The sequence below is a fragment of the Chryseobacterium aahli genome (assembly GCF_022699665.1).
GTDB lineage: Bacteria > Bacteroidota > Bacteroidia > Flavobacteriales > Weeksellaceae > Chryseobacterium > Chryseobacterium aahli.
Genome location: NZ_JALDNB010000002.1, coordinates 114,377 through 345,062, shown reverse-complemented (window position 1 = coordinate 345,062; position 230,686 = coordinate 114,377). Strand labels below are relative to the sequence as shown.

Here is a 230,686-nt window from a genome sequence, read left to right as displayed (position 1 = left end):
ACAAGTGAAATTTGGAATCGCTAAAAGACTTATGTTAAAATTTGTACATTAGTTTGATAACTTCAAGACGTTCTAACCTCGGTATTAATCATTTAAAACTCTAAATAAATGAATAGAATTATAAAAAATATTTCAAATTTAATCATGTTAATATTTTTTTCGTTGCTGATGTCTTTTCAAACAAATAGTTTTGATCTTGACAAATTATCCTTTCCTGTAGACCTATCTGTCATCGCGAAAAAATACGAACTCAATAAAAACAGTGATTTTTCAGGTGTCATTATTTACTCCGCTACCGATCCTGCACTGCTTCAATTCTCTGGGTTTTCCTTTTCGGGAACCCTTAATGCGCAAGATGACTCCATGTTATCCAATAATTATATATCTTTTTATGAGAACAGAACGACAAATCATGTGAATGCTTTCAGGCTGGAAATAAAAACCATCTCAAAAGCGGAGAAATTTGAGAAATTGTTGGAAAAGAAATTCGGAAAAACTGATTTTTACTACCGAAATTCGGAATTCTCGTATAGGATTTGGAATATCGGCAACAAGCTGTACTTATTAGAAACCAATAATACAGGAAGTTATAACGACGAAAAATTTAAATCCTGCACATTGTATGTTGTAGCTGACGGAGATCAACTGCTGAAGGACTATTTCATTTCAGGAGGCTTTCAAAAATACGGAGATTATCTTCAAGAGAAAAACAAGCCTGAGCATAAAGGAAAAAAATACTCTTATAGAAATTTTGTGGATGAAAATGAAAAAGATGACGGCGCACATTCATTATATCTGAAAAATTATGTAAAATAAAACATTTCTATATCAAAGAAGCTTTGCAACATTGTCAGGTTACTTCGTTAAGGAAACATCTCAAACTTTTGATCTTTTGATTTTAAAATATCCAGATTTAAAATTAAAAGTATTTTAAAAACTCTTATTGTAACTTTTGACTTAAGTGCTCGTTTATTTTGGGAAATCTTTTAATTAAATTGTATTAAAAAATGAAGGAACTAATCTTGAAAAAAATTACTCTGCGTAAACGGTGGAGTTTAGGCATATTCATCACGTGTATTATATTGATGTGGGCAGGACTGTTCATTTTATTATATTATACTTTTAGTGATGATAATAACAATTTAAATTTTCCTTTTCTTCTTATTTTGTTTATCTGTTTAGTATTTAGCACTCTGGGAATTTATATGTTTAAATTCTTTAATGCATATATAACTACTGTTAATGAATTGAGCGAAAAGGAATCATCAATATTTGTTGAACAGGGAACCTATCGCCCTTTTGCCGAACAATGGTTACCTTCTTTTATCATTTACCAGGATAAAGTGCAATTTTTTAAAATATTTAATCAGTCTGCATATAATTTTACTGATATAAAAAGTATCAATTTTAAAAAATTCAATTTTACTAGAAGCAGACAGGATTGCAGGATAACCATTCAATTGGTTAAGGGTACGAAACATCATTATCATATACATGGAAATCTAACCCAAAGGTTATATTTAAAAAATGAAGCATTGGCGTGTAATCCAAAAATTATGATTGATGATCAATATGCTTAAGAGTTGTCCATTATTAAAAATAAAAAAACAGCTTGTTTTGCTTTTAGTTCTATTGCTTTGTGCCTGCAATGGAAACAGCAACCAGCAAACCGAAAAAAAGGCAGGCGATACAATAGGCATTAACCTTAAGTTAAGCCTCTTAAAAAAAAGAACGAAAATTTGTCAGACCAACATACAGAAAATGCTTCGAAAAGTAGAGTAGCAGGGAAAACCTTTGTCGGAAAATTAAGCCAAAGCTGTAGGGCGACTACGAATGGCGCATATGATATTTATATCTTTTTACATTTAAGTTTTGATAACGATAGTGTTACAGTTACGCAGAAACTTGTAGACACTGAGACGCACATTATTGATGAAAAAGCGTACCCTTGGAAAATGATTGGTAAATGCTGTGATTATTGATCATTTTGACGATTATGTTAAACTGCAAATTAAAAAAGACAAATTGATAGGCACTAAATATGATGAATCAACCATCGAATTTATTAATAAAAATGTTGATCCTTTCAAAAGATAAAATAATTAGCATATCGTAAAAAGTAAAGTAGTAAATTTAGCAATACACGTACAGTTAGTGCATTATATTTTACAAAGCCAAAAAAGAAACCAATGACAACTAGAATATTTATCTTAACTATTTTTATATTATTGACATCAAATTTAATGGCACAGAACTGTGACTGTTTAGATAATTTTAACTTTACTGTCACAAAAGTAAGTAAAAACTATGCGGGTTATAATGACAAAGTCAATCTGAATAATAAAAAAGCGTTTAGTAAATTTACTAATAACCTGTTATCAAAATCGAAAAATACGACTAATATTGATTCTTGTTATGTTTTATTACGAACTTGGACAAACTATTTTAAGGACCATCATTTGAGAATACAGCTTGACTGGCGCTACAGAGAAAAATACCCTGAAAAACTAAGCCAGCTCAATATACAGATTCCTAAATTTAAAAACCTTCCTCCTCCGGCTAATGATATCTTAGAAAAGGAAACGAGTGTAAAACAATTAAGTGATAAAACGTTATTAATAACATTACCTTCATTTGAGTGGGATGAGAAGAATAAAATAGATAGTATTATAAAAAAAAATCAGGTGCTGCTTGACAAGACTCCAAATTGGATTATCGATTTGAGGGGGAATATGGGAGGAATTGATTTTACATACAGTCCGTTTATACCTTATCTATATACAAATTCGACAGCGATATTTCCTTCAGAATATTGGGCTAGCGAAGACAATATTAAAAACTATGAGCAGCAGCTTAAAGATAAAAGTGTGGACGAAGAAGCTAAAAAATATATTGCAGATGTTGTCACACTAATGAAAAAGAACATAGGTAGTTTTGTAAACCCGGGAGGTAAGGATACAATGTATATTAAATTAGATTCTATATATGAATATCCTAAAAAAGTCGCTTTTTTAATTGATCGCAATACGGCAAGTTCAGCAGAATCCTTATTATTAACAGCTAAACAGAGTAAGAAGGTAACTGTATTCGGCGAAAATTCTTATGGAATGTTAGATTATGCCAATTCACAATATTTCGATATTTTTTGTGCAGAATATAACTTAATCATACCTATATCAAGATCAAAGCGACTTCCTCAAAATCCTATTGATAATATAGGAATAAAACCAGACATACTGATTGATAATAATGAGAAACAGAAAATTAATTTAATCAGATTGCAGTTGGAAAAATGACATTAGTTTTAGTAGATTATAACTGTTGATGGATTTCCGATTACAACACCTATTCCTGAGCTCTCCTGAATGGCTGGCATTATTTTGCAAACTTTTTGGGAAATAGAAATGATTGCAGGTAACGGACGATAACAAAAGTAATGGATTATTATATGGATCTTATTTTAAAAAACGATTTCTATTCGATGAATAATTATGAAAGAATTCCTAAATTACGCAATGATCACAGCTTTTAAATTGAAATCAATGCAAAACTTTAAAGTAATTGTTACCATTTTTACTCTATGCTCCTCCCTGTTATTTTCGCAAAATTTTAAAACATCTTTAACCACACAAGAAGGGAAAGAATTTCCAAAAATAGATGCTGAAGGAAAAGCATTGTTCAAAGTTTATTTTCCCAATGTTGATTCGGTAGTTTTGGAAGGCGGAGATGGAATGCAAAACGTACAATCAACAACCTCTAAAGATCAGGATGGCTTTTGGAATATTTCTACTTCATCACCTTTAGAAATAGGTTTTCATTATTATTGGTTCAATGTGGATGACAAACGTACCAATGATCCGAATACAAAACTTTATTTTGGCTACGGTCTGCCCACAAGCGGAATCGAGGTCAGTTCCGGAGAAGACTTCTTCTTTCAAAAAAATGTAAAACACGGGAAGATCATTAGTGACAGCATGGATTCTAAAATTATCGGAGGTAAACGCAAAATCAAAGTATATCTGCCGCCAAGCTACGGAAGCAAAAAATTTCCTGTCTTATATCTCTATCACGGAACGGGCGAAGATATTACAGGCTGGGAAAAGCAAGGATATATCAATCATATTTTGGACAATCTTTTTGCAGAAAAAAAAGCAAAAGAAATGATCGTGGTCATGGATTACGGCGTGGCGCTGAGTCCTGAAGAAGAAAAAATGCCTGACGATTATACGAGAACTGTACTTTCTTCACAAAATATAGACAAAATCCTTATTCAAGAATTGATACCTTATATCCAAAAAAAATATAAAACAAGCAGCAATAGAGCTATTGCTGGACTTTCAAGAGGAAGTTATCAGGCGATGCTTATCGGTGCCAATCATCCGGAGTTATTTTCAGCAATTGGATCTTTCAGTCCTGTAATTTATGGAGGAACAGAGTTTCAACCCTTCAAAGATCTCCCGATTGACAATTTATTAAAGTCAAAACACAAACCCTTTTTATTTATCGGAATTGGTACAAAAGAAGACAAACGATTCCATGAATACAACACGATACTGACAAATTATCTTGCCCAAAACAGATATCCAAACTTTCAGTATAAATCAGAGGGAACGTATCACGAATGGCTCACCTGGAGACGCTGTCTGTATGAATTTGCGCAGAAGATCTTTAAATAGTATAAGCTGAAATACAATCTGACTGAAAAGAAAATCAATCCTCTTACGGAAAAATCGATGGCAACAGAAATATAATTTATTCGTACAATTGATAAACATCACAATGCTCAGCGTCGGTTTTTGTTTAATAATGAGTTTTCGATGATAAATCTTGCTTCACTTTTTGATATTCCACACCCTATATCTATTCCGAAAATCGGATAATTTAAGTTGATGATAAATCATACGTTTTAAGCACTGAGCTTTATATAGTCAACAGAAGGAGAGGATGCTTTTTTCTTTTAAGGTTGAAAGAAAAACGATTTACTTATATTTGCCTCGAAAAGCAAATTCAAATGTTCAAAAAAGTAATCACTGTATTTATTCTTGGCTTTTATACGGTTTTTTGTTCGGCCCAGCAGGTTCGACCTTCAAAATCATCTGAAATTTACCGTGAACTCAAAACCCTTAAACACCTCCCTAAAGTTTTATACCTTGCAGCTCATCCCGATGATGAAAATACAGGATTGCTCTCCTGGTTAATCAACGACCAAAATGTAGAAACGGGCTATTTGTCTTTAACCAGAGGTGATGGCGGTCAGAATTTATTAGGCACAGAGCAAGGTGCTGCATTAGGTTTAATAAGAACACATGAGCTTTTAGAGGCAAGAAAGTTAGATGGTGCCCAACAGTTTTTTACCCGGGCGATAGATTTCGGGTTTTCTAAAAATACGACCGATACCTTTAAACAATGGAATGAAAATAGCATTATAGCTGATGTAGTTTGGGTAATCCGTAAATTCCGTCCTGATGTGATTATTTGTCGTTTTCCTCCTACTGCTGCGGCAGGCCACGGACAACATGCAGCTTCGGCTGTGGTTGCAGAAAAAGCTTTTAAGCTGGCAGGTGATAAAAATGCTTTCCCAAATCAACTAAAATATGTTAATACATGGCAGCCAAAACGTGTATTGTGGAATACTTTCCGATTTGGCGCGGTCAATACGACAGCTGAAAATCAACTGAAAGTCACGGTTGGACAATATGATGCACAATTGGGAATGGGCTATGGTGAATTGGCGGGATTAAGCAGAAGTTTACATAAAAGCCAGGGTGCGGGAACACAGTCTGTAGCCGGCATCAGAACTGAATATTTTAGTCACGTTCTTGGCGAACCTGCAAAAGCAACACTTTTTGATGGAGTAACTAAAACCTGGACTTCACAAGGAAACGTTGATATTGACCAATCATTGGATAAAATTATTTCCGCTTTCAATTTTAATAAACCTGATTTGAGCTTGCCTGCTTTGATTGTTTTGCGAAAAAAGGTCATGGCTCTAAAAGATGTAGACCTAAAAAGTGATAAAATTAAATCTCTTGACAATATTATTTTAAGCTGTGCGGGGTTTATGGGTGAGGTAGTTACCAATCAGGCTGAAGCTGTTGCCGGGGATCATTACAATTTCAGGTTAAATCTGATTTCAAGAGCTGAAAATCCTGTCGTTTTAGAAAATGTAAAATGGTTAAGTCAATCAGAAATTTTCAACAGAAAACTATCAAAAGATTCTTTAATTACTATTCAGAATGAAATTCAGATTCCTGCTGATGCAGCACTTACAGAACCTTACTGGTTGGCAAAACCTCCCACGAATGCTGCAACTTTCTTTGTTCCAAATGATACTTTAATCGGTTTGCCTGAGGCAGAATCACCACTGAATGTTTTGCTTGATTTAAAAATCGGTTCAGAAAAGTTTCAGGTTAAACTTCCTTTATCTTTCAAAAAATTAGACCCGGTGCGTGGTGATGTGGTTGAAGCCTTGCGCATTGTTCCAGCATTGGAAATGAAATTTACACAACCACTTTATGTAGCCAAAGAAAATGAAGACTTACATTTGAGTTTAAATGTTAAGGTTAATTCTAACAAAAATTTTAATAAAGGTGCTCTAAACCTTATGTATAACGGAGAACGATTAGGCGGCGCTGATGTAAGTTCGCTCAATGGAAAAGATATTACCATCGATTACGTTATTCCAAAAACGAAGCTTGCCACAATAAACTCATCCCGTTTGCAATTGGATGCCAATTATATTGCAAATGGAGTCACTTATAATAAAAAACAGGTATTAATTCAGTACCCGCATTTACCCTCTTTACAATATTTTGTGCCTGCAACGGTAACCGTAATGAAAGGCGATATTCAGGCGAAGGTTAAAAAAGTGGGTTACATAGAAGGTGCGGGCGATTTCATTCCTGAGTTTCTACGCATTGCAGGTATTCAGGTAGATGTCTTGAAAGACGAAGATTTTTATGGCAGCTTAAATGAATCCGGAGCAAATGTTAGTCAAAACAAGCTGTCGCAATATGATGCCATCGTCTTGGGTGTTCGTGCAAACAACACAGAAAAAAAGCTGGGCCGTTGGATGCCTTTTTTATGGTCTTATGTAAAAGCCGGGGGTAATTTGGTGATGCAGTATAACACCAACCAGGATACAACCGTTGACCAATTGGGAATGTACAATTTCAGTATTGCCAATAAGCGGGTGACCGAAGAAAATGCTGCGGTTACCTTTTTAAATCCAAATCACAAATTACTGAACTTCCCGAACAAAATTACTGCGGACGATTTTAAAGATTGGGTACAGGAGCGTGGCGCCTATTTCCCAGCTCAATGGGATGCGGCGTATGAACCGCTTTTTGAAATGCACGATACGGGTGAAGAACCTCTGCAGGGCTCAACTTTATATGCGAAATATGGAAAGGGTAATTTTATTTATACACCGTTAGCATTTTTCAGACAGCTGCCTGTGGGAAATGTTGGGGCGGCACGTTTATTTTTAAACTTTTTATCTGCACAGAAAAACTAATGAGTAATCAATTTAAAAACTGGAACACCTGGTACATACTATTAGCCATTGCATTGGTAGTACAAATCACATTTTATTATTTGTTTACTAAATTCTGGGCATGAGCAATATAGATTGGACCGTTCTTATTTTTACACTTGTTGCAGTGGTTGTTTACGGCGTATTTATCGGTCGTGGCCAAAAAAGCAACGAATCCTACCTGAAAGCAGATAATAAAATGCCCTGGTACATTGTGCTGATAGGTATTATGGCCACACAGGCAAGTGCCATTACTTTTCTTTCAGCACCCGGTCAGGCTTATACAGACGGAATGCGTTTCGTTCAGTATTACTTTGGTTTGCCTTTGGCGATGATTGTTATCTGTATCACTTTCATCCCGATTTTTCAGCGCTTAAATGTTTATACGGCCTATGAATACTTAGAAAACCGTTTTGATAAAAAAACAAGGGTACTCACTTCACTGCTTTTTCTTTTTTCCAGAGGCTTGTCGACAGGAATCAGCATTTATGCTCCGAGTATCATCTTGTCAAGCGTTTTAAACTGGAATATTTACTTAACCAATGTTTTAACAGGTGGAATTCTGATGATTTATACCTATGTTGGTGGTGCAAAAGCAATCGCTCACACCCAAAAACTACAGTTTCTGATTATTCTGGGAACAATGGCTTTTGCAGGGTATCTGCTTATTCAGAATATGCCGAATGGAATTGGTTTTAAGGATGCACTTTATCTGGCGGGGAAATCCGGAAAGCTCAATGTCATCACTACAGAATTCGACTGGAAAGATAAATACAATATCTGGAGCGGGCTGATTGGCGGTTTTTTTCTGGCACTTTCTTACTTCGGGACTGACCAGAGTCAAGTCGGAAGGTACATTACGGCGAAAGATAATACCAATGCAAAAATGGGCTTGCTGTTGAATGGATTGGTTAAAATTCCGATGCAGTTTGCTATTCTCCTGATCGGTGCTTTGCTTTTCGCTTTCTTTTCTCTAAAACCAGCTCCGATTTACTTTAACGAACGCTCGTATCAACATTTAAAGGAAACACAACCTGAACAGGCTGCGGTTTTTGAAAAAGAACATCAGGATTTGCAGGCAAAATTTAATGCAGAATCGAAAGAAATTCTACAATTGAAAGAGACCCAATCCCCTCAACTTAAAGAAAGAATTCAGGATTTTAAAGACACACAAACTGAAGTGAAAGAACTTCACGGAAGGGTAGAAGAAGCAATCAATAGATCAAACTATAATGCGGAGAAAACGGATACCAATTATATTTTTCTGTATTTCGTAAAAAATACCTTGCCTGTAGGAATGATCGGTTTACTGTTTGCCGTCATTTTTCTGGCCAGCTGGGGTTCAATTTCCGCAGCATTAAATTCCCTTGCGGCTTGCTCATTAAAAGATGTTCATTTGATATTTAAAAAAGAAATTCCTGATGATGCAACCGAATTGAAGTATAGTCGCCTTCACACTTTAGCATGGGGGATCTTCTCAATCGGCGTAGCAATGTTTGCCACTCAAATGGGTTCTCTTATTGAAGCCGTTAATGTATTGGGCTCCCTTTTCTACGGCCCGATATTGGGGATTTTTCTTGTCGCATTTTACTATAAAAAAATCACCGGTTCAAATGTATTTATTTCTGCAATATTATCAGAAATTGTGGTTATTGCCGTTTATAACTTCGATATCGTTTCTTTCCTTTGGCTTAATGTAATTGGAGCTGCGGCAGTCATTTTATTTTCAGCAATAGGGTTATTGTTTTATAAGCCGAAAGCCGTAAATTCGTAAACAAACAAAGTAAACATACAAACAAAAATATTATGAAAACCATCATTAAATCTGCTGTTGTCCTTGTTGCGACTATGACAATCTCCATGAATGCCTTTGCACAGGAAACTAAAAAACCAGCAAGTCCTGCAGCTACTGCAACAGGAAAAATTAAAGATGCAACCATTACAATTGCCTACAGCAGTCCTTCTGTAAAAGGTCGAACAATTTGGGGTGGTCTAGAAGCTTATGATAAAGTTTGGCGTGCGGGTGCCAATGAAGCTACCACTTTTGAAACCAGCAAAGACATTACCGTTCAGGGTAAAAAACTTCCTGCAGGTAAATACAGCTTTTTCTTAATCCCTAAAGAGTCCGGAACCTGGACTGCGATTTTTAACCAGGAGGCAAAACAATGGGGTGCTTATAAATACGAAGAAGCTAAAGATGCTTTACGTGTTGATGTAAAAACAAAAGCTTTACCAGCAACACAGGAAACTTTAGTGTATAAAGTAAACAATAATGGATTCACAATGAATTGGGATAAAATATCAGTTCCTGTAGAGATAAAATAAATGTAAATATGAAAAATTAAAATCCCGTTCATTCGGGATTTTTTGTTTAAAATTTTGATAATGTATCAAAGATTACTATTTTAAATTACAGTAATATTGTCTGTCTTGTTTTGCAAAAGCTTTACAACAAGCTCATTTAAAATGTCATTACTTGCTCAATGTCAAAAGATTTATTTCTTGTCTTTAAAGGCATATAAATAAGTATTGAGGTTCAGAAATAAATAAAATACATTTCGATCCTGTCAGTTATTAAAGGATATGTAGAATTCTTATTCAACAGAAACATCAAAATCCTACAATACCAATTACAACGCACAACCCTTCAAAATACCCTTAAAGCAGAAGTACCCACAAACCTTCAGAGGCAAACCCATCCAAAAATGGCAGATCGAAAAACTCAAAGTAGGGGAGACCGCCAGCAAAGGCAAAATTCAGTTTTAGCAGTTACAATATGATTCAGTAATTTAAAAATATTTTCATCAACTGGTTGTTGAGAAACCATTAATGTTTTTAATGCATCATTATAATGTTGTTCAGCAGGTTGCATTTTATAGATGTATTTTTCACCATCTACAATAAAAACGGCATTATTATATTTTGGATTTTCTTCATTTAGAAAGTTGTTACAAAAAATAATAATTGAAACTGATCCATTTATAAATAGGTTGGCTGTCACTGCTAAATCAAATTCATTATCTGGTCGTATAACCAAATCTTTAGCATTAATATCACCGTCCATCACTGAAAATCCCTGTTTTAAAGATGCAGGAATTTCATTGTATTTAGTCGTTACTGTTTTCATTAGGAAAGTTCAGGATAAAAACCATTGATGGAGAAAGCATTTCAATAGCTCTTAAAAAATTCAAAGGGCAAATAAATCTATGGTGGTTTGATTTTTTGGTTTTGGCTAGGCAATTGCAAGAGCATGTATGAGTCCTCGTTGTGAGTGGTGATCATCACTTTGGCGAGTGCAATTTTTGGAACCAGGGTGTATGGATATGTAAGGGAAAAATTACTGCACTATTTTTTTAGTATCTTCAATACTATCCTAATTTACATGAGATTTGCTATTTGAGTTAACAGTTTAAAATCTAATAATTGTATTTTTCGACCTTCCATCATAATTAGTTTATCCTGTTTAAAACCATGAAGTATACGTGCCAACGTTTCACTTGCTGTTCCTGCCATATTAGCTAAATCGGAACGAGACAATGTAATAAAAACAATAGCATCATCTGAGCTGTTTAGTTTGTACTTATCATACAAAATAAGCAGACTTAGGGCTACACGTTCCCGTACAGTTCTTTGAGAGAGAACGGTCATTAAATTTGCCATGACACTAAACTCGTGACTTAGGCATTTTAAAAGTAACCTAGAAAATATGGCAGATTTAGTAAGTAAAGAAAGGAAATCATCCTTTGAAATAAAAGAAATCACAGAGTTTTCAAGAGTTTGGGTAGTATCGCCATAAGACTCTTCGCTTAAAATAGCTGAATATCCAAAAAATTCTCCCGCATTGTAGATATAAATAATCTGCTCTCTTCCGTCATTATCAACTTTATACTTTTTAACTTTACCTGATTTTAAATAAAAAACGCCATTGGGCATTGTACCATCGGTAAATATTGCTTCGCCTTTTCGGTAATTTTTATGATGCATTACTCGAGTAAACGTTTCTTTATCACCCTCCGGAAGTTCTTCAAAGAGATATTGGTTGTTAAAAATGAATTTTGAGATCATAATCTAGTACAAATCTAACTTATTTTAATTAATCGCAATTTTGATTTAAATCAAATTTCATCGAGATGTAGGTCATTCTATTCTGACATTAAACAACCTAATTTTACAGTTATAATAAATTGATTTTGATATGGAATATTTAGAACAGTTAAAAGATATAGGAATTAACAATACAAAGGAAGTCTATTGGAATTTATCGCAGTCTCAACTAATATCACAGACGCTAAAGAAAAGTCAGGGGGTCATCACTCACTGCGGAGCATTAGCTTGTGACACTGGTGAATTTACAGGACGATCACCTAAGGATAAATATATTGTAAAGGATGAGAACACCAAAGATTCCATTTGGTGGGGAGAAGTTAACCATCCGTTTCTTTCTGAAGATTTTGACAGATTGTACAGCAGTGTTGCTGCCCATCTTTCTGCAAGAGATATTTATGTGAAAGATGCCTATGCCTGCGCAAAGGCTGAATATCAATTAAATATCCGGGTAATTACTGAAAAACCATGGCAGAGCCTATTCGTTAACAATCTATTTTTAAGACCTACTGACAAACAATTAGAGACCTTTCAGCACGAGTGGCTCATATTAGTCGCTCCTGAGTTTAGAGCTGTTCCGGAAGTAGATAAGACACGTCAGCATAATTTTACTGTTATTAATTTTTCAAAAAAGATCATTCTTATTGGTGGAAGTGCCTACACCGGAGAGATCAAAAAGGGAATTTTTACGGTTTTAAATTACATACTTCCTCATAAGAAAAATGTGCTTTCGATGCATTGTTCGGCTAATATTGGTTTACAAGGAGATACAGCTGTGTTTTTTGGGCTTTCAGGAACAGGTAAAACTACCCTTTCAGCAGATCCGTCCAGAAAATTAATTGGCGATGATGAACATGGATGGGACAATCAGAATGTCTTTAATTTTGAAGGCGGCTGTTATGCGAAATGTGTGAATCTGAGCGAAGAGAAGGAACCCCAGATTTTTTCTGCTATCCGCTTTGGAACTTTGCTTGAAAATGTACGTTTTGTTGACGGAACAGATATCGTTGATTATGACAATATTTCCGTTACTGAAAATACTAGAGCGGCTTATCCTATTGATTTTATCGATAATGCAGTACATCCATCAGTTGGTGGAGTACCGGAAAATATTTTCTTCTTGACCTGTGATGCTTTCGGTGTACTTCCTCCCATCTCAAAATTAACTGTTGGACAAGCGATGTACCATTTTATTTCGGGATATACTGCAAAAGTAGCAGGAACAGAAGCAGGAATTACAGAACCCCAGACCACATTTTCGGCATGTTTTGGAAAACCCTTTCTACCATTGCCTCCAACAACTTATGCGGAATTGTTAGGAAAAAAATTGATAGAAAATAAGGTGAAAGTCTGGTTGATTAATACAGGATGGTCTGGAGGATCATATGGAACCGGAGAGCGTATTAAACTTTCTTACACCAGAGCCATGATTGCGGCAGTATTAGAAAAAAAGTTGGAGGATATAGATTTTGTGCGTGATGCTGTATTTGGATTAAAGATACCCATAGAATGTGACGGAGTACCTTCTGAAATCCTAAATCCCAAAAATACATGGGATGATAAATCTGCATATGATGAAACAGCCTTAAACCTCGCAGCGCAATTCAGATTGAACTTTAAATCGTTTGAATCGTTTGCGAACGAACAAATCATGCAGGGGGCACCTGTTCTTGATGTAAATCCCATGAAAAGTAATTAAAATTTAAGCTAAGATTGATATGGTTAGAAATAGTATTGATATGAAAATTCATGAAAACATTTTATACACAGAGGATCATGTATGGATTAGAATAGAAGGCAATACCGCATATGTGGGAATCACCGATTTTGCCCAGAAAGAGTTAGGCGGCATTATCTATGTTAAAATCAAAACTTTAGGAAAAAAATTAAAACAAAATGAAATATTTGGTACTATTGAAGCTGTGAAAACTGTTTATGATTTTATAATGCCTATTGCGGGAGAAATTATTGAAATCAATCCAAAATTAGTTTCCAATCCTCATCTGATAAATTCTGACCCTTATGGAGAAGGTTGGATTGCTAAAATAAAAATGAATAATCTTTTCGATGTAGAGTGGTTATTGCGATCAAGCTCATATTCAGTTTTAATCAATTTATAAGAGAGTCTGAAGATGGTGAAAATAAAGAAAACGGCACTTATACAAAACATCACATTCTCGGTGGAAAAAAGACGGAATTTGCCGGTTATGGAATGCCTCTTCAATATACAGAAATACAGCAGGAACATGAGGCCACAAAAAAAGGTGTTGTTATTTTGGATGCCTCACATATGGGTAAGATTTTAATTAGTGGAAAAAATACTTTTGACTTAGTTCAAATGATTACTTTAAATAAGACCACACAATTTACTGACGGAACACTACATTATAGTTGTATGCCCGATAGCAAAGGTATTATCGATGATCTGATGGTTTATATTATTGTTGAAAATGAATATCTATTGGTGGTTAACGCTTCAAAAATCCGGAAAGTTATAGATTGGATTCTTGCACGTCATATTTTTAATGCAGAAATAACAAATATTACGGATAGTATAACTCTAATAATTGTACAAGGCCCCAAAGCTTTGCAAACTCTTCAAAAACTGACAGATATCAATTTGAAAGACATTGATTGTACAAAATTCAATATCGGTGAATTAGCTTGTATTTCCAAAGTGATGATCTCATCATCTGGATATACAGGAGCAAGAGGGTTTGAAATATTTGTAGAAAATAAATATGCTGAACATGTATGGGATGCCATTTTAAAAGCAGGACAGGATGACAATATTGTTCCTGTCGGTTTAGCGGCAAGTGATACACTTCGTTTGGAAATGGGATTTTTTTCTTTATGGAAATAATTACTGATGATGCCTTTTATTAGCAACAGACTCAAATTCGCATAAGATCAGAAATACACTATGTGGTGTTATAAACCAAAGCAAACTAAACCAAATCAAATATGATTATTCCTAAGAATCTTTACTATACTAAAAACCATCTTTGGTTAAGGAAAATTGGATTGTGTGATTTTTGTATTGGCATCACTGACTTTGCTCAAAAAGAAACAGGAAAAATTGACTTGATAGAATTGAATGTAGAAAAAAACAGATTGGCGAAATCAGCTTTATGGGGCGTGATTTATGGAACTAATGCAACATTTTCTCTAATTGCACCTTGTGAATGCGAAATCACAACAATGAATACTGTTTTAAATACTCATCCTTCGCAGATTAATTTAGATCCATATGATTCTTGGGTTTTGAGTATTTCAGCTAATATATCTACACAAGAATTTTTAACCCAAGAAGAATATTTAAAATTAATACGATGATTTTTAAACATATAAAATTAAATATTGATGTCAAAGACAGCGAGTTCAATTCGCTCTATCCTCCTCGTATAAAAGAATTGGCAGAGCGTCATTGGACACCTGTTGCCGTTGCAAAGATGGCAGCTCATTATTTAGCAGAAACCTCAGATAGTAGAGTGTTGGATATCGGTGCTGGGGCCGGTAAATTTTGTTTGGTAGGAGCTGCTTCAACATCAGGTAAATTTTGCGGGGTTGAGCAGAGACAATCTCTTATAAAAATATCAAAAAAGATTGCTGGCAAATATAATATTAACAATGTGAACTTTATACATTCTAATATCAAGGAAATTTCCTTTTCGGATTATGATGCATTCTATTTTTTTAATTCATTTTACGAAAATATTGATCATACGTGCTCAATTGATGACGAGGTACAAAAGGACAGAGAATTATATGATGAGTACTCAGATTATGTCAGAAATCAACTTGATAAAACACCTATAGGAACACGTTTGGTAACGTATTGGAGTAAATGGGACGAGATTCCGAAAAGTTTCGATTTAGATAATACTGCTTGCAATGGATTGCTGAATTTTTGGAAAAAGGTGGTCTAGAAAGCTTTTAAAGAAGTCTCCTTGTATTTAATAAGATTAACTATGGGATATTATAGAAAGGACGGAAAAGCCACATAGTTTTTTAAATTGCTAATTTTTTTTTTAAAACCTTTTGCAATTGGACTTAAATCTTTGATTTCTTGAAATATTTCTTTAAAGATTGGATTACAAATTTAATAACTACTGACTATTTTCTTAAACATAAAAAGGATGTTTCATCACAGAGGTAAAAGCAGAACTTATTTTCACAATCTTAAACTCGCCTCAGCTCTTTCTTTTGTTGCAGGCATTGTTAATATTACAGGAGTGCTGTCAGTAAAAGTTCTTACAACTAATATAACTGGGCATTTTGCTTTTTTTTCTGAGGAAATTCTATTAAATAAATATCGAACAGCTTTTGTTTATCTGCTTTTCATTCTCTGTTTTCTCATGGGATCTTTTACGTCTAGTTTTATTATTGAATTTTTATCAGAACGTAAGAAGATTCGTCCGCATCTAATTCCCCTATTAATCGAAATTTTGCTTATTTCTTTGATTGGTCTTTCTGGTTTCAAGGAAGTAAACCTTAAGCTGACACCAAATATCATTGCATTCATACTCCTTTTTGCAATGGGAATCCAAAACTCTTTAGTAACCAGAGTTTCGCAGTCTGTGGTAAGGACAACACATCTTACAGGGTTATTTACGGATTTAGGAATAGAGCTTTCTCAAATATTTTTCTCTAAAGAAGAACTGAAATATAATCAGCTTAAAAAAAATATATTTTTGAAACTTGCCATCATACTATTTTTTTTTTGTGGATGTGTGATAGGAGGATGGCTCTATCAAATCTTTTATATAAAAGTACTTCTATTTGCATCGGGAGTTCTACTTTTTACGGTTTGGTATGATAAGATATTATATCGATACTATTTTTTAAAAAGAAAATTGAGATAGACTCTTGAGTCATATCTCATTTATTTACTTTAGTCATTTAAAAATTACTGAATTTTCTTGTTTGTTAACCATAAAATTAAACACTAATTCAATGATATTGATACCGTATAATTAATGTTTAAGATTCAAGGTTGAAATATTTTATTGGAGTATGAACTGACAGTAATTTCAGATTTTTGTTAAATTTTAGCTAAACAAAGTCTTGCCATTAAATAACTGACTGTAGACTCTGCCCCTTGGTTCAAATTAACACTTTTTTCTTCCAATCCATCATAACATCCGCCCGTTGCGGGATTATAAATAATTCGATTCAAATGATTTTTTCCCAGAAACCAGTTGAAAGCATCCTGCATCATTTCGGAATAAGATTCATCTCCGAAACATTCTTGAAATTTTGATAATGTTAAAATGGTATAAACAACATCAATCGGTTGTTCACCGCCGTTTGAATGTAATTTTATTTCGTGTTTCTGAAGCCATCCTTTGTTAGAGATTACTTTTATAGCATTATTTACGAATATCTGTGACAAAAGAAATTGAAAGGATTCCAGAGCAATTTTTTTATAACTATTTTTTCTGGTAGCCATCCATGCGCATAACATGGCTTCCGGTAAAACGCTGTTTCCATAGGTGAGATAACTTTCAAACCATTGCCAGTTTTCTTTAGCCTCATGAAGATACATTCTTTCCAATCGACCAGCTAATAGATCTAGTAAAGTTATATTCTTATCAGAGTTCTGATAATACAAACCTTTTATGATGAAGGCCATTGCTCTGGTTGAATATATTTCTTGTACAAAAGGAAGATTTTTCTGAATAATTATTTCCGCTTTTCCTACAAGATGTTTGTTAAGAATATTTCTTTTTGAGATCAAATATCCTAAAGCCCAAATTGCTCTTCCATTGGAATCTTCTAAGTTGGTCTCATAATTCTGTTGCGTAAACTCTTTTTCCTCGTTTACATAATTTAGAAAACTACCATCAGGCTGTTGGCAGAATTCTACAAAATCAAGATAAATCTCAATCAATTTTACATCGTCTTCCTCTCGGGTTTGTTCAAAATGTTGACAGATAGCAATTAAAGCACGGGCATTGTCATCTAAGGTATATCCAGAGTCAATATCAGGTTTATTGATTTTAGAAAACTGAATCATCCCAAAATCTGTGGTCATATTTTGAATATGAAGTAAATTGATTTCAGGTACAGCGTATTGCAATTGAATTTTTTTTGCACCCAATTTTTCAAAAAGTTGAGCGTGAGATATGGATGAGTTTTCCCAAGCGGTAGAAGCCATTTTTTCCAGTGCATTAGTTTTGAGTAGCTCTTGTATTTGTTCATTTTTCAAAACTTTATTGACTTCAGTTGCCAATTGTATTGGCGATTCAAAATCAATAATAATTCCTGTTTCTTTTTTCAAAACTTCCACGGCGTGTGGAATCGGCGTGGAAATGATAGGACATCCGCAGCTGATTGCATAAGAAAATGTACCGCTTACAGCTTGATTTCTGTCTTTTGAGGTGAAAAGATAAATATCTGTTAATTGCAGATATTCAAGTAACTCATCTAGAGGTAAATATTCATTAACAAATCTGACGTGATTTTCCAAACGAAGATCCTGTACCGTTTTTTCAAGAAATTGACGGTATTCTTCGCCATCATTTTTTACGATTCCCGGATGTGTTTTTCCGATTACTAAAAATAAAACATCAGGATGATCAACTATGATTTCCGGTAATGCTTGCAAGGTCGTTTCGATATTTTTTCCAGAACCTAATAACCCAAATGTTGACAGTATTTTTTTTCCATTCAGATCATATTTATCTTTTAATGCAATTTTATCCGTAAGAGGGAGAAGATGTGTTCCATGAGCAATAATATTTATTTTTTCTAACAGAATTCCATATTCTTTTGACAAGATTACAGCAGAAATTTCTGTCATTACAATGATAGATTGGCAGTAATGTGCAATTTCCTGTACTTGTTTTTTCAATTGCAAATCAGGACTTGGTAGAACAGTATGAAACGTAATGATAATATCTTTTTCCAACAATTTAAAAAATTGTGATAATCCATTTTTTATGGTAGAGAAAAATCCAAATTCGTGCTGTAGTACCACCAAATCAATTCTGTTATTTTGATTAATTTGATTTGCTAATTGCACAAATGAGTTAAAATCTGAAGTGTTGAGACGATAAGAAGTTTTTTCAATATAATCATAGTGCTCGTCTTCAGTTTCGATAGGGCATATGATAGTATTGAATGAATCTCCAAATTTCGTATTTAAGCTTTTGATAAGATCCTGAGAGTAAGTAGCAATACCACAAACCTTCGGCGGGAATGAGGTGATAAAGACAATTTCGGGTAGATATGGTTCAGGATGAACTATCGAATTAATAACCTTAGGCATTGTTTTTTTTGTCCTTCTAATTACATTGTCTGTATTCATGTTTTCCATTCTAATTTTTTTAAAGGTTATTATCTTCATTATCTGGATACTTATAGATAATCAGTTCATCCAGTAGTTCTGAAATGCTCAACGAAACGACTGCAATTCTTTGATCAGCAACACCGTAATAAATATATAGCGTATCATCTTCAACCACAGCGCCTGTAGGAAAACATACATTATTAACTTCACCTTTCAATTCCCATTTTTCTTGCGGTTTGAAAAGAGGATAGGGAAGTCTCGAAATTTCCTTTCCGGGATTATTTAGATCCAGCAAGGCTGCACATGCTGAATATACATACCCTTCAACGGAATCATGTACACCATGATAAATAATAAGCCATCCTCGCTCTGTTTCAATAGGGGGACAACCACTTCCGATATAGCTGATCTCGTGCTCATGCTTAGGTGACAGCACGATATGTTCTTTGAATTTATGAAAATAGTTGTTCCAGAACTTAGATGTTAAATCTTCAATTTTTTCAATGCCGGCGACTAATTGTACATCAGGTTTAATACGAATCAGGAAATAAAATTTATTATTAATTTTCCTTGGAAAAAAGACGAGATTCTTACACCATAAATAAACTTCTTCCGTATTTTCCTGATGACTTATCTGAAATTCGTTGAAGCGAATATATTTTTCATCATGTGATTTGTCGATTTCTGAGAAATATTTAAATTCTTCAAAGGTAATTTCAGGAACGATAATTCCCAATTTCTTCCAGTTTTTTAGATCTTTAGAAATCGCTAAGGCTCCCAAAGCATTGATGCCATCATAGGCTGTGTAGGTAAGATAGAAAACATCTTCAATTTTAATGATTCTGGGATCTTCAATACCATGTTTCTCATATTCAAATTCAGGTTGTAATATCGGATATTCATATCTTTCCTGAACCTCTAAAGGATTTAAAAGTGAGCAATAACCAATTGTAGAAATATTTCCTTTGGCTACTGCTCTGTAAAAAAGATGTATTTCGTTACCATCTTTTATAACAGCAGGATTCAGTACGCCATCATATTCAAAGTCTAATTCTGTTTTTTTAAGTAGGATTCCCTCCTTTTTTACAGCGATCATTATTGATCCTTTAGTTTATTTTGATCTTCTTTTTCTTTACGTTTTGCTAGTTTATCAACACGTTTTTCTTTTGTTGTTTTAGAAGCAACCGTTTTATCCGTAGATTTTTTATTATCTTTTTCTTTTGACATTTTGTATTGATTTTGGCTTAAAGTAAAGTTGGTCTATTGTAAACGAAAAACGTTGCAAGAGTCTTTGTAGTTTTTGTATATATCACACATAACTAGAATTTTATGCTCGGGAAATCACATGGTATATTAGCCTTTTTCTTTATTTGTAATCGTTCTTAACGAAACATTATATAATTTTGATGTGTGAAAAAATGGCTTTCCATATTATTGCTTTCTCTGTATTTGGTTTCGACGACTGAACTCAATCAACTGTTGAAATTTCCTACCCTCGTGGAGCATTACAGTGAGCACAAAAAGCTCAACCCAGAAATGAGCTTGCTGGCGTTTTTCAAAATTCATTATGACCATCCAGTAAAAGATGCAGATTATAAAACCGACCGAAAGCTCCCATTTATTTTACATTCTACATTATCTTTAGTATTCACTCTCAATTCAGATTTTTCATTTGAGATATTGGGTAGTGATTACAAATATTTTAAGGTTCACAATATTCCTGCTTTTGATGTAGATTTCTACATCAAAGGTTACTTGCATTCTATTTGGCAGCCGCCAAGAGCCTAATTATTTTATCGGTTAAATAAATATGATCTGAATATTATTAAAATATTCAGACCTAATTGATTCTATAATTTAAATTCAAAAAATGAAAACATACTTTATAGCCATAATTATGGCTCTATTAACAATTGTACCCGCCAACGCACAGACTCGTTTAGAAAAGGCGAAAAAAAAGGCTTCGGAAAATAACGAACTCATTCTGCTCAATTTTTCCGGTTCAGATTGGTGTATTCCGTGTATAAAACTTCATAAAAATCTGATCGAAAAAGAGGATTTCAAGCAATTGTCAAAAGATCAAATCATAGAATTCATTAATGCTGATTTTCCGAGAAGCGAGAAAAATCAACCTTCTGCAGAAATTAAAAAAGAGAATGTTGTTTTGGCAGATCTCTATAACCCAAAAGGTTTATTTCCGTATACAATTTTATTAGATTCTGCAGGAAAAGTTCTGAAAACATGGGAAGGTTTGCCATCGCAGGACGCACTTGCTTTCAGCAATGAGATCCGAAGTTTTTATCAGAAAAAATAATAAAAAATGCAGAAAGAGTTTCGCAAATCCCAAAAATTGATGGGAAATATGTTTGAAATCACAGTCGTTGATGAAAGTGAAACAGTTGCTTTAAAACATATAGAAGCGGCTATTTCGGAAATCGTTAGGATTGAAAAATTGCTAACGACTTACAGCGATGACAGTCAAACCAATCTCATCAACAAAAATGCAGGAATAAAACCTGTAAAAGTAGATGCTGAGGTTTTTCAGTTGATCGAAAGAAGCCTGCGAATCAGTGATATAACTGATGGTTATTTTGATATTTCTTATGGTGGAATCGATAAAGCCTTTTGGAACTTTGACCGTGAAATGGTACAGCTTCCCGATCCTGAATTAGTAAAAAAACATCTCAAACTCGTCAATTATAAAAACATTCTTTTGAAAGAAGAAAATCAAACGGTTTTTTTGAAAGAAAAAGGAATGCGAATAGGTTTTGGAGGTATTGGTAAAGGTTATGCTGCTGAAATGGCGAAAAGAATTCTTTTACAAAGAGATGTTGCTTCGGCGGTAGTAAATGCTTCCGGAGATCTTACAACTTGGGGATCACAGGCAGACGGAAAACCGTGGACAATAGGGATTGCAGATCCCGACAATGCTGCGCTTCCGTTTTCTTATATGAACATCACCAATACTTCCGTGGCAACTTCCGGCAATTACGAGAAATTTGTAGTGATAGACGGTAAAAAATATTCTCACACCATCAATCCCAAAACGGGAATGCCTGTTTCCGGGATTAAAAGTGTGACTATTATTTGTCCGAATGCCGAGATTGCTGATGCGATGGCAACGCCCGTCACGATTATGGGAGTTGATGCGGCAATTGGTCTTGTGAATCAGATCAATCATTTAGAATGCATCATTATCGATGATCACAACAAGATTCATTCATCCAAAAATATCAATTTTAAATAAGATCAAAGACGTTATTTAATCAATATAATCAATTTAAGAATTCCAAATGAAATCAACAGTTTCATTTGATTTTTAATAATCAAACAATAATTTCCAATGAAAAATATTTCAATAAAAATAATAATGGGCTTAGTTGTCTTTTTTGCCCTTTCAATGATCCATTCTTGTACAACAGTAAAAGAATACGAAAAAAGTAAACTCAACGATGCTGAAATGGTTTTGGGAAACCGAACAATTGAAAAAACAGAACTGAGTTTCCAATCTTATCGTGAAGGTTCTTCAGGAGCAAATGCCGGCAAAGTTGGCGGTGGGTGTGGATGCAATTAATTACTAATATTTAAAAAGAATTAAAATGAAAAAAGTAATTATAAGCATCATTGCGCTTTTCGGATTTTTCCATGCTCAGGCACAGGAAAATACCAATACCGAACCATCAAAAAAACTGAGTCTGGATGAGATCAATCTCGTATCAAGCTATTATAAACAAGACGGAAACAATGCTGCGGTAACTGGCGGTGTTGGTTCAGAAAAGCTCACAGATATTTCCAATTCCATAGATGTCGTTATGGTAAAATATGACAAAAAATTCAGAAAGAATAAGTTTACGTTTGATCTTGGGATAGACCATTATACTTCTGCATCGTCAGATATGATTGATCTGAAAGCCAATTCTTCAGCTTCAAGTGCAGACACCAGATTTTATCCTTCACTTGGCTGGAGCCGTGAAAACGAATCAAAAGGAAGCACGATAATGGCTGGCGTTTCATATTCCGGAGAATATGATTATCAGTCGATGGGTGCAAATATTGGTTTTGCTCAAAAGACAGCTAACAGAATGGGCGAGTTTACCGCAAGATTTCAGACATTTATCGATCAGGTATCGATGATTGCACCAATAGAACTGAGGGAAGATTCTTCAGTACAAAGTACTGGGACGAGCGGAAGAAATACGTTTGCATTTTCGCTATCCTATTCACAGATCATTAATAAGAATTTTCAACTGGAATTAATGACTGATGCCGTTCAACAGACAGGTTATCTCAGCCTGCCTTTTCACAGGGTTTATTTTACCGATGGTTCTGTGCATCAGGAAGCTTTGCCGGACAAAAGATTTAAACTTCCGGTAGGGATTCGAGCCAATTATTTCTTTGGAGATAAAATAATTCTGCGAAGTTATTACCGCTATTACACCGACGATTGGGGACTAAAATCTCATACCATCAATATAGAAACGCCTGTGAAAATTTCACCTTTCGTATCGGTGAGTCCGTTTTACAGATACTATTCTCAAAGTGGTGCGAAATATTTTCTGCCCAATCAGCAACATACCGCTTTTAATGATTTTTATACCAGCAACTATGATCTTTCAACCTTCAATAGTCATTTTTATGGAGCCGGAATCCGCATCAATCCAAAAAACGGATTATTCGGAATACAGCGACTCAATATGCTGGAAATCAGATATGGTCATTACACGAAATCCATCGGTATGAAGTCGGACATTATTTCGCTTAACTTAAGATTTAAGTAAAAATGAAGTTATTAATATTAATCATTGTAACCTGTGCAAACATTTGTTTTGGACAGGTTAATAATGATTCAACGAGAATCATCAAGCAGAGTCTGGAAAAATATGATGATAAGGTCTACAAAACCTCTTATAAAAAACTGATAATTCCAACAGTGTTTATAAGTTTTGGCGTCATAAGTTTAAATTCTGATGCACTCAAAAACCTAAACAGCTCTACAAAATATGAAATCGGTGAACATCAACCTAAGCATATTACGCTTGATAACTATACCCAATATTTGCCTGCGGCAATGGTTTATGGCTATAATCTTGCAGGCATTAAGGGAAAGCATAATTTTAAAGAGAGAACGATTATATACGGTACTTCTCAGCTTATTTCTGCTGCATTTACTTTGCCTTTAAAACATTTGGTAAAAGAAGAGCGCCCTGATGGATCTAATAATTTGTCTTTTCCTTCCGGACATACAGCGACTGCTTTTTCTTCTGCACATTTTCTTTTTAGAGAATATCAGGACGAAAATATATGGATTGCATTGTCAGGATATCCCATTGCAATTTTCACAGGAGTTTACAGAGCATTAAATGATAAACATTGGGTAGGAGATGTGGTTGCAGGTGCTGGATTTGGTATCTTAAGTACTGAGATAGCTTATTGGATATTTCCCATCGTCAATAAGATTTTTAATAACAACGAATCAAAAGGTGTAACTTTCATTTATCCTGTCATCCAGTCGAAATCTGTCGGTTTGGGTTTGGTTTTAAATCTTTAAAATTATGCATTATCCATTAGAAAAACATTATGTCAATAGGGTAGGCTGGCTTCGTGCTTCTGTATTAGGAGCCAACGACGGTTTGCTTTCTACTACAAGTATTGTGATTGGTATTGCTGCTGCTAATCCTAGTCGAGATGTCATTATTTTGACTGCCCTCGCTGGGATGATTGCCGGGGCAATGTCGATGGCTGCCGGAGAATATGTGTCGGTGAGTTCGCAATCTGACACCGAAACCGCAGACTTGCAAAGAGAAAAAAAAGAGCTGGAAGAAATACCTGAGATTGAATTGCAGGAATTGGCAAAGATCTATGAAAAAAGAGGAGTCAGCAAGCAAACAGCTTTGCAGGTAGCAACAGAACTTACCTTACATAACGCCTTAGAAGCACACGCAAAAGATGAATTGGGAATTAATGAAATTACTCAGGCAAAACCTTTTTTGGCAGCTGTCGCATCATTCCTTTCTTTCCTCGCTGGCGCATTGCTACCGATGATCTTGGCGATCTTCGCTCCGGAAAAGGAAATGGTCTATTATCAATACGGATTTTCAATAATATTCCTGATGATTTTAGGCGCTATATCTGCTAAAATTGGTGGATCCGATATCAAAAAATCTGTTCTGAGAATCTGTTTCTGGGGAACTGTAGCGATGGCTGTTACCGCTTTAGTGGGGCATTTTTTTGGAGTGAATTTAGAGTAAGTCTACATTTTAATTCTATTATTTTTTTAACATTTAAATTTTAAATATTATGAATGATGCACATTGGCATTTATTGTTAAATCATTTACCTATTATATTTCCTGTTACAGGGCTTTTAATCATGCTCGGTGGATTTATTTTTAAATCTGAAATCGTTAAGCGTACTTCTTACGCTATATTTATTTTAGGTGCGATTTTAACAGTACCTGCTTTTGCAACTGGTGAGGGAGCAGAAGAAACAGTAGAAAATTTGAAAGGGATTGATGAGAAATTCATCAAAATTCATGAGGAGGTGGCAGAAACTTTTGCGTTTCTTTCTTATATTTTAGGAGCTATTTCACTCATCGGGTTTTGGGCAAATTTTAAAAAGAAATCATTTTCAAACATCATTTCATTTGTAACCATTATCTTTTCCTTAGTTGTTTTGTATTTTGCAAAACAAGCTGGAACTACCGGTGGCAAAATAAGACACACAGAAATTCGGAATAATGGTAATTCTTCTGTGAGTTCCGAGAAACAAGATGAAGATTAATACATGATTAATACTGAAAAACAAGGTTTGCTGCAATTGCTTAAAATTGCAGCACCTTTTATCATCGTTACAAGCTTATATTCTTGTGTGGTTTTAGGATTAGAAGAATATTTTGGGGATCATATCTATAAAATTTCTGGTCAGATAGGCTCTGTTTTTGGTTTGGCTGTGGCATTCTTTCTAGGTTTCAGGATGAATTCTGCTTACGACAGATGGTGGGAAGGTCGAAAAATATTTGGCGAATTGACCAATAATACCAGAAGTTTTGTGACGAAAATTTATGTTTACTACCAAAATAAAGAGCATTTTAATGTAACAGATTCTGAAGTGCAGAAGAAAAATGCGGAAGATTTAATTGATCTCACTATTTTGTACATCAGGCAGTTTAAAAATGAAATGCATAATAATCCAAAACCTATATTTCAGACTAAAGAAGTAGATTTTGTAAATAGTTTTGGAATAAATTTAAAGCATAAAATATCCACCGAAATATTAATCGCAATCTCAAAAAGTATTGAGAATAGCTTTTTAAGACAATCAAATATTGAAAAGTCTGATTTAATGCAGCACATCAATCGTTTTTATGATATTCAGGGAAAAGCTGAACGAATCAAGAATACTCCATTTTTAATGATTTATAGCGCATTTACAAAAATCATTGTAGGTTTTTATGTTATTCTCATTCCGTTATTTATTGGTGATATCGATCTGGGTGGTGAAGAGAGTGGTTTTGAGTTACTCGCAATCCCTATTATGGTAATTATCAGTACTGCTTTTTTAACGATCAATAAACTCGCAAATCTCTTTGGCGAACCTTTTTCTGAAAACAAAACATCTGTGGCAATCAATGAAATTACCAAAAATTTAGAACAAAACTGCAATGAAGTCAAATCTAAACTGAGTTTTTTTTAGTTATTGATTGTATTTTTTCTTTACTTAAAAATTGTTGTTATAATGAGAAACAGGTTTATTTAATCCCTAATTAGAGCAAAGTTTACCACACTTCCTAGTTCTTTCACCGATTTAAAATTTAACTTATTCATATTTATAATCACTTTGAAAAAGGGTGTTACAAATTGTTATGAAGATTTGCAATAATGAAATTTAAAAATACCAGCAAAAATTAAATGGTCTGTTAAAATATAGGAAGAGTTTTGGCTTAAAAATGAGACACAGAAGTATCACCGGCAAAAAAATCCATTACTGACATCCATACATTTTTGTTTTTATAGCGATCTTTTTTTTCATTGTGTATATAATTTTTATTTAATGGTTCTAAAGTGCTAATCTCCGGATTAGTTTCCTCCCATTTATTCGGAAAATATTCTTCAACGAAATTGATCTCAAGTTTGCAGATACTCATCAGTGAGATAATTAGAGAAAAAACTTTGTCCTGCATATTACAAATTGATGTTCTCCAGTACAGTTTTTCTTCATTCTGAAGCGTTCTCAATCCCAACTGCTCGAGTATTTTGTGATTGAGTTTAATTTTATTCATGATATACAGATTGTATTTCCAAAATAAAAAATTATTGAATTGATCTTTTTTGATGATGTTTTCTTTTAAATACAGAAACTGCTGTTTGAGATAATTTGTCGACATGCTGATTTCCTTTAATATGAATTCATATTTCGCATCCTCTTCAGTATCAATATTCATCTTGATGATCAATTCTGATTTGCTATGAAGTTTTTCCAATTCTTCGATTGAATCGATAACTTTGGTAAGATCTTTATCTAGATTCACGGTAGTATCTGCCATGTAGTAGAACGCAGTAACTTTGTTGTTGTGTATTTCACTAAAGCTTTGTTTATTCTGATCTAAACCAAGCTTTTGTTTATAACGATTTAAAATATTTTCCATATGGTTATTGTTGAGTTTTTTTTATTTTTTGTTCGATTAGGCAAGGACATTTCGGATAATCATTTCAATCACTTCTCCACGATTCTTACTGAGTTTATTTTCAATTCTTGCAATAAGCATTGTATTGACCTCTGTCGAACTGTAAGTCTGAATCTTTTAAGAAGGAATCTTTTTCTTTCAATTTTTTCGATTGTAAAATCAAGTCACCGTTTATTTTGAAATTTTCAATTTTTAACTCATTTCCATAATTTAAAGTGTTTGGTGCAACATAATGATTACTTGGCAAAGATGAATCTTTAGTGAAGCATCGCTGTTATTGATTAAAAACTGATTTTTACAATCATCACACATTTTTGACAAAGAAGTGAGTTATCCCAATGTGTGATAACTGCAAGCCTTTTAATTCTATTTGTAATTCTATGATTTACAAACGGATGTAATTTTACAGTGTTGAAACAATTTAGTTTCTACTAAATGTATTACAAATGAAAACAAACGGAGAATTACAAAAAGATGTGCAGGATGCTATCAAGTGGGAGCCCTTATTACATTCTGCCGAAATCGGAGTCATTGCAAAAGATGGAGTCGTTTCATTGACAGGAATCGTTGATAGTTATGCAAAGAAAGCGGAGGCCGAAGAAGCTGCTAAAAAGATAAAGGGTGTAAAAGCTATTGTTGAAAATATAGAGGTTCATATTCCCAATTCCTATATGAAAAGTGATGTTGAAATTGCCAATGAAGTTCTTGTTGCACTAAAAACAAATTATGCAGTACCTGATGACAGAGTGAATGTAAAAGTTGAAAATGGCAGGGTAACATTAGACGGCGATGTGCATTGGAACTACCAAAAAGAAGCCGCTAAAAATGCAGTTAGCTATTTACCAGGTGTGAAAGCCATTACTAATAACATCATGATCAAATCAAAATTCAATGATATGCTTGAAAAAAAGGATATTGAAAATGCACTGAAAAGAAGTGTCATTGATGACAGCAACATCAATATTTCAGTTTCCGGAACGACTGCAACTTTAACAGGTAAGGTAAATTCATGGCCACACAAAGAAGAGGCAGGTCGTATTGCTTGGAAGACTCCAGGAATATGGCAAGTTAAAAATGAGCTTGATGTGGAGTATGAATATGCCTATTAAAAGATATTAAACTTAATCTGCAACGTAAAAGAAAATACAAATGTGCTTTTAAGTTGTATTAGAAAAATAAAATATGAAAAAATTAAATAATAAAGTTGCCATAATTACCGGCGGTTCAGGAAGTATCGGAAAAGCTACTGCCGAATTATTCTTACAGGAAGGTGCCAAGGTACTTTTGGTAGACCTTTCCGAGGAATCATTAAAAAGCACCGTAGAGGAATTAAATAATGAGCACGTAAAGTATTGTGTAGCAGATGTATCAAAAGTTGATGATGTCAAAAAATATACTAAGGAGGCTGTTAAAGTATTCGGTAAAATCGATGTGTTTTTTAATAATGCAGGGATTGAGGGCGTAGTAAAACCTATTATAGATTATCCTGATGATATTTTTGATCAAGTTATTTCAGTAAATGTAAAAGGAGTTTGGCTAGGCAATAAATATGTATTACCACAGATGAATGATGGAGGAAGTATAATTATGACTTCTTCTGTTGCCGGGATTGTAGGCTTTGTTGGTTTAGGCGCTTATGTTACTAGCAAGCATGCCGTTGTTGGTATTATGAAAACGACTGCCCTTGAAGCAGCATCACGAAAGATCAGAGTGAATTCGGTACATCCCTCACCGGTTAATAACAGAATGATGCGTTCGATAGAGGAGGGTTCATCATCGGGACATGGTGATGAGGTTAAGAAACAATTTGAGGCAGCTATACCTTTGGGACGTTACGCAGAATCATCGGAAATCGCAAATCTGGTATTATTTCTTGCGAGTGATGATAGTAAATTTATTACCGGAACTACACAAATTATAGATGGTGGCATGTGTGCACAATAATTATGAGCTTACAATAAACTTCTAGAGTTGGGTTATTCTGTAAAGGACAAATAAATGCTTAACACAAGGTAAAGGCTTTCAAAAAACAAACTGTTATCAAAACAAATGTTACAAACTGTTGAATAATATCACTTCAACAAAAATTTGGAGATTATGAAAAATAAAATAACAAAACTGTTAGCAATGGCAATCATGTCAGTTGCATTTACAACCATCGTTTTGGGTCAGAAGGTTGACAATAGAGTAAATAATGCATCTTATATTAAACCTGAGAAAATATTAAGGAGTGATGTCCCTAAAGATGTGATTGAAAATTTTGTTATAGACCATCCTGCAGTACAAAATGAGCAGTGGAGAGGTTATCCGACAGAAGATTTTAGAAATGTTTGGTACGATTATAACCCATCATTAAACTCATCATCAGCTTCAGACTATTTTGTAGCAGAATTTTGGGAGGGTGGAGAACATCAGGAGGGAATGTATTCTAGAGATGGAAAAAAGATTGCGATCCATAAAAAGATTGATTCTCAACTTCCTAAACCAATTTTAGATGCCATCAAAAAAGGAATTTACAAGAACTGGAAAATTGCTAAAGAGAAAGAAGAAATATTCAGAGACTATTCTTTAGATCAGCTAAAAGTGTATAAAATAACAGTTCAAAAAGGTTCTTCAAAACATTTCTTATTTTATTCAGCGGATGGTTCACTCTTAAAGGATAAGATCATCCAATAGAACCGATTTTTAATCAATCAAATTGATCAAATCTCTTCTGCTCAAATTAGATAACGAAAAAAATAATATTACAACTACAAAAATATTAAAATGAAAATACAAATAGGAATAGCAGAGGCTCACCGTCAATCAGTCGTAGATGAGTTAGTGAAATTATTGGCAGATGAAAACATTTTATATGTCAAAACTAAGAATGCCCATTGGAATATTGAAGGTCCGGATTTTTATGATAAACATAAATTTTTTGAATCTCAGTTCATACAATTGGATGCGATCATAGACAGTGTAGCAGAAAGAATACGCTCTTTGGGACATTACGCACCGGCATCATTAAAATCTTATCTCAGTCTCACACATCTTACTGAGGCCAAATCAGAAAAAAATGACAGCGAAGGTTTTATTAAGGAGCTTTTGCAAGATCATCAGAGCATCATCATCAGTATCTGTGAGCACGTTAAATGTTTTGGTGAAGAGTTTCATGATTTAGGTACGGCAGATTTCGTGACAGGCTTAATGCAAAAACACGAAAAGATGGCTTGGTTCTTACGTTCTCATTTAAAAAATTAATATAATGTATCATGAAAACTATCAGTTCTGGGGAATGCACTTTATATGGTGGATACTGTGGGTGGTATTTCTATTTTGGATTTTTGCCATACCCTATAATATTCCCGGACAAAAAAACAAAAAAGATTCACCACTTGATCTTTTAGATAAACGATTTGCTTTGGGAGAGATCAGTAAAGATGAGTATCAGGAAATGAAAAGCATTCTGGGAGGCTAAATATAATTCTAAGATATACTAAATATGTGTTTTTCAGCGAATGCAAGTTTTACATCAGGAGTCGTTCTTACCGTAATTGGTATCGCTTGTCTCAAAAAAACGCCACATCCTTCGACACAGTTATTTGCGAGTATTCCATTACTATTCGGGGTTCAGCAAATAGCGGAAGGGATTTTGTGGATTACGATTTCCAATCCTGATTATCGGAATACGCAGAAAGTATTTACCTGTCTGTTTTTGTTTTTTGCGCAAATTCTTTGGCCTTTTTGGGTTCCGCTATCAATCTTAATGCATGAGAAGAATGACAAAAAGAAGAAGATTCTGAAAGTTTTTCTGGCTACTGGTATAATGGTGAGTGTATATTTATCGTGTTGCTTATTATCATTTAATGTAGACGCAAAAATAGAAGGTCGACATATCAGATATATTCAAGATTATCCTTCAATCTTCAGAGGCTATGGTACTGTTTTGTATGCTGTTGCCACAGTAGCTCCGGCTTTCTTTTCTTCGATCAGAAAAATCTGGATCTTCGGTGTTGCCATAGTCATATCTTATGTTGTTTCAGCGATTTTTTATGAGCATTATGTTTTGTCTGTCTGGTGTTTTTTCTCAGCAATTATCAGTTTGTCTATATATTTAATAATCAGAGACATAAGAGCTTCTGAAAATATAAAAGTTTATATTGGTGCATCCTAGTTTAAAACGACTACCTTTGATATAATTGACCTGGTCACATCTTTCTTTTTTTCTGAATTTCTTGTAAGGCGTATCCTTATTCATTTTGACCAAAATATCTTAATAATCGTTATATAATGCAAACACCAATAACACGATATGAAGTTATACATCAAATATATGGTCAGTCTTCGTTGCAAAATGGTTGTGCAGGATGCTCTGGAAGCCTTAAAGATAAAATACTTTTCCTTAGAACTTGGATTGGTAGAAACGTGTGAAAAAACCAGTATTAAAAAACGAGAGCAACTTGCTGCAATTTTAATAAAATCTGGATTACAGCTACTGGATGATAAAAGAAGTATTCTCATCGAAAAAATAAAAACGGTGATTATTGAGATGATTCATTATTCAGATGAGATTCCGCATGAAAATTTTTCAGATTTTCTCAGCAAAAAATTAGGGTATGACTACACTTACCTCGCCAATATATTTTCTGAGGTGAAGGGCATTACAATACAGCATTTCATCATTTTGCATAAAGTTGAAAGAATAAAAGAACTTCTTCTTTATGATGAATTAAATCTTTCTGAAATTTCTTATCAGCTTAATTACAGCAGTGTTGCGCATTTATCCAATCAATTCAAAAAGATAACAGGTCTTACACCTTCGTATTTTAAAAAGTTGGGACAAAAAAGAAAACAAAATCTAGAAGATTTTTGATACGATATAATATTAATCAATAACAAATCAGTATTCAATTATGGAACCGAACGAAATCGAGAAATCAAAAACCTTCATTAGTGTGGAGATTATTGAATACATACCAAATTCCGTCGTAAGTAAAACTATCTTGAAGAAATCAACAGGAAACATCAGCGTCATGTCTTTCGACAGCGGTGAGGGTTTAACTGAAAAAACTTCACCCTTTGATACTTTTGCACAAATCATAGAAGGCAAAGCGGAAATTCTTATTGACGGAAAATCCTTTTTATTAGAAACTGGGCAATCTATCATTATTCCTGCTCACAAGCCAAATGTTGTTAAAGCGAACGAGCGCTTCAAGATGATATTAACGATTATAAAAAGCGGATATGATTGAAATTTGGGACTAATCACAACAATCAAATTATGAAAGATAATAACCTAAATGAGAGTTTCTTGTTTTAGAAGGGCAAATAGAATTTGCAACAGAACTTCAGAACACTTTACTGGAAAAAGGGCAAATGATTGCTTTGCATGAAAATATTACCCACAGTGTAAAAGCATTAAAAGATAGTTTCTTTTTACTAACACTTTCAATGGCTAAGAAGTCAATTAGTATTTAATAAAAATGCACAACACTAAATATAGTGGTTTAGATCTATATCCTTTCAATAATTCAGTTCATCCAAATTATATAAACTTTAATAATTTCTACAACTAATAATCAATACATCTTAATTAAAAATAATGAAAAAAATTCTTGTTACAACCGATTTTTCAGAACATTCAAAAGCAGGATTGATCTTCGCTATGCAATTAGCAAATCAAAATAATTACCATCTTACTTTTCTTAATGTCCACCATCCACAAACGCCTTCCGCTTGGGATGCTGTGAGAATGGATGAGTACGAAGACGAACAAAAAGATATGATACGTACCAAACTTCTGAAGTTTGTAGAAGATGTATATATAAGCTCAAAAATACAGATTGTACCAATTGATTGTATTGTAGAAATCTCTGTTTTGCCAAATGCCTGTATTATCGAATATGCTAAAGAACATACTTTTGACTATATAAGCATCAGTACAAGAGGAGCGGGTAAGTTAGAAAAAATTATAGGAACCATCGCCGCAAACCTTATTAACCATTCTGCGACACCCGTAATTGTAGTCCCTTATGATTATAAGATTAATGATATTAAAAGTATTCTTTACGCATCAGACCTTGATGATTATAAAAATGAAATATTGGAAGTTGTAGCTTTTGCTAAAGCTTTGAATGCTTCGATAGAATTATTACACTTCACATCAAAATCAGAGGAAAATAAACATCGTGAAGAGATAGAGGGCAAAATAGAAAAATTAACAGATTATCCCGTACATATACATATTATTGATAAAGATAAGAGTGTTCATCTTGTAGATGCTATCGAGACGGCTGTTGAGAATATGCAATTTTCTCCATCAGTATTGATAATGTTTACCGGGCGAACTAAAAATTGGTTTGAAAGAATATTTTATTCCAGCAACTCTGCGCAGTATGCATTTCAGACAAAAGTTCCGTTGTTGGTTTTTAATAAATCATAGAGAAATTTTAATATTTTACATAAAATGAGCTTTCCAATGTCAACTGATAATTTCAATATACAAGGTTTAGCTGACAATGAAGTAATTCAGGCAAGGGAAATGTATGGCAAAAATCAACTCAATTATAAAAAGGAAAGCACGTTTACTGATACTTTAATCCGCATTGCAAAAGATCCGATGCTTATTTTACTGCTGGTAGCAGCCTTTATTTATTTTATAAGTGGCAATGTAGGAGATGGTGTTTTCCTGACGGTTGCAATCATCTTCCAAATGTCCATTTCTTTGTATCAAGATTCCAGAAGTAAAAATGCTTTGGAGAAACTGAAAGATCTTTCCCAGCCGAATTGCAAAGTGATTCGCAATGGTAAAGTTGTAGAAATTAAAAGTCAAGATGTAGTGGTTGGTGATTATCTGATGGTAGAAGAAGGTACACTCATTACGGCAGATGGAACTATCATACATTCTAATGATTTTTCTGTTAATGAATCCATATTGACAGGTGAGTCTCTTTCTCTTTTTAAAGATAAATCTAAAGAAGACCATTTCATTTACAGTGGGACAACCGTTGCTAGTGGTTTGGCGGTTGCTATCATTAATGCTATTGGCAACGAGACCAAATTAGGGAAAATCGGAAGCAGTCTGGAGAGTATTTCCGAAGAAAAAACGCCACTGGAAAAACAGATTGCAAATTTTGTAAAGAAAATGGCAATCACCGGAGCAATAGTTTTTGTAATCGTCTGGGCAATTAATTATTGGAATACACAAGATATATTACAAAGCTTGTTACAATCGCTTACTTTGGCGATGAGTATTTTGCCTGAAGAAATTCCTGTGGCATTTACCACATTTATGGCATTAGGAGCTTGGCGGTTAATGAAATTGGGAATTTTGGTCAAACAGATGAAAACGGTGGAAACACTGGGAAGTGCTACAGTGATTTGCACAGATAAAACAGGAACATTGACTGAAAATAAAATGAGCGTTGCAAAACTATTCCTACTCTCATCAAATAAAATTTTTCAGATCCAAGACTTCCTGTCCGACGATGAAAAACAGCTCGTCGAGGAAGCTATGTGGGCAAGTGAACCCATTCCTTTTGATCCGATGGAAATAGCTTTGCATCAAATCTATAAAGAAACTGTAAAAAAAGATGAACGCTCGGATTACCAACTTATTCACGAATATCCTTTAGGCGGTAAACCACCGATGATGACTCATATTTTTGAAAATACATTAGGTAATCGAATTATTGTGGCCAAAGGTGCACCCGAAGCTTTGATGGCTGTATCCAGTCTTAAACCAGTGGAAAAGGAGCAGATTAATGTTGCTATAAACCTCTTGGCAAAAGAAGGATTCCGGGTCTTGGGTGTAGGTGTTTCAGACTTTATTGGTAATTCATATCCGGAGAAGCAACAGGAACTATCATTTCAATTTAAAGGAGTTGTTGCATTTTATGATCCTCCTAAAAAGAATATTCAAAAGGTATTGGAAGATTTTTATGAGGCGGGGATTGCCGTAAAAATCATCACCGGGGATAATTCTGCCACAACTGAAGCTATCGCAAAACAAATAGGATTCAAGGGATATGAGAAAAGTATTACTGGCGATGAATTAATGAGATTAGATGATGAGGTGCTACAAACCAGTGTAATGACAAATACCATTTTTACAAGGATGTTTCCGGAAGCCAAACTTAGAATTATTAATGCTTTAAAATCAAACCACCAAATTGTAGCGATGGTAGGTGATGGCGTAAATGACGGTCCGGCTTTGAAAGCAGCTCATATTGGAATAGCGATGGGTAAAAAGGGTGCTGAAATCGCCAAGCAAGCCGCTTCACTGATTTTATTGGAAGATGATTTATCTAAAATGGTGGATGCTGTGGCAATGGGCAGAAAAATTTATACAAATATCAAGAAAGCCATTCAGTTTATCATTTCTATTCATATTCCGATCATTCTCACAGTGTTTGTTCCACTGGCATTTGGGTGGATATATCCTAATATTTTCTCCCCAATCCATATCATATTTCTAGAGCTTATCATGGGTCCGACCTGTTCTATAGTTTATGAAAATGAACCAATCGAGAAGAATACAATGACTCAAAAGCCAAGATCTTTCAAGACTACTTTTTTCAACTGGAAAGAGCTTTCAACAAGTGTTGTCCAAGGTTTGGTGATCACTCTTGGGACACTGTTCATCTATCAGTTTTCAGTTTACCAAGGATTTAGTGAACCAGTGACAAGGACAATGGTATTCCTGACTTTGGTGACTTCAAATCTATGTTTAACCTTTGAAAATCGCTCGTTTTACTATTCTATCATTACGACATTAAAATATAAAAACAATCTGGTTCTCATTATAGCAGGAATTACGATCTTTTTAATGGTTGTAATTTTATATGTCAAACCGGTAAACGATTTTTTCTCGCTGGAACATTTGAGTTTTCAGCAAGTGTTAATTGCAGGTGGAGTAGGATGTGTTTCGGTATTATGGTATGAGGTGGTTAAAGTTTGGAAACGAAAATTAAATATAAAATGATCACCACTATAGTAATCAGAGTAAAATGCATTTCTCAATCGATATTGATGAAAAGGAAATTTTAATCTTGGCATCACTTGCTCCAAGTGGACATAATACACAACCTTGGTTTGTTAAATATCACGAACCTTTCCATTGGACTATTCTGCTTTTGTACAGATAGAGACTTATTTATTCAGTGAGTATAGGATGGCTTCAGATGTTTATAGGCTTTATTCCATACCCATGCTCATTGTTGCGCTATTGACATCAATAAGAAACAGATATAAATTACTTTAAAATGACGATCATAATTACAATTATCGGAATCTTATTACTTGTCCTGTTGCTTGGAAAAATCACAATGCGATTGAAATTCAAAAAACAAATTGCAGTTTTATATAAAAATACAGAGAAAATTTCGGGTCAACTCTATGACAGCAGCCTATTAAATGATTTACCCGAACCTGTTCAACGTTATTTTAAATTAGTTTTAAAAGATGGACAGCCATATATAAGTTCTGTCAGGTTGAAGCACAACGGAGTATTCAAAACCGATCTTAAAAAAGACTACATTAAAATTAAAGGTGAACAATACTTCTCAGTTGTAAAACCGCAATTTATCTGGAAAGGTGAAACAACAACGTTTACCGCAATCGACAATTACATTGGCAATCAAGGTAGCTTAAAAGTATTGTTACTTAATCTATTTATGGTTGTTGAAAGCAAAGGACGCATGTTGGATGAAGGTGAATTGCAACGTTGGTTGGCAGAGAGTGTCTGGTTTCCGACAAACCTGTTGCCTTCGGAAATGGTAAAATGGACAGCGATAGATGAAAATTCTGCTAAATTGTCATTCCATTATAAAGAAATATCATTTGAATTTATGGTCAATTTTAATGCGATGGGAGAAATTACTACGATGCAAACTGAACGTTTTATGACGAATGAAAAACGAGAAACCTGGCTCTGCAAAATGTCAAATTATAAGCAGGTTGATAGTGTAAAAATTCCTTTTTCTGCGGAGGTGATATGGAGATTATCTGCAGGAGATTTCAGTTATGCAAAATTTGAAGTTCAAAAGATAGAGTACAATAAATACGATCCCGGAAAGTAAAAATCTTATGGAAAAAATATCGATTGAAAGAAATTTAAAAACGATTAAGATTATACCCCTGTGTATTTCTGTAGTGCTATTTATTATCATTTTGAATTTTCCGATTTTTCAAAATCACCAGGCTCAGAAAGCATTGGCGTTGTTGGTTATGGTCGCTGTATTGTGGATGACAGAAGCTATTCCGCTTTCGCTTACAGGATTGATGATTCCCGTTGTTGCTGTATTTTTACAATTGGGTTCAACTGAAGATTCTTTCAAAGAGTTTGCGCATCCGATTATCTTTTTGTTTATGGGTGGTTTTGTCATTGCCGGCACCCTAAGTAGGTATGGACTCGACAAAATCTTAGCACAAAAACTGATTCAGCTTTCAAAAGGAAATTTTTATAAAGCAGCGATTTTCCTAATGTTGGCAACTTCCCTAAGTGCGTGTTGGGTAAGCAATACAGCAGCCACGGCGATGATGATTCCATTAGGTTTGGGATTGCTCGGATTACTGAGAATTAAAGTGATTACAGCTGAATCAAAGTTTCTAATTTTAGGAATTGCATATTCAGCGAATATCGGAGGTGTTATCACAATGATAGCTTCACCACCAAATGCTATTGGAGCAGCTGTCCTTAGTCTATCGTTTTTGGAGTGGATAAGATATTCCCTGCCTGTTTTCCTAATAACTTTTCCTTTAATGGTTATCATTTTGACGTTTTACTTTAGACCGGATAGAAAGCTCAGTATAGGGCAAATGGCGATTGTAAGAAATGAAGAAATTCCCTTTAAGATGATAGCTTCTATATTTATTTTTACGGTGACATTATGGGTGCTGGATAGTGTTTTAGCTCCCTTACTAAAGATAGAGAAAGGTTTCAATTCATTGGTGGCAGTTGTTGCGATTTTTCTTATCTACGTTACAAACATATTGAATTGGAAAGAAATTATACATTCTGTACAGTGGGACGTTTTGCTTTTATTTGGAGGTGGGCTTACTTTAGGAATGTTGATTGATAAGAGTGGTTTGGGATTGATACTTGTAAATGAGATTGTACGATTAATGAAAATAGTTCCATTGTTTCTCTTTCTCTGGATCATCATCATATTCAGTATCATAATGACGGAATTTATGAGTAATACGGCGAGTGCTGCATTGATTCTACCACTACTTTTCACACTTTCAAATCAGCTGAACATCAATCCTATGTTATTGGTATTTCCTGCGACTATTGCAGCATCTTATGGCTTTATGTTGCCCGCCGGTACGCCGTCAAATGCTATGGCTTTCGCAACTGGATCAGTGCCTCAGAAAGATATGATGAAAGTCGGGTTGCTGCTGAATCTACTTTTCTCAATAATCTTAGCGGTATTTTTCTACCTGATATTTTATTGAGAATACTTTTTACTACAATCTTTGCATACATTTAAAATCAGTCTACTTGAAAAGAATTACAGAACGAACAAATTTTGAAAATAAAGAAAGGTGTTTTTTTCTTGTTTGTAAAAAGCGGTTACTTCTGCAACCACTATGACATACATATTTACATCGTGAGAAAAATAAAGACAAACCAAAACCTAAAGATATATTTTTTAGCTTATCGGCGTAACATTGTTGTCCTTCTTTAAGAGGGTCTATTTCCTGCTTTGTACTAAACTGCGATATTTTACCATTAAGGGTGATTCTGCCCATAATGGCAACCATCCCGTTTTTCTTAGGTTTGGTTCTAACCTCGTTCTATTACTTTTTGCATTATCATATCAATCACAAAATGTTCAAAGACCTTTTATCCCCGCCATAATTCGCCCTTTTTGCTATCTTTACTTAAATGCATTATTTTTAAAATAAAAATAGGCTAATACAGAAACCGTAATTACTGCTCCCAAAATGTAAAGAGAGTAATAGGTAAGTATTTGATTTTTAAACAATAATGAAATCGTCATTGAGTTTAAAGAACTGCTTACTGAGGACACAATTACAATTAGAGAAGTGAAAGTATTGATTTTATCCTTATCAATTTTAGCAATCATCTTCGAGTTAATCACCGGATATAGAGGTGAGAGAAACAATCCGATGACTGGAAATAGAAATAACAGAACTTTCGGATGTTCTGTAAAATTAAATTGAATTACTGAGATGACCATCAGTAAAAATATAATCATTAATAAACACATCATGAAATATCTGGACAATGAAAATTTATGAATAATCTTTGATGTAATTGCTCTACCTGTGAAGGAGAAAAGTGCTAGAAAAGAGGAGGCCTGCAGCGCAAAAAAAGAATTGACTTTCAAATGGTCTTTGTAAAAAGCTGGAAGCCAAGAATTAAAGCTCTGCTCGATAAAAATTATAAAAAAACTAACCGCAAAAAAAAGGATAAAAGGCAATTTCCCAAATTCAGATAAGTCTGGGAGGATTTTGTTGCTTTTATTTTCCGGTTCAGCAATTTTAGCTTTTATAAAAAGGAAAACCGTGAAAAAAGAAATGAGGGAAATAGATATAAATCCAAATTTCCAATATTCTCCAAATTGACTTGAAATCAACCACCCAAATCCTGTATTAACAGTGAAAATACCAATCATAAAAGATGCTTCTACACTGTTCATGGTTTTTGCTAAAGATTTTTCTTCGGTCATATTATTTCGAATAATCCCGTAAACACAGATTTTTCCAATCGCAAAACAAGTCCCAATAATCGCAAACCACAGCTTAAAAAACCAAAATACTTCAACAAAGGGTAAAAATAATGAGCAAGTACCGACTAACATTAATGCAAAGATCAATGATTTTTTTGTCCCGAATCTGCTGATAAAATTAACAGCGAAAAGTGAAAAAATGGCAATCGGTATATCTTTAAAAGATTCTAAGAATCCCAATTTATCGTATGTGATATTTTGTTCTGAAAGCTGCAGTATCACAATCCCCATACAGTTTAAAACCATTGAAAAAACAAGGAAGGTAAGCTTCAGCGGAAGAGAAATATTGGGTTGCTTAACACTCATTTGGGGATTGTTTTTAACGTTTTTAAGTCAATATTAACTAATTATTACCACGTATTTATGTCTTTGAGACCCCAAAAATAGTGGAAATATTAAAATAATTATTAAATAAATGTTAATTAATCAAAAAAATATATATTTTTATTGTCTCAATTTGAGAATTAAAAAACTAACTGTATATGAATGTACAAATATCAAGAAGTTTAGGAATTATCGCCGCACTTTATTTTACGGCAAATTTCAATGCACAGACTACGCCTGCAGACACTGTTCAGAAGGAGCAGAAAATCGAGGAAGTAGTAATGATTGGTTACGGTACTCAGAAGAAGAGTAATGTGACAGGAGCAATATCAAGTTTAAAAGCTTCAGATATTGAAGATATTCCTGCGGGTAGACCAGAGCAAGTTCTGCAAGGTCGTGCTGCCGGTGTTTCTGTAATATCCAATTCAGGACAGCCAGGTTCGACTGCAACTGTAAGAGTACGTGGCATTACCAGTTTTGGAGCCGGAAGTAATGATCCGCTTTGGGTTGTAGACGGTATTGTTGTAGATAACATAGCGTGGCTTAACCAAGCTGATATCGAAGGAATGGAAATTCTTAAAGACGGAGCGTCTGCTGCAATTTATGGAGTTTCTGCTGCAAGAGGTGTAATTCTTATTACCACTAAAAAAGGCGCTAAAGGTAGATTGAACCTTTCTTACAACGGATTTTTCGGTGTTGGAAGTACTGCAAAAAAACTTGATTTATTGGATGCTTCTCAGTACGCTACAATTATGAATGAAGCAAATGTGAATGACGGACGAGGCCCTTTGTTTTCAAACCCATCATCATATGGTAAAGGAACAGATTGGCAAGATGTTATTTTTAACAGTGCTCAACGTTCTTCTCATGATTTCAGCATCAGTGGAGGAAGTGATAAATCTACATTTTACACATCTTTCGGGTTATATGAGCAACAAGGTATTGTAATGCGTGATATTTCCAACTACAAAAGATTGAATGCAAGAATCAATTCAACTCACAAAGTTCTTGATTGGTTAACAATTGGACAGACTTTAGCTTACACTCATGTAAAAGCGCAAGGTATTAACGAGAATGGTGAATTTGGTGGTCCGTTAAGTTCAGCGATTAACTTGGATCCTATTACTCCTTTGACAGTGACGAATGGAATTGCTAATCAACCTTTTCCAAGTGACTACAACAACCCATTTATATTGAGAGATGACATGGGTAATCCTTACGGAATTTCACATTATGTAAATAAAGAAATGTCTAACCCATTAGCATTTCAACAGACTCAATTGGGAAAAAATAGATACTCCGACGATTTTATTGCAAACGTTTTTGCAGAGATTAAGTTTTTAAATCATTTCACTTTTAAATCTAGTATCAACGGAAAATTATCATATTGGGGAAATCAAGGTTTCAGTCCAAAATTTTATTTAAGTCCATCTTTTAAGAATGACACATTCAACAGTCTTTTTAGAGAAACACAAAAGAGATTTGACTGGAATACTGAGAATACCATTAATTATCAAAACAAGTTTGGAGATCATAACTTAAACGTTTTATTGGGTCAAGGATATTACGAATTTAATATTGCATCAGGTCAGAATACAACCTACACCAATCTTCCTGTTAATAATTGGGAAGATGCATCATTCAATTTTGATATCGCTCCGGAAAACAGAACGGGTAATGCCTGGGATGGGAAAGAAACTCATAAGACTTCATATTTTGCCAGAGTAGTTTATGATTACAGAAATAAGTATTTGTTCACAGGAACAATGCGTAGAGATGGTTCTTCAAAATTTGGTAGAAATAATCACTGGGGGAATTTCCCGGCAATGTCATTAGGTTGGAATTTATCTAATGAAAATTTCTGGAAAGAAAATAATATTGTTAACAGTGTAAAACTGAGAGGAGGGTATGGAGTTTTAGGAAATGATGCAATTAATGATTTCCAATTTGCAAGTTTCTTGGTTCCGGGAAGTAACTATTCTTTTGGAAACAATAATATCAACATAGGTTATGCACCAAGTACCTTAGAAAACCCAGACCTAAAATGGGAAAGAACTTCTCAACTTAACTTTGCTATTGATTTAAAATTACTTAGAAATTTTGACTTAACTGTTGATGTTTACCGTAAAAAAACGACGGATATTTTAAGACAGGTAAATATTCCTGGTTATGTAGGAGTTACGAATAACCCGTGGAGAAATATCGGTGATATGCAGAATGACGGTTTGGAAGTTAGCTTAGGTTACAAGAAAAACTGGGATGATTTTGGAATCTCTGCTAATGGAAACTTTGGCTATCTTAAAAACGAGGTTACAAGATTAGAAGATGACAAAATCTTTGAAAATTTCGCATCATTTCAATCTATGGGAGCAGTTTCTAGATTACAAGTAGGCGCACCTTATGGTTCATTTTTCGGATATCAAAATGCAGGAATTTTCCAAACACAAGCAGAAATTGATGCTTATAAAAATGCAAATGGAGGTTTAATTCAGCCTAATGCAAAACCTGGAGATTTCAAACGTACAGATGTGAATGGTGACGGTAGAATTACAGAAGATGATTATGTAAATTTGGGTAACTCTGTTCCAAAATACACCTTCGGATTTACGTTAAACATGAACTACAAAAACTTTGATTTTATGCTTTTTGCTCAAGGGCAGGCAGGAAACAAAATTTTTCAAGGTTTAAGAAGATTAGATATTCAGGATGCTAATTACCAAACTGCAATTTTAGATCGTTGGACAGGTGCAGGTACTTCCAATAATATTGCGAGAGTAACAAGAGATGATCCTAATCAAAACTATACAAGAATGTCTGATTACTATCTTCAAAAAGGTGATTATCTACGTTTAAAATTAGTACAGATTGGATATACATTACCTAAAAATATTTCTGAAACAATCGGTGCAAGCAAAGTACGATTCTATGTTACGGGTGAAAACCTTGTTACATTTACAAAATATACAGGTTATGATCCTGAAATTGCCGGAGGTGACACTTTTGGTATAGACAGAGCATATTATCCTCAGTCAAGAACTTTCCTTTTTGGTGCTAATGTTCAATTTTAATTAAAGAAAAAATGAAAAATAAAAGATTTTTATATAAAAGTTTATCGGTGTTGCTTTTAGCAGGAGCAACTTTCGGTGCTGTTTCTTGTAATGATTCTAATCTTGAAGATGTAAAAAATACAGGAACATTTGATACAGAAAATTACTTTAGAAATGAAGAGCAATCCTTTAGTGGATTAGTGGCAGTATATGATCTATTAAGAAAGTATTCTGGCGGTTTTGAAAATGACGTTACATTTTTCAATGCAGCGTCCGATGATTTTTTCTCAGGAGGTGGTAGTTCTACAGACGGAGCTGGTATTCAAGGAATGTCAAATTTCACTATTAATCCTATTATTATGCCCGCAAGTTATTGGAGAGATTATTATCAAGGGATTGCAAGAGCAAATCTCTTGATTGACAGAATTCCAAATGCAAATATGAATGATCAGACCAGAAAAAGATTTGTAGCAGAGGCAAAAACACTTAGATCTCTATACTATTTTGAATTGGTAAGAATGTTTGGTAGAGTTCCTTTAATTCTGATTCCTATCAAATCAAATGATGATTACTATAACATTCCTCAAGCAAATGTGGCAGATATCTATACCCAGATTCAAGCAGATATATTAGCTTCTATAGGAGATTTGCCAATGACCGCAAATGGTGCCGAGAAAGGTAGAATAACGCAGGGAACTGCACGTGCTATTTTGGGTAAAATTTATTTGTATAATAAAAAATACAGCGAAGCAGCAGCTCAATTCGAGATGGTGAATGGAACTCCCGGAGGTACAAGCCAATACGGTTACAAACTTGTTGGTAATTTTGCAGATTTATGGGTAATTGACAACAAATTTACCACAGAATCTATTTTGGAAGTAATGCACACCAACAAAGGAAATTCAGATTGGAGTTTTTGGGGTTCAGGAAAAGATGAAGGGAATTCGGTTAATCAAATGATAGGAATTATTTCGTATGGTAAAGTAGTACCTCCCCAAGGTGCTCCGGCTAATAATGCTCCAGAAATGGTTTCAGGGTGGGGCTTCAATCCGATGACTGTTGACTTATTTAATTTCATGCAAGGTGACCCTCGTTTGGATGCTACTGTTTTTAATGCTAAAAAATTAGTTCAGGACGGCAAAATCACGTATTCAGGAGGATATAGAGATACAGGATATTTCTTGAATAAATTTATGCCTAGAGAAGCAGATAAATCTACTTTGCCAGGTACACCAGAACTAAACTTCCGTCAAAATTATATGGCAATTAGATTAGCAGACACCTATTTAATGGAAGCAGAGGCATTAAATGGATCAGGATCAAGAGCTCAGGCGCTTTTAGATGCAGTAAGAGCAAGAGTCGGATTAACACCAGTTCCAGTTTCTATGCAGGCTATAAAAGACGAAAGGAGAAGAGAGTTGGCTGGTGAAGGTCACAGATTCTTTGATTTGGTAAGATGGGGAGATGCTCCTGCAAAATTAGGTGCGAGAGGATTTACCGCTGGTAAAAATGAAATTTTACCAATTCCTTTTAACGAGCTTACAAACACAGCTTTAGTACAAAATCCTAATTATTAAAATGAAGTTTCAAAAATCATATAGTTTCTTTTTAAAGAGTACTGCACTGCTATTTAGCGGTGTGGTACTTTTATCTTTAACCTCGTGCAAGTCTGTTTCAACGGCAGATAATAAAGTTCAAATTTGGCTTACTAAAGGTGATGAAAGTGTAAAATTACAACAGCAAACTCCAAGCAGTTTTGTAAATACATCTAATAATTTTCAGAATATTGAAATTGATGACACTCAAAAGTTTCAATATGTTGACGGTTTCGGATATACATTAACAGGCGGAAGTGTTGAAGTAATCAACCTTCTTTCAGCATCCAAAAGGAAAGCTTTGCTAAATGAACTTTTCGGAAATGATAAAAATTCGATTGCTGTAAGTTATTTAAGATTAAGCATTGGCGCATCTGATTTGGATGGCGAAGTTTTTTCTTACGATGATTTACCTCAAGGTCAAACTGATCCAACGTTATCTAAATTTAGTTTGGCGAGAGATAAAGATTTAATTGCGATGTTAAAAGAAATTTTAGCCATCAATCCAAAAATAAAAATCATTGCCGCTCCGTGGTCACCACCGGTTTGGATGAAAGATAATGGTAAATCGATTGGTGGAAGTTTAAAACCTGAATTCTACGATACATATGCTAAATATTTCGTAAAATATATTCAGGGAATGCAGAAAGAAGGAATTACAATCGATGCGATAACTCCTCAAAACGAACCTTTACATCCCGGAAATAACCCAAGTTTATTGATGGTTTCAGACCAGCAGAGAGATTTTATTAAGCAAAGTTTAGGGCCAATTTTTAAGTCAAACAAGATTAAAACTAAAATTGTCGTTTACGATCATAATTGCAACAAACCCGAATATGCCATTAATATTTTAAATGATGCTGAAGCAAACCAATATATTGACGGTTCAGCTTTTCATTTATACGAAGGTGATATTTCAGCATTGAGCACTGTTCATAATGCTCATCCAAATAAGAATTTATATTTCACAGAACAATGGACGGGTGCAAAAGGTACCTTCAATGAAGATTTAAACTGGCATACCAAAAATGTAGTTATTGGTTCTATGAGAAATTGGAGCAAAATCGCTTTAGAATGGAATCTTGCCAACGACACTGAATTTAAACCACATACTCCAGGAGGTTGCACAGAATGCAAAGGTGCTATCACAGTTTCGGATAAAGAAAATTTTACTAGAAATGTGGCGTATTATATTATTGCCCATGCATCAAAATTTGTTCCTGCCAATTCTCAGAGAATTTCCTCAACGCAGACAGATAACCTTTCAACAGTAGCCTTTAAAACTCCTGAAGGAAAAACAGTTTTGATTGTTCAGAACTATAGCAAGACAGACGAAAATTTCAATATTAAATATAAAAACAAAACAGCTCCCGTAGTCATTACAGGAAGTTCGGTTGCTACCTATATTTTTTAAAATCATATGCAAGACAATCAAGCAATTTTTAAATTATTAAAGGTTCCAGCAAAAAATAAATTAAAATGAAAAAACTTTATTTCATACTAGCATTTACAGCATTTGGACTCAATGCCTTTGGACAAAAAACAATTGACCAGAAAGTTTCTGAGCTTTTATCTAAAATGACTTTGGAAGAAAAAGTAGGGCAACTCGTTCAATATAGTGGGTTTGAATATGCAACAGGCCCTCAGAATTCCAACTCTGCAAATGTTTTGAATGAAATAAAGCAAGGCAAAGTGGGATCTATGCTGAATGTAGCAGGAGCAGAAGAAACCAAAAAGTTTCAGGAATTAGCTTTAAAATCAAGATTAAAAATTCCAATGCTATTCGGTCAAGACGTGATTCATGGTTACCGAACTACCTTTCCTGTAAATCTTGGTCAGGCTGCAAGCTGGGATTTGGGATTAATCGAAAAATCTGAACGAATTGCTGCAACAGAAGCTTCTGCTTACGGAATTCACTGGACTTTTGCACCGATGGTTGACATTGCAAGAGATCCAAGATGGGGTAGAGTGATGGAAGGTTCGGGTGAAGATACATACTTGGGAACTTTAATTGGTTTGGCAAGAATCAAAGGTTTTCAGGGAAAAGGTTTGGGAAATCTTGATGCAATAATGGCTTGTGCAAAGCATTTCGCAGCATATGGAGCAGCAGTTGGCGGAAGAGATTACAATTCTGTTGATATGAGTTTAAGACAATTACACGAAACGTATTTGCCACCATTCAAAGCGGCTGCAGAAGCAGGTGTTGCCACTTTTATGAATTCTTTTAATGACATCAACGGAATTCCGGCGACGGCTAACAAATATATTTTAAGAGATTTATTAAAAGGTAAATGGAACTATCAAGGTTTTGTGGTTTCAGATTGGGGAAGTATCGGAGAAATGGTTCCTCACGGTTACGCAAAAGACAATAAAGAAGCTGCAGAAAAAGCAATCATTGCCGGAAGCGACATGGATATGGAAAGCCGTGCCTACATGGCTGAACTTCCAAAGTTGGTTCAGGAAGGAAAGGTTGATCCAAAGTTGATTGATGATGCTGCAAGAAGGATTTTGGTTAAAAAATTCGAGATGGGATTATTTGATGATCCTTACAGATTCAGCAACGAAAAAAGACAGAAAGAGCAATTAAATAATCAGGAAAACAGAAAATTTGGGAGAGAATTTGGTTCAAAAAGTATTGTTTTATTGAAAAATCAAAAAAATATTCTTCCACTTTCAAAAACTACGAAAACGATAGCATTGATCGGACCTTTTGGAAAAGAAACCACTGCCAATCACGGTTTTTGGTCGGTTGCTTTTAAAGATGATAATCAAAGAATCATTACTCAGTTTGACGGAATTAAAAATCAGTTAGACAAAAACTCAACGTTATTATACGCAAAAGGCGCTAACGTTGATGATCAGGATAAATCGATGTTTGCTGAAGCGGTAGAAACTGCAAAAAAAGCAGATGTTGTCATCATGGCTTTAGGTGAAGGTCACGCCATGAGTGGGGAGGCGAAAAGTAGGAGTAATCTCCATTTCACGGGAGTTCAGGAAGATTTATTGAAAGAAATTGCAAAAACAGGAAAACCGATCGTCTTAATGATCAACGCTGGAAGACCTTTGGTTTTTGACTGGGCGGCAGACAATATTCCTACAATTATGTACAATTGGTGGTTGGGTACCGAAGCAGGAAATTCAATTGCAGATGTACTTTTCGGAACAGTAAATCCTGGTGGGAAATTGCCGATGAGTTTTCCGAGAACAGTTGGTCAGATTCCCGTTTATTACAATCATTACAACACAGGAAGACCTGCAAAAAACAATACAGATAGAAATTACGTTTCCGCTTACATAGATTTGGATAACGATCCGAAATTTCCGTTTGGTTATGGTTTAAGCTATACTCAATTTAAATATTCTGATATGAATTTAAGTTCGACAAATCTTAAAGGAAATCAGACTTTGAATATCAGCGTAAACGTTGCCAATACCGGAAATTATGATGGGGAAGAAGTGGTGCAGCTATACATCAGAGATTTAGTCGGGAAAGTGGTAAGACCTGTTAAAGAATTGAAAGGTTTCCAAAAAGTTTTCATTAAAAAAGGAGAAAGTAAGACAATCAATTTTACATTAACTCCGGAAAATTTAAAATTTTACGATGATGAATTGAATTATGATTGGGAAGCCGGAGAATTTGACATTATGGTTGGAACCGATTCTCAAAATGTTCAGACGAAGAGAATTGATTGGACAAAATAAAAAATACTGAGAGAGCGGGATGAAACCCGCTTTTGTTGGTAGAGGACTTAGCGTTTTTTATAAGAATATTAATAGAAAGCATTGTTTGTCATTCCGAACGAATCAAAGCGGCGTGAAGAATCTATTTATTTAAATAGAATAGAGATTCTTCGTTCCTCAGAATGACAAAATCAAAGTTTAATCTTAAAATCATGAAAATAAAACTTCAACATATTTTTCAATTAATCATCGGAGGAGCTTTGGCTTTCTGTGTTGAAGGTTGTGCTTCAAATAAACCAGATTCCAGCAGAAAATTAATCTGGAATGATGAATTTAATAGAAATGGTTTACCAGATTCCACAAAATGGAATTATGATGTTGGTGGTGACGGTTACGGTAACAATGAATCTCAGTTTTATACAAAGAACCGTTTGGAAAATGCTAGAGTTGAAAACGGAAATCTTGTCATTGAAGCTAAAAAAGAAATTTGGGAAAAGAATAAATATACTTCGGCAAGATTGTTAACGAAAGGAAAATTCTCCTTTCAATATGGAACAATTGAAGTCCGTGCTAAACTTCCTAAAGGTCGCGGAACGTGGCCTGCAATCTGGATGATGAGCGAAAATATGAAAGAATGGCCCGATGACGGCGAGCTTGATATTATGGAACACGTTGGTTTTAATCAAGGTTATATTCATGCTTCCGTGCATACCAAAAAGTACAATCACATTATCGGAACTCAAAAAACTGATACATTGTTTGTAAAAGATGCTAGTGAAAAATTTCACATTTACAAAGTAGATTGGACACCTGAAAAAATTGATGTTTATATAGATGATCAAAAGTTTTTCACCTATGAAAATAAAGAAAAGACATATGAATCTTGGCCTTTTGATCAGCCGTATTTCATCATTTTAAATTTAGCAGTCGGTGGATTTTGGGGCGGAAAAGAAGGAATTGATGATTCTATTTTCCCTCAAAAATATTATATCGATTATGTAAGGGTCTATCAGAATAAAAAATAAAAGTTGCGAAAATTCCCCTCCGTTGGAGGGGTGGCGAAAATTCAAGGAATTTTTGACGGGGTGGTTTAATATAGAAAAATAGAAAGAAGAAATAAATGAAAAAGCTAATTGTAAGTTGTTTTGTAGTAGGAGCTTTTTTTAATGCAAATGCTCAGGATTATTGGAAAAAGAATGCAGAAAAAACAGCAAAAGTAATTTTTACCAATTCTAAAACCAACGAAAAGATGGTTGATAAAGGAACGGTGAAATTTGAAAAGATGGATCAGCCAAAAGAAACAGATGCCTGTGTTTTTGTAGATCCTGATTTTAAATATCAAAAACTTATCGGAATCGGTGGTGCGATCACAGATGCATCGGCTGAAACTTTTTATAAACTTCCAAAAAATAAACAGAAAGAAATTCTTGAAGCTTATTATGGAAAAAATGGGTTGGGATATACAGTTGTTCGTACCAATATGAACTCGTGTGACTTCTCAAGCGATTCTTATACTTATGTTACAGAAAATGACAATTCTTTAAAATCATTCAATGTTGCTCATGATGAAAAGTATAAAATTCCATTAATTAAAGAAGCTCAAAAGGCAATTGGAAAAGATTTTACGTTCTATTTTTCTCCCTGGAGTCCACCGGCTTGGATGAAATCTAACAAAAGTATGTTGAAAGGAGGCAGACTGGAAAATGCTTTCTACCAAACTTGGGCAGATTATTATGTGAAATTCATCAACGAATACGAAAAGAGAGGGATCAATGTTTGGGGATTGACAGTTCAAAACGAACCGATGGCAACGCAAAGCTGGGAATCTTGTATTTATACGGCTGAAGAAGAAGGGAAGTTCCTGAAAAATAATTTAGGTCCAACCCTTTGGAAAAACGGATTTAAAGATAAAAAAGTAATGATTTGGGATCATAACCGTGATTTGATTTATCAAAGAGCAACAACGACATTAAGCGATCCTGAAACTTCAAAGTATGCTCACGGAATCGGCTATCACTGGTATGAAACATGGAATAACAAAACTCAGTTATTCGACAATTTACTAGAAACGCAAAGAGCTTTTCCTGATAAGTTTTTAGCTTTTACAGAAGGTTGTAAGGAGCAATTTGATATGTCTAAAATTTACGACGTAAGTTTAGGCGAATTGTACGGAAGAAATATGATCAACGATTTTAATAAAGGAACCGCTTTATGGACTGATTGGAACATTCTTTTAGACGAAACAGGCGGACCGAATCATGTTGGGAATTTCTGTTTTGCACCGATCATTGCAGATACGAAAACAGGGGAAGTTCATTATACTTATGAATATTATTATGTTGGTCACGTTTCCAAATTCATTAAACCAAATGCTCAAAGAATCGGAAGTTCATCCAATAGAGCTGCTTTAACTTCAACAACTTTTATGAATGAAAACGGACAGTTAGTCACTGTTATCATGAATGATTCCGACAATGATATTGACACCAATCTTTGGATCGAAGGAATGTCGGCGAAGTTGTCTGCACCTGCACACTCTATACAGACTGTAATTTTATAACACTTCATATTAATATTTTTTTATCAGAATCGGCGGCACCTTTGGTGCCGCCGATTTGGCGATAGTAGAGTATATGAAAAATAATCTTGCCTGATCTGTAATTATAATTATTTCCGGAAAATTATTAAGAATTGTTTTTTGTGTTAGATTGCTTATGCTTTTAATATAAATTAGGATTTTGGATATCCTAATTTAGCGTCCAGTCCAAGTTAAGCATAAAGCCTTAATTTTAACTTATGAAACGAGAGCGAAAAATTTATGATCCAGCTTTTAAAACAAAAGCCATTCAATTGAGCAGTGAAAAAAACAATATCTCGTAATTAGCTCGAGAACTTTAAAGCTACATTTCTTTATAAATGTCGAAAAGAATATGAGGAATTTGGTGAGTGAAGCTTTCCTGGAAATGGAAATCTTAAACTAACTCCGAAGCAGGAAAAAATTCACGAATTGGAGAAAAAATTAAAGATGCAGAGCTGGAGTGCGATATATTAAAAAAAACAATCGGCATTTTCTGTTATTTTCTTTTTAAGGTATGCATGAATGCTAAAGCATTTCCAAGAACGGTGGATGAAATATGGATTCATTAAAAATCATGAATACTGAAGATGATAATATTACACAATGTCTATTGTAGCATACTCTACTAATTCCTCCAGTAATACCACTTCCTCGAATACTATTATTGGAATTCCTTTAAAAAGAATTCAATAAATTTATATTTCAATATTATTTTATTCAAAAAAGCCAAAGCTATTGCCTTGGCTTTATTTTTAACTATGAATTTAAAGCTTGGTTGAGTTTTACAGCATCCTGATTTGTAGGATCGTATTCTATAGATTTAGCAATATGTTCTTTTGCTTTTGTAGGATCGCTTTTTTGTTCTGCAAACGCAATATAAAAGTACGCATAAGCAAGATTTTTCTTATTCTGTTCGATCTCTGTAGGTTTTACAGTCGCGATATATTTTTCGTATGCAAGTTTTGCATTGGCATCATCTTTAGCAGATTGATATGCATAAGCTTGGCTGTAATAAGAAGGCGCCCAATCTGGTAACAAAACAGATATTTTTTTCCATGTATCCACTGCATTTGTCCAATCTGATGCATCCTGATACGCTGTAGCCAATTTTGCTAATGCTTCCGTATCTTTCGGATTTGCTTCAATTTGTTTTTTTAAACCCTCAATCACGGGATTTGTTTGTACCTGAGCTGTAGATGCAGTAACTTTCACACTGTCTGTTTTTGGCGAAGTTTGGGCGACAAGAGCTCCTGTACTTCCTATCATCATTAAACCTACAAATAATTGCTTAGTATTAATTTTAATCGTTTTCATATTTCTTACATTTTTAAAATTGTAAATATTGAAGTTCAAGAATAATTCCATTACAAGGAAAGTTTTAGAATCTTTAAGTTTTTTTTGAAGGTATTAACAGTTATCAGACTTTTTTTAGCGTATTTTTTGATTCTTACCTTGTTTGAGTTTATCTTTGTTTCATAACAAACCTATTATCTTTCATCTTATGAATATATTATTAGCCTCAACTTCTACAATTTTTGGCGGAGAATATCTTGAATATTTAAAAGAAGAACTTATTGATTTATATAAAGCAATTGACGAAATCATCTTCATTCCATTCGCAAGACCCGGCGGGATTTCACATGATGATTACACCGCAAAAGCAAAATCTTTTTTCGAAACAATAAATATTAAAGTAAAAGGGTTGCATGAATTTGAAGATAAAATCGAAGCCCTAAATTCAGCAAAAGGATATTTTACTGGCGGTGGAAATACATTTTTATTAGTTAAAACGCTGCATGAAGAAAACCTGATGTCTTTTTTAAAGCAAAATGTGGAAAATGGAAAGCCATACTTAGGATGCAGCGCTGGAAGTAATATTGGCGGGCAGAATATGAAAACAACCAACGATATGCCGATTGTTTATCCTTCAAGTTTTGACTGTATGGGATTGGTTCATTTTAATATCAATCCGCATTATCTCGATCCTAATCCTAATTTAAAACATAATGGAGAAACGAGAGAAACTCGTATCAAAGAATTTTTAACCCAAAACGACATCAAAGTTGTTGGACTTCGTGAAGGAAACTGGATAAGAAGAATTGATAGTAAAATTACTGTAGAAGGAAGCGAGCTGACGAGAATTTTTGAGAAAGGGAAAGAGCCTTACGAAATTGAATCAGGAACAGAACTTTAATCATCATGGAATTTTCTAAAGACGCAATAAATCAATTTATTGAAAGCAATTTATCAAACTTTTCGATAAATGGTTCAGGGTGGCATTCGTTAATTAGAGAAATGCTATATGAATTCTGTATTACTGGTTGGAATTTAGATGAAAAAGTATTTGGAAAAGAAAAATTTGGAGGATTACGTTGCTACATTTCATCTCCTGATGAAGCTTTAAATAAAAAGATTCAGGAAATTAAAAGTAAATACATAAGACTCTCAGGAAAAACTTGTGAGAAATGCGGAAAGGAAGGAAAAGGTAGATTTGTAAGTTCTTGGGAAACAACCCTATGCTTTGATCATTATGTGGAAACGATTAATATTCTTGAAATTGATAATGATGATGTGAAAATTAATGACAAATATGTTTTTAATACTAATGAAATTAGTAGAATTGATGTTCGGAATTCCTACAGCCAAATGACATTATATATTTCATCTTCGTTTACGGATAGAGAAAAAACATTCCACTTTGCCCGTTGGGAACCTAATTTTTATTTGTTATTAAATTCAATTCCTCAGCATCTTTTTTCAATTGAAGATAAAACATATGTTAAGTCAATGTTCGAAAATTTAAAAGATTGTGAAATTTGCGGATATAAATCAGTTTTTGAAAATCGTTGCTTAAGATGCATTAAAGAATCATGGAATAATTCTCTTTTAAAATATTATGACAATAAATTGGAATACATAAAAGAAATCCAGATGGATCTTTTTATTGATGAAGATGACGACGAAAAAGTTAGACAGTTTGACAAATCATTTGAAAAACTTCCGGATTTTAAATTTCTCTTTAATGATGAAGAACTCGAAAAATACAAGAAAGAGTTGCAAGAAATGGATTTATAAATAAAATTGCAATAATTTAAAATTATATTTGAATAAATATTTCTTTCATGAAAAAATCGTTTGCCATAATCATATTTTCCACACAAATTATTTTTGCTCAAAATATTGCTCAAAAATTAGATGATGCTACAAAAAATCTAATGAATTCTTCTTTGGCAGTTTCATCAAACCTATCTTTTTATGTTTCAGATGAAAGCGGGAATTTAGTTTACGAATATCAGGGAAGTAAAGGTTTATCAACGGCTTCTACGCAAAAAATATTTACTGCAGCCGCTGCTTTGGAAACTTTAGGTAAAAATTACACTTACAAAACGACGTCAGCATACTCAGGAACGATTTCTAATGGAAGTTTAAACGGAAATCTTTTCATCACATCAAACGGAGATCCTACATTGGGAAGTTGGCGTTATGAAGGCTATAAGCCTGAAAATTTCAAACAAAAATTGTTAGAAGCCATCAAAAAATCAGGAATTACAAAAATTTCGGGTGATTTGATTATTGATGATTCTTATTTTGACCATCAGACGATTCCAGGAGGTTGGCCATGGGATGATTTGGGAAATTATTACGGAGCCGGAGTTTGGGGAGTTAATTGGCGCGAAAATCAGTTTGACATTAACATCAACGGAACAGATTTTAAAAGTTTCTCTTATCCTTTAGCTGGAATTAAATGGCTGAATGATTTAAAAGCAAGCGGAAGTTCAGACCAAAGTTTGATTTTCACAGCACCATATTCTGATGTAGCTTTAATTAATGGAAGTTTACCCGCAGGAAAAGTGACAACGGTTTCTGGTTCTGTTCCCAATCCGCCGTTGCAATTGGGAGTTGAAGTTCAGAAATGGCTGAAAGATTCCGGAGTTGAGTTTTCAGGAAAAGTTTTAACAAATTCTCAAATTCAAATTGAAGGAAAGAAAGCTATAGAATTTCCGAAAAACAATATTATTCTTACTTACGAATCGCCAACTTTAGATAAAATCATTTATTGGTTTCTGAGAAAATCCGTGAATTTATATGGGGAAAATTTAATTAAAACTTTAGGAAAAGAGAAAAAAGGTAACCCCAATTTCAAAAGCGGAATTGCTTATCTTACAGAGTTCTGGAAATCAAAAGGTATTAATTCAAATATGATTAATTTCGCTGACGGAAGCGGGCTTTCACCACAAAATTATGTTTCGGCAAAAGCAGAAGTTCAGGCTTTAATTTATGCTAAAAAACAACCTTGGTTTGAATCTTATTACGACGGATTTCCTACTCAGGACAACGGTATGAAAATGAAAAGCGGAACGATGAGAGATACAAAATCTTACGCAGGTTATCACACTTCAAAAGATGGAAAGAAATATATTTATGCCATTATCATCAATAATTATCAGGGAAGCGGAAGTAGCGAATTGCAGAAGATTTTAAATATTTTAAAATAAAATTTAATTGAAAAAAAGATCCATATTTTCCAGATTCAACAACTGGTTTATTTTTTCTCTGATGACCTTAGTTGTCATTGCAATTGTTATTGCATCGACTTTGGTGATTAATTACTTAAGAAAGGAGGAAGTGCGAAGAGTTGATATTTTGGTGAGTGCTATAAAATTTCAGCAGGAAGCTACAGCACCAAGTTTGGAAGTTCAGTCATTACTTCTGACAATTTATAGTTCAAATACTTCAATTCCGGTTATTATTTTAGATAAAAATGATCAGATCATCGAGCACAAAAACATTTCAAAAGAATATGATAATAATGATCAGGAGATTGTTTCTTTGGCAAAGCGAATGGCGAAAAAATATCCACCTATTGAACTTGAATTTTCTAATGGTAATAACCAGTTTCTTTATTATGATAACTCAAAGATTCTAAATAATTTACAATATTCTCCCTTCCTTTTAGGTTTCTTTGTACTCTGTTATTTCTTGTTTTCATTTTGGTTTTTAAGAACGGTAAAGAAAACCGATGAAGGTTATCTTTGGGCAGGTTTGGCAAAAGAAACGGCACATCAAATTGGAACTCCATTATCATCAATGATGGGCTGGATGGAAATTATGAAACTTGAAAATCCGGATTCTGACGGTGTACAGGAAATAGAAAAAGACATTGAAAGGTTAAGAACAATCTCTGAAAGATTCTCTAAAATTGGTTCGGTTCCCGAGTTGAATGATATGAATTTTAACGAAACTATTCGGGAGAATTATGATTATTTAAAAACAAGAATTTCAAAGAAAATAAACTTTACACTTTTGCTTCCAACGTACAATATTTTGGTTCCGCACAATAAAATACTGATGAGCTGGGTGATAGAAAATTTAGTTAAAAATGCTGTGGATGCCATGAAAGGTGAAGGTGTTTTGCAAATGTCAGTTTTTGAACGCAACAAAAATATTTTAATAGAAGTAAAAGACAACGGCAGCGGAATGACAAAATATCAGGCTCAAAACGCTTTCAAACCAGGTTATTCAACAAAAAAACGTGGTTGGGGATTAGGTTTAAGCTTAGCCAAAAGAGTAGTGCAGGAATACCACAACGGTGATATAAAAATTTCTCAAACTGAAGTTGGCAAGGGTACGACCTTTAGAATTATTATCAAAAAAGGATAATTTCTTAATTAAATCAATGATACTAAAAGCTGATCACAAGAAGCTAAAAGCAAAAAAAAAATCACTATTTTTGAAGCATGATTAGAGCAAGTAATATCCATAAATCTTATGGTAATCTGGAAGTTTTAAAAGGGGTAGACCTTCACATCAAAGCGGGTGAAGTTGTTTCGATTGTTGGAGAATCCGGAGCCGGAAAATCTACACTTTTACAGATTTTAGGAACTTTAGACAGCCCTTCAAACCCTAAAAACTATCATACAGAAATTGAGCTCAATGGAGAATCATTTATCAACATGAGTGATAAGCAGATTTCGAGGTTCAGAAATCAGAACATAGGTTTTGTATTTCAGTTTCATCAGCTTCTTCCGGAATTTACAGCATTGGAGAATGTTTTAATTCCAACAAAAATTGCAGGAGCCAATGAAAAGGAAGCGATTGAAAAAGCGTATGATTTATTTGAAGATTTGAAAATTGCTCAAAGACTTCATCACAAACCGAATCAGTTGTCGGGTGGTGAAGCGCAAAGAGTAGCTGTGGCAAGAGCTTTAATCAATTCTCCTAAAATTATTTACGCGGATGAGCCGACGGGAAATTTAGACTCAAAAAACGCTGACGATTTACACAGATTGTTTTTTGATTTGAGAGATAAATATAACCAGACTTTTGTAATTGTAACACATAATCCCAATTTAGCTGAAATCACAGACCGAAAATTGGTCATGAAAGACGGACTGATTATAGAATAAGTTTATTACAATTAGCTTTTGCTGATAGCTTTAAATACTACATAAATTTGTAAAAAATTAAACACAATTTCTGATGATGAAACAATTTATTTTCTTGTTTCTTTTTATTATTTCATGTTCCAAAACCCAATCTCAACAGAGTCAGTTGGTTTTGCCGGCAACAAAAATATCAGAAATTAAAGATTTTCTGAAAGGAAAAAATTACAACCAGGAAATTGCCGTTTTTATTAATTTCAAAACGCATTCCGGAAAATACAGATACTTTGTTTACGATTTAAAGAATGATAAATTTTTGCAGAAAGCAATTGTTTCTCACGGTTCTGGTTCTGTAATATCCAGATCAAATGATTTGAAATTTTCTAATGTAGAAGGCTCTTATCAATCTTCTTTGGGAAAATATGAAATCCGTGAAAGTTATGTAGGCAAGTTTGGCAAAGCTTACAGATTACAAGGTCTTGATTCTACCAATAATAATGCAATGCAACGTGCCATCGTTCTTCATTCTTTTGATTGCATTCCAAATCAGGAATCTGAAAATTTAGCTTGTTTAAGTCTTGGCTGTCCCATGTTATCAAAAATTGCCTTTAATCAAACTGCAAAATATATTGACCAATCAAAAAAGCCAATTATTTTATTTGCGTTTTATTAAACCTAAAAATTAATATCTACAACCTAAATCATGTCTATAAAATTTCTTGCCGAAGATGACAGACCCAGAGAAAAGTTTTTACTAAAAGGTAAAAATTCACTTTCTGATTCTGAACTTTTGGCAATCATCATGGGCAGCGGAAGCAGAGATGAAACGGCAGTGGAGTTGTCCAGAAAAATTTTGGCATCGGTTGATAATAATTGGCACCAACTGAGTTTATTGACGATAAAAGATCTAACTAAATTTAAAGGAGTAGGCGAAGTAAAAGCAATTTCTATCGCAACTGCTTTAGAAATAGGAAGACGAAGAGCTTCACAGGAAATTCCCGAAAAACCTCAGATCTCAAGCAGTAAAGATGCTTATCAGATTTTGAAACTTCATTTGGCAGACCTCAGAACAGAAGAGTTTTGGGCAGTTTTTCTAAATCAGAGCAACAAAGTTATCCATATTTCACAGCTCACACAAGGCGGAATCAACCAATCAATTGTGGATATTCGTATTGTTTTTAAAACAGCCTTAGAACATTTTGCTACGGGAATTATCATTTCACATAATCATCCTTCAGGCAATGTAAAACCAAGTGCTGAAGATATCAGTATCACAAAAAAGATAAAGGAAGCAGGAAATCTCATGAACATTCAGCTTCTTGATCATCTCATCATAACCCAAAATTCTTATCTAAGTTTCGCAGACGAAGGCATATTATGATTAGAAGACTGAAATACAACGAAATAGATTTTGAAAAATATACCAATTGCTTAGAAAATTCTGAACAACGAAAATACTCTGCAACAAAAAATTTCTTAGATATTACTTCAGAAAAAAAATGGGAATTGCTGGTTTATAATGATTATGAAGCGGTGATGCCGGTTCCTTATATCAAAAAATTGGGGCTGAAATTTATAATTAATCCAAAACTTTGTCAACAACTTGGAATTTTTTCAAAGAATGACGAAGTATTTATTAATGACCAGTTTTTAGATTTTTTTGAAAACAAATATAGAATTTGGTATTACGCTTTCAATGATTCTAATCAATTTACTCAAACTTTAAAAAGAAGAAAAAATTATCTTATCAATCCCGAAAACTATGAATTGGTAAGGCAAAGATATTCGCCTAAACGGAAAAGAAAATTAAGATTAGATACTGAAATTCTTGAAAATTCAGAGATTCAAAAAATAAATTTCAAAGATGCCGAAAACTTTATCACTGAAAATTCACTGGGTGCTAAAGATGAGAATGATAAAAAGAAATTCATGAAAATATTTTCAGAATTAGAAAAAGCAAAACTTTTGGAAATAGTTGTTTTTATCTACCGAAAGAAAATTATTAATGCTTTGGCATTGTACAGTAACGAAAGTACAGTTGCATTACTTGGAACTTTTAATGATAAAAAATCAGTAAAACTATCTGGATCATCTTTTTTAATAGATTATATTATTTCTAAAAATATTGATTCTAAAACATTTGATTTTGAAGGAAGCGAAATTCCCTCCATTGAAGAATTTTTCACCGGTTTTCGCCCAATTTTGAAAACGTATCCTGTCCTAAGCAATTCCAAAAAAGACTTACTTAAAAATATTTTAAAAATCGGGTAATCTTTTTTAAATATTTTAGCCTTTTACCGCTGTAAAAACAAAATGTTCATCACGCATTATTTTAAAACCAAAAGGTTTCAGATCTTTTTCTAAATCTGATGCGGTATAGGGATTGTGAATTTCTATAATGATATTTTCAACGCTGGATAGCCACGAATTATTTTTACTCAACAAATCAATCTCCCCACCTTCAATATCGATTTTCATTAGATCAATATTTGATAGATTATAAGTTTCTTTCAGACTTTGAATAGAAACTGCTTTTGTTGAAATACCAGTTTCAGAAATTCTCTGATTGTAAGATAATTCATTTCTTGAAAAATTGACAAACCCATCTTCAAAGTATGCTGCGGCATGAATACATTCTATATTTTTAAAGGATTTCGTATTGTTTTTAAGCAGTTCGAAATTTTCTGTAGAAGCTTCTACTGCATATATTTTCGCATCAGGATATTTTAAAGATAAGTAGGTCGATGTAATTCCAATGTGAGCTCCCAAATCAACAATTATTTTAGGTTCTTCCTTTAAAATTGAAAGATGTTCAGCGTAGGTTTTTTTCCAGAAAACTTCGTAGAAAATATCAATATCACCCTTAAAAGTTCTTAGATAGAAAGCGAAACTTTTTTTTGCAACTTTTAAATGATAAACAAAAGTTTCATTGTTATTTAAATCTAAACTCTTCTTTTTAAATCTTGAACTGTATCTCTTAGAATTTATAATCAGTGAAATCCACGATTTTAAACTGTTGGTAATTTTTGAGGTGAAAGCTAATTTTGAGATATAATTATTAAGAGACATTTCTATGATTTTGCGTAATACAGCTGTAAATTTAGTTAAATTTTATTCTTAATAATTATAATTTTACCCGTTGCATGTTTACTTTAAACCGCTGACTCAACTGCATTTATTAAAACTTATTAAAATGGTGGTTAAATAACAAATATTTAGTAATTTTGCTTCCTCAAATTATGACAAATTTTTCAGACTATTTACCGTATGCATTTGCATTGATTGTGGCGATTCCGTTTTTGGTTTTGCTCAGACAATTTGTTTATACGTACATCAATCTAAAAAATCAGGAAATCAAGTTACTTTCTGTAAAATCAAATTCTGAAAATAAAACCCATTCTTACGAAAGAATGACGCTTTTTTTAGAGCGAATGAAACCCTCTAATCTAATTCAGAAATTTGATAAAGATTTAGCGGCTCACGAGTTTGTTTTTTTAACAGAACGTACCATCAATGAAGAGTTTGAATACAATTCGTCTCAACAATTATACTTAACGAAAAATTCATGGCAGAATATTTTTGATTCTAAAATCGCTATCATAGATTTGCTTCACAAAACTTACGAAAGTTTGAATAACAACCCTAATCTTAATGAATTTAAAACCGTTTTCATCATGAATTATATGAATGGAGATGATTACATCGGGGCAACCATTGAAGATTTGAGAAGAGAAATTTTAATAATTGCTTAAACTATAAAAATAAAGATAAATAAATGATTCCAAATTTTAAAGCACATCCGTGGCATGGGATTTCTGCAGGAGAAGATGCGCCAAACGTTGTCAACGTTTTCGTGGAAATTGTTCCTTCAGATACGATTAAATATGAAATTGATAAAGCTACAGGATATTTAAAGGTTGACAGACCTCAGAAATTCTCAAACATCATTCCTGCATTATACGGTTTCGTTCCAAGAACGTACTGTAATGAAGAAGTGATGAAATTAGCTGTAGAAAGTGGAGCAGATGACGTTACAATGGGAGATCATGACCCTTTGGATATCTGTGTTTTGAGTTCTCACAATATTCATTCTGGTGGTTTATTGATGGAAGCTATTCCAATCGGTGGTTTCAAAATGATTGACGGTGGTGAAGCTGATGATAAAATCGTTGCAGTTATGGTAAGCGACCACGCTTTCGGACATTTCAGAGATATCGCTGAACTTCCAGAAGCTGAAGTAAAAAGACTAATGCATTACTTTTTAACGTATAAAAACCTTCCGGACGAGCCTGCAAAATGTAGAATCCAGGAAGTTTACGGAGCAGAACACGCTAGAAAAGTGATTATCGCTTCTCAAAACGATTACGCAAGCAAGTTCGGAGGATAAAATTCTCTAAATGATAAGTTAAAAGAGTAAATGGATTTCATTTGCTCTTTTTTTTGTCTCGATTTTTCAATAATCAATTATAGATTAACAGTAATATTTTTTTTGCGTCTTTTTCCGCCCGTAGTTTATCCTGAGCGAAGTCGAAGGATTCCCGCTTTTTTTTCTTTCATTGCGAACATAGCGAAGTCATCTACTACACATTTTTCACAATCGCAATGCAAGAAAAAAGGGCTCCACTCAGAGGGGCGTGTGCAATTCTACGGGTAAGAAGGATTTCCACAAATGAAAATTCGCCTTTTTCCTGATTATTATTAAAATTTTTTTCACAACTCCTCAACCTGATTTATAGACTTTTAAGGAATTTACATCATTTTTAATTTTATGAATAGATTTATTTGGTATATTTATTATTCTATTACCAAAAAAATATTAAACTATGGATCTATTTTATTTAGTGCCAATTTTTGGTGTTATCGCATTACTCTACACATTTCTCCAAAGCAATTGGGTAACCAAGCAAAACGCAGGAAATGAACGAATGAAAGTCATTAGCGGACACATCGCTGACGGCGCAATGGCTTTTCTGAAAGCCGAATACAAAATCTTAGCTTACTTCGTCGTCATTGTCGCCATTCTTCTGGCTGTCATGGGAACGACGAATTCAAATTCTCACTGGAGCATCAGTATTGCTTTTGTGATTGGTGCCGTATTTTCTGCATTGGCAGGATTTATCGGGATGAAAATCGCAACAAAAGCGAATGTAAGAACCGCAGAAGCCGCAAAAACTTCACTATCGAAAGCATTGAAGGTTTCTTTTGCCGGAGGTTCGGTGATGGGAATGGGAGTTGCCGGATTAGCCGTTTTAGGTTTGGGTTCGCTCTATTTAATTATTAAACAGATCTTCGCTCCCGACGCAATGGTTGATTCTCATGAAATGGAGAGAACCATCGAAATCCTAACCGGATTCTCTTTGGGTGCAGAATCAATCGCTCTTTTTGCAAGAGTTGGAGGTGGAATCTACACAAAAGCAGCCGACGTTGGAGCTGATTTAGTAGGAAAAGTGGAAGCAGGAATCCCTGAAGATGATCCTCGAAATCCGGCAACTATTGCCGATAATGTCGGGGATAATGTAGGAGATGTTGCCGGAATGGGTGCCGATTTATTCGGTTCTTATGTTGCGACAGTTTTAGCGACCATGGTTTTAGGACGTGAAACGATGTCTGAAGATGCGTTCGGAGGTTTTGCACCAATTCTTTTACCGATGTTGATCGCAGGAACAGGAATTATATTTTCAATGATCGGAACGCTATTCGTTAAAATTAATGATGATGAAGATTCTTCTACATCAAGTGTTCAGAATGCTTTAAACCTTGGAAACTGGGGAAGTATTGTTATCACGGCAATCTCATCTTATTTCTTGGTTAATTATTTATTACCTGAAACCATGGTTTTACGTGGTTTAGAATTTACCAAAATGGGAGTATTCGGAGCGATCATAGTTGGTTTGGTTGTTGGTACATTGATGAGTATCATTACAGAATACTATACTGCAATGGGCAAAAGACCGGTTAAAAGTATTGTTAAACAGTCTTCTACAGGTCATGCTACCAATATCATCGGCGGACTTGCCGTGGGAATGGAATCTACTTTTTTACCTATCATTGTTTTGGCGGGAGGAATTTATGGTTCATATTTGTGTGCCGGATTATATGGAGTTGCAATCGCAGCTGCCGGGATGATGGCTACAACAGCAATGCAGCTAGCAATTGATGCATTCGGACCAATTGCCGACAATGCCGGAGGAATAGCCGAAATGAGCGAATTACCAAAAGAAGTTCGTGAGAAAACAGATATTTTAGATGCCGTAGGAAATACAACTGCAGCCACAGGAAAAGGTTTTGCCATTGCTTCAGCAGCATTGACAGCTTTAGCTTTATTCGCAGCTTTTGTAGGCATTGCAGGAATTGATGGCATTGATATCTACAGGGCAGACGTTCTCGCAGGATTATTCGTCGGTGGAATGATTCCGTTTATCTTTTCATCATTGGCAATTACAGCAGTCGGACAAGCTGCAATGGCAATGGTAGAAGAAGTAAGAAGACAATTCAGAGAAATACCAGGAATTTTAGAAGGAAAAGCTGAACCCGAATACGAAAAATGTGTGGCTATTTCTACAGAAGCATCACTCAGAAAAATGATGCTTCCCGGAGCGATTGCGATTATTTCACCACTTTTGATAGGTTTCATTTTTGGGCCTGAAGTTTTAGGTGGATTTTTAGCCGGAGCAACAGTTTGTGGAGTCTTAATGGGAATGTTCCAAAATAATGCAGGTGGTGCTTGGGATAATGCCAAAAAATCATTTGAAAAAGGTGCTAAAATCAATGGAGAGACATACTACAAAGGTTCAGAACCACATAAGGCGTCTGTAACTGGAGACACAGTAGGAGATCCTTTTAAAGATACTTCAGGACCATCGATGAACATTTTAATTAAATTAATGTCAATTGTTTCATTAGTGATTGCGCCAACTTTAGCTATAATGCATAAAGATAAAATTGAAGCAAACCGACAAGCTAAAATTGAAAGCTTAACAGGAATGGCAGGTGTTCATTCAGTAAACCAAAACACTGCAGGTGTGAACGCTGTAGTTGTCCCACAAGAAATAATGGGTCAGCTTAACGAAAATGGTGATTTTGTTTACAATACAGGAGCCATCCAGGAAGTTAAACTAAAAGGAGGGAAAACCATTTCTTTAGGAAATCAAAGTCAGCTTTATGTAATGTATGATCAGATTAAAAATAACAAGCAGACAGTTTTAGATCCAAATTCTTGGTACACGATTGAAAACTTATATTTTGAAACGGGTTCAAGTGATTTAAAAGCAGGTTCAGAAGCACAACTGATGAATTTAGCAGAAATTTTAACAGCTTATCCAAATCTTAAAATAAAATTGGGAGGCTACACAGATAATTCAGGAAGTGAAGATGCTAATAAACAGTTATCTAACCTAAGAGCGCAAACCGCAAAGCTTAAATTACTAGAATTGGGAATTGCTGCAGACAGAGTAGAAGCCGAAGGTTACGGTTCACAATATCCTATTTGTGAAGCCAATGACACCGATGAATGTATGGCAAAAAACAGAAGGATTGATGTAAGAGTTTTGTCTTTATAATTAAAATCAACAATTAAATAAAATGAAACACCGCAATTTATATGCGGTGTTTTTTTATCTGTGAAAATCTGGGTGATCTGCGGGAATCTTTATAAATTCTTTCTCAAATGCTCCAAAGCCTGAATAATCACATCATCTTTTTTAGCAAAACTAAATCTTATGTAATCTGAATCTTGTTTTGAATTGTAAAACGCAGAAAGAGGCAGACACGAAACTTTTTTCTCCACAGTCAGCCATTTTGAAAACTCCACATCGGTCATGGTTTTTGAAACGTTTCTGAAATTCACTAATTGAAAAAAGCCACCTTCAGATTTTTGTTCAATTTGGAGCGAAGTATCTTTAATCATTTCATTAAAAATATCTCTTTTATTCTGCATGATTTTTTGATTGTCAGACGGATCAAAAACCTCTAAATATTTTGCAATGGCATACTGGCAAGGTGCATTTGAACTGTAAGAAATATATTGCTGGTGGCACCTGAAATTATCAAGCAATTCTTCTGATGCTAAAAGATAACTGACTTTCCAGCCGGTTGCATGAAACATTTTACCAAAAGAAAAAATAGAGAATGTTCTTTTCTTAAGTTCAGAATGAAGAAACGGACTGTAATAAGCAATTTCATCATAACAATAAATATCATAAATTTCTTCTGAAATCAAATAAATCTCCTGATTTTTAATCAACTGATAAAGTTGTTCCCAATCAGGCGCCGTCCACGTTTTTCCTGTAGGATTCTGCGGAGAATTAATGATGATTGCTTTTGTCTTCTCTGAAATGCAATTTTGAAGTTTCCCCCAATTTATAGCAAAATCATTATCAAGATCATAATATACAGGAACTCCTCCATTGAGGACAATAGACGGAGCATAAGTATAGTAAGATGGCTGGATCACAATCACTTCGTCACCAAGATTCAATATAGATTTTAATGAAGTATAAAGAGCAAAAGTAGAACAGGGAACTATATTAACTTCCTCTTTTTTTAATGCTAAACTGTTCGTTCTTTTTAAATTAAACTTAATGATATTTTCTATAAGCAAAGGACTTCCTGAGAGGGATTCATAGCTGTGACTGATGATATCGGCTGATTCTTTGAGATAAAGGCGTAAGCGAGGGTCAATCTCAAAATCGGGTAGGCCTAATGATAAATCATAACTTTGATGTCTTGAAGCAAGTTCAGACATTTCGGTGAAAAATTTAAAATCATTAAATCCGTAATTTTTTTTCATCTAGTTGATCAAATTTATAAAATTGATTCTTAGTTAAAGTTAAATTATTTTTATTATTTTTAGAAAAATAATTTACGAATGAAAAAATTTCTGATTCCTATATTGTCTATCGTTATTTTATCAAGCTGTGGAACTTCTAAAGTTGCCACAAATGGTCAAAATACATCGAACTCAGCCAGTTCAAGTTCGTCTAAAACTGACAAAGCATTTCAATCTGCCTATCAAAACATTAAGCTTGAAGATTTAAAGAAAAATCTTTATGTAATCGCATCAGATGAAATGGGCGGTCGAGATACAGGAAGTCCGGGTCAGAAGAAAGCGGGAGAGTATATGATTAATTATTATAAAAGTCTCGGGATCTCATTTCCAAAAACTTTGGGCTCATACTACCAGAAAGTTCCTTCGGAATATATGAAAAAAAGAGGTGGTGAAGACTTACCTGATTCAGAAAATATTTTAGCATTTATTGAAGGAAGCGAAAAGCCTGAAGAAATCATCGTAGTTTCTGCACATTATGATCACGTAGGAACACAAAATGGTGTTGTTTATAATGGTGCAGACGACGATGGAAGCGGAACGGTTGCCGTAATGGAAATCGCAAAAGCTTTTCAAAGTGCTAAAAAAGCTGGAAACGGACCCAAAAGATCTATCTTATTTCTTCATGTAACCGGTGAAGAGCACGGACTTTTCGGTTCTGAGTATTACTCTGATAACCCGGTTTTTCCTTTAGCGAATACGGTTGTTGATTTAAATATCGATATGATTGGCCGTGATGATCCTGAAAACAGAGGCAAAAATTATGTTTATGTAATTGGATCTGAAATGCTAAGCTCTGAGCTAAAAGTTATTAATGAAGCCGCAAACAAAAAGACAGTCAATTTAGAATTGAATTATAAATACGATGACCCGAAAGATCCACAAAGATTGTATTACAGATCAGATCATTACAATTTTGCTAAAAACAATATTCCGGTAGCATTTTATTTTGACGGAATTCATGAAGATTATCATAAACCAACGGACGACGTTGAAAAAATAGACTATTCTATGTTGCAAAAGAGAACACAATTGGTTTTTGCTACGGCTTGGGAAATTGCCAACAGAGAAGCAAGAATTGTGGTTGATAAAAAATAATTTAAACTCAATATTTACACTAAAAACCTATAAGAATTTCTTGTAGGTTTTTTAAACTTAAATTTAAATGATTATACGAGAAGCCAATATTGAAGATATTCCACAGATACAGATGGTAAGAAATGCTGTGAAAGAAAACACATTGTCTGATCCCAATCTGGTTACCAATCAGGATTGCGAAGAATTTCTGACAGTAAGAGGCAAAGGCTGGGTTTGCGAAATTGACAATCTGATTGTAGGATTTTCGATTGTAGATTTAAAAGAAAATAATATCTGGGCATTATTTCTTCATCCCGATTTTGAAAATAAGGGAATTGGCAGGAAATTACACAATGTAATGCTCGATTGGTATTTCTCTAAAACAAGTGAAACCGTTTGGCTGGGTACATCACCCAAAACGAGAGCAGAAATCTTTTACAGAAAATCTGGCTGGCAAGAAACTGGAATGCACGGCAAAGAAATTAAATTTGAAATGACTTTTGATAATTGGAAAAATAAAAGGAAATAAAATGAAACAAAATATAAAATCAATCCGACCATTTATAGGAGCAAAAAACTTTGAAGAAAGCAGAGCATTTTACAGAGATTTAGGTTTTGAAGAAGTAGTTCTAGAAAACAATTTTTCGGTGTTTAAAAAAGAGGAAATCGCTTTTTATCTTCAGGATTACTATGCAAAAGAGTGGATTGAAAACACCATGATTTTCATCGAGGTGGAAAATACTGATGAGTTCTACAAAGAACTTTTATCACTCAATTTACCCGAAAAATATGCAAGCTCAAAGCTATCTCCAATTCGCACAATGGATTGGGGGAAAGAATGTTTTCTTCATGATCCGGCAGGTATTTTATGGCATTTTGGAGAGTTTTTCAATAGAGATTAAATCATGATTTACGCATTTGATACTTATTACTACGAAGACTTTGCAAAGACCGTCTGTATAGCTTTTGAAGACTGGAGTTCAGAACAAGAGAATGAAATCTTTAATGAAAAAACAAAAATTACCGCAGAGTACGAAAGCGGTGCGTTTTACAAAAGAGAACTTCCCTGCATTCTAAGTTTATTAGAAAAAATTCCATTAAAATCTAATGATATCATCATTGTCGACGGTTATGTTACCTTAAATGATGAAGGGAAAATTGGTTTGGGTGGTTATCTTTTTGAGGCCCTGAACAGAAAATTTCCTGTCGTTGGAATTGCCAAAAACGGATTTTCTTCTCCCGATTCAAAGAGGAGGGAAGTTTTCCGGGGAGAAAGCAAGACGCCCTTGTTTCTAACCTCAATCGGAATCGACGTTGATGAAGTACAAAAAAAGGTTGAGAAAATGCATGGTAATTTTAGATTTCCGACCTTATTAAAAAAACTTGACCAACTGACGAGAGAAGAATAATATTTTAATTTTAGGGTTTATAATTTTTATAAAAAGTTTGATTTATTTGTCTTAAATTTTATTTTTGTGAAAAATAAATACAAATGAAGAAAATAATTACAACAACTTGTCTGTGTCTTTCTGTTTTTGCTTTTTCGCAGAAATATTATAGTAAGATTAGCGATACAAAGATAAATCACGAAAGACTCGAAATTAGCAAGAATTTTATAGATACTTATTTGAATAAATGTGAAAATAGTGATTTTACAAAATTTGATCAATTCACATTAAGTAAAAGACTTGAAAAATTCTTTTTAAACGAAATCGAAAAATCATGCAAAAAGTCGGTTGAAATGTATGGCAAATTGAAGGTTATTAATTTCAATTCTGCTTATCTGAATAAATATACCAAAAACTTTGATCCATTAGATTTGTATATTTTTGATGTACAATCAGAGAAATTACCGGATATAAAATACATCAGTGTTTGGGTTTATCATGATCAGAATGTGGTTTCCGGAATTTGGATTTCAAAAGAAAAACCTTTAGGTAAATCTAAACCGAAAGATGATGACAAAAAAGAATCTGCCCTTTAGAGGCAGATTCAGTAGATAGATCTCATTTTTTTTAATTAGACAACAAAAAAAAAGCACAGCCGACGATGCTGTGCTTTAAATTTATTTCAAATTTAATTGCAATTCCGAAAACGAAGAGAGCAAAAATTGATTTCATTTCAGTTTTATTACATAGTAAATGTAAGAATATTTTTAATACGCAATAACAATTTAATGTTAAAATTAACAACTTATCCACATTTTTTTTGTGGATAAGTTTAAAATCTGCTTTCTTAGGGCATTTCAAAATATGATTCCCAATATTTCTTTTGAATTTACTTTATGATTATCATATTCAGTTTTAAAAGACTATATTTGGTTCATTAATATCTCTTTATAAATATTACAATTTTATTCAAGCGCATTTTATATGTCTTGAAATTTTAAGGTTCAAATTCTCTGAACCCAAATAATCTATTATATTAAAATTGAAAGGTAAAAGCAGATTGCTATTTATGACTTTGCTATTGCCACAAATAAAGAAATCATTATGAAAACAAATAGAATTGCCGTAATCGGCGGAACGGGAAAATCAGGAAAATATCTTGTTCAGCAACTTCTGGAAAAAGGGTATCCAATCAAACTATTACTTCGAAATCCCGAAAATTTCACCTTAGAAAATCCTTTGATCGAAATTGTAAAAGGTGATGCACGAGATTTTGAGGCGGTAGACAATCTTATCAAAGATTGCAGTGCTGTGATTAGTAAAATTGGTCAGCCGGTTGGTGAACAATCAATCTTTACTGATGCTACAAAAAATGTGATACAGTCGATGAATTCACATGGGATTACAAGATATATTGCTATTACAGGTCTGAACGTTGATACTCCACTTGATCATAAAAACGATAAGGTAAAAATTGCAACCAACTGGATGTATGAAAATTATCCAAAAATAACAAAAGACAAACAGGATGAATATGAGATTCTTGTGAGCTCTAATCTAGATTGGACTTTGGTAAGACTTCCGTTGATCATCCCGACTTGCGAGTCTTTTTCTACAGAAACGAATTTAGAAGATTGTAAAGGTGAGAAAATCAGTGCTACAGATTTGTCAGAATTTTTAGTTTCTCAGATTGAGGATAAAACTTTTATTAAACAAAGTCCGTTTTTGTATAATGTTTAATTTTTTTAAAACCCAAAATTCACTAATTTTTTCACAAATAAAACAATATAAAATCATTAATTTTAGTAATTGTCAAATTTGTGATATTAGTGTTTAAATCAAATACAAATAGAGCGTCAAATTGACGCTCTATTTGTATTTTACTGTTCCAGCTTTTCTTTAATATATTTTGCTGTATGCGATTTTTTATTTTTAGCTAAATCCTCCGGCGTTCCGGCGAAAACTACTTCTCCGCCGTATTTTCCAGCTTCCGGACCGATGTCGATAATGTGGTCGGCAGATTTCATAATATCGGGTTGATGTTCAATGACGATTACTGAATGTCCAAGGTCGATTAAAGCCTGAAGCGATTTTAACAATTTCTGAATATCATGAAAATGTAATCCCGTTGAAGGTTCATCAAAAATAAATAAGGTTTTGTCAGTCGTCACCCCTTTCACAAGGAAGGAAGCCAACTTCACACGCTGCGCCTCACCTCCGGAAAGGGTAGACGAGCTTTGTCCCAACTGCAAATATCCTAAGCCAACTTCTTGAAGCGGAGTCAGTTTTGTGACGATTTTATCTTCTTTATTATCTTTAAAAAACGTCAGCGCTTCATCAACCGTCATGTGAAGAATATCCGAAATGTTTTTTTCGTCAAATCTCACTTCAAGAATCTCGTTTTTGAAACGTGTTCCTTTACAGACTTCACATTCAAGTTCGATATCAGCCATAAACTGCATTGAAACATTGATCACCCCTTCACCTTTACATTCGTCACATCTTCCGCCATCAACGTTGAAAGAAAAATGTTTCGGCTTGTAACCCATCATTTTAGAAACTTTCTGTTTAGAATATAAATCTCTGATATCGTCATACGCTTTCAGATACGTCACAGGATTGGAACGTGATGATTTTCCGATAGGATTTTGATCGATTAATTCAATATGCTTAACCAGTTTTATCGGGAATTCCACAGAATCATAATCACCTTTTTTTCCGCCCATACCAAGCTGAATCTGAATGTCATTCGTGAGGATTTCTTTCATCAAAGTAGATTTTCCGCTTCCGGAAACTCCTGAAATCACCACCAGACTTTCTAAAGGTACATCAACATCAATATTTTTAAGATTATTGGTTCTGGCACCTTTTATATGAATAAATTCTTTTGCTTTTCTGCGTTTCTCCGGAACTTTTATTTCTAATCTTCCTGTAAGATATTTTGAAGTCAGCGTATCTGCATCTTTCAATTCTTTATAATCTCCTGCGAAAACCAATTCACCACCCAAATAACCCGCTTCCGGGCCAATATCGATAATGTAATCTGCGGCTCTCATCACATCTTCATCATGCTCTACAACGATTACGGTATTTCCTAAATCTCGAAGATTTTTTAAAACTCCAATCAGATTTTCAGTATCACGAGAGTGTAAGCCGATTGAGGGCTCATCTAAAATATAAATAGAACCTACCAAAGAACTTCCCAAACTTGTGGCAAGGTTAATTCTCTGACTTTCCCCACCGGAAAGCGTATTGGATGTTCTGTTAATTGATAAATATCCTAAACCGACTTTCAGTAAAAACTCAAGTCGGGTAGTGATCTCGTACAATAATCTTTTCGCAACATCTTTATCATGTTGAGACAATTGTAAGCTGTTAATCATTGGCGACAATTCATCCAAAGGAAGCTCAATCATCGACTGAATATTGTGACCGTCAATTTTCACCCAAGTCGTTTCTTCACGCAAACGAAGGCCTTCACAAGTCGGGCAAAGCGTTTTCCCACGATAACGGGAAAGCATGACACGGTATTGGATTTTATATAAATTTTCTTCAAGCATTGCGAAGAAATTATTCAGAGAAGGAAACGTTTTGCTTCCGTCACCTTTCCAAAGGTAATTTTTCTGCTCTTTGGTTAATTGATGATAAGGCTTATGAATAGGGAAGTCTTTCGCTTTTTTAATGAAATCTTTCTTCCATTCGCTCATCGTTTCACCTTTCCATGAAGCGATAGCATCTTCAAAAACAGACAAAGCTTTATTTGGAATGACTAAATCTTCATCAATACCAATTACTTTACCGTAACCTTCACAGGTCGGACAAGCACCATAAGGATTATTAAAACTGAAAAAATGAACGTTTGGTTCAAGGAATTCCAATCCGTCAAGCTCAAATTTGTTAGAGAACTCTTTACTTTCTGCTGTTTCAATGTTCTTTAATGAACAATATCCACGACCTTCGTAAAAAGCCATTTGGATGGAATCTGCCAAACGCTGAAGAAAACTTTCATCATCTTCATAAGAAAAACGGTCGATGACCAAATTGATCACCATTCCTTTTTCAGGCGCAAACCCGAAGCTTTCCAAATCTTCAATTCCTGCAACATTTCCGTTTACTTCCAATCTTGTGAAACCTGCAAGCTTTAAAATATTTAAATTTTCAGTAAAATTTTCAATATCATATTCCAAAGGAGCGGTTAAGAGAAATGAGGTGTCGCTTTTTGCTGATTTAATGTAATCAATCACATCAGAAACCGAATCTTTTTTCACTTCATCGCCGGAAACAGGAGAAAAAGTTCTACCAATTCTTGCAAAAAGAAGCTTCATATAATCGTAAATTTCTGTAGAAGTTCCTACCGTAGAACGCGGATTTGAAGAAATCACTTTCTGCTGAATCGCAATCGAAGGTGCTAAACCTTTGATATCATCAACTTTAGGTTTTTCTAGTTTCCCTAAAAACTGACGGGCGTAAGAACTCAAACTTTCCACATAACGTCTTTGTCCCTCAGCATAAATCGTGTCAAAAGCCAAAGAAGATTTTCCGCTTCCGGAAACCCCTGTGATGACGATTAATTTATTTTTCGGAATTAATACATCGATGTGCTTCAGGTTGTTAAGGTGTGCATTTTTAACGAAAACCTGTTTTTTTATATCTATTTCTGTAATTGGAGCCATAGTAAAATTAAGACCAACAAAAATACGAAATTTTGACGGATTTAATTAAAATAAATAGACTGTAAATAAAGCATATTTCATAATAAAAATTTAAAATTCGCTTCTAAAAATACTTTAGAAAAAAGATATTCTCTCAATATGATATTTTTAGAATTAATAACACTTTACTATTGTTTGATATATATTTTTATTGTAAAATTGTACCATTAAATTAGTGTTAAAATGAGAGAGTTTTTCAGACATTTGTATACACATTTAATGAGAAAAAGATAATTTACTTTTTAAAATTCCCTTTAAAGATGCACATTGCGGCATCTTTTTTCATGATATCTATCATTTGTTACTTAGATAAAGTCTCCTAATTTTGAAGGCTGCAAAATAAACTAAAAGTAAAAATGAACAAACAACTACTCGCAGTTTTTTTCCTGGCCGGGATATACAGTATCAACGCTCAGGAAAAAACAACCGAAATTGATTCAATAGAAATTCAGGGAAAATTCATTTCAACTCCATATAAAAATGCCAACCAAAATATTTCTGTTATTACAAAAGCAGATATTTTAAATTCCCCGGCGACCAGTATCGACGAAATCCTTCAGCAAATTCCGGGAATGGATATCAGAAGGAGAGGTGCAAATGGCGTACAAAGTGATATTGGCTTCCGTGGAAGTTCGTTTGAGCAGGTTCTTTTACTTCTTAACGGAATAAGAATGAATGATTCTCAGACCGGTCACAACTCGATGAATGTTCCGGTAGATTTGGAAGATGTTGAAAGAATTGAAATCATCAAAGGTCCTGCAGCAAGACGTTTCGGGCAGAATGCTTATGCTGGAGCCATCAATATCATCACGAAAGCCAACCCAGGAAAAAGAGTGAAAATAAGAGCTGAAGGTGGCGATTACGAAACATATGGACTTGGTTTGAATGCTAATTTTGGAAATGATAAGTTTTCAAATTTATTGCAGGCAAATTCAAATTCTTCGCAAGGCTACAGACACAATACAGATTTTGAAATGAAGAATGTTTTCTATCAGAATCAATTAAAAATAAAAGACGGAAGTATAAGATTACAAGCCGGTATTTCAGAGAAAAAATTCGGGGCAAACGGTTTTTATTCTTCACCCAATGCTACTGAACAATACGAAGAACTTCAGGCTTCTATCGTAAGTTTGTCTCATCAGCAAAGCTTTGGTAAGTTTAAATTAAACTCGAATGTATATTGGAGAAGAGGGCAGGATATGTATCTTTTCAACAGAGAAAAGCCTGAGATTTACAGAAATATGCACATCGGAAACAATGTGGGTGGAGAAGTAAATTCAAGCTATACTTCAAATTTGGGAACCACCGGTTTGGGCGTTGAGTTGAGAAAAGAGTTTTTGGCTAGTAATAATTTAGGCCACAGAGAACGATTTGTTTCTCAGGTTTTCTTTGAACATCATTTTTCGTTATTAGATAAAAAACTGAACATCACACCGGGAATTTCCTGGGCTAATTATTCTAACGAAGGAAACTTCTTTTATCCTGGATTAGATGTTGGATATTCTTTTTACGAGAACAACAAAATATACGGAAATATCTCAAAAGTACACCGTGTACCAACTTTCACAGACCTATATTATACCAGCAAAACAGAACAGGGAAATGAAAATTTACTCCCTGAAAGTGCAGTTTATGCAGAAGTTGGGTATCAATATCAGAACAAAAATATCTTAGGAAAAGTAAGTGGTTTCTACAGAGGCTCATCGGATGCTATCGATTGGGTAAAAAACTCTTTACAAGATCCTATCTGGTATGCAAAGAATGTCGGTGATACAGAAATTAAAGGTATTGAAGCTGAATTGAGTCATCAGATTTTCGATTGGATGAAATATACTGTGGGTTACACTTATTTAGATAATAAATTTAAAGAATTCAATGATGGTTTTTCCAGATATGTTCTTGATAATCTGAAACATCAGGTTGTCGCAAAATTACAGACCAAATTCTTAAAATACTTTACGAACGAATTGGTTTACAGATATAATGACCGAGTAAATCTTGGAAGTTACAACCTTTTGGATGAGAAATTAAGCTTTAATAAAAATGATTTTTCTGTTTACGTTTTGGTGAATAATGTTACAGATTCAAAATATACAGAAACTTTTGGCGTACCGATGCCTCAAAGGTGGTTTCACCTTGGTTTCACTTACAATATTAATATTAAGTAAACTTAACATTACGGCATTGTTAAATCATTTACTTTTGCAAAAATTTTTTGGATGAAACTTATTACAAGTCTTGGTTTTGTTTTGATGATGAGCTTTTTTAATGCTCAGGAACATATTTCTTCATTTAATGCATTGACTATAACGTATAAATTTCATCCAAAATTTTTCTTGTATGCAGAAGGACAATCCAGAGGGATCGAAGAATACACTTATCCTGATTATTATGAAATAAAAGGAGGTTTAGGATATAATTTGACCAAAAATCATAAACCGTTTGTCGGCTTAGGTCGATATGCAACCTATAAAGATCATGCAATTAATAAAGAAGAATTCCGTGTATGGTTGCAGGATGTAATTGATATTAAAAGAGGGGTGGTAAAGTTTGAAAATAGGTTTCGTGCGGAAAAGTCGTGGTTTTATGAGCCCCAGACTGACAAAAGATCTGAAAGAATGCGTTACCGTTACCGTCTGAATATTTCAGTTCCTTTAAATGCTAAGAAAATTGCACCGGGAACTTTATTTGCCAATGTGTATGATGAGATTTTTATTGTATCACCTATAAAACCTGCATTTGCAAGAAATAGGGTATATGGTGGTTTTGGTTATCAAGTTGATGAAAATTTTGGTTTTCTAGGCGGTTATCTCTGGCAGAGAGAATTTGAGGCAAAAGGAAATAAAAACGTTCACTTCATTTATTTAGCCCTAAACATCAACATCGACGGAACAAAAAGCGAGGAAACAAAAACATATCATTTCCCGGGAGCAGATTAATATTTTTCAGAAAGATAACGGTAAGCTTTTAGATATTTGTTGAATCTGTGAATGTCTTTTGATGTCAATTCGCGGTTTACTCGGCGCAAATCCATATTATCACGAAGGTCATTTAACTTTACAGCAACAGCCAAAGGAGATCTTTCCGTTCTTTTTACAAAGTCATCATAGATTTCATCATCATCATATTTCGTAAGACAGCTTATGGCGTAAAGAATATACTCCGGAAAACCTTCATCTCTTAAATAGGCAAGGCTGAAATCTTCAGGATTATCTTCTACAACGTCATGTAAAACTCCTACAATTTTCTCATCCATCGTTTTTCCGTATTCCATCACACGCATTACGTGGGCGATGTACGGAGCGTGGTATTTGTCTTTCTGACCTTTATGTGCTTTATCAGCAATTTTTATGGCTTTATGTAGCAGTTCTTCTTTTGTCATCTTGTAAAAATAGAGTACAAAAATATAAAACAGCCTCTATAAATTCTACATTTTTCTCAATAATTTTAGAATATCTTATCAACAATTAATTGTCTTCAAAAAATTACTTTGCTGCCAGTTTTTTAGTTTTTAATGAATCTAATGGATTAAGGATTTTAAATTGCGTATTGCTTTTTACCGTTGTTTTCAAACTTGAATAAAGTTCAGGATTTTCTGGTTTAGCAACAGGCATTTTATACAATTTTACCAAAGTGCTGTCGATAGAAGTCGGTTCAGTTTCAGTAATAATTGGTGAATTAAATTTGTAAAGATCCAAACTATCTCTTTTTAATGGCTCAATGAGTGAAGTTTGAGCCGATAATAAACCTGATAGAAAGATAAGTGAACCGAAAATAATTTTCATAAAAATTTGTTTGATTTAAAATTATAAAAAATATTTTAATTTCAAATGAATTTATAATATGAAAATTATTTGCTGTAAAATAAAGAATAATTAGTTTTGCGAATAAATGATGAAACCGTATTGCTTCCATTACTATTTCTATTAAAGTGGTCAACCGTCAGTTCATCTGAATATGCTTTTGATTAATCAAATTTTGAAGATATATGCACCACAATTTACTCCTTATTCTTTTCCTTCTTTTTGCCGTGATGATGCTTGTTTTGCTGGCAAAAAAATTAAAAGTTGCTTATCCTATATTTTTAGTGATTGCGGGTTTGGCGATTAGTTTTATTCCGGGAATCCCCGTTTTGAAGCTTGATCCGGATATTATTTTCCTTCTTTTTCTGCCACCACTTTTGTATGAAGCGGCTTGGTATACCTCCTGGACAGATTTTTGGAAGTGGAAAAGACCCATTACACTTTTGGCTTTCGGGCTCGTGTTTTTCACGTCTCTTGTTGTTGCGTATATTTCATCATCCATGATACCTGGATTTACGCTGGCTTTAGGGTTTTTATTAGGCGGAATCGTTTCTCCACCCGATGCAGTGGCAGCTGCAACCGTAATGAAAGGTTTGAAAATCCCGAAAAGATTATTAACAATTTTGGAAGGTGAAAGTCTGGTGAATGATGCTGCGTCTTTAATTGTTTTCCGTTTCGCTCTGGCAGCCGTTCTTACCGGAACATTTTCTATGCAACAGGCAACCGGACAGTTCTTTCTTGTTGCCGGAATGGGAGTTGTGGTAGGAATAATTGGTGGAAATGTTATGTATGCAATTCACCGCTTTTTACCCACCAATCCTCCTATTGATGCAGCATTGACAGTAATGACTCCTTACATTCTTTTTCTTGCAGCTGAGCAGTTTCACTTTTCCGGTGTAATGGCTGTAGTGACTGGTGGTTTGTTTATCTCATGGCGCTCACACGAACTTTTCAAAACAGGAAGCACAAGATTAAATATGCTGGGAGTCTGGACGACGATGATATTTGTGATGAATGCATTGGTCTTCATTCTCATCGGATTAGAACTTCCCGAAATTGTACAAGGATTAGGAAGTCATTTGGTTTTTAAAGGTTTAAAATATGGAATTATCATTAGTTTAATTGTAATTGCTTTACGATTTTTGTGGGTCTATCCGGCTGCTCATATTCCAAGGTTTCTGTTTAAAAGTATCAGAAAAAATGAGCCAAGTCCAGGTTGGAAAGGCCCATTGATTACAAGTTACGCAGGAATGCGAGGTGTAGTTTCTTTAGCAACAGCTTTGTCGATCCCCATTTACTTAGATGATAAAGGAACATTGTTCCCGGAAAGACACATGATTATTTTCATCACATTTGTGGTCATTTTCATTACCTTGGTTTTCCAAGGATTAACGCTTCCATTAATCATTAAATGGATCAATATTAATGAAATTGATACCAAAATTCCTGAAGATCAGCAGAGAAAAAAAATTCAGATTCGTCTGGATGAAGTAGGTTTAAATTATATCAATGAAAATTATCAGACTGAAATTTCTCAAAATGATCTGATTGAATATTACAAAAACAGCCTCGAAAACGAGATTTCAAACAATCAGAAAAGTTTTGATTCTGTAGAATGCCGCGACACAAAAAAAGAGGAAGTAGAGCAGTACCATCACTTGCTTTTGGAAATTTATGCACTCCAGAGAAAGGAATTATTTAAAATGAGAAAACACAAAGAATTCGAAGATTCAGAAATCAGAAAAGCCGAATTACAGATTGATCTGAATGACCTGAAAGTAACAGGAAATGAGCACTAGAGACTGAAAGGTTTAACCTAATTTTCAATCATCAATTCCTTTTCCGTCCAGAATTTTTTGGTAATATTTTTCGATTCTTGCTTCTCTTGTTTTTGCTTGTTTGGCTTGTGAAAAGTAAAATAAATATCCTTTTTGCCGTCCCGGTGTCAAAGCATAAAAAGCTTTATTCGCTTCATTGTCATTGTCTAAAACCTTCTGAAACTCTTCGGGAACTGCATAATCTTTAGCAGATTTCATAGCTACTTTTTTACCTGATTTTTCAATCTCAACAGCTTCTTTCACATAAGATTTAATCAAAGATTTTAATTCTTCAATCTCAGAAATATTTGTAAAGCGTAGCTGTCGGGCAGATTGTACGTTTTCAGTCTGTTGGATCAGGATGTTTTCAGGATCTTTTAGCAAAACCCCTTTGTGAAAAAGTAATGCACAATATTCTTTAAACCCATGAATCAACACTACATTTTTTCCCTGAAAAGTGTAGCAGGGATGCATCCATTTATAATCTTCTTCAAGCAGTTTGTTTTCAAGGAGAATTTCTCTTAAAAGATAAAATTCTTCATTCCATTTTTTAGCTTTTTCAAAAAAAAGTTCAGCTTCGGTTTGCATAATTTTTAAGAATTTATAGAAGTTAATTTTCTGTCAGCAGGTCTGAAAATCCATGAAAGAACCGTTACCATCAACAGTATCATTGAAGGAAGAGCTTCAGTAAATGGTTGCCCAACAATCAAATGAGAAATTGCTGCTCCCGACATTGCAAAGAAAAATCCTGCATAGGCCCATTCTTTTACCAATGGTAGTTTTGGAAGCAAAATGGCAACTACTCCTAAAATTTTCCATACACCTAAAATCGTTAAAAGATATAACGGATAACCCAATTTAGTGACAATTTCATTATAACCGCCAATTTGAAAAGCTTGTTGTATGCCACCTGCCAACATTCCGATAGAAAGGAAAATAGTTGTTACCCAATATATTACTGCATTTCGTTTCATAATTGATTTATTTTTTTAAATTTAAAACTACTTCTTGAAGACGGTCATGAGCCATACCTAAACCTTGCGCAAATGGCATTTTCAAAAGCTGATTGCGGAATTCTACAGATTTGAAGATGATCTGCATCGTGAGTTTACTTGATTCTTCATTTATTTTTTCAAATTCAAAAAACTCCAGCTGAACAGGAAAAGAGCTATTTTCCATCTCAAAAGTTCTTGTAATTTTTTGGTTCGGAACAAATTCAAGAATGACACCGTTAGCAGAAAATACAACTTGTCCGTTGTGAGAAGTTTCAAAACGCCAGCTTCCATGCGGTTCGTTTTCTAACTTTTGTACTTTTGTCCCCATCCATTGTTCTACGATCTCAGGTTCTTCGTAGGCTTTGAAAAGCAGATCTAAAGGAAGATCAAAAACTCTGGTGATAATCAATTCTTGCTTATCGTCTTCGGCTGTGATTTTTGTTTTTAATTCCATTTTATTTGTTTTTTTTATAGTTTTTCATTACAGATTCTAATGTGTTGAAACGGTCATCCCACATTTTGCTGAAAGGCTCAATAAAATCTGAAATTTGTTTCATTTTATTAGGATTAAGGTGATACAAGATTTCCCTTCCGTTTTGTTCTTTTTTTAGCAATTCACATTCGGTAAGGATTTGTAAATGCTTTGAAACTGTTGGTCTTGCCGTATCAAAATTAGAAGCAATCGCACCCGCTGTCATCGATTGAGTTGCCACCAAAAGAAGGATTGATCTTCTCGTAGGATCTGCAATTGCCTGAAAAACATCTCTTCTAAGATTCATACGCTTTGCTTTTAGATTTAATTAAAATGTACATTCTTTTATGTAGCTATTTGACTACAAATATAAATGTAGTTATTTAACTACGCAAATATTTTAATAAAATTTTCATTTACGTTACAGCTAATGATAACAAATACCCTTTAATGCTTATCTTCAACATTTAAATTGATCTTATGAAATATTTTTTCAGCCTTTTTACATTTTTAGTATGCTCAACAATGGTTTTCGGGCAAAACGAAAATTCATCAACTTCTACTGAGAAAAACATTGAGAGCGGAAGTACCTACAAAAAATATAAGAACGGAAAACTAGATAGCATCATCGTTACAATGGCAGCTGTAAATTATGGGAATGCCTTACTTTTTTCGAAATCAAATGATGAAATTCGCATTACCAATGTAGCCGATAAAAATTCTATCATAACGATTGTATTAAAAAATAAGAAACAAATCAGAACTTTGTTCTATAAACAACAGCCAACCGTCATTGTTGAAAATATAGATTTTGACATAGAAAATCTACCGAAGAGCTCGGTTATTTCTAGCTTAATTTCAGATAATATGGTTTTCAGCAACACCTATATTTCTAACGATAAAATTTTTGGTGATGATTTTCCCGACAAAACTTTTAAACTTTTTCACGGGCTCAGAGTTCGTCCGGATTTAGATAATTTAGATGCTATCTTTGAAAACATTGGTGATTTTTTCAGCGAAGAAGATGCACTCTTAAAAATTTTCTATGGCAGGTATGCTGAGAAATTTGCTCCTCAGGTTTTAGCTTTTTTGAAAACAGATGCTTCAGGCAAAATAAAAGACGGTATTTTTATGGATTTTAAAAACAAAAATATCAATGAAAAGAATAATTACAACATTTATAAAAACGGAAAAATTATAAAATCCGGAGCAGAAAATCTAAGCAAATTTCAAAATATTTATATGGAATATCGAGAGAAAGCAGATCTGAATTAGTGATTCTCAGAATTAATAAATTTTCGTTTTCACACAAGAAACATTTTTTATTTTTACAGATTTTCCTACTTTTTTAAGTACCCCGGTTTCTAAATTTCTTTTAAAAACGACTACTTTATTACTTCCTGTATTGGCGACAATAACAAATCTGCCAGTCTCATCTATAGTGAAAGTTCTGGGATGTTTTCCGTGTGTTTTTTGATAACCAACAGTTTCTAAAGTTCCATTTGATTGAATTTTAAAAATGGCAATATTATTTTCTTTTCCTCTGTTAGTAGCATACAAGAATTTACCATCGGGAGAAATATGAAGATCTGAACTTTCAAATCCATCCTTAATTTTTGCAGGATGTGTAGGTTTTTTTTGAATTTCTATAAGCATGTTTTCTGTAAAATTATATACAGAAATTTCACCTGCCATTTCTTCAATGCAATATGCTGTTTTTCCATTTTTACTAAAAATCAAATGCCTTGGCCCAGTTCCAGGTTTCGTCTTTATGAAACTGCTTTGTTCTATATTTAAAGGTTTTAAATCAGCATTTTCAAACGGATATATCCTAATTTTATCAGCGCCTAAATCGGTGAAAAATATTGAATTAAAATCTGGTGAAAAAACAGCAGAATGAATATGTGCTTTTGTCTGTCGATTTTGATTTACACTTCCCTCTGAAAATTTTAAAATTTGTGCTAAAGAATCTATTTTCCCATCTTCCAAAAGCGGATAAACTGAAACGCTTGCATCGGTGTAATTTCCATTCACCAGCCATTTTCCATTTTTATGAACGCTTACATAAACAGGGTTTTCTCCACCGCTTTTCTGATTGTTCATAAATTTCAGAGTTTTTTCTTCTTTATTAAAACGAAAAGAACTGACCGTTCCTCCATTTTCAATTTTGCTCTCCGAAGACGCATAAATGTATTTTCCGTCTTCAGAAATTGTAATGTAAGATGGGTTTACAACATCTTTTATTGAAGTAGTTTTTGTAAGTTTTCCTGTTTCATTATCTAATTGATAAACATAAATTCCTTCCGAATCTTTTTCCCAATTATAAGAACCAAAAAAGACAAATTGTTGCTGAGAATAAAGGTTTACAAAGATAAAAAGAGCCAGAAGTTTTAGAAGGTTTTGCATTAAGGAATTTTTTGAATTAAGAATTTGCAAGCTAAAGAAAACTGTTGGATTTGATAATGTACATTTTAATGAATTAGGCCTTAAGTTTTTATTAAATAAAAAACGCTCCATAAAAATGAAGCGTTCAAAATAATATTTTATTCAGTATTCTAATAATGTCCCTTCCCAATAAAATGTGCAGCCACTTTTTCAGTTAGTCCTACAACATTCGGGTGGTTGGTATATTTTGTAAATCTTCTTAATCCTGAAAGCATCATTCTCTGTTCGTCGCCTTCTGCGAAAGAAACAATTCCTTCTTTGGCAGCTGAGATTATTTTTTCGATTGCTTTGTAAAGATTCAATTGAGCCATTGCAACTTCTACAGAATCAGAAGAGAAATGTTTTTCAGCTCTTAGCACTGCAGATTCTGCCATGTAGATTTGGTTAAGAATTTCAGAAGCATTTAATAATAAATGCTGTTGCTTCTCAATATCCATCATGTATTTTTGAAGGGCAGCTCCTGAAACCATTAAAAATACTTTTTTAAGATTTGCCAAAATTGCTTTTTCCTCGCTCATTAATTCAGAATAATCAGGAACTTCAAATGAAGGAATTCCCATTAATTCTTTAGAAATTGCCATTGCCGGAGAAAGTAAATCCAATTCACCTTTCATTGCTTTTTTGATTAGCATTCCTACGGCCAAAAGACGATTGATTTCGTTGGTTCCTTCATAGATCCTTCCAATTCTTGCATCTCTCCATGCAGCTTCCATTGGAGTGTCTTCTGAGAATCCCATTCCACCATAAATCTGAATTCCTTCATCGGCAGTAACCTGAGTAAGATCTGATACGAAAACTTTAAGAATAGAAGCTTCTGCTGCGAACTCTTCAACACCTTTCAATTCAGCTTGTTGATGATTCATTCCTCCAGAAACCAATTCTTCAATCTTATCTTCAACATTTTTTGCTAAACGATAAGAACCTGCTTCACTTACGAAAACTCCGGTTGCCATTTCTGCCAATTTCTTTCTGATGGCTCCAAAAGTTGAAATAGAAACCCCAAATTGTTTTCTCTCATTTGAATATTGAATCGAATGATTCAAGATTCTTCTTTGTCCGTCAAGATTGGCAGCAGCTAATTTGATTCTACCAACATTCAATGCATTCAAAGCGATTTTAAAACCATTGTTTCTTTCACCCAGCATATTTTCAACAGGAATTTTCATGTCGTTGAAGAAAACCTGACGGGTAGAAGACGAACGGATACCTAATTTATGCTCTTCTTCACCAAAAGTTAAGCTGTTTGGATCTTCCAATTCTGAACGGTTGATCACAAAACCTGTAATGTTTTTGTCATCATCAATTTTTGCGAATAATGTGAAAGTATCTGCAAAACCTGCGTTTGAAATCCACATTTTTTGTCCGTTGATGATATAATGCTTTCCATCCTCTGACAATTTTGCTCTTGTTTTCCCTGAATTTGCGTCTGAACCAGCATCCGGCTCAGTCAAGCAATAAGCACCGAATTTTGTTCCTGTAGCTAGATCCGGAAGATATTTCTTTTTCAATTCTTCACTTCCGTAAAGAAGAGTGGGTAATGTTCCAATTCCGGTATGTGCTCCGTAAGCTGTTGCTAATGAGCCATTTCCTCCTGAAACGTAATCGCAAGCCAACATAGTACTTACGAATCCCATCCCAAGACCTCCGTATTCTTCAGGAACGGTGATTCCAAGAAGTCCCATTTCGCCTAATTTGCGCATTGTTTCTTCAGTCAATGCATAATCTTTTTTCTCAAAACGATCATGATGCGGAATTACTTCTCTGTCGATAAATTCTTTCGCAGAATCACGAAGCATTTTTTGTTCTTCTGAAAGTTCTTCTAAAGTGAAGATTTCGTTTGCAGCAATTTCTTTAATTAAAAACTCACCTCCTTTCAGTGTTTTATTAATTGTATCACTCATGATTTTTTATTTTAATTTTAGTTATTTAATTTTGAATTTTAGATTATGAATTTTGAATTATTCTTTCGGTCTTAATTTTACTTGAAGCGTTTTAACAATAGATGTTAAAATATTTACAATACTTTGTATATCTGTTTTATATTTTGACTCATCAAATTTCACTAATTGAGATTGTGATAATAAATCAATCCAATACTGTGTTTCTCTTGCTTCTTTACTAGCTATTGACATTTTATGAAGAAAATCTTTTTCTGAAAATCCAGCTAAGGCTTCCTGAACATTTGCACCAATAGAAGTTCCACTTCTTAATAATTGTTTTGAAAGAATAAATTCATTTTGAGATTTACATATTTTATATAACTCAATAATTGATAAAGCAAAATTGAATGTCTTTTCTTTAATTAAATTTTCCTTTTGCATTCAATCCAAAATTTAAAATTCATAATTCAAAATTATTTTATAGAAGTTCAAAGATTGAAGCAGCACCCTGCCCAGTTCCCACACACATAGAAACCATTCCGTATTTATTTCCACGTTTTCTCATTTCGTCGAGAAGCTGAACGGTCAATTTCGTTCCTGTACAACCAAGCGGGTGGCCAAGAGCGATTGCGCCTCCATTCACATTCAGAATATCGGGATTTAAACCTAATTCTTTTTTAATTGCAACAGATTGTGATGCGAATGCTTCGTTCAATTCAATCAATTCAATATCTTTAAGTTCTAAACCTGCCTGTTTTAAAGCTTTTGGAATTGCATAAATTGGCCCCATTCCCATGATTCTTGGCTCAAGTCCAGCTGCTGCATACGCAACTAATCTTGCTTCAGGCTCCAATCCTAATTCTTTCACCATTTCTTCAGACATCACGATCACGAAAGCTGCACCGTCACTCATTTGAGAAGAATTTCCTGCTGTCACACTTCCTCCGTTTGCAAAAACGGGTTTTAGTTTAGCCAAACCTTCCAAAGAAGTGTCTAATCTTGGGCCTTCATCTACAGAAAAATCAAACTTTTTTGTCTGCATTTTTTGATTTTCATCCAAGAAATTATACTCAACAGGAATTGGTATGATTTGATTGGCAAATTTCCCTTCTTGATTTGCTTTTAAAGCTTTTTGATGAGATTCGAAAGCAAACTGATCCTGTTCTTCTCTCGAAATATTAAATTGTTTTGCAACTTCTTCCGCAGTGTAGCCCATTCCCCAATAATAATCAGGGTTTGTTTTTGCAATTTCCGTTTCCGGAACAGGTTTATAACCACCCATCGGAATATAAGACATTGATTCGGTACCACCTGCAATGATACAATCTGCCATTCCAGCCTGAATTTTCGCTGAAGCAATTGCAATCGCCTCACTTCCTGATGCGCAATATCTATTTACGGTAACTCCCGGAACTTTATCGGTATTTAATCCCATCAAAGAAATTAAACGTGCCACATTTAAGCCTTGTTCAGCTTCCGGCATTGCGTTTCCTACGATTAAATCGTCAACTCTGTCTTTGTCTAATTGCGAAACAGCTGCCATCAGTTTTTCGATTACTGTTGCTGCCATTACGTCGGGACGCGTGAAGCGGAGTGAGCCTTTTGGAGCTTTTCCGACTGCTGTACGAAATCCCTTGATTATATATGCTTGTCTTGACATTTTTTTATTTATTTTAATTTAAACATACATTTTGTCATACTGAAAGCATCTAAGCTTAGATTCCTGCGGAATGACAAACTTCTTGTTAAAATATTTATAGTTATTAATTTCTCAACGGTTTTCCTTTCTGTAACATAAACTGAATTCTCTCCAAAGTTTTTCTTTCACCACAAAGCTGAAGGAAAGTTTCTCTTTCAAGGTTCAATAAGTATTGTTCGGTCACAACTGTTGGTTCTGAAAGATTTCCACCCACCAGAACATTAGCTAATTTATCTGCAATCTTTTTATCGTGTTCAGAAATATATTTTCCGGTTAACATCTGATCGGTTCCTACGTAGAACATACCTAGAGCATCTTTTCCAAGAACTTTTACGGTTTGCTCGATGGGTTGAGTGTAGCCTTGTTCAGCCATTAGTTTTGCAACTTTTTTAGCTTCGGCAATCTGACGTTTTTTGTCTACAACTACAATGTCTTTTCCTTTTTCAAGAATTCCCATATCATAAGCTTCATAAGCAGAAGTGGCAACTTTACCCATTGCTATATTCATGAAAGCCTCACGAAGTCTGTTGTTTTTAACATCATCACTGTGGAACTCTCTTGAAGTTCTTAAAGCAAATTCTTTCGTTCCGCCACCGCCGGGAATTACACCAACTCCGGTTTCAACTAGTCCGATGTAAGTTTCTGCTGCTGCGACAACTCTGTCTGCGTGCATTGTCATTTCGCAACCACCACCAAGAGTCATTCCGTGAGGAGCAACCACGACAGGAATTGAAGAATAACGAACTCTCATCATCGATTTCTGGAAATAAGCGATTGCCATATTCAAATCATCCCAATCTTGCTCAATAGCCATCATTAGAATCATCGCTAAATTTGCTCCAACAGAGAAATTTGCACCTTGATTTCCAATAACTAAACCGTCATATTCTTTTTCGGCTAAATCAATCGCTCTGTTTAATCCATCTAAAACTTCGCCTCCAAGAGAATTCATTTTAGAACGAATTTCAAAGTTGATAATTCCGTCGCCTAAATCTTCAATAGAAGCTCCTGAATTACTCCAAAGTGTTTTATTTTTTCTGATATTATCTAAAATGATGAAAGCATCTTGTCCCGGAATTTTGTTGTATTCACCTGAATTTTTATCAACGAAAATACTTTGTCCATCTTCATTTACTTTATAGAAAGATTCTACATTCTTAACCCAGTCTGAAACTTCGTAGCCAGCTTCTGTAGCCAATTCAATTCCTTTTTGAACTCCAACAGCGTCCCAAATTTCGAATGGTCCGTTTTCCCAACCGAAACCAGCTCTCATTGCATCATCGATTTTGTAAACTTCATCAGAAATTTCCGGAACTTTATGAGAAACATAAGCGAATAATGCTCCCAAAGATTTTCTGTAAAGTTCTCCAGCTTTATCTTTTCCACCAATCAAGACTTTGAATCTGTCAATTGGCTTATCTATATTTTTAGTTAATTCTAAAGTCGGGAAAGAAGATTTACCTTGAAGTTCATACTCTAAAGTGTCAAGATTTAATCCGTGAATTTCAGATTTTCCGTCTGCACTTTTTACTTTTTTATAGAAACCTTGTTCAGTTTTTGATCCCAACCATTTGTTATCTATCATTTTCTGAATATAATCAGGAAGTGAGAAAACATTGTTGAAATCATTGGCCTCAGCACCACTGTTACGAACACCGTTTGCAACCATTACCAAAGTATCCAAGCCAACAACATCGGCTGTTCTGAACGTTGCAGATTTTGGACGACCAATAATCGGACCTGTTAATTTATCAACATCAGAAACATTTAAACCTAATTTCTGAACATTGTGAAGCAAATCCATCATCGAGAAAACTCCAATTCTATTAGCGATAAACGCAGGAGTATCTTTTGCTAAAACGGTTGTTTTACCTAAGAATTTGGCTCCGTAAGACATGTAAAAATCTACAATTTCAGGATCAGTATCTGTAGTAGGTATAACTTCTAAAAGTGGAAGATATCTTACAGGATTAAAAAAGTGCGTTCCTGCAAAATATTTTTTGAAATCGTCACTTCTTCCTTCAACCAACATATTAATTGGAATTCCGGAAGTATTTGAAGAAACTAAAGTTCCCGGTTTTCTAAATTGCTCGATTTTCTCGTAAACTGACTTTTTAATGTCTAGTTTTTCAACAACAACTTCTATAATCCAGTCGGTATCTTTTATTTTCTTTAAATCATCATCAAAGTTTCCTACTTTAATACGCTCCGCAAATTTCGGAGAATAGAGTAGTGCAGGGCTGGCTTTTTTAAGTTTTTCAAAGTTTTCGGAAGCAATTCTATTACGAACTGCCTTGTCTTCTTTGGTCAAACCTTTTTTTTGCTCGGCTTCATTCAACTCAAACGGAACAATGTCAAGAAGTGAAACCTGCACTCCGATGTTGGCAAAGTGTGCAGCGATACCGCTTCCCATAATCCCTGAACCTAAAACCGTAACATGTTTGATTCGTCTTTTCATTAATATTTTATTTTAGTTATTATCGCTTAGTTTAACCTTTCGGGTTTTATTATAAATCTTTATAAACTTTCCTCAAAAGGAGAAAGTTATTTTCTGTTGTTTAAATCAGAAGCTATTTTCATAATTTCTGTCATGACTTCTTTGAAAGTTTCCAACTTTTCGGGAGCAATTTTTTCCATCACTTTTTTGTTGAAATTCACAACAACTTCCTTAGACATATTTCTTGAACTTAAACCTTTATCAGTAAGCTTAATGATCACTTCACGCTTATCGGTAGTGGTTTTTTCTTTATAAATATATCCGTTATCCTCAAGGAGTTTGATGATTCTTGTGAGAGAAGTGGGTTCAATTGCCATTTTGGGTCCCAAATTGGTGCTTCTTGTACCTTCTTTCGGATCAATTTTCAATAAGGTAAGAGCCTGAACTGCGGTAGAATCATGTTCTTGTGCAAGCTCGGTGTACATTTTCGAAACTGCTAACCAAGTCTGCTTTAGAATGAGGTCAACATTTTCTGTTTTTTCTTTATTATTATCCATCATATTTTTTTTGCTAATCGGTTTTATCAAATGTAGCAAATATTATGCATGCATAGTATTATTGAATGTTAAAATTTATTAAAAATATGATTATCAGGTAATTAAAATGTATGATTAGCATAATACTATGCATGCATAGTATGTGAAATAAATAATTAAAATGCTGATTTAATGAAGCTTTGAGATTAATTTAACTATTTCTTCGAAGGATTCACATTGGTGCTGTTTATTAGCAAATGAAATCTCCCAAACTGATTCGTTATATCTAAAATCGAAAGATGACAAATCTTTTTGGAAATTTTTTTGAAGCAAAGAATACAACATTTCTTTCTGAATCTGCGGAGATTCTATGGAAGGCGCTACAAAATTTTCATTCACCTGAAACAGTGATGCATTCGTGAGTTCATCATGCTGCAACAAAACATCTTCCACAATTCCTGAGTATAAATGATTATCTTTAATATACCACATTTTATCAGCAAATTCCTTTGCCAGTCTCCAATCGTGAGAGGAAAACAAAATGAGTTTATTTTGCTGTTTGGTTAATTTTCGAAGCGTTTTAAGGATGATTAATTTATTCTTTTCATCCAGATGAGTTGTTGGTTCATCAAGAATAATTATCGGGGAGTTTTGTGTCAAAGCTCTTCCTATAAATGCTTTCTGAAGGTTTCCGTCTGAAAGGTTTCTGAGGAGCGTATTTTTATATTGAGTTAAATCTAATTCGTGAATAATCTCCTTAACTTCTTCTTTGTCTTCTTGTTTTAATTCAAAATAGAAAGGATAGTAAATATATTTTCCGAGCGAAATAAGATCTTCAACCGTATGATTTTGCGGAATGACCGATTTAGAAAACACGACTGCAATATTCTCTGCAATCTCTTTTACCGAAAGTTTTTTTACATTTTTATTATCAATTAAAATTTCTCCTCCTAATAAAGAGTTTTGATGAAGAATTGATTTAATTAAAGTTGTTTTTCCGACACCATTATTTCCTATCAAAAGGCAGACGTCACCTAAATTCAAAGATGCATTGGCATTTGAAATTAAAGTTTTGTCGTAGCCTATGTTGGCTTGTTTGATTTGTAGGTGCATGTCTGAGCTTTAATTTCTGCAAATGTTCACAGATTTTTCTTTTTGATTTAAATATTAATGTTTGTCAAGCTGAAAGCATCTTTACAAATTTAGCTTAGATTCCTCCGGAATGACAAACAGAGATGATTATTTTTAATCATTTAAATTAAAAAAACATTCTCAAATATCTGCTTTATCTGCAAAATCTGCGAGAGATTTAAAATTAATAAATGACTTCACAATTTAGTTTAAACCTTATTCTGCTTCAAAAGCATCAACAAAATCACAGGAATTCCAAACAGAGAACTGATTACATTCAATGGAATCTGAGTTTTTTCAGCGGTAATTGAAAATATCAACATAATGAGCATTCCCAAAAACATATTCAAAATCCATTGCTGCCAAAGTTTTGACGGGTTGTAAATCAATCTGCAGAAGTGAGGGACAATAATTCCTATAAATAAAATAGGCCCTAAAAAAGCTGTGATAGAAGCAGATAAGAGTGAAGAAGTTACAATGATCAATATTTTTAAATGATTTAAATTAACTCCTAAACTTTGTGCATAAGAACTTCCTAAAGAATTTCCTATTAAAGGTTTGATGGTTTTAAAACAAAAAAATAATCCAATCCCCACTAAAATCGTCAGTACGATAATCTGATTTCTCGAAACCATATTATTCGCTCCGAAAGACCACAAAATATAGTTTTTCAGACTTTGATTTTCAGCGTAAAACTGCAAAAGAGAAACGATTGCTCCTGCAAACGCCGAAACCAAAAATCCGAAAATGATCAAGTATGATTTGTCCTGAAATTTGTTCGACATTGATAGCAGAACGAGCATCAAAAGCAAACTTCCAACAATTGCGGATAGACTTAAAAAGCTGTTCTGTAAAAATTCAGGCAGTAAAATGCTGTGAGAAAAGAAGATGTAAAATGCTACGGATAAACTTGCAATCGATGTAATTCCTAAAATATCTGGACCTGCGAGCGGATTTTGAAAGTATTCCTGCATCAGAAAACCGGATGTCGGAATCGAAATCCCTGCCAAAAGCATGACCAAAACACGATTAATTCTGATCTCAGCAATTTGTCCGTTTTCAGAATTATAGAGAAAATCATGAAGATTTAAGTTTAAAAATCCTGTATTTAGATTAATGATCGCAGCCAATACAATTGCGATACATAAAACTAAACACAAGATTCTGAATTTTTTCGACATTACTTGAGGCGTAATTCTGTATATTTATTTTGAAAATGAATTGATCTTTTCATTCAACATTTCTTCAGACATTGATCCCTCAAATTCTTCTGTTTTATTACCTTTTCTAAAGTAAGTAAAAGGAATTCCGTTTCCTTTCCATTTTTCAAAATTAGTAAAAAAGGTATCATCAAATTTAGATTCATCTACCAACACAATGTGGTTCTCTAGTCCATGCTCTTTCGCAAAGGCTGGAACTTTATCTTTCCAGGCTGCTTTATCAAGAATATCTACAAAAGTAAATTTTACAGGTTTGTTTTTTAATTCTTCAATTTTTTTCTTAAAATGAGGAATTTCCATCATACAAGGTCCACACCAAGTGGCAAAAAAATTAGTAACGTAAAGAGTATCATTCTTTTTTGCTAAATTTTGTACTAATTCTTTTTGAGAAATTTCTTTAAAATCAATTTTTGGAGCTTCTGTCGTTTTAGAAGTTGATGTAGAATCTGTTGACACCAAATTTTCTTCACTTTTCGGGCTTTCCTTTTTACAGCTAAAAAGAGTAACAGCCAAAAGTGTGGATAAAATTATCTTTTTCATAAGTAGATTTTATTATTAAATGAAATATACGATGGGTACTTCTCATTGGTTTTGTTGGTAATAAAATTGCGGTAAGTTCTGTTTGATAATTATTTTTTATTTATTTTTGAAATGAAGTATGGAACAACAAATCTATAAAGGAAAACTGACGCAGTTTCACGGCCTAAAAATAGCTAAAAAGGAAGACCTGACCAAAAATACTTTTTCGTTGGAGCTTGAAATTCCTGAGAATCTTAAAGAGAATTTTAAGTTTGAGGCGGGACAGTTTGTAAGTGTAAAATTCAATGCTGATGGAAAAGAAGTTATCAATGATTATTCGATGACTTCGGCGCCGTACGAGGAGAAAATATCTTTAGGAATTAAAGTCAATTCTAAAAATGGTGCAACCGCACAACTTTATAAAAACTATCAAGCTGGTGATGAGTTACTTGTAAGTGAGCCCAATGGTAGATTTACCATTGTTTCAAAACCTAGTGAATTCCGTACTATTGTGGGTTTTGCTGCAGGAATAGGGATTACTCCGATTATCAGTCATTTTAAAAACATTCTTTACAACGAACCGAGGACGAGGCTTTTTTTGTTCCTTGGAAATAAAAGCTCTGAGGAACTTATTTATCGTGATCTTTTAGATAATCTTGCTCATAAATATGGTGAGAGGCTTCAGATTTTCTTTTTTTATTCTCAGGAAAAAACTGCTGAACAATTTTTCTACGGGAGATTAGATGCCAAGAAATTAAATTTGATTATCAATCAAATCCTTCACTTAGATGACACCGATGAAGAATCTACGATTTGGGATGCAGTAGATGAAGTTTTGATTTGTGGAAAGGGGGAGATGATCAAAACTCTGGCAAATGCGTGTTATCATCACGGAATTCCGAAGAAGAATATTCATTTTGAATTATTTGAAGAGTTTAATGATGATATTTATCCTGTAGAAAAAGAGTTTCCGTTGATTGAAAATGTACAGATAGACTTTAAAATGTTTGGGGAAAATTATCAGACTGAACTTCCAAATAATAAAGAAAAAATTCTGCAACAACTTTTAATTCAAAAATTCAATGTTCCTTATTCCTGTAAATCGGGAATTTGCGGAAGCTGTGAATGTACTTTGGAAGAAGGAGAAGTTGAGCTTTTAGAAAACGAATATCTTACCGAAAAAGAAGAGGCTCAGGGTAAAATTTTAGCTTGCATGTCGATTGCAAAAACTAAGAAAATAAAGCTTAACTTTGACTTTAGTTGAGAATTATCCGAAACATATTTAAATTTATTTTTTCATCAATAGAATTGGGGTTTCTCTTGATATGTCTTTGTAATGTCTGGGTTTTTGGGATTACCAACGGAAGAACTTACAATAAGATTTCAAAAATTCCGCCGAGAGAAATTGCTTTGGTTTTAGGAACTTCTCCCAGGATGCGTTCGGGGCTTTCTAATCCTTATTTTACTAAAAGAATGGATGCTGCAGCATTGCTTTATCATCACGGAAAAATAAAAAAAATCATTGTGAGCGGGGAAAAAAGCAAAGGTTACAACGAGCCGGCTGCAATGAAAAATTATTTGATTTACCAAGAAGGTGTTCCGGAAGATATCATTATTGAAGATCCGGAAGGTTTTAACACTTATAAAAGTATTTTACGCTGTAAAGATGTTTACGGAAAGAAAAACGTCATTATCGTTTCACAAGGTTTTCATAATCTTCGGGCATTGTTTTTTGCAAGAAATAATAACATGAATGCGCTAGGATTTGATGCGCAAGATGTCAACAAACCCGAAAGTTTCTACAGAAACCAATCCAGAGAGATTCTCGCCAGAGTGATTGCTGTAGTTTATTTTGTATTGGGAATTTCTGCGGATTAAAAAGGATATCCAAATGCGATATTCAGTGTAGGTTTCAAAGGCTGAAATTGATTGAATCTCCACCTTTCGCCATCAGGTTTGTTCGGGTCATAAATTTTATAGGCCAAATCTAATCTTAAAGTGATATACGCTACATTTACTCTTAAACCAACTCCGCTGCCGACACCCATTTCTCTGATGAATTTATTAAATTTAAACTGATCATCAAAACCATTGTTTTCTGTATTCCAAACGTTTCCGATGTCTGTGAAAATTGCACCTTCATACATGTCATTAAGCGGAATTCTATATTCTAAATTGGTTGTCAATTTCACATTACCCATTAAATAAGTTCTCACTCTTTCGTCAACCTGAGAACCTCCGGGACCTAAACCTCCAAAAGCTACCCAAGCACGAATATCATTAGCACCACCATTAAAATAAGATCGTACAAAAGGCATTGAAGAAGAGTTTCCATATGGAATTCCTAATCCGATAAATTGGCGAAGAACCAAAGTTTGGTTTCCGTTAAATTTAAAATATTTTCTTACATCAAAATCAAATTTCACAAACTGTGCATAAGGAATTCCGAAAATTGTACGTTCCGGACTTCTCAAAACGCCACCATCATCTTTTCTTTTTTGATTGAATATACTCGGAATATTACCTGCAACTTCCATTTTCCCATTAAAATAGAATGCGTTTGGATAATCTTTTTTTCCGATTTCGTTATAGATAAAATTATAAATAAATGATGAGATAATTACGTCCTGTGTCTGTCTGTCTTTATTGACAAGCGTTCCTAAGAATGCCACCACATCATCAGCCTTTTTTTGATCTAATGTTGCTATGTAATTGTCATCTGTAATGATTTGTTCCGAAACCTGGTCTCTCGTTAATACACCTGCGTCAAATTGTTGTTTTAGTTGAGGATTAAATGCAAAGTAATCATCAAAAACAGTCCTTCTTACTGCATCATCATTTACGAAGAAATCGTAGTAACTATCTTTATTTTTTGTTAAACTGAAAAGTGTATTAAATAAAGTCAATCTGTGTGATGACTGATCATTAACGTTAGCAAAATAATTTAAACCTGTATTAAAGTTAACCCTGCCTAATCCTATATTATTCTGCACCGATGCTCCCAAAACAATTGATGATGTTGGTGTATATCTTTTAGGAATCAATTTATAGTAATTAAAAGGCAGTAACAAACGAGGAAAACTTAGAGAGGCCTGAGCTGATAGTTCATAAGCCCAAATCCTGTTATCTAAATCCCGTGGGTTCACAACACGTCCGAAAGTACCAGATAGGCTTGTAGAAAGGTTTTCTGCACCTCGGAACACATTTCTAGTAGTAAGATCGACTGAAGGAGATAATCCCCAATTCAAAAATTGAGAATAATTTAAATCTGTACCTAATTTAAGTTCATATTTTGGAAGTGGTTTTAGCAAATACAAAACATCAATGATGCTGTCATTTGGCTTTATAGCGCCACCTTGTCTTAAAGAATCTTTAGCTTTCAGAATGCTAAAATTATTCATTGCAAGAAGATTTCTTTTCGTTAAATCAAGTTGATTTTGATTATAAACTGATTTATTATCAACAATAATTGCTCTCCAGATAGAATTGGTTTTGTAATTATCATTCATTTTATGAAATCTGATTCTTCGCAGACTGTCTTTCACCGTTTTTCTGCCAAAATCACTTGGCTCATCAATGATGGCAACATCTATATTTCCAAATGTAGCACGTTTATATGGCGAATCTGCAGAATCTTTATGAATTTCAAGCGTTAATGGTACATTTTTTCTGTCTTTTAATGAGTCAGCTACAAAATAGACTTCGTCATTGCCATTATTAAATTTATAATAACCGCTTCTTCGCATGATATCATTAATTCTTGCAACCTCTTTTTCAAGAACTGTCTGATCAAGTACTTTTTTTGACTTGATAAGTGTTTCGTTCATGTTTTGCTGATAAAGACTTTTAACGCCGGCATCAGGAATATTATAGTAATATTCTTTAATATTAGTTGGGCTGTTATGCGTTAAAAAATATGTTACCGCTGCTTTTTTGGAAGTTGAATCTAATTCGTGTTTAAATTTAACCTCAGAATCCCAATAACCACGGTAGGTCATTCTTTTTTTAATAGACTCTGCGCTTTTGTCTGTTCTTGTCTGATCAAGAATTACCGGTGGTGTTCCGAAATTGTGTAAAATCCTGTCCCACAATAAACTTTTCCCAACGCTTTCAGGCATATTGTATTTCACGAATAGTGAATCCCTTAGCTTTTGATCTCTCATTTCACTAGGGTAGGTCAAATATTCACTGAATAATGTATCATACTTAGGATTTGCAGCATTGTGCAACAAAAGCCCAAGTGGCATGAAAAGCAATTCTTTCTTATTAGGTTTTTGCTGAACGTAATTCTTCAGTTCTTCATCAAAAAATTCTTTCTTATCTTCAAATTGAAAGTTGTTTTTTGTCAATAGAAATTCACCTTCAGGTACTTTTTTTGTGGTACTACAAGCATAAAGGACACCAACAACAGTTGCAAATGATAGAATTTTATAATATTTTTGAGGAGAATTCTTAAAATGCTTACAGCTCATACAATAAAAGTTTTACAGTCTTTAGATAAAAAGAAGTTCAGGCAAAAATACAATTTGTTTTTGGTTGAAGGGAATAAAATCATTTCCGAACTTCCCAATTCTAACTTTAAAATTAAAGAAATATTTTCTACAAATCCTCAAAATTTAAATTTTAAGGATACCATTATACATCAAATCACTGAAAATGAATTGAAAAAGATTAGTTTCCTACAAAATCCTAAAGATTCTGTGGCAGTTTGTGAGTTGAATGAAGAGTCTAAATTAAATGATCAAAATATTCAGTTGGTGTTAGACGGAATTCAGGATCCCGGAAATTCAGGAACAATTATTCGTCTTGCAGATTGGTTCGGAATCGAGCAGATTATCTGCAGTGAAGATACCGTAGATTTCTACAATCCAAAGGTTATTCAGGCAAGTATGGGATCTTTTACAAGAGTGAATATCGTTTATTGTAATTTAGTTGATTATTTATCTGAAACTAAAAATACAAACATAGGGACAGATATGGATGGAGAAAACATCTACACTTTTGAAAAACCAGAGAAAATAAATTTAATTTTAGGAAACGAAGGAAAGGGAATGCGTGAAGAAACCGAAAAATTACTTCACAAAAAAATATCAATTCCAAGATTTGGAAAATCTCAGTCTACAGAAAGTCTGAACGTTTCTATGGCAGCAGGAATTATTTTAGGCCAATTGTATTCAAAATAGAAGTTAGAAATTAGATTTTAAAACACAGTTTATATATTAAACTAAATTTTAGATTCCAACATCTAACTCCTTAAAATTATATAAGTTGCTCCATACTGGATACACTTTTTGTTTTTTGATAAGCCTCTAACTTTGTTCTAAGAAACTTCAAAGCCATTGGTGCTACATAAATTAATGCTGCGCCTAATACTTTCTTTTTCCAATTTGAGCTTCTCATATTTTTCTTGGCGTAATTGGCAACAAAAGCTGTCACTGCAAGTTTGACAACAGTGTCCATTGCATCACCTTTGAAGGCACTTCCGGCAATTCCCATTGCGGTATTTCTGTTTAAGAATAAATCCTTTACTTCTGAGGTCAGCTGTTTTGCGATTACATCTTTTCTGAGAACTGTGGTCTCTTCACCATCTTCATCTATCTTTTCTTTCAGATATTGATCAGTTAAACCATTGGTGAATGCACTTAAGCTTTCTTTGGTATTTTTGAAAGTCAGCAATCCTTCTAAATCCTCAACTTCACTTTTTAAAAGCTTTTTCTTTCTTCTAAGTTCTTCTAAGCTACTATAATTTCTGCTCATAATTAGTGATTTAAAAATTCTATTACTTTATCGGCTACAACGTTTACGATGCGCTTTTTAAAGATAACAACTAAAATTGTGATAAGCAAATAAAATGCAGCAACAATTAAGAATCCATATGAAGTATTGTTCAACGCTTTACCGATAAAAAATGCCAATCCAAAATTAAAAAGGATAATAAAAAAAGCAAAAGCAACTAATAAAATAACTAAGTAAGCAATTACTCCTGCCGAAATTGACGACTTTTCTGTCGCCTGAATTTTTAGCAAATCTATTCGCTTTGATGCATATTCTTTTACAGTTTCAATCATTGTTTTTTTTTAAAAGTTACAAAAAAAGGAACTTTAATTTGGTCAAAGTTCCTTTTATTATTTAAATTAAGATGAATTATCCTTTTAGATCATTCAAACCTGTTTCAACATCTTTTACAATATCAGTAGTTTTAGAAACAATCTGATCTTTATATTTGTCGTAACCATCTTTTACAGTATGTGCTACGCTGCTTGCTGTTTCTTTGAAAGTAGAAGAGATGTTTCCATACTGATCTTTTACTTTTTCAGAAACTTCTCCGTATTTATTTTTAGCTTCTTCCTTGAGGTCGTTCGCTTTGTTTTTAATCTTTTTTCTGGTTTCTTTACCTTCTTCCGGAGCATATAACATTCCTAAGATTACACCTGCTGCAGCACCTGCCAATAATCCTGCTAAAATACCTGCTGTATTGTTTTCTTTTCTAGACATTCCTTGTTTTTTTTAATTATGTTAATAAATATTTTATGTATCAAATGTTACAATTAATATACCAAATAGTGTTTTTAACCTATAAAAATTGTTAATTTTTTAAATGTGTCAGTATACTTTCTATTGTCTCTTTCTTAGTAAGCATCGTGTTATCTATGACAATTGCATCATCTGCCTGCTTTAGAGGTGCAATTTCTCGCTCACTGTCGATTTTATCTCTTGCAATAAGGTTTTCTTTCACTTGATGTTCGTCAGCATCTATTCCTAAACTCAGTAATTCCTGATATCTTCTTCTGGTTCTTTCTTCAATACTAGCAGTCAGAAAAAATTTAAAATCGGCGTTTGGCAGTACTACTGTGCCAATATCTCTGCCATCCATTATAATTCCGCCTTTTTCTGCCAAATTGCGCTGAGACTGTAAAAGAAAATCTCTAACTTCTTTTTGTTTGGCGATAAGACTTACATTATCTGAAACTTCGTTTGAACGAATTTCTTTTGAAATATTGATATGATTTAAAAATAAAACCAATTCACCATTATCATTTTTAAATTCAAGTTCAATTAATGAAAAAGAATCAAAAAGCTGCTGAAGATTGATTGTTTGGTCTTCACTCAGACAGTTTTGTAATGCAAACCAAGTAATTCCACGATATAGAGCACCAGTGTCGAGATGTACAATCCCTAATTTTTCGGCAATAATTTTTGAAATAGAACTTTTCCCTGTAGATGAGAATCCGTCAATTGCTATCACTGGTTTTTTCATACTACAAATTTCAAAAAAAAATCTGAAAGTGCAAGAAAATCTAAGATTTTATCTTACAAAAAACAAGAAATCATCTTATATTATTCTCCTTGATGACCGCTAAGATCTACAGAAATTCCGATTTGATTAACGTTAGAAGAATTATGATATCTCACATGTGCATAATCGATACGGAATTTTGAAACTTTGAGTCCGAAACCGGCAGAAAGTCCTGAGAAGTTTCTTTGATCGGCAACTGCCAATTCATTTCCTCTTCTTACGTTATATCCCAATCTGAAATTAAAACTTTTTTCTGGAAAAAGCTCCGCGCCTAAAGAGAAGTGATCGGCAATTTTTCGTCCGGCATTTACTTCCTGGCCGTTTACATTGAATTCTGAAGAAATATCAAATTGTTGTAAATCGTGAGCCGTAATGGTAATTGCTAAAGGAAATGCTTTTAATATTTTAGTATATCCTAAATCTATTCTGAAAGGAAGGTTTTCTCTTTCGCCATTGAATGATTTAAACTGATATCCGAAGTTTCTTATAACTACAGAAACTACTTCTTTAGTTCGTTTTGGATGATAGGTAACTCCCAAAGTTCCTGCCAATGCAGAAGAAGTGTAGGTATCGATTTTTGAAGTAATAAAATTTAATCCACCACCAATCGTCCAGTCTTCTTCAAATTGGTAAGCATATCCACCGCCCACAGCAACATCTGAAGCTGAGAATTCTCCCATTTCAAAACCGCTGTCATCCGTTCTTGGGATATTTCCGTAGCTCATATAACGAGCATTTACCGTTACCATGTGACCGTTATCAAGATCTCTGGCGTACGCAATGGTTCCGTATTTTGAGTCTGCGAGATATGCCGTGGCATTTACAGATAATTGTTTGTCAGATTCTTTATTCAGCAAAGCAGGATTAGCAATGGCAAAAGAGACATCGTGATCTCTCGTTGTAATTGCGTCACCACCTAAAGCAGCCTGTCTTGCGGAAACCGGAATATTCAGAAACGGATATACATTTGTTCCAGTTTGAGCAAATGAAACAATTCCCGAAAGAAATAGTGAAAAAATTAGAACTTTCTTCAAATCAGTAATTAATTAATGCAAAAATAATCCTTTTTCGTACTTATCAAAATATTTACTTCATTATTTAGTATTAAATATTTTTCTTTTTTCAATATTTATATTGATTATATTTGCAAAGTTAATTTTTAACGAAATTAATTCTCAAAAACTATTATAAATTTAAAGATGAAATATAAAAGAATCCTTCTAAAACTGAGTGGTGAAGCATTGATGGGGAACAGACAGTACGGTATCGATCCCGAAAGACTGATGGAGTATGCTCAGGAAATAAAAAAGGTAGTTGACTTAGGCTGCGAAATTGCTATCGTAATTGGAGGAGGAAATATTTTCCGTGGTGTTGCAGGAGCTGCAGCTGGAATGGACAGAGTACAAGGTGATTATATGGGAATGCTTGCAACCGTAATCAACGGGATGGCATTACAAGGCGCTCTGGAAGACGCAGGAATCAAAACAAGATTGCAATCTGCCATCGAAATGGACAAAGTAGCTGAACCTTTCATCAAAAGAAGAGCGGTAAGACATCTTGAAAAGGGTAGAGTCGTAATCTTCGGAGCGGGAACAGGAAACCCTTATTTCACAACTGATACTGCTGCAACATTAAGAGCTATCGAAATCGGTGCAGACGTTATCTTAAAGGGAACAAGAGTAGACGGAATCTACGACAGCGATCCGGAGACAAACGAAAATGCTGTAAAATACAATTCATTATCTTTCGACGAAGTATTCGAAAAAAATCTTAAAGTGATGGATATGACTGCATTCACCTTAAGTCACGAAAATAAATTACCTATCATTGTATTTGATATGAATAAAGATGGTAATTTGGTGAAGATTGTAGAAGGAGAAAATGTAGGAACTTTAGTTAATATTTAAGAAGTAAAAAGATAAAAGGCAAAAGTAAAAAGGATTATTTAGTCAAAATTAATTATTACTTATTGCTCATATTTATTGATGTGTAACTATTCAAATTTTTTATATATAATGGAAGAATTAGATCTTATCGTAGAATCTGTAAAACATGATATGGAAGCGGCTATCAAGCACTTGGATCATGCATTTCAAAGAATCAGAGCGGGACGTGCATCTACGAATATGGTTCAGGATGTGATGGTAGAATATTATGGTGCTCCGACTCCTCTTAATCAGGTTGCTAACGTTTCTATTCCCGATGCGATGACCATCTCAATTCAACCTTGGGATAGAACTGCGATCGGAGCGATAGAAAAAGCAATTATCAATTCAAATTTAGGTTTTGCGCCATCTAATAACGGCGAAAATATCATTCTAAATGTTCCGCCATTGACGGAGGACAGAAGAAGAGAATTGGCTAAACAGGCTAAAGGAGAAACTGAAGATACGAAAATCGTTGTAAGAAATGCAAGACAAAACGGTATCAAAGAACTAAAGAAACTGGAAGGTATTTCTGAAGATGCTGTAAAAAGTACTGAAGACGAAATTCAGGTACTTACAGACAAGCATGTGAAGCTTTGTGATGACCATCTTAAGACAAAAGAAGCTGAAATTATGAAAGTATAACTTTCAGTTTTTAATTATACAAAAAGTGGCTTCGAAATATTTCGAAACCACTTTTTTTTGTTTTACAGACATTTGATGCTGCCTTTTTTATCTTTATTTTTGAGAAGTAGAGCGAAAGTTTCCTGAACATCTCTTGCCGCACAATTTTTACTTTCTGTGTTGGGAATATTTTCAGGATTCGGTTTTGTCGCAGTGCTTGATTTTATGGTAAACTTTTTTTCTAAACACTGAATGATTTTATTGTCTGAAAAATACATTCGTTGTTGGGTGACATCATCCTTCGTTTCAGGTTTTTCGGGTGTGCCGCCGTCAAAACTCCAAACGGTATCATCTTTAAATACAAAAAACGGTTGATTATCATTAACGAAATAATTTTCAGTGGAAGAAAAATGACTGTCAGCTGTGAAATGTTTAATGACTTTTAAAGTTCCCTTTTCGGAATAATAAACCACATATCCTGATCTTTCTTCACACTCATATTTAAAACCTACAGAATCTAATTTCTTTGCAAGTAATTTTGAGTTCAGGAGATTGTATTCTTTTTTTATACCATCAATCGAAGTTAAATCATTTTTTAAATTTAAAGAATCAACATTTGATTTTAAGTTTAAACTGTCTGATGGATTAGAATTTCCAACAGTTTTCTGTTCATTTTCTTTTTTGCACGAAACAATCAGAAGTATGCCGGAAATCAGAAGTACTTTTTTCATTGTAATGATTTTGAGATTTGATGGTATCTCAAACAAAAAATGTGCAGTTATAAATATTATCTCTAAAATTTAGCTTCAAACCCTGTTTTCAAAGCTTTTGTTTCAGGCTCGGTCAAACTGCGTTTATAAGTTTCTTCCCAAATTTTCGTGGCTTGGTTAAAAGATTCAATTCCTAATGCTCTCACATTAGCAGCCCAAAGTAACACAGCATAATCTTTTTTCATGAAATGCTCTTTACCAAATGAAATTGACGTTTCGTTGCGGTATTTCTCTTCAATTCTTTTAGTAAAATCAAGCTTTCCACCAATACTTTCTTTTTTGATGTAAGCTTCTTTATCATTTTGCTGAGCAAAGGTGAAAACGCTCGTACTGACTAATAAGATGAATAATAATTTTTTCATTTGAAAAGAATTAAATGATTTAATTAAAGGTAATGAAAAATATCATTTTAACTGTGAAAAAAAAACTGTTCGTTGCCAACTTGATTTAAAATAAAAAGCAACCGCAAAAGCAGTTGCTCAATTTCTATTTGAAAAAAACTATTTACAGTTTTCGTTATAATCTAAAATTACTTCATCTACAATCTGAGGAACATTAGACATCACATCATCAATCTGACTTTTGATTAATCTCCCTAAACCCGATCTTTTTTTCTCATCATTTTTAAGAGAAGCATAAGAGCCGCTTGCAATTTTTCCTTTTACATAACTACAGTCTGCGGTGATGATTTTTGATTCTTTAAGATCCAGTTCTTTCAACTTGCTTCCTTTTTTGGTGTAAATAAAAGAAGGATTTTTTCTCATTCTTTCAGTTTCCTGGTCAGCTTTGTCGATTTGACTTTGTCCGGCTGAGAAAGTGGTAGGGTAACCGTATAATTTATAAACCTTTATTTTACCATCTGTCACAACTTCTGCAAACTGATTGCTTTTGGTAAGATTATTAAATGCTTTGATGTTTCCACTTAATCCGCCGGTTGCTGTGTTGAAACCTTCTTTGGTATTGGTATATTTTACAACTTCAAAATGTCTTTCGTTATTGCTATCGTCGTAGGCAACATATTCTTTCAAATCATCAGAATCCATTGTTTTAAACTTCTGCTTTTTCTTAGATTTGTCGATATCCGCGGTTGCAATAAATTTTACTTTTTTCTGATTGACCCACGGACTCATATCGCTTCCTGCCAATCTTACGATTCCTTCAATTTTCTTTCCGTTTTTATCGATAACGTAGCCATATTTTTCATCGGCTTTTAGTTCGTAATCGGTATTTTCTTCTTGTGCATAAATGCTTGATGTCATCAAACTGAACAAGCCAAACAGTAAAACTTTTTTCATTATTAATTTCATTTAAATTAGTTGATAAATATGAGGTTTTTTTTCGAGAATTTAATATTTTAAAATAATTTTTCAGTTTAAACCAAAAAAATCCGGAGACAAGCTCCGGATCTGATATTACTGATATCTTTTATGTTCTTTATCCTTTACAAAAAGCTTCGTAATAGGCTTGAAGAACGCTTTGTATTTTTCAGAATCAAACAATTGAGAATCTGTGAGTGCTTTATACGTCATCAAAACTCCAAAAGGAAACAAAATCATGTTGGGAAGCCAAGCCGCCAAATATGGACTCATTTTTCCGGACCATGCTATGTTTTCAAAACCAACATTAATTACATAAAATATAATAAAGATTACAATCGCCACAATAACGGGAACACCCATCCCTCCTTTCCGGATGATTGATCCCAAACTTGCCCCAATCATAAAGAAAATAATACACGTAAATGAATAAGTAATCATTCTCTGTTGATAAATCACAACTTTATTAAAGTACTTGACACTCGGATTAAGTTCCTGACTTTTTGAATCTAATGACGTTTTTAAATTATCTAATCTGCTGTGCGCATTATAAATCATCTCAAGCTTTTTGTCTTTTTTAATAGTATCAAATTTATACTGAGATTTCACAGGAGCTTTCGACTTGTTTTTATCCATATAACTCACTACAGAGCTTGTTTGAGATATTACTTCTGTACTGATATTGCTGACCAATTTAGCATTGTCTTTTTTGGTTTTACTAATCGTGCCAAATAATTCTTCAAACGACTGAAAACGGAAATCTTCAGTAATTTTCTCTTGTTCAATTGCTTTGTTGATGATTTCACTGACATCAAAATGAGAAACCAGCGTATCAAATTTTATAGCCTGATCAGGTTGTTTTAATCTTACATTTTCTGCTTTTCCGGCATAGCTGTCTTCAAAAACGTAACCGTTAAATAAAACCAACTGCAGATAATTTTTATTCGGAGGTGTTACAAATTTTCCTTTTTCTGCAACGATTGATTGTTGATTTTCGAATGTACTTGCTTTTTTATGAATGAAAATTCCTTCAAGATCACGCCCATCTTCACCTTCAATTTTATCAAATTTCACCATGTATCCCGGAATCTGATCTATAAACTGACCCGGTGTGAAATTCAATGCAGGTTTGGTCTGTGCAATATTGAAAAGCATATTTCTAGCCTTTCTCTGAAAATCGGGAATTATATTACTGGAAAAGAGATAGAGTAGGATTGCCAATAAAGTCACAACCCCTAAAAGCGGCATCATTACTCTCGTCAATGAAATTCCGGCAGCTTTCATGGCAGCTAATTCGTAGCGCTCTCCAAATTCACCAAAAGACATAATGCTTGCCAGAAGTATCGTCAAAGGTAAAACCATACTTACCACATTCACTCCCAGATAAAAAAGAAGCTTCATGATCTGAAACGTGGTAAGACCTTTTCCCATGAATTGCCCAAGCTGAATCCAGATAATGTTTACAATAAAAATGAAAAACAAAACACTGAATATAAATAAGAACGGACCAAAAAAGGTTTTAATGATGTATCGGTCTAATATTTTAAACATTCGCCAAAATTAATGAAAAAGCCACAAAGTTTCCTTTGTGACTTTAAATTTTAATATATATTTAGAATTATAATTCGGTAACAAGATAATTTTTGAATTTATTCTTATCAAAAACAAACATATTAGGATCTAATTGCTGGTTTTCTTTGTATTCTTTAATTGAAATTACCGCAATATCTTTATTATTTCCGTGCTGTTCGAGCTTAAGCATTTGCTTTTTTGCACCATCAATAAAAATGTAGATTGATTTTAATCCGTTAGCTTTTATCGGAGTTAATGTGATGAAATCTGCACTTACACCATCCACCGTTTTTTTACCGCTATACGCAACATTGTAATCATTTCTGTAAGATGTCAAATAATTAATTGGAGAGAACATTGTAGAACTTTCATTGGGCTTTGCTACGGTCACTTCTTTATCTTCCGTATTGATGTTGTAAATTTTGCTTCCATCGAAAATCTGTTCGGTTTCCATAATTTTCAATTTATATTTTTCTCCGGCTGTGTAATAAATTCCAGGTTCGTTTTTACTTACAACACCGTTTACACCGCTTCCAAAAGCAAATTTGAAATAAGAATTCTTTTTAGATTTGTAATTTGCAGTCACATCATCTAATATTTTTTTTGCTTTAGCATCAATTTTCTGAGCCTGAACAAAAGCAATACTTCCTACTACAAAACTTCCAAATACTATTTTTGATATTATTTTTTTCATGTTTCTTTTTCTAAATTTTCTACTACTTAGACCCTTTCAACTAACAAAAGTTAAAATATGTTTATCTGTTTTTAATTTCGCAGGTCTTCCAAAAACTGTTCCAAAGAATTCAGGTCACTGATCAGAACCTCTCTTGCTTTAGCCCCATTAAATCCGCCAACGATGCCACTTGATTCCAACTGATCCATAATTCTTCCTGCTCTGTTATAACCTAATTTCAATTGTCTCTGAAGCATTGAAGTAGAACCTTGTTGCGTTGAAACAATAATTCTCGCCGCTTCATCAAATAATTGATCTTTTTCATTCGGATCAAATGCTCCTACAGAGTTTGCTGCTCCTTCACTCACATATTCCGGAAGCATGAAAGCTGAAGCATACCCTTTTTGTTCCCCGATGAATTCTGCAAGTCTTTCAACTTCTGGGGTATCAATAAAAGCACATTGAAGTCTTAAAATTTCATTACCGTTAAAATAAAGCATATCACCTTTTCCGATCAGCTGATCTGCACCCGGAGAATCAAGAATCGTTCTTGAGTCGACGCTCGAAATTACTCTAAATGCCGCTCTTGCAGGGAAATTAGCCTTAATCATACCCGTAATTACATTTACAGAAGGTCTTTGAGTTGCAACTATCAAGTGAATTCCGACTGCTCTTGCCAGCTGTGCCAATCTTGCGATAGGAAGTTCAACTTCTTTTCCGGCGGTCATAATCAAATCTGCAAACTCATCGACAACCAAAACGATGTAAGGTAAATATCGATGTCCGTTTTCAGGATTTAATTTTCTTTCGCTGAATTTTTTGTTGTATTCTTTTAAGTTTTTACAGAAAGCATTTTTAAGCAAATCATAACGCTGATCCATCTCTACACAAAGGGAATTCAACGTATTGATCACTTTGTGAGTGTCAGTAATAATTGCATCATCTGAATCCGGAAGTTTTGCCAAATAATGTCTTTCAATTTTAGAATATAAAGAAAGTTCTACTTTTTTAGGATCTACCATCACGAATTTCAATTCACTTGGATGTTTCTTGTAAAGTAGGGAAGTCAAAATTGCATTAATACCAACCGATTTTCCCTGACCCGTAGAACCAGCCATCAAAAGGTGAGGCATTTTTGATAAATCGGCCATGAAAACTTCATTGGAAATCGTTTTTCCAAACACAACCGGAAGATCCATATCTGTATTCTGGAATTTTTGCGAAGCAATTACAGAACGCATAGAAACCATCGTAGGATTTTTTCTCGGAACTTCAATTCCGATCGTTCCTTTTCCTGGCATTGGCGCGATAATTCTGATTCCTAAAGCGGAAAGATTCAAAGCAATATCATCCTGAAGTTTTTTAATCGCAGAAACTCTGATTCCCGCCTCAGGTACAATTTCGTATAGAGTAACTGTTGGTCCGATCGTCGCTTTAATTTCAGCAATTCCAACGTTGAAGTTCTTTAATAATCCAACAATTTTATTTTTATTTTCTTCTAATTCTTCCTTATTAACTGATATTTCTTCATTTCCATAATCTTTCAGAAGATCTAAAGTCGGCATCTGAAATTTAGGCAAATCCAAACGGTGATCATACAAACCGTGTTTTTCCACCAAATCGTTTGAATGCATTTCAGCATCAGTTAAAATCTCAACAGCAGGAGCAACTTCTACATTAAATTTAATTCCGTCGGTTGAAGGAGTTGACGGTTTCATATCAAAAGCTTCTTCAGGTCTTGCAACAGGAATTACAGGTTTTGTATTTAAATCTAAACTTACGGTTGATGAAGAATCTTTTTTGATTTCCTCAAATGAAGTCTGATTAGGCGTTACGATGGTTTCTACATTCACAGAAGGCTGAATTTCGTTAGAAACTTTCGCAGGTTTTGCAGTTTCTTGCATTTTAACATTGCCGGAAACATCAGTTACAGTAACATTTGATGGAGAATCCTGAATTTCGCTTTCTAACTCTTCATCTGCTTCAAAATTTTCACTTGAATTTGGCATCATCGATTTTACTCTGCCAATCGTATTTTCATTGATTTCGTTAAATTTTGATTTGATTGAACTTGGACGAAGATTAAATTCAAGAATAAAATATAAAGCAATACTCACCACCAAAACCAGCCAAAGACCCACACTTCCAATGATTGCATTTAAAGAATCCATTATTTGGTAACCGTAAACTCCGCTTAAAACTCCGGCATTTCCCTGACCTTTTGTAATCGCTCCGAAGAAGATGGGAAGCCAACAGATAAAAAATAAAGAATGTCCGAAAGTCATCCAAGGTTTGAAGATTTTTTTCTTCAGAATCATTGTCCCGAAAACCACAAAAAGGAATGCAACAATAAATGATGCAATACCAATGCTTTCAAATATAAAAATATTGCCCAGCCAGTCGCCCAATTTCCCAAAAATATTGGAAGATTGTATGCTTTTGTCGAGCATCGTTCCGGATTGGCTTTGATCTGATTTCCAATTCATTAAATATGAAATGAAAGAAAGTGCTAGAACTCCCGAAAAAACAATAAAAGTTAATCCGAAAAAGATGCGTGGCTTCGATAAAATTTTGCCTTTTTCAGGCGACTCGCTCTGTGGTTTTTGTGTTTTCTTTTCCATAATGTCAATCTCGGCAAATTTAGTGTTTTTTTAATATTGTCTCTGTTTTTTTTCATCAAAACAAAGTCTTATTTCTGGACTGATTCACAGATATTTTAGATTTTCAACAAAGAATTTAAAACTATTAAGAATGATTCAAAATAACGGTTTCATGGGGTTCTAATGACAAAAAACAGCTTTTTTTCTCTCCCTTTCGTTTTATCATCCTTATTTTTGCATGTCTAGTAAAAAAAAATCATGAAGAAGATCCAAGATATTCTTATTTCAACCAGAACAATGGCAGTGCTATTACTGGTTTACGCATTTTCTATGGCTTATGCGACGTTCCTTGAAAACGACTACGGAACACCTGCTGCAAAAGCTTTAATTTATGAAGCTAAATGGTTTGAACTGATTATGGTTCTTCTTATTTTGAATTTCATCGGAAACATTGCACGATATCGTCTTTGGAAAAGAGAAAAATGGCCGGTTTTGGTTTTCCACCTTTCTTTTATTTTAATTTTTATCGGTGGTGCCATTACAAGATACATCAGTTTTGAAGGGCAAATGACCATTAGAGAGGGTGAAACTTCAAACGAAATTGTAACAGACAAACATTTCTTTAAAATTCAGATTGAAAATAAAGGTGATGTACTGAATTATCAGGATGTTCCTTATCTAATGTCACCATTACACAAAGACTTTAAAGCAACTTATGATTTCCACGGACAGGAAATTAAAGTGAAAACTTTGGATTATGTTCAAAGAAAAAAGGACAGTTTAGTTGTTGATCAAAACGGTGCCGAATATCTTCACTTAGTTTCTACAGCTGAAACAGGAAGACAGAACATTTACATCAAATCCGGAGAAACAAAATCAATCAACGGAACTTTGGTAACGTTCAACAGAGCTATTGATGGTGCAGTTGAATTTAAAAAAGAAAACGGACAGATTTTTATTAAAACTCCTGTTGATGCCAACTATATGACAATGGCAACTCAGGCTACAGGAACTACTGTAAAAGATCAGTTTCAGCCTTTGGTTTTGAGAAGTTTATATAATATTAATGAATTAAAATTAGTTGTTCCTGAACCTCTTAGAAAAGGAAAATTAATAGCTTTTGAAGGAGATAAAAAGAAAGACCAGAACGTTCCCGATGCAATGACTATCGAACTTCAAGGTCCGAAAACAAAACAAATCGTAGAACTTTCTGTAGAAAGAGGAAATCCTAATGCTTACAAGCAAGTAACAATGGATGGATTGAATATTATGGTGGGTTTCGGTCCTAAAATTTACAACACACCTTTTGCTATTAAATTGGATGATTTCGTGATGGAAACTTACCCCGGAAGTTCATCTCCCAGTGCATATGAAAGTCACGTAAAAGTAATTGACGAAGGAAAACAGACACCCTATAAAATTTACATGAATAATATCCTTGACTATAAAGGTTATCGTTTTTTCCAGGCAAGCTATACGCCGGATAGAATGGGAACTTTGCTTTCTGTAAACCACGATTACTGGGGAACTTTAATCTCTTATATTGGTTATACATTCCTATTTGGAGGTATGTTTGTGATGTTTTTCTGGAAAGGAACACATTTCTGGAAACTTAATAAAATGCTGAAAGACATTAATAAGAAAAGAGCAACAACAGTTGTTTTATTATTCTTGAGCTTAACGTTAAGCGCTCAGAAAATTGAAATGCATGGAACAGACGACGGAAGTGGCACCCATGTACACAAAGAAGGAGATGGTCATACCCATGAAGTAGCTCCTCAAGCAGCTCAGCCACAAGTAAATCAACAGAATTCTTTAGCTTCTCCTTTGACGAAGATGAAAATAATCTCGCCGGATGAGATTATTTCGAGAAATAAAATTAGTAAAGAGCACGCAGACAAGTTTGGCTATCTTTTGGTGCAGAATTACGAGGGGAGAATTGTTCCAATTAATACACAGGCTTTAGATATTTTAAGAAAACTTTACCAAAAAGATAAATTTAAAGGGACTGACGGAAAATATTTGACAGCTGAACAATGGTTTTTGTCAATTAATACAGATACACCAAGCTGGACGATGGTTCCTCTTATAAAAGTAGATGCGAAAGGAGGGAAAGCACTTTTAAAACGCGTAAAGGCAAATGAAGATGGGTATACAACTTTGATGAATTTATTTCCATCGGATGCTAACGGAAATCTAACTTATATTTTAGATGAAGAATATAACACAGCATTCCGTAAAAAACCGGCATTACAGTCGGAGTATGACAAAGAGGTTATTAAATTAAACGAAAAAGTTCAGATTTTCAATGAGTTTTTCAGCGGACAATTCATGAGGATCGTTCCTGTGAAAAATGACCCGAATCATACTTGGCATTCTTGGCTTGACCAGAAAATGGAACCGGATATGGAATCTCAGAAAGTAATGGGACCATATTTCGCAGAAGCGCTTCAGGCTCAGAAAACAGGAGATTGGAGCAAAGCAGATGCTGAATTAAAAAAATTGTCAGACTATCAGCAGAAGTGGGGTAAAGCGGTCGTTCCCGCAAAAGAGAAGGTTGATTTAGAAGTTTTTATCAATAAAGCAAACATCAACTTTTTCTTGTTAATTTTCTATACTATAATTGGTAGTTTAGTATTCGTTTTAGGTTTTGTGGAATTATTTAAACCTACCAAAATTCTTAACAAAATTATCAAAGGAATTATTTATATTGGACTTGTAGGTTACATTGTTCACTTTTTAGGACTTGTTGCAAGATGGTATATTTCTGGCCACGCTCCTTGGAGTAACGGCTACGAAGCAATCATTTTCATTTCATGGATAGGAGTTTCTGCAGGGATGATGTTCTATTTCGGATTCGGAAATCCAAAATTGAAAAAACAAGATTCTGAAAAGAAATTGTTAACTAAAAACCATTCTAATGCATTAATTCCTGCGGCAGGATTTATGGTTGCGGTAATTATGATGGGCTTTGCTCATGGGGCAGTAGCACTTAACCCGCAGATTACACCATTGGCACCAGTTCTTAAATCTTATTGGTTAGTTGTGCATGTTGCCATTATTGTATCGAGCTACGGTTTCTTTGCATTGTCGATGATTATTGCAGTAATTACACTGATATTCTATATAATTACAGATAAAAAACAGTTCCAATTGCATAATGATTCTACATTAAAAGAATTGGCAATTGTTTCTGAAATGTCTTTAACAATCGGACTTTTTGCATTAACAGTAGGGAACTTCTTAGGTGGAATCTGGGCCAATGAATCTTGGGGAAGATACTGGAGCTGGGATCCAAAAGAAACTTGGGCATTTATCTCAATTATGGTGTATGCATTTGTTTTACATATGAGATTGGTTCCGGGATTGAGAAGCAGATGGGCATTCAGCGTAGCAACAATGTTTGCTTTCTGTTCTATGGTAATGACATATTTCGGAGTAAATTATTATTTAAGCGGGCTTCACTCTTATGCAGCAGGAGATCCTGTTCCAATTCCGGCTTGGGTATATATCGGCTTAGCAGCCATGTTTACTTTAGCATTAGTATCTTACTTTAAATTTGTTGCTTTAAAGAAAAAGTAAATATTATATATATGACATTTAAAACTCCCGAAAAATTAATTTTTCGGGAGTTTTTTATTGTTAAATTTTAGGACTTAGGAAATTGGAGCGTTAAAAAAATTAAAACTTAATCCGTTAAAAAATCCCCACTGTTCGAAGCGCGAGATACATCTTCAAACGAAGAACTTATATAGAATTCGCGCAAGTTTTGGGGATTTTAGGATTAAGTTTTAATTTTTAGCGGAAGTTTCCAAGTCTTGAATTTTTGTTTCTTTTGTTTCAAGACAAAAGAAAATTAAATAAAAAATAAAATATCAATTACTAAAAATTCAAAACTTATACATATCTTTATGATATCAAATTAATATCACTTTGAAAATAAAAGATCATGGAAAAAGTTTTAAAACCTATGTCAGGCTATCTTGCCCTCGTTATTTGTTTAGTATTATTGGGAGCTTCAGGCTACCTTTTTGTTACCGGAGTTGACGAAAATATCACATTTGTTATTTTAGCAATTGCATGTTTTCTGTTGAGCTGTTTCTTTATGAAAGGCTTGATGATTATTCAACCAAACCATTCAAGAGTTTTGAATTTCTTTGGAAAATATGTTGGTTCGGTAAAAGACAACGGATTATTTTTTATCAACCCTTTGTATTCATCACAGAAAATGTCTCTGCGCTCTGAAAACCTCCAAGGGCAAACATTAAAAGTAAACGACAAAATGGGAAATCCCATTGAAATTGGTGTCGTAATGGTTTGGAAAGTAGGAGATACTTACAAAGCAGCTTTTGACGTTGAAAGATATTCAGATTTTGTAAAAATGCAGAGTGAGGCTGCCGTTCGTCATTTGGCCATGAGTTTTCCTTATGATAATCTGGAAGACGACCATGCACCAATTACTTTAAGAGAAGGTGGTGAAAAAATCAACTCTATTCTTGAACAAGAATTAACCGACCGACTTTCAAAAGCAGGAATTATCATTCAGGAAGCGAGAATTTCTCATTTGGCCTATGCATCGGAGATTGCAGGTGCAATGCTTCAGAGACAACAAGCTACAGCAATTGTTGCAGCCAGAACTAAAATTGTAGAAGGAGCCGTGGGAATGGTAGATTTAGCTTTAAAGAAACTTTCAGAAGAAAATATCGTTGAACTGGATGACGAAAGAAAAGCGGCGATGGTAAGTAACTTGATGGTCGTTCTTTGTGGTGAAAAAGCAGCACAACCGATTTTAAATGCAGGAACTTTGTATAATTAAGGTTTAATTAATTATTGGGAAAATTTATTTTAATGAATTTAATTTTGCCAACACAATTGAAAGATCTTTGTGCTCTTCGCTAAGTGAAACGCCTTTGCGAACTTAAAAGCAGTTAGTAGTAAAAAAAATCTTTGCGAACTTTGCGTTAAAATAATTAGTTTTTAAATCTGCTAAAAATGAAATCTCAGAACCCAAAAAACTCGTCAGAAACCCAGGCAAAAAGCAAAAAATCTTTTGTCATCAGGATTGATGAGTCTACTTATAAGTTACTTGAAAAATGGGCAAATGATGAGTTCAGAAGTGTAAACGGACAAATAGAATATTTGCTCAATCAAAGTTTAGTCAATTCCGGGAGGAAGAAAAAAGAATAGAATAAGTTTAATTAAAATAAAAAGCAGAGAAGAGATTCTTTGCTTTTTTTATTGAAAAATTCCTGTAAAATAACCACTGATGATGGTCCAGAAGTTTTTACCAAGAAAATAAATCAGTGTAGAAGTGATAATTCCTTTTACCGTAAAAAAAATAATTCCGCCAATCCCGAATTTCTTCAGCATTTTCTTCCATCTAGATTTTTTCTCTTCATCAGGTTCTTGTACAGATTTATTGGTTTCCATTCCTGAAAGTGTGTAAATTATCCTGCAAAGATAAATATGTTTATAATGATTCCAAATAAAAATAATGTTAAATCATAAAAATTTTACCATTCCCAATATTCTTTTTATCTTAGGCAAAACGAAAAGTAACATTTATGTCAAAAAAAATCAAAGATTTCGGAATTGAAAAATCTTTAAAAAATCTCGGAATAAAAGATGAAAATAAGGGAACCTCTATGGGAGGTAAATTTTTCGCTTCCGGGAAAACAATCGAAAGTTATTCACCGTCAGACGGAAGATTAATCGGAAAAATAAAAACTTCAGCAGAGAAAGATTACGACAAAGTAATTGAAACTGCACAGCAAGCTTTCAAAGAATTCAGAATGATCCCTGCTCCTAAGAGAGGAGAGTTTGTAAGACAATTGGGTCAGAAATTAAGAGAATATAAAGACGATTTGGGGAAACTCGTTTCTTACGAAATGGGAAAATCTTTACAGGAAGGTCTTGGTGAAGTTCAGGAAATGATCGACATCTGCGATTTTGCGGTAGGTCTTTCAAGACAGCTTCACGGGTACACCATGCATTCAGAAAGACCAGGTCACAGAATGTACGAACAATATCATCCACTTGGAATTGTGGGTGTGATTACCGCTTTCAACTTTCCGGTGGCTGTTTGGGCTTGGAATACTGCTTTAGCTTGGATTTGCGGGAACGTTACCATCTGGAAACCATCAGAAAAAACTCCTTTCTGTGCAATTGCTTGTCAGAATATCATGATGGAAGTTCTAAAAGAAAACAATCTTCCAGAAGGTATTTCGAGTGTTTTGGTTTCAGATCACGAGATCGGACAAAAATTAGTTGATGACAAACGAGTATCATTAATTTCATTTACAGGTTCAACCAAAGTGGGAAGAATGGTTTCATCTAAAGTAGCTGAAAGATTCGGAAAATCAATCTTAGAATTGGGTGGAAACAATGCCATCATCATCTCAAAAGATGCAGATCTGGATATGTCAATCATTGGAGCTGTTTTTGGAGCGGTAGGAACTGCAGGACAAAGATGTACTTCAACAAGAAGATTGATTATTCACGAAGATGTTTATGATGAAGTGAAAAACCGTTTGGTAAAAGCTTACGGGCAATTAAAAATTGGAAATCCTTTAGATGAAAACATGCACGTTGGACCGCTTATCGACGTTCACGCAGTGAATCAATACGAATTAGCGATTGAAAACTGTATTCAGGAAGGCGGAAAATTTGTTGTGGAAGGTGGAGTTTTGAAAGGGAAAGATTACGAATCGGGATGCTACGTAAAGCCATGTATCGCTGAAGTTGAAAATTCTTTTGAAATCGTACAGCACGAAACTTTTGCACCAATTTTATATTTAATTAAATACAAAACCTTAGAAGAAGCTATTGAAATTCAGAATGATGTTCCTCAGGGATTATCTTCTGCAATTATGACGCAGAACTTGAGAGAAGCAGAATTATTTCTTTCTCAGGCTGGTTCAGACTGTGGAATTGCCAACGTTAACATTGGAACTTCAGGTGCTGAAATTGGCGGAGCTTTTGGTGGTGAAAAAGAAACTGGTGGCGGTAGAGAATCTGGTTCTGATGTCTGGAAATACTATATGAGAAGACAGACCAATACGATTAATTACACGGCAAGTCTTCCATTAGCTCAGGGAATTAAATTTGATTTATAAATATTTTAAAGCTGAGTTTTGATATTTAAATTACTCACTGCTTATTACCAATTACTCATTTAAAAATATGGACAATACATTAGAAACAAAAATAAATAAAGTAAAAGAAATCGTTGGAAAACACGTTCTGGCAGACGGTTTTGATTTTGTCATGGACATAGAAAATTCTCATGGATCTTGGATTCATGATTCACTTACAGGTAAAAATTATCTGGATATGTTTTCAATGTTCGGTTCGGCTTCGATCGGTTATAATCATCCTTATCTTGTTGAAAGATCTGAATGGTTAGGCAAAATGGCCATCAATAAACCTACTTTGGCAGACGTTTATTCTAAAGAATATGCAGACTTTTTGGAGACTTTCGAAAGAGTGGTTATACCGGAAGAACTTCAATATGCATTTTTCATTGAAGGTGGAGCAATGGGTGTTGAGAATGCGATGAAAGCATGTTTTGATTGGAAAACAAGAAAAAATTTCGACAAAGGTCTTGATATTGAAGCCGGAATTTGTATTCATTTTAGACAGGCATTTCACGGAAGAAGCGGTTATACTTTGAGTTTAACAAATACTTCAGACCCCAGAAAATATCAGTATTTCCCAATGTTTGAATGGCCAAGAATTCTAAATCCGAAACTGACTTTCCCGATTACAGAAGAAAATCTTGAGGAAACCATCAATAATGAAAGATTAGCATTATTAAATATTGGTGAAGCTATTTTATCAAATCCTGACAAAGTTGCGTGCATTATCATCGAACCAATCCAGGCTGAAGGTGGCGACAACCATTTCAGAGATGAGTTTTTTGTTGAATTAAGAAAATTGTGTGACGAGCACGAAGTTTTATTAATCTTTGACGAAGTACAAACAGGAATCGGAATTACAGGAAAAATGTGGTCTTTTGAACATTTCAGCGTAAGACCGGATATTATTGCTTTTGGTAAAAAAACTCAGGTTTGCGGAGTTTTAGCCAACAGAGAAAAATTTGATGAAGTTCCAAATAATGTTTTCAGAGAAAGCTCAAGAATCAATTCGACTTTTGGAGGTAACTTTATTGATATGCTGCGTTTCCAATTGGTAATGGAAGTGATCGAAAAAGAAAATTTAGTTGAAAATGCAAGAATTGTTGGTGACTATTTATTAGAAGGCTTACAAAACTTAGCTCAAAAATATCCTGAGAAAATTTCTAATGCAAGAGGAAGAGGGTTGATGTGTGCCATTGATTTGCCGACACAAGAACAAAGAAATGATTTGAGAGATATCTTATTTGAAGAAGGATTAATCATACTTTCATGTGGCGATCAGTCAATACGTTTCAGACCGCATTTGAATGTTACAAAAGAAGAAATTCAGATTGCTTTAGACAAAATTGAGAGCAATATTAATAAAATTTAAAATTTCAAAATTTGGAATTGTAAAAAAAACATCCTATATTTAGATACTCAAAATGTATATTATATGGAACGTAACACGAGAGTATCAGTTTTTGAAAGTGATAAACCTTCAGAAATTCAGTTGATCAAGTCTAAATTAGAGGATGCGCAAATTACCAATGCCGTAGAAAATAATTATCTTACTTTCACAACAACGCCTACTGCGACATCGCTGAAGGTAATGGTAGATTTGCAAGATGAGAAAAAAGCATTTGATGTGATTGATGCTTATCTTCAACAAAATCAGAATCAATAAAAATCAATTTCATAATTTTAAATTTTACTACTTCGGAACCGAAAATTAATTCAAATTAGTTTTCGGTTTTTTTTGTTAAATTTTAAAAAATGTAATTATTGATTATCAAATAATAAATCATTACACATAAAAATTTTTAAATCTTAAAAAAACAAACTCAATGACTCAAAATAATACCATCAAATTCAGGAAAGCAGAAACTTCAGATAAAGATATCATCTGGGAAATCATTCAACAATCTATTGAACGAAGAAGAATTGACGGCAGCACACAATGGCAAAATGGTTATCCAAATGAGCAAACAGTTGAAAGTGATATCGCTAAAAATTTCGGATTTGTACTTACGGTAAATGATGAGATTGCCGTATATGTTGCCTTGATTTTTAATGATGAACCAGCCTACAGTACTATAGATGGAGCTTGGCTTACCAATGGAGAATTCGTTGTGATTCATAGAGTTGCAGTCTCTGAAAAGTTTGCAGGACAAGGTCTTGCTAAAAAGCTTTTCGATGTCATTGAAGACTATGTAAAGTATCAAAATGTTCACAGCATAAAGGTCGATACCAATTTTGACAACTACGCAATGCTCAAGATTTTAGAAAATAAAGGGTATATTTATTGTGGTGAAGTTCTTTTGAATTCCGGGATGAGAAAAGCATTCGAAAAAGTATTGATTTAAAAAACTTCAAAAGGTTAAATCTGTTTCGATTGATTCTTTAAGAAACTATATATTCATAAACTCTATTGAGTTTGTTCGTTTAGTTCCGAACTAAGTTTTACTTTTGTTCAGATTAATATGCTATGAATTGTAGTTAGTGATTTTCAGATCAACTGAAATATTTTTAACATTACAGAGCTATTACTAACAAATAATTTCTACCTATGAATAAAAGTATAGAAATTGACGAGAAGATTTTTCAGGATGCAGTAAAGTTTTGCAGCACGATGTTTAATCTTCCTCCATTGGCTTCTAAAATCTATTCCTATCTTATTTTCGATTTTGAAAAGGTAGGAATTACTTTTGATGAATTTGTAGATGTTTTTTCAGCAAGCAAAAGTTCGGTTTCCACCAATATCAAATTGCTGCTCAATGCTCAATTGATTATTGATGTAAATAAAATAGATGAGCGAAGAAGATATTTTTACACCAACACCGAGTACAAAAAAGTGAGGTTTGAAAAGATTGTTCAGAAAATGCAGGACGAGCTCAACCTGATAGAAGCCCTTCGGAAATTCAGAAAATTAAAGAAAGTAGATGACAAGGATTTTGAAGATAAAATGGAAGTCTACAAATCTCTTTTAAATAAAAATATCGTAAATATTCAGGAATCACTTAATAAACTATAAAATGACAAACAAGCTTATACTATTTTCTGTAGCAGCATTTTCTCTGACTGCTTGCAAAAAAGAAGCTCCGAAACAGGATGGTCCCAAACCATTTCCTGTAATATCGGTAGAAAATAAAAATATAACGGGATACGATATTTTCCCTGCAAGTATTCAGGGTAGAGTAAACAATGACGTGAGAGCCAAAATTTCGGGTTATATCACTCAGGTTTTGGTAGATGAAGGGCAATACGTTACAAAAGGACAGCCTTTATTCCGTCTGGAAACCAATACTTTAAATGAAACTGCGGCAGCAGCGAAAGCAGGAGTAGGTGCCGCACAATCGAATATCGCAGCAGCTCAGGCAGCCGTAAATGCAGCACAGGTCGAAGTAAACAAGTTGAAACCTTTGGTTGAAAAAAATATTATCAGCAATATTCAGCTTCAAACTGCACAAGCTAATCTTTCTCAAGCTCAGGCTCAGGTTCAGCAGGCAATCGCTGCAAGACAACAAGCCAATGCCAATTACAAAGGAGCAGCTGCTAATGTTGATTATTCAATTATTCGTGCGCCTATATCTGGTGTGATCGGTAAATTACCTTTAAAAGTAGGAAGTTTAGTAGGACCAACAGACCAAATGGCACTAACGACGATTTCAGATACTTCAGAAGTATTTGCCTATTTTTCAATGAATGAAAAAGAATATTTCGATTTCCTTGAAAAATCTGTCGGAGCAAGTGTTCCTGAAAAAATTAAAAATCTTCCAATGGTTGAGTTACAGTTAGCAAACGGAAGTTTATATCCTGAAAAAGGAAGAATAGAGGCCATTACAGGTTCTATCGATGCAACAACCGGAACGATTCAGTTCAGAGTTGCATTCAAAAATGCACAGAAACTTTTAAGCAACGGAAATAGCGGAACGATAAGATTCCCTAAAACATTTGACAACGTTTTGGTGGTTCCAGAAAGTGCAACTTACGAACAGCAAGGTATTGTTTACGTTTATAAAGTTGAAAAAGACACCGCAAGAAATACCGTTGTTGAAGTAATCGAAAGAATTGACAATTTAGCTTTAATAAAATCCGGGCTTAAAAAAGGTGAAGTCATTATTGCAGCAGGTACAGGAAACATTAAGCCTGGAACTGCTGTAAAACCTAAAAAGGTTAGCATGGATAGTCTTGTACAATCAGTAAAACCGAAATTCTAATGATAAAGAACTTTATTAACAGACCGGTTTTATCCACTGTAATCTCTATCCTGATCGTTATTCTCGGGGTTTTGGGACTTACAGCGCTTCCGGTTACACAGTATCCAGACATTGCACCCGCAACAGTGAGTGTGAGAGCAAACTATACCGGAGCCAACGCTGAAACCGTAATGAAAAGTGTGGTTGTTCCTTTGGAGGAACAGATCAACGGTGTTGAAGGAATGGATTATATTACTTCTACAGCAGGTAACGACGGTTCGGCTCAGATTCAGGTGTTTTTTAAACAGGGAGTTGACGCAGATATTGCTGCAGTAAACGTACAAAACCGTGTAGCAAGAGCATCCCCATTACTTCCAAGTGAAGTGACAAGAGCGGGTGTAGTAACTCAAAAACAGCAGACGAGTGCATTGATGTACCTTTCTTTCTATTCTGAGAATAAAAATATTGATGATGTATATCTTCAAAACTTTTTGAATATCAACGTTATCCCAAATCTTCAAAGGATCAATGGAGTAGGTGAAGCCAACGTTTTTGGTGGAAAAAACTACTCAATGAGAGTTTGGCTAGATCCTGCTAAATTGGCAGCGTATGGAATTACACCAACTGAAGTTACAACTGCGATCAATGATCAGAGTAGAGAAGCTGCTGCAGGTTCTTTGGGGCAAAACAGCGGAAGTTCTTTTGAATATATCATTAAATATGTCGGAAAATTTAGCGAAAAGGAGCAGTACGATGACATTATCATTAAATCTCTTCCGGATGGCCAGAATTTAATGCTGAAAGATGTTGCTAAAGTAGAGTTGGGAGGTCTTTCCTATTCGGGAGTTGGTGAAAATGGCGACAACCCTTCCATCAGTATGGGAGTTTTCCAGACTCCGGGATCAAATGCTCAGGAGATTATTGAAAACATTAAGAAACAGCTTAAAGAAAATGAAGGTTCATATCCTGAAGGCGTAAAATATACTTTCAACTTCGATACTAATGAGTTTTTGGATGCATCGATTGAAAAAGTAATTCATACTTTGATTGAAGCATTTATCTTGGTATTTATTGTGGTATATATTTTCTTACAAGATTTCAGATCAACTTTGATTCCGGCGATTGCGGTTCCGGTTTCGATCGTGGGTACCTTCTTTTTTCTGAATTTATTTGGATATTCATTAAACCTTTTAACGCTTTTCGCATTGGTACTTGCGATCGGTATTGTGGTCGATGATGCGATTGTCGTCGTCGAGGCTGTACACGCCAAGATGGAAAACGGTATTTCGAATGCTAAGAAAGCAACCGTTGAAGCAATGGATGAAATTACAGGAGCGATTATCTCGATTACTTTGGTAATGGCAGCTGTATTTATTCCAGTAACATTTATTACAGGTCCAACCGGTGTATTTTATCAGCAGTTTGGTATTACGCTAATTATTGCTATCATTATTTCAGCTGTAAATGCATTGACGTTGAGTCCGGTTTTATGTTCATTATTCTTAAAACCACACGAAGATCATCACGAAGATTATAAAAATAAAAATTTCATTCAGAAGTTCTTTTATAAATTTAATATTGGATTTAAAACTGCAACCGATCGTTATGGAAGAGGATTCAATTTCTTAATTAAACATAAGTGGGTGACCTTACTAATTCTTGTGGGCACTTGTGGAATTATCTATTGGGCTAATGGAAGTATGAAAAAAGGTTTCGTACCTACAGAAGACAGAGGAATTATCTTTACCGATGTGCAGCTTCCTCCGGGAGCTTCTATGGAAAGAACGTATAATGTTCTTAAAACTTTACAAAAAGATGCCCTTAAAATTCCTGGAATTCAGAACGTTACTATTTCTACAGGTAGAGGTTTGCTTTCAGGAAACGGTAGTAATAATGGTCTTGCTTTCGTTAAATTAAAACCTTTTGACGATAGAAAAGGTGATGGATTATCATCAGAAGAAATTTCGAAACGATTATTTGGTCTGGCAGGAAAAGTGCCGGATGCGAAAGTAGTATTCTTCCAGCCGCCAAGTGTACCAGGATTCGGTAACAGTGCAGGTTTTGAGATGGTGCTTCTAGATAAATCGGGAGGTGACTTTGCTGAATTGGATGCTAAAACCAACGAATTCATCGGAAACTTAATGAAAAGACCGGAAATTGAGTTTGCTCAGACTTCATTCAATACAAAATATCCGCAGTACATGATGGAGATCAATGTTCCTTTAGCTAAACAAAAAGGAGTTTCTGTGAATGATATTTTAGCTACGATGCAGGGATATATCGGTGGAATTTACGGTGCTGACTTTACCAAATACGGAAAACAGTTCAGAGTAATGATTCAGGCACTTCCTGAAAACAGAGTGAGTGCAGAAGATCTTAACCAATATTACGTGAAGACAAGTTCAGGAGAAATGTCACCAATTTCACAGTTTGTAACGTTGACAAAAACCTACGGTCCACAATCTGTTGGTCGTTATAACTTGTTTACTTCGGTAAAAATTACAGGAGCAAACAAAGCCGGGTTCAGTTCTGGTGATGCGATTACTGCGGTTCAGGAGGTTGCAAAAGAAACCTTGGATCAGAATTATGATGTTGAATTTACAGGTCTTACAAGAGAAGAATTAAGTTCAGGATCTCAGACATTATTGATCTTTGCTTTGAGTTTAGTATTCGTTTATTTCATTCTTTCTGCTCAGTACGAAAGTTACATTTTGCCTTTGGTTGTGGTAATTTCGCTTCCACTTGGGGTAATGGGCGCTTATTTCGGACAGAAAATTATGGGACTTGAAAACAACATTTACTTCCAGATTGCATTAATTATGTTAGTAGGATTGTTGGCGAAAAATGCGATTTTGATTATCGAATTTGCTGTTCAGAGAAGACATCATGGTGAAACAATTGTAGAGTCGGCAATTAATGCAGCTAAGGCTAGATTGAGACCGATTTTGATGACGTCATTAGCCTTTATCTTCGGTTTATTACCATTGGTTCTCGCAAGCGGAATTGGTGCAGTCGGTAACCGATCAATTGCAACAGGTGCTTCGATTGGACTATTGATAGGTACGATCCTAGGAGTTTTTGTAATTCCAGTGTTGTACGTGGTTTTCCAGACTTTACAGGAGAAAATCAAACCAATCAAGCACGAAGACATCAATTTAGCTGAATAAGAAATCTTTAAGATTTAAATAATGAAAAATTTATCAATAATAAAAGGAACTGCTTTTTCAGTGCTTACCGCTCTTATTATTACTTCTTGCCATGTACGAAAGGAGTATGAAAGACCTGCAGCTGTAGTAGATGAGAAACTCTTCCGTACAGATATGCTTCCACAGGATAGTACAAGCACGGCAAATGTTTCCTGGAAAGAAATATTTACCGATCCTATTCTTCAAAAGCATATTTCTAAAGCTTTAGAAAACAATTTAGATATAAGAATCGCTCTGCAGAACATTACTTCTGCAGAAGCGTATTTGAGACAAAGTAAAGCTGCTTATCAACCGACATTAACCGTTGGTCCTGGTTATACTTTTCAGACTCAGTCTTTGAACACTCAGTTTGGGCAGATCATCGGAGAGAGAAGATATGTCAACCAGTTTGACATTACCGGAAGCATCGCTTGGGAAGCTGATCTATGGGGAAAATTGAAAGCTCAGGAAAAAGCTCAGTTGGCAACGTATTTAGGAAATGTTGCAGCACATCAGGCTGTGAAAAGTGATTTAGTTTCTTCAATTGCTTCAAGTTATTATCAACTACTGACTTTAGATGATCAGAAAAAAATCATTCAGGAGACGATAAAAATCCGTGAGAATAATCTTGAAACTACAAAAGCTTTAAAAGTAGCAGGAACTTTAACGGAAGTTGCTGTTCAACAAAGCCAAGCCTTGGTTTATAATGCACAGTCTTTGTTAATCGATATCGATACTCAAATTCAACAATTAGAAAACACGATGAGTCTTTTGATGGGTGAACCTTCACAAGCGATTGAAAGGTCAACTTTAGAGAGCCAAACACTTCCAGCAAACTTTGCATTGGGTTATCCAGCCAATTTATTGGCAAACCGTCCGGATGTGATGCAGGCAGAATTTAATCTGATGAATGCATTTGAATTAACAAATTCTGCAAAAGCACAGTTTTATCCTACATTAAAATTGACAGGAAGCGGTGGATTACAGTCAGTGGATATTGATCATTTGTTCAGTGTTAACTCGCTTTTTGGAAGTTTAATCGGAGGTTTAGCTCAACCTATTTTAAACAAAAGACAAATAAAAACCAATTACGAAGTAAGTCTTGCAAATAAAGAAACGGCTTATCTAAACTTTAGAAAAACAGTTCTTACCGCCGGAAAAGAAGTTTCTGATGCCATCAGAGTATTTTCTGTACAGGATTCTTTTATTGATTTAAAAACAAAAGAATTGAATGCTTACAAAAATTCGGTAGAATATTCTCAGGAATTGGTGAACTACGGGATGGCTAACTATCTTGAAGTATTAAACGCCAATGTAAACTCGCTGAATGCCGAGCTGAACATTTCTAATGCACAATACAGTAAAATGAAAGCCGCAGTAGATTTATACAGAGCCTTAGGTGGTGGTTGGAAATAAATAAATAAATAAATAAATAAATGGAGCATTAGTATTAGACTAATGAATCAAAATAAATTGAACGTATGCTGTTTTTAGCATACGTTTTTTTATGATTATTTTTAAATTTCACTTGTATATATGTAGTTAACTACGTAGTTTTGTACATAAATAAATTTTATGTTAAAAATTCAACAGATCGACAACCAATATTCAGAATCAGTTATTGATTTAATTTTGAATATTCAGCAGAAAGAATTTAATGTTCCCATTACTATTAACGACCAACCAGATCTTCTTCATATTGATGAATTTTATATAGCACCTGGAGGGAATTTTTGGGGTGCCTTCATTAATGGTGAGCTTGTGGGAACAATCGCTTTGGTCAAGTTTGATGAAAAAGCTGCGGCAATCAGGAAAATGTTTGTCAAAAAAGAATTTAGAGGAAAGGAATACAGCATTGCCCAAAAATTGTTAGAAATACTTATTACATACTGTCGTAAAAATAGTATTGATGAAGTTTATTTAGGAACGGTATCTATATTACAAGCAGCATTACGTTTCTACGAAAAGAATCATTTCTCGATTATCGAAAAGGAAAAACTGCCATCAAAATTTCCTTTGATGAATGCTGATAATGTCTTTTGTTTCCTCGATTTAAAATCTTAATTATGAATGTCATCAACGAATCAGGTATTTTAGCCTTATCGACAAGATTACAAAGACTCAGTGAACAGTTGCGCAAAGACGGAGCATTACTTTATAGAGAATTCGGAATCGATTTTGAGCCAAAATGGTTTCCCGTAATTTTCACATTACATCATAAAAAAATATTGAGTGTTGTAGAAATCGCCAATGAAATCGGATACAGCCATCCTTCGACCATCAGTTTGTTAAAAGAACTTGAAAAGCAAAAAATGATCATTTCTAAAAAAGATAAATCGGATGAGCGTAAACGTTTGATTGAATTATCCCCAAAAGGTTTAGATTTAATTGAAAAAATGCAGCCTGTTTGGGAATTAATTTCTACGATTTTAGGTGAAATTGCAGACAATAACAATCATTTGCTCAGGGCAATAGAAGAAGCAGAAGAAAAATTGGCGGCGCAATCATTTTTGCAGCGAGCAATACAAATGAAAAATACGAAATAGCTCTTTTTAATTTTTATCATTTCTTTAAAGAATTTTTAGAAAATTGAAATTGTCTTTAGATTAAAGCATTTTCTTAAATAAAATTTAACAAATTATTTGCAAATATGGTTTAATTACTTACTTTTGTACCGCTTCGTGTGAAAAGCGCAAAGATGACGGGGAATTAGCTCATTTGGCTAGAGCGCTACACTGGCAGTGTAGAGGTAACGGGTTCGACTCCCGTATTCTCCACTTAAACAAAACTTTATCAAACCATATTAAAAGCTATGAAGAAACTTTTTTTACTTTTAGTGACTACTTTTTCATTAATCGGATGTACAGCTGATGACGAAACAATCTATGATTACATCGGAACTTGGTCTGGGACATACACAGGGAGCGATAAAGGAGTGTGGAATTTTGTGGTTTCTGACGATGGTAATGTTAAAGGCACAATGCATTCTGAGGTCAATAACGAAAACTATAATATCTCAGGTCATTTAGACGATTCAGGACAATTGACAGCAGAACTTGGTTTGCCGTCTGACGGTCAGTTTTCAGGAACTTTAACGCCTGATAAAAAAGGGAGCGGGAACTGGACAAATGCAGTACCAACGCCAACAAGAAGCGGTGCTTGGATTGGAGAAAAGAATAAATAATTTCTAAATTATACTATTGAAAACCTGTAAACTTTGTTTACAGGTTTTTTTGTGTTTCCAAGTTATATATTCATCCTAAAAATCTGCTGAATCAGCTCAATTTGCGAGAAAAAATCGATTATCTATTTTAAAATTCAATTTAAAGAAATCCCATCTTAATAATTTCATCATCTTTTTTCAAAACTACAAAGTGGAATCGCACATCATCCTCCGAGAAGTGTTTTAAAAAAAAATATTCATTAAGCGGTTTTTCGGTAGAAATAATTTCTTTAAAATGTTCCGACTTGTATTCTTCAAAATCTATTTTTAAAGTTTCAACAATGATTTCATCAACAGTGATATTTTTATCTAAAACCAAGCTGTAATCCCATAATCCCGCAGATATTGATACTGAATTTCCAAGACTTGGAATAATTCCAAATTGAAAGTCTTTTAGCATCTGCATGCCTGCATCTGTAGCAATTCCGTTTTTCACAGTTCTTTTCCCTTTTTCTGAAATACTGTCTAAGTCTTTAATCTCAGTCATGAGCTTTGCAAACTTCTGATAGAGTAGGGCGTCATCACATTCTTTAATATAGGACTCCAGACATTGCCTGAAAACTTTACCGATCTTAGAGCAATGACCAAATTCTGAACTGTTCTGACGAACTTTTTCGTACGATGTGCTTTTCTTAAAAGCATTTTTATTAAAGCCACTTTTCTTCCGAACGACATTTTTACCATTCAGATTATAAAAAACCAAATCTCCTACCGTTCCGTTAATTTTTAAAATGCTTTCATACGTTGCCATGCGATCAATATTGAACCTCAAATATACTAATTATTTTTAATTTTTATAATTTTAACATATAATTATAGTATAGTTGTAGTATAGTTATAGTATAATTAAATTTTTATATTTATATTTGTATTAAGTAATGAAGTAGATTAAAAATCAATTAGATATGAATTTAAAATCAATACGATATAACGAAGTTTTAAGACAGTTTGCTATTCTGTCAATTTCGGCAACGATCATCATTTCATGCGGAAGTTCGAAAGCTGTCTCGAAATCAAAAAACTCATCGAGCTCAAAGGTTTCAAAATCAGAAAGCCTAAGAAAATTAGATTCAAAATTTGATGGTAAACTTTCCGGTTCGATGAAAAGTATTTTAAAAGATGCTGAAAGATATTTAGGAACGCCTTATAAATTTGGAGGAAATACATCTTCGGGTTTTGACTGTTCGGGCTTGACCACAAAAGTGTTTGACGAAAATGGATTGAAGCTGCCCAGAAGATCAGCTGATCAGGCAAACACCGGAAAAAATATAGATTTGGAAGAAGCAAAACCTGGCGATCTTTTATTTTTTGCAACAGCGGGTGGAAGTAAAGTTTCTCATGTTGGCATTGTTCATACTATTGAAAATGATGGCGAAGTAAAATTCATTCACGCATCGACTTCTAAAGGGGTAATCATTTCGTCTCTCAACGAAAAATACTGGAATAAAGCCTATCTTCATGCACAAAGGGTTTTGTAATTGGCAATGAATTTAATGTATCTGAAATTCTAAATAATTCGTTTTCAAAATCATAAGTTTGAAAGGCTTTTGCTGAACTTTTTTGTATATTTGGCGACATATTTATTAAACTGATTTAAACTTAAAACATGTCGTTACAACAAACTATTGAAAATATTTGGGATAATAGAGATTTATTACAAAATGAAGACAGCAAAGTAGCTATCAGAGAGGTTATTTCTCTTTTAGATTCTGGAAAACTTCGTGTTGCCGAACCTACAGAAAACGGATGGCAGGTCAACGAATGGGTAAAGAAAGCGGTAGTAATGTATTTCCCAATCCAGAAAATGGAAACTATTGAAGTAGGTCCTTTTGAATTTCATGATAAAATGCCTTTGAAGAGAAATTATGCTGAAAAAGGAGTGAGAGTTGTTCCTCATGCTGTTGCCAGAGAAGGTTCTTTCATTGCTTCGGGTGTTATTTTAATGCCTTCTTATGTGAATATCGGAGCTTATGTAGACTCAGGAACGATGGTTGATACTTGGGCGACGGTTGGAAGTTGTGCACAAATCGGTAAAAACGTTCACTTGAGTGGTGGTGTTGGTATTGGCGGAGTTTTAGAGCCACTTCAGGCTGCACCGGTAATCATTGAAGACGATTGTTTTATTGGTTCAAGATGTATTGTGGTAGAAGGTGTTCATGTTGAAAAGGAAGCAGTTTTGGGAGCGAATGTTGTATTGACCGCTTCAACTAAAATTATCGACGTTACAGGTTCAGAACCTATTGAAATCAAAGGGAGAGTTCCTGCGCGTTCAGTGGTAATTCCTGGAAGTTATACCAAACAATATCCAGCGGGAGAATTTCAGGTTCCTTGTGCTTTGATCATCGGTCAGAGAAAAGAATCTACAGATAAAAAGACGTCATTGAATGACGCTTTGAGAGAAAATAATGTTGCGGTTTAAATTATAATTAACCTAAAACTAATCATCTTGAAAGAAAAATTTTTAAAGTTTATTTTAAACCCCAGATATATATTTGGGGTTTATCTTATTATAGCAGTGGTTACCGCAATCTCAAAATTTCTGAGAGGTCCGCAGGCAATCAATAACTATCTAATTTTCAAAAATGTATTTTACAATACTTTAGAACAGAAAAATTTATACTTACAATATCCTGAGCGATATTTTGATATGAATCATTATGGAGTTTTCTTTAGCCTGTTGATTGCTCCGTTTGCTATGATGCCAGATTGGTTAGGAATTTCTCTTTGGAATGTTGCAAATACTGCCATCTTCCTTTTTGCAATTTATAAGCTTCCTTTTTCAGACGCTAAAAAAGCTCTTTTTGCATTATTTTGTCTACAAGAATACATTACGGCTGCAATTAGTTTACAATTTAATATTGCTTTAGTAGGACTTTTAATGCTATCAGCAATTTATATTTACGAAAATAAGGAAGTGAAATCTGCCTCAGCCATCGTCATCGGAATCTTCGTTAAACTTTACGGAATCGTAGGCCTATCTCAGTTTTTTTTCATTAAGAATAAATTTAAATTTATTCTTTCAGGAATTATCGTTGCTGTTATTTGCCTTTTAATACCGATGATTTATTCTACACCTCAATTTGTATTGCAGAGTTATGCAGATTGGTCGCATTCTTTGATTTCAAAAAACAATGACAATCAGGTTTTGGGGAATATGCAGGATATCTCTCTGATGGGCTTTGTCAGAAGAATTTTAGGAGATGCATCGATTTCAAATCTTTCATTCTTAGCTTTTGGATTACCGCTGTTTGCATTACCATACATAAGATTTAAGCAGTATAAAAATTACGCTTTTCAATTAATGATTTTGGCGTCAACATTACTTTTCTTGGTATTGTTTAGCTCAGGATCAGAATCTCCAACGTATATTATTGCAGTTGCAGGTGTGATGATCTGGTTTTTTTTACAAAAAGAAAGAACGCCATTAGTTTTAGGCATGTTAATTTTTGTAATCATTCTTACGTGCTTTTCACCTTCAGATTTATTTCCAAAATCGATCAAAGTAAATTACATTATCAAATATTCTCTAAAAGCAGTACCTTGCATTGTCGTTTGGTTTAGAATAATTTATGAATTAATGACCAGAGATTTTGAAAAAGATTATAGCCTACAATAATATCTAAGGATGAAAAAAATATCTATTGTAATTCCTGCCTATAATGAAGAAGGAAATGTTGCATTGATTCACCAAAAAATTAAAGAAGTTTTTTCCGAATTACCTCATTATGATTTTGAAATTATTTTCGTGAATGACGGAAGCAGAGATAACACACAGCAACAATTAGAAATTTTATATAAAAAATTTGACGAAGTAAAATTTATCGAATTTTCCAGAAATTTCGGACATCAGCCTGCTGTAAAAGCAGGTATGGATAGTGCGTTAGGTAATGCTGTAATTTCAATGGATGGTGACCTTCAACATCCACCGGAACTCATTCCGAAAATGATTAAAAAATGGGAAGAAGGCAATGATGTTGTTCTGACAATTAGAAAATATCCCAAAGAAATTTCTGTCTTCAAAAGAAAAACTTCAGACTTTTTTTACAAAATTCTGTCAGGATTATCTGATGTAAATCTTACCAAAGGCGGCGGTTCAGACTTCAGATTGATGGATGCAAATGTTGTAGAAGTCATGAGAAAATTCAATGAAGATGACTTATTTCTGCGTGGATTGACGAGCTGGATGGGCTTTAAACAAAGCGCTATAGAATTTACAGCTTCTGAACGGGTTTCAGGGCAAAGCAGTTACAACCTTAAAAAGATGATTACTTTTGCCTTTACAGGAATCACGGCATTCAGTGTAAAGCCATTGTACATTGCAGCATATTTAGGATTTATATTTTCAGCATTTTCGGTAATTGGTTACGGCGCTTACGTTATTTACGCTTTCATTGCAAAAACAGAAATCTCAGGATGGGCATCATTGATTATGACCATCGTTTTCTTTGGTGGCCTGCAGTTGATTATTTTAGGAATTATAGGGATTTATTTAGGAAAAATTTTCAAACAGGTAAAAGCAAGGCCAAATTACATTGTGAAAAATAAAAACTTTTAAAATGGGATTAAAAACTCTTAAATCTGGAATTTTATATAAAATATAGTCATGAAGATAGCATTTGATGCAAAGCGTTTTTTTCACAATACATCAGGTTTAGGCAACTATTCTCGTGATCTAGTCAGGATTTTATCTCAATATTTTCCTGAAAATGAATATATTTTACTCAATAAAAATAAGTCTGAAAGAGGGAAGGAAATTTTAGAAAAAAACAATGTTCATTTCATTGAATCTTCAAAAGGCAAATTTTCCCGTCAGTTTAAAATGGGGAAAGATGCGCAGGCTCAGAATGCAGATATATTTCACGGATTATCAGGTGAATTACCTTTAAAATGGAACAAAAATCCAATCAAAAAAGTAGTCACGATTCATGATTTAATTTTCATGCGTTATCCGCAATATTATTCTTTTTTTGACCGAAAAATTCACCTTTGGAAGTTTAAAAAAGCAGCAGAATCTGCTGACAAAATCATTGCAATTTCTGAGCAAACCAAGCAGGATATTATTCATTACTTAAAAGTTCCTGAAGATAAAATTGAGGTAATTTATCAGGGTTGCCATCATGCTTTCAAAGAAGATCAATCTGAAAAATTCATTCAGAAAACCAAAGAAAAATTTGGTTTACCTGAAAGGTTTATCTTAAATGTCGGAACGATTGAAGAGCGCAAAAACCTCTTAAACATCGTTAAAGCAATTGATAAAACTGAAATTCCTTTAGTGGTTGTCGGACGAAAGACAAAATATTTCAAAAAAGTACAAGACTTCATCCGAAAAAATAAAATAGAAAAACAAATTCATTTTCTGGAAGGTGTTTCGATGAATGAGTTGGCTGTTATCTACAAGCTTGCCGATATTTTTGTCTATCCAAGTTTTTTTGAAGGGTTCGGAATTCCTGTTATTGAAGCTTTATTTTCAAAAACTGTTACAATTACCAGCAACACAAGTTGTCTTCCTGAAGCCGGAGGTAAAGATTCTGTTTACGTTGATCCTAAAAATTATTTAGATTTACAATCAAAAATAAAATTTCTCTGGGACAGCGAATCTGAAAGAAAACGCCGTTCTGATAAAGGTTTTGAGTTCGTTCAAAAATTTAATGATGAGCCGATTGCCAATGAACTGATGAATTTTTATCAAAAAATTATTTCATAAATTTCTTGGAAGTTTAAAAATAAGTTCTACATTTGTACCACAATATTCAAAAAATGAAACCGAATTTCTCAACACTTCATCATTATCATCATCTCAGCTAAGGCGGAAGTGATTGATATTTTGTGTTGAATTCATAAAAATAAATTAAAAACCGTCTGAGTAAGGACGGTTTTTTTGTTTCCACATTTCTGTGAAATTTTCATAAATCAACTTCATTTACTCAGACTAAAACTTATAAAAAAGTAATGAGTAAATTAAAAATTGCTATTCAAAAAAACGGGCGATTGTATGAAGAATCTCTTCAGCTTCTCAAAGATTGCGGCATTTCTGTAAACAATGGCAAAGACCAACTGAAGGTCTTGGTAGATAATTTTCCTTTGGAAATTATGTATCTCAGAAACTCAGATATTCCGCAATATCTGGAAGATGGAGTAGTAGACATTGCAATTGTCGGTGAAAATCTGTTGGCAGAAAAGCAGAAGGGAAATAAGATTGTACAGAAATTAGGTTTTTCAAAATGCCGTGTTTCGTTGGCCATTCCGAAAGATATAGAAACAGATCAACCACAATATTTCAATGGCAAAAAAATTGCCACATCGTATCCTAACACCCTTAAAAAATATTTAAACGAAAATAACATTCAGGCCGATATTCATGTGATTTCAGGTTCTGTAGAAATTGCTCCAAGTATAGGACTGGCAGACGGAATCTGCGATATCGTGAGCTCTGGAAGCACTTTATTCAAAAACGGACTGCGTGAAACCGTAACGCTGCTAAAGTCAGAAGCCGTGTTAGCAAAAAATATTAATCTGAATTCTTCGCAGGAAGAAATTTTAGACAAGTTGCTTTTTAGAATTAAAGCGGTTTTAAAGGCGAAAAATTCTAAATATATTTTAATGAATGTTCCCAATAGTAAGATTTCAGAAATCTCTGATGTGCTCCCGGTTTTGAAAAGTCCGACGGTGATTCCACTTGCTGAAGAGGGCTGGAGCAGTATTCATTCTGTGATTGATGAAGAAAGTTTTTGGGATGTCATTGATGAATTAAAACTGAAAGGTGCGCAGGATATTTTGATCATTCCAATCGATAAAATGGTTATTTAAGATGAATATTTATAAAAATCCAAAACGAGAAACCTGGTTTGAATTAACGAAAAGACCGGTTTTTAAAAAGCAGGAAATTTCAGAAATCATTAAAGAAATCTTCGAAGAAATTGAAAGAAATGGTGATCAGGCCTTAATTAATTATGCTGGAAAATTTGATTCTGCTACAATTATCCAATTAAAGGTAAGTCCGAACGAAATTGACATTGCTGAAAATTTAATTTCGGAAGATTTAAAACTGGCCATTCAGACAGCGAAAGAGAATATAACAAAATTTCATGCTTCTCAGAAAAATGAAATTCAGAAAGTTGAAACTACGAAAGGAGTCATTTGCTGGCGAGAAAACCGTGCAATTGAAAAGGTGGGAATCTACATTCCAGGTGGAACAGCTCCATTATTTTCAACGGTTTTAATGCTTGCCATTCCTGCTCAATTGGCGGGCTGTCAAGAGATTATTTTGTGTACGCCACCGGATCAAAATGGAAATATAAATCCTGCAATTCTTTACACCGCTAAACTTTGCGGTGTGTCAAAAATATTTAAAGCAGGCGGAGCACAAGCGGTTGCCGCAATGACTTTCGGTACAGAAACCATTCCGAATGTTTATAAAATTTTCGGTCCGGGGAATCAATTTGTCGTTGCAGCGAAGGATTTTGCCCAGAGTTTTGGTGTTGCCATTGATATGCCGGCAGGTCCCAGTGAAGTTCTGGTCATCGCCGATGAAAACGCTGTCCCTGAGTTTTGTGCGGCAGATTTGTTGTCACAGGCTGAACATGGAAGCGACAGTCAGGTGATTTTTGTTTCAACAGATTTGAATATTCTAAATGAAACGATTGAGGAAGCCAAAAAGCAGATCAAACAACTTCCCAGAAATGAGTTTGCTCAACAATCATTAAATAACAGCCATTTTATTTTATTCGATTCTATGGATGAAGCATTAGATTTTAGCAATCTGTATGCGCCGGAACATTTGATTTTAGCGGTTGAAGATTTTGAAAGTTACATCAACAAAATTCAAAATGCGGGTTCTGTTTTTCTCGGAAATTATTCCTGTGAAAGTGCCGGAGATTACGCCAGCGGAACCAATCACACACTTCCCACGAATGGTTTTGCCAAAAACTACAGCGGAGTTTCTTTAGACAGTTTCGTGAAGAAAATTACGTTTCAGAATTTGTCAAAAGAAGGATTAGAGAATTTAGGAAAAACAATTGAACTGATGGCGGAAGCGGAGGGACTTTTAGCTCACAAAAATGCAGTATCCATTAGATTAAAATGAAATTATGAAAACAATAAATATTCAAAAATTAGTTAGAAAAAACATTTCAGAATTGAGACCTTACATCAGTTTTAGAGATAATAATACGTTTGAAAACCCTTTGCTGATGGATGCCAACGAAAGTCCGTTTGGAGAATTTAATCGCTATCCGGATTCTACGCACAAGAATCTTAGAGAAAAAATATCGGTTTTCAAAAACATTTCAGCTAATCAAATAGCAATTGGAAACGGAAGTGATGAATTGATCGATTTGATTATAAAAATTTTCTGCGAACCAAAAAAAGATTCCGTTTTGGTGATGAATCCATCTTTTGCGATGTACGGATTTTATGCAACAATCAATGAAAATAAAGTTGTCCAGCTCAATCTCAATGAAAATTTCGAAATTGTAAAGGAAGATTTTTTAAATATTGTAAAAGAAAATCAACCCAAAATATTATTTCTCTGTTCGCCCAATAATCCAACCGGAAATTCAATCGAGGATATTGAATTTTACATCCAGAATTTTGAAGGAATTGTGGTTGTGGATGAAGCGTATATTGAGTTTTCAGAACAAAAATCTAGTCTTGAATTAATCAATGAATATCCAAATCTGATTGTCTTACAAACATTCTCCAAAGCCTGGGGTTTGGCCGGAGCAAGAGTTGGAATTGCTTATTCATCTGTAGAAATCACCAATTTCATCTACACAGTCAAATCACCTTTTAATGTGAATATTTTGAGCCAAAACTTAATTTTAGAAAAGCTAGATCAGATCGAAGATTTTCAAAATAATTTAAATGAAATTTTGAAAGAACGCAACTGGCTGAAAAGTCAGCTTGAAAATGTGGAATGTATTTTAAGAGTATTTCCTACCGATGCTAATTTCTTTTTGATTGAATTTAAAAATGCCGACAAAGTTTACTCTACATTGATTGATGGTGAAATTCTGACCAGCAAAAGATTTCCTCAGATTCCCAACTGCATCAGAATCAATGTCGGAAGTAGAAATGAAAATAAACGTCTTATTAATACTTTAAAAAACATTTAGAAGATGAAAAAAGTATTATTTATAGACCGCGACGGAACATTGATCATAGAACCGCCAACAGATTTTCAGGTTGATTCTTTGGAAAAGCTTGAGTTTTATCCGGGAGTTTTTCAAAATTTATCCAAAATAGCAAAGGAATGCGACTACGAATTGGTGATGGTAACCAATCAGGATGGTTTGGGAACAGACAGTTTTCCTTTTGAAGATTTTATAAAACCACAGGAGAAAATGCTGATAGCTTTTAAAAATGAGGGAATAGTTTTCAATGATATTTTAATCGATAAAAGTTTTGAATACGAAAATTCTCCCAATAGAAAACCTGAAGTCGGAATGTTGGGGAAATTCATTTACGGCAATTATGATATCAAAAATTCTTTTGTAATTGGAGACCGATTGACAGATATTCAATTAGCTAAAAATTTAGGTTCAAAAGCCATTTTCATTAGTGAATTTGAAAATGAAAATGCGGAATTGACGACGAGAAACTGGAATGAAATCTATCAATATTTAAAGCAAATTCCAAGAAAAGCTAAAGTTTTCAGAAAAACAAATGAGACTGAAATCGAAGTCGAAGTTAATCTTGACGGAAGCGGAAATTCGGAAATTTCGACTGGTTTACATTTTTTTGATCACATGCTTGAACAGATCTCAAAACACGGAAATTTAGATTTAAAAACAAAGGTGAAAGGAGATTTGCAGGTTGACGAGCACCACACAATCGAAGATACCGGAATTGTTTTTGGAGAGGCAGTTTTACAAGCTTTAGGAAAGAAAAAAGGAATTGAAAGATATGGTTTTCTACTTCCGATGGACGATTGTCTGTCTCAAGTGGCGATTGATTTTGGCGGGCGACCTTGGTTGGTTTGGGATGTGAAATTTAGGAGAGAAAAAATTGGCGATGTACCAACGGAAATGTTTTATCACTTTTTTAAATCATTTACAGATGCTTCAAAATGCAATTTAAATATTAAATCTGAGGGCGAAAACGAGCATCACAAGATAGAATCAATCTTTAAAGCTTTTGCAAAAGCGATAAAAATGGCAGTTAATCAGACCGATCAAAATTACAATTTACCATCAACCAAAGGGAGTTTATAAGATGATAGCGATTATAAAATACAACGGCGGAAACGTCAATTCTGTTCAGAATGCTCTTGAAAGATTAGGTACAAATTCAATCATTACCGATGATTTTGAACTGATAAAAAATGCTGATAAGGTAATTTTCCCAGGCGTTGGCGAAGCTTCTTCTACGATGAAAGTTTTAAGAGAAAAAGGTTTGGATCAACTTATTCCGTCATTGACTCAACCTGTTTTGGGAATTTGCCTGGGGATGCAGTTGATGTGTAAAAATAATGAAGAAGGAAATACTGTCGGAATGGGAATTTTTGATTGTGATGTGAGAAAATTTTCACCATTGGATCTCGTTCCTCACATGGGTTGGAATACTGTTTCTGAATTGAAAGCTCCTTTGTTCTCAGCAATTTCAGAGGAAAATGATTTATATTTTGTCCACAGTTATTATTGTGAATTGTCAGAAGATACAACTTCTGTTTGCGATTATATTTTACCGTTTAGCGCTTCTTTGCAGAAAGATAATTTCTTTGCAACTCAATTTCATCCGGAAAAATCGGGAAAATTTGGGAATCAATTACTTAAAAACTTTTTAAAAATTTAATGATGAAATCGCAATGATTGGAAATGGAAAATCCATAAAAAAGAGCGATTGCATATGACTTATTAAAACAATAAAAAACTACATATGAAAATTATTCCTGCTATAGATATCATCGACGGAAAATGTGTGAGGCTTTCAAAAGGTGATTACAATACTAAGAAAATTTATAATGAAAATCCGCTCGAAGTCGCCAAAGAATTTGAAGATTTTGGAATTCAGTTTTTACACCTTGTCGATTTGGATGGAGCGAAATCAAAACATATTGTTAATCAAAAAGTATTGGAAACTATTGCAAAAAAAACTTCATTGCACATCGATTTTGGTGGCGGACTGAAAACTGAAAATGATATTGAAACAGCGTTTAATTCCGGTGCAAAACAAATTACCATCGGCAGTATCGCCATTCAAAATCCTGATTTCTGCTTTCAATTGATTGAAAAATACGGAGCTGAAAAAATAATTTTGGGTGCCGATTGTGAAAACCGAAACATAAAAACTTCAGGTTGGTTGAAAGAAAGCGATAAAAATGTATTTGATTTTATTCTTGATTATCAAAAGAAAGGCATTCAGAATGTAATCTGCACAGATATTTCAAAAGATGGAATGCTTGAAGGAGCATCTACAGAATTGTATCGGGAGATTTTAAATAAGACAACCATTCAATTAGTTGCAAGCGGTGGAATTTCCTGTATTGAAGATGTTTATCTGATGAAAGAAATAGGATGTGCGGGAACCATTATTGGAAAAGCAATTTATGAAGGTAAAATATCATTAAATCAACTTCAAAATTTTATTCAAAATGCTTAAAAAAAGAATTATTCCATGTCTGGACATCAAAGACGGAACTACTGTAAAAGGAGTAAACTTTGAAGGTTTGAGAAATGCCGGCAATCCAATTGATTTAGCCAAAAAATACGAGGCAGAAGGTGCGGACGAATTGGTTTTTCTGGACATCACAGCAACTATTGAAGAACGGAAAACTTTTGTTGAGCTGGTAAAAAATATTGCTAAAGAGCTAAGTATTCCATTCACAGTGGGTGGTGGAATTTCTTCCGTAGAAGACGTTAGAAAATTATTGGAAGCCGGAGCTGATAAAATCAGCATCAATTCGTCTGCTGTTAAAAATCCTCACCTGATTTCTGAATTAGCGAAAGAATTTGGAAGTCAGTGCATCGTTGTGGCGATTGATACAAAATTTGTAGACAACAATGACTGGGTTTTTGTAAAAGGGGGAAGAGAAATGACTCCGCTGAAAACTTTAGATTGGGCTAAAAAAGTTGAAGAATTAGGAGCAGGTGAGATTCTTTTAACGTCAATGAATGGTGATGGAACAAAAAATGGTTTTGATTTAAGATTGACAAAACTGATTTCAGAAAATGTAAACATTCCCGTGATTGCTTCTGGCGGAGCTGGGAAAATTGAAGATTTTGAAGATGTTTTTACTCTCACAAAAGCTACGGGAGCTTTGGCGGCAAGTGTTTTCCATTTTGGCGAAATTGGAATTGATGAATTGAAAAATGAATTGAAAAACAGAAATATCAACGTAAGATGAAAATAGATTTTAATAAAACAAACGGACTCGTTCCTGTAATTATTCAGGACGAAAGAACATTGCAGATTTTAATGCTGGGTTACATGAATGAAGAAGCTTTTAACAAAACAAAAGAAGAAGGAATCGTTACTTTTTTCAGCCGTTCAAAAAACAGATTATGGACAAAAGGTGAGGAGTCAGGAAATTTTTTAACGGTAAAAAATATTCAAATCGATTGTGATCAGGATACGATTTTAATCAAAGTTATTCCAAAAAATACAGTTTGTCACACCGGAAGTTTCAGCTGTTTTGGCGAGAAGGATTCAAAAGGCTTCTTGTATGAATTGGAAGACAAAATTGCTCAGAGAATTGATGACAAAGTAGATGGTTCGTACACTTATTCATTATATCAAAAAGGCATCAACAAAGTCGCTCAGAAAGTAGGCGAGGAGGCTGTGGAATTGTTGATAGAAGCAAAGGATGAGAATGCTGATTTATTTAAAAATGAAGCAGCAGATTTACTATATCATTTTTTAATTTTATTGAAAGCGAAAAACTTTTCTTTAGATGAAATTGAAGAAATTCTATTGGATAGAAATCAATAAAAAAACCTGCATTTCTGCAGGTTTTAGTTTAGTATTATTGAATCATCACTTTCCTTATGACTGTGTAATGATCTGTTTTAATGTGTGCTAAGTAAACTCCTTTTACAACTCCGGAGATGTTTATTTTAGTTTGATTTTCAGTTTTCAAAAAAGAATGTCCCAACAAATCTGTTAATTCGAAAGTGAAATTTTTCACATTCTTCGGTAATTCAAAATTTAGATAATCTTTTGCCGGATTTGGAAAAACAGTAATGTTTTCTAACTCATTTGGAGAATTTTCATGAGTTCCCAAAATGGTTGTTGATGCTACAGCAAAATGTTGAAGTGCCCCCACAGAAGCTTTCCCGACATTGTAAATATATACAGGATCTGTATTGGCAAAAGTATCATTTGAAGTGTGGGGATAATTACTTCTGATTTTCTCAAAATAACCTGTGATTACTTCTCCTTTAGCTTCAAAAGGCATATAATCAGTGTTTTCAGCTTCATCAATATCTGTTAGTAGAGGTGAATAAAGACCTGTAAGAGTAACTAATTCTTGGGTTGCAGCAGCAGATGCAATAGTGTTATTTGGGTTTCCACCCATATCTTCGTCACAATAAATAGTATTATTTACATTCCCAGCTTTGCCGCCTACCTGATCAAGATTAAAGACCAATTTGATATCCAGCACACGGTTTGCACCTTGATAAGCAACTGTATTTGCGTAATGAGTGCTTCCTCTCAACCCTTGTTCTTCTCCTGAAAAGTGAATAAATTTGATCGAATATTCCGTAGGTATATCTTTCAAAATTCTTGCAGCTTCCAAAATGATCGAAGTTCCACTACCGTTGTCATTGACTCCTGGTCCGTTGATACTGTCAAAATGCCCGCAAATAATAACAAACTTGTTTGGATAAACAGTTCCTATTTTTGTGATAACAAGATTTTTTGAATTGATTGTATTGCTTCCTGATTGGTAAGAAAAAGGATCTTCAACGATCTGGCTTGCCGAATATCCGTAAGAAAGATACTTATTTTTGAGCCAGTTTAATGCATTGGCGTTGTTTGTAGAACCAGTAGTTTTGATACCTAAATTAGAAAATTCCTGCAGATTTGTTGTGATATTTGTCTGAGTAACTAGATTTGCACGGTTCTGATAAGCTTGAATAAAGGTTTGAGATTGTACATAATTTAACCCTAAAGATAAAATCAGAAAACTAAATATTTTTTTCACTTTAAAAAATTTGAGCAAATGTATAAATAAAATGATTCCAAACAATAGCTTGGAATCATTATTTCAAATCAAATAAAAATATAATTAATTTGAATATTTTTTAATAAAGAAATAGAATTTTAATATAATTTACTTTTTAATAACTATTTTCCTCGTTACACTTTCGTTGTCAGTTTTTATCGAGCAAAGATAGACACCATTTTCTAAAGCGGAGACATTGATTTCTTTTTGATTTTCAGATTTTAAAACTAGTTTCCCACTCATATCAGTAATTTCAATATTGAATTTTTTGATTTCATTTGGCAATTCTATATTTACAATATTTTTAGCCGGAGTAGGATAAACTTTTACTGATTCTAAAGAACTTGTAGATGCCTCATTGACAGAAAGATTGGTAGTAGCAACCGCAAAATGTTGAAGCGCACCAACCGCAGCTTTTCCGACATTGAAAACATACGTTGGATCTACATTGGCAAAAGTATCATTTGCAGTATGCTCATTCATACTCTGTGGAGTTTCATAGAAACCTGTAATAATATCTCCTTTGCTTTCGAAAGGAATATAATCTGAAGAATAAGCATTAGATATTACAGCTTGTAACGGTGAATATAAAGTTGTACATACTGCAAGTTGCTGTGTAAATGCTAGTGAAGGTGCATTGTTTGAATTCTGTAAAGGATTATTGCTGTTGGATATTTGATCACTCTCACATTTTACTGAATTACTTGGCGCAGACAGCTTGCCCCCAACCTGATCAATATTAAAAACCAATCTCAGATTTAATTGACGTACATTATTCTGAAAAACAACATTGTTTACATAATGATTACTTCCCACAAGCCCCTGTTCTTCACCAGAAAAATGAATAAATTTAATAGAATATTCAGTAGGGATATCTTTTAAAATTCTGGCAGCTTCCAGCAAAATAGACGTTCCGCTACCGTTGTCACTAACACCCGGGCCAACTATCGTATCGTAGTGACCACAAATAATAACGTAAGTGTTTGGATAAACTGTACCCGTTTTTGTGACAACTAAATTTTTTGTCGTATTTCCGTTTACTGTAAAGCTGTCTTCAGTAATTTGACCTGCAGTATAACCATAGGTTTGATATTTACCTTTAAGCCAATTTAAAGTATTATTATTTGCGACCGAACCTGACGTTTTTGTGCCAAATGATGCAAAATCTTGCAATAGTGAGGTGATATTAGCCTGCGTTACCTGATTGACCCTATTTTGATAAGCCTGAACGAAACTTTGAGCCTGTACGTTATATGTTGCTAATGAAAGGAGTAGAAGAGTAGTTAATTTTTTCACTTTAAATAAGATACTTTAATATTCAGCAAATGTAGATAATAAAAAAATCCCGAGCAAAAAACTCAGGATTTAATATTGATAACAAAAAATTTTACATTATTTTACTTGATCTACAACTGCTTTGAATGCTTCAGGATAGTTCATCGCTAAATCAGCTAAAACTTTTCTGTTTAATTCAATGTTGTTCTTTTTAAGAGCTCCCATAAATTGAGAGTAAGACATTCCGTGCTCTCTAGCTCCTGCGTTGATACGCATGATCCAAAGTGATCTGAAGTTTCTCTTTTTCTCTTTTCTTCCACGGTAAGCATATTGCATTGCTTTTTGTACCGCGTTTTTAGCAACAGTCCAAACGTTCTTTCTTCTACCGAAAAAACCTTTAGCTTGTTTCATTAATTTTTTTCTGCGCGCTCTAGAAGCTACGGCATTTACTGATCTTGGCATAATTTAAATTGTTTTTTTGAAAAGGGCGGTAAACTGTTTCATTACACTTATCTGCACCGTTTCAGGGTTAAAATGTTGAATTGTTATTCTTATAAACCGAAAAATGATTTATAAAAACTACTTAATTGCTAATTGACGTTTAACGCCTTTCTCATCCACTTTCGCAACATAAGAAGTAGTAGTAAGATTTCTCTTCTGCTTAGTTTCTTTTTTAGTTAAGATGTGGCTTTTGAAAGCATTTTTTCTTTTAATCTTACCAGTTCCGGTAAGTTTAAAACGCTTTTTAGCACCTGATTTCGTTTTTAATTTTGGCATTGTTTGCTTTTTTATGTTTTTGTTATCAATACGATTTTCAAGTGTAACAATATATCAGTTTACCAGTGTACCAATGACAAAATCAATTGTTACATTGTTAGACTTTTAGATTGCTACATTATCTTGGGCGTGTCCCTCACTCGTTCATTCCGCTTTGCTCCATTCACTCATTCGGGTCAGGCTATCCATTTCAAGTCCTCGCTCCATGGCATTTGCCAGCTCATGCTGTGGGCTTTCCATTTCTATCCTTCACGCAGATATTCGGTTTGCAAAATTACGAAAAATTATCATACAAAAAGAGACTTTCATTAGAAAATCTCTCTATGTGTATTTCGTAGGATAATGAGTCAAAAAGACTCATCATCAGATTGTCAAATTATTTAGCTGGTTTTTTAGGACTCATCATCATAATCATTCTCTTACCTTCAAGTTTAGGTAATTGATCTACTTTCCCAACGTGCTCTAATTCCTGAGCTAGTTTAAGAAGTAAAATTTCACCCTGATCTTTAAAGATAATAGAACGTCCTTTGAAAAATACGTAGGTTTTCAACTTTGAACCTTCTTCCAAAAACTTTTCAGCATGTTTTTTCTTAAAATCATAATCGTGCTCATCAGTCTGAGGTCCGAAACGAATCTCCTTAACAACCACTTTGATTTGTTTTGCTTTAAGCTCTTTTGTTTTCTTCTTTTGCTCGTATAAAAACTTTTTATAGTCTAATATCCTCGCAATGAAAGGTTCAGCTTTGTCTGAAATCACGACCAAATCTAATTCCTGCTCTTTGGCAATTTGTCTCGCTTTGTCAATCGGGAAAATTCCCGCTTCTACGTTGTCGCCCACTAAACGAAGTTCTCTTACGCGAATCTTATCGTTTATCATGTGTAAGTCCTCCTGAGGTGGACGTCTTTGTGGGCCTCTGTTGTTAAATCGTTGTGCTATTGCTTTATAATTTTATTGGTTAATAACTAATTTTGAATTGAAAGATTAAATCTTCAATTATACTTTTGCTTCCTTTTTGAAGTATGCTGCAAACTCATCCATGCTCATTACTCCAAGGTCGCCTTCTCCACGTCTACGTACAGAAATTGTGCCATCTCTTTCTTCATTTTCTCCTACCACAAGCATGAAAGGAATCTTTTTCAATTCTGCATCACGGATTTTTTTACCCGTTTTTTCGTTTCTCTCGTCAATCAATCCGCTAATATCGTGAATTTCTAAAAATTCTGAAACTTTTTTAGCATAATCTACATATTTTTCACTGATCGGCAATATCGTAAACTGATCCGGGCTCAACCACAATGGGAAATCTCCGGCAGTATTTTCTAATAAGATCGCAATGAAACGTTCCATAGAGCCAAACGGCGCTCTGTGAATCATGATAGGTCTGTGCTTCTCATTATCGCTTCCGATATACGTAAGGTCGAATCTTTCCGGTAAATTGTAATCTACCTGAATAGTTCCTAACTGCCATTTTCTTCCTAAAGCATCTTTCACCATGAAATCTAATTTAGGACCATAAAATGCAGCTTCACCATATTCTGTAACGGTGTTTAATCCTTTTTCTTTTGCTGCAGTAACGATTGCGTTTTCTGCTTTTTCCCAGTTTTCATCAGAACCGATATACTTTTCTTTATTATCAGGATCTCTTAAGGAAATCTGAGCAGTAAAGTCAGCAAATCCGAGTGAACCGAAAACATAAAGAACCAAATCAATCGTTTTCTTAAACTCATCCATCAGCTGATCAGGAGTACAGAAAAGGTGAGCATCATCTTGGGTAAATCCACGAACTCTTGTCAAGCCGTGAAGTTCACCACTTTGCTCATATCTGTAAACCGTTCCGAATTCTGCATATCTTTTTGGCAAATCTCTGTAGCTCCATTGTGAAGTTTTGTAGATTTCACAGTGGTGAGGACAGTTCATTGGTTTCAGCATAAATTCTTCTCCTTCATTCGGAGTTTTGATCGGCTGGAAACTATCGGCGCCATATTTATCCCAGTGTCCGGAAGTTACATATAATTCTTTTGCACCGATATGTGGCGTCATTACAAATTCGTATCCTCCTTTTTTCTGAGCATCAGAAAGGAAATTTTCTAATTTTTTTCTCAAAGCAGTACCTTTTGGCAACCAAAGTGGTAAACCAGCACCTACTTTTTCTGAGAAAGCAAAAATCCCTAATTCTTTACCTAATTTTCTATGATCTCTTCTTTTCGCTTCTTCTAATAACTCAAGATATTCAGTCAGTTCTTTCTGTTTCGGGAAAGAAATCCCATACACTCTTGTTAATTGTGGATTTTTCTCATTTCCTCTCCAGTAAGCACCTGCAGCGTTCAAAATCTTTACGGCTTTCACAATTCCAGTGTTTGGAATGTGACCTCCACGACAAAGATCTGTGAAGTTATCATGCGTTACAAAAGTGATTTCACCATCATTAAGATTAGAAATCAATTCTACTTTATATGGATTATCTGCGTAAGTTTTTAAAGCTTCAGCTTTAGAAACAGGGTATAGTGAGAATGTTGAAGCTTTTTTAGCATTTTCTAAAACTTTCTTTTCAATTTTCTCAAAATCTTTTTCAGACAAAACTTCGTCACCGAAATCTACGTCATAATAAAATCCGCTTTCGATTGCCGGACCAATTGTTAATTGAGCGTTAGGATAAAATTCAAGGATAGCCTGCGCCAAAAGATGGGCAGAAGAATGCCAGAAAGCTTTCTTACCAAGATCATCATTCCATGTCAAAAGCTGTACCGTAGAATCTGTGGTAATAGGCGTGGTAACTTCGACTTGTGTGCCGTTTACAACTGCGGAAATGGTATTTCTAGCCAATCCCTCGCTTATAGATTTTGCCACATCCAACGGAGTGACTTCTCCCTCAAATTCTCTGACGCTATTGTCCGGAAGTGTAATTTTTATCATTGTTTACTAAGAAATTTTAAGTTGCAAAAATACGCATTTTTTACTTCTTTATGAAATCGTAGCCTGATAATTCACAAAAAATACAATTTATTTTAAATTCTGACGTTAATGTTTATTTTTCAGTAACCGTTTTATAGTTTTAAAATCGCTTTTAAAGAATGTCAAGTTTCGGATTTATGATAAATTTTGAAATCTGCTGAAAATCGCAGCCCGACCTGAGTGAAGCTCTTTTTTCTAGCGATGCGATTGGCTTACTGTGTAAATGATGATATTAATTGGTTCGCATTGCCGGAAAAAAGCAGAAACCCTTCGACTTCGCTCAGGATAAACTACGAGGCGGAAAAGCTGCCCTAATAAATAGTTGCAAAAAAAAATACTAAGCTTTCACTTAGTATTATCTGTTTTTCCTGATTTGTTTTCTGAAGATTTTTTCACATCTTCTTTATCTACATCAGGTGGATTTTGTTTTTTTGAGGAAGCAGGAATATTTTGAAAATCTTCATTCTGCTTTTTCGTTTCTGCGGAATTTGCAGATTCTTTCTTTTTGTTATCGTCGTTTGAGTTCATAATTTTGAATTTTTAGAGTCCAAGAACACCGAGTTGTCCGGTTTTATCTTCTATCGTATAGTTCAAAGCCTTTGCCAAAACGAAAATATTGTTCAGATTTTCCATCAATTGCTGTTTGCCTTCAGTTCTCAGTTTGTTTTGATCTACAGAATTGATTGCCGTTTGTTTCGCCTTTTGCTGAACCGTTTTAATATCTTTTTCAGAAATTCTGTTGATAAAAGAATCGTCTAACGATTGAATTTCCACACTTGGAGTGATTCTGATATCAGCGTTCGGAAGATCTGTGATAATCAGTTTTTTATTCACAGAATCGACTTCCATTTTCATTTTATTTAAATCATAGGAAACCTGCGCATTGGTCTTTGTGTAGGTTATGACACTATTGCTTGTCATTTCTTTTCCAAAAAATTCGTAGCCAAATTTGGTCTTTTGCATCGCAGAAAAATCCTGCTCCAAAACGACCATTTTATTCATCTTCGAGATTTGATTGGTCAAAATATAGTAGTCAGATTTCTCAGTTTTCTCACTTATTTTTAAACAAGATCTGAAACTAAAAAACAGAATTAACATCAGGAGTATTCCTGCAACAAATGGAAGAACAAGTTTTAAATTTCTCAATTTTCTTTTTTAAATATTTCTTTGATCACCGATTGGTCATCTTTCTTTAAGATTTCCACAAGATCTCTTTCGATGTATCCTGTAGTCGGCATTTCAATAATTCTTCCAATTTCCTTGCCATATTTTTCAACGATGATGGTTGGAACCTTCTGGATGTTATATTTTGATTCGTCGCCGGTAGGAGATTCTTTCTTACGGTTAACCGCAATGATTGTCAATCTGCTATCCGGATATTTTACTTCTTCCAAAATCTTCATCAACCTAGGAAAATCTCTATGAGAATCTTCACACCAGGTTCCCATGAAAACGATTAGATTGTAAGAATTTATTTTGTTTTTCTTTAATTCTCCGACAGCCTTATGATCTAAAGCATACTCGTTGAATTCTTTGGTATACCATTCAGAATAGGGTTCTTTTACAAACTGCTCTTTTAATTGGTTCCCCAAGAGCATTTTGCCGTCGTTTGTTGTTTCAACCTCGCGATTGACAACTACTTTCTGAGCGCTAAACTCCTGAACAACCAATGAAATCATTGAAACTGCCAATATCTTGGTAATAATTTTCTTCATCTTAATATCTTAATTTTCGATAATTGTTTTTAAATCGGCAGGAGAGTAGTATTTGTTTTTCAATACTTTATGATCTGCCTTTCTGTATACATTGAATTTTTCTCCGGATTTTTCGTAGAAAGATTCAACGTCTTTTGCTGCGTAAAACTCTACTGTTTCGTTTGCCTGCTCTTCATTATCGCAAGCTTTCGACATATTTGAACGCTGAACTTCATTAAACAGTTCTACAAATTTATCACCAAGCCCAAATTCTAAAACAGCACCGCTCAAAACATATTGCAAATCGCATAACGCATCAGCAATTTCAACTAAATTTTTATCTTCAATTGCCTGTTTTAGTTCATTTAATTCTTCCTGTAAAAGCTCAACTCTCAGATTACATCTTTCCTGAGAAGGAATCTGTGGAGTCTCCAAAATAGGAGCTTTAAACGTGGTGTGGAATTCTGCTACTTGGTTCAGACTGTCTATTTTTTCCATATTTATTATAAAATTTCAACAAATATAAAAAAATGCTGCCTTAAAAAGCAGCATTTATAAAATCAAAATAATATTCAAATTATTATTTCAATGTTTAAAGATTATATTAATATTGAGATTTCTAAAATAAAATAATAAACCCTATGATTCTAATACAGGTGTTTGAGTTGCAAAATTTAATTTATATATAACCTGAATCTTTAAATTTCTTCTTTCTTCTTGAAGATCAGAACAAGTATAGTCATCTTTATAAAAAATTCTTATTGCTTTGATAGACTTTTTTGCATTAATAGGCATATTGCTAATAATTTTAGCATATGCGTTTTGTACAGCTACCGAAGCATAATAGTTTTCCATATAATCATTAAACGTAAATATATTAAATGTAGATAGGCTGCCGTCTGGCTCTGGTATAGTAGTTCTTACGTCAGTAAAAGTAAACTCTTTATAATAATTATTCTCAAAATAAGAGCCAGATGGAGGAGTATTATTGTCAAACAAGATTTGTTGAATGGTAACACCTTGATCGTTTAAGTATTTAACAATTAGCTCAGGTAATGAAATAACTCCTTGTGTAATTATAGGTTGATATTTAGTTCTTACTTTTACCTTGGTGGGGAAATTAGAAAAGACATCAGGTAAAGTAGTAACTGGATCTATTGGTTGACCAAGCTCACATGATAAGTTATTAGGAAGAAAATCGATAAACATTGCTCCAATATCTCCACTCTTACTTAAAGTAGGTTTAGAAGAATTTGAAATTTCAGTTACTCCTAAATTTTCGCTTTCGCGATTACAGGCAAAAAGTGTCATTAAACCAAGGATTAATAATGATTTTTTCATAAAGTTTTTTTTTAGTTTATAAAATAATTACAGCAAAAGTATTCTTAATGCATTTTGTAAACCATACCATGAATATGGTATATTCCATTTTGGGTATTTCATGATCATTATTCTATTTTATCCAAAGCAATAAAATAATTGTCTTAAGATTTAACAACAAAAAAAGCTGTTCCTTTGCGAACAGCCTTTCCACGTTTAATTTTTCAATGGTTAATTTTTGATAAATCTTTTTGAGATTTCTCCAATCTGGATCGTGTATGCTCCTGCGGTAAGGCTGCTTACATTCACTGTGCCTCTTTCGAGTTTTCCTGAGTTGATTAGTTTTCCACCCATATCGAAGATTTTATAATCTTCTGCATTCGTATTTGAAACATTTAAAATGTCTCTTACAGGATTTGGATATAATTTAATATCAGTCAATACATTTTTGGCATCAAAATCATTTCCTCTTCCTGATGAAAGAATATTTAAAGTATAATCTTCAACCTGCCCATAAGTGTAAGATCCGCAAGATGATGAAGGAACAGAATTATACTGCATCATTACTCTCATTCTCGTACTTCCTAGCGTTGCTGTTGAAGGAATCGTGATTGAACCTGTTACAGGAGTAGTTTGTGAACCTGTTTTTGTCCAAACCAATTCTCCGCTGTCTGTAAAATCACCGTCTTTATTATAATCAATATAAACTGCGTACGCTTCATTATATTTAGTTGACGTCCAAACCGGAGTGATAGAAATTGCATTTGCAGTTCCTGTGGTTACATTTGTTGAAATAGAAGTGAAGTTTTCGTATCCGGCAGTTCCTGTCGAAGTATTATTGATGCTTCCAAATGTTACATTTCCAATTCTTTCATCTGCAGTATTCGTAGCGGTTGCCGTACAATAAGTAACAGTGCTTCCCGCAAGTGTAGTTACTGTTGCCGTATTGCTTGCTGTAGAAATATTTCCTGCTGCATCTTTAGCTCGTACAGTAAAGCTATACGTTGTAGAAGGAGTCAAACTCGTTACAGTATAAGTTGTAGAAGCAGTATTTCCAATCAATGAAGAACCCTGATAAACATCATAACCCGTAACGCCTACAGCATCTGTTGCGCCAGACCAAGAAAGATTGGTGGTTGTAGAAGTTGTTCCTGAGGCTGAAAGAGTAGGAGCAGTAGGAGCAACTGTATCTGTGCTTCCGGATCCTGCATTTACTGAAATATTAACATTATTGACATCAAAGAAAATGTGGTTGCTTCCTTTTACCATAATTCTTCCTGTCGTTGTCGTAACATTCGGAATTACTACCGCCTGAGAACCGTCATTTGGAGTTCCAGCCAACAAAGTAGTCCAGGTTGTCCCAGAATTTGTCGACCAAAGAATATCTACATTGGCTGCGTTGACACCATTTGCAGTTGTTCCGGCTACGTTCCAAGTTATGTTTTGTGAGCTTCCTCCTGCGTAAGTTGTCGCTGTACCTTGTGAAGTAATAATGAAGGGTCCTGCAGTTGCATTCACGGTAACTTTAGCATCGTCAGAATTGTTTCCGGAACCTCCGGCTCTGTTATCACGAACTGTAAATCTGAAATTTAAAGCTCTTGCTACAGAAGAAAGTGCTTCGACATTGATTTCTGAACCAGCTGTGGTTGTTGCACCTGCTAAAACAGAAGCCATTCTTGGGAAATATCTTACAGGCGTTGTCGTTGGTGTCCAAGATCTGAATGTTGGTCCTGTTGCTTTTGTTGCGCTTGCTGCAGAACTTGCTCCTGTTTGAGAAGATGAAGCGTTGTCAACTTGCTCCCAGATATAGGTTAAAGAATCTCCATTTGCATCAGTTCCCGTTCCTGTCAGCATAAATGGTGTGCTTTTCGGAATGGTATAATCTAAACCAGCATCGGCAGTTGGAATTGAATTTCCTGTAGAAGTGCTTACCGGACAGGTTTTAGCTTTAATATTATTCGTAATCTGTTGAATACTTATCGCATGAAAGAAAGAATCTGAATGCGGCTGAATATCCTGAGCCGTAATTCCGGCATAACCCATGATTGTTGAGCCTGAGCCCGGTTCCATATTCACGCCGGTTCCTTCATTTCCGTGTGAAAAAGTGTGATTACCACCAAATTGGTGACCTAATTCGTGCGCAACATAATCAATATCAAAATTATCACCGGATGGGATTCCGTCTGATGGGGAAGTATATCCGCTACCTTTCGAACCATTTACACAAACGCATCCGATACAGCCAGCATTTCCGCCACCTCCTGAAGCTCCAAATAAATGCCCTACATCATAATTTGCTTCACCAATAACTGATGTTAAAGTTGACTGAAGCTGAGAATTCCAGTTGCTCATTTGTGCAGCAGCAGAATAAGGATCTGAAGACGCACTTGTATAAATTACCGCATCATTATTGGCTATTAAAACCATTCTTGCTGCAAAATCTTTTTCAAAAACACCGTTTACTCGGGTCATCGTATTATTCATTGCAGCTAAAGCGAGTGCTTTTGTTCCTCCGAAATAAGTTGTGTATTCACCTGTTGAAGAAAGCGCCAATCGGAATGTTCTTAATTTAGCATCATCTGCGTTAGGTCTTGCTGCAAGAGTAGTGCTGCTGATTCCTTTTTGAGCAACATCGATAACAGTGCATTCAAAAGTATTTAAGTTATCTTTTTTATCCGATTTCTTATAGACTACATAAGAAGAAAGATCTTTTGTGTAAGGTTCAATAAAAACAGCCGATTTGTCACCATAAATTTCCATTGAAGAGAGTCCCAGAGGAGAAATACTGAAGTAAACCGTAGAGTTAGGATCTTCAAGACCTTCGCCAACGTAAGATTTAATATCCGGATATTTTGCCGCTAGTTGAGGATCAAAATTTGAATTTTCTCTTACTTTAAAGTTCTCTAATTTTCCGTCAGAATTGGGAAACGAAATAATAATTTCTGATTTTGCTCCCGAAGCTAATCTTTTTGGGGCTTTAGCAAGAGCGTTTTTTAATCCGTTGATATCAAGCTGATAAATTTTAGGATTAAGAATGTTTGTTTTGTTTTCTAAAACTTCTGAGTTTGTTTTTGAAGAAGCTTCAGACCATAGTCGATCAGTCTGAGCGAAAGAAATGCCTGAGATAAAAAGCATTCCAATCACAAATAGTTGTTTTTTCATAAAAAATATTATTTTGATTGTGGAATACCAAAGCTAATAAAATATTCTTTATGAAAAACAAAAAAATTTAAGAATAATTTAGATAATCACTTTAAATTATTATGCATTACATTAAATATGATTCAAATTAATTCCTTTATGAATAAAAATAGCACATACAAACGCATGTGCTATCTTATTCTTATACAAGTATAATCAATTATTTAGTAATCTCTCTACCGATAACCAATCTTTGGATTTCAGAAGTTCCTTCTCCAATGGTACATAATTTAGAATCTCTGTAGAATTTCTCAGCAGGGAAGTCTTTTGTATAACCATAACCTCCGAAAATCTGTACAGCGTTATTAGAAATTCTAACACAAGCTTCAGATGCGTACAATTTTGCCATTGCACCTTCTTTAGTCATTTTCTGTTTGGCATTTTTCAATGTAGAAGCTCTTTGAATCAACAATTCTGAAGCGTCGATTTCCGTAGCCATATCTGCCAACATGAAGTTGATTGCTTGAAATTCAGAAATTGCTTTCCCAAACTGTTTTCTTTCCTGAGCGTATTTCAAAGCAGCTTTATAAGCTCCTCTTGCAGTTCCTAGACTTAAAGCAGCGATAGAAATTCTACCTCCATCTAATATTTTCATTGCCTGCTTAAAACCTTCACCAACTTCTCCCAAACGGTGAGAATCTGGTACACGAACATTATCAAAAATAAGTTCTGCAGTTTCTGAAGCACGCATTCCTAATTTATTTTCTTTTTTACCAGAAGTAAAACCAGCCATTCCTTTTTCAAGAACGAAAGCGGTTGAATTATTTTTAGCTCCAATTTCACCTGTTCTCGTCATCACAACAGCGATGTCACCTGAAATTGCGTGAGTGATGAAGTTTTTAGCTCCGTTAATTACCCATTCGTCACCATCTTTAACAGCAGTTGTAGACATTCCGCCAGAATCAGATCCTGTATTGTGCTCTGTCAATCCCCAAGCTCCAATTACTTTTCCGGTAGCTAACTGAGGAAGCCATTTCATTCTTTGCTCTTCGTTTCCAAACTCATAAATATGATTGGTACAAAGAGAGTTGTGAGCTGCTACAGAAAGTCCGATTGAAGGATCTACCTGAGAAATCTCATCCAAAATAGTCACATACTCATGATAACCAAGACCAGAACCACCGTATTGTTCAGGAATTACAATTCCCATGAAACCCATATCACCTAATTGATGAAATAATTCTTTAGGAAAAGTTTGACTTTCGTCCCATTCCATAATATTGGGTCTGATATTTTTCTCAGCAAATTCTTTTGCTGTTTCAGCTATCATTTTAATGTTGTTGATAGTTTCTGTATTCATATTAGATAATAGTTAGTGCCCAAAGATACTTAAATTGCGGAAATACTAAAAAAAATTATTATGCCATCAGTATTTTTCGCCTAATGTTTTATTTATCAGTTTTTTATATTTTATAAATTAACATTTTATTAATGAAGTTCAATACACTAAATTACAATATTTTACTAATTTAGCCATCCAATTTTAAGAGAATGAAAAAAATTTTACTTCCTATATTTTTAATTTCATCATATGCTTTTGCACAAATTCCTGCAGGATATTATGACGGAACTACAGGCTTGACAGGATATACCTTGAAAAGTAAAGTACACGAAATCATCTCAGCAAATAACGTGAACTGGCATTATAGCGATTTGCCCAACTATTATAACCAAACAGATCTAGATAAGTATTATGATCATGGTGCAAGTAATACTAACTTTTTATTAGATATTTACTCAGAAATTCCTTTGGGACCAGATTCTTATGAGTATACATCTGCAAACTTAATCAGTTCTTCAGGAGCAGAAGGCTTGGGATACAATAGGGAACACGCAATTCCTCAGAGTACATTTAACAGTAATTATCCTATGTATTCTGATTTACACTTTGTGATTCCTACTGATGCAAGAATAAATCAGTTACGTAATAATTATCCTTATGGTATAGGAAATTCTACAGTTCATTACTCTTTTACAAACACATCTAAAATTGCTAACAGTGCAATTCCCAATTATGTGTATACCAATAGAGTGTACGAACCCATTAATGAGTTTAAAGGTGATATTGCAAGAATGCTACTGTATTTTGCAGTAAGATATGAAGATAAATTACCTTCATTTAACTATTCAACCAACATTAATCCTGCAATCGACCGCTCTGCATTTGACGGAACAGCAGAACGTGCTTTTGATCCTGCGTACATCACCATGTTATTGCAATGGCATCAACAAGATCCTGTTTCACAAAGAGAAATAGACCGAAATAATGCTGTATATAATATTCAGAAAAACAGAAATCCTTTTGTTGACAATCCTCAATGGGTAAATACTATGTGGGCGCAAACTCCGGATACTATTGCTCCGCAAGCTCCTTTAAATTTAAACTCTACGCAGACAGGAGCCTATTTTACAAATTTAACATGGTCGCCGAGTACCAGCACTGACGTTATCGGATATAACATTTATCAAAATGGAACATATCTGACTACTACAAAATCATCCTCGATTATTATTGATCATTTAAATCCCTCAGCCTCATATTCATTCACAGTTCGGGCATACGACAATGCTTACTTACAATCAGCCGATAGCAATACAGTTTCAGTATCAACTTTAGCTACAGACACGAATTCTAAAGATCTTTTTGTCACCAAATACATTGAAGGAACAGATAATAATAAAGCTATAGAAATTGTAAACAAAACCGGACATGAAGTTGATCTAAACAATTATAGCATCAGAGTTCAGTTTTACAATAGCAACCCTCCAACACCGAGTTATTATTATGGAAATAGTTTTGAATTGGAAGGGAAAATTCCCAACAATCAAAGTTTCATCATCCTTAATCCAAAAGCGACACTTTCCTGTGTAACAAATGATGGGGCAGATTTCCTGACAGCGGGTGATGCTTTGAATTTTTCGGGAACTCAATATGTAGAATTAGCATACAAATCTTCAACATTGGATGCAATTGGAATGAAGGCTGTACAAAACAATAATGCAAATCTTTCTTTGTACAGAAAGTCTACCGTAACACAGCCGAGTATAACTTTCAGCAGTGGAGATTGGGACTCTTATGCAGCAAACTACTGCCAAAATTTGGGCGTACTTTCTACTTCAGAAGACCTATATGTTGATACTGAAGAATTTAAAATTTATCCCAATCCGGTTCGTGATTATATTTATATGAAAGGAAATCTTCAAAAAATTGATGAAGCGCAGATTTTAGATTTTTCAGGAAAACTAATTTTTACAGAAAAAAAACCTTTTAAAAACAAAGAAAATATTTCTGTAGGTGATTTACAGTCAGGAAATTATATGCTTAAATTAGGTGGGAAAGTCTATCCGTTTATTAAGAAATAAAATTAAAAATATCATACCATTTATATAAGCAGATTCACTAATAATTAATATCTATAAGTGTATCTGCTTATAATTTTTACATATAAGTATTTATGCTTATATTTGCAGAATGATAGCGGTCATCACGGGTGATATTATTAATTCGCAACATGCAGACACTGAAGTTTGGATTACCAAACTAAAAAATCTTCTTGAAAAATGGGGAAGTGCTCCACAAACATGGGAAATATACAGAGGAGACGAATTTCAGTTTAAGTGCAGTATAGATGACGTGTTCTGGCGTTTTCTAGCCATCAAATCTCTTATCAGAAGTCAGGAAAATTTAGATGTAAGAATTGCCATAGGCATCGGTGAAGAAAATTTTTCATCCGAAAAAATTACGGAATCCAACGGTACAGCTTATGTAAATTCCGGGAGATTATTGAATGATCTTAAAAGTGACGGACACACCGTATCTATCAAAACTTCCAACGATTCTTTAGATCGTGATCTCAATATTTTGCTTAAATGGTCTTCAAAAGATTTTGACAGCTGGACGATGGCAACAGCCGAAATCATCCACGAAATGATCATGAATAATGACATCACACAAGAAGATCTTGCCAAGAAATTTACGATATCCCAATCATCGATCAGCCAAAGGCTGAAACGTGCAAACTACGAATTGATCGTAGAAACCAATCAATATTTTAGAAAGAAAATTTCAGACCTTTAACATGATATTTACTCAACTCATATTGGCACATCTACTCGGAGATTTTATTCTTCAGCCAAATTCTTGGGTTTCAGATAAAGAAAACAGAAAACTGAACAGCAAATATTTGTACCTTCACGTTCTGATTCACACCGTGTTAAGTTTTATTTTTCTTTGGAATCTTGAATTATGGTGGGTTGCAGCATTGGTGGGGATTTCACATTTAATCATCGATTCCGCAAAGCTTTATTTTCAGAATATTAAAACTAAAAAAAGATGGTTTTTCATCGATCAGCTTTTGCATATTGCAGTGATTGCAGGAGTTTCTTTTTATTTTAATGAATTTAATTTTGAATTTTTAAAAGATCAAAACACTTTAAAAATAATTGTCGCAGCATTGTTTTTATCAAGTCCTGCATCAATTATTATTAGAACTTTACTGTCTTCATGGACGCCCGCTCCGGAGACACAAACCAGTTTACAGACCGAATCTTTATCAAGTGCCGGAAAATATATAGGAATCTTAGAACGTCTTTTGGTTTTTACATTTATCATGGTTAATCATTGGGAAGGCGTAGGATTTATGGTCGCAGCAAAATCTGTTTTCAGATTCAGCGATCTTGCTCAGGCAAAACAAAGAAAACTGACAGAATATGTGCTCATAGGTACATTGCTAAGCTTTGGAATGGCAGTTTTAACAGGAATTTTAATTAAGTAAAATAATATAAATCTAATGCAGAAACGGAAATCGTAGATTCGCGAATTCCTTTTAAAAAAAGTAAAAATTATGAGTCAAAAGAAAGAAATGTTGTATGAAGGTAAAGCAAAACAGGTATTTGCTACCGATAATCCTGACGAAGTAGTAGTACGTTTCAAGGACGATGCTACAGCATTTAACGCTCAAAAAAGAGGATCAGTAGATTTGAAAGGTGAAATGAATAACGCCATCACCACTCTTATTTTTGAATATTTGAATGAAAAAGGGATTAAAACTCATTTCATTAAGCAATTGGACGAAAGAGAACAATTGGTAAAAAAAGTATCTATTATTCCTTTGGAAATGGTGGTAAGAAACTATTCTGCGGGAAGTATGGCACAAAGATTAGGTGTTGAAGAAGGAATTAAATCTCCGGTAACTATCTTCGATATCTGCTACAAAAAAGACGAATTGGGAGATCCGCTTATCAACGATCACCACGCAGTTTTCTTGGGAGCAGCAACATACGAAGAGCTTGACGAAATGTATGAATTGACTTCTGATATTAATGAAATTTTGATCGATTTATTCGACAAAATGAATATCATCTTAGTTGATTTCAAAATTGAATTAGGAAAAACTTCTGACGGCGAAATCATTTTGGCAGACGAAATTTCTCCTGATACTTGCAGACTTTGGGACAAAGACACGATGAAGAAGCTGGATAAAGACCGATTCAGAAGAGATCTTGGTGAAGTAACTGAAGCTTACGTTGAGATTTACAACAGACTGAAAACTTTACTTAATAAGTAAAGTTTGAGAAGTTAGAAGTTAGATATTAGAATTTAGTATGAAATCGCACCGAATTGAAGATTTAAAAGTTTGGAGTAAATCAATGACTTTAGTAAAAGAAGTTTATTTGGTTACTGCCGAATTGCCAAATGAAGAAAAGTTTGGCTTACTTTCTCAAATCAGAAGATGTGCCGTTTCAATACCTTCCAATATTGCAGAAGGAGCAGGAAGAAATAGCAAAAACGAATTTTATCAATTTCTTGGGATTGCGTTTGGTTCCACTTACGAACTACAAACTCAATTACAATTATTAATAGATTTAAATTTTATTTCCGAAACGAAAGTAATTCCTTTAAAAGAACTTTTAGCTGAGATACAGAAAATGATTTATTCATTGAAGACAAGTTTAAAATTATAATTGAAGTTAACTTAGACTAATTTCTAAAATCTAACATCTAACTTCTAATTTAGAAAAAATAGAAATGAAAAGTTTAGACATTCATAAAAGTGAATATTTAAAACAGTTTGAGACTCAAACCTACGGAAGAAATCTTTTCAGAACGCAGGAAGAAGAAAGACTGGACGCTCCCAATGAGGAGTGTGGTATCTTCGGAATGTATTCTGACAATGATCTTGATACGTTTTCTCTTTCACAATTCGGGCTGTTTGCGCTTCAGCACAGAGGTCAGGAAGCTTGTGGTATTTCTGTTCTAAAAGACGGAAAAATCACCAATATGAAAGATGAAGGTTTGGTTTTGGATGTTTATAAAGAGATCCAGGATCCTGAAACTTTTATGGGAAATTCTGCAATCGGTCACACCCGTTACACGACTGCAGGAGACAAAAAGAAGTATAATTTTCAGCCATTTTTCGCCAAAAACGAATATGACCAGATTATACTTTCTATCGCTCACAACGGTAACTTAACCAATGCGAGAGAATTAAAAACAGAATTGGAAGCTGAAGGCGTTGTTTTCAGAGCCACGTCAGATTCTGAGGTTATTTTAAGATTAATTCAAAAAAATCTTGATTTAGGTCTTCGTGGAGCAATTAAAGCGACAATGGAGAAAATTGAAGGTGCGTATTCGGTTGTTGGAATGACGAGAAACAAATTTTTCGCATTCAGAGATTTCAACGGAATCAGACCTTTGGTTTTGGGTGCAGTGGACGAAAAAACGTATGTAGTTGCTTCAGAATCTGTAGCTTTAGACGCTGTTGGCGCTCAATATGTGAGAGATATTCTTCCAGGAGAAATCATTTACACCAACGAAAATGAGCCCGGAAAACTGAATTCTTACATGGTGAATGAAGAAAGAGGAAAGCAAAGAATCTGTTCTTTTGAATATATTTATTTTGCAAGACCCGATTCTACTTTACAGAATATCAATGTGTACGAAATCAGAGAAAAATCTGGTGAAAAAATCTGGGAACAGGCTCCTGTAGAAGCAGATATCGTGATTGGAGTTCCAGACTCTGGAGTTCCGGCTGCGATTGGTTTTTCTAAGGCTTCTGGAATACCTTTCCGTCCGGTTTTGATTAAAAACAGATACATCGGAAGAAGTTTCATCGTACCGACTCAGGAAATGAGAGAAAGGGTAGTTAACTTAAAACTAAACCCGATTATTTCTGAGATTAAAGGAAAAAGAGTCGTAATCATCGATGATTCAATCGTTCGTGGAACGACTTCTAAAAGATTGGTAAAAATTTTAAAAGAAGCTGGTGTAAAGGAAATTCACTTTAGAAGTGTTTCTCCGCCAATTATTGCACCTTGTTATTTAGGAATTGATACGCCATCAAAAGATGATTTGATTTCTGCAAATATGTCGACTGAACAGTTGAGAGATTATTTAGGAGTAGATTCTTTAGAATTTTTGAGTACAGAGAACTTAAAAGTAATTTTAGGTTCTTCGAATCATTGTTTTGGATGCTTCACTGAAGAATATCCTGTTGCAAAAGGAGAAGAAATAGAATTGTTTAATTAAGATTAATAATTCATAGTAATAAAAAGTATACTGAATGGTTTTCAGTATACTTTTTATTTTTAGGAAAAGTGTCAGTTTACAAATATAAAATATCCTAAAACCACTATTCCACTCTAAATTAAAAAGTCTTATAATTTACATTATGTTAAATAGAATATTTTTCAATATTCGTAACTATCTGAATTACAGTCAAAAAAAGTATTTTTGAAAATCTAAATTTTTAGACTTTATCCAATTTTTATTATTTTAAATTTTAATCTTATCAGCCATTCACAGTTTATAAATAAATTTTCTATTATGAAACTTGCAAAAAGATTTTAATAAAAAAAGCTGTCAGAATTTTCTATTTCCTAATCGCTGAGAATCCAATATTTTATTTTTCTTTGGAAATTATTCTTAGAAACAAATCTACAGCATTTTCAGTTTTGAATATTTTCTTGTTGCTGAATTTCTTTTTAATTATTTCATTAAAGCAAAAAAGGTCTATCTGCAAATTGCAAACAGACCTTTTAATTTCTTACAAATTATTTCAAATTTGCTCTAAAAAAACTTTCCAATTTATCAAAAGGAATTACATCCACTTTATCATACAAATCTACATGAACTGCGTTTGGAATAATCATTAATTCTTTCGGTTCATTTGCCACTTTAAAAATATCTTCGCTGAAATATCTGGAATGTGCGTTTTCTCCGGCAATCAAAAGCATTGGTCGTGGCGAAATTTCTTTTACATAACTTAAAATCGGCATATTCATAAATGCTATCGGATTCGTAATTAACCAAGCTCCGTTCGAGTTAACAGAATTGACATGAAAACCACGCGGCGTTCTGTAATAATCGAAATATTCTTTTACAAACTGAGGTTCATTGCCTTTCAATGTTTCAGGTAAATTTCTTGGTCCGTCGGCAGGTTTTCCTTTTTCAGCATCTTTCCATCTTTGCTTACTTAAGTCTTCCAAAGTTTTGGTACGTTGTTCGGGTGTTACAGAATCATTATACCCATTTGACATTACTCTCGTCATATCATACAAACTTGTCGTGGCAACAGCTTTCACTCGTTTATCAATCACAGTTGCATTTAACGCAAAACCGCCAAAACCACAAATACCGATAATTCCGATTTTGTTTCTATCGACGTTTTTCTGCAATCCTAAAAGTCAATGGCCGCACTGAAATCTTCAGTGTTAATTTCCGGAGAAGCTACATTTCTTGGTTCTCCTCCACTTTCACCCGTGTAAGATGGGTCAAACGTCAAAACAACAAAGCCACGTTCCGCCATTTGATTGGCATATAATCCTGATGACTGTTGTCTCACTGCACCGAATGGTCCGCTGATTGCCAATGCAGATAATTTCTCGTTTCCGACATTTTTTGGAAGGTATAAATCACCAGAAAGTGTGATTCCGTATCGGTTTTTGAAACTTACTTTTTGACGGGTTACTTTATCGCTTAATTGGAATGTATAATGTTCTTTTGATGTATCCATTTTTTCTGAATTTGATTTTTTTTGTGCAAATGAGTATCCTGAAATCAGAAATACCATTGCGATTGCTAATGCTTTTTTCATTTTATTTTTAATTTAAATTGATTTAATAAATTTTGCAGGAATTCCACCAACCACGGTATTATCGGGAACATCTTTTGAAACTACTGCTCCAGCTGCAACAACTGCATTTTCACCAATCGTTACGCCAGGCAAAATCGTTGCATTAGCACCAATCCACGCATTTTTTTTGATAAGAATAGATTTGCAAATCAGACCTTTTCTTTCTTTGGGATTTAATGGATGATTTTCGGTAATGAGACTGACTTTCGGGCCAATTAAAACATCGTCTTCAATTGTAATTCCGCCCAATGCAAGAAAGGTACAGTCGAAATTGATGAAGACATTTTTACCGATGCTGATATGCTTTCCGTAATTGATGTAAATAGGTGTAAATACGGCAACATCCTGAACTTTTTTGTCTAAAATATGAGATAACAGCTTTGCAATTTCATCAGGATTTGAAGAATTATTCATCTTAATGAGAAGTTTTTTTACAGCAAAAGCTTCTTCCCGCAATCTGTACATTTGAGAATCATCAGGAAGTATAATTTCACCGTTTAAAAGCCTTTCGAAAATATCTTTTTGAAAGGATTCCGGATTTGAAATAAGTTGTGAATCTGACATTTTAAATTGATTTGATTATCAGATACAAAGGTATTGCGACTTACAAGCAAGCCGTTAAAGATTATCAAACCAAAAGTTAAGAAAATCAAACTTCAGATAACCGAAAAGCTTTAGGATTGGTTCCTGTTTGTTTTTTAAAGAAATTATTAAAGTAAGTTGGATATTCGAAACCTAGCGCATAAGCGATTTCGGAAATGCTCCAGTCGGTGTGCTGCAAAAGTGCTTTTGATTCTGTAATGATTCTTTCGGTAATATGCGAAGTCGTAGATTTTCCGGTGACTTCTTTTACTGCACGATTCAGATAATTGATGTGCACATTCAGATGCTGAGCATAATGTTGCGCTGTTCTTAATTGAAGAGGATTTGCAGTGGTTTCAATCGGAAATTGTCTTTCCAATAATTCCAGAAAAACAGAGGTTAATCTTGACGATGCATTTTTATTTTGTTCGTAATTTTCCGAAGGTTCCATCTTCAGAGATTCGTGAATGATGAGACTGATGTAATTCCTAATCAACTCATCTTTAAAGATATAATTACTTTCTTGTTCGCTAATCATTTTCTGAAAAACGGTATTAAGGAAAATCCTTTGCTCTTCTGTAATTTTCAAAACAGGAGTTCCACCGATTTTAAAAAATGACGACTGTTGAAGGCTCTCCGAACGTTCAGAATTTTTAAAGAATTCTTCAGAAAAAAGAATGGCATACCCCACATACGTTGTAGAAATCGTTTCCCAAGAATACGGAATGTGCGGATTGCCAAAAAAGAGAATCGTCCCCTCCTGCTCATAGGTTTTATCAGAATAATGAATTTTGCTTTTTCATGTAGTCAGGCAAATTTTATAGAATTCTTTTCTGCTGTAGGTTCTGGTTTCAGTACCGTCTCCTTCTATTTGAAATGCTTTAAAACCTTGCAGCTTTAATTCATTATTAAAATTTGAAACTTCTCTGATTACTTTGTTAGCCATTTTTCAAAGTTAAGAAATTCAAACTTATCTTATTTTAAATTTAATCAAAATATTAAAACGCCAATAGAATTTTCTGCCGAAACAAAAAATTCTACCGCTTTAAATGTTGTTAAACTTAAATTTTACGAAATAGTTCTCGACTCAATCATCACAAAATATCCGATTCTGTCTTTAATCAGCCATTTGCCATTTTGAAAAACATATTGGTCATCATACTTCACACTGTAATCTGTTAAAACATCATTTCCATCAGCTTCACGAATCATTTTAATCTGAGAAAAAGAAACGCCTGTCGCTGTTTCGCCATCAATTTTTGTGGTATGCTGACCATTCAACGTAAAATAGGTTTTTACTTGTGAAGCGTGCAGATTAAAATCGCTTTCCATTTTCTCTCTACCCGAAACATTGGCTACCAAAGCACCATTCATAAAGACTTTATAGGTAACGTCAGGCGTAAATAAATCCATCACTTCCGAGATTTTCCACTCATCACTTAGGTAGGCATAATTGTCAACTAAGTCTCTCAAATCTTGCTTGTTTTTTAAAATTTCTAATGTCATAATTTTGTTTGTTTAATTAAATTTTACGATTACTTTCTGTAATTATTCTTGGACAAAATTATACTATATTTGCTTACATTTTATTAGTTGTTACCTAAAGGTTAGCTACTAACATAAACCAAAGTTATGGCAGAATCAAAAGAAAATCAAACAGATAACAAGGCTTTCACCGAAGATTGTCATAAAGTTTTAATGGCAGTTTCGGATGCATTATATGCTATTGGCGGAAAGTGGAAACTGATGATTATTATCGCAATGGCGAGAGGAAACAAGCGTTTTACAGAAATTCAGCGTCAAGTCAGCGGAATTTCTGCAAGAGTACTTTCCAGCGAACTGAAAGAACTCGAAATGAATGGTTTTATCATCAAAAAAGTAGAAAATGGTTATCCTGTAAGTATAGAATACGAACTTCTACCCTACAGCCATACGCTCGAAGAAGTTGTGGGTGCAATGACAAAATGGGGAATGCAGCATCGGGAAAAAGTAAAAGCCGAAATGGGTTCGGAAAAATCTAAAAAACAATAATAAGCATTAAAAAACCTTCTTAATTTAAAAACAAGAAGGTTTTTTTTTCAAATCAAATCTGCTTTTGCAAATTCAATTTTATCATTTTTAAAAATAAAATCAAAGCTTCCGCCAATTTTACCCTCTGGAAATTCTCCTGTAAATTCTACTTCCAAGTAAGCTGAGTTTTCTTTAACTTCTAATTTCCTCAATTCAGTCTGAGTTTTATAACCAATAAAATAACTCACAAAATAATCTTTAATTCCGTCGTGACCGATAAATTTTCTTCCGACTGAAGGGTCGTCCAAAACGGCATTTTCTTTGTAAAATTCCAAATATTTTTCGGTTTTATAACTGTTGCTGACGGCAATCCAATCTTTGATAAACGTTTCTATATTCATTTTAAATCTAGTTATGATAAAAACCTTGTTTGAATTGCACAGGCGTCTGATTGGTCTTATTCTTAAATAACTTATTGAATGACTGCGGATGCTCAAAACCCAATTGGTAAGCGATTTCTGCTACCGAAAGCTGAGTTGTTGTAAGGTAATCTTTTGCTTTTTCAATCAGTTTTTCGTGGATGAGCTGTTGAGCATTTTGCCCCGTCAAAGACCGAAGCATATCACTTAAATATCGTGGAGAAAGACTGAGTTTGGTTGCGAGAAACTCAACGGTTGGCAAACCTTGATTCAATCCGCTTTCTTTATCAAAATAGGCATTTAAAAGTTCTTCGATTTTCGAAAGTAAATCGTTGTTTACGGCTTTTCTGGTAATGAATTGGCGCTTGTAAAAACGATTGCTGTAATTGAGCAAAACCTCGATGTGCGAGATGATTACATCCTGACTGAAGTCATCAATCGTGTTATTTAATTCTTCTTTAATATTATCAAAAACCGAAAAAATAGTCTCCTTTTCTTTGTCCGACAAAAACAAAGCTTCGTTCGCAGAATATGAAAAAAATCCAAAGCTTTTAATACGGGTAGCCAATGAATAATTCCTCAGAAAATCAGAATGAATCAGCATCGTCAAACCCTCATACTGAATATCATCTGAACTGGTAGAAAGCAACTGGTTTGGAGCCGTAAAAATCATTCCGCCTTCGTCAAAATCATAATAACTTTGTCCATATCCCATTTTTCCCTTCAATGTTTTCTTGAACGATATTTTGTAGAAATTGAACAGAAAATGCTGATTCAGAAATTTATCTTCCACAACCATATTGGCGTTTTGAGTAATGCTAATCAACGGATGAACGGGCTTCCCAAAACCCAGCATCTCGTGAAGCTGAGATATGGAATCTACTTTTATCGGGTTATTCATTTCTTAATTTTTTTTAATTAATTAAATCTCCAAAAGCCATCTTTTTCATTTCCTGAACGGCAGCTTCAGAACCGATTTCTAAACGACGATTATACAACTGATTGGCAAATTCTCCCGTCACATATCGCAATTGGTTTTTTCCGTCTGTAGCAGCTTCGTAAACTACATCTGCAATCCATTCTACTGGTTCGAAATTATCAGGATTCATTAATTCAAATAATTTCTGCATTCCGTCTTCGTAAGCCGGATGATTGGCAACGGCTAATGATTCTCCTGCAAAATTAGTTTTAATTCCGCCGGGCGCAATGGTTTTGATGCCAACATTATGCAAAGCCAGCTCAAAAGACATACTTTCGCTCCATCCTTCCAACGCCCATTTTGTAGCGTGATAAAGCGAATCCAGAGGGAAAGTCAACAGTCCGCCAATTGATGTCGTTGTGATAAATAATCCGTTTCTGTTTTTTCTGAAATAAGGAATGAAAGCCTGCGTTACACGAATTACTCCGAGTAGATTGGTATCCAATTGTTTTACGATTTGTTCGTCTGTCAACGCTTCCAAAGCACCAATCAAACCATAACCTGCATTGTTGAAAACCACGTCAATCGTATGAAGTTCAATCGCTTTTTTTACCGTTTCCTGAATCTGCTCGAGATTGGTAACATCCAATGGAAGTAAGGTTACGTTTTCTAATTGAGAAAGTTCTGTTTCTTTTTCAGGATTTCGCATTGTTGCGATAACATTCCAGCCGTTTGACTGAAATAATTTGGCTGTCGCTTTTCCTAAACCTGATGATGCGCCTGTGATGAAAATTGTTTTTTGCATTGTCAATTTTGTTTAAATTTTATAATACAAATGTCCGCAGACGCAGTGAGGAAAATGTTGCCAAAATGAGTTTGGTTGTATCCGAAATGACGAAACAACATCCATTTAATTATAACTCTGAATTATACATTAGCAGTCGTGAAGAAGCTACATTATCTAATGTTGATAGCTTGAAAGACAAGATTCATTTATAATGGATTCATCTTGATAAAATGAAATCAGTAAACCTATTATTAATCTGGTTTGCTGATTCCCAAATTTTCATTGACATACAAATTCGGGTTATTCACCAGCTTTGAAACAAAATCTGCAATACTTTTTCTTGAAATTGCAGAACCTGTTTCCTGCTGGTCTTTTTTGGTCAAAGTGTAATCAACCTCATCAATATTGGTAAACCAATCCGGACGAAGAATAGTATAATCTAATCCGGATTTTTCAATAATGTCAGCCAATTTTCTGTAAGGAACCAAAACCGGTTTCAAGGGCGTTTCATAAATTCCGATAGAACTGATAGCGATGATTCTTCTGACCCCTAATTCCTGCATTGCTTTTACAATGTTTTCTGTCATCCATTCAAGATTTCCTTCAAGATTAACATACACAATATCTTGACCTGAAACTGCTTTTTTTATATCATCAAAATTCAAAGCGTCGCCTTCGAAAATTTCGCAATCATTAGAAAGTTCTTTAGAAATTCTGTTTTTGTTTCTCAAGAATAGAGTGATTTTTATACTTTCCAAAGGTTTTACGGCTTCAATTACAGATTTGGCAAGACTTCCGCTTGCTCCTATAACGATTACTTTTTTCATATTTCTATTTGAATTTTTATGGATATTTCTAAATAAAAATCTGCGGAAGATTATTTTTCCCGCAGATTTATGTTGATATTTCTTATTAAATGATTGAAAAATTATTTCCCCACTCTTGCCTGAAGCGCAGCAGGATAACGCTCTCCTACGATTTTGATTTTCTCTAAAGCAATATTGATTCTGCTCAATTCCTCTTCAGATAAACTAACATTCACCGCACCAACATTTTCTTCTAATCTGTGGATTTTTGTAGTTCCCGGAATTGGAGCGATGTATGGCTTTTGAGCCAATAACCAGCTCAGAGCAACTTGTGCAGGCGTTGCATTACTTGATTCTGCAATTGCTTTTACGAGGTTAACCAACTGCTCATTTGCTTTTCTGTTTTCTTCGGAAAAACGGGGAACAATATTTCTGAAATCTGAACTGTCAAATTTTGTATCTGCATTGATAGTTCCCGTCAAAAATCCTCTTCCAAGCGGACTAAAAGGAACAAAACCAATTCCCAATTCTTCTAATAATGGAAGAATTTCATTCTCTGGTTGACGCCAAAACATAGAATATTCGCTTTGAAGCGCCGTAACAGGTAAAACTGCGTGTGCTTTTCTGATGCTTTCAACGCCGGCTTCGCTCATTCCGAAATGCTTTACTTTTCCTTCGGCGATCAAGTCTTTTACCGTTCCTGCAACATCTTCCATTGGTACATTCGGGTCAACTCTGTGTTGATACAACAAATCGATGACATCGGTTTGAAGATATTTTAATGAGTTTTCTACCACTGTTCTGATGCGCTCCGGACGGCTGTCAACACCTTTAGACGAATCTCCATCGGGAAAACCGAATTTGGTAGCCAACACCACTTTATCTCTGAATGATTTTACGGCTTTTCCTAAAAATTGTTCATTCAAACCCTGGCTGTAAGCTTCTGCTGTATCAAAAAATGTGATGCCTAAATCGTACGCTTTCTGAATTAATGCAACAGCATCTGCTTCACTGGCTGCAGGACCATAACCAAAGGTCAAGCCCATACATCCCAATCCTAATTCTGAAACTTCTAATCCTTGTCCTAATGTTCTTGTTTTCATGTTTTTATATTGAAATATTTAAAAGTATAATTACTGACTGATCTTTTTAACAGTACAAATGTCTGTCTTATTTTGAATGATCTTCTTATACCAATTACTGCTTTACTTACCATTATTACTGATATCATTTTTTAAGCGGTTTTCTGCGTAAGGGATAGAAGCGGCATCCTTTTGCGAGGAGGAACGACGAGCAAAAGATATAGCGGATAGCCCGACCCGCTTGCATTTTTGCGTTGGCAATAGGCGTTGGCAAATGCAAAGGGATACGCCCAAATGATACAGATTACGGTTTCTCTTACCATTATTACTGATTTGACTCAATTTATAATCACCAATGACTTGGAATGTCTAATTTTGTTTGATAAATAGGAAATAAGATGGATAAAGTTGTGAATTTTAAGACGGTAAACGACTATAATCAATTTAACAAAAATGAGACTCTGCACCCATTGGTAAGTGTGGTTGATTTGTCTAAATCTGATCCCAGAGCGGCTCATAAAATGACATTCAATCTGTTTTGTGTAGTTCTGAAACAAACCAAGTGTGGAGATTTGAGATATGGGAACAATACCTACGATTATCAGGACGGAACGCTTGTATTTTTTGCTCCCGGACAGGTGGTAGAAGTTTTGAACGAAGAAGTTTATCAACCTACAGGAATTGCTTTGGTTTTTCATCCCGATTTATTGGTGAATACGTCTCTGGGGAAAAGAATGCAGGAATTTGGGTTCTTTTCTTATCATACCAATGAGGCGCTCCATCTTTCTGATAAGGAGAAAAGACTGGTGATTGAATGTTTTGAAAAAATCTCTTACGAACTGCAACAATCGATCGATAAACACAGCAAAATGCTGATTACTTCTAATATTGAACTGTTTCTGAATTACTGCATCCGTTTTTATGACCGTCAGTTTATCACAAGGGACAATGTTAATAAAGGAGTTCTGGAAAAATTTGAAGAGTTGGTGAATGAATATTTCTCTTCTGACAAGCCGCAAAGTATTGGTCTGCCATCTGTTGCATGGTGTGCTGATGAATTGCACCTGTCGGCCAATTATTTTGGAGATCTCATTAAAAAAGAAACCGGAAAAACGGCTCAGGAATACATACAGTCAAAGGTAATTGATGTGGCGAAAGAGAAGATTTTTGACATCGACAAATCAATCAGTCAGGTGGCGTATGATTTGGGGTTTAAATATCCTCAGCATTTTACGAGGCTGTTTAAGCAGAAAGTTGGCGTTTCGCCTTTGGAATATCGAAGCTTGAATTGATAGATTATTAAAAAAATACTTTCCTGTTTTTTTATAACAGTATTTTTTGTGGAAATAAAATTATTTAAAACTTTTTGTTTTTATTCCGTTTATTACTTAACCTACTCGATAAATTAAGACAGTAATTCTTTGGCAATGTTGGTAGAATACTATAAATAAAAAAGACTTTCCTTTAAATTGAAAAGCCATTTTTTAAAATATCTAAGTTTAATCACCAAACAAAAGTGTTCTAAACGCTTCCGAAGCCAAAAGAACCTGCACCGACCAATCATTAGCAGCATCGCTTCCAGCATCATCTGAAATGTATTTTAAACATAAAAAAGGAATATTTTCCTGCATGGCAATGAGAGCCAAAGGATACGCTTCCATGTCGATCACATTGTATTCTGTGTTGATGTGATTCATCTCAAAACTGTCGCCGCTGCCACAAATTCCTTCTTGTACGCCGTCCATTTTTAAACCATTTTCGAGAACGATTGGGATATTGGATAACGGTGTTTCGAATTTTTTAAATCCTAAACCCTGCGCATCCATATCACGCTGAATAAACTTTGTACAACAGATGATCTCACCTTTATGAAAACCTACTCCACCCGCCGAGCCAAGATTCACAATTAACTTAGGTTTTCTTCTGATGATTTCTTTTGTCAGTTCAATGGCAGCACTTACTTTTCCGATTCCGGTGATGAGTTTTTGGGTGTGATCAAAAGCTTTTCCGGCTTCAGATTCTAAAGCGAAAACAAAAAGGGTATCTTCAACCGCAAACGTTATTTGATTATTTATTTTTATCATTTTAAATTAAAAAATAGCTTATATTAAACACTGCAACCATCTGTATCACAAGACAAATCAGAGTTTTCAGAACTTTTAAAAGGCTTTACAGTTTCATTATACGTTTGAGTTAAAGCTTCTTCGAAAAGCTCTGCCGGTTGAGCACCTGAAACGACATATTTTCCATTTAAAATAAAGAAAGGAACTCCGGTAACGCCGTGGTTACGACCTTCTAAAATATCCTGATTGACATCGTTATCAAATTTGTCAGAGCTAAGAGTTTGCTGTGTTTCTTCTTTATTAATTCCTAATTTTTGTGCTAAAGATGATAAAACTTCTGTATCTCCCACATTTTCGCCATTTAAAAAATGAGCTTTGAATAATTCTTCTTCCATCTCTGAAGATTTACCGTGCTTTTTCGCTAAATGAAGAATTTTGTGTGCAGGAAATGTATTGGTAATTAATGCTTTTTCAAAATTAAAATTAATACCAGAAGCTTTTCCCATATTTACAACCTGAGCGGTCATCTGCTTTGCCTGTTCTTCAGGAAAACCTTTCTTCTCTCTGAAATATTCTGCCGTAGTTTTTGTTTCAGCAAGTTCTAAAGTGGGATCAAGCTGAAAACTCTTCCACTCTACTTCTACTTCATCTTTAAACGGCAGTTTTTCTAATGCCTGCTCAAAATTTTTCTTCCCGATATAACAGAACGGACACATCACGTCTGACCAGATTTCTATTTTCATTGTATATAAATTTTAATGAAATTATTATTTTGTCAAAGTTAGCTGATCTCTTTCATTGTAAAAAAAATTATGACGATTTATTCTTTGCATAACTGTGGTAATTCTTGTTTTCGTTCCAGTATTTTTCTGACCGCAATCATTAAGAAAGCGAGCAGACCAAAAACAAAACCGATCCACGGATTATATTCAACGCCTTTAGTCATAATCATCCATCCGCCAAGCGTAGTTCCAAAGGTAACTCCTAAATTCCCGAATGAGGTGGCGAGACTGTTGGCAAATTCCATAGATTGGGGAACAGATGAAATCATATAAGTGGAAGCATTCAGAAAACTCGGAGAATATAAAAATCCCCAAATCCCGATAACCACAATATTGGCTAGGAGATTACTCCCTGAAAAATATAACAAAACAGGCATGATGAGTGTTCCCGAAAGAAAAAATGCGGTGGTATTTGTGATATTTTTGCTTAACATTTTTCCTGCAATCCAATTGGCAAATACACCAATAATTCCGAAAACAAAAAGCATATAGCTCACCATCGTGGTATCCATTCCTTTTGCTTTATTAAGATAATCTGCAAAATAGCTGTAGGTAGAAAACCATGCGGTAATCATAAAAAAATTCATGGCAGTGCTGACGATAAAAGTTGGTTGAACTAAGATTTTCAATTGGCTGGAGTACGATTTTTTTCCCTTTACAGGTAATGACGGCAGTGAAAAGTAAATGATGACTAAGGCAATTAAACTTACAATGGTCTGAACCATAAACGACGATTCCCAGGATGAGATACCGGATAGCCAGGTTGCAAAAGGTACCGTGGTGACCATTGCAATTGCTACTCCACTGAAAACAATGCTCATCATTTGATTTTCATGCTTTTTATCAACCTTTGATATGGCGACAGACAATGCCGTTGCAATGTAAACCGGTTGCAGAAATGCAGGAAGTATTCTTACCAACATCAGCAACCAAAACGGCGGAGATAACGATGAGACAATTCCGGTAACCAGAAAAATAGAAATAGCAGTCAGCATTACTTTTCTACGGTCAAATCCTGATGTCAGCAAAGTCATAAAAGGACCTGTAAGCGCAATAATTAGTGCAAAAGCACTTAATAAATACCCCGCTTTGTCAATGCTGATCTTATAATGCTCGGCGATTTGAGGTAAAATTCCAATGACTCCAAATTCGGTTGTGATCACCGCTATAAATCCTAAACATCCTATGTATGCGTACTTCTTCATTATCAATTTTTATTTTTCTAAATTTTGGGTTGCAAATTCTGCGATTTCTTTTACAGCTGACTGTACTTCCGGAAGAATACTTCCCATGTGCATAAAACCATGAACCATATCTTTGTAAAAAGTAGTTTTCACTGAAATTCCGGATTTTTTCATGTTTTGAGCCAATTGTTCACCTTCATCTCTTAATGGATCGTGCTCTGCGAGAATAACTAATGTGGGTGGTGTTTCCTTAAAATCCGTCATTAAAATTGGAACAGCTGAAGGATTTTTTTGATCTTCATCAGAAGAAAGGTACCATTTCCAGGCTTGTATTCCCCATTCTTTGTTCAAAACAGGACCGTCTTTATACATTTCCCAAGACTGAGTACGGAGCATATGATCTGAAGCAGGGTAAATTAAAACCTGAAACTTCAATTGATTTCCCATTTCTGTTGCTAAAGATGTTGCCAACGTTCCACCTGCACTGTCACCGACAATCCCTATCTTCTGCTGATCGATTCCTAACCGTTCTGCATTTTCTATAAGCCATTTCGTAGCCTGTTTACAATCATTTAATCCCGCAGGAAAAGGATGTTCGGGCGCCAGACGATAATCTACAAACAAAATAACCGCTCCGGTCGCATTGGCAATTTGACGTACAATTGCGTCATGGGTTTCAAATCCACCGGAAATAAACCAACCCCCGTGAATGTAAATGATCGCCGGAGATTTTGACACGTTTCCTTTTGGCCTGTATAATCTGACAGGTATTTGATGATCATCTGCTGGAATACTTAATTCCTCGATGATAGCTACTTTCTCTTTTTTACCGCTCATCTGTTGAGCCATCGTTTCGTAATTTTTTCTACTGATATCTAAAGGACTTTTACCTTGAAACACCTCGATTTTCTGTAAATGATTTAAAACTTCACTTATTTGTGGCGTCAATTCCATCTCTGATTTCTTTTTAGTTTTGCTGATACTTTTGCAGGAAACAATTCCCAGAATAATGAGTGTAAATAATATTTTTCGCATGTTTCTCTGTTTTAACAGTGCAAAATTAATCTGAAGACTTAAATTTGCATAGTACACAGCTAAATGTTTGGTACTAACAAATTTGTAAGTAATGGGAACCAGAAAGGAAAATTCAACGAATAGCATTAATGAACAGTACATTACACAGGAATGCGACTTAACCTATGCAGTCTGCAAAATTGGTGGAAGATGGAAGCTGTTAATACTGTGTAAACTTGAAAACGGAAAATTACGCTTCAGTGAAATCCGCAGAAGAATTTCCGGAATTACTGAAAGAATGCTCACTCTTCAGTTAAGAGAAATGGAAAAAGAAGGATTGGTAAAAAGAACTGTTTATGCAGAAGTTCCGCCACGAGTTGATTATGAATTGACCGCAATCGCTGAAGAACTGGTTCCAATCTGGAAGCAGCTTGATCATTGGGGCAAAAAGCATAGAGAATTAATTCAGGGGCAAGTGGTCAACGTACAATGTAACGAAGAAAATTAAAGAAATTTTTTTTAAATATTTAAGCTCAATAGTATTTTAATCACTTTGATTGTGAAGGCTCACTCTTTTACTGAAAACTAAGTGGGCTGCCAAGGCAAGAACTCCCATAACAATCCCCACAGTACAAACTCCCTCCCACTGAGCATATTGCCAAGCTATAGAAGCCAACCATGTTCCCAATGATCCGCCGATAAAATAAGAAACCATGTAAACAGTATTCAAACGGTTGACTGCAGTGGTTTTCAGTAAAAAATAATTGGTCTGATTCATAATGTGGCTCGACTGCACTCCCAAATCAATCAGAACAACGCCAACAATCAATCCCCAATAGGTGTTTCCTGCAAAATAGGTAAATCCCCAACTTCCGATTAAAATCAACAGAGCGTATAAGATGATTCTGTTTAAAGAGATTCTTTTCTGCAGTTTTCCGACTTTAGCGGCAGCTAACGCGCCAACTGCTCCGGCTAAACCAAAACTTCCCACTACAGAAGCTCCGACCTCAAATGGCGGTCTTTCCATGTGGAAAACTAAAGTTGTAAATAACGCACACATCGATCCGAAAGCCATTGCCCCACGGAAAGAGGCTAACTGTAAAACAGGCTGAGTTTTGGCTAAATGGGCTACAGACCTCATCAATTCAATATACGTTCCTTTAAAATTGGGTTGCAGTACAGGAAGCATTTTGTAGACGAAAAGCCAAACTAAAAGCATGAGTCCTGCTGCGATACCGTACATCGTGCGCCATCCCCACAGTTCTCCTACAATTCCCCCAACAAATCTTGAAAGTAAAATTCCGAGTAATAATCCTGAAACGACTAATCCTATATTTCCTGATTTTTCTTCTTCTGAGGATAATTCAGCCGCTATCGGAACAAATAACTGAGGAATTACCGATATAATTCCTATCAGCAAACTCGCTACGTATAACATCCAGACTTCTGTGGCAAATGTCATCAACAATAATGCTCCAAAAACCAAAAGCAGATCGATTAAAATCAGTTTTTTACGCAGAAACTTATCTCCCAAAGGAACAATCAGAAGTAATCCGAAAGCATAACCCAATTGGGTAAGAACAGAAATTTTTCCCGCTGCAGTTTCTGAAATATTAAAATCTTTAGAAATCAATCCAAGCAAAGGCTGATTATAATAATTATTGGCAACTACAAGTCCGGAAATAACGGCCATAAGCCAAACCACGGTTTTTGAAATACGTGAAGTAGATGAATCGAGCATTAAAGTTTTTATTTGAAATCTTTTTAAATGAAAAAACTGAGTAAAGGTAGGCATTGTGTAATTATTTTCCTGATTGAATCATTGAAAAAGATAAAATCTATGAGGCTGGTTTAGTCATTAAAATCTTATATTTGGCTACCCAATATTATTACAAATGATCACAAAAAATAAAACCTTCATGCTCCTTTTTGCCCTTTTCAGCATTCATGTATTTTCCCAGAACAAAACGAATTTAGAGTTAAGAAATTCTCTTGAAAAAATCATTTCAAGTAAAAAAGCTGATGTAGGAATTTAAATTATCGGAACTCAAAACGATATAGTTTTGATTAAAGCTGATAATTTTTATTTAAATAAAAAAGACTAATATATTTAAAATATGAACCGAATAATTCTATTAATTTTCAGTTTAGTAACATTTGCTCTACATGCTCAAACCTCAACAATTTATTCAAAATCTTACGGGAAAAACACAAATCCGGCAATCATTTTCATTCACGGTGGACCGAGTGGAAATGCTACACTATTCGAAGGTACAACAGCGCAGAAATTAGCAGACAAAGGATTCTATGTAATTGCTTACGACCGTCGTGGCGAAGGCCGTTCAATCGACAGTACGGCAATATTCACTTATGAGGAAGCGAGTAAAGATTTAAACGAAATTTATAAGCTCTACAACATCAAAAAAGCAAATCTGATTGCTCATAGTTTTGGTGGTTTGGTTGGAACAATTTTCACAGAGCAAAATCCTGAAAAAGTAAATGCATTAGTGCTTGCAGGAGCTCTATTTTCACAGCAAGAAACTTATGATCATATTTTAAGTACAACCAAAGCAATTTACAAAGAGAAAAATGATAGCCTGATGCTTTCTAAAATTATTGAAATTGAAAGTTTAGATAAAAATTCAGCGGCTTACCGAAAACAATGCTTTGAGCTAGCAGGTCAAAATAATTATTTTAAAATGCCGTCTCCAACAATTGAAGCAAATAATCTCCGAAATGACTATGAACGAAGTGATTTCTTTAAAAATAATATCCGAAATTCTCAGGCACCGATTCTGTTTTACAAAAATGAAATCATGAATAATATCGACACTAAACCCATGTTAAAAAAGCTGAAAAATAAAGTGAAATTATTTGCCATTTATGGAAAGCAGGACAACATATTTTCTGAGAAACAATTGAATGATTTGCAAAAAATCGTCACAAAAAAGAATTTCAAAATCATAGAAAACTGTTCGCATTATCTCTTTGTAGATCAGCAAAAAATATTTATTGACACTATTGAAAAGTGGATAAAATAAAACCTTCAAATTTACTTGAGCCAAATAGTAATTGAAAATGATAGATTAAGTACATGAAAATAGTTTTTTATCAGCCTCAAAATAATATTCTGAAAAAATATATGGAAGGTTATTATTTTATGCTTCCCGATGAAATGAATCAACCGTTTCATTATTTTACCTTTCCAAACAATTTTTTTATTCTTTCTGTGGCAATTGGCAGTCAGGTGATGACGGATAACAGGCAAATCATCATTTCAAAATCTACTGAGGGAGAGATCATTGCCGACTATCTTGCACGTTATACGACGCCGGTTGAAATTCTTTATAAAAATCCTGTACCTGAAATTACTATTTATTTTAAACCTGCGGGCATCAATCATTTTATTGATAAAGCTCATCTACTTTTCCAACAGGGAAATGCCATTAATTTTAATCCGTTTCCTGACTTTTTTTCAACAATGAAGGAAATACTGCAACTGAAGAATCATAGCCTTCAAATAGAATTGCTCGAAGAATATTGGCTTTCAAAATTTGTACAAAAAGACCTGCAATTGGTAGAAGATATTTTACAGGATATGGAATCGGATATCAAAATTGCCGACATTGCTTCCAAGCACAATATTTCGAGACAACATCTCAATACACTTTTCACAAAAACAGTAGGAAAATCCTGTTCTGAATACAGAAAGATCAACCGTTTCCGCTCTGCTATTGAAAAAAAGAAAAGCGCAAAAAACCTTACTCAACTTACTTACGACAACCTGTTCTACGACCAATCGCACATGGCAAAAGATTTTAAAGAACTGACCAAAGTAAGCCCTCATTCTTTTTTCAAAAAAATAGACATTAATAAAAAAAATATCTGGCTGTATATTTAGACTTTACATTTTTACAATTTTCCTGGTTACGATAGTCATACTTTTGTAATATTAAAAAAGGCAAAAAATGAATTTCGACTTTAGTAAAAACTATATTTTAGAAAATGAATGGGTAAGATTAGAACTGAGTATTTTAAAAAATGAGTGGAATGATGATGTAAAATCTAAACTTAAAAACAGTATTGAAAAATAAACTTTTAATACAAAGAAGCGCAAAAACAGTATTCCTAATTACATAAGCATAGATTTAAAAATATGAACATACTAAAAGCCGAAACTGAAGACAGTGAATTACTGACAACCATCACCAAACGCTCAAAAGCTTATTGGGGATTTTCGGAAGAAATATTGAAAGAATGGGAACATTTACTTATCATTTCAAAAGATTACATTGAAAAAAACATAGTCTATAAATTGGTAGAAAACGAAAATATTATAGGATACTATTCCTATTTTTCAATTGATGAAAAAACAATTAAACTTGATAATCTTTTTATCCTGCCAGAGTTTATTGGAAAAGGATTTGGAAAAACTTTAATGAATGATTTTTTAGAAAAAGCAAACCAATTAGGAATAAAAAAAATAACACTCGATGCCGAACCTAATGCAGAAAACTTTTACAAAACTTTTGGATTTGAAACCGTCGGACAGCTCGAAAGTTCAATCAAAGACAGGTATTTACCTATAATGGAATTACGTTAGACAAAAATTCTCCAAAAAAAAGTACGAAAAGCACGAAATTAAATTATGCAATATACCAGACAAACATTCTCAATTTTTACGGTTCTGTTAATTCTGACAAATAATTTATTTGCACAAACCAAGCAAATCAAACAAATCGATTCATTGATGAAATTGTCCCATGAAATCGGTATTTTTAATGGGAATGTTTTGGTCGCAAAAAACAACAAAATAATATACAACGCTTCCTTTGGATTTACCGATGGTACTAAAATGAATAAATTATCGACTGACTATAGGTTTAATATTGGTTCGATTACAAAAGAATTCAGTGCAGTTGCTTTGATGCAATTGAAAGAACAAGGCAAACTGACACTTGACGATAAGGTTTCCAAGTTCATTCCTGAATTGCCAAAATGGGCGAATAAAGTTTCGATTAAAGACTTATTGCAATACACCAGTGGAATACCAAACGTCAATTGGAAAAACATTAAAAATGACAAAGACCTATTTGATGGTTTAATGTATGTCGATTCACTCGATTTCAAACCTGGAACAGCCTACGATTACAACAACAATAATCTTTTTTTAAGACAGTTTATTGTAGAAAGGGTAACCAAAATGCCTTTTAAAGTTTACGTAGAAAAATTTATCTTTAAACCTTGTCAAATGACTTCATCCGTGATGACACCTTTCGAAAATGAAGAGAAAATTGCCAAAGGATTTAATAATAATTTGGTTCCGGACAAACCAGATTTGCCGATAACAGGCGGAACTTACCTCACAACGATTGATTTATTAAAATGGGCAAATTGTCTATACCAAAATAAAATAATCAGCAAAAAATCACTTTACGAATTAGGTCAGCATTTTGATTTACCGGAAACTCAATCAGCATTGGGAGAAACAAAATTTAAAAATGAAAATCTAATCGAGCATTTACATGATGGAAGGGCTGGAAACTATGAAGCTATTTTAGTCTCTGATATGGATGAAAAGTTTACCGTAATTTTATTGGACAACAATTATAACGGAAAAGTTTTTGAAATATCTGATGCCATCATCTCAATACTCAAAAACAAAAAATATTCTTTTCCAAAAAGAACAATTGACTAACAACTAATTACAACTACAAATTAACATTAAATAATTTTTCAAAACACAGATGAAAAACTTTTTCAAAATCACATTCTTCGCCGTAGCAAGTGTATTTACTTCATGCACCGCAGACGCACAGCAAAAAGACAATTATTCCTCAAAAATCGACAGCTTGGTAAAAGCTACCAATCCTCGAAGTTTCAACGGTGTGGTTTTCATCCAGCAAAACGGAAGAATAAAGTATGAAAAAGCGTATGGCTATGTAGATTTTAATAAAAAAGCACCTCTGAAAATCTCTGACCGATTATCAACCATGTCTATCGCAAAACAGATTACTGCCACCCTTATTTTGCAGGAAGTTGAAAAAGGAACGATTGATTTGCACGTACCTATTCGAAAATATTTACCAGATTTCAAATATTCTTGGGCAGACACGATTACTGTTCATCACTTGCTGAATCATACTTCGGGATTATATAGCGATGATTTGAAACCGAATTTGAAACTCAAAACGGGAAAAGAATTCAGCTATTCTAATGTCGGATATTCTGTCGCGGGAATGGTTTTGGAAAAGCAAAGTGGGAAAACTTATAATGAATTAGTGACGGCCTTATTCAAAAAATGTAAAATGAACAGTAGCTCCTATCCTATCGAGATTAACAGTCAGCTTTTAACAAAAGGGCATACTATAAGAAAAGAAGGAACGTTTAAGCTGAATGAAAAATCAGCTTTCAATGCTTCTAATTATTTCGCAAGTCATTTGATTGTGACCGCGCAAGATTTAGCCAAATGGAATGAATGTCTTCACAACGGAAAACTATTAAAACCGGAAACTTATCAATTAATGACTAATTACTCAATAACTGCGACCCATCAATTATTTAGTGAAAAGCCAATTGGTTACGGATATGGTTTGAGAATCAACGATAAAGCTAACATTTACGAAATTGGGCACACTGGTTTTCACCCTGGCGAAGGTTTTACTGCGGTCAATTTATACTATCCGAAAACAAAAACCAGCATTATTGTAATGGAAAATGTAGCGAATGAAAACTTTGATATTGCTTATTATTTTGAGCAGGAAATAAGAAAAATTGTGAAACAATCTGAACTTTTGAAATAATATTTTCCAATGAAAAAACTAATATTAATTCTCAGCCTTTCTCTTTTCTCTGTTCAGACATTTGCTCAAAATATAGATGAACTTCGGAAAGAACTTAATCAAATCATCTCAACGAAGAATGCAACCGTCGGAATTTCATTAAAAGGAATTGAAAACAAAGACACCTTGAGCATCAATGGAAATATGAACATGCCAATGATGAGCGTTTTCAAATTTCATATTGCGTTGGCGGTTTTGAATGAGGTAGATAAGGGTAAACTTAATTTGAAACAGAAAATTTTCATTAAAAAAGAAGATTTAAAAGAAGACACTTGGAGTCCGATTCGAGAAGAATTCCCTAATGGAAATATGGACTTGACTATAGACCAATTATTACGCTACACCGTTTCTCACAGCGATAATAATGGTTGTGACATTCTTTTGAAATTAATTGGCGGGACAAAAGCAGTTCAGAAATTCATCAATAAAAACGGAATAAAAGATTTCACCATCAAAGTGAATGAAGAACAAATGCGGACTTGGGAAAATCTTTACATCAATACAACAACACCGATTGCTACAACAGAATTATTAGAGAAATTCTACAAAGGAAAAATTCTGAAAAAAGCCACTACAAAATATCTCTACCAAATAATGGTGGAATGTTCCAGAGGAATCACCTGGATGAAATCCGGACTTCCTGAAGGTACAGAATTGGCACACAGAACAGGAATTTCCGGAACTAATAATGAAAATTTACGAGTTGCTATAAACGATATTGGCATAATAAAACTTCCGAACGGAAATCATTTTATCCTTTCCGTTTATCTGAAAAACATTACCGAATCAAGAGAAGATACCGAAAAAATAATTGCAGATATTACTAGAGTTACATGGGATTATTTTGCTAAGAAATAATAAATCTTTTACTTTAGATTGTATAATTTTTTTTTGAATGAAAATTATTTATTTTCCAGGCTTTGGAGGAAATGAAAACTCAGAAACGTATAGAAAAATTCTGGAGAAATATCTAGATTCTAAATTCATAGTTTACGATAATATCAATGCGGAGTGTGCTTTCTTGCAAATTCAAAATCAAATTCAAAACAGTTTATCTGAAAATCCACTTTTGATTGGGCAAAGTCTGGGTGGTTTTTGGGCAGAACATTTTGCCATAAAATATGATCTCAATTCAATACTAATCAATCCCAGCATTGAACCTGAAGAATCTTTGAAAAAATATGATTTGTCTGATGATGATTTGAATAGTTTTAAAAAATTTAAGTCAAGAGAATTTTCAAAAAATAAAATTTCAATTATACTTTCAAAAAATGACACGGTTGTAAATCCTAAGCCTATTTTAGAAAAATATAAAAGTTTGGTAGATTTTAAATATGTTGAAGGTGACCATAAATTAACTGAATTTGAAACACTTTTTGAGGAAATCAAGAAGATGATATTCTAAGATTAATTAGCAATCAAGCGTTATCAAGCAGAAAACTAAACAAAATTTTGACTAAGTACATTTTACTGAAGCAAAGCTATTAAATCTATTTTAATTAAAAGACTTCCTGAATTCCAAAGGTGAAATCTCCGTTTTAGCTTTAAACAATTTACTGAAAGACTGAGAGTGTTCAAACCCCAATTCATAGGCAATTTCACTTATTGAAAGTTCTGTTGTTGAAAGTTTTTCTTTGGCCTTCTCAATCAATTTTTCGTGGATGTGTTGCTGTGTGGTTTGTCCGGTTAACTGTTTCAATAAACTTCCTAAATAATTGGTTGAAATATTCAGTTGCTCGGCAATGTAATTGGCGGTTGGCAAACCTTTATCAATCATATTTTCATTAAAATAATCTTCCAGGATGATTTCTAATTTATCCAAAACCTGATGATTGGTCTTTTTTCTGGTGATGAATTGTCGCTGATAAAATCTTTCGCAATAATTTAAAATAACTTCAATCTGCGAAATAATGATATTCTGAGTGAATTGGTCAATTCCAGACTGGTATTCTTTCTCGATTCCTTTAAAAAGTCCGATCAAAGTCTCTTCTTCCTTTTCGGAAAGAAATAAAGCTTCGTTCACATCATAGCCGAAGAATTTATAATTATTAATTGTTTTTGCTAAAGGTGTATTCCATATAAAATCTGGATGAAAAGCCAAAAGATAACCTGACGGTTTTGTCTCATATTTGCTAATAATCATTTTAACAACCTGTCTCGGAGCAATAAAACACATCAGACCTTCATCAAAATCGTATTGACTCTGCCCGTAATGAAGTTTCCCCTGAATATTTCTTTTAAAACCCATAAAATACAAATCCTGAACCCAGCTTATTTCGGATTCCTCGATTTGATATTCCACCAAACTATAATCTACCAGACTGATGAGCGGATGCTGAGGTTTTGCCAATCCTGAAATTCTGTGAAATTCAGAAATGGTATCGATGGTGTATAATTTTCTGTTATGCATAACTTTAAAATTAAAGGCAACAGCAAGAAACTGTTGCCTTTACAAATTTAATAATCTGTAGATGTACTTAGCGTTTTAAACTCAGAAATTTCACTTTGAAGTGCGTTTAATTTATTTCCCGCGATTCCAAATGCATCAGAACCCAAAACCAAATGAACCGGAGGATTTTCTAGTGCTACCAATTCCATCAATGCTACAGCTGCTTTTTCCGGGTCGCCCGGTTGATTTCCGTTGATGTCTTTTTCGTGTGCAGTCTGGAGTTGTCTTGCTACGGTGTACTCTTCAATTTCAGTTTTCGGAGTTCTGAGTGAACCGCCCGTTAAGAAATCTGTTCTGAAATATCCAGGATAAACTACCGTTGCACTCACTCCAAATTCTTTCACTTCTGCAGCCAAAGCTTCTGTAAATCCTACAACTGCAAACTTAGTGGCGCAATAAATTCCCCAACCTGCAAATTCTCCTGTCAATCCGCCAATTGAAGCGATATTAATAATGAAACCGCTTTTCTGTTCTCTTAAATATGGCATTGTTTTTCTGATGATATTCAGAGAGCCGAAAACGTTGGTGTCAAAATTCTGGCGGCTTTCCAAATCTGAAATTTCTTCCAGAGTTCCCAACTGTCCATAACCGGCGTTATTTACCACAACATCCAGTTTTCCGAATTTTTCTATTGATTTTGAAACTGCTGCTTCGACAGAGTTCTCACTAATCAAATCAACTTCAAGCGGAAGAAATGAAGTATTTTCATCACTGACAGCCTTCTGAAGTTCAACAATATTCCTTGAAGTTGCTGCCACAGAATGACCTTCTACCAATAATCTTTTGACTAAAGTTAACCCTAACCCTTTTGAAGCTCCTGTCACGAACCATACTTTTTTTGTGTCCATTTTTAATTGTTTTTAATTGATTAATTTTTACAGTACAAAGGTGGAAAATCAAGAAAAGTATATTGTGACCAAATCAAAGATTATTGTAGCCAAATCAAAGGAGAACTACGCAATCAATTTCATTATTTGTGATGAAATTGATTATTTTTGATAGTTATTAAAGCTTTAAAATTTACTTTAGCAATACAATTAAAATTTAATGAGAAATTTACTTTTAATCATCATACTCTTCGTCTCAAATTTATTGTATGCTCAAGATGACAGGCTTAGTAAGGATAAAGCAGAGAAAATTCAAACTGTAATTCATTTATTTAAAACTAAAAATATCAAGGGAATTTCTGAAATTACAAACTATCCTTTGAGTAGAGAATATCCCTTAACGGATATAAAAAGTAAGCATGAATTGATCAAAAGATTCAATGATGTATTTGATCAAAACGTTATTGATGAGATTTCAAAATCTAAAATTACAGATTGGTCTGAAGTAGGATGGCGAGGGATTATGCTTCATCGAGGAACGATGTGGATCGATACAGACGGAAAAATAACTGCTTTAAATCATCAAAGTGAAACTGAAAAGAAACAACGTTTTAAATTAATCTCCGAACAAAAAGAAATGCTTCATTCATCTTTAAAATCATTTAAAAATCCTCAGGATAAATTTAAAACAAAGCATTATCTCATAAGAATTGACGAATTAGAAAACGGAAAATACCGATATGCTTCCTGGAAAAACAATCAAAATGAGTCTGCAAAACCTGACATCATTTTAATCAACGGAATTTTAGAATTCAGTGGAAGTGGCGGAAATCACACCATTACTTTTAAGAAAGGAAATTTTAAATATATCGTCTACAGATTTCATATCGGAGCGAGCGATACTCCGGAAATCAGTCTTTCTGTAGAAGAAAATAATAAAGAAATTCTCAATGAAGACGGTCAATTACTAGAAAAATAAAATGCAAATCTTAATGATTATGAATTTCAAAAAAATATTATTTCTCATCTTAGTATTTTTAGGTTTTTACTTTACCAAAGCGCAGGAGTTCCCGAAGGAACAACTAAATCAATACACTCTAAATCACAGTGTAAATTATGGAAACGACACCTTAAGTATAAAGATTACAAATTCTTTATCAGCTCCATTGAGAGTCAATTTTGTTTTTCCTATTCTCAGTGATCAAAAAATAGTAACAGATAAATTACAGTTTACGATTTCTGAAAATTTTATTTTTGAAAAAAAGATTTTTGCTCCTGATTTACAAACTTCTCAAATTTCATTTACATACGACTGGGCATTTGGTGATGATAACAAAACCATCAAACAGAACAATCTTGCACTTCCCTTTCCTAAAGGAAACCAATACACTGTGATGCAATCAAACAATGGCAGTTTCAGCCACAATGATAATTATTCAAGATATGCTATTGATTTTGATATGAAAGTTGGTGATACCATTACAAGTGCCGATGACGGTTACGTCGTAGGAGTTATTAAAGATTATCAATTTGGCGGAAATGATATTAAATGGACACCCTACGCCAATTATATTACGATTTATCATCCTCACAGCGGGCTTTTCACACAATATGTTCATCTTAAACAGGATGGTAGTTTTGTGAAAGTTGGCGATATGGTAAAACGTAATCAACCGATTGGCCTAAGTGGAGAAACCGGGTATGTTTCGGGTGCGCACCTTCACTTTAACGTACTTGTTCCCGAAAAAAATAAAACATTAATTTCAGTGCCTTTCAGTTTTGAGAATAATCTTGATGCTAAAAGTTTAAAACGAAATATGAAAGTGAGAAAATAATGTGTAAGTTTATTTCATTCAAAAAACTGATATGAATTCTTTGATTAAATTCCTTACAAAATATGGCTCTATAAGCCCAGAAACTGAAAATGAATTGCTAAAAAAGATTCAGTTAATCAATAAAAAGAAAGGCGATTTTTTTCTCAAACAAGGTCAGGTTACATCAAGTCTACTCATCATGGAGAAAGGTCTGATAAGAGCATTTTTCGTGAAAGATGACAAAGAATACAACAGCTGGTTTGCCATTGAAAATGAGATTATCTCGTCTATTCTTCCTTTGTATGCAGGAAAACCGTCATTTGAAAACATTCAGTTTTTAGAAGACTCTACTGGATATTGGATTTCCGTTAATGACCTGAACGATTTATACAGAAAACATCCCGAACTTGAAAAGATAGGTAGGAAAATGGCCGAAGAGCTTTGTATTGTTTTGGAAGAAAGAATTACGTCTTTACATACAGAATCTGCTGAGCAGCGCTATCAGAATTTAGTAAAAAACCAACCACACTTACTACAAAGACTTAATCTTGGTCACATCGCTTCCTTTCTCGGTATCACTCAGGAAACATTGAGCAGAATCAGAAAACGGTAAAAAATTTTGATGTATATCAAAAAAATGAGGCATTCATCAATGTAATTTTGCAGTATAAATTTATAAAATGAAATATCTGTATCTAGCTGTAGCCATTATATTTGAAGTAATTGGCTCCAGCTTTTTGAAGGCTTCTGAAGGATTTACAAAATTAGTTCCGTCAGTAATCAGCATTACTACGCTTGTCATCTGCTTTTACACATTTTCTATAGCCATAAAGTATATTCCGCTTGGGATTGCTTATGCGAGTTGGGCAGGTTTGGGAATTATTCTTACCGCTTTGGTCTCTGTTTTTATATTTAAACAAAATTTAGATTTGCCTGCTATTTTAGGGATTATTCTTATCATTTGTGGTGTCATTGTGATCAATTTCTTTTCAAAATCTGCATCTCATTAATTAATTTTAAAATTTTATAAAAAGATTAACATCAGTTGAGCAAAACATCGTGATTTCTTTTATTATTTTTAATTTTTAAAAATTAAATTTCAGATGAAAAAAATCGCAACTCTGTTTGCCCTTGCAGGAACCCATCACATCAATTATATCATTTGATGGTAAGACCATTTCCCAAAAGAAAATGGAAAAGAAGCTAAAGAAAAATTACTAAAAGAAAACAATTACTTAGATATCAATTTGTACAGATAAAATTTAAATTATGAAGAAATTAATTACAATTACAGGAATATTTGCATTCTTACTCGTTTCTCAAAATGCTTTTTCTCAGGAAAAAAATGCAGCAATCAATGCGAATACAATTAAGAGGGACACTAAAGAAAAAACAGTCATCTATAATGGAAGTGTGAATTACAAATCAGAGTTTATTTCCTTTGATAATGCTGAGCAAGTGGTGATGGATGAAAATACAAGCACAATGAAAATTTACAATCCAAAAAATTTAAAAGTCATCAGTGTCAAAACTCTTACGAAGCCTCAAAAAAAAGAAAGTGATTTTATTACTTATAATTATAAAGAAAACACCATAATTTTATAAACGATATTCCTAATAATATCAATGATATACAATAAAGCTTTAGAATAGTTTGGTTTTTATGATTAAATTATTCTAAAGCTTTATTGTTTTATACTTTTTATAAATAAAAAAACTGTCCTTAAAGTAATCAATAGCATTCATACGTTTTATTGATAAACATAACAACTATGAAAATCCCTACCATCCACGGTTACATCGAACGCAGAATTTTAATTAATTTCACCGCACATCCGAAAGATGTTGAAAAGATTTTACCTTTCCCTTTTCGTCCGAAAATTTACAAAGGCAAAGCAATTGTTGGGATTTGTTTAATTCGATTAAAAGATATTAAACCCAAAGGTCTTCCTGATTTTATAGGAATTAATTCTGAAAATGGTGCGCACAGAATTGCGGTTGAATGGGATGAAGGTGGCGAAGTGAAATCCGGAGTTTATATTCCAAGGAGAGATACTTCTTTACAGCTGAATACTTGGGTCGGCGGAAGAATATTTCCCGGAAAACATTATTTAGCAAAATTTAATGTCGATGAAAATAAAGGAAATTATCATGTAGCTTTTAAAAGTTCAGATGATACAGAGATTTCAATTGAAGCCAAGGAAACTGAAACATTTAATAAAGATTCCGTTTTTGAAAATTTAGAAAACGCTTCTGATTTTTTTGAAAAAGGTGATTTAGGATACTCTCCAAACAAAGAAAAATTTGATGGTTTAAGACTCAATGCATATCAGTGGAAAGTAAAACCGCTGGAGGTTTCAAATATAAAATCCAGCTTTTTTGAAGATGAGAATGTATTTCCGAAAGGTTCAGTTCAATTTGATAATGCCTTATTGATGAAAAATATTGAGCATGAATGGAAAAGTGAAAGACCTATTTGATTGATGAATTACAAATTAAATTAAACAAAAAGACGAAAATTTTATCTAACTAAAATTTGTAAAATTATTTTTTCTAAATTAAATCTCAATTCATACCCTTTGGTGTAAAAATAGATAGCTTACAAGCATCAACCACAATCATCAAAATAATAAGGTATGAAATCAGAAAATATTTTAGAAAAAAGAAGTCTGCAAGGTAAAACAGTTGTTGTAACCGGAGGAAGCAGCGGAGTTGGTAGAGCTACCGTAGAAGCTTTTGCTTTAGAAGGTTGCAATATCGTCATCGCCGCCCGTGGACAGGAAGCTTTAGATGAAACTCTACACTTGTGTCACGAACTTGAAGTGAAAGCAATTGCAGTTCCTACCGATGTATCAGTAGCCGAAGAAGTTGAGAATCTTGTAAAAAAAGCCATTTTAGAATTCGGGAGAATTGACATTTGGGTCAATAATGCCGGAGTGATGGCAAGTGGGAAATTTGAAGAAATCCCGATGTCACTGCACGAACAGGTCATTAAAACCAATCTTTTCGGATATATGCACGGCGCATATAGTGTACTCCCGATTTTTAAGGAACAGAATGAAGGAATTCTTATCAACAACGTCTCTATTGGTGGATTTATGCCGGCACCATACAGCGCAGTCTACTCCTCCACAAAATTTGGAATCCGTGGAATGATGGAATGTCTTCAGGGTGAAATTTCAGATTTTAAAGATATCCATATTGCCAATTTATATCCACAGATTCAGCGTTCTACAGGAAATGCACATTCGGCAAAATATTCAGGATTAGATTTTAAAGTTCCGCCTTTTGCTTCAGACCCTCGTGATACTGCAGCTAAAATTATTCAATTGGCCAAAGAACCTAAAAAAGATTTATTTCCAGATTTTACATCCAGAGCTTTAGTCAATCTTTACGGAATGTTTCCAAAAACTATCATCAATACCGCTTCTGCAGGAATGAGACTGATGATGAAACTTAAAAACGGCGAATCCACTTCAGGAAATGTTTTACAACCATCACCAGAACCCCACCAGATCTACGGAGAAACTTCCCTCCCTGTTCCTAATAAAAATACAAAAATTGCTATGGTAGCTGGAGTCACCTTAGGCTTAGCCTATATGTTTTTTACTTCAAGAAAATCAGGTAGCAGTGAAAATTAAGTAAAACTTTTATAATTTGTAATAAAACGGAAATTTTAAAAAATTAAATAATATTCTTTTATCTTTGAAAATAAACGATTTATAGAATTGCTGTATTAATTCTTCGCAATTTCTCTGTTGATTACAATTACAATCTTTATTTTAGCTAAACATAATCAATTTAACACCATCTAAAAAGTTATGAAAAAGTACATTTTTTTAGGTTCATTATCATTTTTGTTAATGAATTGTAATAAAAAAGTTGAAGCAAACAAAGCAGTTGCAGATTCAGATTCTCTAACAGATACTACTTCAACTGTGATTGATACTTTAGGCTCCAAATCATTCTGTTATTTGGGCGTGACCGGTAAAGACAGTGTTTTTGTAAGCATCGATGATAATTTGGGTACTGTAACCGGAAAAATGAGATACAAAAACAGTGAAAAAGACAGTTCAAAAGGTGATTTAGCAGGATTTAAATCCGGAGATACGCTTAAACTGACTTACGAATTTGCATCAGAAGGAACTACCAGCAAAAGAGATATTTTCTTCATTCAAAAAGACGGAACCCTTCTAGAAGGCCTTGGAAATCAGAAAGATGAAAATGGAGAAATGAAGTATGCTAATGAAAAGAATGTTGCCTATAAAGACGGACAAAAATTTGAAGCTGCCGACTGCGCAATGGTTTCAAAAGCCTTAAAATAAAATCACCAATCAATCACTCTGCACAAAGCAGAAAATTATATATTAATAAGATAACCAAATCTTTATGCAAAATTTAAATGTTAAGCCATTTTCAAAAAATGACCTTATTGAAGGATTAAGAAAAAAATTCCCACAGTACAAAATTCAGACAAGTTTCGGAGCTTTACAAGTAAGAACCAGCGGTTTTACACTTACCGGAAATGTGAAAATAGATGCTTTCCCAGAATCTGGTAAAATTAAAACCACAACACAGTTGGATTCTGGTGTTTTTTTAATTTTCATGTTACCCATTGGACTTTATGTTTGGTCAAAGAAACAGAAAATAAAAAATTTAGAGAATGAAATTCTTGAAGGAATCAGCACTATTTTAAATTAAAATTTCCTCAAAAATCATAAAAAAATGCAACTCAATTCGGTTGCATTTTTTATTTATTTTTTCAACTTCACAATTAATGAAGATATTCAAAGGAACCCAATACAAATCGTAAAGAGATTTTTACATTTTGTGAAATTTTGTTTTACAATAATTCCTTTTGAAAAGTTTGTTTGCGGTAAAAACCTTCTAAACAGATTCACTCCTCAATAAAATTCATAATTTGATAGTTTTTCTTTTCTAAATTTCAGAAATTTGCAATTATGAACATTAAAGAAAATTACAATAATATAAAAGATCAACTTTCTTCACATGTTGAATTAGTTGCGGTTTCGAAAACACACCCCGTTTCAGCGATTCAGGAAGTTTATGATTTAGGGCAAAAAGTTTTTGGTGAAAATAAAGTACAGGAATTGGTTGAGAAATATCCTCAACTTCCACAAGACATTCAATGGCATTTGATTGGACATCTTCAGACCAATAAAGTAAAATACATTGCAGAATTCATTGATACGATTCAAAGTATTGATTCTGAAAAGCTTTTAAATGAAATCAATAAAGAAGCAGGAAAGCACAACCGAAAAATCAAGGTTTTACTTCAAGTGAAAATTGCTGAGGAAGAAACTAAATTCGGTTTAGAAATAGAGGAAGCTGAAAATTTATTTAAAAAATTCATTGATGGTGAATTTCCAAATGTTGAAATCACAGGATTGATGGGAATGGCCACTTTTACAGAAGATGAAAATCAGGTGAGGAAAGAATTTGAAAAATTAAAGAGCCTTTTTGATAATTTAAATACAATCAGACCATTACAAACACTTTCTATGGGAATGAGTGACGACTTCCCTATCGCAATTGAGTGCGGAGCAAATTCTGTACGTGTAGGTTCTGCAATTTTTGGAAGAAGAGATTACTCAATATAACCTTTTGGGAATGATTTTTGTTAATACTCAACCAAAAAATACCTAAATTTGCGACTATGCAAAAAATCCTTATTGTAGAAGACGAAAAAGCAATCTCCGGAGTACTTCACAGTATTCTTTCGGATGAACTTCCCGATTATGAATTTGTAATTGCTGAAGACGGCCTTGAAGGCTATAAACATGTTGAGAAAGAAGACTTTGCCTTAGTAATTTCAGATATTAAAATGCCTAAAATGTCGGGTACTGAATTTTTGAAACAAAGTTTGGTTTTGAAGCCTGAATCAACATTTATCATGATTTCCGGCCATGCCGATATCGATTCTGCGGTAGCTTGCTTAAAGGATGGAGCTTACGATTTTATCTCAAAACCAATCGACATCAACCGATTGATTACAAGTGTGAAAAACGCTTTGGTAAAGGAAACTTTAAAGAAGGAAAATAAAAATCTTCAGACTGAAAACAAAACTCTGAAAAGAAAAGTCAACAAGAAATACCAAATGATTGGTGAATCTGCTCCGTTGAAAAAAATTCAGGAGATGATTGAAAAAGTGGCGGTTTCTGATGCAAGAGTTTTAATTACAGGCCCAAACGGTGCAGGTAAAGAATTGGTGGCTCACGCTATTCATAATTTAAGTGAAAGAGCAAGAGGTCCGATGGTAGAAGTAAACTGTGCTGCGATTCCTTCTGAATTGATTGAATCTGAGCTTTTCGGACACGTAAAAGGATCATTTACAGGGGCTATTAAAGACAAACAAGGGAAATTTGAACAAGCTACTGGCGGTACTATTTTCTTAGACGAGATCGGAGATATGAGCTTAATCGCTCAGGCAAAGGTTTTAAGAGCATTGCAGGAAAGCAAAGTGTCTCCCGTAGGAAGTGACAAAGAAATAAAAGTTGACGTAAGAGTTCTTGCTGCAACCAACAAAAATATGGCTGTAGAAATCGAGGCTGGAAGATTCAGAGAAGATCTATATCACAGACTTTCGGTTATTGAAATCTATGTTCCGCCTTTGGATGAGAGAAAAGAAGATATCAAATTGTTGGTTGACCACTTCTCTACGTTGATTTCTGATGAGCACGGTACAGCTTTGAAAAAATTTGATGACACTGCGATTGATGCTTTAAAAGCGCTATCATGGACAGGAAATATCAGAGAATTGAGAAATGTTGTAGAAAGATTAATTATTCTTGGTGGAGCGTCGGTTTCCGCAGAGGATGTTGCAAGTTTTGTAAGAAAATAATTTAATTATTAATTAAAATAAATTATAAAAATTTGCAGTAACTATACTGCAAATTTTTTTTGTAAAATGTTATGAGTTTTTTAAATAAAAATTACACGAAAGAAGCCCTTACATTGGCACTTCCGGTAATGCTTACTCAGGTTGGGCAGGTTTCTGTAAATCTATTCGATAATATTATAGTAGGTAGATTATTAGGTGCGGATGCTTTGGCGTCTGTTTCTTTGGGGAACGCAGTGTTTTTCTCGATGTTTGTTTTAGCATTGGGATTTTCGTTTGCTATTCCGCCATTGGTTTCTGAGGCGCATTCTCAGAACGACCATAAAACCATCAATTCGGTATTCAGTCATGGTTTCGTGATCAATATGACCGTCGGAATTATTCTGATGTTGGTCTTATTTTTAGGGTTACCGCTACTCTATCATTCCGGTCAGCCGGCGAAAATCATTCCTGATACAGCAGACTTTTTATGGATCATGGCGATCAGTATTGTTCCATTTATGGCATTTCAGACTTTAAGAGAAGTTTCTGAAGGATTATCCTATACAATCGGAGTTACGAAAGCGACGATTATTGCGAATGTAATTAATATCGTTCTGAATTACGTGTTCATCAAAGGAATTTGGATTTTCCCAGAAATGGGTGTAAAAGGTTCAGCTTTAGCCAGTTTAATTGCCAGAATTTTCATGGTAGTTTTTCTTTATTTTGTTTTAATGAAAGAACCAAAAACCAGATTATATGTCAAACAATTTTCATTAAAAATGCAGGTTTTTTCTAAGAATATGTTTGAAAAAATGGTGAGACTAGGTTTCCCGACTGCATTACAGATGTTCTTTGAAGTGACAGCTTTCGCAGCAGCAGCTTTTATCTGTGGATTAATTTCAGCTCACGATATTGCTTCACATCAGATTGCATTGAGTATGGCATCATTTACTTTTAACTTATGTATCGGTTTCAGTGTGGCTTCAACAGTGATGATTGGTAGAAAACTAGGCGAACAAAACTTTGTAGAGCTTAGAAAAATAGGAATCAATAATTTGAAAATAGCCTTTCTTTTCATGTGTCTTTGTGGGTTATTTTTTGTTTTGGGAAGAAATATTTTACCTACATTTTTCACAAAACCTGAAGAAGTTGAAGTGATTATGTTGGCATCCAAACTCATGATTATTGCAGCATTATTCCAGCTTTCTGATGGAGTTCAGGTGACGGCTTTGGGAATGTTGAGAGGTTTGCAGGATGTAAAAATCCCGTCAATCATTACATTTATTGCGTATTGGCTGATTACAATTCCTTTAGGATATTTCCTTTGTGTAACCTTAAGAATGGGCGCCTTCGGAATGTGGATTGCCCTTGGATTGGGATTAACGATATCCGCATTTTTGCTGGTGAAACGTTTTCTGGATATGTCTGCACGAAGAATTAAAGCAAGTAAATTATAATATTGAAGCGGTCTTTCGATCGCTTTTTTTATTTATTATCTTTACTTTAAGATTCGCACTTAAGAATGAAAACTATATTAGAAACCAACCGCCTTTTGCTGAGAGAATTTGAAATCACCGATGCTCAAAATTTCTATGAATTAAATTTAAATCCAAATGTTATCAAATACACCGGAAATTCTGCATTCAAAGATGTAGATGAAGCTAAAGCTTTCTTAGAAAACTATTCAGATTATCAGAAAAATGGATTTGGAAGATGGACAGTTATTAATAAATCAACTCAAGAATTTCTTGGCTGGTGCGGATTAAAATATGATGAAAATTTAGATGAAACCGATATTGGCTTCCGATTTTTTGAACATTTTTGGAATCAAGGTTTTGCTACCGAAAGTGCAAAAGCCTGCATCAGTTATGGCTTAGAAAAATTAAATTTGAAAACAATTGTTGGAAGAGCCATGAAAGAAAATACAGCTTCCATAAAAGTTTTAGAAAAAATCGGACTTCAATATCAACGAGACTTTAATTTTGATGGCCAAAAAGGTGTCATTTATTCAATTGAAAATAAAAATTATTAGATAAAAACTATGCAAGAGATTATATTAAAACAAATTGGAACAGAAAACGTAGAACAACTGCAAGAAATTGCCAAACAAACTTTTTCCGACACGTCATAACACTGAGGAAAATATGGCTCAGTACATAGCTAAAGGTTTTACCATTGAGAAGTTAACAGCAGAACTTCAAAACAAGAATTCAGAATTTTTCTTTGCTTTATTGGATGAGGAAGTTATTGGTTATTTAAAGGTAAATTTTGGGGATGCCCAAACCGAATTACAGGATAAAAATTCGCTGGAAATTGAAAGAATCTATGTTTCAAAAGATTTTCATGGTAAAAAAGTGGGACAAATTCTATACGATAAGGCATTAGAAATAGCACAGAATAAAAATTTGCAATATGTCTGGTTAGGCGTTTGGGAAGAAAACATCAGAGCCGTTCAGTTTTATAAGAAAAACGGTTTCGTAGAATTTGATAAGCATATTTTTAAATTTGGAGATGAGGAGCAGACAGATTTGATGATGAAGAAGGAGTTGAAATAAAACAAAATATTACTCCCTTTAACGTGTGTAATTATTATATTTGCTGAAAAAATTTCACTTAATAAAATGCAAAAAGCACTTGTTTTCATTGGTATTTTCATGAGCCTTTTTTATTATTCTCAAACCAACAGATTTGTTTACGAACTGCAATACCGCAGAGATTCTACAGAAGATTATAGAAAAACATTAATGAATCTCGACATCACCGCAAAAACGGTTAAATTTTACGATAAACAATTTGCTGATTACGATTCTATCAATAAAGAAGCTCAGACTACTGTCTCAAAGTTCAGTACTAAAACAGATCAGATTATCTCGAGAGAGATCAACTCTTTCAAAAATAATTGGTACAGAGATTTTTTTGAGTATTTCGTAGTGAAAACCAATGATGAAATGACTTGGAAACTGATGTCGGAAACGCAGAATTATAATGGATATCAACTGCAAAAGGCAACGACAGATTTCGGAGGAAGAATTTGGGTTGCCTGGTTTTCAAATGATGTTGACATCAAAGAAGGACCTTACAAATTTCGTGGACTTCCCGGACTGATTTTTCTGTTGGAAGATTCTGAGAAAAACTTCATTTATCGACTTAAAAAAAATGTAAAGCTGCCACAAACGTATGATACAACTGATTTTATAGAAACTCATTTTGGAAAGCAGGCAATCCCAATAACCAACCAAAAATTCAATACCTATCTTGAAGATTTATATCTAAATCCTACCAGAATGATTTCTGAAAATATAAAAAACGGTGGTAAAGCCAACTTTAAAAATGAAAATATAGAATCCATAGAAGATCTCAACAGTAAAAAAGGAATGCTTCAAAATGGAATCAAAGGCAGATATATTTTTATTGAAAAAGATAAGCAGCCAAATTTTAAAAAGTAATTTTTCTTGTTCGTTTCATCTGAACAAAGTTTTCGTACGATACAGTTTTTTATGGATTACGTAGTCCTCTCTTTAACATCTTTCAAAGCTTTGTTCAGACTTCGAACTGTAGTTCCCAAATAAGTTGCCATATCTTCTTTTGAAACTTTCATTTCTTTCGCTTTTAGTTCTAAAAGTTGAGACAAAGTATGTTCTGTTGCGTGAAGTTGCTGATAAGATGATCTGTTTGAAGTATTAACAATACGTTCAGCAAAAACATCAAGCAATAAATGATTTAAATTGATGTTGCTCTTGATCAGTGACTGAAAGTACGGAATTGTCATCGAAAATACTGTAACTTCTGTTATCGCTTCGATACTGCAAATACACGGAACATTCTTCATCACCTCTATTTCACCAATAATCTCTCCTTTTCCTAAGAATTCAACAATGTACTCGTGACCATTTTTTTCTGTGAAAAAACATTTTGTAATTCCGGTTCTGATGAGCATGATATTGGTTGAAATCTCATTTTGGGTCAGTATTTTTTCTCCTTTTTCAAAAGATTCTACAATGATATTTCCTTTATTGTCCTGATTATTATATATTTTTTCTAAATAATCTAAAAATGGTTGGTTTGTTTTTAACATAACTTTTTTTGTAACAGAAATCCTTTTGGAATTTAATATTTAAACTAAATTTTTACAGCAGAAAATTACAAAAAATAACATGAACACAATGTGAATTATTCTATATTGAAATCCATAAAAAAATGGTTTTTAAGATTTATATTTTTTAAAACAAATTTCCAACTCCGGGTTATCTTTCCAACCTCCAGATTCAATCATTGAAATAATAATCATCTTTTTTAAATCCTCCAACTCTCTGGTTCTCCCTTTTATCACGGCATCTTCCCAAGGTCTTTTATCTTCAGGAATTACATATTCAATAATAAATTCATTATAATATTCTGATTGGTATCCAGCAATTGAGATATAAAACTTATCACTTCTATCATTATTAAACAGAAGTAAGTGAGCATGTGAAGTTAAGCCGTAAATGACAGTATTTTTAAAGCTTGTATTTAAAAATTTCAACACTTCCAACATTGGAGTTCCAACATCTTCAAATGTATCTTCAGATTTGGGAACAAATTCCCTGTAAAAATCTTCAAGTGTTTGTCTTTTTTGCTCTGAACGTCTTACTATTGGCATAATTTTCAATTTTAAAATACAAATAAAATAAAAACCCGCTCAAATGAACGGGTTTCATATTTATTTCTTCAGACATTTCTCCAGAAACTGATCCTGTTCCCAAAGAAGATGAAGAATGTTTTCTTTAGCTACATATCCGTGAGCTTCTTTCGGAAGAAGTACCATTTTCACAGGTGCGCCAAGGTTTTTCAAAGCCTGAAAATATCGTTCGGTCTGCAAAGTAAATGTCCCAGGATTGTTGTCAGCATCACCATGAATCAGCAACATCGGTGTCTTCATTTTATCTGCATTCATAAACGGTGACATCGTGTTGTAAATTTCAGGAATATCCCAGTAATTTCTCTGTTCACTCTGGAAACCAAAAGGCGTCAGCGTTCTGTTGTAGGCTCCACTTCTGGCAATTCCGCAAGCGTAATCTTTAGAATGAGTCAAAAGATTGGCCGTCATAAATGCTCCGTAAGAATGTCCGCCAACTGCTACTTTATTTCTGTCGATGTAACCCAACTGATCTACAGCATCGATGGCTGCTTTTCCATTGGCCACCAATTGAGGTATGAAAGTATCATTCGGTTCTGTTTTTCCTTCTCCGATGATTGGGAAAGCAGCGTCATCAAGAACGGCATACCCTTTAGTCGTCCAGTATACAAACGAACCGTAGTATGGGAACGTAAAGTCATTCGGGTTTTGGGTATTTTGTCCTGCTGTGTTTTTGTCTTTATATTCTGTAGGATATGCCCAAATCAACAAAGGAAGTTTTTCTTTTCTCGCTTTCCTGTCGTAGTTTGCAGGTAAATAAAGTGTTCCCGTTAAAGTAACGCCGTCATTTCTTTTGTACGTAATCACTTCTTTATAAACATCTTTAATACTTTCAAAAGGATTGGCAAAATTAGTAACCGCTTCTGCTTTATTAGATTTAATATTTTTCTTAAAATAATTCGGATACTGACTTGCCGACTGCTGAATTGTCAATACCTCTCCTTTCGCAGGATTGATGATATCGATGATTTCTTCTTTTGCGCCTTTAAGATTTGAAGTGTAGAGTCTTTTCTTTTTCAATGATTTCATATCCATCTCATCGATGAAAGGATGCTGTCCGTCTTTGGTGAATCCTGCTCCAATTAAATATGCTTTGTCACCTTTCATATCTAAAACATATCTTCCAAAATCATTTTTGGTGGTATTAAAACTTCCCGGATCGCTGTAGACATCTTGATAATTTCGGTCTTCAATGACCTGAGATTTTCCGTCATTTAAATCTACCAAATAAGATTTTGTATTTCTCGTGTCATACCAACCTTCAGAAACAATTGCGTAATGATTGTTTGTCCAGCTGGTTCCTTCATATCTTTGTTTAGTTTTAAAGAAAGACTTTGGAGCAGCAGTAAATGGAGCTTCCCAAGTGAAAACTTCATCTCTGAAATCAACAGTTTTCGACTGATCACCACCATCCAAAGCTTCTGCAAAAACTAATGTAGCAGGCTGATCAGCTCGCCAGCTCATATCTCTTTTTCCTATTCTTACAGAAGAAAAGCCTTTTGGCATAATTTCATTCAACGGAACTTCATTGACAACTTTTACAACGTTTCCTTTGCTATCATAAACAGTTGTCGTCATTGGGAATCTGTTCAACGGAACAATGTATGAGAATGGTTTTTTAATGGTCGTCAGCATCAGATAATTTCCGTCGGGAGAATAGCTGATTCCACTATATAAATCCTGCTCTTTTATCTTTTTTAAATTTCCGTTTAAATCTACATTAAACAATTCTGATGCGGTAAGAATTTCAAAATTCTTTTCATCCTGAGGATTTTTAAGCAGATCCTGATACGTTCTGTTTTGAGAAACCTTTCCGTCAGCGGTCGAAACAATCGGTCCAGTTGGTAAATCTTTTGAAGAATCTGTTAATTTAGGTCTGTTTTCAGGAAGAACTTTAATCAGAAAACTTTGAGAGTCTTTGATCCAACTATACGGATTTCCTAAATTGGCATTTAGATTATCTTTTGTAATTTTCTTTGCCGTTGCAGTTTCTAAATCGACAATCCAAAGTTCAACTCCTTTATCGGTCGTATTGGTAAAAGCTAATTTTTTCTCGTCGGGCGAAAAAGAAGTATTGGTAATTTTAGGATTTGTAGGTAAACCTTTTACCTGAACTTCAGTTTTATCATTCATCTTTCTTACTTTCAGATTGTAAGAGTAAGAAGTAGAACTCGAAATATTCGTTACCGGATTAATTCTCAAACCTCCCAGTTTCATTTCCTGCTGATTAAGATCATCTAAGGTTTTATAAGTCGGTCGGAATACAAAAACCACCCAGTCTTTTTTTGAATTAGTCAAAACACTTGGCGGCCTGTCGTAATCTGCAAGTTTAAGGATTTCTGCAGAAGGTTTCTGATAAGAAATGTTTTCCTGTGCATCATAGAGGTTGAGAAACGCCAGTAAACAGATGGTTAGTTTGATCTTCATAATCTTTTTTGATTTTTCACGAATTTAATGAAAAGTATTTAACCAAAAAAATTGTATGAAATTATCCTGAAAACTTAAATATTCAAATCAAAAGGTTTTTAGAAGCATATCAACCATAGTCCCATTTAACAAAGATTAGGATACAATCCTATTAAATGAAAAATATGATACAAAAAAAGCGGCAAAAAAATTACCGCTTGTATATTTTTAAAAATAAAACTTTACCATTCTGAGGCTCTTCTTTTCTTTTCTATCATTCCATCAATCGAGAATCTTCCCGCTCCTAAAACCATGATGAGCAAATAAATTGCTAAGTAAAGCAAACTCATTTCTTTTTTATCAAATGGATCAGCACCATGGACTACAAATCCTACAATGATCATCGTAAAGATGAGAAAACCTACGGCTATTCTTGTAAATAATCCCAAAATCAGGAAAATAGAACAGACAAATTCAGCAAAAACCGTCAGACCTAAAGATATTTTCGGACCCAATCCGAGGAAATCAAAAAATTGAATATCACCACCTTCTAATAACATCTGAAGCTTTGGAAAACCGTGAGACAACATCGCAAAACCTATAAATAATCTTACTATCAATAAAACGATGTCTATGTATATGGGATTAGCTTTTAAGTTTGAATAACTCATTGATTAAAAATTTAGTTTAAAGATAATAAAAATCTTTTAATACAACGATGAATATTGACTTTTTAGTCTATCGGTATCCGAAATTCTTCAAATCTCTGTCGTTTTTTCTCCAGTCTTTTTTCACTTTAACAAACAGATTCAAATGGATTTTTTTTGAGAAAAATTTCTCCAAATCTATCCTGGCTTCCGTCCCTACTTTTTTGATGGCTTCACCTTTATGTCCGATGATTATTCCTTTTTGGGTATCTCTCTCTACATAAATAATAGAATCGATGAAGATAATTCCTTCTTTTTCTTTAAACATTTCGGTAACCACTTCTACCGAATATGGAATTTCTTTATCGTAATTCAAAAGAATTTTCTCTCTGATGGCTTCGTTTACAAAGAATCTTTCAGGCTTATCAGTATACATATCCTTATCATAGTACGCCGGGCTTTCAGGTAACATTGATTTTAATTTTGGTAAAATAACATCAATATTGAAAGCATTTAAAGCTGAAATAGGAAGAATTTCTGCTTTTGGAATTCTTTCGTGCCATTCTGTAGCTATTTTTTCAAGACCTTCCTGATTGGTCTGATCAATTTTATTCAGTAACAGTAAAACCGGTACCGGAATTTTATTCAATTTCTCGATTAAAAATGCTGATTGTTCAGATTTATCAGTAACGTCTACTATATAAAGAAAAACGTCTGCATCCTGTAATGAATCTTTTACAAAATCCATCATTTTTTCCTGCAAACCGTATTTAGGATCTAAAACTCCAGGAGTATCAGAAAATACGATCTGTAAGTCTTCTTCGTTATAAATTCCAAAAATTCTATGTCTGGTTGTCTGTGCCTTTTGAGTAACGATTGCCAGTTTCTCCCCCATCAATTGATTCAGAAGGGTAGATTTTCCGGCGTTTGGCTTTCCAACAATATTTACAAATCCTGCTTTATGCATATAAAAAAATTAAGTCGCTTTTATTACGATTTGCAAAGTTAGTAAAACAAAATCGGTCTTGTGGTCTATATTAAAATTAGATGCTGAAAAAAGTCTATTTTTGGTTGATATTTTATAATCGCAAAGTTAAACTAAGGTTTTGGGACATTTAAAAATTTAAAGTTTAAACAAAGCCGTTACACTTATTTACGAAATACAAGGAATGATAACTGCTTCAACTAATTTTTAACAAATTTAATTTCTACATGAATATCAACGAAATTATTGATAACATCTCCCCGCTTACTACCACTTCTAAAAAAAAACTGAAGCAGCATATCACTGAAGTAAAGCATCCAAAGGGGCATGTTTTAATGGAATCTGACAAAGTTGTTCCTCATATTTACTTTTTGAAAAAAGGTATTGTTCGTGCTTTTGCGTCGACGGAGAATAATGATATTACCTTTTGGTTTGGAGCGGAAGGCGAACCTGTGGTTTCAATGAAAAGTTACGTTGAAGAAAAACCTGGATATGAGAGTATTGAACTTTTGGAAGATTGCGAACTTTATCAATTAGAAACTTCAAAACTGAAAGCTTTATTTAATGAAGATATCAATATTGCGAATTGGGGAAGAAAATTTGCTGAACGGGAATTGATCAAAACCGAAGAACTGATTATCTCAAGGCAGTACAAAACGGCTTTGGAGCGTTATAAAGATTTGCTGAGAGATAAACCGTATCTCATCCAAAGAGTTCAGTTGGGGCATATTGCTTCCTACTTAGGAATTACGCAGGTAAGTTTAAGCAGGATTCGTGCAGAAATAAGGTGATTTTTTTAAACTCTCTCTGATGATAGAGATAGTGCAGATTTTTTTTAAATTAATCTGCTTGATTTGCTAAATCTGCGAGATAGTATTTCTATTTAAATTAAATATTTCTTTCAAAATAAAATTTGACAATCTCTAAGATTCATTTATTTTTTAACAAATGTAAAATTTAAAGCAAAACTAAATCCTCAACTTTGCGTCATAAATTATTACTCATGAATTGGATTATTTTAATTATCGCAGGGCTGTTTGAAGTTGGGTTTGCCTCTTGTTTAGGAAAGGTAAAAGAAACATCAGGAAACGAAATGTACTGGTGGTTTGGTGGTTTTTTAGCTTGTCTTACAATCAGTATGCTTTTACTGATCAAAGCTACAGAAACTTTACCTATTGGAACAGCTTATGCAGTCTGGACGGGAATTGGTGCAGTGGGAACTGTCTTGATGGGAATTTTAGTTTTTAAAGATCCTGTGACCTTTTGGAGAATGTTTTTTATCTGTACATTGATTGGCTCGGTGATTGGCTTGAAGGCGGTTTCCCATTAGATTTAAACACAAATAGCACAATTTTTTTCACGAATTTCACAAATATAAATTCTAAGATATATAAATAAAAACGTCTTCAAAATTGAAGACGTTTTATTATTTTTTATAAACTACAGGCAATATTTCGTTGTGATTGAGTCCGTATTTTAAAATCTCTGCATCAGAGAATTGCTTTGAATAGAAATTAGGTTCTGTTTCAAAACCAGCTTTTCTCAAACGGTCAAAATAATCCATTCCGTACCAGCGAACGTGGTCGTATTGACCGAAGTGTTTCTGACGTTCTTTCGGATCTTTAATGGTGAAATCTTCGTAAGTTTTTTCCAAAGAATTTTTCATCGGAACCTGAATGATTCCCCAACCACCAGGCTTCATAACACGATACAATTCGCTGATCGCTTTGGCATCATCTTCAATATGTTCTAAAACGTGATTGCAGAAAATGACGTCAAAACTCTCGTCTTCAAAAGGTAAATCTAAAATATCAGCTTTCACATCTACAATCGGCGAATAAAGATCTGCCGAAATATAATTGAGGTTGCTCATTCTTTTAAATTTTCTGAGAAATTCCTGTTCGGGAGCGATGTGTAAAACCTTGCAGTTTTTAATGAAAAAATCGGTTTCATTCTGAAGATACAGCCACATCTGACGGTGTCTTTCTAAGCTTAAAGTTCCCGGAGACAAAGCGTTTTCTCTCTGTTTTCCGTAACCGTAAGGTAAAAATTTCCGGTATGATCTTCCATCAATCGGATCGAAAAACTGATCTCCTTTGAAAAATTGATAAATCAGCGGACGCGCCCAAACACTCATCTGAATAAGCATCGGACGAGGGATTTTATTAAGTAAAAACTTGGTTAGCTTTTTCATTAAAATTCCATTTGGAATGGCATTTCTTCATCACTTTCGATGCCTAAAGCTTCGTAAACATATTTAAATGTTGAAAGTAAAACAGGTTTACCATTCACCACAGCAACGTCATGTTCAAAATGTGCTGAAGTTTGGTTGTCAAGCGTTGTCACCGTCCAGCCATCATTGTGGAACTTCACTTTTTCAGTTCCCAAATTGATCATTGGCTCTATCGCAATCGTCAAACCGTCTTTAATAACTTTTCCACTTCCTTGTTTTCCGTAGTTCGGAACACTTGGATCCTCGTGCATTTTTCTGCCTAAGCCGTGGCCTACCAATTCTTTTACAACACCATAACCTTCTTTTTCACAATACGATTGAATCGCATGAGAAATGTCTCCGATTCTTTTTCCTCTTACACATTGTGCAATTCCTTTATACAGAGAATCTTTGGTTACCTGAAGTAGTTTTTTGATTTCAGGTTTTACTTCACCAATTTCAAATGTATAAGCGTGATCGCCAACAAAACCATTCAAAACCGCTCCGCAATCTACAGAAAGAACATCACCTTCTTTGATCTCTTCTTTGCTTGGAAAACCGTGAACTACCTGCTCATTTGGTGAAATACAAAGCGAATAAGGAAAACCTCCATATCCTAAAAATGCAGGTTCTGCCCCATGATCTTTAATGAAATCATGCGCTAATTTATCTAAATATAAAGTAGTAATCCCAGGTTTGATTTCCTTTGCCAACATTCCTAATGTTCTGGAAACCAACTGAGCACTTTCTCTCATCAGACGAATTTCGTCTATTGTTTTTAATTGAATCATTTTCTTTCTTAAAATGTATCAATCTAGCAGTGTATCAGTGTAACAATTACTGATTGCTAGATTGTTATATTGGTAAATTGTTACGTTGAATATTTTACCAGAAAAGCCCTTTTTTCTTTTCTTTTTTCAGTTTTGAATAAGCTAAAACTTCCTTCCCTTCTACACGGAATTCTATTCTTTCATTAATAATATTATAGATCTCACCCCAACCAGGAAATCCACCAAGATTTCTGTCATCAATAAACCAATCTGCATCTAGTTTTCTTGATTGAGTTTCGCTATCAAAAACTTCTCCTTCAAAACTTGAATTGATTGCATAAAATTCGATTCCGTTTTTTTTACAGAATTCTACAGCTTCATCAAGAGTTTTGCCGTGTCTGTAGGTCCAAAGGATTAATCTGAATCCTTGAGCCTGCAATCTTTTCAACGTTTCAAATGCGAAAATTTTAGCTTTCCCAATTCCGGGATATGCATCATCCACGATTGTTCCGTCGAAATCTACAGCAATTTTTTTATTACTAACCATTTTTTGTTCTTTTTTAGCTGGGCAAAGATAATAAATAAAAAAAGAGTGTCGAAAAAACATCCGACACTCTCTATTATAATTTATTGTTAAAATAAAATTAATCTTTCACCCAACTAAACTGAAATTGTAAATCCGGAGTCGAAACTCTGTCTGTGATTTTCTGTAGTCTATTGGGAAGTTTCATTAAATATTCCTGAGCTTTTTCTGCTTTTTCTGTAAGACCTGTAATGTGTTCAATTTTCCATTCGTCTAACAAATCTTTCATGATATTGATGTAATCCTGACCTGTGTAGACCATGCATCTTTGCGCAGCATCTGAGAAATGACCCCAAAGTTCACCGGCTTTTTGTCCCGACTGTCTCATCATGTGAGCAGGCATTACAATTTTTTTACGCATCATATCTTCAAATGCCAAAATCATCTCAGAAGGATCTAATTCAAGAATTTTAGCCACGAAATGTTTATAAGCTTTTGCGTGTCTTGCTTCATCTGCAGCGATTACACCACACATTTTCGCTAATTTTCCGTTTCCGGATTGTTTTGCCAAAGTACCTACTCTTCTGTGAGAAATATTGGTTGCTGTTTCCTGAAAACTTGTATAAACAAAATTTCTGTAAGGATCCATACTTGTACCGATATCAAAACCATCACTAATTAAATATTGCGTGGTAACCTCAACTTGTCTCATATTTACTCTGCCACACAGATAAAGATATTTATTTAATAAATCTCCATGTCTGTTTTCTTCACCTGTCCAAGATCTTATCCAGCTTGCCCAACTCGGTCCACTTTTTTCCTGATCAATTCCGTCAACGCTCATTAACCAAGATTCGTAAGAAGGTAAAGCTTCTTCAGTGATACAATCGCCAATTAAAGTTACAAAAAGGTCATAAGGCATTTCACGTGCAAAAGTCTGAATTTCATCTAAATCATATTTGAAATTTTCGCTTGACGGATCCGGTAAATAGTCTGATGGCTGCCAAATTTTTTCAATTGGCGTCAAAAATTTATCAAGAAAAGAACCTACTTCCTTTTCCAAAATACCCATTACCTCTTTTCTTACGAGCTTATTGTACATTTTTAAATACGTTTATGAGTTGCAAATATATTAATATTTTATTATTTGTAGCATAATATTGTATGTGTCTCATAGTAAGTCTGGTATAAATCACAAAAAATACCGCCATCTTTTAAGACAACGGTAGATATATCATAATCGTATAAGTTTAGCTAACTAAAATGTCTCCCGTCATTATTGCAGGGATTTCAACGCCCATTACGGATAATATAGTAGGAGCCATATCACCCAGTTTTCCTGGTTTTAAAGTCCATTCATGATCTTTATCCATTACAATTAAAGGAACCAAATTGGTTGAATGCTGTGTATTTGGTGAACCGTCTGCATTAATCATTACGTCAGAGTTTCCGTGATCGGCAAGAATGAAAACTGCGTAACCATGTTCGTAAGCTGTCGTTGCTACTTTTTCTATGCACTTGTCAACAGTCTCGGCTGCTTTTACGGCTGCTTCAAAAACTCCTGTGTGACCCACCATATCGGTATTTGCGAAATTTAAACAGATAAAATCTGCGGTTTCATTTTCAAGTTCAGGAAGAATTGAATTAGTGATTTCGTAAGCAGACATTTCTGGTTTTAAATCGTAAGTCGGAACATCTTTCGGGCTCGGGCACAACAATCTTTTTTCACCATGAAATTCTTCCTCACGGCCACCTGAAAAGAAAAATGTAACGTGAGGATATTTTTCTGTCTCGGCAATTCTGATCTGAGATTTCCCGTTTCTTTCCAGAATTTCGCCAATTGTTTCATGAAGAACATCTTCATCAAAAACAACTTTTACATTTTCGTACGTTTTGTCGTAATTGGTTAGGGTAACATAATGAAGATTCAGCTTTCGCATAAAATATTCAGGCATATCGTGCTGACAAAGAACTTCAGTGATTTCTCTTCCTCTGTCTGTTCTGAAATTAAAGCAGATTACCACATCATTATCAACAATCTTTCCTACTGGAACTTCATTTCCGATCTGTGTATCTTTAACTAAAATAATAGGTTTAATAAATTCGTCAGTTACTCCTTCATTGTAAGAATTCTGAATAACAGAAGCTGCATTCATTGTTCTTTCTCCGATTCCGTTGACCATTGCATCATAAGCTAATTTTACACGTTCCCAACGTCTGTCTCTGTCCATTGCGAAATATCTTCCGATTACCGTTGCCAATGCACCAGTCGTCGTGCTCATGTGATCCTGAAGTTCTTTAATAAAACCTAAACCAGAATGCGGATCGCAATCTCTACCGTCTGTAAATGCGTGAACGTATACATTTTCATGCAATCCGTATTCGCTGGCAGCCGTTAATAATCCTTTTAAATGATTGATATGTGAATGCACTCCTCCATTGGAAACCAAACCGATAAAGTGCACGTTTTTCTTCTCTGCCTTAGCATAAGCAAAAGCTTCCTGAATCACTTCTTCATGCCCCAAAGTACCATTCTCAACCGCCATGTTGAGTTTAACCAAATTCTGATATACCACTCTTCCGGCACCCAAATTCATGTGTCCAACTTCAGAATTTCCCATCTGTCCCAATGGAAGTCCAACTGCAAGACCACTTGCCTCTAATGTGGTATGTGGATATTTTTGATAACAGCTATCTATAAATGGTGTATTTGCCTGAGCTAATGCAGAAACTTCAGGATCTTGACCCAAACCCCATCCGTCAAGTATTGCTAGTATTGCTTTTTTTGACATTTTAATTTAATTTTTTTAACAAACAAATTTATCGATTTTGAAATGAATTGAAGAATTTGAGAGACTTAAATTTTTATTAAAAAGCTTCATAAATATATTAAATGAAACTCGTTATGCATTATGAAGATGAATTTAAATGATTGATATTCAAATAATTGTTTTTCTTCGCTAAATGAAATGCCATTCTTTGTCTTAAAAAAGAAATGTATTTTAAAAACTTAGTCTTTCTTAGCGATAAAAAAACGCAAGGATAAACAAGGATTTTTTTAAAAATACTGAAATAAAGGTAAACAAAGCCGTTTTACTTATTTTAGAAATACAAAAATTTAAAATGCACAACGAGTTAAAGGAAGTAATATTAAATTTTCAGCATCAATCATCTGTGAAAATCTGTGTGATCTTCAGGATAAATACTACCCACGGATTACACAGATTTTTTTATCAAAAAAAGCCACTTTATTCGCTTTATATTGTTTAATCTTTAAACCTTTTAATTATTTTATTAATTTTGCGCTATGGATTTACGTGATCAACTCAAAAACCTTTTTCCTGAGCATGAAGAGCAGGAGTTTCAGATGCCTGAAGAACAGTTTAAGCAGAAAGAACCTTTGGTTTGTAAGTTTGAAAAGAAAGGCAGAAACGGAAAACCTGTAACCATCGTTGAAGGTTGGGAAGGTAGTGAGGAAGATTTAAAAAAGATTTCGAAAAAAATAAAAACCACACTAGGAATAGGTGGTTCTGAAAAAGACGGTACGATTATCATTCAGGGGGATAACCGTGATAAAATCATGACTATTCTTAAAGATTTGGGCTTTAAAACAAAAAGAGTCGGCGGATAATTTTTAAAAGTAAATCTGCGTTTGAGGCATCAGTTCTTTCAATTTTTGGATGGTTGCTTTTTCCATAGGGTTTCCAACTAAAATTAATGTTTTTAGATTTTTAAGTTGTTGAAAATCTATTGGAAGATTTTTTAGTTGATTGTTTGCCAGATTCATACTCACAACACCTTTTAAGCCCTTTACTTTAGAAGAAATTTCTTTCAGATTGTTGTTGCTTACATTCAAAAACTCAAGATTTTTAGATTTAAATAAATAATCAGGAAGTTTTACAATTGCATTCTGCTGAAGCTCCAGATATTTTATTTTTTCGGGAAACTTTACATCGGCTAAATCATTGATCTGATTGGCAGAAAGATTTAGATATCTTAAATTTTTAATTTTATTTAAATCCTGCGACACAAAACTGATTTGATTGCTACTCAGATTGATTTCTTCTAACGCCGGAATTTCCAGCAACGCTTCAGGGAAAACATTCAGATTATTAGCGTCAAAATGAACCGTTTTTAATTTTTGCAGTTTTGCAATATTCGGATTAATCTTGGTAAGACTGTTCAGATTCATTGAAAAAGTCGTCAGTTTTTTCAGTTCGCTAATTTCATCGGGAATAAATTTTATGCTGTTTGAATTAATATTTAAAATTTCCAATTGTTTCAAACGAAAAATATCATTATCTATTTTCTCTAAATTGTTAGCCATCAGATTTAGAAAAAATAAAGAATCCATCTTCACGAGATCATGAGGGATATTAAACAATCCTTTTTCTCTGAAGCTCATGCTGTAAACTGTTTTACCACTTTTCAGAGCATCTTCAACATTAGTATATGTCGGAAATTTCATAGGGTCGATTTGTGCTTTGATAGTATATAGAGATAAAAAGGCAATGATGAGAATTAATTTTTTCATGAGAATATCTTTTGCAGGACATTTAATTTAAATATGATTTCGTAAAAACGAAAAAAGCCACCGACAAAGAAAATGTCGGCAGCTAAGAAAGAAATTAAGTAATTATTTTTTTAGAATTTTCACGGTCTTTTGGAATCCTTCAGCCTCGATATTGAGCATCAAAACTCTTGAAACCTGAAGTTGAGAAGTAAAGTCTAAGTCTAAAGATGAATTGTTTCCTGAGAATTTCTTTTGGTAAACAATTTTACCATCCATGCTGTATGCAGTCACTTCAAGGTTTTTCAAAGCTTTAGGAGAATTGATTTTCACTAAACCTGATGTTGGGTTTGGGGAAACCGTAACTTCTGTTTCCTTGATTGTTTCGGTAGTTCCCAATACTGCAGTTGTGCCCAAAAATTGTTGTAAAGCAATGACCATAGTAGCAGATTTCCCTTTATAATCAATCACGTTTCCAGTTGCGTCAATATCTGTAGAAATCGTTGAAGAAGGATGCTGAACAGAGAAGAATCCAAATTTATGATCTGGTGTAAACGTAAGACCAGTCGGCTCTGAACCTGCAGGCATAGAAGCAAATAGTCTTACTTTCGGATTTGCTGCGGTATGATCCGGTGCAATTACCCAAATGTAGTTTTTACCACCATCCTGAAGAACCCAAAGATTACCAAGTTCATCAAATGTAAGGTTGTCATTACCATCTCCCCAAGATTCAGTTTTCACACCCTGTGCAGTGTTGAATGAATATTGAGTAGTACCACCTCCTGCGAAAACTTCAACCTGAGAACCTGTCATTCCGTTGTCTTGTAAGCGATATATTTTGTCTAATCCTTTTGCAGTGAAGTAAATTTTACCATCAATCGGGCTTATTTCAACATCTTCTACACCGTTGAAAGAAGTTCCGCCTACCGTTAAGGCTGCATTTGCTGCATTATTCTGATCTGCCTGTGTTTTATTAGGAACCGGCACCCAAGTAGCAGTAGTTCCTACAGGATTTCCACCGCTGATTCCCTGATCAAGTTTTAGAACATATAAATTTCCTGATGCAAGATTGTTTGGTACATCCATCACGTATTTGTACACCATGTTTGTTCCGCCATCTTCACCGTAATAAGCGATTGTTCCTGCATTGTTGATTACTACATTTTCATGATTCATCTTACCCATTTGCCAAAGTTTATCTTTAGTTCCTGAAGGATTGTGAGACATCACCTGTGCAGTAACAGGATCAATTTCTACCAACCATCCGTAGTCATGGTTTCCATCCGCATTGCTGTCGTTTCCTGTTACAGATTCTTCAGCAGTAACAATTGTTCCCCAAGGTGTAACACCGCCAGAACAGTTTCTGATGGTCTGAACCAAACTTGGTGCAGAAAAGCTAACGCCTCTTGATTTCGTTAAAGCCCAAAGTTTTGTAGTTGTGTTATAATTAATCTCTGCCATGGTTACTCCACCAGGACTAGTCTCGTGATTTACTGACAAATAACCGTCTGTGCTGCTTGCATTTTTAGCAACATACCCTGTAAAGTCATTTTGTCCGCCAACAAGTCCGCCGCCTTCTGTGTAAAGATCACCTTCTTTTAAAATCATCTGAAATCTATGCTCTGTAGGGATGATCAGTTTTGCAGTCTGAGATGTAGGAACAATAGATGTAAAACAGCTGATGTGTGTTCCTGTACATGTATTAGCAGGAGGAGTAATTACTCCTACGTTTTTAAGATAAGCATCAATCGTTAAATCTGAACTTCCTGAACTTCTGTTATGCAATTCAATCGAAATTCTGTTGTTTCCTTGTACAAATTTGTTTTTAGGAATAGAGAAAATGTTGATTGCCGTTTCTCCTGATCCGTCGATAGTTGAACTTGAGAAAGTACTGTGAGTTACCACACCAGAAGGCATGTTATCTCTTATGACCTCTTCACCATTCAAATACACAATGATACCGTCATCTCTTCTTACACCAAACTCCATTGTTGCAGTAAGATCAGCTAAATTTACAGTAAAATCTTTTGTAAGGTAAGCTGTATCTACACCTGCTACGAAATTAGTAGTCACAGGATCACCATATCCTAAAGGTCCGTTTCCTGATGGCCATGATACGTTGTTATAGTTGGCATCTTTCCATGTGCTGACAAGAGCTACATCATTGTCATTATATTTCCAAGATGAACCTAGACCAAAAATTGTAGTCTGAGCCTGAAATGCTGAGCTTGTCATTAATACAAGTGCTGCAACTGAAAGTAGTTTTCTTTTCACTTTTAAATACTTTTATTTTTTCTGTTGCAAAACTATTTTATTATTGCGAGCCCCCTGTTAATAAGGCTTTAACAAAATCTCTCTGAATATTAATTAATTTCAAACCTAATGTTACGGGGATTAACTTTATGTTAAATCGTCAATGAATTTTAATTATTTGCCTTTTGCTTTGCTGATATCCGTCAAAGAATTCAGGAAGGCAATGATTTGTTTAATTTCAGTTTCAGTTAAATTCAGTTTATCTGCCGGTAAAGTCTGATTGTTAATCTTTAAACCCAAACCTTCTGCCCCACCTTCATTGTAAAAATCTAAAACTTCTTCTAAAGTATTGAATGCACCATTGTGAAAGTAAGGTTTCGTTAAAGCAATATTTCTTACCGTCATCGTTTTAAAAGAGTTTTCATAAATCCAGGAATCTTCTTTTTTGACGTTGCTTTTTATTCTTCCTTTATCAGAATCGATTTCTAAAGGAGATATTTTTATTGGTTGTTTGCTAACACCTAAAACTTCAGATTCATTTTCATTAAAAAACGGCGGAACCAATCCTGAAAAATGAGGAGCAAAATGACAAGTTGCACAGTTTGCTTTTCCCATGAACAGATTAAAACCTTTTTTTGCATCATCAGAAATCTCTTTTTCGTTTCTCATAAAACGGTCAAAATCGCTATCAAAAGAATAGAGAGAAGCAACATAGGAACTCAGAGCTTTAGAAAAATTCTGCTTGTTGATGTCTCCGTTTTTAAATGCCTTTCGGAACGCTTTTTTGTATTCAGGTTTGTTTTTTAGTTTTTTAATTATACTTTCATAGCTTGTATTAAACTCATCATTATTATAGATTACGTGCTCTGCCTGTTGCTCAAGGTAAAATGCACGCATATCATAGAAAAATCTTTTGGCAAAAACGGCATTATACAGTGAAGGGGAATTTCGCAACACCGTCTTTCCTTCCACATTACTTAAAGATTTAGTTTTAAGATCAGTAAAAGCATTTTCAGGAAGATGACAAGAGGCACAGCTCATTTTTCCGTTGTCGCTGAGATTTTGGTCATAGAAAATTTCTTTTCCTAATGCTTTCAGATCGTCATTGTCTTCAGAACCTTTTAAAATTGTAAAAAAATAAGGATCTAAGAAATCACTGCTGAAAAAGTTTTTATTGGCAACATTCCAGCCTGAAAATTCTTTTAAATCATCTGTTTTTCCGTCCCAGCTTCCTAATTCTTCATAGAGTGGCTGCAGATATTTCTTATAAAACTCAATTCTGTCAAATGTTTCAAAATCTTTATTTTTATTTAAATAAAGAATACTTTCATCTATAAGTTGGTAAGCTTTCTCTGAATTGTAATTTTTAAAATACGCATCATCCTGAATGTATTTTTTCATTCCTTTTAAAGCAAAAGCAGCTTCTTCAGAGATGTTTAATGAGCCCGGCGTATCGAAACCAGTCAATCCTAGTGTGTAAATTCTGATTAATTCGATTCTTAGAGGCAATGTTTTGTTATTTCCTTTGCTTAAACCATTCGTTATGGTGCTTAAATAGAAATTATTGTAATTGTTGTACAGAAAATCTGTGATCTCGATGATCTTATCCTTTTGTTCAGCTATTTCGTCAGAAAAAATCAATTCATCCAAAACCTGCAAACCTTCCGGCGGAAGGGTGTATGCAGTTGTTCCTGCAGCTTCAATTCTGAATAATGGTGCGGCGTTGAGATGCGTTTTAGAAAATTCTGGATAATGATAAGCGATGAAAAATTCAATTTCTTTATATGAATTTCGGGTATTTCTTAATGAGTTCTGAAGCTGTTCTGCATTGATTTTATCCTCTTTAAAAAGATAAACGTCTGTCTTTAAACTCTCAAGATGATTTTTAAAACTGAACAAACCCTGAGCAACAAATGTTTTTTCGTTTCCAAATCCTTTATGAACCGGATTGAATGACATTGCCGCAATTCCAATGAATGCGATAAGAATAAGTAAAGGATAAGATCTTGTAAAATTTTTCATCTGCAAAACTATCATCCCAACGTTACCGCAGTTTTAACGAAAAATTAAATAATGTTTATATTTTGCTTCATTTAATTTTCACTAATTTTAAATCCCTGAAAAATTCAGGTTCACAAATTTCAATCAAACTATAAAAATTATATGCTCAATAAACTCGCAGCCTCAGAATTGGTTCTGAATGAAGACGGAAGCGTTTACCACCTGAATCTTTTACCCGAAGACATTGCCGATAAAGTAATCCTTGTGGGGGATCCTGACCGTGTTCCGAAGGTTTCAAAATATTTCGATACCGTAGAAATCAAAAAAAACAAAAGAGAATTTTATACTCACACCGGAACTTTGCGCGGTGAAAGAATTTCTGTAATGTCCACGGGCATCGGAACAGAAAACATCGATATCGTGATGAACGAGCTTGATGCTCTGGTGAATATTGATCTTCAAAAAAAGGAATTTAAGACCGAACATAAATCTTTGGAACTTTTCAGAATGGGAACCTGTGGCAGCGTAAATCCTGATGTGCAGGTCGATAATATGCTGGTAACCCAAAATGTCGTAGGTCTTGACGGACTGATGCATTTCTATCAGGATTACCATTTTGAAAATGAATTTTCGAAGAACTTTTTAGAGAAATTCCCTTACGAAAAGATTAAACCTATGCTTTATTTCTCTGAATGGTCAGAAGATTTGGGCGAAGTTTTTAAAGATGCAAAATACCATGGCAACACGGCAACTTTCCCCGGATTTTACGCTCCACAGGGAAGAGAACTTCGTTTAAAAGCTTTGGATGACAAGTTCCTCGAAACTTTAAATGACTTAGGCATCACCAATTTTGAAATGGAAACTTCTGCCATCTATGCTTTCTCTAAACTTTTAGGTCACAAAGCCATCACCGTTAACAATGTCATCGCCAACAGAAGACGTGGCGAGTTCTCAGCAGATCATCATCAATCTGAAAAAAGACTGATTGAGTGGGTTTTGGAGAGAGTGATTCGCTAAATCTAATTGTCTTAAAAGGAAAATATAAAAGCAGGATTCATGATCCTGCTTTTTTTATGGCGTTTCATTAATTAAGGATTTTTCTCACCCTTATCTGGCATAGTTGATTTTTTCGACAGTTTAGCAGCTTTTATCAGTTCATTGATGTCAGCATACAATAACTTCCAATCGTCGATGTCTTTCATAGCAGTAATTAAATTAAGAAAAGATTTTAAAATTTTCTCTAAATCTCTGCGAATTGCTGATGCACTTTTCATTTGTCTTAAATTGGCATTTGCTCCTGCCTGTTCAGCAAATATCAATTCGAAAGCATCATGCTTAGACTTTATTTCATTGAAAGCCGGAATTAACGAAAGTACATTGAGTTTCTGAGTATTCTCCGGTCTCTCTAGTTCCTCGATCAGCTTTTTCATTTGTGCGGTTTGGGCAGAATAGCTTAACCGGTCGAGATCCAGACCAAATTGTTTGAAGATCTGATAGAGGTCTTCTGCGGATTGGTAGTTGGATAAGATGAACATTTTTCGGTAGCTGCTGAGAAAGGCTTTCAAAGTTGTGTAAGTAATATCTCTTTCCCGATCTGCATTTGCAACATCATTTCCTTTTCCGCTGAATGTCATTTTTGTGTAAACGGCATCGTAATCTGCATAGTTCAGCTTAAGCTCTGCCAGAAGTGGATGACCATTGATAACAGGATAAGTACCTGATTCGGAAGTGTAGATTGTTCTCTGCGCGAGCGTTGCTAAGTCTTTGGTGCTTAGCTTTCTTAATGTGATTTTCATAAATCAAATGTGTTTTTGTTAATAATTTATTTAATGAATTCTGTTTTTAAATATATTATTTTTTTGATTTCTGGCAAAACAATCTGTTTAGACTAAAAATATTTTGTGTTTTAGTTTAAACAATGTGTTTAGAGAAAAAACAAGTTATGGTTTTGTTTAAACAAGTTGTTTTGGCAAAAAACATTCTGTGTTTTAGTTTAAACATGTTGTTTAGAGAAAATGACAGTTGTGGTTTTGTTTAAACTGAATGTTTGGGATTTTGATAGTTTTTATTTCTTTAATTGCAGTATAAATACGGAATCAGATAATCAGATAGTTATGTAGCTTGCAGTCTATTATTCGATTAAAACCTATGCTTTTCAGTTATTTACGGTTTTCCGTAAAAATTTGCACAACAGTTCGGTTATATTTGAAAAAAACAAAAAACTTCTTCAACTATGGCTTCTACAACAACAAACAAAAAAGAAATAGTCGATTTCCTTTGGGAATGGGCAGAAAATAATGGAGAATGGAGCAAATTATTAATTGATAAAATAATAAGTACAGAAAATAGTTTACTACCAGACGAAAGAAATCAAATTCTAAATTATTTTTTGCAATCAATAAATTTACATACAGGACTTCCTTCGCTAACAATTACAAAACCAAGCTATGCTCCGACTGATAAAGTAGTCGAATTAGAAACCTTATCAGAAATAACTGGAGTAAATAAATTAGCTAAAAATCAAACATTAAAATTTAGCAATAATATTACTGTCATTTATGGCGAAAATGGAACCGGTAAAACTGGCTACGGTAGAATACTTAAAAGTTTAGGTTTCAGTTATGATCCGAATAATGTAGTTCATTCAAATATTTATGAAACAGCTGAAGAAAAAACAGCTGTGATAAATTTTAAATCTAACGGTATAACTCAAACCTTTAATTGGACAGGAGATAATAAAAATGCAGAACTTCAAAATATTTCAGTATTTAATAATAGTTGCGTTCAAATTTCATTATCCGATAGACAATTAATAGTTTCGCCAATTGGTTTCCATCTATTTAATATTGTTTCATCAGAACTAAATGAACTTACACAACTACTAAATACTAAAATTGCTTCTTATCCAACCGAAATTTTGTGGACAGAAACTTTGAATTTAGGAACGCCGCAACAGATTTTTATTTCAAGTCTTTCTGCAATCTCAACGGAACAAAAGCTAAATGAATTATCAAGTATAAGTCAAGCCCAAGAGCAAGAATTAATGGATAAGAAAAAAGAATTATCTCAGTTAAATAAAACTTTACTTGAAACAGAAATTCAGAATCTGAACAGTTCATTCGTAGAACTTGGTACAATAATTACTAAAATTCAAACTTCGCAAACAAATTTCACATCAGAGAATTGGCAAAAACTTATTAATTTTAATAAGGAAATAAAAATTTTAGAAAGTCAAACTAAAAAAGGTATTAAAGAAATAGCAGAGGGTAACGGAATTGAATTTTATGAAACTCCACAATTCCAATCTTTCATTAAAGCAGCAGAAGATTATATAAAAGTTATAGATAAACAGGAATATCCAAATGAAGAAGATATTTGTATATATTGTTTACAGCCACTTAAGGAGCAGGCTAGAGTTTTGTTATCAAACTATAGGATTCTTTTAAATGACAAAACACAAGAAAGTTTATCAGTTTTAAAACAACATAAAACAAATCTAATAAATCAAATTCTAAAAATTGAGACAAGTTTAATTATCCACCAAGCTACTTTCGGGATAGATGAACATAAAAAAATAATTCAACCTGAAGAACTTTTAGAATTCAATAAATCATTAGATTCTTTAAAATCAACTTTTACAACAGATAAAGTTTCTGATGACTTAGTTTTCAGTTTCGACTATGACAAATACATTAGATTTTTTAATAATAAAAGAACAGATATTAATACAATCCTTGAGCAAAAGAAATTGTTATTAACAAATCTAGCTACGAAAGAAATTGAACTAAAGAATAAAATCCTTGAACTTACAGACCGTAAATTTCTTTCGACAAAAACAACTGAAATTAAAGGTATAATTGCAAATCTTAAATTAATTAAAATACTTCAATCAAAATCAAATAGCTTTTCAACTAGTCCAATAAGTAGAAAAACGACCGACGCAAGACAACAGTTAGTAGAACAAAATTTCAATGAATTATTTCAAATTGAATTAAAACTTTTCAAAAAATCAGACTTAAAAATTGAATTAAATTTCGGAACTGATAAAGGGAATTCCAAAATTTCACATCGTCTAAACTCCATTTATAAACTCACTGACATATTAAGTGAAGGAGAACAAAAAGCAATTTCATTAGCAGAGTTTCTAACAGAATTACAATTAGATAATATTAAAGCTCCGGTAATTTTTGATGATCCAGTTAATAGTTTAGATCATAGAATAATTGATGAAGTAGGAAAGAGATTTATTGAACTTTCAAAACAAAGACAAGTTGTAATTTTCACTCATAGTATATTATTACTTCACAGCCTTATTCAACAATCAGAATTAGAAACTAATAAACAAGCCAATATAAATTTTGAATTTCATAAAGTGAAAAGCAATTTTGGAATTACCGGAATACTTGATGAGGTTGAAGCGATAAATTCATATAGTTATTATACAAAAAAACTTCAGGTTGTAATTGATACACGACCAACTCCGCAGCTGGATGAAGCCAGACTGGTTGCTGAAGGTTATGGACATCTTCGTTCTGCTATTGAAATTTCGGTAGAAGATGATGTGCTTCAAAAAACAATTAAAAGATATAAAAAAGGGGTTGCTTTTCCAGCTTTATTGAGAATTGACGGTAGCAAAATTGATACTAACAAAGGAAAGTTAAATGATTTGTATGAAAAATGTTGTGTTTCAATCGACGGTCATAGCAGCCCTGAAGAGATTCATACAACACCAACGATAGAAGAATTAAAAATTGACTATAAAGATTTTACGGATCTTCGCAAAATTTTTAAAAATTGAGAAAACAAAGTATTTTAAATTTATTTATATATTATCCATAAAAAAACCTGCTCAAAAGCAGGCTTTTCTATATAAAATTAAAAATCTTAATGTCCCGATTTCGCATCAGCATCCTGCTTCACATGACCCAGATATTTAGTGCAATACGCCCCAAAAATCAGAATAAACACATAACAGAACACTGGAATAATAAATGAATGCTGAACTCCGAAAATATCAGCTAAATATCCCTGAAAAATAGGAACAATCGCACCACCCAAAATTGCCATTACAACCAATGACGAACCCTGGCTCGTGTATTTTCCTAATCCTGAAATCGCCAATGTGTAAATATTAGAAAACATAATCGAGTTGAAAATTCCGATTCCTAAAATGCTGTACATCGCCATTTCGCCATGATTTAACATCGCTGAGATCAATAACAAAACGTTGATTCCTGCAAAGATGGATAAAGTTCTTGCCGGAGCAGATTTTCCCACAAAAAAAGCGACAAAATTTAAAGCAATAAACACCAGGAAGAAACTGATTTGTGAAAACGTTAAATCAACAATACTGAAAATCACTAAGAAAACCGCTGCTGCTGCTCCCAACATATATAATACTTTCTTGCTTTGGCTGATTGAATGATTCAAAGAAATCGCACCCAAGAAACGCCCAATCATCGCACCTCCCCAATAAAGAGAAAGATAATTTTTACTGACTACTTCATTAAGATTCATAACCTGTGGCTGCTCAAGGAAACTGATGATAAAACTTCCTACCGCTACTTCCCCACCTACATAACAGAACATCGCAAAGACTCCGAATAAAAGATGAGTGTGCTGCAATGCGCCCAAACCTTTTACGGCTTCCTCTTCTTCTGTTTGAAACGATGGTAATTTTACTCTTGAAATTAATAAAGCCACCAGCAATAAGATTCCTGCAAAAATTAAATAAGGAATTCTTGTTGCTACTGCAGAGAACGAACCGTCATCAGCTGAGAAAAACTCAAAGATTAAATGTCCTCCCAAAACTGGAGCAATCGTGGTTCCAAAGGCATTGAATGCCTGAGTCATGTTGAGTCGGCTTGATGCAGAATCTTCTGAACCTAACAGCGAAACGTAAGCGTTTGCAGTGATTTGAAGAACCGTAAATCCTAATCCCAAAACGAACAATGCTCCTAAAAACAATCCGTAAGAAGAAAATGTTGCCGCCGGATAAAACAAAATACATCCGAATGCCGCAAGGAAAATTCCAAAGAGAATTCCTTTTTTGTACCCAACTTTGTTGATGGGATCTCCGCTTGATGTGGAAACCAAAAAATAAATTAATGAACCTATAAAATAAGCTCCGAAGAAACAAAACTGTACCAACATCGATTCGAAAAATGTCAGTTTAAAGAGCTGTTTCAGGTATGGAATAAGGATGTCATTCATACATGTGATGAATCCCCACATAAAAAATAAAAGCGTAATGGTAATCAACGGAATGGTATAATTCCTTTTTGATTGTACTTCATTATTGATCATATACATTAAAATTTAAAGAGGCTAAAGATAATCTCTTTTGTTTATAATATCTTAATTTGAGACAATGAATTTACAATTATATTGTCTCAAATTTCATTGACAAAACCCGTCAATTCGAGTGAAATTCTGAAAGAATTTTGTATCGAGAATTTTTTGGAATGTTATCCCATTCTCGATACAATTTTTTCCACTTCGTTCCAAAAATCACTCGAATTGACGCAGTGTTAGAATACTTAACTAAGGTTTCAAATCTTCAAACTGTTTGTCTGCAGGGAAAACGTGCTGTACTTTTTCAACCACCAATTCTTTCGGAAGCGAGAAATCTGTGGTTTGTTTGATGTCCAATGAAGATGCTCCTATAGAAACTTTATAATTTCCTGCTTCAGCCACCCAAGCCGATTTTTCGGTGATGTAAGATGCCAAATCTTTTGGATTTAAAGTCAAAGTGATGATTTGAGACTCTCCCGGTTTCAAATCTTTTGTTTTGGCGTACGCTTTCAACTCAGATTTTGGTTTATCGATGGATTGGTTGGGTGCAGAAAGGTATAATTCTACCACTTCTTTTCCAGCCACTTTTCCAGTATTTTTCACTTCAACTGTTACTTCTAATTTGTTATTAAAAGTTTTAGAATTCAGTTTTAAATTGCTGTAAGCAAAGTCGGTGTAAGATTTACCAAAACCAAATTCGTAAGACGGTTTGACATTGAAGGTGTTGAAATAACGGTAGCCAACATAAATACCTTCTTCATACGTCACTTCTTTCGGATTGTCTGCAGGAATTCCCGGGAAATTCTTTGATGAAGCGTGGTCAGAATAATTCACTGGGAACGTCATCGTCAGTTTTCCTGAAGGATTTACTTTTCCGGAAACCACGTCAGCTACGGAATGTCCGCCTTCCTGACCAGGTTGCCAAGCCAATAAAATAGCATCAACTTTATCTTTCCACGAAGCCGTTTCAATAACACCACCGATGTTTAAAATCACCACCACTTTTTTCCCTTTTGCGTGGAACGCTTTGGAGATTTTGTCCAGCATTTCGATTTCTTCCGTTGCCAGATTGAAATCTTCGTTCACTACTCTATCACCGCCTTCTCCGGAGTTTCTACCCAAAGTCACGAAAGCAATTTCTGAAGTTTCTGCCTTTTTAGCCAGGAAAGCATCGTTCATTTTCATTTCAGCCAATCTTCCCGGAAGTGCCAAAATGCCTCTTGCTTTTCGGCTTTCTTTTTCGGCAGTTGCTTCTTTTTCAGCGAAAGGTTTGTATAAATCAACCAGTTCTTTGTCCAATTTGTAACCTGCAGCATTGAGACCTTCCAACAAAGAAACGGTGTGTTTGTTGTTGACACTTCCACTTCCCGTTCCGCCTGTAATCCAAGCGTAAGAAGTCACTCCGAATAATGAAACTTCTTTCTGTTTATCGGCAAAAGGCAAAGCATTTTTTTCATTTTTAAGCAAAACCATTCCTTCTGCTGCTGCATTTCTTGTCACTTCAGCGTGCTGAACTAAATCTGGTTTATCGCTGTATTTGTATTGCGAAAAAGTTGGTGTTTTGAAAATATATTCCAAGATTCTTTTTGCATTAAGATTTGCAACTTCCTGAGATAATTTTCCTGAATCCAACGCTGCTAACAATACTTTTTTCTGAGTAGGAATTCCAGGCATTAACAAGTCATTTCCTGCATTCATTTGTTTTACTACATCGGAAATTCCACCATCTTTGATTGATTCAAATCCGGGAAAACCTCCGAACCAATCGGTCATTACGATGCCTTTGAAACCCCATTCGTTTCTCAAAACCTGAGTCAATAAATCTTTGGAATCTGAAGTGTAAACGCCATTAAGTTTGTTGTAAGAAGACATTACCGTCCAAGGCTGAGATTCTTTCACCGTGATTTCAAAGTTTCTTAGGTACAATTCTCTCATTGCTCTTTCGGAAACGTGTGCATTGATGGTCAAACGGTTGGTTTCCTCATTATTTGCAGCAAAATGTTTGATGGAAGTTCCCACACCCTGAGATTGAATTCCGTTGACGATTGCTGCCGCAGTTTTCCCAGAAATTAAAGGATCTTCAGAATAGTATTCGAAGTTTCTTCCGTTCAATGGATTTCTGTGAATATTTAAAGCCGGAGCCAAAAGTACATCTACTCCATATTCTTTCACTTCATTTCCCATTGCTTTCCCAACTTGCTCCAACAACGATTTATTCCAAGTTGAAGCCAACGCTGTTCCCACTGGAAATGCCGTTGCGTAATACGTTTTTGAGTCATTATCTCTTGTTGGAGCAATTCTCAAACCAGCCGGACCATCCGCAACAATCGTCGCAGGAATCCCAAATCTGTCAAAAGAATCCGTTCCACCGGCAGCTCCGGGAACCAATCCTTGTTTTGAATCTCCAACAGGTCCTGTCAAAACTTCAATTCCGGGCATTCCGGTTCCAATCAGAAGATTTACTTTCTCTTCATTGGTCATTTCCTTGATGATGGCATCAATTCTTTTGTCCACCGAAAGACGTGTATCTTCCCAAACATCCAATTTTCCGTTTTTGTTGGAATCTTTAAATGTTTTTCCGCCAACTGTTACCATTGCATTTTTACTCTGAGCGTTCGCAAATGGCGATGCAGCCAATAAAGCCAGGAATAATCCTGAATATTTTGCTTTCTGAGAAAGTTTTATCAATGTTGATATGTTCTTTTTCATTTGTAAATATTTATATTAATTTAATTTTTTTGATAGGATACTATTCTATCCTTTAGTAAAGCGTCCCTTGGAATTTATTGATCAATTTTAGAATATCTCGCAGATTTTGTAAATGTTGCAAGTAAAAAATCTGCTTAATCTGTTTACTCTGCGAGAAATAAATTCTATAAAAATTTGTGGAATCTCAACCAATCCAAATAAACATCCGACCATTGGTCAACAGGAAGATTTTGTTTTCCCATCCCGAAACCGTGACCGCCTTTTTCGTAGATATGAATTTCGGTTGGTTGTCCTGCTTCAAGCCATTTATTATATAACAAAATTGATTTTGGAGCAAGTTTCAATTGGTCATCGCTTGCAGCACAAATGAACAATGGCAGAGGCGTTGAAGGAATCTGAGTATCTAAAATCTCCTGACTTGGTCCGCCATAAATGGAAGCTGCGAAATTCGGTAAAGTTGAAGCATCTTTGCTGTGAAAAACGCTTTCCAAGATTACACTTGCGCCCGCAGAAAATCCGATTACGCCTAATTTTTCAGGATTGATATTCAGTTCTTTTGCGTTGGTTCTGATGTAGGAAATTGCCGTTTTGATGTCCTCGCCTGCCATCACCTTTATAGGTGCAGTTCTTTGATCGAAAGACATTCTGTCTTTGATGCTTTCCATCATTTCTTTTGCCGGATCGTTGGATTTTGTTTCGAGTAATCTGTATTTTAAAACGACAGCCGTGATTCCGTTTTCTGCTAATTTTTTAGCGACATCAATTCCTTCTCTATTGATGGATAAACTTTGGAAACCACCGCCCGGAGCAACAACGATAACTGTTCCGTTGGCTTTTGCCTTATCGGCTTCGAATAATAACATTGAAGGCTGAGCTACGTTGAAAACGACTTCCGTTTTGAACAATTCATTGAATTGCTGTGCTTCTTTCTGCGTCCAGTTTTCTGTTCCAGGTGCTTTTCCTTTGTATAATGGAATTGATTTTTGAGCGTTAATTGTCGTTAAACCCGCAAGAAATAAACTTGCTATGATTAATTTTTTCATTTTATTTTTTTTGATTTTTTGGTTCTTAAACTTTGTAGTTAGTTTGCTTTAAAAGACAAATCTTCAACTTTGCGAAGCGCAGCCCGACTTGAACGGAAATCCTTTTTTGCGTAAACTTTCAGTTCTATTTAAACTGAAATTGTCTTGCAAAAAAGATTGGGAGCCCTTCAACTTCGCTCAGGATAAATTACAGGCGGAAATAGCTGCCCAAAATATTATGTTAAAAGAAATGAGACCGAACATAATGCCCGGTCTCAAGACATCAATTAACTAATTTTTGCTGAACTATTGCTTATGGTATTTTTGAGTTCTTGCATCTTTTATCACGCCAGACCAGTTCATTCCATATCCGAAATCATAGTTGTGACCTTCGGAATCTTTGTGCGTTTCCATATCGTAAGGCACGTCTTCTTTCTGCTTTTCAACCGTCGACATATTCGCAGGCATCTGAAGCGGAAGCAATCCTGAAGGTTCGTATTTTCCGGTCACGACATCCACAACTGCTTGATTCGACACATTGAAATTCATCAGAATTGCATCGGCGTGTTTTTCAAATTCGTTAAAAATCATTGGCTTAGAAGCCGTGATAGAAATGATCACAGGCTTTCCATTTATTGCTTTGTAGGCGTTTTCTATGGCTAACAAATCTGTGAAATTAGTGGCTGTAGAAGTTTTATTTTTAAACGTTCTGTCGTGAACATTGGGTGCAACAACCGGGTCTCCTGCGGCAATACTTTTTTCACGGGCTTCTTTTGCTGTGTACGTCTGATATTGAAGAGAAATCGGAACATAACCGTTTCCGCCTTCTTTGGCGTCGATGTCGCTGTAACCGCCTTCTTCACTGTGCGGACTTTTCACGAAAACCAAAGCGAAATCAGCTTTTGCGGGATCGTCTGTTACGTTAAAATGCTTCTTCATTTTTTCAATATCAACCGGATATTCCAAAGATGGTCCGGTGTAAATTCCCCACCAGTTGAAGGTTGCAGGAGAATATCTTTTCGGAATGTAAGCTGTTTTTCTTTCTTTAATCGGAAGAATATTGGCTTTGTTTTTCAATAATACGATGGATTTTACCTGAGCTTCATAACCTGCTTTCATAAATTCAGGATTACCAACGATTTTCTTGGTTTCTTCCGTGTTTACATAAGGGTTTTCAAACAATCCGGTTCTGAAGAAGTTTCTCAACAAACGAACGGCTGATTGTTCAAATTTTGCACGGTATGCCTTTTCGCCGTGTTCTTTTACTCCCATTTGATAGGCTTCCAAAACAGGCGCTTTGTCGTTATTTCCTCCAAACTGGTCGACGCCCGCTTCCAACACTTTGTAATGACGTTCTGCGATGGATAATTTTTCTGCTCCCCAAGGTTTTCCGGCAAATCCTCCCGGAGATTTTGGTTCGTCTGCGGTGATTAACCAATCGGTGCAGACTACGCCGTCATATTTGTATTTTCCGCGAAGTAAATCGGTGATGAGATATTTGCTATAACCGTTTCCAACGTTTTCTCCGTTTTTCGTATCCTGATTGAAACTAATCGTGTAATAAGGCATTACCGCAGAAGCTTCTTTGGTTCCACCGTTGAGTTTGAAAGCACCTTCTGTAAAAGGTTTTACGTGATTCTGAAAATTATTTCCCGGATAAACAGCATATTTCCCCATCGCCCAGTGACCGTCACGACCGCCTTCTTCAGGGCCGCCTCCTGGCCAGTGTTTGACCATTGCATTTACACTTTTGTTTCCCCAACCATTTTTGCTTCCGATTGTTGTCTGGAAACCGTCGATGTAACCTCTTCCTAAATCTGCGGTCAATTCTGGACTTTCGCTGAAAACATAAGCGATTCTGTACCAGCGAGGTTCTGTTCCTAAGTCAATTTGAGGAGATAAAGCGGTTGAAATTCCCAACGCTCTATATTCCTGAGCAGCAATATTCCCGAATTTTCTAACCAATTCAGGGTCAAAAGTTGCGCCCATTGCCAAACCATCCGGCCAAAGTGAAATCTGTCCGCCTGCTCCTTCATTAAATTCTGCCGTTACGGTTGCAGAATGTCTCGGGTCTGTACTGTTGTTAGCAGGAATTCCCAATCCTAAACCTTCGATGTATGCCTGGATATTATTGCTCCATTTTGCGGCAATTTCAGGAGATTCTACTGTTGTTACTAAAACGTGGCGAAGATTATCTTCTTTTAGGAACTTCTTTTGCTGGTCTGTCAAATCAAAAGCTTTTGCACCACTTTCTTTGTAGAACATTCCGTTGTATTTTCCTGCTCGGAAACCTTCTGCAGGAGCCGGAACTGATTGATGACCGCTGTACAACATCAATCCCGCAATCTGCTCAACCGACATTTTTGAAGCTAAATCTTTTGCTCTTTCGTCAACCGGAAGTCTCCAGTCTTCGTATTTATCGAGCTTTCCATTTTTATTTAAATCTTTGAATTTATTTCCGCCAACCGTCAGAATTTTTACGCCTGAATCTGCAGAATATCCCAAAACCGGACCCTTGGAATTGGTCACGGTTTGGATATTTTGAGAAAATGCAGTGACGCCTAAAAATAAAGCGGCTATATTGAATACTGATTTTTTCATTGTTAAATTTTAGAAATTAAAGTTTACTGAAAATTGTCCTGTCAATGGCATAATGTAAGTTCCCGTCAACAATTTTCCATAGTATGGACTTGCATCGGTAATCAATTCGGCACCGTTGATGGTTCCGCTCGCTCCTCTTTGGTTCAGGAAGTTGATAACTGTTGCGCCAAGGTTGATGTTTTTATTAACCGTATAACTTACACCACCGAAAGTTTCCCATCTTGGAGCGAAGTATAAAGCGTTGGTAAGATTCGCATATTGTTTTGAGAAATATCTGAAACTTGCCCAGAATCTCCATTTATCAATCGTATAACTTGGGTCGATTTCCATCAACACTTTAGCAACACCTAACACATTATTATCGTTGTAATCGTAAGCTGTTCCGAAAGCATTGAAATTGAACTTTTTGTAAACTGGATTTTGTAAAGTCAATAAATAATGTAAATTAAATCCTTTGAAAGGTTTTACTACAAAATCGGTTGTCCATCCAATGGTCTGAATATCATAGTAAACCGTAACGTTTTGAGCTTGAGTCGTATTTGCAGGGTTGACCAAGTTGTATCTGTTCAGGTTATTATTCTTTTTAAGATAAGTCGCCTGAGAAATCAACTGGATATAATCTGTATTCCAGAAAATTCCCAACGCTCCCAAAGGACTTTTGATTTTATTCGTATTCGGTTCGAAAGCCTGAGAATAACTTTCCAGTCTTCTGTTTTCCTCAGTATATAAAGCGTTTGCGATAACACCGAAGTTTTTGTTGATGTTGTAAGTTGCATTCAAACTACCGCCGATTTGGTAAAAGCTTTGATTGATTTGATTAAATTGGCTTGGGTCTGTAAAGTTGAAACCTACCGTTCTCGGTGTCAAAGAATATTCACCATCAATGATGTGGTTTCTTAGATGTAATCCGTAGCTCAAGTTGAAATTATCCGAAACTTTCCACTCATCTGTGCCGTAAACTGAAAGTTTATTTTCCGTTCCACTGTGGAATTCACCACCTGCATTGTAATTGTAAAAACCGTCAGCATCAGTCGTCGGTCCGATCAGTCTTTGAGGCTGTGGCTCAACAGTCTGGAAGAAGAAAGATCTGTTTGATGTGAATTTATCTATATTGTAATATTGTTCTAAGACTCCAAAAGTAACATTGTGATTTCCCAATTGTTTGTTTAATGAAAAACGTCCTGCAATATTGGTAATCGGCGTTGAAGGTGTATGCATTGCTAACTGAGTTCCAACCGCTCCGGTATAGGTCTGATCTGTTGAAGCAATTGTATATCCAGAAGCTGCATTGGCATTGAAAATACTTAAAGGAATGATATTAGAAGATTTTGCTGTAGCAAAGTGTGCCCTTGTTGAGAATTTGAAATTCCAGCCGTTGTTTAATAAATAATTACCGAAGATATCGATGTTGTGGGATGTATTTCTACTGTCGTTTCCGTCCATATTTGCCCAATAGGTTTGTCCGGAAAAGATGTCTTTCATTTTGATTTGTCCGTCTCTCACAACGTAAGAATCTCTACCAATTCTGAAATTGTCGAGCTCGGTTACTTTACCTTCTGGTCCGTATTGGAAAACGGCATAATTGGTGATGCTGTAAGAATCTGCATATTTGTATTGAATCGAAATCTTTCCTTTATCATCATTGAAATATTTGGTAACACCCGCTCTGAAAATTTTAGTTTCGTCAACATTTCTTGTGAAGCCCAATTTGTAAGTACTCGGGTCGAAGTTTGCAAATGCGCCAACAGTGTAAGTCCAGCCGTTTTTAGAAATTGGTCCTGAAGCGTTTACATCACCTTGCAGCCAACCGAAAGTACTTGTTGTGAACTTTCCTTTTAACTTAAAATCTTTGGTTCCAGTTTGAGAATAAGAGTTTACTGCAAAACCAAGGTCGCCCATTGTATTTGCCAGCTGATCCATTTTCAACAATCCGGTTTTCTCCAAGCCTACACTTTGTCTCCAGGTTTTGTTGGGAAGTTCCGGCCAGAAAAAGTAAACGGCAGGCAAGTCGTTTTCGAGAATGGTAATTCCACCAACTGTTGATGGCAAACCGATATTCACGTCTCTCGGACTTGTGTTATTGGCTGCGTTCAACATTACGTTTCTGTTGTTATCTTCTTTGGAAGAAGTGGTCACAGTTTTCACTCCTTCCTCTGTTTTTACAGCGTTCAGCGCATTCTTTAAAGCCAACGTATCAGTTTTTTCTTGTCCAAAAACTGAAGCAAAGGAAAGCATTAATCCTAAAGCTGAAATTTTAAGTGTAGATTTTCTCATGTTTTATTATATAGTTTGTCTTTTCTTTTTTTATCCTTTTTTCAAGGCACAACATCTCCTGCACCCAATTTTGGGTGATTTCTACATTCATTAAAACTGTTTGGAATTTTTAGTAACCTGTTACTTTTTAAGTTTTTTTAATCAATGAAACATACTTGATGTAAAACTTCAATCTAATTCCAAACTGTATTTCGACTTTAGGTGAAAAGAATATTCATTTATTGTCGAGCAATAGATATTCAATAAGAATATCTTGAAATAAATAATTAATAACAGGTATGTTTTTCATTGTTTCATAATGAAACATTACAATTATACATTGTTTAGACGAATTACCAAAAGAAAATATTAATAAAAATTAATATTGAATTTAAAATACTGATTATCAATATTTTAAAATTTAGTAACAATAAAAAAAATCATTGATTCATATGGAAACTATAATAAAAATCAAGTTAAAAAATCCCCAAATTCATATTCTATTTACCATATTTCAGAAATTCTTAATTTTTTAATGTTAAATTTGTCATATTAGATATTCACAAAACAGTATATGGATTCACAACAACAATTTTTAAGGAAATCTGAAGAAGCTAAAGACCTTTACCTCCCCCATCTGTCTGCCGATCCCGTAGTTTTTGGTTTTGATAAAAGTGAATTGAAAGTTCTACTCCTTCAGATGACCTATCGCAAACAATGGCTTTTGCCTGGCGGCTATGTGAAAAAAGATGAAGATTTGGACGAAGCTGCAAAGAGAGTTTTGAAAGAAAGAGCAGGAATATCAGATGTTTATCTTGAAGAATTTGCGGTTTTTGGGAAAAAGAAAAGAAGTGAATTTTATTTCGAAGATTTTGATGATTCTCTGTGGCACAAACAACGTTTCGTTTCAATTGGATATTACGCTTTATATAATCCTGACAATGCAAATCTAATCATTGACGAATTCAGTGATAAGTGTGAGTGGGTATATTTAAGCCAGCTAAAAGAAATTGAATTGGCGATGGATCACCGCGAAATCATTGATAAGGCATTACTCGCTTTAAGAGAAAGAATTTCCTATAAACCAATAGGTTACAATCTGTTACCGGAGAAATTTACTCTTTCAGAATTGCAGAAATTGTATGAAACCATTTTAGGAAAAGAACTCAACAGAGGAAATTTTTACAGAAAAATAAAAAATTTGGGTATTCTCAGAAAATTAGATGAGCAACGCCGTGGCGGTGCCCACAAGTCTCCTGACCTTTACTCTTTTGATGAAGATAATTATAAGAAAGCTTTAGAAAACGGTTTAAATAACTGGTAATAAAAAAAATCCTGATTTGCTCAGGATTTTTTTATGTTATAAACTTAGTTGTCTCTCAAACTCTTCAAAGTATTTTGCCAAATGAATTCCATCTGCCAAACCATGATGGGCTTCGATAGAAACGGGAAGATATTTTTTATCCTCACGGATATTGAATTTTCCAAATGTAATTTTCGGAATACATTCTTTCGGATCAAAATTAGTTGGATGAAGCATGGCAGAAAACGATTTCCAAGGAATAGTCGTATGTCTGATATGATTAATCGGTAAAACATCATTGCTGATTCCTAATCCTGTTGAGTTTTGCATCGCTTTTACTTCCTTTTGCAATTCTTTATTAAAAGTTTCGAAATCTTCTGAATAATGGAAAAATGAAAAACCAAATGTTCCGTCGGGTCTTCCGATAGTACATCCTACGTGCACTTCATCATATAAAATTACTTTTCCGTCAACGATTCTGAGCTTTAATTCATCTACCGTATTGATGGCAATCATTGATTTGTGAAGATAAACAGCATAAAAAGAATGTCCTTGTTCTTTTGCATCATCATAAGCTTTTGTACAGTCAACTTCAGTTGTAAATCCGAAAAACGGACTTTTCATCTTTGAGAAAAATTCGAAATGTTCCTTTCTGTTCCAGCTTTCAATATCTATTACTTTCATTTTTATAGTAACCGTTCCTTTTTATTTATTTAAACAATAACATCCAAATTTTTTTCAGAAAAATCAAATTGTTTTTCCCATTCTTCAAGTAAGCTTAAAATGGGTAATAATGCCAAGCCTTTCTCAGTAAGTCTGTACTCTACTCTCGGCGGAAGTTCTTTGAATTCTTGACGGGTTACCAAATTGTCTTCTTCCATCTCTCGCAGCTGATCTGTAAGAACTTTTCGTGAAATAACTGAAATTCTGGCTGCAATCTCACCGAATCTTAAGATGCGATCTTTAATGACCAGTACAATAATTGGTTTCCATTTACTACCCAAAGCCGACATGGCTTTTCCGAGAGGACAGCTGCAATGCTTAATCTTTTCTTGTCTCATGATATGTTAAATTAGTTATTAGTTACCGCTAAGTTACTAGTTTTTTTTAACTATATGGTACAAAAATAAACTATTATTAGTTACTTTGTGTAACAATTAGGAATT

The 230,686-nt window shown here is 34.2% G+C and carries 224 protein-coding genes, 1 tRNA gene and 1 pseudogene (1 of these 226 only partly in view); 135 read left to right on the top strand and 91 right to left on the bottom strand.

From position 1 onward, the window contains the following. The 9 genes from MQX03_RS03925 to MQX03_RS03885 form a co-directional block, all read left to right on the top strand. Positions 1-24, top strand: partial view of an SMI1/KNR4 family protein gene (locus MQX03_RS03925; RefSeq protein ID WP_242801668.1) — the 3' portion only. Its footprint begins 600 nt before the window's first position; the window shows 24 of its 624 coding nt (coding positions 601-624); the start codon falls outside the window, past its left edge; its stop codon occupies positions 22-24. Positions 25-108: 84 nt separating this feature from the next. Next, on the top strand, positions 109-816 hold the full coding sequence (locus MQX03_RS03920) for a hypothetical protein (RefSeq protein ID WP_242801666.1): 708 nt from the start codon (positions 109-111) through the stop codon (positions 814-816). 191 nt (positions 817-1,007) lie between these two features. Then, positions 1,008-1,580 (top strand): hypothetical protein, encoded by a 573-nt coding sequence (locus tag MQX03_RS03915; protein ID WP_242801664.1) that lies wholly within the window; start codon positions 1,008-1,010, stop codon positions 1,578-1,580. 159 nt (positions 1,581-1,739) lie between these two features. After that, entirely contained in the window at positions 1,740-1,982 is a 243-nt protein-coding gene (locus tag MQX03_RS03910) for a hypothetical protein (protein WP_242801663.1), read from the top strand. A 207-nt stretch (positions 1,983-2,189) separates the two neighbouring features. Continuing rightward, positions 2,190-3,296: a S41 family peptidase gene (locus MQX03_RS03905; protein ID WP_242801661.1), complete on the top strand. Its 1,107-nt coding sequence runs from the start codon at positions 2,190-2,192 to the stop codon at positions 3,294-3,296. A gap of 246 nt (positions 3,297-3,542) precedes the next feature. After that, positions 3,543-4,676 (top strand): alpha/beta hydrolase-fold protein, encoded by a 1,134-nt coding sequence (locus MQX03_RS03900; RefSeq protein ID WP_242801660.1) that lies wholly within the window; start codon positions 3,543-3,545, stop codon positions 4,674-4,676. A gap of 335 nt (positions 4,677-5,011) precedes the next feature. After that, complete coding sequence (locus MQX03_RS03895) at positions 5,012-7,516, top strand: PIG-L family deacetylase (RefSeq protein WP_242801658.1); 2,505 nt, start codon at positions 5,012-5,014, stop codon at positions 7,514-7,516. 100 nt (positions 7,517-7,616) lie between these two features. Further along, entirely contained in the window at positions 7,617-9,308 is a 1,692-nt protein-coding gene (locus tag MQX03_RS03890) for a sodium:solute symporter (RefSeq protein WP_242801656.1), read from the top strand. A gap of 32 nt (positions 9,309-9,340) precedes the next feature. Then, positions 9,341-9,859 carry a DUF2911 domain-containing protein gene (locus MQX03_RS03885; RefSeq protein WP_242801654.1) on the top strand — a complete coding sequence of 173 codons (519 nt, stop codon included), beginning with the start codon at positions 9,341-9,343 and terminating at the stop codon, positions 9,857-9,859. A 397-nt stretch (positions 9,860-10,256) separates the two neighbouring features. On the opposite strand, the gene MQX03_RS03880 is transcribed toward MQX03_RS03885, so the two are convergent. Then, positions 10,257-10,661, bottom strand: coding sequence for a hypothetical protein (locus tag MQX03_RS03880; protein WP_242801652.1), 405 nt, complete (start codon positions 10,659-10,661; stop codon positions 10,257-10,259). A 251-nt stretch (positions 10,662-10,912) separates the two neighbouring features. Then, a complete protein-coding gene (locus MQX03_RS03875; RefSeq protein WP_242801650.1) occupies positions 10,913-11,599 on the bottom strand; it encodes a Crp/Fnr family transcriptional regulator in 687 nt (228 codons plus the stop codon). 130 nt (positions 11,600-11,729) lie between these two features. Here MQX03_RS03875 and pckA point away from each other — a divergent pair, with 130 nt between their 5' ends. The 6 genes from pckA to MQX03_RS03845 all read left to right on the top strand — a co-directional run bounded on the left by pckA (position 11,730) and on the right by MQX03_RS03845 (position 16,503). Then, positions 11,730-13,337, top strand: a complete 1,608-nt coding sequence (gene pckA / locus MQX03_RS03870) for a phosphoenolpyruvate carboxykinase (ATP) (protein WP_242801649.1) — start codon at positions 11,730-11,732, stop codon at positions 13,335-13,337. 40 nt (positions 13,338-13,377) lie between these two features. Beyond that, positions 13,378-13,758, top strand: a complete 381-nt coding sequence (gene gcvH, locus MQX03_RS03865) for a glycine cleavage system protein GcvH (protein WP_242801647.1) — start codon at positions 13,378-13,380, stop codon at positions 13,756-13,758. Continuing rightward, positions 13,713-14,501, top strand: a complete 789-nt coding sequence (locus MQX03_RS03860; protein WP_242801646.1) for an aminomethyltransferase family protein — start codon at positions 13,713-13,715, stop codon at positions 14,499-14,501. The genes gcvH and MQX03_RS03860 overlap by 46 nt, the downstream gene beginning before the upstream one ends. Positions 14,502-14,602: 101 nt before the next feature. Then, on the top strand, positions 14,603-14,974 hold the full coding sequence (locus tag MQX03_RS03855) for a glycine cleavage system protein H (RefSeq protein WP_242801644.1): 372 nt from the start codon (positions 14,603-14,605) through the stop codon (positions 14,972-14,974). Then, positions 14,971-15,567: a class I SAM-dependent methyltransferase gene (locus MQX03_RS03850; protein ID WP_242801642.1), complete on the top strand. Its 597-nt coding sequence runs from the start codon at positions 14,971-14,973 to the stop codon at positions 15,565-15,567. The genes MQX03_RS03855 and MQX03_RS03850 overlap by 4 nt, the downstream gene beginning before the upstream one ends. Before the next feature lie 210 nt (positions 15,568-15,777). After that, complete coding sequence (locus MQX03_RS03845; protein ID WP_242801641.1) at positions 15,778-16,503, top strand: YoaK family protein; 726 nt, start codon at positions 15,778-15,780, stop codon at positions 16,501-16,503. Between the two features lie 179 nt (positions 16,504-16,682). On the opposite strand, the gene MQX03_RS03840 is transcribed toward MQX03_RS03845, so the two are convergent. Genes MQX03_RS03840 through MQX03_RS20445 form a run of 3 tightly spaced genes read right to left on the bottom strand, consistent with a single transcriptional unit; the run spans position 16,683 to position 20,159 of the window. Further along, a complete protein-coding gene (locus tag MQX03_RS03840; RefSeq protein ID WP_242801639.1) occupies positions 16,683-18,959 on the bottom strand; it encodes a glycosyltransferase in 2,277 nt (758 codons plus the stop codon). 10 nt (positions 18,960-18,969) lie between these two features. Continuing rightward, entirely contained in the window at positions 18,970-20,028 is a 1,059-nt protein-coding gene (locus MQX03_RS03835) for a glycoside hydrolase family 130 protein (protein WP_242801638.1), read from the bottom strand. Further along, positions 20,028-20,159 (bottom strand): hypothetical protein, encoded by a 132-nt coding sequence (locus MQX03_RS20445; protein WP_262916903.1) that lies wholly within the window; start codon positions 20,157-20,159, stop codon positions 20,028-20,030. Before MQX03_RS20445 ends, MQX03_RS03835 begins: the two co-directional genes overlap by 1 nt. Before the next feature lie 183 nt (positions 20,160-20,342). On the opposite strand from MQX03_RS20445, the gene MQX03_RS03830 reads away from it, so the two are divergent. From MQX03_RS03830 to MQX03_RS03790, 9 genes are all read left to right on the top strand, one after another. Next, positions 20,343-20,720 (top strand): hypothetical protein, encoded by a 378-nt coding sequence (locus tag MQX03_RS03830; protein WP_242801636.1) that lies wholly within the window; start codon positions 20,343-20,345, stop codon positions 20,718-20,720. Between the two features lie 82 nt (positions 20,721-20,802). Further along, on the top strand, positions 20,803-21,246 hold the full coding sequence (locus MQX03_RS03825; RefSeq protein WP_242801634.1) for a thioredoxin family protein: 444 nt from the start codon (positions 20,803-20,805) through the stop codon (positions 21,244-21,246). A gap of 6 nt (positions 21,247-21,252) precedes the next feature. Next, on the top strand, positions 21,253-22,179 hold the full coding sequence (locus tag MQX03_RS03820; protein WP_242801633.1) for an FAD:protein FMN transferase: 927 nt from the start codon (positions 21,253-21,255) through the stop codon (positions 22,177-22,179). A 123-nt stretch (positions 22,180-22,302) separates the two neighbouring features. After that, on the top strand, positions 22,303-22,506 hold the full coding sequence (locus tag MQX03_RS03815; protein ID WP_394801738.1) for a DUF4266 domain-containing protein: 204 nt from the start codon (positions 22,303-22,305) through the stop codon (positions 22,504-22,506). 25 nt (positions 22,507-22,531) lie between these two features. Further along, a complete protein-coding gene (locus tag MQX03_RS03810) occupies positions 22,532-23,710 on the top strand; it encodes a DUF3570 domain-containing protein (RefSeq protein WP_242801629.1) in 1,179 nt (392 codons plus the stop codon). Between the two features lie 2 nt (positions 23,711-23,712). Then, on the top strand, positions 23,713-24,480 hold the full coding sequence (locus MQX03_RS03805; RefSeq protein ID WP_242801628.1) for a phosphatase PAP2 family protein: 768 nt from the start codon (positions 23,713-23,715) through the stop codon (positions 24,478-24,480). Between the two features lie 4 nt (positions 24,481-24,484). After that, entirely contained in the window at positions 24,485-25,180 is a 696-nt protein-coding gene (locus MQX03_RS03800) for a VIT1/CCC1 transporter family protein (protein WP_242801626.1), read from the top strand. Between the two features lie 49 nt (positions 25,181-25,229). Next, positions 25,230-25,712 (top strand): hypothetical protein, encoded by a 483-nt coding sequence (locus MQX03_RS03795; protein WP_242801622.1) that lies wholly within the window; start codon positions 25,230-25,232, stop codon positions 25,710-25,712. 3 nt (positions 25,713-25,715) lie between these two features. Continuing rightward, positions 25,716-26,624 carry a bestrophin family protein gene (locus MQX03_RS03790; RefSeq protein WP_242801620.1) on the top strand — a complete coding sequence of 303 codons (909 nt, stop codon included), beginning with the start codon at positions 25,716-25,718 and terminating at the stop codon, positions 26,622-26,624. A gap of 247 nt (positions 26,625-26,871) precedes the next feature. On the opposite strand, the gene MQX03_RS03785 is transcribed toward MQX03_RS03790, so the two are convergent. After that, positions 26,872-27,576, bottom strand: a complete 705-nt coding sequence (locus MQX03_RS03785) for a hypothetical protein (protein WP_242801619.1) — start codon at positions 27,574-27,576, stop codon at positions 26,872-26,874. A 485-nt stretch (positions 27,577-28,061) separates the two neighbouring features. On the opposite strand from MQX03_RS03785, the gene MQX03_RS03780 reads away from it, so the two are divergent. The 13 genes from MQX03_RS03780 to MQX03_RS03720 all read left to right on the top strand — a co-directional run bounded on the left by MQX03_RS03780 (position 28,062) and on the right by MQX03_RS03720 (position 39,054). Next, a complete protein-coding gene (locus MQX03_RS03780; protein ID WP_242801618.1) occupies positions 28,062-28,724 on the top strand; it encodes a BON domain-containing protein in 663 nt (220 codons plus the stop codon). A 73-nt stretch (positions 28,725-28,797) separates the two neighbouring features. Next, the gene (locus tag MQX03_RS03775) at positions 28,798-29,559 is read left to right on the top strand and encodes an SDR family NAD(P)-dependent oxidoreductase (protein WP_242801616.1); all 762 of its coding nucleotides are present in this window, start codon (positions 28,798-28,800) and stop codon (positions 29,557-29,559) included. 153 nt (positions 29,560-29,712) lie between these two features. Then, positions 29,713-30,291 (top strand): hypothetical protein, encoded by a 579-nt coding sequence (locus MQX03_RS03770; RefSeq protein ID WP_242801614.1) that lies wholly within the window; start codon positions 29,713-29,715, stop codon positions 30,289-30,291. A gap of 90 nt (positions 30,292-30,381) precedes the next feature. Beyond that, positions 30,382-30,858 (top strand): Dps family protein, encoded by a 477-nt coding sequence (locus MQX03_RS03765; RefSeq protein ID WP_242801613.1) that lies wholly within the window; start codon positions 30,382-30,384, stop codon positions 30,856-30,858. Between the two features lie 4 nt (positions 30,859-30,862). Continuing rightward, positions 30,863-31,075 (top strand): SHOCT domain-containing protein, encoded by a 213-nt coding sequence (locus MQX03_RS03760; RefSeq protein WP_242801612.1) that lies wholly within the window; start codon positions 30,863-30,865, stop codon positions 31,073-31,075. A gap of 24 nt (positions 31,076-31,099) precedes the next feature. Next, positions 31,100-31,771: a DUF6629 family protein gene (locus tag MQX03_RS03755; RefSeq protein WP_242801610.1), complete on the top strand. Its 672-nt coding sequence runs from the start codon at positions 31,100-31,102 to the stop codon at positions 31,769-31,771. 138 nt (positions 31,772-31,909) lie between these two features. Next, positions 31,910-32,470, top strand: coding sequence for a helix-turn-helix domain-containing protein (locus tag MQX03_RS03750; protein WP_242801609.1), 561 nt, complete (start codon positions 31,910-31,912; stop codon positions 32,468-32,470). A 40-nt stretch (positions 32,471-32,510) separates the two neighbouring features. Next, positions 32,511-32,849 (top strand): cupin domain-containing protein, encoded by a 339-nt coding sequence (locus MQX03_RS03745; protein ID WP_242801607.1) that lies wholly within the window; start codon positions 32,511-32,513, stop codon positions 32,847-32,849. Between the two features lie 350 nt (positions 32,850-33,199). After that, entirely contained in the window at positions 33,200-34,039 is an 840-nt protein-coding gene (locus MQX03_RS03740; RefSeq protein WP_242801606.1) for a universal stress protein, read from the top strand. Positions 34,040-34,075: 36 nt separating this feature from the next. Beyond that, a complete protein-coding gene (locus MQX03_RS03735) occupies positions 34,076-36,580 on the top strand; it encodes a cation-translocating P-type ATPase (protein WP_242801605.1) in 2,505 nt (834 codons plus the stop codon). Positions 36,581-36,605: 25 nt separating this feature from the next. Continuing rightward, a complete protein-coding gene (locus tag MQX03_RS03730; RefSeq protein ID WP_242801604.1) occupies positions 36,606-36,743 on the top strand; it encodes a hypothetical protein in 138 nt (45 codons plus the stop codon). A gap of 117 nt (positions 36,744-36,860) precedes the next feature. Next, positions 36,861-37,676, top strand: coding sequence for a DUF6920 family protein (locus MQX03_RS03725; protein ID WP_242801603.1), 816 nt, complete (start codon positions 36,861-36,863; stop codon positions 37,674-37,676). Between the two features lie 7 nt (positions 37,677-37,683). Next, positions 37,684-39,054 carry an SLC13 family permease gene (locus MQX03_RS03720; protein WP_242801602.1) on the top strand — a complete coding sequence of 457 codons (1,371 nt, stop codon included), beginning with the start codon at positions 37,684-37,686 and terminating at the stop codon, positions 39,052-39,054. 425 nt (positions 39,055-39,479) lie between these two features. On the opposite strand, the gene MQX03_RS03715 is transcribed toward MQX03_RS03720, so the two are convergent. Then, complete coding sequence (locus tag MQX03_RS03715) at positions 39,480-40,661, bottom strand: MFS transporter (protein WP_242801601.1); 1,182 nt, start codon at positions 40,659-40,661, stop codon at positions 39,480-39,482. A gap of 176 nt (positions 40,662-40,837) precedes the next feature. Here MQX03_RS03715 and MQX03_RS03710 point away from each other — a divergent pair, with 176 nt between their 5' ends. The 6 genes from MQX03_RS03710 to MQX03_RS03685 all read left to right on the top strand — a co-directional run bounded on the left by MQX03_RS03710 (position 40,838) and on the right by MQX03_RS03685 (position 51,562). Beyond that, a complete protein-coding gene (locus MQX03_RS03710; RefSeq protein ID WP_242801600.1) occupies positions 40,838-43,747 on the top strand; it encodes a SusC/RagA family TonB-linked outer membrane protein in 2,910 nt (969 codons plus the stop codon). An 11-nt stretch (positions 43,748-43,758) separates the two neighbouring features. Beyond that, positions 43,759-45,303 (top strand): RagB/SusD family nutrient uptake outer membrane protein, encoded by a 1,545-nt coding sequence (locus tag MQX03_RS03705; protein WP_242801599.1) that lies wholly within the window; start codon positions 43,759-43,761, stop codon positions 45,301-45,303. Between the two features lies 1 nt (position 45,304). Next, positions 45,305-46,735: a glycoside hydrolase family 30 protein gene (locus MQX03_RS03700; RefSeq protein ID WP_242801598.1), complete on the top strand. Its 1,431-nt coding sequence runs from the start codon at positions 45,305-45,307 to the stop codon at positions 46,733-46,735. Positions 46,736-46,800: 65 nt separating this feature from the next. Next, entirely contained in the window at positions 46,801-49,023 is a 2,223-nt protein-coding gene (bglX, locus tag MQX03_RS03695) for a beta-glucosidase BglX (RefSeq protein ID WP_242801596.1), read from the top strand. Between the two features lie 191 nt (positions 49,024-49,214). After that, complete coding sequence (locus tag MQX03_RS03690; protein ID WP_242801595.1) at positions 49,215-50,027, top strand: glycoside hydrolase family 16 protein; 813 nt, start codon at positions 49,215-49,217, stop codon at positions 50,025-50,027. Positions 50,028-50,122: 95 nt separating this feature from the next. After that, positions 50,123-51,562 (top strand): glycoside hydrolase family 30 protein, encoded by a 1,440-nt coding sequence (locus tag MQX03_RS03685; protein WP_242801594.1) that lies wholly within the window; start codon positions 50,123-50,125, stop codon positions 51,560-51,562. Between the two features lie 774 nt (positions 51,563-52,336). On the opposite strand, the gene MQX03_RS03680 is transcribed toward MQX03_RS03685, so the two are convergent. Then, positions 52,337-52,894, bottom strand: coding sequence for a tetratricopeptide repeat protein (locus MQX03_RS03680; protein WP_242801593.1), 558 nt, complete (start codon positions 52,892-52,894; stop codon positions 52,337-52,339). A 187-nt stretch (positions 52,895-53,081) separates the two neighbouring features. Between MQX03_RS03680 and pepE the strand changes: the two genes are divergently transcribed. From pepE to MQX03_RS03640, 8 genes are all read left to right on the top strand, one after another. Beyond that, the gene (pepE, locus tag MQX03_RS03675; protein WP_242801592.1) at positions 53,082-53,774 is read left to right on the top strand and encodes a dipeptidase PepE; all 693 of its coding nucleotides are present in this window, start codon (positions 53,082-53,084) and stop codon (positions 53,772-53,774) included. A gap of 5 nt (positions 53,775-53,779) precedes the next feature. After that, the gene (locus MQX03_RS03670; RefSeq protein WP_242801591.1) at positions 53,780-54,655 is read left to right on the top strand and encodes a hypothetical protein; all 876 of its coding nucleotides are present in this window, start codon (positions 53,780-53,782) and stop codon (positions 54,653-54,655) included. Positions 54,656-54,702: 47 nt separating this feature from the next. Continuing rightward, on the top strand, positions 54,703-56,076 hold the full coding sequence (gene dacB, locus MQX03_RS03665) for a D-alanyl-D-alanine carboxypeptidase/D-alanyl-D-alanine endopeptidase (protein WP_242801590.1): 1,374 nt from the start codon (positions 54,703-54,705) through the stop codon (positions 56,074-56,076). A 7-nt stretch (positions 56,077-56,083) separates the two neighbouring features. Further along, complete coding sequence (locus tag MQX03_RS03660; protein WP_242801589.1) at positions 56,084-57,241, top strand: sensor histidine kinase; 1,158 nt, start codon at positions 56,084-56,086, stop codon at positions 57,239-57,241. Between the two features lie 77 nt (positions 57,242-57,318). Then, a complete protein-coding gene (locus tag MQX03_RS03655; protein ID WP_129533709.1) occupies positions 57,319-57,987 on the top strand; it encodes an ABC transporter ATP-binding protein in 669 nt (222 codons plus the stop codon). A 73-nt stretch (positions 57,988-58,060) separates the two neighbouring features. Beyond that, positions 58,061-58,636, top strand: coding sequence for a murein L,D-transpeptidase catalytic domain-containing protein (locus MQX03_RS03650; protein ID WP_242801587.1), 576 nt, complete (start codon positions 58,061-58,063; stop codon positions 58,634-58,636). Between the two features lie 30 nt (positions 58,637-58,666). Next, positions 58,667-59,344 carry a RadC family protein gene (radC, locus tag MQX03_RS03645; protein ID WP_242801586.1) on the top strand — a complete coding sequence of 226 codons (678 nt, stop codon included), beginning with the start codon at positions 58,667-58,669 and terminating at the stop codon, positions 59,342-59,344. Continuing rightward, positions 59,341-60,234, top strand: a complete 894-nt coding sequence (locus MQX03_RS03640) for a hypothetical protein (protein ID WP_242801585.1) — start codon at positions 59,341-59,343, stop codon at positions 60,232-60,234. Before radC ends, MQX03_RS03640 begins: the two co-directional genes overlap by 4 nt. A gap of 15 nt (positions 60,235-60,249) precedes the next feature. On the opposite strand, the gene MQX03_RS03635 is transcribed toward MQX03_RS03640, so the two are convergent. Further along, complete coding sequence (locus MQX03_RS03635) at positions 60,250-61,032, bottom strand: FkbM family methyltransferase (RefSeq protein WP_242801584.1); 783 nt, start codon at positions 61,030-61,032, stop codon at positions 60,250-60,252. Positions 61,033-61,202: 170 nt separating this feature from the next. Here MQX03_RS03635 and MQX03_RS03630 point away from each other — a divergent pair, with 170 nt between their 5' ends. From MQX03_RS03630 to MQX03_RS03620, 3 genes are all read left to right on the top strand, one after another. After that, entirely contained in the window at positions 61,203-61,715 is a 513-nt protein-coding gene (locus MQX03_RS03630) for a DUF7935 family protein (protein ID WP_242801583.1), read from the top strand. Between the two features lie 23 nt (positions 61,716-61,738). Beyond that, positions 61,739-62,350, top strand: coding sequence for an inorganic pyrophosphatase (locus tag MQX03_RS03625; RefSeq protein ID WP_129533703.1), 612 nt, complete (start codon positions 61,739-61,741; stop codon positions 62,348-62,350). Positions 62,351-62,786: 436 nt separating this feature from the next. Then, positions 62,787-65,522 carry a sodium-translocating pyrophosphatase gene (locus MQX03_RS03620; RefSeq protein ID WP_242801582.1) on the top strand — a complete coding sequence of 912 codons (2,736 nt, stop codon included), beginning with the start codon at positions 62,787-62,789 and terminating at the stop codon, positions 65,520-65,522. An 89-nt stretch (positions 65,523-65,611) separates the two neighbouring features. Here the strand turns inward: MQX03_RS03620 and MQX03_RS03615 are convergent, their stop codons facing one another. Further along, a complete protein-coding gene (locus MQX03_RS03615; protein WP_242801581.1) occupies positions 65,612-66,751 on the bottom strand; it encodes an aminotransferase class I/II-fold pyridoxal phosphate-dependent enzyme in 1,140 nt (379 codons plus the stop codon). Positions 66,752-66,829: 78 nt separating this feature from the next. Between MQX03_RS03615 and MQX03_RS03610 the strand changes: the two genes are divergently transcribed. The 6 genes from MQX03_RS03610 (at position 66,830) to MQX03_RS03585 (ending at position 70,992) form a co-directional block, all read left to right on the top strand. Next, complete coding sequence (locus tag MQX03_RS03610) at positions 66,830-67,885, top strand: M28 family metallopeptidase (RefSeq protein ID WP_242801579.1); 1,056 nt, start codon at positions 66,830-66,832, stop codon at positions 67,883-67,885. A 67-nt stretch (positions 67,886-67,952) separates the two neighbouring features. After that, positions 67,953-68,393, top strand: a complete 441-nt coding sequence (locus tag MQX03_RS03605) for a GNAT family N-acetyltransferase (protein ID WP_242801578.1) — start codon at positions 67,953-67,955, stop codon at positions 68,391-68,393. Position 68,394: 1 nt separating this feature from the next. Continuing rightward, positions 68,395-68,766, top strand: coding sequence for a VOC family protein (locus MQX03_RS03600; protein WP_242801576.1), 372 nt, complete (start codon positions 68,395-68,397; stop codon positions 68,764-68,766). 3 nt (positions 68,767-68,769) lie between these two features. Further along, a complete protein-coding gene (locus tag MQX03_RS03595) occupies positions 68,770-69,273 on the top strand; it encodes an endonuclease V (RefSeq protein ID WP_242801574.1) in 504 nt (167 codons plus the stop codon). An 83-nt stretch (positions 69,274-69,356) separates the two neighbouring features. Beyond that, positions 69,357-69,848: a hypothetical protein gene (locus tag MQX03_RS03590; RefSeq protein ID WP_242801573.1), complete on the top strand. Its 492-nt coding sequence runs from the start codon at positions 69,357-69,359 to the stop codon at positions 69,846-69,848. A gap of 508 nt (positions 69,849-70,356) precedes the next feature. Next, complete coding sequence (locus tag MQX03_RS03585) at positions 70,357-70,992, top strand: NAD(P)-dependent oxidoreductase (RefSeq protein ID WP_242801572.1); 636 nt, start codon at positions 70,357-70,359, stop codon at positions 70,990-70,992. A 140-nt stretch (positions 70,993-71,132) separates the two neighbouring features. Here MQX03_RS03585 and uvrA read toward each other — a convergent pair whose 3' ends face one another. Beyond that, a complete protein-coding gene (gene uvrA / locus MQX03_RS03580) occupies positions 71,133-73,925 on the bottom strand; it encodes an excinuclease ABC subunit UvrA (protein WP_242801570.1) in 2,793 nt (930 codons plus the stop codon). Between the two features lie 395 nt (positions 73,926-74,320). Here uvrA and MQX03_RS03575 point away from each other — a divergent pair, with 395 nt between their 5' ends. Beyond that, positions 74,321-76,132 (top strand): TonB-dependent receptor plug domain-containing protein, encoded by a 1,812-nt coding sequence (locus tag MQX03_RS03575; RefSeq protein ID WP_242801569.1) that lies wholly within the window; start codon positions 74,321-74,323, stop codon positions 76,130-76,132. A 51-nt stretch (positions 76,133-76,183) separates the two neighbouring features. Further along, positions 76,184-76,903, top strand: coding sequence for a DUF2490 domain-containing protein (locus tag MQX03_RS03570; protein ID WP_242801568.1), 720 nt, complete (start codon positions 76,184-76,186; stop codon positions 76,901-76,903). Here the strand turns inward: MQX03_RS03570 and MQX03_RS03565 are convergent. Then, the gene (locus tag MQX03_RS03565) at positions 76,900-77,346 is read right to left on the bottom strand and encodes a phosphohydrolase (RefSeq protein ID WP_129533691.1); all 447 of its coding nucleotides are present in this window, start codon (positions 77,344-77,346) and stop codon (positions 76,900-76,902) included. The genes MQX03_RS03570 and MQX03_RS03565 overlap by 4 nt on opposite strands. A gap of 103 nt (positions 77,347-77,449) precedes the next feature. Further along, on the bottom strand, positions 77,450-77,749 hold the full coding sequence (locus tag MQX03_RS03560; protein ID WP_242801567.1) for a hypothetical protein: 300 nt from the start codon (positions 77,747-77,749) through the stop codon (positions 77,450-77,452). Positions 77,750-77,952: 203 nt separating this feature from the next. Here MQX03_RS03560 and MQX03_RS03555 point away from each other — a divergent pair, with 203 nt between their 5' ends. Further along, positions 77,953-79,566 carry a Na+/H+ antiporter gene (locus tag MQX03_RS03555; RefSeq protein ID WP_242801564.1) on the top strand — a complete coding sequence of 538 codons (1,614 nt, stop codon included), beginning with the start codon at positions 77,953-77,955 and terminating at the stop codon, positions 79,564-79,566. Between the two features lie 24 nt (positions 79,567-79,590). Here MQX03_RS03555 and MQX03_RS03550 read toward each other — a convergent pair whose 3' ends face one another. The 4 genes from MQX03_RS03550 to MQX03_RS03535 are packed head-to-tail and all read right to left on the bottom strand — an operon-like array spanning position 79,591 to position 81,358. Then, a complete protein-coding gene (locus tag MQX03_RS03550) occupies positions 79,591-80,172 on the bottom strand; it encodes a YdeI/OmpD-associated family protein (RefSeq protein ID WP_242801562.1) in 582 nt (193 codons plus the stop codon). A 5-nt stretch (positions 80,173-80,177) separates the two neighbouring features. Further along, positions 80,178-80,558 (bottom strand): DoxX family protein, encoded by a 381-nt coding sequence (locus MQX03_RS03545; RefSeq protein ID WP_262916902.1) that lies wholly within the window; start codon positions 80,556-80,558, stop codon positions 80,178-80,180. Positions 80,559-80,565: 7 nt separating this feature from the next. Continuing rightward, positions 80,566-81,033 carry an SRPBCC family protein gene (locus MQX03_RS03540; RefSeq protein WP_129537177.1) on the bottom strand — a complete coding sequence of 156 codons (468 nt, stop codon included), beginning with the start codon at positions 81,031-81,033 and terminating at the stop codon, positions 80,566-80,568. A 1-nt stretch (position 81,034) separates the two neighbouring features. Then, on the bottom strand, positions 81,035-81,358 hold the full coding sequence (locus tag MQX03_RS03535; RefSeq protein ID WP_129533686.1) for an ArsR/SmtB family transcription factor: 324 nt from the start codon (positions 81,356-81,358) through the stop codon (positions 81,035-81,037). 173 nt (positions 81,359-81,531) lie between these two features. Between MQX03_RS03535 and MQX03_RS03530 the strand changes: the two genes are divergently transcribed. Further along, a complete protein-coding gene (locus tag MQX03_RS03530) occupies positions 81,532-82,326 on the top strand; it encodes a hypothetical protein (RefSeq protein ID WP_242801560.1) in 795 nt (264 codons plus the stop codon). 12 nt (positions 82,327-82,338) lie between these two features. On the opposite strand, the gene MQX03_RS03525 is transcribed toward MQX03_RS03530, so the two are convergent. The 9 genes from MQX03_RS03525 to MQX03_RS03485 all read right to left on the bottom strand — a co-directional run bounded on the left by MQX03_RS03525 (position 82,339) and on the right by MQX03_RS03485 (position 92,939). Further along, a complete protein-coding gene (locus tag MQX03_RS03525; protein WP_242801558.1) occupies positions 82,339-83,457 on the bottom strand; it encodes a lactonase family protein in 1,119 nt (372 codons plus the stop codon). A 149-nt stretch (positions 83,458-83,606) separates the two neighbouring features. After that, on the bottom strand, positions 83,607-85,397 hold the full coding sequence (locus MQX03_RS03520) for an acyl-CoA dehydrogenase family protein (protein ID WP_242801556.1): 1,791 nt from the start codon (positions 85,395-85,397) through the stop codon (positions 83,607-83,609). Between the two features lie 57 nt (positions 85,398-85,454). Beyond that, the gene (locus MQX03_RS03515) at positions 85,455-85,817 is read right to left on the bottom strand and encodes a four helix bundle protein (protein ID WP_242801554.1); all 363 of its coding nucleotides are present in this window, start codon (positions 85,815-85,817) and stop codon (positions 85,455-85,457) included. A gap of 37 nt (positions 85,818-85,854) precedes the next feature. Then, positions 85,855-87,036 carry a thiolase family protein gene (locus tag MQX03_RS03510; RefSeq protein ID WP_242801553.1) on the bottom strand — a complete coding sequence of 394 codons (1,182 nt, stop codon included), beginning with the start codon at positions 87,034-87,036 and terminating at the stop codon, positions 85,855-85,857. Positions 87,037-87,139: 103 nt separating this feature from the next. Then, on the bottom strand, positions 87,140-89,533 hold the full coding sequence (locus tag MQX03_RS03505; RefSeq protein WP_242801551.1) for a 3-hydroxyacyl-CoA dehydrogenase/enoyl-CoA hydratase family protein: 2,394 nt from the start codon (positions 89,531-89,533) through the stop codon (positions 87,140-87,142). An 86-nt stretch (positions 89,534-89,619) separates the two neighbouring features. Further along, entirely contained in the window at positions 89,620-90,069 is a 450-nt protein-coding gene (locus MQX03_RS03500; protein WP_129537312.1) for a MarR family winged helix-turn-helix transcriptional regulator, read from the bottom strand. A gap of 168 nt (positions 90,070-90,237) precedes the next feature. After that, positions 90,238-91,161, bottom strand: a complete 924-nt coding sequence (locus MQX03_RS03495; protein WP_242801549.1) for an ABC transporter ATP-binding protein — start codon at positions 91,159-91,161, stop codon at positions 90,238-90,240. Positions 91,162-91,388: 227 nt separating this feature from the next. Beyond that, a complete protein-coding gene (locus MQX03_RS03490; RefSeq protein WP_242801547.1) occupies positions 91,389-92,360 on the bottom strand; it encodes a FecCD family ABC transporter permease in 972 nt (323 codons plus the stop codon). 24 nt (positions 92,361-92,384) lie between these two features. Continuing rightward, the gene (locus MQX03_RS03485) at positions 92,385-92,939 is read right to left on the bottom strand and encodes a TlpA family protein disulfide reductase (protein WP_242801544.1); all 555 of its coding nucleotides are present in this window, start codon (positions 92,937-92,939) and stop codon (positions 92,385-92,387) included. 118 nt (positions 92,940-93,057) lie between these two features. Between MQX03_RS03485 and MQX03_RS03480 the strand changes: the two genes are divergently transcribed. Beyond that, complete coding sequence (locus MQX03_RS03480) at positions 93,058-94,182, top strand: flavin reductase family protein (protein ID WP_242801541.1); 1,125 nt, start codon at positions 93,058-93,060, stop codon at positions 94,180-94,182. Between the two features lie 44 nt (positions 94,183-94,226). Continuing rightward, positions 94,227-94,796, top strand: a complete 570-nt coding sequence (locus tag MQX03_RS03475; RefSeq protein WP_394801726.1) for a SanA/YdcF family protein — start codon at positions 94,227-94,229, stop codon at positions 94,794-94,796. Here MQX03_RS03475 and tamL read toward each other — a convergent pair. Continuing rightward, positions 94,793-97,390, bottom strand: coding sequence for a translocation and assembly module lipoprotein TamL (tamL, locus tag MQX03_RS03470; RefSeq protein ID WP_242801537.1), 2,598 nt, complete (start codon positions 97,388-97,390; stop codon positions 94,793-94,795). The two genes, MQX03_RS03475 and tamL, sit on opposite strands and share 4 nt — an antisense overlap. On the opposite strand from tamL, the gene MQX03_RS03465 reads away from it, so the two are divergent. Continuing rightward, the gene (locus MQX03_RS03465; protein WP_242801535.1) at positions 97,376-98,101 is read left to right on the top strand and encodes a TrmH family RNA methyltransferase; all 726 of its coding nucleotides are present in this window, start codon (positions 97,376-97,378) and stop codon (positions 98,099-98,101) included. The two genes, tamL and MQX03_RS03465, sit on opposite strands and share 15 nt — an antisense overlap. Positions 98,102-98,177: 76 nt before the next feature. Here MQX03_RS03465 and MQX03_RS03460 read toward each other — a convergent pair whose 3' ends face one another. From MQX03_RS03460 to porQ, 5 genes are all read right to left on the bottom strand, one after another. After that, positions 98,178-98,675, bottom strand: a complete 498-nt coding sequence (locus tag MQX03_RS03460) for a phosphoribosyl-ATP pyrophosphatase (RefSeq protein WP_242801533.1) — start codon at positions 98,673-98,675, stop codon at positions 98,178-98,180. A 2-nt stretch (positions 98,676-98,677) separates the two neighbouring features. Continuing rightward, the gene (locus tag MQX03_RS03455; RefSeq protein WP_242801531.1) at positions 98,678-98,986 is read right to left on the bottom strand and encodes a phage holin family protein; all 309 of its coding nucleotides are present in this window, start codon (positions 98,984-98,986) and stop codon (positions 98,678-98,680) included. 76 nt (positions 98,987-99,062) lie between these two features. After that, on the bottom strand, positions 99,063-99,413 hold the full coding sequence (locus MQX03_RS03450) for a YtxH domain-containing protein (RefSeq protein WP_229984982.1): 351 nt from the start codon (positions 99,411-99,413) through the stop codon (positions 99,063-99,065). Between the two features lie 91 nt (positions 99,414-99,504). Continuing rightward, entirely contained in the window at positions 99,505-100,176 is a 672-nt protein-coding gene (gene cmk, locus MQX03_RS03445; RefSeq protein WP_242801529.1) for a (d)CMP kinase, read from the bottom strand. A gap of 80 nt (positions 100,177-100,256) precedes the next feature. Continuing rightward, on the bottom strand, positions 100,257-101,249 hold the full coding sequence (porQ, locus tag MQX03_RS03440; RefSeq protein WP_129537164.1) for a type IX secretion system protein PorQ: 993 nt from the start codon (positions 101,247-101,249) through the stop codon (positions 100,257-100,259). Between the two features lie 165 nt (positions 101,250-101,414). On the opposite strand from porQ, the gene pyrH reads away from it, so the two are divergent. After that, on the top strand, positions 101,415-102,122 hold the full coding sequence (gene pyrH / locus MQX03_RS03435; RefSeq protein WP_242801527.1) for a UMP kinase: 708 nt from the start codon (positions 101,415-101,417) through the stop codon (positions 102,120-102,122). A 108-nt stretch (positions 102,123-102,230) separates the two neighbouring features. After that, complete coding sequence (gene frr / locus MQX03_RS03430; protein ID WP_242801525.1) at positions 102,231-102,785, top strand: ribosome recycling factor; 555 nt, start codon at positions 102,231-102,233, stop codon at positions 102,783-102,785. 62 nt (positions 102,786-102,847) lie between these two features. Here the strand turns inward: frr and MQX03_RS03425 are convergent, their stop codons facing one another. The 6 genes from MQX03_RS03425 to MQX03_RS03400 form a co-directional block, all read right to left on the bottom strand. Beyond that, positions 102,848-103,495: a hypothetical protein gene (locus tag MQX03_RS03425; protein WP_242801524.1), complete on the bottom strand. Its 648-nt coding sequence runs from the start codon at positions 103,493-103,495 to the stop codon at positions 102,848-102,850. Between the two features lie 62 nt (positions 103,496-103,557). Next, positions 103,558-103,896: a hypothetical protein gene (locus tag MQX03_RS03420; protein ID WP_242801522.1), complete on the bottom strand. Its 339-nt coding sequence runs from the start codon at positions 103,894-103,896 to the stop codon at positions 103,558-103,560. A 138-nt stretch (positions 103,897-104,034) separates the two neighbouring features. Next, the gene (locus tag MQX03_RS03415; RefSeq protein ID WP_242801519.1) at positions 104,035-104,829 is read right to left on the bottom strand and encodes a hypothetical protein; all 795 of its coding nucleotides are present in this window, start codon (positions 104,827-104,829) and stop codon (positions 104,035-104,037) included. Positions 104,830-104,946: 117 nt separating this feature from the next. Then, entirely contained in the window at positions 104,947-106,401 is a 1,455-nt protein-coding gene (locus MQX03_RS03410) for an LptF/LptG family permease (RefSeq protein ID WP_129537159.1), read from the bottom strand. A 67-nt stretch (positions 106,402-106,468) separates the two neighbouring features. Beyond that, positions 106,469-107,116, bottom strand: coding sequence for a LolA family protein (locus MQX03_RS03405; RefSeq protein ID WP_242801517.1), 648 nt, complete (start codon positions 107,114-107,116; stop codon positions 106,469-106,471). A 71-nt stretch (positions 107,117-107,187) separates the two neighbouring features. Further along, positions 107,188-109,716 carry an FtsK/SpoIIIE family DNA translocase gene (locus tag MQX03_RS03400; protein ID WP_242801515.1) on the bottom strand — a complete coding sequence of 843 codons (2,529 nt, stop codon included), beginning with the start codon at positions 109,714-109,716 and terminating at the stop codon, positions 107,188-107,190. A gap of 237 nt (positions 109,717-109,953) precedes the next feature. Here MQX03_RS03400 and ccsA point away from each other — a divergent pair, with 237 nt between their 5' ends. From ccsA to MQX03_RS03385, 3 genes are all read left to right on the top strand, one after another. Continuing rightward, positions 109,954-113,277 (top strand): cytochrome c biogenesis protein, encoded by a 3,324-nt coding sequence (ccsA, locus tag MQX03_RS03395; RefSeq protein ID WP_242801513.1) that lies wholly within the window; start codon positions 109,954-109,956, stop codon positions 113,275-113,277. A gap of 367 nt (positions 113,278-113,644) precedes the next feature. After that, positions 113,645-114,511, top strand: coding sequence for an SPFH domain-containing protein (locus MQX03_RS03390; RefSeq protein WP_242801511.1), 867 nt, complete (start codon positions 113,645-113,647; stop codon positions 114,509-114,511). A gap of 176 nt (positions 114,512-114,687) precedes the next feature. Then, positions 114,688-114,882 (top strand): Arc family DNA binding domain-containing protein, encoded by a 195-nt coding sequence (locus MQX03_RS03385; RefSeq protein ID WP_242801509.1) that lies wholly within the window; start codon positions 114,688-114,690, stop codon positions 114,880-114,882. A gap of 48 nt (positions 114,883-114,930) precedes the next feature. Here MQX03_RS03385 and MQX03_RS03380 read toward each other — a convergent pair whose 3' ends face one another. Further along, complete coding sequence (locus MQX03_RS03380; RefSeq protein ID WP_129537155.1) at positions 114,931-115,125, bottom strand: hypothetical protein; 195 nt, start codon at positions 115,123-115,125, stop codon at positions 114,931-114,933. A 134-nt stretch (positions 115,126-115,259) separates the two neighbouring features. Between MQX03_RS03380 and amaB the strand changes: the two genes are divergently transcribed. The 12 genes from amaB (at position 115,260) to MQX03_RS03320 (ending at position 127,378) form a co-directional block, all read left to right on the top strand. Beyond that, positions 115,260-116,810 (top strand): L-piperidine-6-carboxylate dehydrogenase, encoded by a 1,551-nt coding sequence (gene amaB, locus MQX03_RS03375; RefSeq protein WP_242801507.1) that lies wholly within the window; start codon positions 115,260-115,262, stop codon positions 116,808-116,810. A 67-nt stretch (positions 116,811-116,877) separates the two neighbouring features. Next, a complete protein-coding gene (gene lat / locus MQX03_RS03370) occupies positions 116,878-118,203 on the top strand; it encodes an L-lysine 6-transaminase (RefSeq protein ID WP_242801504.1) in 1,326 nt (441 codons plus the stop codon). 63 nt (positions 118,204-118,266) lie between these two features. After that, on the top strand, positions 118,267-118,497 hold the full coding sequence (locus MQX03_RS03365; protein ID WP_129537152.1) for a DUF2007 domain-containing protein: 231 nt from the start codon (positions 118,267-118,269) through the stop codon (positions 118,495-118,497). Between the two features lie 160 nt (positions 118,498-118,657). Further along, on the top strand, positions 118,658-119,176 hold the full coding sequence (locus MQX03_RS03360; protein WP_242801501.1) for a GNAT family N-acetyltransferase: 519 nt from the start codon (positions 118,658-118,660) through the stop codon (positions 119,174-119,176). 203 nt (positions 119,177-119,379) lie between these two features. Beyond that, positions 119,380-119,844 carry a GbsR/MarR family transcriptional regulator gene (locus MQX03_RS03355; protein WP_129537150.1) on the top strand — a complete coding sequence of 155 codons (465 nt, stop codon included), beginning with the start codon at positions 119,380-119,382 and terminating at the stop codon, positions 119,842-119,844. Between the two features lies 1 nt (position 119,845). Continuing rightward, positions 119,846-121,030 (top strand): efflux RND transporter periplasmic adaptor subunit, encoded by a 1,185-nt coding sequence (locus MQX03_RS03350; RefSeq protein ID WP_129537149.1) that lies wholly within the window; start codon positions 119,846-119,848, stop codon positions 121,028-121,030. Next, complete coding sequence (locus tag MQX03_RS03345) at positions 121,030-124,176, top strand: efflux RND transporter permease subunit (protein WP_242801498.1); 3,147 nt, start codon at positions 121,030-121,032, stop codon at positions 124,174-124,176. The genes MQX03_RS03350 and MQX03_RS03345 overlap by 1 nt, the downstream gene beginning before the upstream one ends. 21 nt (positions 124,177-124,197) lie before the next feature. Next, a complete protein-coding gene (locus MQX03_RS03340; protein WP_242801496.1) occupies positions 124,198-125,610 on the top strand; it encodes an efflux transporter outer membrane subunit in 1,413 nt (470 codons plus the stop codon). A gap of 159 nt (positions 125,611-125,769) precedes the next feature. Further along, positions 125,770-126,258: a GNAT family N-acetyltransferase gene (locus MQX03_RS03335; protein WP_242801494.1), complete on the top strand. Its 489-nt coding sequence runs from the start codon at positions 125,770-125,772 to the stop codon at positions 126,256-126,258. Positions 126,259-126,260: 2 nt separating this feature from the next. Continuing rightward, a complete protein-coding gene (locus MQX03_RS03330; RefSeq protein ID WP_242801492.1) occupies positions 126,261-126,740 on the top strand; it encodes a MarR family winged helix-turn-helix transcriptional regulator in 480 nt (159 codons plus the stop codon). Between the two features lie 157 nt (positions 126,741-126,897). Further along, positions 126,898-126,971, top strand: a tRNA-Ala gene (locus MQX03_RS03325). A 35-nt stretch (positions 126,972-127,006) separates the two neighbouring features. Continuing rightward, positions 127,007-127,378, top strand: coding sequence for a hypothetical protein (locus tag MQX03_RS03320; protein ID WP_242801490.1), 372 nt, complete (start codon positions 127,007-127,009; stop codon positions 127,376-127,378). Between the two features lie 139 nt (positions 127,379-127,517). Here MQX03_RS03320 and MQX03_RS03315 read toward each other — a convergent pair whose 3' ends face one another. Continuing rightward, positions 127,518-128,168 carry a hypothetical protein gene (locus tag MQX03_RS03315; RefSeq protein WP_242801488.1) on the bottom strand — a complete coding sequence of 217 codons (651 nt, stop codon included), beginning with the start codon at positions 128,166-128,168 and terminating at the stop codon, positions 127,518-127,520. A 154-nt stretch (positions 128,169-128,322) separates the two neighbouring features. Here MQX03_RS03315 and MQX03_RS03310 point away from each other — a divergent pair, with 154 nt between their 5' ends. From MQX03_RS03310 to hisIE, 13 genes are all read left to right on the top strand, one after another. Next, positions 128,323-128,895, top strand: coding sequence for a C40 family peptidase (locus MQX03_RS03310; RefSeq protein ID WP_242801486.1), 573 nt, complete (start codon positions 128,323-128,325; stop codon positions 128,893-128,895). A gap of 128 nt (positions 128,896-129,023) precedes the next feature. Next, complete coding sequence (locus MQX03_RS03305; RefSeq protein WP_229984955.1) at positions 129,024-129,836, top strand: 2,3,4,5-tetrahydropyridine-2,6-dicarboxylate N-succinyltransferase; 813 nt, start codon at positions 129,024-129,026, stop codon at positions 129,834-129,836. A 21-nt stretch (positions 129,837-129,857) separates the two neighbouring features. Continuing rightward, the gene (locus MQX03_RS03300; RefSeq protein WP_242802112.1) at positions 129,858-131,033 is read left to right on the top strand and encodes a glycosyltransferase family 87 protein; all 1,176 of its coding nucleotides are present in this window, start codon (positions 129,858-129,860) and stop codon (positions 131,031-131,033) included. Positions 131,034-131,042: 9 nt separating this feature from the next. Beyond that, the gene (locus MQX03_RS03295; protein ID WP_242801485.1) at positions 131,043-131,972 is read left to right on the top strand and encodes a glycosyltransferase family 2 protein; all 930 of its coding nucleotides are present in this window, start codon (positions 131,043-131,045) and stop codon (positions 131,970-131,972) included. A gap of 48 nt (positions 131,973-132,020) precedes the next feature. Then, positions 132,021-133,121, top strand: a complete 1,101-nt coding sequence (locus MQX03_RS03290) for a glycosyltransferase family 4 protein (protein WP_242801482.1) — start codon at positions 132,021-132,023, stop codon at positions 133,119-133,121. A 245-nt stretch (positions 133,122-133,366) separates the two neighbouring features. After that, on the top strand, positions 133,367-134,224 hold the full coding sequence (gene hisG / locus MQX03_RS03285) for an ATP phosphoribosyltransferase (RefSeq protein ID WP_242801480.1): 858 nt from the start codon (positions 133,367-133,369) through the stop codon (positions 134,222-134,224). A gap of 1 nt (position 134,225) precedes the next feature. After that, positions 134,226-135,500 carry a histidinol dehydrogenase gene (gene hisD, locus MQX03_RS03280; RefSeq protein WP_242801477.1) on the top strand — a complete coding sequence of 425 codons (1,275 nt, stop codon included), beginning with the start codon at positions 134,226-134,228 and terminating at the stop codon, positions 135,498-135,500. Positions 135,501-135,504: 4 nt separating this feature from the next. Further along, positions 135,505-136,530 (top strand): histidinol-phosphate transaminase, encoded by a 1,026-nt coding sequence (gene hisC, locus MQX03_RS03275; protein ID WP_242801474.1) that lies wholly within the window; start codon positions 135,505-135,507, stop codon positions 136,528-136,530. A gap of 3 nt (positions 136,531-136,533) precedes the next feature. Next, on the top strand, positions 136,534-137,628 hold the full coding sequence (gene hisB, locus MQX03_RS03270; protein ID WP_242801471.1) for a bifunctional histidinol-phosphatase/imidazoleglycerol-phosphate dehydratase HisB: 1,095 nt from the start codon (positions 136,534-136,536) through the stop codon (positions 137,626-137,628). 1 nt (position 137,629) lies between these two features. Continuing rightward, on the top strand, positions 137,630-138,208 hold the full coding sequence (gene hisH, locus MQX03_RS03265; RefSeq protein ID WP_242801468.1) for an imidazole glycerol phosphate synthase subunit HisH: 579 nt from the start codon (positions 137,630-137,632) through the stop codon (positions 138,206-138,208). An 84-nt stretch (positions 138,209-138,292) separates the two neighbouring features. Continuing rightward, positions 138,293-139,015 carry a 1-(5-phosphoribosyl)-5-[(5-phosphoribosylamino)methylideneamino]imidazole-4-carboxamide isomerase gene (hisA, locus tag MQX03_RS03260; protein ID WP_242801465.1) on the top strand — a complete coding sequence of 241 codons (723 nt, stop codon included), beginning with the start codon at positions 138,293-138,295 and terminating at the stop codon, positions 139,013-139,015. Further along, a complete protein-coding gene (gene hisF, locus MQX03_RS03255; RefSeq protein WP_242801463.1) occupies positions 139,008-139,760 on the top strand; it encodes an imidazole glycerol phosphate synthase subunit HisF in 753 nt (250 codons plus the stop codon). The genes hisA and hisF overlap by 8 nt, the downstream gene beginning before the upstream one ends. Next, positions 139,757-140,344 (top strand): bifunctional phosphoribosyl-AMP cyclohydrolase/phosphoribosyl-ATP diphosphatase HisIE, encoded by a 588-nt coding sequence (hisIE, locus tag MQX03_RS03250; RefSeq protein ID WP_242801460.1) that lies wholly within the window; start codon positions 139,757-139,759, stop codon positions 140,342-140,344. The genes hisF and hisIE overlap by 4 nt, the downstream gene beginning before the upstream one ends. A gap of 34 nt (positions 140,345-140,378) precedes the next feature. Here hisIE and MQX03_RS03245 read toward each other — a convergent pair whose 3' ends face one another. The 13 genes from MQX03_RS03245 to MQX03_RS03185 all read right to left on the bottom strand — a co-directional run bounded on the left by MQX03_RS03245 (position 140,379) and on the right by MQX03_RS03185 (position 154,101). Further along, positions 140,379-141,560, bottom strand: coding sequence for a M28 family peptidase (locus tag MQX03_RS03245; RefSeq protein WP_242801457.1), 1,182 nt, complete (start codon positions 141,558-141,560; stop codon positions 140,379-140,381). A gap of 129 nt (positions 141,561-141,689) precedes the next feature. Next, the gene (locus MQX03_RS03240; protein ID WP_242801454.1) at positions 141,690-142,877 is read right to left on the bottom strand and encodes a M28 family peptidase; all 1,188 of its coding nucleotides are present in this window, start codon (positions 142,875-142,877) and stop codon (positions 141,690-141,692) included. 96 nt (positions 142,878-142,973) lie between these two features. Next, positions 142,974-143,318: a 50S ribosomal protein L20 gene (rplT, locus tag MQX03_RS03235; RefSeq protein ID WP_047444038.1), complete on the bottom strand. Its 345-nt coding sequence runs from the start codon at positions 143,316-143,318 to the stop codon at positions 142,974-142,976. 117 nt (positions 143,319-143,435) lie between these two features. Beyond that, entirely contained in the window at positions 143,436-143,633 is a 198-nt protein-coding gene (gene rpmI / locus MQX03_RS03230) for a 50S ribosomal protein L35 (RefSeq protein WP_047444039.1), read from the bottom strand. Positions 143,634-144,009: 376 nt separating this feature from the next. After that, positions 144,010-144,510, bottom strand: coding sequence for a translation initiation factor IF-3 (gene infC, locus MQX03_RS03225; protein WP_047444040.1), 501 nt, complete (start codon positions 144,508-144,510; stop codon positions 144,010-144,012). A 117-nt stretch (positions 144,511-144,627) separates the two neighbouring features. Continuing rightward, a complete protein-coding gene (gene thrS / locus MQX03_RS03220; protein ID WP_242801452.1) occupies positions 144,628-146,547 on the bottom strand; it encodes a threonine--tRNA ligase in 1,920 nt (639 codons plus the stop codon). Positions 146,548-146,931: 384 nt separating this feature from the next. Further along, positions 146,932-147,114: a hypothetical protein gene (locus tag MQX03_RS03215; protein ID WP_242801450.1), complete on the bottom strand. Its 183-nt coding sequence runs from the start codon at positions 147,112-147,114 to the stop codon at positions 146,932-146,934. A 12-nt stretch (positions 147,115-147,126) separates the two neighbouring features. Then, positions 147,127-147,732, bottom strand: coding sequence for a DUF4230 domain-containing protein (locus MQX03_RS03210; protein ID WP_242801448.1), 606 nt, complete (start codon positions 147,730-147,732; stop codon positions 147,127-147,129). After that, entirely contained in the window at positions 147,729-148,301 is a 573-nt protein-coding gene (locus tag MQX03_RS03205; protein ID WP_242801446.1) for a TlpA family protein disulfide reductase, read from the bottom strand. Before MQX03_RS03205 ends, MQX03_RS03210 begins: the two co-directional genes overlap by 4 nt. 9 nt (positions 148,302-148,310) lie before the next feature. After that, entirely contained in the window at positions 148,311-148,778 is a 468-nt protein-coding gene (locus MQX03_RS03200) for a nucleoside triphosphate pyrophosphohydrolase family protein (protein ID WP_242801444.1), read from the bottom strand. Between the two features lie 141 nt (positions 148,779-148,919). Beyond that, positions 148,920-149,621, bottom strand: coding sequence for a hypothetical protein (locus MQX03_RS03195; protein ID WP_242801441.1), 702 nt, complete (start codon positions 149,619-149,621; stop codon positions 148,920-148,922). 210 nt (positions 149,622-149,831) lie between these two features. After that, a complete protein-coding gene (locus tag MQX03_RS03190) occupies positions 149,832-152,762 on the bottom strand; it encodes a reprolysin-like metallopeptidase (protein WP_242801439.1) in 2,931 nt (976 codons plus the stop codon). Positions 152,763-152,961: 199 nt separating this feature from the next. After that, entirely contained in the window at positions 152,962-154,101 is a 1,140-nt protein-coding gene (locus MQX03_RS03185; protein ID WP_242801437.1) for an acyl-CoA dehydrogenase family protein, read from the bottom strand. A gap of 191 nt (positions 154,102-154,292) precedes the next feature. On the opposite strand from MQX03_RS03185, the gene MQX03_RS03180 reads away from it, so the two are divergent. The 6 genes from MQX03_RS03180 to purF all read left to right on the top strand — a co-directional run bounded on the left by MQX03_RS03180 (position 154,293) and on the right by purF (position 160,329). After that, on the top strand, positions 154,293-156,164 hold the full coding sequence (locus tag MQX03_RS03180) for an endonuclease (protein ID WP_242801434.1): 1,872 nt from the start codon (positions 154,293-154,295) through the stop codon (positions 156,162-156,164). 109 nt (positions 156,165-156,273) lie between these two features. After that, positions 156,274-156,879, top strand: a complete 606-nt coding sequence (locus MQX03_RS03175; RefSeq protein WP_242801432.1) for a SatD family protein — start codon at positions 156,274-156,276, stop codon at positions 156,877-156,879. 1 nt (position 156,880) lies between these two features. Beyond that, a complete protein-coding gene (locus MQX03_RS03170; RefSeq protein WP_242801431.1) occupies positions 156,881-157,576 on the top strand; it encodes a DUF3307 domain-containing protein in 696 nt (231 codons plus the stop codon). Between the two features lie 69 nt (positions 157,577-157,645). Next, complete coding sequence (purC, locus tag MQX03_RS03165; protein ID WP_242801429.1) at positions 157,646-158,368, top strand: phosphoribosylaminoimidazolesuccinocarboxamide synthase; 723 nt, start codon at positions 157,646-157,648, stop codon at positions 158,366-158,368. Positions 158,369-158,405: 37 nt separating this feature from the next. Continuing rightward, positions 158,406-158,765, top strand: coding sequence for a four helix bundle protein (locus tag MQX03_RS03160; protein ID WP_242801426.1), 360 nt, complete (start codon positions 158,406-158,408; stop codon positions 158,763-158,765). A 64-nt stretch (positions 158,766-158,829) separates the two neighbouring features. Then, a complete protein-coding gene (gene purF / locus MQX03_RS03155) occupies positions 158,830-160,329 on the top strand; it encodes an amidophosphoribosyltransferase (protein ID WP_242801424.1) in 1,500 nt (499 codons plus the stop codon). 524 nt (positions 160,330-160,853) lie between these two features. On the opposite strand, the pseudogene MQX03_RS03150 reads toward purF, so the two are convergent. From MQX03_RS03150 to MQX03_RS03135, 5 genes and pseudogenes are all read right to left on the bottom strand, one after another. Then, positions 160,854-161,872, bottom strand: a pseudogene (locus tag MQX03_RS03150) (alpha/beta hydrolase). 36 nt (positions 161,873-161,908) lie between these two features. Beyond that, positions 161,909-162,499, bottom strand: a complete 591-nt coding sequence (locus MQX03_RS03145) for a DapH/DapD/GlmU-related protein (protein ID WP_242801422.1) — start codon at positions 162,497-162,499, stop codon at positions 161,909-161,911. Between the two features lie 85 nt (positions 162,500-162,584). Continuing rightward, entirely contained in the window at positions 162,585-163,208 is a 624-nt protein-coding gene (locus tag MQX03_RS03140) for a helix-turn-helix domain-containing protein (protein WP_317224549.1), read from the bottom strand. Between the two features lie 108 nt (positions 163,209-163,316). After that, positions 163,317-163,463 (bottom strand): hypothetical protein, encoded by a 147-nt coding sequence (locus MQX03_RS20500; RefSeq protein ID WP_317224548.1) that lies wholly within the window; start codon positions 163,461-163,463, stop codon positions 163,317-163,319. A gap of 122 nt (positions 163,464-163,585) precedes the next feature. Beyond that, entirely contained in the window at positions 163,586-164,023 is a 438-nt protein-coding gene (locus MQX03_RS03135; protein ID WP_242801420.1) for a nuclear transport factor 2 family protein, read from the bottom strand. Between the two features lie 126 nt (positions 164,024-164,149). Between MQX03_RS03135 and MQX03_RS03130 the strand changes: the two genes are divergently transcribed. Then, positions 164,150-164,548 carry a winged helix-turn-helix transcriptional regulator gene (locus MQX03_RS03130; RefSeq protein WP_242801418.1) on the top strand — a complete coding sequence of 133 codons (399 nt, stop codon included), beginning with the start codon at positions 164,150-164,152 and terminating at the stop codon, positions 164,546-164,548. Positions 164,549-164,595: 47 nt separating this feature from the next. Here the strand turns inward: MQX03_RS03130 and MQX03_RS03125 are convergent, their stop codons facing one another. From MQX03_RS03125 to MQX03_RS03105, 5 genes are all read right to left on the bottom strand, one after another. Continuing rightward, positions 164,596-164,928, bottom strand: a complete 333-nt coding sequence (locus MQX03_RS03125) for a nuclear transport factor 2 family protein (RefSeq protein ID WP_242801416.1) — start codon at positions 164,926-164,928, stop codon at positions 164,596-164,598. 7 nt (positions 164,929-164,935) lie between these two features. Beyond that, the gene (locus tag MQX03_RS03120) at positions 164,936-165,847 is read right to left on the bottom strand and encodes a helix-turn-helix domain-containing protein (protein ID WP_242801414.1); all 912 of its coding nucleotides are present in this window, start codon (positions 165,845-165,847) and stop codon (positions 164,936-164,938) included. 13 nt (positions 165,848-165,860) lie between these two features. Then, the gene (locus tag MQX03_RS03115; protein WP_242801412.1) at positions 165,861-166,670 is read right to left on the bottom strand and encodes an SDR family oxidoreductase; all 810 of its coding nucleotides are present in this window, start codon (positions 166,668-166,670) and stop codon (positions 165,861-165,863) included. A gap of 233 nt (positions 166,671-166,903) precedes the next feature. Further along, positions 166,904-167,479, bottom strand: a complete 576-nt coding sequence (locus MQX03_RS03110; protein ID WP_242801410.1) for an NAD(P)H-binding protein — start codon at positions 167,477-167,479, stop codon at positions 166,904-166,906. 101 nt (positions 167,480-167,580) lie between these two features. Then, positions 167,581-168,561: an aldo/keto reductase gene (locus MQX03_RS03105; RefSeq protein ID WP_242801408.1), complete on the bottom strand. Its 981-nt coding sequence runs from the start codon at positions 168,559-168,561 to the stop codon at positions 167,581-167,583. 377 nt (positions 168,562-168,938) lie between these two features. Here MQX03_RS03105 and MQX03_RS03100 point away from each other — a divergent pair, with 377 nt between their 5' ends. Continuing rightward, positions 168,939-169,832, top strand: a complete 894-nt coding sequence (locus MQX03_RS03100) for a helix-turn-helix domain-containing protein (RefSeq protein WP_242801406.1) — start codon at positions 168,939-168,941, stop codon at positions 169,830-169,832. 207 nt (positions 169,833-170,039) lie between these two features. Here the strand turns inward: MQX03_RS03100 and MQX03_RS03095 are convergent, their stop codons facing one another. From MQX03_RS03095 to MQX03_RS03080, 4 genes are all read right to left on the bottom strand, one after another. Continuing rightward, positions 170,040-170,624: a 5'-methylthioadenosine/S-adenosylhomocysteine nucleosidase family protein gene (locus MQX03_RS03095; RefSeq protein ID WP_242801404.1), complete on the bottom strand. Its 585-nt coding sequence runs from the start codon at positions 170,622-170,624 to the stop codon at positions 170,040-170,042. 23 nt (positions 170,625-170,647) lie between these two features. After that, positions 170,648-171,346: a DsbA family oxidoreductase gene (locus tag MQX03_RS03090; RefSeq protein ID WP_242801402.1), complete on the bottom strand. Its 699-nt coding sequence runs from the start codon at positions 171,344-171,346 to the stop codon at positions 170,648-170,650. A gap of 77 nt (positions 171,347-171,423) precedes the next feature. Next, positions 171,424-172,590: an MFS transporter gene (locus MQX03_RS03085; RefSeq protein ID WP_242801400.1), complete on the bottom strand. Its 1,167-nt coding sequence runs from the start codon at positions 172,588-172,590 to the stop codon at positions 171,424-171,426. Between the two features lie 9 nt (positions 172,591-172,599). Continuing rightward, positions 172,600-173,604, bottom strand: coding sequence for an alpha/beta hydrolase (locus MQX03_RS03080; RefSeq protein WP_242801398.1), 1,005 nt, complete (start codon positions 173,602-173,604; stop codon positions 172,600-172,602). A 91-nt stretch (positions 173,605-173,695) separates the two neighbouring features. Here MQX03_RS03080 and MQX03_RS03075 point away from each other — a divergent pair, with 91 nt between their 5' ends. After that, the gene (locus MQX03_RS03075) at positions 173,696-174,091 is read left to right on the top strand and encodes a winged helix-turn-helix transcriptional regulator (RefSeq protein WP_242801396.1); all 396 of its coding nucleotides are present in this window, start codon (positions 173,696-173,698) and stop codon (positions 174,089-174,091) included. 36 nt (positions 174,092-174,127) lie between these two features. Here the strand turns inward: MQX03_RS03075 and MQX03_RS03070 are convergent, their stop codons facing one another. Then, positions 174,128-175,324, bottom strand: coding sequence for an MFS transporter (locus tag MQX03_RS03070; protein ID WP_242801394.1), 1,197 nt, complete (start codon positions 175,322-175,324; stop codon positions 174,128-174,130). Between the two features lie 376 nt (positions 175,325-175,700). Here MQX03_RS03070 and MQX03_RS03065 point away from each other — a divergent pair, with 376 nt between their 5' ends. The 8 genes from MQX03_RS03065 to MQX03_RS03035 all read left to right on the top strand — a co-directional run bounded on the left by MQX03_RS03065 (position 175,701) and on the right by MQX03_RS03035 (position 181,830). After that, on the top strand, positions 175,701-176,624 hold the full coding sequence (locus MQX03_RS03065) for an alpha/beta hydrolase (RefSeq protein ID WP_242801392.1): 924 nt from the start codon (positions 175,701-175,703) through the stop codon (positions 176,622-176,624). A 53-nt stretch (positions 176,625-176,677) separates the two neighbouring features. After that, positions 176,678-177,484 (top strand): helix-turn-helix domain-containing protein, encoded by an 807-nt coding sequence (locus MQX03_RS03060; RefSeq protein WP_242801390.1) that lies wholly within the window; start codon positions 176,678-176,680, stop codon positions 177,482-177,484. 67 nt (positions 177,485-177,551) lie between these two features. Then, positions 177,552-177,677, top strand: coding sequence for a hypothetical protein (locus MQX03_RS20440; protein ID WP_262916900.1), 126 nt, complete (start codon positions 177,552-177,554; stop codon positions 177,675-177,677). Positions 177,678-177,739: 62 nt separating this feature from the next. Further along, on the top strand, positions 177,740-178,186 hold the full coding sequence (locus MQX03_RS03055; RefSeq protein WP_242801388.1) for a GNAT family N-acetyltransferase: 447 nt from the start codon (positions 177,740-177,742) through the stop codon (positions 178,184-178,186). Positions 178,187-178,231: 45 nt separating this feature from the next. Next, on the top strand, positions 178,232-179,281 hold the full coding sequence (locus tag MQX03_RS03050) for a serine hydrolase domain-containing protein (protein ID WP_242801386.1): 1,050 nt from the start codon (positions 178,232-178,234) through the stop codon (positions 179,279-179,281). 49 nt (positions 179,282-179,330) lie between these two features. After that, positions 179,331-180,386 carry a serine hydrolase domain-containing protein gene (locus MQX03_RS03045; protein WP_242801384.1) on the top strand — a complete coding sequence of 352 codons (1,056 nt, stop codon included), beginning with the start codon at positions 179,331-179,333 and terminating at the stop codon, positions 180,384-180,386. Positions 180,387-180,395: 9 nt separating this feature from the next. Then, positions 180,396-181,283, top strand: a complete 888-nt coding sequence (gene bla / locus MQX03_RS03040; RefSeq protein WP_242801382.1) for a class A beta-lactamase, subclass A2 — start codon at positions 180,396-180,398, stop codon at positions 181,281-181,283. A gap of 37 nt (positions 181,284-181,320) precedes the next feature. Beyond that, a complete protein-coding gene (locus MQX03_RS03035; protein WP_242801380.1) occupies positions 181,321-181,830 on the top strand; it encodes a YqiA/YcfP family alpha/beta fold hydrolase in 510 nt (169 codons plus the stop codon). 90 nt (positions 181,831-181,920) lie between these two features. On the opposite strand, the gene MQX03_RS03030 is transcribed toward MQX03_RS03035, so the two are convergent. Then, on the bottom strand, positions 181,921-182,835 hold the full coding sequence (locus MQX03_RS03030; protein WP_242801378.1) for a helix-turn-helix domain-containing protein: 915 nt from the start codon (positions 182,833-182,835) through the stop codon (positions 181,921-181,923). 47 nt (positions 182,836-182,882) lie between these two features. After that, entirely contained in the window at positions 182,883-183,722 is an 840-nt protein-coding gene (locus tag MQX03_RS03025) for an SDR family NAD(P)-dependent oxidoreductase (protein ID WP_242801376.1), read from the bottom strand. Positions 183,723-183,921: 199 nt separating this feature from the next. Between MQX03_RS03025 and MQX03_RS03020 the strand changes: the two genes are divergently transcribed. The 15 genes from MQX03_RS03020 (at position 183,922) to MQX03_RS02950 (ending at position 195,802) form a co-directional block, all read left to right on the top strand. Beyond that, positions 183,922-184,680, top strand: coding sequence for a hypothetical protein (locus MQX03_RS03020; protein ID WP_242801375.1), 759 nt, complete (start codon positions 183,922-183,924; stop codon positions 184,678-184,680). 19 nt (positions 184,681-184,699) lie between these two features. Then, positions 184,700-185,536, top strand: coding sequence for a M23 family metallopeptidase (locus tag MQX03_RS03015; protein WP_242801373.1), 837 nt, complete (start codon positions 184,700-184,702; stop codon positions 185,534-185,536). Positions 185,537-185,567: 31 nt separating this feature from the next. After that, positions 185,568-186,128: a Crp/Fnr family transcriptional regulator gene (locus MQX03_RS03010; RefSeq protein ID WP_242801371.1), complete on the top strand. Its 561-nt coding sequence runs from the start codon at positions 185,568-185,570 to the stop codon at positions 186,126-186,128. Positions 186,129-186,195: 67 nt separating this feature from the next. Further along, positions 186,196-186,525 carry a DMT family transporter gene (locus tag MQX03_RS03005; RefSeq protein ID WP_129537093.1) on the top strand — a complete coding sequence of 110 codons (330 nt, stop codon included), beginning with the start codon at positions 186,196-186,198 and terminating at the stop codon, positions 186,523-186,525. Between the two features lie 259 nt (positions 186,526-186,784). Beyond that, positions 186,785-187,120 (top strand): hypothetical protein, encoded by a 336-nt coding sequence (locus MQX03_RS03000; protein WP_242801369.1) that lies wholly within the window; start codon positions 186,785-186,787, stop codon positions 187,118-187,120. Positions 187,121-187,287: 167 nt separating this feature from the next. Then, complete coding sequence (locus MQX03_RS02995) at positions 187,288-187,995, top strand: DUF2071 domain-containing protein (RefSeq protein WP_242801367.1); 708 nt, start codon at positions 187,288-187,290, stop codon at positions 187,993-187,995. A gap of 156 nt (positions 187,996-188,151) precedes the next feature. Next, positions 188,152-189,156 carry an SDR family NAD(P)-dependent oxidoreductase gene (locus MQX03_RS02990; RefSeq protein WP_242801365.1) on the top strand — a complete coding sequence of 335 codons (1,005 nt, stop codon included), beginning with the start codon at positions 188,152-188,154 and terminating at the stop codon, positions 189,154-189,156. Between the two features lie 180 nt (positions 189,157-189,336). Next, complete coding sequence (locus MQX03_RS02985) at positions 189,337-189,840, top strand: hypothetical protein (protein WP_129537090.1); 504 nt, start codon at positions 189,337-189,339, stop codon at positions 189,838-189,840. A 64-nt stretch (positions 189,841-189,904) separates the two neighbouring features. Continuing rightward, positions 189,905-190,216: a hypothetical protein gene (locus MQX03_RS02980; protein ID WP_129537089.1), complete on the top strand. Its 312-nt coding sequence runs from the start codon at positions 189,905-189,907 to the stop codon at positions 190,214-190,216. Between the two features lie 260 nt (positions 190,217-190,476). Continuing rightward, positions 190,477-191,136 (top strand): YggS family pyridoxal phosphate-dependent enzyme, encoded by a 660-nt coding sequence (locus MQX03_RS02975; RefSeq protein WP_242801363.1) that lies wholly within the window; start codon positions 190,477-190,479, stop codon positions 191,134-191,136. A gap of 56 nt (positions 191,137-191,192) precedes the next feature. Continuing rightward, positions 191,193-192,377 (top strand): sigma-54-dependent transcriptional regulator, encoded by a 1,185-nt coding sequence (locus MQX03_RS02970; RefSeq protein ID WP_242801361.1) that lies wholly within the window; start codon positions 191,193-191,195, stop codon positions 192,375-192,377. Between the two features lie 71 nt (positions 192,378-192,448). Further along, positions 192,449-193,813 carry an MATE family efflux transporter gene (locus MQX03_RS02965; protein WP_242801360.1) on the top strand — a complete coding sequence of 455 codons (1,365 nt, stop codon included), beginning with the start codon at positions 192,449-192,451 and terminating at the stop codon, positions 193,811-193,813. A gap of 65 nt (positions 193,814-193,878) precedes the next feature. After that, on the top strand, positions 193,879-194,388 hold the full coding sequence (locus MQX03_RS02960; protein ID WP_242801358.1) for a GNAT family N-acetyltransferase: 510 nt from the start codon (positions 193,879-193,881) through the stop codon (positions 194,386-194,388). Between the two features lie 112 nt (positions 194,389-194,500). Next, positions 194,501-194,911: a GNAT family N-acetyltransferase gene (locus MQX03_RS02955; protein ID WP_317224547.1), complete on the top strand. Its 411-nt coding sequence runs from the start codon at positions 194,501-194,503 to the stop codon at positions 194,909-194,911. Positions 194,912-194,977: 66 nt separating this feature from the next. Beyond that, positions 194,978-195,802 (top strand): GLPGLI family protein, encoded by an 825-nt coding sequence (locus MQX03_RS02950; protein WP_242801356.1) that lies wholly within the window; start codon positions 194,978-194,980, stop codon positions 195,800-195,802. A 56-nt stretch (positions 195,803-195,858) separates the two neighbouring features. On the opposite strand, the gene MQX03_RS02945 is transcribed toward MQX03_RS02950, so the two are convergent. The 5 genes from MQX03_RS02945 to era all read right to left on the bottom strand — a co-directional run bounded on the left by MQX03_RS02945 (position 195,859) and on the right by era (position 201,051). Further along, entirely contained in the window at positions 195,859-196,431 is a 573-nt protein-coding gene (locus MQX03_RS02945; RefSeq protein ID WP_242801354.1) for a Crp/Fnr family transcriptional regulator, read from the bottom strand. A gap of 129 nt (positions 196,432-196,560) precedes the next feature. Continuing rightward, entirely contained in the window at positions 196,561-196,995 is a 435-nt protein-coding gene (locus MQX03_RS02940) for a hypothetical protein (protein ID WP_242801352.1), read from the bottom strand. Between the two features lie 60 nt (positions 196,996-197,055). After that, on the bottom strand, positions 197,056-199,458 hold the full coding sequence (locus MQX03_RS02935) for an alpha/beta hydrolase family protein (RefSeq protein WP_242801350.1): 2,403 nt from the start codon (positions 199,456-199,458) through the stop codon (positions 197,056-197,058). A 221-nt stretch (positions 199,459-199,679) separates the two neighbouring features. Continuing rightward, entirely contained in the window at positions 199,680-200,108 is a 429-nt protein-coding gene (locus MQX03_RS02930; protein WP_242801348.1) for a DoxX family protein, read from the bottom strand. Between the two features lie 67 nt (positions 200,109-200,175). Further along, positions 200,176-201,051: a GTPase Era gene (gene era / locus MQX03_RS02925; RefSeq protein ID WP_047443936.1), complete on the bottom strand. Its 876-nt coding sequence runs from the start codon at positions 201,049-201,051 to the stop codon at positions 200,176-200,178. Between the two features lie 245 nt (positions 201,052-201,296). Between era and MQX03_RS02920 the strand changes: the two genes are divergently transcribed. Both MQX03_RS02920 and MQX03_RS02915 read left to right on the top strand, forming a co-directional pair. Continuing rightward, on the top strand, positions 201,297-201,860 hold the full coding sequence (locus MQX03_RS02920; RefSeq protein WP_242801346.1) for a Crp/Fnr family transcriptional regulator: 564 nt from the start codon (positions 201,297-201,299) through the stop codon (positions 201,858-201,860). A gap of 212 nt (positions 201,861-202,072) precedes the next feature. Beyond that, entirely contained in the window at positions 202,073-202,399 is a 327-nt protein-coding gene (locus MQX03_RS02915) for a DMT family transporter (RefSeq protein ID WP_129537074.1), read from the top strand. A 96-nt stretch (positions 202,400-202,495) separates the two neighbouring features. Here MQX03_RS02915 and MQX03_RS02910 read toward each other — a convergent pair whose 3' ends face one another. The 5 genes from MQX03_RS02910 to gpmI form a co-directional block, all read right to left on the bottom strand. Continuing rightward, positions 202,496-203,263: a class I SAM-dependent methyltransferase gene (locus MQX03_RS02910; protein ID WP_242801344.1), complete on the bottom strand. Its 768-nt coding sequence runs from the start codon at positions 203,261-203,263 to the stop codon at positions 202,496-202,498. After that, on the bottom strand, positions 203,263-204,072 hold the full coding sequence (gene map / locus MQX03_RS02905) for a type I methionyl aminopeptidase (RefSeq protein WP_242801342.1): 810 nt from the start codon (positions 204,070-204,072) through the stop codon (positions 203,263-203,265). The genes MQX03_RS02910 and map overlap by 1 nt, the downstream gene beginning before the upstream one ends. A 94-nt stretch (positions 204,073-204,166) precedes the next feature. Next, positions 204,167-204,598, bottom strand: a complete 432-nt coding sequence (locus MQX03_RS02900) for a BT0820 family HAD-type phosphatase (protein WP_129537071.1) — start codon at positions 204,596-204,598, stop codon at positions 204,167-204,169. 97 nt (positions 204,599-204,695) lie between these two features. After that, on the bottom strand, positions 204,696-205,676 hold the full coding sequence (locus MQX03_RS02895) for an acyl-ACP desaturase (RefSeq protein WP_242801340.1): 981 nt from the start codon (positions 205,674-205,676) through the stop codon (positions 204,696-204,698). A 148-nt stretch (positions 205,677-205,824) separates the two neighbouring features. After that, on the bottom strand, positions 205,825-207,366 hold the full coding sequence (gene gpmI, locus MQX03_RS02890) for a 2,3-bisphosphoglycerate-independent phosphoglycerate mutase (protein WP_242801338.1): 1,542 nt from the start codon (positions 207,364-207,366) through the stop codon (positions 205,825-205,827). 515 nt (positions 207,367-207,881) lie between these two features. Between gpmI and MQX03_RS02885 the strand changes: the two genes are divergently transcribed. After that, positions 207,882-208,205, top strand: coding sequence for a translation initiation factor (locus tag MQX03_RS02885; protein ID WP_229984884.1), 324 nt, complete (start codon positions 207,882-207,884; stop codon positions 208,203-208,205). A gap of 3 nt (positions 208,206-208,208) precedes the next feature. Here the strand turns inward: MQX03_RS02885 and MQX03_RS02880 are convergent, their stop codons facing one another. The 3 genes from MQX03_RS02880 to MQX03_RS02870 all read right to left on the bottom strand — a co-directional run bounded on the left by MQX03_RS02880 (position 208,209) and on the right by MQX03_RS02870 (position 213,359). Further along, the gene (locus MQX03_RS02880) at positions 208,209-209,108 is read right to left on the bottom strand and encodes a leucine-rich repeat domain-containing protein (RefSeq protein ID WP_242801336.1); all 900 of its coding nucleotides are present in this window, start codon (positions 209,106-209,108) and stop codon (positions 208,209-208,211) included. Positions 209,109-209,210: 102 nt separating this feature from the next. Then, entirely contained in the window at positions 209,211-211,358 is a 2,148-nt protein-coding gene (locus MQX03_RS02875) for an alkaline phosphatase PhoX (protein ID WP_242801334.1), read from the bottom strand. 153 nt (positions 211,359-211,511) lie between these two features. Continuing rightward, the gene (locus MQX03_RS02870) at positions 211,512-213,359 is read right to left on the bottom strand and encodes a cytochrome-c peroxidase (protein ID WP_242801332.1); all 1,848 of its coding nucleotides are present in this window, start codon (positions 213,357-213,359) and stop codon (positions 211,512-211,514) included. Positions 213,360-213,500: 141 nt separating this feature from the next. On the opposite strand from MQX03_RS02870, the gene MQX03_RS02865 reads away from it, so the two are divergent. After that, complete coding sequence (locus MQX03_RS02865) at positions 213,501-214,355, top strand: nucleoside phosphorylase (protein WP_242801330.1); 855 nt, start codon at positions 213,501-213,503, stop codon at positions 214,353-214,355. A gap of 71 nt (positions 214,356-214,426) precedes the next feature. On the opposite strand, the gene MQX03_RS02860 is transcribed toward MQX03_RS02865, so the two are convergent. Then, positions 214,427-215,134, bottom strand: coding sequence for a DUF6261 family protein (locus MQX03_RS02860; RefSeq protein ID WP_242801328.1), 708 nt, complete (start codon positions 215,132-215,134; stop codon positions 214,427-214,429). A 437-nt stretch (positions 215,135-215,571) separates the two neighbouring features. Here MQX03_RS02860 and MQX03_RS02855 point away from each other — a divergent pair, with 437 nt between their 5' ends. After that, entirely contained in the window at positions 215,572-218,136 is a 2,565-nt protein-coding gene (locus MQX03_RS02855; RefSeq protein WP_242801326.1) for an AAA family ATPase, read from the top strand. A gap of 86 nt (positions 218,137-218,222) precedes the next feature. Here the strand turns inward: MQX03_RS02855 and MQX03_RS02850 are convergent, their stop codons facing one another. From MQX03_RS02850 to MQX03_RS02830, 5 genes are all read right to left on the bottom strand, one after another. Continuing rightward, on the bottom strand, positions 218,223-219,644 hold the full coding sequence (locus MQX03_RS02850; RefSeq protein ID WP_242801324.1) for a sugar MFS transporter: 1,422 nt from the start codon (positions 219,642-219,644) through the stop codon (positions 218,223-218,225). 237 nt (positions 219,645-219,881) lie between these two features. Next, entirely contained in the window at positions 219,882-222,341 is a 2,460-nt protein-coding gene (locus tag MQX03_RS02845; protein WP_242801323.1) for a glycoside hydrolase family 3 C-terminal domain-containing protein, read from the bottom strand. A 164-nt stretch (positions 222,342-222,505) separates the two neighbouring features. Beyond that, a complete protein-coding gene (locus MQX03_RS02840) occupies positions 222,506-223,384 on the bottom strand; it encodes an alpha/beta hydrolase (protein WP_242801321.1) in 879 nt (292 codons plus the stop codon). A 285-nt stretch (positions 223,385-223,669) separates the two neighbouring features. After that, positions 223,670-225,964: a glycoside hydrolase family 3 protein gene (locus MQX03_RS02835; protein ID WP_242801319.1), complete on the bottom strand. Its 2,295-nt coding sequence runs from the start codon at positions 225,962-225,964 to the stop codon at positions 223,670-223,672. A 9-nt stretch (positions 225,965-225,973) separates the two neighbouring features. Further along, complete coding sequence (locus MQX03_RS02830; RefSeq protein ID WP_242801317.1) at positions 225,974-228,238, bottom strand: TonB-dependent receptor; 2,265 nt, start codon at positions 228,236-228,238, stop codon at positions 225,974-225,976. Positions 228,239-228,791: 553 nt separating this feature from the next. On the opposite strand from MQX03_RS02830, the gene MQX03_RS02825 reads away from it, so the two are divergent. Further along, a complete protein-coding gene (locus MQX03_RS02825; RefSeq protein WP_242801316.1) occupies positions 228,792-229,541 on the top strand; it encodes an NUDIX hydrolase in 750 nt (249 codons plus the stop codon). 36 nt (positions 229,542-229,577) lie between these two features. Here MQX03_RS02825 and MQX03_RS02820 read toward each other — a convergent pair whose 3' ends face one another. Then, a complete protein-coding gene (locus MQX03_RS02820; RefSeq protein ID WP_242801314.1) occupies positions 229,578-230,204 on the bottom strand; it encodes a chloramphenicol acetyltransferase in 627 nt (208 codons plus the stop codon). Positions 230,205-230,233: 29 nt separating this feature from the next. Further along, a complete protein-coding gene (locus MQX03_RS02815; RefSeq protein WP_129537056.1) occupies positions 230,234-230,581 on the bottom strand; it encodes a winged helix-turn-helix transcriptional regulator in 348 nt (115 codons plus the stop codon). Between the last annotated feature and the right edge of the window lie 105 nt (positions 230,582-230,686).

Coding starts and splice junctions, on each gene's coding strand:
- MQX03_RS03920 (WP_242801666.1), top strand. CDS start 109: ATGAATAGAATTATAAAAAATATTTCAAATTTAATCATGTTAATATTT.
- MQX03_RS03915 (WP_242801664.1), top strand. CDS start 1,008: ATGAAGGAACTAATCTTGAAAAAAATTACTCTGCGTAAACGGTGGAGT.
- MQX03_RS03905 (WP_242801661.1), top strand. CDS start 2,190: ATGACAACTAGAATATTTATCTTAACTATTTTTATATTATTGACATCA.
- MQX03_RS03900 (WP_242801660.1), top strand. CDS start 3,543: ATGCAAAACTTTAAAGTAATTGTTACCATTTTTACTCTATGCTCCTCC.
- MQX03_RS03895 (WP_242801658.1), top strand. CDS start 5,012: ATGTTCAAAAAAGTAATCACTGTATTTATTCTTGGCTTTTATACGGTT.
- MQX03_RS03890 (WP_242801656.1), top strand. CDS start 7,617: ATGAGCAATATAGATTGGACCGTTCTTATTTTTACACTTGTTGCAGTG.
- MQX03_RS03885 (WP_242801654.1), top strand. CDS start 9,341: ATGAAAACCATCATTAAATCTGCTGTTGTCCTTGTTGCGACTATGACA.
- MQX03_RS03880 (WP_242801652.1), bottom strand. CDS start 10,661: ATGAAAACAGTAACGACTAAATACAATGAAATTCCTGCATCTTTAAAA.
- MQX03_RS03875 (WP_242801650.1), bottom strand. CDS start 11,599: ATGATCTCAAAATTCATTTTTAACAACCAATATCTCTTTGAAGAACTT.
- pckA (WP_242801649.1), top strand. CDS start 11,730: ATGGAATATTTAGAACAGTTAAAAGATATAGGAATTAACAATACAAAG.
- gcvH (WP_242801647.1), top strand. CDS start 13,378: ATGAAAATTCATGAAAACATTTTATACACAGAGGATCATGTATGGATT.
- MQX03_RS03855 (WP_242801644.1), top strand. CDS start 14,603: ATGATTATTCCTAAGAATCTTTACTATACTAAAAACCATCTTTGGTTA.
- MQX03_RS03850 (WP_242801642.1), top strand. CDS start 14,971: ATGATTTTTAAACATATAAAATTAAATATTGATGTCAAAGACAGCGAG.
- MQX03_RS03845 (WP_242801641.1), top strand. CDS start 15,778: ATGTTTCATCACAGAGGTAAAAGCAGAACTTATTTTCACAATCTTAAA.
- MQX03_RS03840 (WP_242801639.1), bottom strand. CDS start 18,959: ATGGAAAACATGAATACAGACAATGTAATTAGAAGGACAAAAAAAACA.
- MQX03_RS03835 (WP_242801638.1), bottom strand. CDS start 20,028: ATGATCGCTGTAAAAAAGGAGGGAATCCTACTTAAAAAAACAGAATTA.
- MQX03_RS20445 (WP_262916903.1), bottom strand. CDS start 20,159: ATGTCAAAAGAAAAAGATAATAAAAAATCTACGGATAAAACGGTTGCT.
- MQX03_RS03825 (WP_242801634.1), top strand. CDS start 20,803: ATGAAAACATACTTTATAGCCATAATTATGGCTCTATTAACAATTGTA.
- MQX03_RS03820 (WP_242801633.1), top strand. CDS start 21,253: ATGCAGAAAGAGTTTCGCAAATCCCAAAAATTGATGGGAAATATGTTT.
- MQX03_RS03815 (WP_394801738.1), top strand. CDS start 22,303: ATGGGCTTAGTTGTCTTTTTTGCCCTTTCAATGATCCATTCTTGTACA.
- MQX03_RS03810 (WP_242801629.1), top strand. CDS start 22,532: ATGAAAAAAGTAATTATAAGCATCATTGCGCTTTTCGGATTTTTCCAT.
- MQX03_RS03805 (WP_242801628.1), top strand. CDS start 23,713: ATGAAGTTATTAATATTAATCATTGTAACCTGTGCAAACATTTGTTTT.
- MQX03_RS03800 (WP_242801626.1), top strand. CDS start 24,485: ATGCATTATCCATTAGAAAAACATTATGTCAATAGGGTAGGCTGGCTT.
- MQX03_RS03795 (WP_242801622.1), top strand. CDS start 25,230: ATGAATGATGCACATTGGCATTTATTGTTAAATCATTTACCTATTATA.
- MQX03_RS03790 (WP_242801620.1), top strand. CDS start 25,716: ATGATTAATACTGAAAAACAAGGTTTGCTGCAATTGCTTAAAATTGCA.
- MQX03_RS03785 (WP_242801619.1), bottom strand. CDS start 27,576: ATGGAAAATATTTTAAATCGTTATAAACAAAAGCTTGGTTTAGATCAG.
- MQX03_RS03780 (WP_242801618.1), top strand. CDS start 28,062: ATGAAAACAAACGGAGAATTACAAAAAGATGTGCAGGATGCTATCAAG.
- MQX03_RS03775 (WP_242801616.1), top strand. CDS start 28,798: ATGAAAAAATTAAATAATAAAGTTGCCATAATTACCGGCGGTTCAGGA.
- MQX03_RS03770 (WP_242801614.1), top strand. CDS start 29,713: ATGAAAAATAAAATAACAAAACTGTTAGCAATGGCAATCATGTCAGTT.
- MQX03_RS03765 (WP_242801613.1), top strand. CDS start 30,382: ATGAAAATACAAATAGGAATAGCAGAGGCTCACCGTCAATCAGTCGTA.
- MQX03_RS03760 (WP_242801612.1), top strand. CDS start 30,863: ATGTATCATGAAAACTATCAGTTCTGGGGAATGCACTTTATATGGTGG.
- MQX03_RS03755 (WP_242801610.1), top strand. CDS start 31,100: ATGTGTTTTTCAGCGAATGCAAGTTTTACATCAGGAGTCGTTCTTACC.
- MQX03_RS03750 (WP_242801609.1), top strand. CDS start 31,910: ATGAAGTTATACATCAAATATATGGTCAGTCTTCGTTGCAAAATGGTT.
- MQX03_RS03745 (WP_242801607.1), top strand. CDS start 32,511: ATGGAACCGAACGAAATCGAGAAATCAAAAACCTTCATTAGTGTGGAG.
- MQX03_RS03740 (WP_242801606.1), top strand. CDS start 33,200: ATGAAAAAAATTCTTGTTACAACCGATTTTTCAGAACATTCAAAAGCA.
- MQX03_RS03735 (WP_242801605.1), top strand. CDS start 34,076: ATGTCAACTGATAATTTCAATATACAAGGTTTAGCTGACAATGAAGTA.
- MQX03_RS03730 (WP_242801604.1), top strand. CDS start 36,606: ATGCATTTCTCAATCGATATTGATGAAAAGGAAATTTTAATCTTGGCA.
- MQX03_RS03725 (WP_242801603.1), top strand. CDS start 36,861: ATGACGATCATAATTACAATTATCGGAATCTTATTACTTGTCCTGTTG.
- MQX03_RS03720 (WP_242801602.1), top strand. CDS start 37,684: ATGGAAAAAATATCGATTGAAAGAAATTTAAAAACGATTAAGATTATA.
- MQX03_RS03715 (WP_242801601.1), bottom strand. CDS start 40,661: ATGAGTGTTAAGCAACCCAATATTTCTCTTCCGCTGAAGCTTACCTTC.
- MQX03_RS03710 (WP_242801600.1), top strand. CDS start 40,838: ATGAATGTACAAATATCAAGAAGTTTAGGAATTATCGCCGCACTTTAT.
- MQX03_RS03705 (WP_242801599.1), top strand. CDS start 43,759: ATGAAAAATAAAAGATTTTTATATAAAAGTTTATCGGTGTTGCTTTTA.
- MQX03_RS03700 (WP_242801598.1), top strand. CDS start 45,305: ATGAAGTTTCAAAAATCATATAGTTTCTTTTTAAAGAGTACTGCACTG.
- bglX (WP_242801596.1), top strand. CDS start 46,801: ATGAAAAAACTTTATTTCATACTAGCATTTACAGCATTTGGACTCAAT.
- MQX03_RS03690 (WP_242801595.1), top strand. CDS start 49,215: ATGAAAATAAAACTTCAACATATTTTTCAATTAATCATCGGAGGAGCT.
- MQX03_RS03685 (WP_242801594.1), top strand. CDS start 50,123: ATGAAAAAGCTAATTGTAAGTTGTTTTGTAGTAGGAGCTTTTTTTAAT.
- MQX03_RS03680 (WP_242801593.1), bottom strand. CDS start 52,894: ATGAAAACGATTAAAATTAATACTAAGCAATTATTTGTAGGTTTAATG.
- pepE (WP_242801592.1), top strand. CDS start 53,082: ATGAATATATTATTAGCCTCAACTTCTACAATTTTTGGCGGAGAATAT.
- MQX03_RS03670 (WP_242801591.1), top strand. CDS start 53,780: ATGGAATTTTCTAAAGACGCAATAAATCAATTTATTGAAAGCAATTTA.
- dacB (WP_242801590.1), top strand. CDS start 54,703: ATGAAAAAATCGTTTGCCATAATCATATTTTCCACACAAATTATTTTT.
- MQX03_RS03655 (WP_129533709.1), top strand. CDS start 57,319: ATGATTAGAGCAAGTAATATCCATAAATCTTATGGTAATCTGGAAGTT.
- MQX03_RS03650 (WP_242801587.1), top strand. CDS start 58,061: ATGATGAAACAATTTATTTTCTTGTTTCTTTTTATTATTTCATGTTCC.
- radC (WP_242801586.1), top strand. CDS start 58,667: ATGTCTATAAAATTTCTTGCCGAAGATGACAGACCCAGAGAAAAGTTT.
- MQX03_RS03640 (WP_242801585.1), top strand. CDS start 59,341: ATGATTAGAAGACTGAAATACAACGAAATAGATTTTGAAAAATATACC.
- MQX03_RS03635 (WP_242801584.1), bottom strand. CDS start 61,032: ATGTCTCTTAATAATTATATCTCAAAATTAGCTTTCACCTCAAAAATT.
- MQX03_RS03630 (WP_242801583.1), top strand. CDS start 61,203: ATGACAAATTTTTCAGACTATTTACCGTATGCATTTGCATTGATTGTG.
- MQX03_RS03625 (WP_129533703.1), top strand. CDS start 61,739: ATGATTCCAAATTTTAAAGCACATCCGTGGCATGGGATTTCTGCAGGA.
- MQX03_RS03620 (WP_242801582.1), top strand. CDS start 62,787: ATGGATCTATTTTATTTAGTGCCAATTTTTGGTGTTATCGCATTACTC.
- MQX03_RS03615 (WP_242801581.1), bottom strand. CDS start 66,751: ATGAAAAAAAATTACGGATTTAATGATTTTAAATTTTTCACCGAAATG.
- MQX03_RS03610 (WP_242801579.1), top strand. CDS start 66,830: ATGAAAAAATTTCTGATTCCTATATTGTCTATCGTTATTTTATCAAGC.
- MQX03_RS03605 (WP_242801578.1), top strand. CDS start 67,953: ATGATTATACGAGAAGCCAATATTGAAGATATTCCACAGATACAGATG.
- MQX03_RS03600 (WP_242801576.1), top strand. CDS start 68,395: ATGAAACAAAATATAAAATCAATCCGACCATTTATAGGAGCAAAAAAC.
- MQX03_RS03595 (WP_242801574.1), top strand. CDS start 68,770: ATGATTTACGCATTTGATACTTATTACTACGAAGACTTTGCAAAGACC.
- MQX03_RS03590 (WP_242801573.1), top strand. CDS start 69,357: ATGAAGAAAATAATTACAACAACTTGTCTGTGTCTTTCTGTTTTTGCT.
- MQX03_RS03585 (WP_242801572.1), top strand. CDS start 70,357: ATGAAAACAAATAGAATTGCCGTAATCGGCGGAACGGGAAAATCAGGA.
- uvrA (WP_242801570.1), bottom strand. CDS start 73,925: ATGGCTCCAATTACAGAAATAGATATAAAAAAACAGGTTTTCGTTAAA.
- MQX03_RS03575 (WP_242801569.1), top strand. CDS start 74,321: ATGAACAAACAACTACTCGCAGTTTTTTTCCTGGCCGGGATATACAGT.
- MQX03_RS03570 (WP_242801568.1), top strand. CDS start 76,184: ATGAAACTTATTACAAGTCTTGGTTTTGTTTTGATGATGAGCTTTTTT.
- MQX03_RS03565 (WP_129533691.1), bottom strand. CDS start 77,346: ATGACAAAAGAAGAACTGCTACATAAAGCCATAAAAATTGCTGATAAA.
- MQX03_RS03560 (WP_242801567.1), bottom strand. CDS start 77,749: ATGAAAATTATTTTCGGTTCACTTATCTTTCTATCAGGTTTATTATCG.
- MQX03_RS03555 (WP_242801564.1), top strand. CDS start 77,953: ATGCACCACAATTTACTCCTTATTCTTTTCCTTCTTTTTGCCGTGATG.
- MQX03_RS03550 (WP_242801562.1), bottom strand. CDS start 80,172: ATGCAAACCGAAGCTGAACTTTTTTTTGAAAAAGCTAAAAAATGGAAT.
- MQX03_RS03545 (WP_262916902.1), bottom strand. CDS start 80,558: ATGAAACGAAATGCAGTAATATATTGGGTAACAACTATTTTCCTTTCT.
- MQX03_RS03540 (WP_129537177.1), bottom strand. CDS start 81,033: ATGGAATTAAAAACAAAAATCACAGCCGAAGACGATAAGCAAGAATTG.
- MQX03_RS03535 (WP_129533686.1), bottom strand. CDS start 81,358: ATGAATCTTAGAAGAGATGTTTTTCAGGCAATTGCAGATCCTACGAGA.
- MQX03_RS03530 (WP_242801560.1), top strand. CDS start 81,532: ATGAAATATTTTTTCAGCCTTTTTACATTTTTAGTATGCTCAACAATG.
- MQX03_RS03525 (WP_242801558.1), bottom strand. CDS start 83,457: ATGCAAAACCTTCTAAAACTTCTGGCTCTTTTTATCTTTGTAAACCTT.
- MQX03_RS03520 (WP_242801556.1), bottom strand. CDS start 85,397: ATGAGTGATACAATTAATAAAACACTGAAAGGAGGTGAGTTTTTAATT.
- MQX03_RS03515 (WP_242801554.1), bottom strand. CDS start 85,817: ATGCAAAAGGAAAATTTAATTAAAGAAAAGACATTCAATTTTGCTTTA.
- MQX03_RS03510 (WP_242801553.1), bottom strand. CDS start 87,036: ATGTCAAGACAAGCATATATAATCAAGGGATTTCGTACAGCAGTCGGA.
- MQX03_RS03505 (WP_242801551.1), bottom strand. CDS start 89,533: ATGAAAAGACGAATCAAACATGTTACGGTTTTAGGTTCAGGGATTATG.
- MQX03_RS03500 (WP_129537312.1), bottom strand. CDS start 90,069: ATGGATAATAATAAAGAAAAAACAGAAAATGTTGACCTCATTCTAAAG.
- MQX03_RS03495 (WP_242801549.1), bottom strand. CDS start 91,161: ATGCACCTACAAATCAAACAAGCCAACATAGGCTACGACAAAACTTTA.
- MQX03_RS03490 (WP_242801547.1), bottom strand. CDS start 92,360: ATGTCGAAAAAATTCAGAATCTTGTGTTTAGTTTTATGTATCGCAATT.
- MQX03_RS03485 (WP_242801544.1), bottom strand. CDS start 92,939: ATGAAAAAGATAATTTTATCCACACTTTTGGCTGTTACTCTTTTTAGC.
- MQX03_RS03480 (WP_242801541.1), top strand. CDS start 93,058: ATGGAACAACAAATCTATAAAGGAAAACTGACGCAGTTTCACGGCCTA.
- MQX03_RS03465 (WP_242801535.1), top strand. CDS start 97,376: ATGCTTACAGCTCATACAATAAAAGTTTTACAGTCTTTAGATAAAAAG.
- tamL (WP_242801537.1), bottom strand. CDS start 97,390: ATGAGCTGTAAGCATTTTAAGAATTCTCCTCAAAAATATTATAAAATT.
- MQX03_RS03460 (WP_242801533.1), bottom strand. CDS start 98,675: ATGAGCAGAAATTATAGTAGCTTAGAAGAACTTAGAAGAAAGAAAAAG.
- MQX03_RS03455 (WP_242801531.1), bottom strand. CDS start 98,986: ATGATTGAAACTGTAAAAGAATATGCATCAAAGCGAATAGATTTGCTA.
- MQX03_RS03450 (WP_229984982.1), bottom strand. CDS start 99,413: ATGTCTAGAAAAGAAAACAATACAGCAGGTATTTTAGCAGGATTATTG.
- cmk (WP_242801529.1), bottom strand. CDS start 100,176: ATGAAAAAACCAGTGATAGCAATTGACGGATTCTCATCTACAGGGAAA.
- pyrH (WP_242801527.1), top strand. CDS start 101,415: ATGAAATATAAAAGAATCCTTCTAAAACTGAGTGGTGAAGCATTGATG.
- frr (WP_242801525.1), top strand. CDS start 102,231: ATGGAAGAATTAGATCTTATCGTAGAATCTGTAAAACATGATATGGAA.
- MQX03_RS03425 (WP_242801524.1), bottom strand. CDS start 103,495: ATGAAAAAAGTACTTCTGATTTCCGGCATACTTCTGATTGTTTCGTGC.
- MQX03_RS03420 (WP_242801522.1), bottom strand. CDS start 103,896: ATGAAAAAATTATTATTCATCTTATTAGTCAGTACGAGCGTTTTCACC.
- MQX03_RS03415 (WP_242801519.1), bottom strand. CDS start 104,829: ATGAAAAAAGTTTTACTGTTTGGCTTGTTCAGTTTGATGACATCAAGC.
- MQX03_RS03410 (WP_129537159.1), bottom strand. CDS start 106,401: ATGTTTAAAATATTAGACCGATACATCATTAAAACCTTTTTTGGTCCG.
- MQX03_RS03405 (WP_242801517.1), bottom strand. CDS start 107,116: ATGAAAAAAATAATATCAAAAATAGTATTTGGAAGTTTTGTAGTAGGA.
- MQX03_RS03400 (WP_242801515.1), bottom strand. CDS start 109,716: ATGGAAAAGAAAACACAAAAACCACAGAGCGAGTCGCCTGAAAAAGGC.
- ccsA (WP_242801513.1), top strand. CDS start 109,954: ATGAAGAAGATCCAAGATATTCTTATTTCAACCAGAACAATGGCAGTG.
- MQX03_RS03390 (WP_242801511.1), top strand. CDS start 113,645: ATGGAAAAAGTTTTAAAACCTATGTCAGGCTATCTTGCCCTCGTTATT.
- MQX03_RS03385 (WP_242801509.1), top strand. CDS start 114,688: ATGAAATCTCAGAACCCAAAAAACTCGTCAGAAACCCAGGCAAAAAGC.
- MQX03_RS03380 (WP_129537155.1), bottom strand. CDS start 115,125: ATGGAAACCAATAAATCTGTACAAGAACCTGATGAAGAGAAAAAATCT.
- amaB (WP_242801507.1), top strand. CDS start 115,260: ATGTCAAAAAAAATCAAAGATTTCGGAATTGAAAAATCTTTAAAAAAT.
- lat (WP_242801504.1), top strand. CDS start 116,878: ATGGACAATACATTAGAAACAAAAATAAATAAAGTAAAAGAAATCGTT.
- MQX03_RS03365 (WP_129537152.1), top strand. CDS start 118,267: ATGGAACGTAACACGAGAGTATCAGTTTTTGAAAGTGATAAACCTTCA.
- MQX03_RS03360 (WP_242801501.1), top strand. CDS start 118,658: ATGACTCAAAATAATACCATCAAATTCAGGAAAGCAGAAACTTCAGAT.
- MQX03_RS03355 (WP_129537150.1), top strand. CDS start 119,380: ATGAATAAAAGTATAGAAATTGACGAGAAGATTTTTCAGGATGCAGTA.
- MQX03_RS03350 (WP_129537149.1), top strand. CDS start 119,846: ATGACAAACAAGCTTATACTATTTTCTGTAGCAGCATTTTCTCTGACT.
- MQX03_RS03345 (WP_242801498.1), top strand. CDS start 121,030: ATGATAAAGAACTTTATTAACAGACCGGTTTTATCCACTGTAATCTCT.
- MQX03_RS03340 (WP_242801496.1), top strand. CDS start 124,198: ATGAAAAATTTATCAATAATAAAAGGAACTGCTTTTTCAGTGCTTACC.
- MQX03_RS03335 (WP_242801494.1), top strand. CDS start 125,770: ATGTTAAAAATTCAACAGATCGACAACCAATATTCAGAATCAGTTATT.
- MQX03_RS03330 (WP_242801492.1), top strand. CDS start 126,261: ATGAATGTCATCAACGAATCAGGTATTTTAGCCTTATCGACAAGATTA.
- MQX03_RS03320 (WP_242801490.1), top strand. CDS start 127,007: ATGAAGAAACTTTTTTTACTTTTAGTGACTACTTTTTCATTAATCGGA.
- MQX03_RS03315 (WP_242801488.1), bottom strand. CDS start 128,168: ATGGCAACGTATGAAAGCATTTTAAAAATTAACGGAACGGTAGGAGAT.
- MQX03_RS03310 (WP_242801486.1), top strand. CDS start 128,323: ATGAATTTAAAATCAATACGATATAACGAAGTTTTAAGACAGTTTGCT.
- MQX03_RS03305 (WP_229984955.1), top strand. CDS start 129,024: ATGTCGTTACAACAAACTATTGAAAATATTTGGGATAATAGAGATTTA.
- MQX03_RS03295 (WP_242801485.1), top strand. CDS start 131,043: ATGAAAAAAATATCTATTGTAATTCCTGCCTATAATGAAGAAGGAAAT.
- MQX03_RS03290 (WP_242801482.1), top strand. CDS start 132,021: ATGAAGATAGCATTTGATGCAAAGCGTTTTTTTCACAATACATCAGGT.
- hisG (WP_242801480.1), top strand. CDS start 133,367: ATGAGTAAATTAAAAATTGCTATTCAAAAAAACGGGCGATTGTATGAA.
- hisD (WP_242801477.1), top strand. CDS start 134,226: ATGAATATTTATAAAAATCCAAAACGAGAAACCTGGTTTGAATTAACG.
- hisC (WP_242801474.1), top strand. CDS start 135,505: ATGAAAACAATAAATATTCAAAAATTAGTTAGAAAAAACATTTCAGAA.
- hisB (WP_242801471.1), top strand. CDS start 136,534: ATGAAAAAAGTATTATTTATAGACCGCGACGGAACATTGATCATAGAA.
- hisH (WP_242801468.1), top strand. CDS start 137,630: ATGATAGCGATTATAAAATACAACGGCGGAAACGTCAATTCTGTTCAG.
- hisA (WP_242801465.1), top strand. CDS start 138,293: ATGAAAATTATTCCTGCTATAGATATCATCGACGGAAAATGTGTGAGG.
- hisF (WP_242801463.1), top strand. CDS start 139,008: ATGCTTAAAAAAAGAATTATTCCATGTCTGGACATCAAAGACGGAACT.
- hisIE (WP_242801460.1), top strand. CDS start 139,757: ATGAAAATAGATTTTAATAAAACAAACGGACTCGTTCCTGTAATTATT.
- rplT (WP_047444038.1), bottom strand. CDS start 143,318: ATGCCAAGATCAGTAAATGCCGTAGCTTCTAGAGCGCGCAGAAAAAAA.
- rpmI (WP_047444039.1), bottom strand. CDS start 143,633: ATGCCAAAATTAAAAACGAAATCAGGTGCTAAAAAGCGTTTTAAACTT.
- infC (WP_047444040.1), bottom strand. CDS start 144,510: ATGATAAACGATAAGATTCGCGTAAGAGAACTTCGTTTAGTGGGCGAC.
- thrS (WP_242801452.1), bottom strand. CDS start 146,547: ATGATAAAAATTACACTTCCGGACAATAGCGTCAGAGAATTTGAGGGA.
- MQX03_RS03215 (WP_242801450.1), bottom strand. CDS start 147,114: ATGAACTCAAACGACGATAACAAAAAGAAAGAATCTGCAAATTCCGCA.
- MQX03_RS03205 (WP_242801446.1), bottom strand. CDS start 148,301: ATGAAGAAAATTATTACCAAGATATTGGCAGTTTCAATGATTTCATTG.
- MQX03_RS03200 (WP_242801444.1), bottom strand. CDS start 148,778: ATGGAAAAAATAGACAGTCTGAACCAAGTAGCAGAATTCCACACCACG.
- MQX03_RS03195 (WP_242801441.1), bottom strand. CDS start 149,621: ATGAAAAAATCATTATTAATCCTTGGTTTAATGACACTTTTTGCCTGT.
- MQX03_RS03190 (WP_242801439.1), bottom strand. CDS start 152,762: ATGAAAAAACAACTATTTGTGATTGGAATGCTTTTTATCTCAGGCATT.
- MQX03_RS03185 (WP_242801437.1), bottom strand. CDS start 154,101: ATGAATACAGAAACTATCAACAACATTAAAATGATAGCTGAAACAGCA.
- MQX03_RS03180 (WP_242801434.1), top strand. CDS start 154,293: ATGAAAAAAATTTTACTTCCTATATTTTTAATTTCATCATATGCTTTT.
- MQX03_RS03175 (WP_242801432.1), top strand. CDS start 156,274: ATGATAGCGGTCATCACGGGTGATATTATTAATTCGCAACATGCAGAC.
- MQX03_RS03170 (WP_242801431.1), top strand. CDS start 156,881: ATGATATTTACTCAACTCATATTGGCACATCTACTCGGAGATTTTATT.
- purC (WP_242801429.1), top strand. CDS start 157,646: ATGAGTCAAAAGAAAGAAATGTTGTATGAAGGTAAAGCAAAACAGGTA.
- MQX03_RS03160 (WP_242801426.1), top strand. CDS start 158,406: ATGAAATCGCACCGAATTGAAGATTTAAAAGTTTGGAGTAAATCAATG.
- purF (WP_242801424.1), top strand. CDS start 158,830: ATGAAAAGTTTAGACATTCATAAAAGTGAATATTTAAAACAGTTTGAG.
- MQX03_RS03145 (WP_242801422.1), bottom strand. CDS start 162,499: ATGTCAGATTCACAACTTATTTCAAATCCGGAATCCTTTCAAAAAGAT.
- MQX03_RS20500 (WP_317224548.1), bottom strand. CDS start 163,463: ATGGCTAACAAAGTAATCAGAGAAGTTTCAAATTTTAATAATGAATTA.
- MQX03_RS03135 (WP_242801420.1), bottom strand. CDS start 164,023: ATGACATTAGAAATTTTAAAAAACAAGCAAGATTTGAGAGACTTAGTT.
- MQX03_RS03130 (WP_242801418.1), top strand. CDS start 164,150: ATGGCAGAATCAAAAGAAAATCAAACAGATAACAAGGCTTTCACCGAA.
- MQX03_RS03125 (WP_242801416.1), bottom strand. CDS start 164,928: ATGAATATAGAAACGTTTATCAAAGATTGGATTGCCGTCAGCAACAGT.
- MQX03_RS03120 (WP_242801414.1), bottom strand. CDS start 165,847: ATGAATAACCCGATAAAAGTAGATTCCATATCTCAGCTTCACGAGATG.
- MQX03_RS03115 (WP_242801412.1), bottom strand. CDS start 166,670: ATGCAAAAAACAATTTTCATCACAGGCGCATCATCAGGTTTAGGAAAA.
- MQX03_RS03110 (WP_242801410.1), bottom strand. CDS start 167,479: ATGAAAAAAGTAATCGTTATAGGAGCAAGCGGAAGTCTTGCCAAATCT.
- MQX03_RS03105 (WP_242801408.1), bottom strand. CDS start 168,561: ATGAAAACAAGAACATTAGGACAAGGATTAGAAGTTTCAGAATTAGGA.
- MQX03_RS03100 (WP_242801406.1), top strand. CDS start 168,939: ATGGATAAAGTTGTGAATTTTAAGACGGTAAACGACTATAATCAATTT.
- MQX03_RS03095 (WP_242801404.1), bottom strand. CDS start 170,624: ATGATAAAAATAAATAATCAAATAACGTTTGCGGTTGAAGATACCCTT.
- MQX03_RS03090 (WP_242801402.1), bottom strand. CDS start 171,346: ATGAAAATAGAAATCTGGTCAGACGTGATGTGTCCGTTCTGTTATATC.
- MQX03_RS03085 (WP_242801400.1), bottom strand. CDS start 172,590: ATGAAGAAGTACGCATACATAGGATGTTTAGGATTTATAGCGGTGATC.
- MQX03_RS03080 (WP_242801398.1), bottom strand. CDS start 173,604: ATGCGAAAAATATTATTTACACTCATTATTCTGGGAATTGTTTCCTGC.
- MQX03_RS03075 (WP_242801396.1), top strand. CDS start 173,696: ATGGGAACCAGAAAGGAAAATTCAACGAATAGCATTAATGAACAGTAC.
- MQX03_RS03070 (WP_242801394.1), bottom strand. CDS start 175,324: ATGCTCGATTCATCTACTTCACGTATTTCAAAAACCGTGGTTTGGCTT.
- MQX03_RS03065 (WP_242801392.1), top strand. CDS start 175,701: ATGAACCGAATAATTCTATTAATTTTCAGTTTAGTAACATTTGCTCTA.
- MQX03_RS03060 (WP_242801390.1), top strand. CDS start 176,678: ATGAAAATAGTTTTTTATCAGCCTCAAAATAATATTCTGAAAAAATAT.
- MQX03_RS20440 (WP_262916900.1), top strand. CDS start 177,552: ATGAATTTCGACTTTAGTAAAAACTATATTTTAGAAAATGAATGGGTA.
- MQX03_RS03055 (WP_242801388.1), top strand. CDS start 177,740: ATGAACATACTAAAAGCCGAAACTGAAGACAGTGAATTACTGACAACC.
- MQX03_RS03050 (WP_242801386.1), top strand. CDS start 178,232: ATGCAATATACCAGACAAACATTCTCAATTTTTACGGTTCTGTTAATT.
- MQX03_RS03045 (WP_242801384.1), top strand. CDS start 179,331: ATGAAAAACTTTTTCAAAATCACATTCTTCGCCGTAGCAAGTGTATTT.
- bla (WP_242801382.1), top strand. CDS start 180,396: ATGAAAAAACTAATATTAATTCTCAGCCTTTCTCTTTTCTCTGTTCAG.
- MQX03_RS03035 (WP_242801380.1), top strand. CDS start 181,321: ATGAAAATTATTTATTTTCCAGGCTTTGGAGGAAATGAAAACTCAGAA.
- MQX03_RS03030 (WP_242801378.1), bottom strand. CDS start 182,835: ATGCATAACAGAAAATTATACACCATCGATACCATTTCTGAATTTCAC.
- MQX03_RS03025 (WP_242801376.1), bottom strand. CDS start 183,722: ATGGACACAAAAAAAGTATGGTTCGTGACAGGAGCTTCAAAAGGGTTA.
- MQX03_RS03020 (WP_242801375.1), top strand. CDS start 183,922: ATGAGAAATTTACTTTTAATCATCATACTCTTCGTCTCAAATTTATTG.
- MQX03_RS03015 (WP_242801373.1), top strand. CDS start 184,700: ATGAATTTCAAAAAAATATTATTTCTCATCTTAGTATTTTTAGGTTTT.
- MQX03_RS03010 (WP_242801371.1), top strand. CDS start 185,568: ATGAATTCTTTGATTAAATTCCTTACAAAATATGGCTCTATAAGCCCA.
- MQX03_RS03005 (WP_129537093.1), top strand. CDS start 186,196: ATGAAATATCTGTATCTAGCTGTAGCCATTATATTTGAAGTAATTGGC.
- MQX03_RS03000 (WP_242801369.1), top strand. CDS start 186,785: ATGAAGAAATTAATTACAATTACAGGAATATTTGCATTCTTACTCGTT.
- MQX03_RS02995 (WP_242801367.1), top strand. CDS start 187,288: ATGAAAATCCCTACCATCCACGGTTACATCGAACGCAGAATTTTAATT.
- MQX03_RS02990 (WP_242801365.1), top strand. CDS start 188,152: ATGAAATCAGAAAATATTTTAGAAAAAAGAAGTCTGCAAGGTAAAACA.
- MQX03_RS02985 (WP_129537090.1), top strand. CDS start 189,337: ATGAAAAAGTACATTTTTTTAGGTTCATTATCATTTTTGTTAATGAAT.
- MQX03_RS02980 (WP_129537089.1), top strand. CDS start 189,905: ATGCAAAATTTAAATGTTAAGCCATTTTCAAAAAATGACCTTATTGAA.
- MQX03_RS02975 (WP_242801363.1), top strand. CDS start 190,477: ATGAACATTAAAGAAAATTACAATAATATAAAAGATCAACTTTCTTCA.
- MQX03_RS02970 (WP_242801361.1), top strand. CDS start 191,193: ATGCAAAAAATCCTTATTGTAGAAGACGAAAAAGCAATCTCCGGAGTA.
- MQX03_RS02965 (WP_242801360.1), top strand. CDS start 192,449: ATGAGTTTTTTAAATAAAAATTACACGAAAGAAGCCCTTACATTGGCA.
- MQX03_RS02960 (WP_242801358.1), top strand. CDS start 193,879: ATGAAAACTATATTAGAAACCAACCGCCTTTTGCTGAGAGAATTTGAA.
- MQX03_RS02955 (WP_317224547.1), top strand. CDS start 194,501: ATGGCTCAGTACATAGCTAAAGGTTTTACCATTGAGAAGTTAACAGCA.
- MQX03_RS02950 (WP_242801356.1), top strand. CDS start 194,978: ATGCAAAAAGCACTTGTTTTCATTGGTATTTTCATGAGCCTTTTTTAT.
- MQX03_RS02945 (WP_242801354.1), bottom strand. CDS start 196,431: ATGTTAAAAACAAACCAACCATTTTTAGATTATTTAGAAAAAATATAT.
- MQX03_RS02940 (WP_242801352.1), bottom strand. CDS start 196,995: ATGCCAATAGTAAGACGTTCAGAGCAAAAAAGACAAACACTTGAAGAT.
- MQX03_RS02935 (WP_242801350.1), bottom strand. CDS start 199,458: ATGAAGATCAAACTAACCATCTGTTTACTGGCGTTTCTCAACCTCTAT.
- MQX03_RS02930 (WP_242801348.1), bottom strand. CDS start 200,108: ATGAGTTATTCAAACTTAAAAGCTAATCCCATATACATAGACATCGTT.
- era (WP_047443936.1), bottom strand. CDS start 201,051: ATGCATAAAGCAGGATTTGTAAATATTGTTGGAAAGCCAAACGCCGGA.
- MQX03_RS02920 (WP_242801346.1), top strand. CDS start 201,297: ATGAATATCAACGAAATTATTGATAACATCTCCCCGCTTACTACCACT.
- MQX03_RS02915 (WP_129537074.1), top strand. CDS start 202,073: ATGAATTGGATTATTTTAATTATCGCAGGGCTGTTTGAAGTTGGGTTT.
- MQX03_RS02910 (WP_242801344.1), bottom strand. CDS start 203,263: ATGAAAAAGCTAACCAAGTTTTTACTTAATAAAATCCCTCGTCCGATG.
- map (WP_242801342.1), bottom strand. CDS start 204,072: ATGATTCAATTAAAAACAATAGACGAAATTCGTCTGATGAGAGAAAGT.
- MQX03_RS02900 (WP_129537071.1), bottom strand. CDS start 204,598: ATGGTTAGTAATAAAAAAATTGCTGTAGATTTCGACGGAACAATCGTG.
- MQX03_RS02895 (WP_242801340.1), bottom strand. CDS start 205,676: ATGTACAATAAGCTCGTAAGAAAAGAGGTAATGGGTATTTTGGAAAAG.
- gpmI (WP_242801338.1), bottom strand. CDS start 207,366: ATGTCAAAAAAAGCAATACTAGCAATACTTGACGGATGGGGTTTGGGT.
- MQX03_RS02885 (WP_229984884.1), top strand. CDS start 207,882: ATGGATTTACGTGATCAACTCAAAAACCTTTTTCCTGAGCATGAAGAG.
- MQX03_RS02880 (WP_242801336.1), bottom strand. CDS start 209,108: ATGAAAAAATTAATTCTCATCATTGCCTTTTTATCTCTATATACTATC.
- MQX03_RS02870 (WP_242801332.1), bottom strand. CDS start 213,359: ATGAAAAATTTTACAAGATCTTATCCTTTACTTATTCTTATCGCATTC.
- MQX03_RS02865 (WP_242801330.1), top strand. CDS start 213,501: ATGCTCAATAAACTCGCAGCCTCAGAATTGGTTCTGAATGAAGACGGA.
- MQX03_RS02860 (WP_242801328.1), bottom strand. CDS start 215,134: ATGAAAATCACATTAAGAAAGCTAAGCACCAAAGACTTAGCAACGCTC.
- MQX03_RS02855 (WP_242801326.1), top strand. CDS start 215,572: ATGGCTTCTACAACAACAAACAAAAAAGAAATAGTCGATTTCCTTTGG.
- MQX03_RS02850 (WP_242801324.1), bottom strand. CDS start 219,644: ATGATCAATAATGAAGTACAATCAAAAAGGAATTATACCATTCCGTTG.
- MQX03_RS02845 (WP_242801323.1), bottom strand. CDS start 222,341: ATGAAAAAGAACATATCAACATTGATAAAACTTTCTCAGAAAGCAAAA.
- MQX03_RS02840 (WP_242801321.1), bottom strand. CDS start 223,384: ATGAAAAAATTAATCATAGCAAGTTTATTTCTTGCGGGTTTAACGACA.
- MQX03_RS02835 (WP_242801319.1), bottom strand. CDS start 225,964: ATGAAAAAATCAGTATTCAATATAGCCGCTTTATTTTTAGGCGTCACT.
- MQX03_RS02830 (WP_242801317.1), bottom strand. CDS start 228,238: ATGAGAAAATCTACACTTAAAATTTCAGCTTTAGGATTAATGCTTTCC.
- MQX03_RS02825 (WP_242801316.1), top strand. CDS start 228,792: ATGGATTCACAACAACAATTTTTAAGGAAATCTGAAGAAGCTAAAGAC.
- MQX03_RS02820 (WP_242801314.1), bottom strand. CDS start 230,204: ATGAAAGTAATAGATATTGAAAGCTGGAACAGAAAGGAACATTTCGAA.
- MQX03_RS02815 (WP_129537056.1), bottom strand. CDS start 230,581: ATGAGACAAGAAAAGATTAAGCATTGCAGCTGTCCTCTCGGAAAAGCC.